This is a genomic window from Streptomyces sp. NBC_00390 (assembly GCF_036057275.1).
Taxonomy (GTDB): Bacteria; Actinomycetota; Actinomycetes; order Streptomycetales; family Streptomycetaceae; genus Streptomyces.
This window is the reverse complement of the sequence record NZ_CP107945.1, coordinates 7,207,946-7,434,490: the sequence shown is the minus strand read 5'-3', so window position 1 is coordinate 7,434,490 and position 226,545 is coordinate 7,207,946. Positions and strand designations below refer to the sequence as shown.

Genomic DNA, 226,545 nt, shown 5'->3' with positions numbered 1-226,545 from the left:
GCTGGATGCTCACCCGCAGCTACAACGACGAGATCGGTGCGTCCTTGGCCGAAGCGTTCGGCACCGAGGACCGGGGGGCCATCGAGGACTACTGCCGCGCCAACGCGATCGAGTACGAATGGCAGCCCGACGGTGGACTGCACACCAGGCAGCGCCGCAGCGCCGTCGTGCGACACCCGGTCACCGGCCGGCGCTGCTGGTTCAACCAGATCGCGTTCCTCAACGAGTGGACGATGGCCCCCGAGGTGCGCGAGTACCTGGTGGACGTCTACGGCGCCGACGGACTGCCGTTCAACACCCGCTTCGGCGAAGGCGACCCCATCGGCGAGGACGTCGTGCAACTGATCAACAAGGTCTACGAGGACTGCACCGCACGCGAGCCGTGGCAGGCCGGCGACCTGCTGTTCGTCGACAACATCCGCACCGCGCACAGCAGGGAGCCCTTCGAAGGGCCGCGCGAGGTGCTGGTCGCGATGGCCGAGGCGGTGCGCCTGACCGACTGCTCGCCGAACGGCACCGCAGGGTGACCGTCATCCGTTCCCTCACCACGGAGTCCTCAATGCCCGAGCCGCTCACTGTGCCACCGTTCGCGGTGATCTCCGGTGCCCAGGTTCAGCGCGTACTGCAGGGGCGCGAGAAGGAAATCGTCGAGTTGGTCGAGGCCACCTACAGGCTGCACAGCGCCGGTCAGTCGGTGAACCCACCGTCCTACTTCCTGCGGCTGCCCGACCGCCCGTCCTCCCGGATCATCGCGCTGCCCGCCTCGATCGGCGGAGAGACGCGGGTGGACGGCCTGAAGTGGATCTCCAGCTTCCCGGCGAACGTGACGGCGGGCATCCCGAGGGCCTCGGCCGTGCTGATCCTCAACGACCACGACAGCGGCTATCCGTTCGCCTGTCTGGAAAGCTCGATCATCAGCGCCACCAGGACGGCCGCGTCGGCGGCGTCGGCGGCCGAATGCCTCAGCCGCAGCCGGCCGCGGCCGACACGCGTCGGGTTCGTCGGGACGGGCCTGATCGCCCGCTACATCCACACCTTCCTTGCCGGCACGGGCTGGTCGTTCGACGAGATCGGCGTGCACGACCTGTCCACCGACAGCGCGGCCGGCTTCCGCTGTTACCTGGAACAGTCGGGCACAGCCGGCAGGATCACCGTGCACGACAGCGCCGAGGAGCTGATCCGCCTCAGCGACCTGGTGGTCTTCGCCACCGTCGCCGGTCAGCCGCACGTCAGCGACCTGTCGTGGTTCGCACACCATCCACTGGTGCTGCACGTGTCACTGCGCGACCTCGCGCCGGTGATCGTGCTCGCCTCGACCAACATCGTCGACGACATCGAGCACTGTCTGAAGGCCGACACCTCGACGCATCTGGCCGAGCAGCTCACGGGCAACCGGGACTTCCTGCACGGCACGCTGGACGACGTGATGGCCGGACGGGTGACGGTGCCGGCGGACCGGACGGTGGTGTTCTCGCCCTTCGGTCTCGGCGTCCTCGACCTCGCCGTGGGCAAGTGGGTCTACGACGAGGTGGCCCGCGCCGGAGAGTTGCACGTCGTCGACGACTTCTTCCACGAACTGAGCCGGTACGGATGAACTGGCCGCGAGCCCTGGAGGGTTGTACAGGAATCCCAGTGAGAGATCACCGGTCGAGCCGCCGTACGTCTGGGCGCCCGACACCACCGACACTGACGCAGAGTTCCGCCGTCCGGCCTTGTGGGACGCAGGCTCCCGCCCCTGAGAGCGAGAAGCCCGTATGCGGCCGGACGGACGTTCCGAACGTGCTCTGCTGCAGATGAGGAGGCCACCGTGCCCGTCATATCCGTCCCCTATGCCTTCAACGAGGAGGAGCTCTACGTCGACCTCCGGTCGATCTACGGCCATCCGCTCTTCCTGAAGTGTGAGGGTTTCAACTTCGCCGGCTCGATCAAGCTGAAAGCCGCGATCGAGATGGTGGAGACCGCTGAACAGGAGGGAGTCCTGACGCCGGATTCGATCCTGGTCGAATCGTCGTCCGGAAACCTCGGTGTGGCGCTGAGCACGATCGCGGCGAGCAAGGGCTACCGGTTCCTGTGCGTGACGGACTCTCGCTGCAACCTGTCGACCAGGTTGATGATGGAGGCACTGGGCAGCCAGGTGCACATCGTCGCCGGTCAGGAGGCCAACGGCGGTTTCCTCGGAGCGCGGATCGACTACATCCGCGAGCTGTGTGCCTCCGACGACCGGTACGTGTGGCTCAGCCAGTACACCAATCCGAGCAACTGGAAGGCGCACTACCGCAGGACGGCGCCGGAGATCGCCCGCGAATTCCCGGGACTGGACGTGCTGTTCGTCGGAGCCGGAACCACCGGGACCCTGATGGGCTGCGCGCGCTACTTCCGGCAGTGGCACCAGCAGGTGCGGATCATCGCCGTGGACAGCGTCGGCTCGGTGGCGTTCGGCGGTGAGCCGGGCCGCCGGATGATTCCGGGCCTCGGCATGAGTATCCGGCCGCCACTGCTCGACGAGTCCTACGTGGATGAGGTGCTGCGCGTCGAGGAGGCGGACACCATCCGTGCCTGCCACTATCTGGCCCGGCACGGTTTCCTGTTCGGCGGCTCCACCGGGACGGTGGTCAGCGGCGCGATGGGCTGGCTGGCCGAGCACGACGAGCGTGAAGTCACCGCGGTGGCCATCGCGCCGGACCTCGGCGATCGGTATCTCGACACCGTCTACCAGTCGAACTGGCTGAAGGGCCTGTACGGCGACGATGTGCTCAGCTCCGACGAGCCGGACACCCTCTCCCTGGCGGCCTCCCCCTCCGCCGTCGACGCGGTCACCGGGCCGGCCGGCCGGCCACATCGTGGACGCGGGTTGTGAAGGGGCAGGCGGAGGCGGGCGTCGTGACGCGCCGGACCAAGGTGTACACGCAGAGCCACATGGGCTCGAAAAGAGGCAGCTGAGGAGCCGACATGCAGAGGAACAAGCTCAGAACAGCGGTCATGTTGTGCGCTGCCGCAGCGCTCGCAACAGCAGGAGTGCCGGCATCCGCTTCCGCAGTGTCTCCCTCGCCCGCTCACGTGGTGGCCGTCGACTGTTTCTGGAAACCACAAGTACGCCCGGCCGACTTCCTGCTCGCCTGCGGGGACGGCAACAACCGCCTCACCGAACTCCAGTGGTCCAGTTGGGGCCCGACGTCCGCAGTGGCCAGAGGACTCGACGTGGTGAACGACTGTCAGCCCTACTGCGCCGCGGGCAAATTCCACTCCTACCCCGTCACCGTGAGGCTCGACCGCCCAGCGACCTGGAAGAAGCATCCTGAGCTCCAGCACTTCAGCCGGATGCAACTCACCTACACCGACAGCAGGCCTGCGCACACGGAGCGGGAAGTGACGTACAAACTCTGGGACTGACGACTCCCGGGCACTGGGCCGGGGATCTCGGTCACGGCGCGACCATGTCCGGAAGCTCCAGGCGAAGTTCGTAGCCGCCGTCGGCCGTGGGGCCGGAGGTGACGGTTCCGCCGAGGAGCGCGGCGCGCTGACGCAGGCCGACCAGACCGTAGTGCGCACTGGGCAGAGGAAGAGCGCGCCGGGTCGGTGCGGTGTTGGTGACCGTGACACGGACGGTGCCGCCCTCGTGGGACATGCGAATCGTCGTGGTGGCGCCGGGGGCGTGCTTGCGTACGTTGGTCAGCGCTTCCTGGACGGTGCGGTAGATGGCGCGCTGGACGGTCGGGGGGAGGCCGTCGGGGAGGTCCGTCTGCAGCTCGGCCTCGATGCCGCTGTTGTCGACCAGTTGCCGCAGGTCGGCCAGGGACGGTTGCGGGGTCAGCTCCGTGGGGCGGCCGCCGGAGGCACGCAGGACGCTGACCATGTGCCGCAGTTCGTCCAGGGTCTGTACGCTCAGCCGCCGGATCGTGGCTGCGGCTTCCTTGACCTCGGCGTCCCGGGTGCCGACCTGGAGCGCTCCGGCCCGCACCGCAATCAGGCTGACCTGGTGGGAGACCACGTCATGCATCTCCCGGGCGAGCTGCGCGCGTTCCCTTGCCAGCACGGTCTGGTCGGTCAGCAGCCGCTCGTGGTCACGCGCCTCGGAGATCTCCGCGATCCGCAGCGACAGGTCACGCCGGGCCTGGACGAGCTGGCCGAGAAAGACGGCCGCGCCCGCCGTCGCCCCGGTGTAGCCCAGAGTGATCAAGGTCGAGGTGCGCAGGTCGAAGTGCGGTGCCGGCCACGAGGTGATGTCGCTGATCGTGAACGTCACCGCACACAGAGTGAGGAGGGTGCGTCGGCGGGTGAGCGAGGCGAGGGTGTACAGCGCGGCCAGCGCGGCGAAGACCGCGTCGGAGAGCATGACTGCGGGCAGGGTCAGCAGGAAAGTCAGCAGCGGAAGGCGACGGCGCAGCACAAGGCAGAGGGCAGCGGCCAGGGCGCAGGCCAGGCGTAGCGGCTCGCTGGTGCCGACGTTGGCCCAGACGTCGAGCAGCGAGACTCCGACGAGGGCGGCGTCCAGCAGCGGGGCGGGCAGGTGGCGGGGGGTCATTCCCCCTCCTGGTCCCGCGTCGGCCTGAGAAGTCCCGCCCGTTCGGCGAGCAGGGCGGCCTGGACGCGGCTGCCCACCTCCAGCTTGGTGAGGATGGCGCTCACATGGTCCTTGACCGTGCCGGTGCTCAGGTGCATCCGCGCGGCGATGTCGGTGTTGGACAGTCCCTCGGCGATGAGGACGAGTACGTCCCGCTCGCGGTCGGTCAGCCGGCCGAGGCCGCGGGCAGCGGGTTCCTGCAAGCCGGCTTCGAGATAGCCGTCCACAACCGTCCGCGTGACCTTGGACGACAGCACGGTGCCGCCTTCGGCCAGGGCCCGCACCAGGAAAGGAAGCTCCTCAGGGTCGGTGTCCTTGAGCAGGAAGCCGGCGGCGCCGGAGCGAAGCGCCTTTGCCACGTACTCGTCCATGTCGAACGTCGTGAGCATGGCCACGACCGGAGGGTGCGGCAGCCGACGGAGGCCGGCCAGGACGGTGAGTCCGTCCACGTCCGGCATCCGGATGTCCAGCAGCACGACGTCGGGACGTACCTGCTGGGCCGTCCGGACCGCCTGGCCACCAGGGACCGCAGCCACGACCTCGATACCGTCCGCCGCATCGAGGATGCGCTGGAAGCCGGTACGGATCAAGGCCTCATCGTCGACCACCAATACCCGGATCACGCGGGCTCCACTCGCCATCGGGCCACTGTCCGATTCGTACCACGCGGAGGGACGCCCCGCGGGTGCCCGACACCGAATCCGGCCGGGCGGCGAGCTGCGCCAGCCAGTCGGCGGGGGTGGTTCCGGACACCTGCCGGATGGTTGAAACGGGCAGCTTCCCCGACCCTTGAGCATATGGCCAAGGACGGATCCCGGCCATGCCGTCCGTCGGCGCCAAGGTTTTGGTCCGGCGCAGGACCACTGGAACAGGCTGTGCATGCCGCCATCACACCCGCCCCCTCATCGGCCGGCCGGCGGCAGGCAACGACCACGGAGCGGGACAGGGAACGATTCACCGGAACTGGCAGGTGTCTCCATGACTGACTGCGGCGCATACGCCCCCAAGGAGTTGGAGACCTCGCGGTCTCTCCAGACGCGATCGCTCGAAAGGCTGACTCTGCTGGAGGCCGCGGACTTCCTCCACGCCAGAAGCCGTGGCGAGATGTTTGCCATGCCGTACATGGCGGCAGAGGCGCCGTTCGCCCACGACGGGATGATCAGCGGTGACGAGTTCATCGACCGCCACCTGGAGCTGCCCAGGGCGCTCGGCCTGCACGGGCCGTTCTGGGCACGCGTCATCGACTACCGGGAAGGCGCCGACGTCATCTACACGACCGAAGAGCGTGAAGTGATGCACGGCGTCATGGGCATCGTGCTCTACCCGGACGGCGATGCCCCCGGCGAAGGCCCCAGGTACTGGCGCGCCGTGCAGGCCTGGTCCGGCACCACCGCCGAGCGGAACTACCTGTACTACTCGATGAGGCCGAAGCAGACCTATTACGGACCTGACCGGCTTCGGTGCCCGCACCCCCGGTCCTGGCGGACACGGTCGACCGGGACTTCAAGCAACCGCTGACCAGCAGCGAGACGTCGCGCGGTGCCTTCGCACAAAGGCCGCCCGCCACGTCTCTCTCCGGCCGGTTCGTCCCGCGTCAGCGGCCCTTGCGTACCCGGGCCGCTGCGCGGGCTTCCGCGGTCTTACGGGCTTCGGCGGCTTTGCGGGACTCCTTCGCGGGGCGGCCCGGACGGGTGCCGAGGCCGCGGAAGGGGGCGTTGCCGCCGCTGGTCCTCCCCCCGATCGGCGGGCGCTTCGCCCCGGTGATGGTGGTCAGCTTCTCCTCGCCGGAGCGCACCTGTGTGACAGTCGGCCGGATCCCGGCGTCGGACATCATCCGGTTCACATCGCGTCGCTGGTTGGGGGTGACCAGGGTGACCACGTTCCCGGACTCCCCGGCGCGTGCGGTGCGCCCACCACGGTGCAGGTAGTCCTTGGCGTCGGCCGGCGGGTCGACGTTGACGACGAGGTCGAGCGCGTCGATGTGAATCCCCCGCGCCGCGACATTGGTGGCCACCAGCACGGTGATCTCACCGTCCTTGAACCTGGCGAGCGTGTGCGTGCGCTGCGGCTGCGACTTCCCGCTGTGCAGGGCAGCGGCCTGTATGCCGCTGGCCCGCAGTTGACGGGTGAACTGGTCGACGCCGGCCTTGGTGTCCAGGAACATCAGTACCCGGCCGTCGCGTGCGGCGATCTCGGTCGCGGTCGCAAACTTGTCGGCGGCGTGGATGTTGAGCACGTGGTGCTCCATCGTGGTGACCGAGCCCGCCACCTTGTCGACCGAGGCGAGCACCGGGTCGCGCAGGTAGCTCCGTACCAGCTGATCGATGTTGCGGTCCAGCGTGGCCGAGAACAGCAGTCGCTGCCCGTCGGGACGGACCTGGTCCAGGATCTCCGAAACCTGAGGCAGGAAACCGAGGTCGCACATCTGATCCGCCTCGTCCAGCACCGTGATCCGCACCTGGTTCAGGTGGCAGTCCCGGCGTGACACCAGGTCGGCCAGCCTCCCCGGCGTCGCGATGACCACGTCGGCGCCGCTCCGCAGCAGCTCCGACTGCCGGTTGATCGACAACCCGCCGACCACCGTCGCCAGCCGCACCTTCAGCGCCTGCGCGTACGGCGCCAGCGCGTCGCTCACCTGCTGCGCGAGTTCCCGCGTGGGCACCAGGACCAGTGCGAGCGGCCGCTTCGACTCCGCTCGCAGGCCTGCCGTCCGGACGAGCAGCGCAAGCCCGAAAGCGAGCGTCTTGCCGGAACCGGTCCGCGCGCGGCCGAGGACATCGCGGCCGGCCAGCGCGTTGGGCAGGGTCGCCGCCTGGATCGGGAACGGCTCCTTCACCCCGAGGCCGGTCATCGTCTCCATCAGCTCCGGCGGCAGCCCGAGTGCGTCGAAGGACTCGACCGGCGGCAGGCCCGGGATCACCGTCCGTGGCATCGACAGTTCCCCCTGCGGCGCTGTGGCACGCCGGGGCTTGTCGGCACGGGAGCGTGCAGGGGCCGGCAGCGGTGCGTTCATGGGGAACCTTCCTCGGTCTGGCGCCCGGAACGAGCCGGGGCCCGTACCTCTTGGTACGGGCCCCGGCGGCGTCGAAGCGTGCCCCCATTATACGGATCGTTCAACAACGAGATCGGGACACCGGAATCACCCCCCGGCGCCGTCGCGCGCATGCCGACGGCGCCGGGGGAGAACCGACTGCACGTTATGCCCGGAGCCAGCCCCCCATCTACCACCAGCAGAACTCAAAACCCCAGGTCACACTCACAACCTAGAGCCTCGATCAAACCCGGAACGGTTTCAGACAACCCATGTCGCGCGGTTGAGGCAGTCGCTGCCACCAACGTGTCCATGGCAATGGGGCGCCCCCTCCAGGTGAGCTGCAGCCGGTTCGAACCGGCTGCACGGCGAGCAAGCCAGATCCGGTCGGGCCGGACCCACATGCTGGACTCAGCACTCTCCGACGGCTTGGGGTTCGCCACGATCACCCCGCCGCCACAGCCTTCACGCACTACGTCGCAACCTGCGGGACGAGGCCACCCCCCAGCCGCGTTGGAGCTGGAACGGCGAGATCAAAGGCAACGGTCCCCGACCAGTCAGGGACGGAAATTCGCTACCAGACCCGCCGAACCTGCCACGAGTGAAGCAGTGAATCCGTGCCGCGGCGCGGTGAGCACCTGTTGTGCCGGCCCCTGCTCGATGAGCTCGCCGGCGTCCAGTACGGCGATCCGGGCGGCAGTCGCTGCGGTGTCGAGGTCGTGGGTGATCAGGACCAGGGCCAGTTCGGGTCGGTCGCTCAGCAGGACGGCGAGCGTGTCCAGGAGGCCGCACCGGGTGACCGTGTCGAGGCCGGAGGTGATCTCGTCGCAGATCAGCACCCGTGGCCGGGCGAGCAGGGCCCGGGCGAGCGCGGTCCGTTGGAGTTCGCCGCCGGACAGCTGGCCGGGCCTGCGCCGCGCCAGCTCCTCGGTGAGGCCGAGGCCGGTCAGGGTGTTCAAGGCCTCCGCAAGAGCCTCTCGCGGGTCCGCTCCTCGCAGCCGCACCGCCGTGCGTGCCACCTGGTCCAGGACCGGTCGGTGTTCGTCGAACGCGGCCTTCGCGTCCTGGAAGACGTACTGCACAGCGGCCAGTTGTTCACGGGTCCGGGCGCGCAGGCTGCGCGGGAGCGGGGTGGTGTCGAGCAGGACTTCACCTGCGTAGTCCCGGTGGAGTCCGGCGAGGCAGCGGGCGAGCGTTGTCTTGCCGCTTCCGGAGCGGCCGACGACGGCCAGGCACTCGCCTGAGCGGAGGGTGAGTTCGGGGATGCGCACCACTTCCTTGGTACTGCGGGCGCCGTCGCGGTGCCGGGCGGTGAGGCCACGTACCTGGAGTGCCACGTGTCCTTCGCGCACGGGCGGGCTGTCGTCTGTCTTCCCGTCTGCTGCCAGGAGTTCGGCAGTCCAGGGATGTCGCGGTGCGAGCCACAGTTGCCCTGCGGGGGCCGCCTCCACAATTCGGCCGCCGCGCATGACCAGAACCTCGTCGGCCAGGGCCCGGACGACGTCCAGGTCGTGGCTCAGCAGGACCACAGCGACACCCTGCCGGGCGACCGCCGCCAGCTGGTCGACGATGTGCCGCTTCGTCAGCACGTCCTGCCCCGTGGTCGGCTCGTCCGCGACCACAACACTGGCGCCGAGCAGCAGTGCCTGTGCCAGGACGGCGCGTTGCTGCTGGCCACCCGAGAGCTGGTGCGGATAGCGCCGAAGCAGGGACTCGCCCTCCGGGAGCTGTGCGGCCGAGAGTGCGTGCAGGATGCGCGTTCGGGCGGCGGCCCGGCGCTCGGGCCTGGGCAGGCCCGACCCCTGCTCGCGGGCGATGTCCCGCAGCAGCGCGCCGACCCGGCGTGCGGGGTTGAGGACGGCGCCGGGGTGCTGGGGTACATATCCGACGAGGCCGTTGGATACGCGTACGTCACCAGTCACACGGGCACCCGCCGGGTACTCGCCGAGCAGCGCGAGGCCCGTGGTTGTCTTACCGCTGCCGGACGCGCCGACGAGTGCCGTGACCTTCCCCGGCCGGACCTGAAAGCTGACGCCGTCGACGATCGCGCGGCCGTCGATCTCGACGCGTAGGTCCTTGATCTCAGCGACCGCGGTCACGTGCGTTTCCTCTTTTCCAGTACGGCGTCTTTTCCAGTACGGCGTCGGAGAGCAGGTTGCCGCCCATGGTCAGGGCGACGATCATCAGGGCCGGGACGACCACGGCCCAGGGCTGGACGAACAGGCCCGTACGGTTGCGGTCCACCATCACGGCCCAGTCGGAGGCGTCCGGCGCGACTCCCACGCCGAGGAAGGCCGCGGTGGCCACCAGGTAGAGCGCGCCTGTGAGGCGTACGCCCGCGTCTGCGGCGAGTGTGCGCGCGATCGACCTGCCGACATAGCCGACGGCCATGCGCCACCAGGTCTCGCCCTGCATGCGCAGTGCTTCGACGGCCGGGCGTGAGGCAGCTTCGGCCGCGGCCGCGCGGACGATCCGCGCGGCGTCCGGGATGTTGACCAGGGCCACAAGCAGTGAGAGTCCCGCCACCCCTGGCGAGAAGACGGCGGCCACCAGCAGGATCATCAGCAGCGACGGCACGGCGAGCAGCACGTCCACGGGCCGCATCAGCAGCTCTTCGAGCCATGTCCGGTGGGTGAGCGCGCTGATGAGTCCGACCGGCAGGGCCACCAGGTAGGCCAGTGAAGTCGCGGCCAGGGCCACGAGGACCACGGACCGTCCGCCGAGCAGCACTTGCCGCCAGACGTCCCGTCCGACGAAGTCGGTGCCGAGCCAGTGTTCGCCGCCGAGGGTGAAGGAGGCGGCCCGTGGGCCAGGGGCTCCGGCGAACAGCGGTCCGAGCAGGGCTAGGGCGAGCGGTACGCCGACGATCAGCGCACCGAGCATGGCGCGGTGTCTCATGCGGCCACCCCCGCCCGCGGCGCGAAGCGGTGGGCGACCAGGTCGGCGCCCAGATTGAGGGCGACAGCGGTCAGCCCGAAGACCACCGCGAGGCCCTGCACCACCGGAACATCCCTTTCGGCGACAGCATTCATCAGCACCGTTCCGAGCCCGGGGATCACATACAGCGCCTCCACGACGATGACCCCGCACAGCAACCAGTCGACCGTGCGGGCAAGTTGCTGGGCGGCAGGCGCGATGGCGTTGGGCAGCGCGTGCATGTAACGGATGCGGACGCCGGAGATGCCGTAGCGGCGGGCCTGGGCGACGTACGGCGAGGCCAGCGCATCGATCATGCCCGCCCGTACCAGGCGCGCCAGCGAACATACCGGCCGCGACAGCAGGACGAGAACGGGGATCACCAGCGCCGCGGGGTGGGCGAGCAGGTCGGTGCCGTAGCCGACGGCGGTCGGCGGCAGCCAGCCGAGGCGCAGGGCGAACACGGTGACCAGCAGCACGCCGAAGGCGAACTCCGGGACCGCGTACACGCCCAGCGCCACCGAACTGACGAGCCGGTCCACGAGACGCCCCTCGTGGCGGGCGGCCAGCACACCGAGGCCGACCCCGGCGGGCACCAGCAGCACCATCGTGAGCACGGCGAGCAGCACGGTCGGCCCGAAGCCGTCCGCGATGTACGTGCTGACGGGCCGCCCCGACGCCAGGGACGTGCCGAAGTCGCCGTGCAGCAGCCCGGCCGCCCAGTCCGCCAGGCGTTCGTACGCCGGCCGGTCCAGATGCATCGCCTCGCGGATGGCCGCGATCCGCTCAGGGTCGGGCTGGTCGCCGGCGAGCGCCACTGCGGCGTCGCCCGGCAGCGCCTCGGTGAGGGCGAAGACGAGCAGCACGACGGCTGCCGTCTGCGCCACGCCGAGCAGCAGCCGCCGGGCGACCCAGGACCGGAGTCCGATCACGCCAGCCAGACCTTGTCGAAGCGCGCCCAGTCGAGGGAGTTGGCGGGTGCCTTCTGCTCGACGCCCCGCACCCTGCTGGCGGTGCCGAGGATCCAGTCGGCGAAGCCCCAGATCAGGAAGCCGCCCTCGGTGTGCAGGCGGCGCTGCATGCGCTCGTAGACGGCGGCGCGGTCCTTCTTGTCCTTGGTGGACTGTGCCTGCTGGTAGAGGGCGTCGAAGTTCTTGTGCTTCCAGTGGGTTGCGTTGGTGGTGGAATCGGTGAGCAGGCGCTGGGAGATGTGGGACTCGATGGGCATGGCTCCGGAGCGGTAGGAGGCCAGGGTCCCGGAGTCGAGGATGTCCTTCCAGTAGCTGTCCTTGCTGCCGGTCCTGATCTCGATGGTCACTCCGGCCTTGGCTGCCTGGTCGCGGAAGATCGCCGCGGCCTCGGTGAATCCGGCAGCAACGGGTGAGGTGTCGAGGGTGACCTTGAGCTTCTCGGCTCCGGCCTCCTTCAGCAGCTTGCGGGCCCGGTCGAGGTCCTGTTCGCGCTGCGGCAGGCTGCCGGCGTAGTACTCATAGCCCTTGCCGAACAGGTCGTTGCCGATCTCGCCCGCGCCGGACAGGGCGCCGTCGACCAGTTCCTTGCGGTCGGCGATCAGGAGGAACGCCTCGCGGACCCGCTTGTCGTCGAACGGCGGCCGGTCGGTCTTCATGACGAAGCCCTGCATGGCGCTGTTGCGCAGTCGGACGATCTGGATCTGCCCCTTGTTCTCGTGGGCGCGGGCGGTGGCGGGGTCGAGTTCGTGGGCGTACTCGACCTGCTCGCCGAGCAGGGCATTGGCGCGTGCCGATTCCTCGTTGGCCACGACGAACTCCAGCTCGTCGATGTACGGGGCGCCGTCCCAGTAGGCGTCGTTGCGCTTGAAGACAGCCGACCTGCCGGGCGCGAAGGACACGAAACGGAACGGGCCGCTGCCCACCGGCTTCTTGTCGAAGTCCTTAAGCCCCTCGGGGACGATGTACGCGCCGAACGCGGCGAGCACGTTGGGGAATTCGGCGGTCGGGCGCTTGAGGACGAACTCGATGGTCCGAGCGTCGAGGGCTCTGCTGGCCTTCAGGTCGATGGGCTCCAGCGACGCCTTGGCACGGAACGCCTTCGCCGGGTCGGCGATGCGGCGGTAGCTGTAGAGGACGTCCTGGGCGGTCACCGGCTTGCCGTCGTGGAAGGCGGCCTTGCGCAGGGTGACGTTCCAGCGGTCCAGGCCGGCGTTCGGTTCCCAGGCCGAGGCGAGCCGGGGCTGCGCGGAGAGGTCCGGTCCGTAGTCGGCGAGCTTGTCGAAGAGGGCCTTGGCACGGGCGGCGTCGGCGAAGAGGTTGGCCAGGTGCGGGTCGAGGGTCTCGCTCGCGCCGCCGCCTGCGAAGGCGGCGCGGAGCCGTCCGCCGCGCTTGGGCTTGCCGTCTGCCTTGGCGGGGCCGGCTGCGGTGTCGGAGCCGGCGCAGCCTGCAAGGGCGAGCGCGCCGAGTCCGGCCGCGCCTCCGGCTGCGGCGAGGAAGCCCCGGCGGCGAAGGCCGGGGAAGCGGGAGTCGTTGACGGGGACGTCGTTCATGAGGGTGTCCTTGCTGTGCGAGCGGATGTCGGCGTGGGGGGCGACGATGTGTGGGGTTCAGCGGGCATGCGTGAGGCGGGCGACGAGATGGAGCCGGTCGGCATCGGCCGTGGCGGCCGGCAGGTCGCCCTCATGCCACGGCGGCTCCGTACGGGGACCGGGCCCGTCGTACAGGGCGAGCACCTCGAAGCCGTGCACGGCGAGGACGTGACGCAGTTCCTGGGGGAAGAGCAGCCGCCACGCGGAGCGCTGCTCGACCGGTGGCGATCCGTCGTCGGCGGTCCATGCACGGGTGCGGCGCAGCAGTTGCGCGGCCCGGTCCACGCGCAGGATGGTGGTGGACCGGTAGGCGGTGCCCTGCCAGGTGAAGCCGTTGAGGGACGGACGGTCGAGGAGTTCCGTGCGGCCGAGGAAGAAGGCCCCGTTGCGCATCTCCGCGACAAGCAGCCCGCCGGGAGCCAGCGAGGTGCGGCAGGAGCCCAGGAAGCCGTCGAGCTCCTCGTTGGTGTGGCAGTACAGCAAGGCACTGTCCAGGCACACCACTGCGTCGAAGGTCCGTTCGGCGAGGTCGAATCCGCGCAGGTCCGCCCGGACGTATTCCGGACCGGGGTGGTGCACGCGCGCGTGTTCCAGCATCGCCTCGGACAGATCCGCGCCCACGACTCTGCGACCGGCTCCGTGCAGATGGGCGGCGTCACGGCCGGTGCCGCAGCCGATGTCCAGGACCCGCGGGCCGGCACCGTGCCGCCGCAGAGTGTCCTCGGCCCAGCGCCCGGCCCGCCGTGTCTCGTCGGGGAAGCGGGCCTCGTACAGGGCCGGGTTGTCGGTGAGCAGGTTTGCGTTTCTCATCTGTGTCTCCTCACGCCGGCACCGGTACGGCCGCCACGGGGGCGGGAAGGATGCGCAGGTGGTGCAGCCAGGCGATGCCCGCGGCCGAGATGAGCCCGAAGGCCAGGCAGCACGCCCAGGGCAGCCACTGCGCCCCCGCGCGCTGACCCGCGTCCATGGCCCAGCCGACGACCGTGTTGCCCACGGCCGCGGCGATGCCCGAGACCACGTAGAACAGCCCGAAGTAGGTGCCGGTGAGCTCCGGGCGGCCGAAGCGGGGGATGAGCTCCATGACGAAGGGCTGGGCGATCATGACGCCCAGGTAGAGCAGCAGCGCCCCGGCCAGGACAGGGAGCGCGCCGAGCACCGCATCGCCGACGCCGCCCTGCGCTGTCCCGGCCCCCGCCACTGTCATCGGCGGTATGAAGGCCAGCCCCATCAGCGTGAGCCCCGCGCTGATCCATCTCGCCCTGCTGCCTGTGCTCTTCAGCGCTCGAGTAATGCGCAGTTGCAGCCAGAGGTTGGTGAGGGTGCCGACGAGGAAGACGATGCCAGCTGCGCCGTCCCAGCCGGTGGCCCGGCGCGCGCCGTCCGGCAGCAGCAGATACAGCTGGTTCTCCATGGTGAACATGCCGACCATGGCAACGGCGAACGCCACGAAGCCGCGGTTGCCGATCACTTCGCGCCAGTCCCCGAGGACGCTGTTCGCGGACGGTGTGACCTCGCGGGCCGGAAGCACAACGGCCTGGGCGACCGTGAGCACTGCGAAGATCCCGGCCGCGGTGAGCGCGGAGGCGCGGAAGTCGACCAGCAGCAGGGCGCTGCCGAGCAGCGGCCCTGTCAGGGCGCCGGTGGTCGCGAAGACGTTGAACAGGGCGAACGCCTCGGCCTTGCGCTCCCCCGCCTCCAGGGCGAGATACGCCCGTACGGCCGGGTTGAACAGCGCCCCGGCCAGCCCGCTGAGCACGGACGCGGCCAGCAGCACCGTCAGTCCGTCGCCGAGAGCGAAGAGCCCGAAGCCGACGGTGCGCAGCGCGCATCCGGCGATGATGACTTTGCGCGCTCCCAGCCGGTCCGATGCCGATCCGCCGATGAGGAACAGGCCCTGCTGGCTGAGGTTGCGTACGCCGAGCACGATGCCGACGACAGCGGCCGACAGCCCGAGGTCCTCGCTCAGATGCACGGCGAGGTACGGGATGAGCAGATAGAAGCCGGTGTTGACGCCGAGCTGGTTGACCAGGAGGAGCCGTATCGCGAGGGGGAAGCCGCGTATCTCGTGCCACGTCTTCACCCTCGGTCCTCCTCGGTGCGCGGGTGCACGCCGAGTCCCGGACGCGGGCTCGTCCGTACGGTGCCGTCGGCGCCGCCGATACCGGTCCACGGGTCGTGGGCGAGCAGCAGATGCCCGTCGAGGTCGATCCACCGGGCTCGATCGGCGAGATGCACGGCGGGGGCGATACCGAGCGTGCTGGCGGTCAGGCAGCCGAGCATCAACTCGGTACCGGTGCCCTCGATCAGTTCGGCGATCCGCAGTGCCGCGGTGACGCCGCCGCACTTGGCGAGCTTGACGTTGATGCCCTGCACCCGCCCGGCAAGTCGGCGAGCGTCCTCGTGACCGACCGCGTCTTCGTCGGCGATGACCGGCAGGGGCGAGCGTTCGGCGAGGCTCGCCAGCGCCTCGGGGTCGCCGGGTGCGATCGGCTGCTCAACGGCCTCGATTCCCAGCTCCGCGAGGTGGGGCAGCAGCCTCTCGGTCGTGCTGACCGTCCAGGCGCCATTGGGGTCCAGAAGCAGCCGCGCGTGAGGGGCGGCGGCCCGCACCGCCCGTACGCGGTCCAGGTCGTCGGCGGGGTCCGGTGCCCCGGCCTTGAGCTTGAGGGCCGAGAACCCGTCCCGTACCAGGCGGGCGGCCTGGGCTTCGGCCTGCCTCGGCGACGTGATGCCGATGGTGCGGCAAGTCGCGGCGGACGGCCGGGCGGAGGTACCCAGCAGTTCGTGGACCGGTATGCCTGCGCGCTTGCCCACGAGATCGAGCAGCGCGGACTCGACGACCGCGGTCACCGCGGGCGGGGTGCTCTCCCGGCCTCCGTTGCGCAGGGCCTCCAAGGCGCTCTCCGGTTCGGCGAAGCGTGCCAGCCACTGGGACTCCGCGTGCAGCAGTCGCCCGAGTGCGTCGGCATCGAGGCCGTAGTACACGCTGGTGACGGCCTCTCCGCGGCCTAGGCGGCCTGCGTGTTCGATGAAGAACCAGACGGCCTCGCGGCCCGCCATCGTCGACCGGGATATGCGCAGCGGCTCGGTGAGTTGGAGACGCACGGTGCGCTGACTGACCTTCACGGGCTCTTTTCCAAGCGTGGGGTTCGGCTGCGCAGCGGGTCGGTGACGGCGCGGCACCGGGCCCAGCCGGTGGCCTCCACGGCCCGCGGATGCGGGATCTCGACGGGACGCCTGGCCGCGGTGGCCAGGTCGAGCCCATGGGCGGCGGCGAAGTCGTCGTCGTAGACGCTGCCGAGATAGCGATGCGGCCCGTCGGGGAAGACGGTGGCGACAACGGCTCCCGGGTGGACACGAGCGGCCCAGGCCGCCACAAGCGCTACGGCTCCGGTGCTCCAGCCGCCGCTGACGAAGTTGCCGACAGCGAGCTTCCGGCAGGCGTCCGCGGCCTCGGCCGGGCCGACCCAGTGGACTTCGTCGAACGCGTCGTAGGCGACGTTGCGCGGATGGATGCTGCTGCCCAGGCCGCGCATCAGGCGGGGCTTGGCGGGCTGGCCGAAGATCGTCGAGCCGGTGGCGTCCACGCCGATGAGCCGGAGCCCGGGCCAGTGACGGCGCAGTGGGCCGACGACGCCGGCGCTGTGGCCGCCGGTGCCGACGCTGCACACCAGCACGTCCAGGTGGTCGAGCTGTACGGCCAGCTCGGCGGCGAGGGAGGCGTAACCGGCGATGTTGTCGGGGTTGTTGTACTGGTCGGGCCAGTAGGCGTCCGGCAGCGATGTCAGCAGTGCACGCAACCGGGCCAGGCGGGCGGCCTGCCAGCCGCCCTCGGCCGCTGGGCGGTCGACCAGCTCCAGCCGGGCCCCGTATGCGCGCAGCAGCTGTCGCATCGAGGGCTCCAGCTCGGTGTCGCCGACCAGCACGATCGGATGCCCCAGGGCCTGGCCGGCGAAGGCCAGCCCGATGCCGAGTGTTCCGGAGGTGGACTCCACCACCGGGGCGCCGGGCCGCAGTTCGCCGCGCTCCTTGGCTCCGAGCAGCATGGAGACGGCGGCTCGCGCCTTCATGCCGCCGGCGCCGAGACCTTCCAGCTTGGCCCAGAAGCCGGGCTGGGGGCAGGGCAGGTCGACGGTGATGCGGGCGAGGGGGGTACGGCCGAGCAGGGCGAGCAGTCCGCGGTTGCCCGCGGGGCTGAGGACAGCCGTGGTCACAGGGCGGCTCCGGAGCGCTCACTGCCGCCGTAGCGGTGGACGATCCCGGGCCCGCCGTCGAGCCAGAAGAAGGGATACGGCTCGGCGGACACCGCACTGACTCCGGCGCCGATGAGGCGCGGAAGCACCGCGCTGCCGGTCTGGGCGAACATGACCAGCGGCTTACCGAGGCGCATTGCGCGCTCGCGCAGCGGCTCGAAGCTTCCGTTGCCGAGCGTCATACCCGAGGCGAGGACGGCGTCACAGCACTCCAGCTCTGCCAGCGCGTCGGTCCGTACCGGCTCGCCCCACTCCGTCGTGCCGCCCTTGAGGTCACAGGGTATGTACGCCAGACCGCGTGCGCGCAGCGCCTCCAGCAGCGAGTTGACCACGCCGACGACGAGGACGGTGCGCCCTGGGCGGACGTCGAGCAGACCGGTGACGGCCGCGGCTCTCGCCCGGGACTTCTCCAGTGAGCTCCCGGCGGGGAGCGGACACGGCCGTGCGCCGCTCGCGGAACCATGGGGAAGCACGTGCATCAGGTAGGCGTCCAGTGCGGCCACCCGTACCGGCAGCAGTTCGTGGGCCAGGAGCCGGGCGACGTCCGCGCCGACGCAGTCGTCGACGGCGCTGTCGGGGAGCTCACCGGGCTCGACCGCGCACGAGCCCACGGCTTCGGCCAGGCGCAGGCTCAGCACTTCGTTGCGGTAGCCGCCGCTGCGCCCGTCATGCCGTACGGCCTGGCGCGTGGTGAACGCCACGGCAATCCGCTGAGTCCTCGGGTCGGGTCCGAAGCCGCCGCGGAGCACGCGGTCGACGAGTTCGTCGTAGGAGGACGCGGTGATGTTCGTGCGGGTGATGGCGGTCATCGGCCGACCACCGTCGGGCAGAGTGCCGAGAGCAGGGTCTCGACCCGGTCGCGGGCCCCGAGGCCCTCGGCGTCGGCGGCCATGACGTGGCCCAGGTACTCGTTGTTGCTGCCCGCTGCCCTGACGACCTTGCCGGGTTCCTCGAGCTGGAGCTCCAGCAGGCCCGCTGCCGTGCGTACGTCGTCGGCGCCATCGATGGCCTCGAGTACTCCCCCGGTGTCCGGCACCAGGAATCCGATGGCCGCGCTGCGCAGGCCGGTGGCTCGTCGGCGCAGGTCCGGTTCGCGGCCGAGGGCCACGTCGACGCAGGCGGCGGCGAGGTCGATCCCCGTCACATGGCGGACCAGTTCGGTAATGCGGTTGCCGGCGGGACGGGGGTTGACCTCCACCACCCGGGGCCCGCCGGGCGTCAGCTTGATCTCGGTGTGCGCCACGACCCCGTCCAGGCCGAGGGCCTTCAACGCTCGAACAGCCGTCTCCGCAGCTGCCCCGGCGTCAGCGGCAGCGAGCTCCGCGGGGAACATATGGCCGGTCTCGATGAACGCCGGCGCCCCACCGACGCTCTTGTCGGTCACCCCGACCACCCGCGCCGTCCCGGCGAACGACACGGTCTCGACGCTGACTTCCGGCCCCCGGAGCAGCTCTTCCAGCAGGACCACGGGCTCGCGGCGCTGGCCTCGCGCGTTGACTGGGAAGTCCGCGAGCGCCCTGTAGGCGCGGGTCAGCTCCGACTCGTCGTCGACGCGCCGTACGAACATCCCGGCGCACAGGTCCACGGGCTTGAGAACCAGCGGGTAGCCGATCTCCCGCGCCGCATCGGCGGCCTCGGCCCAGTCCGCGCAGACCGCGAAGCGGGGCCCCGGCACTCCGGCATCGGAAAGGACACGGCGGGTCGCGTCCTTGCGGCAGGCGTTCTCGACCGCCTTGGCAGCGGGGCCCGGCAGCCCGAGGCGTCCGGCGATCCGTGCGGCCGTCGGGAGGTAGTAGTCGCAGGAGGTGATCACCCCGTCGAAGCCCAGTGCACCGTGGGCGCGCTCCACGAGGGGCAGCAACGTCTCGATGTCGTTGGTGTCGGCGGTCAGCACGTTGTGTGCCGCGAGCAGCGGGTGCCCGGTGCCCTCAGGGGCGGAACGCAAGTAGTGGTGCAGATCACGGGTGAGGAAGGTGAATTCGTGCCCGCCCTCGCGGATCGCTCTTGGCAGCAGCCTGCTCATCGATCCGACCCAGCTCTCGACCATCAGCAGATGGGCCACGTCTTCCTCTTCTCAGAACGCGGGTTGGACTCATGAGGTGTCGGCGGCACCCGTCCGGGACGGGCCGCCTTGACGGAGACCCACGTTATCGACAATCGTTTTCATTGTCATCTGATCCAGCGTCGATTCTCTGAATGCGAGACCCGCGACTCCCGCTGTACGCCACCGGAACGTTCTCTGCGCACTCGTGGCCACCACCGCCGCTCTGGTCCCGGCTGTCCCGGGCCACGCCACCACCACCCCCGCTCCATCCCCGCGTTTCGGTCCCTGCCCGGAGTCCATGCCGGGCCCGGACTCCCCCGATCGGGTGGAGTGCGGGTGGCTGAGCGTCCCGCTCGACCGGGAACACCCGGACGGCGAGCGCATCAGCATCGCCGTCTCGCGCGTACGCGCTTCGGGGCCACCCGAGGAGCGGCGCGGCATTCTGCTGATGAACCCGGCGGGTCCGGTGGCCCTGGGCTGGCGTACGCCGTCACCAAACGGGCCAAGTTGCCCGAGCGCGTTCGCCGCTCCTACGACGTCATCGACTTCGACCCGCGGCACCGGCCAGAGCGCGCCCGCGGACTGTGGCCCGATGGGCGGCCTTTTCGACAACCCCGGAGCGGAGCCCGTACCGTCCGGCCACACCGCGGAAAAGGCGTACCTCGACTCATTGAGGCGCATGGCGGACGACTGCGCCGCCGGCGTCGGCGACGCGCCGGCGCATCTGTCGACCACTCAGACCGCCCGGGACATGGACGCCATACGCTCCGCACTCGGCGAACGGCGGATCGACTTCCTGGGCGTCTCCTGCGGCAGCTACCTCGGCGCCGCCTATGCCGCGCCCTTCCCATAGCACGTCGGCCGTATGGTGCTCGACAGCGTCGTCGGCCCCGGGGAGTGGTACGACTTCGACCTGCGGCAGAGCCGCGCACTGCCGCGCCAGTGTTCTTCGCCTGGCCCGCTCGGCACGAAGAACGCTTCGGTCTCGGCGGCAGCGCCGGTCAGGTCCGCTCCGCCTACAGGCGGGCGCGTCAGGAACTCGCAGCCCGCCCCGTGGACGGCATCGGTCCTGCCGAGTTCGACCGTGCCGTGTACCGGGCGCTTGGCCGCACGGAACGCTGGGAGGGCCTCGCGGCAGGCGTCCGTGCGTACCTGCACGACGGCAGCGCTGAACTCCTGCGCCCCGCCACCCCCTTCGACGGCGCCGCGTCACGTACCTATGAGTCCGCGAGCCGCGTCGTGAAGTGCGCGGACGGGCCCGGTCCGACGCCGGGTCGGGTCACGGCCGACCTCCGGCGCCTGCGGCGTCTCGAACCGCAGCCGATCGTCACAGGAATCGAAGCGGCGGCTTGCGCGTACGGGCACCACATACCCGCCCAGAGCACCCGGCTCGGCAGCTCCGTGGTGCCCCCGGTGCTGCTGATCGCCTCCGAACACGACCCCGTCACACCCGCCGAGGGTGCCCGGCAGCTTCGGAAGCGGCTGCCCGGCTCGCGCCTGGTCACGCTCCACGACGACTACTCGCACGGCGTGTTCGCCAGCCGGGGCAACGCGTGCGTGGACGGCGCCGCCGCCGCCTATCTGGTCGACGGGAGCGTCCCGGTGACGGATGTGCACTGCGACGGGCCCGGCCTGCCGACACCTCGAGTCCCCAACGAATGAGTTCTCAGCGAAAAGGAGTTACACGATGACCGACGCCCCGCAGAACGCCCCGCGCCCCTCGTACACCGTGCGCCCCGCCACAGTGGCCGACGTGCTGATCTCCGGAGCGGTCAACGCCTTCGTACCGGCGCATGCGTGCAGTAAGGCGCTCCCGCCCAACCCCGCCTTCGCGGTGCCGGTGGCGAGCGCGGCCGGGATCGAGCTGCCCGGCTGCGAGTGCGCCTCGGTACCCGTGGCCGGGAGTCTGATCCGGCGGGGTGTGACACCGGCTGCCGCCTTCGCGTTCCTCCTGTCCGCGCCCGCCGTCAACCCGATCGTGCTGACCGCAACTGCCGTTGCTTTCCCGGGCAGTCCGGAGATGGTTGGCGCACGGCTCATCGCCTCACTCGCCGTCTCCGCGGCGATGGGGTGGCTGTGGCTGTGGCTGAAGCTCGGGCGAGCGGAGTGGCTGCAGATGCCGGCCCGGCACACCGGGCACCAGGACGGGCACAGCCGGTGGGAGGAGTTCCAGTCAGAAGGGGGTCCGTACTCCCCGCCCAGCATCACCAGGAGGTCGGTCGGTCCTATGGATCGATGGAGCCATGGTCGTCGACGAGATTGATCTTGCGGTGCCGGGGCAGGGCTGCGCCGGTCCCGCCGTGGTCAGGATGTTTCGGGTACGGCGCGCGTCAGGGGACCGAGGTCTCCGTACAGGGCGGCGTGCAGCGCGGCGGCCGGGTCACGGGCCCGCTCTCCGTACAGCACGAGGTAGATCGAGCCGGCCGAGGAGTCGGCGCGGATCTGGCGGGAGCGGATGAGCTGGATGACGGCCGCGCGGATCGCGTCGCACTCCGGTCCCGCGGTGAGTGTCGGCCTTCACCGGCCACCGCCGGCCCTGCTCCTCGACGGCGACGAACACCTGGTGCTGCTGCTTGGCCCGCCGGCAGGCGGCGTTGAAGGCGTCGACGTCGGTGGCGTCCGGGACCAGGCCGGGCGGACACGGGGTGGGCAGCGGTTGCATGAGGGTCACCGTGCCAGGACCAGGAAGTACGCGGGATACCCGATGCCGGAATGGTCGCCTGCTCCGACGCGGGTGTCCGGAATGGTCGCCTGCTCCGACGCGGGTGTCCGGAATGGTCGCCTGCTCCGACGCGGGTGTCCGGAATGGTCGCCTGCTCCGACGCGGGTGTTCGGTCAGTCGGGTGGGGGCGGGGCCGTGGCGGGACCTGTGAGGGTGTCGAGTCGGGCGGCGAGGTCGGGGTGGGTGGTGGTCAGGTGGGGGCGGGTTGCGTTGAGGGGGTGGATGAGGTCGGCGGGGTCGTTGTGGGCGAGGGCCGCGAGGAGTTGGTCGAGCGGGCGGCGGGCGGCGGTGGGGAGGTCGGTGAGGGCGGTGATCTGGCCGGCGATGCGGCGCAGGTCGGCGGCGTTACGGCGGGCCCATTCGGCTTGGGTGCGGTCGGCGGCGCGGCGTTCGCGGGTGGCCTGGACGCGTTGTTCGCCCGTGGTTCCGGCGGGGCCGGGCCGGTTTCGCAGATAGCGACGTTCCGCGGCCTGGCGGCTGGCGACGCCGAGGGGGTGGGCGAGGTCGGCCCAGCTGGCTCCCGCGTGCCGGGCCGTTTCGATCAGGCCGGTCTCCCATCCGGCGAGCTGCTGGCGGACCTGCCGCAGCAGCAGCAGGGAGGCCAGGGCCTGCTCCGCGCCGGGGCTGGCGGCGGGGGTGTCGGAGGTCTCCTGCCGGGCGGCCTGCAAGGCGTCGTCTATGGCCTGCAGGGCCGCCGCGGCGGCGAGGAACGAGGCCGGGCTTCGGCCGTCGGCGCTGGACGGGGCCGGCTGGTCCGCTGCTGTCACGGGCACCCCCCTCGGGCTTGTCATCGACTGGACGACTCCGTGCTTGTCATCCATTGGATGACATGTTACAACGGTTTCAGTGAAGCGCATTGGCAGCAACTGCCCGAACCTGCTGGAGGTGTTTTCACGATGTTGATGCGCACTGACCCCTTCCGTGAGCTGGACCGGCTGGCTCAGCAGCTGATGGGCCCGGGCACTTGGTCGCGGCCGTCCCCGATGCCGATGGACGCCTACCGCGAGGGCGAGCGGTACGTGGTGGCCTTCGACATCCCCGGCGTCAGCGCGGACGCGATCGACATCGACGTCGAGCGGAACATGCTGACCGTCAAGGCCGAGCGCCGGCCCGCGGCGAAGGCCGACGACGTGCAGATGGATCTCTCGGAGCGGCCGCTGGGCGTCTTCTCCCGCCAGGTCGTGCTGGCCGACACGCTGGACACCGAGCACATCGAGGCCGACTACGACGCCGGGGTGCTGACCCTGCGGATCCCGATCGCGGAACGCGCCAAGCCCCGCAAGATCGCCATCGGCGACGGATCCGGCCGCAGGGAGATCTCCGGCTGACCCGCGCACGACAAAAGCCAACAGCTGCGGAGGACGGGTCACTGATCTCCCCCGTCCTCCGCAGCCCATCGACGCAAGAGGGTGGCGGCGGTGACTCTGCGACGCGAGGCGTTCCTCGACCGGGTGAAGGAACGCGGTGAGTACGGCAGCCTGCAGGAAGCGGAACGCGCGGCCCGTGTGGTGCTCGCCCTGCTGGGGGCGCACCTGGTCGGCGAGGTGCGCGCCCAGCTCGCGGCGCGCCTGCCGGAAGTCTTCGCCCTAGTCCTCCTCAACCCGCTGCAGAGCGCCGAGCCGCTGCCACCGGAGCGGTTCGTTCGGGCGACGGCGGCCTGGATCGAGGGGGCCACCGAGCAGACCGCGGCCTGGGACGTCAGCGCTGTCCTCAGCACAGCCGCCGACGCGGCCGGTGACGACCTGCTGGGGCAGATCCTGCTCCAGCTCCCCGCGGGCTACGACCTCCTCTTCGGACGCCCCCAGCCCGCCTGATCACCCACCCACTCACCCGGTGACCACCATCCCGGCGACAGAAAGGCAACCACATCGGGCAAGGATCGCCCACTCCTCATCCGGCCGGCCCCGTTACGAGACGGCGGTCCGTCTCCCACCGCGGCGAGTTCGGTGAAGGTCGCCTTCAACCCCCAGGCTGCCGCCACAGGGAGGGATCCGCTCGTCCACCCGTTCGGCAGCACGCCGCGCCGGCGGGCCGGGGCACCCATAGCATGCTGACTGTGCGACCCATTCTCCCGAAGATCGAGGGCGGCCGGGTACAAGGCCTTCTGCAGCTCATCGAGGACGGCATCCACCTCGTCGTCGCGGCGCTCCTCGTACTGCTCGCGGGGCTCCTGACCGTCGGGGTCGTCCACGACGTCATCAGGTCGATCCAGGGGCCGTACCGCGAGGAGACGGTCGTTCTCTCCGCCCTGGACAACGGCCTTGTGCTGTTCATCGTGGCCGAGCTGCTCCACACCGTCCGCCTCACCATCAGGAACCAGACCCTCGACGCGGAGCCGTTCCTCGTCGTCGGCCTGATTGCCGGCATCCGCAAGGTGCTCATCGTGACGGCCGAGGCGGAGAAGTCCTTCCGGTGGAACGTCGAGGGGATCGAACTGCTCGTCCTGGCGGGGCTGATCCTCGTGATGGCGACAGCGGTGTACGTGTGGCGGCGCTCGACGCGGCCGGGAGACTATTTCCCGCTCCAGGAGGCGCGGCGCTCCACATACGCCCCTGACCTGCTCCTTCCTACGGTGTGGCGACACGGAAACGTCCCCGCCAACTGTCCGGAAGTGGTGTCCATCGCAGCCCCCGCAACCGCCCCGCCCGAGCCCGGCTCGCTCAAGCGCATCGTCGCCACCAGCCTCATCGGCACCACCATCGAGTGGTACGACAACTCATCCGATCAGAGCCAGGACCTGCGACTTTGCGCCGGAGCGAAGCACACCTGCAAGCGCCTGGATACAGGGTCACCCAACCGTTCACCCGCGATGATCGTGGTCCCGACGGTCCTGGCGATTCCAGCGGCTCCGGCGTTGCCTACTGTATCGGCGGTCCCAGCGGTCTTGTTGATCGCGGTAGTCCCGGTAGTCCCGGTAATCGGGATCGCCACCATGGCCCCGGCGCCCGGAACCACCACGGCCGAAGTGGGCGAGGCCAAAGATCAACACGCCCGCAGCCACCCACCACATAGGGTTGAGGAAGCCGAAGCCGATCAGAGCCACCACGAAGATGAGAAGCAGAACGAACATGTCGGGCCTCCCGGAGCGGAACGGTCATCGCTGCCGGGGGCTGGGGCCTCACCGAACAGCGTAGCCGCTGCCCAAGGGCTGCGGATAGCGCCCCCTGTTGACTCGTACTGCCGAGCGTAGACCCCTACTTGACACCAGCTGGGGGACGAGTCCATGCGCGAACAGCTGGAGGACCTGGCCCACATGTGCGCCCAGCCGTACATCACCGGCCCCAACAAGGTGCGCATCAATACGGAGTTCCGGTCCTACGCCCGCGCCTTCTCCAGGTGCCGGGGAGCGGGACTTGACCTGGTGCCGCTCCACCGGCTGGTGCGGGGCTGAGTGGTCAGTGTTTGAAGGAGTCCTGATCTTCGCTCCGGCCTCCTTGATGTTGCCCTTCGCCTGACCACCGCGGCCTTCGGCCTGCAGGCGCCGACTGCTGGGGACGCGACCGACAGTCTTCTTGGCGCCGCCTTTCACCGCCTCGGCTTTGTGCGCAATCTTCTTCGCGACACTCATGGCTGGCCACCTGGGTGAGTTTCTGCTGGGGTGCGAGGGGGACATCGGTGGCCGCCTGCCGGTGAGCGACCTTCGCGTGCGGATGCGGCCTACTGGGGAGCGGATCGGTGCCCGAACCAGTGCGGCCCGCTCCGACGACCGCGCCCCGGTCGAGAGGGCGATCGCCTTGGAGTGAGTGGTTCCCCTGTGCATTCGGCGTTCCTGCGCTGGGGGTCTCTCGTTGGTCGATCAGCTCGTCGCACCCCTCGCCGGCCGCCGCCGTCTCCTGGCGCGTTCGGCTTGACCTTCCGCAGCCTCCCCGCCGCCCAGTGGAGAGCCCCCAGGGCTATGGGGAACAAACCGGCCCCTCTGTGCGCCACGAGCTCCTCGGAGCGGAACAGGTCATCGCTGCCGGGGCTTGCGACTCTCCCACCGGCGTAGTCCTGCCCGTACGCCGCAAGCAGCTCTGCGTGGGACAGCCCCGCCCGTCGCCAGATGTCCCTGACGCCTGTTCAGGGAGTGCGTCGACGACTAGCTTGTGTGGTGCGGCCCGGGCCCCCGGCAGCGTCGAGAAGTCACCGCGCTCCCTCGGAGCGCACCTTGCGCATCGATGCCGGAGCCCGCCTCGTCACGAGCGTGGCCGTTCCGCAGTCGCCTTCGCCATGCGATTCCGGCGCCGCCCCGATGCGCCCCATTTGGGCACCCTTTCCGCTGCCCGCCACGTCGCACGTATCCGAGAATTGGCGGTACGCATGTACGCGCTGATCGTTCCGGCTGCAGTCCCCTTCGTCCTGCTCGGCACCGTGATGGGCCTGTCCTGGTGGGAGGACCATGTCCTCCCACCGCCCAAGGAGCCGGCGGAAGCCCCTGCCGAGGCTCCGTCGACACCAGCGGCCCCAACCGCCTTGGCACAACTCCCCAGCAGCTCCGCCACGTTGACAGGAGTCGCCGACCGGAGTTGACTGACGCCGACGGCGTAGGGCTGTGGTGCTCCGGAATCACCGGGCAAAGCCTTCACCTTCGCTTCGCCCAGCCCCCGCGGAACGCAGGACATGTCCCTGTGACCGCGTGGAGGCGCAGCCATGCTGCTCTGGGTTCTTCTCCTTCTGCTGATCCTGATTGTGTTCGGGTTCGGCTTCACCATGCAGATTCTCTGGTACGTCGCGTTGGTGCTACTGGTCGTCTGGATCGCCGGGTTCGCCATGCGCGGCCGCCGTGGTGGTCGCAGTCGTGGCGGGCGTCGATACGGCCGAAGCCGCGCGTAGCCCGTACCGGGCCCTATCCCACGCGCGGGAATCGCAAGTTGCACGGCAACCCCACGCGGGAGCCCCACCCGAGCCTCACCCAGTGGACGAACAGAGGACAGCCATGAGCTTTGGACAGAAGGTCAGGAACAAGGCACAGGAACTCAAGGGCCGGATCACGGAAAGCATCGGCCGAGCCGCCCGCAGCAGGCGGCTGAAGAGGCAAGGGAAGACCGACCGAGTCGCCGGGAACCTGAAGCAGTCCGGCGGGAAGGCCAAGGACGCGTTCAGGCGCTGACCGCGACCTCCCCGGGTGGTGCCCACGTCGCGTGGGCACCACCCGGCAGGCACCGATGCGGAGCACGAGCCGAGCGGGTTGATGGGAATGCAGCAGAGCGACCTACGACATGAGAGCCATGCGGCCACCGAGGCCGACGCGCTGCTGGCAGAAGACCGAGGCTTCCCCCGACGGCGAACAGTTCGAGGAGCAGAGACCCGCGATCCCGGTGCACCACGCCGACCGTGTCGAGGGCCACCGCAGGATGCACACGGCGGTGCGTGGCCAGCGCGGCACGGAAGAGATGCCGGAGGCCATGGTCGAGGCCCGCGGCCTCTTCGACGCACTGATCACCGAACAGTCGGCCGACTCGGGCCGACACCGCCAGCAATTCCCCGACGACCATCGACACACGCCGTGGCTCGCAGCCGCCACCACGCGTAGGGAAGTGGCACGCAATGACGTACGACCCCGAATGCGCACAGCAGCGCATGTCTCCTGCCACCGCCCCGGCCGGGCCTCCACCGAGGGTGCTCCTCACACCAGCGGCCCCAGCTCAAGCGTCGCCGACAGAACTCCTCCGTCCTACCGGCCCGTTGACAGGAGACGTTGCCCGGCGTTGACTGACGACGACGGCGCAGGGCTATGACGCTTCGGATACTCCGGGCGAAGTCCTCCTCCTTCCGCTTCGCCGGGACCCCGCGGAACACAAACAATCTTCCGCGAGCTGGAGGCCTGGCCATGCTTCTCTGGATGCTTCTTCTCTTGCTGACTCTGTTCGGGCTCGGCTTCCCGATCCTGATGCTGTGGTACGTCGCGGTCGTACTCGTGGCCGTCTGGATCCTCAGCTTCGCCGTCCGCGGCGGTGGCCGGTCCGCCCCCAGCCACAGGTAACCGGCGCCTGGACCGTCCCGCCCGCGGAACCAGGCGCCCTGTCAGGGGCCGAGAGAGCCAGGTCAGTGGACGGCAGTGCGTAGCGCAGGATGCACCCCCAGGTCGAGCCGTACTGCCGTGACAGTGGGCCGGTGCTGTGAGGTTGCCCAGCAGGCACGGAAGCGCAGGGGGGCCTGCGAGGAGCGGGAAGAGGACGTAGTCCTTGACGAGTTGACGGCCGGCCTTGGAGAGAAGCCCGGCCAGATCGGCGAAGAGGTCACGCAGCGGCTTCCGGCCGGCGACAACGACGTCGGTTTCCAGGTCGTACAGCGCGATGCCTCATTCGAAGAAGGGGGCAGGAGGATGTTGTAGAGGGTCCGGGCGAGGTGACGGGGGCGCCAGGTCTGCTCATGTCGACCGTCTACCGCAGGTGGTGTACGTCCCCAAGTACCCTGCGGCGAAACGGATATGTACACGCGTTGCCGCCGCCTGGACAGCGTCCAGTCCCTCAGAATGAGGGCTTTCGGCCGTCCGTGGGACCGGACCGAGGACTATGCTGCTGTGTGGACGTCCCAGACCCCGGCGGCATGTTGTTGCTCAACACAGATGGCTGCGGGGAGCGGATCTTTCGTCCGGTCACCCGGCGCATCCCCCTGGAGGGAACTGGGTGGGTCCCCTGTCCTGGTACACAGGCTGCTGGATCGGTCATTCGCCCGCCTCCGCCGAAAGTACGTCCCCTGCCGGGAGCACGTCACGGGGCGCCGGAAGTCCGGCACCGCCGGATCCGTTGCCCGGTTGGTCTCCTGAACCGAGGCGCCATGCCCATTCCGCAGCTGAACATCTACCGGCACGACAGAGAGAGCCGAGCGCTGATCACCCTGGCCGGTGAGATCGACCTCGACACGGCCCCACTGGTGCGCGAATCGCTGGAGGGGTGCCTGCGCGACGGCATCCGCACCATCGACATCGACCTCATCACTGTCACCTTCTGCGACTGCAGCGGCCTCAACGCCTTCCTGCACGCGTCACAACAGACCACCGCAGCCGGCGGGTCCCTCCAACTGCATCACCCGCCAGCGCTGGTGGCTCGGCTCGTCGAACTCACCGGCTCCGGCTTCCTGCTCCTCGGCCTCCCGTTCGGACGCCTGCCCGCTCCTCTCCAGGGCGGACCGGTCCCGGCCGCCCCAGCCGCGCCGCGTCGGCTTGCTCCCGTCGTGCCTGCCCTCTCGAGCGGTGTGCTGTGATGGCCTGGTCCCGGCAGGGGCAGCCGCGGAACCCTGATGGTCCCGATTCGTCTGCCATGGACGCGGTGCGGCTGCGTCGAGTGAACCGCTGGCAGGCCGAGGAGCTGTGTGAGAATCTGGCGGATCTTTACCTGGAGTCCTCGGACCCGTCGCCGAGTGAGGGACACCGTAGCCGCAGCCGGGAAGAGTTCCTGCACCGCCTCAGTGGCGACATCCGCAGGCCGGGGTTCGCCATGGCGATCGCGGAGTCAACTGCCTTGGTGGGATGTGCTTTCGGATTCCCCGTGAGGAGCGACAGCTTCTGCTGGCTCGGGTTCGACGGGGCACTCCCGCCCGGCATCGAGCAACTCACCGGGTCCGACAATGCCTTCGCGGTCAACAAGATTTTGGTCGCTCCGCACGAGCAGGACGATGACATCGCCCGCCGACTGCAGCAGCGGCTGCTGACCGACCACCATGCGTCGCTCGGTGTCACCCTGGTCGATGAGGCCGACCATCCGTCCCTCGCTGCCTTCCGGTCCTGGGGATGGCAGGACATCGGGGAGGTCTGGAAGCCGCCCGGCCCCACCATGTTCAGTGCGCTGGTTCTTCCCTTCGGGGAGCGAACGACCATGAGACTGAACAAGCTTGCCCGCCATGACTGGACTCGGTGGCCGGGGTGATGCCTCAAAGCCGGTCGGCCCGGATCCGGGTGCTGGTCGCCGAGCAGGCAGCCCGACGGGGCTCCCGGGTCGGCATGGTGGATGTGTGCACCGCCGCGGTGGCAGCCCTGTCGATCGGCGGGGCCGGGGTGTCCGCGATGTCCCGGACGGCGGCCAGCCATCCGTTGTGCAGCACCGACGACATCAGCCAGCAGTTGGAAGAGCTGCAACTCACCCTGGGTGACGGGCCGTGCGTGGACGCCTTCACGCAGGGCGCGGCCGTCTTGACGCCGGACCTGCGAACCGGTGAACTGCGCGACGGCTGGCCCGTGTTCGCTGATGCGGCCCTGGAAGCCGGAGCGCGCGCGGTCTTCGCCTTCCCCCTGCAATTGGGGGCGATCAGTCCTGGAGTTCTGGACCTGTACTCCCGAGTGCCGGTCCAGTTGGACGCGGAGAAACTGGCCGACGCGTTGACCTTCGCCGATATCGCGACTCTGATCCTGCTCGATACGCAGATCGACGAGACAGGCGCGACGGCCGGCGGAATGCTGCTGGACGGGCGCTTCGATGACCTGGGCGCGTACCGGGCCGAGATCGACCAGGCCACTGGCATCCTCACCGTCCAACTCGGCGTCGGCATCGAAGAAGCCTTCGTCCGGCTCCGCGCCTATGCCTATGCCCAAGGGCGCCGACTCGCCGAGGTGGCCGCCGACGTGGTCGCCCGCCGGCTCAGCTTCTCCCCCGACACATATCCGGATCAAGGCGATGACGATGCCTGACACCCCCGCATGGGCCGACGGATGCACTGCGCTGCACTTCCCGCCCCATTCCGGCGGGACTGGTCTCAACAGAAGGTGTCCACAATGAATCAGCGGCTCCTCGCAAAGACCTTCGTCGAACTTGCCGACAATCTGGTCGCCGACTTCGACCTGATCGACTTCCTGCGTCTGCTGACCGACCGGTGCGTCGGCATGCTCGGCGCCAGCGCGGCCGGAGTGCTGCTCGCCGACCGGGACGGCGAACTCCGCGTCATGGCGGCCTCCGACGAACAAGTACGCCTGCTCGAGCTCTTCCAGCTCCAGAACGACGAAGGCCCGTGCCTGGAATGCTTCCGCACCGGCGCACCCGTAACGGTCCCCAACCTTCGTACGGAGGCCGACCGCTGGCCGCGCTTCGTCGCGCAGGCCCACCACAGCGGGTTCGCCGCAGTCCAAGCCCTGCCGATGCGCCTGCGGGACGAGGTCGTCGGCGCCCTCAACCTGTTCCACACCGACCCAGGCCCCTTCGACCCGGTCGGCACACCCGTCGCGCAAGCCCTCGCCGACGTCGCCACCATCAGCCTCCTGCAGCAACGCTCCACCCACCGCAGCAACGTCCTCAACGAACAGTTGCAGACCGCGCTGAACAGCCGCGTACTGATCGAACAAGCCAAAGGCAAACTCGCAGAACGCCAGGGCATCGACATGGAACAAGCCTTCACCGCACTACGCGGCTACGCCCGCGCACACAACCGCCGCCTGTCCGACCTGGCCCGCGCCTTCATCGACGGAACCGAACCCCTCACCGGCCTGACCACCTGACCACGGTCGCCGGGCCCCACTTCTGGCTTGCTCGCCGTGCATCGGGCTCGGCCCACAGCGGCTCACCTGGAGGGGGCGCCCGTGCTGAAGACGCTCCAACGCCGTCACCTACGGCGCCATCGGAACCCTCCTGGTCCTCCAGCCTGGCTGGTCGACGTCGGCCTCGTCGTATTCGGCGGCGCCCTGGCCGGCCGACTGGCGCACGAGGAACTCCCACGCGTGGCACGTACGCTGAAACGTCGAGAATGAGATACGGACCCGGAGCTGGTACGGGCATCGCCCTTGGCCCGTACGTGCCACATGACTCCGTCACCGGTCGTCAATGGGGCGTTCGGGCGAGCGAATCCGACATGCTCAGCCGAACCGGGTCGTCACCCTGTCCGGTGCGTGTGCCGCCCAGTCCAGGATCTGCACTGCCGCTCCGGCGTCCTCCTGCCCCTGGCAGTGTGCGTGGTGCCTGCGGGCGATGCCGTCGAGGTCGATGTGGGAGCCGAAGGCGGGGTGGGCGGCCAGTCGCCGCGCGTAGGACCACAGGCACGGATGGTCGGCGATGCAGCGCACTGTGGCGGCCTCCAGGTGCCAGCGGTGCACGGTGTCGAGCCGTACCAGGGTCACCCACAACTGCACATCGGCAGCGGTTAATTCGTCGCCCAGGATGTGGTCCTGACGGGTGAGCCGCCGCTCAAGTGAATCCAGTACGCGGAGCAAGGAGCCGAGGGCGGTGTCACGCGCCGTACGGTCGGTGCCGGCCTGCCCGGCGCACTGTGCGGCTTCGTTGATGCCCTGCTCACACAGACGTCCGACGGCCGCGACCTCCGCTTCGGCACCATGCGGGTACGGCGCGGGGCAGTAGGGGCCGTCGCCGCCGAAACGTCGGGCCAGGTCACGAAGGATGTCGGGGGTGTACGTGCTGACGATCCGTCCCGTCCAGTCGTCGCTGAGCACTGGCGCCGCGGCCGCTCCGGGGTACCGGTGCGAACTGGCCTCGTACAGTCGGCGCAGCGTGGAGTGTCCACCCCCGGGTTGTCCCGGCAGCCGTCGGCGAGCGCCTTGCCGATATCCCCATCCGTACGGAATGTCAAAGCTCAACGCTGCGTAGTCAGCACCAAGTCAGCACGGGAGAGGTGATCAGGGGTGCTGACGTGGGGTTTCAGGTCAGCACCGAACCAGCACGAGAATCAGCAGCGGGTCACCAAACTGTGGCGTATCGCGCGACTCCGGCAGGCCCCTTCCCTGCGCCAATTCGACCCTGCCCCAGCCCCGCACTCCCATCATGGTGGTCGCGCGCACAGCGGGCGGCCGAAGTATGGTGTCCCAGCACATGTGCCACTGACCTGCGCGTTTCTACGGTGTGGCGACACGTAAACGTCCCCGTCCCCGCTCGGAAGTGGTGACCATGGCTGCCTCGGCAACCGCTCCACCCACCCCCAGTTCACTCAAGCGCATCGTCGCCGCGAGCCTGATCGGCACCACCATCGAGTGGTACGACTTCTTCCTCTACGGCTCGGCAGCCGCGCTGGTCTTCAACAAGCTGTTCTTCCCCGGCTCCGATCCGCTCGTCGGAACCCTGCTCGCCTTCCTCACCTACGCCATCGGCTTCGCCGCCCGGCCTCTCGGTGCGCTGGTGTTCGGACACTTCGGCGACCGGCTCGGCCGGAAGAAGCTGCTGGTCCTCAGCCTGCTGCTGATGGGCGGCGCCACCTTCGCGATAGGCCTGCTGCCCACGCACGCCACCATCGGCACTGCCGCACCGATCCTGCTGACCGTGCTGCGGCTGGTGCAGGGCTTCGCGCTCGGCGGCGAGTGGGGCGGAGCCGTCCTGCTGGTGTCCGAGCACGGTGATGCCGAGCGTCGCGGGTTCTGGGCCTCGTGGCCGCAGACGGGCGCGCCCGCCGGGCAGCTGCTCGCCACCGGTGTGCTCGCCGCGCTCACCGCGCTGCTCTCGGACGCCGCGTTCATCTCGTGGGGCTGGCGCATACCGTTCCTGCTCTCCGGCGTGCTGGTGATCGTCGGCCTGTGGATTCGTCTCTCTGTCGATGAATCGCCCGTCTTCAAGGCCGCACTGGCCCAGGCCGAGGGGCGCAAGGCGGCTGCCGGTACGACGGAGAAGATGCCGCTGGTCGCCGTGTTGCGGCACCACTGGCGCGATGTCCTCATCGCCATGGGCGCGCGCATGGCGGAGAACATCAGCTACTACGTGATCACTGCGTTCATCCTCGTCTACGCGACCACCGCCGTGGAGATGAGCAAGCAGACCGCGCTCAATGCCGTCCTCATCGCCTCCGCCGTGCACTTCGCGGTGATCCCGCTGTGGGGCGCTCTCTCGGACCGCATCGGACGCCGCCCCGTGTATCTGATCGGTGCGATCGGCGTCGGTGCCTGGATGTTCCCGTTCTTCGCGCTCATCGACCGGGGGACCTTCGGTTCGCTGGTGCTCGCCGTCACCGTGGGCCTGGTGCTGCACGGCGCGATGTACGCGCCGCAGGCGGCGTTCTTCTCCGAGATGTTCGCGACCCGGATGCGGTACTCCGGAGCCTCCATCGGCGCGCAGTTCTCCTCCGTCGCCGCAGGTGCCCCCGCGCCGCTGATCGCGACCGCTCTGCTCGACGACTACGGCTCCTCGACGCCGATCGCGCTGTACGTGATCGCCGCCGCGCTGCTCACGGTGGTGGCCATCGGCTGCGCCAAGGAGACACGTCACCGCGACCTGAGTGCGGTGGACGACACTCCGGAGAGGGCGGAGGCAGCACCCGCCGCCCAGGCCACCGCGGATGCGAGCACCGCCTGACGGGTGTGTCGGGCCCAAGGAAGCGCAGGCAAGCGTGCGGAGACCGCGCGGACAGGGGTCCGCGCGGTCTCTCGCGTCGGGACGAAGGATCGGCGACGAGTTGAGCCGCCGCAGCGGAGCTGTGTCTGCCCGCGCCGGAAAGCGGCAGGCCGTGCGGTATCGCGCCGGCCCGGCAGGCGCCGGCCCCACGGGGGCTCCACGCCCGGGGTGCGAGCCGCCGCTGTGCATGCGTCGCCGTCCACCCGGGAACCGCGCGGCCCGGGCGGTTCCCGGTGCTCCCGGTGCTCCCGGTGCTCCCGGCGGACGATCAGTCCGGGGCGAGGGCCGACATCGCGTGAAGCCGCAGCGCCAGCTGGATCTCGAGCGATCTGGCCGGTGACTGCCAGTCCGCGCCCAGCAGGCGGCCGATCCGGTCCAGGCGCTGGGCCACCGTGTTCACATGGACGTGAAGATCGTCCTTCGTACGGGCCGGGCTCATGCCGCTGGCGAAGTACGCGGCGAGCGTGCCGACCAGGTCGGTGCCACGCCGCCGGTCGTAGTCGGCGACCGCGCCGATGGTGCGGTGCACATAGCCCTCGATGTCGCCCGGGTCGGCGAGCAGCAGCCCGAGGAAGCCCAGGTCCTGGGCCGCGGCGCCCTGGCCGGAGCGGCCGAGCAGCCGCAGCGCGTCCAGACAGCGGCGGGCCTGCTCGTAGGCGCCCGCTATCGGGCCGGGGGTGGCTGCCGGGGAGGCCACCGGGGACGAGGCCCCGACGGTGACCGACTCCCGCAGCGTGCCGCCCAGTTGCCGGGCGGCCTGGCGGGCGAGCTCGGCGGGGGTGTCGCCGGGGCCCAGCGGGAGCAGCAGGACGGTGCCGCCGTCCCGGGAGGCGGCGAGGCCCGAGCGGGTCGCGGCCAGATGCGAGGCGGCGGACCACAGCCGCTGCCGGTCCGCCGTCTCGCGGGCCGCCGAGTCGCGGGCGGAGCCGCCTCGCGCTGTCTCACGGGAGGCGACGTCGCGGGTTCCCGGGTCCGTGCCAGGGCCGTCGAGACGGGCGGCGAGGACCACATGGGGCGCGTCCAGGTCGGCACGCAGGCGGGCGGCCCGCTCCCGCAGGAGCACGGGGTCGCGGTCGGGCGCGTCCAGCAGGTCGTCGAGCAGTTCGCCGCGCACGCGCTGTTCGGCGTCGTGCGCCGAGCGCCGGGCGAGCAGCAGCAGCGAGGTGACCATGGCAGCGCGCTCCAGGGTGCGCTGGTCGACGGGGTCGAGGTCGGGGTGGCCGCGCAGCACGAGCGCGCCGAACACCTCGCCGCCGGCCGAGACCTCGGCTATCCAGTCCTCGCCGTGCCGGCCGGCGTGGCCGTCGGCACTGCCGGCCTCCGGCGGGCTCTCGGTGAACTCGACGGTCCCGTCGAGGACTTCGGACAGCGCGGCGGCGACGTCGTGGACGCCTCCGCCGCGCAGCACGAGCTCGGTGAGCCGGTCGTGGACCTCCGACGCCCGCTCGAGGACGCCGCTGTGATCCTGGATGATCGCGTTGGCACGCTCCAGTTCGGCAAGTGCCGAACGGGTCTCGCCGAGCAGATTCGCGGTGTCGATGGCGACGGCGGCATGCGCGGCGAACGAGGCCAGGAGCGCGACCTGTTCGCGTTCGAAGACCCGGGCACGACGGTCCGCGGCGAACAGCACGCCGATGACCTGGCTGCCCAGCATCAGCGGTACGCCGAGGATGGCGACGAGCCCCTCGTCGCTGACGGCCGCGTCGATGGAGCGGGTGTGCTCGAAGCGTGCGTCGTCGAAGTAGCTGTCGGTCACGTACGGGCGGGCGGTCTGGGCGACGAGTCCACCGAGCCCCTCCCCCATCCCGAGCCGTACCTGCTGGAAGCGCGCGGACACCGAGCCTTCGGTGACCCGCATATAGGTGTCGCCGGCCACCGGGTCGTTCAGGCTGAGGTACGCGACCTCGGTGCCCAGCAGGGAGCGGGCGCGCTGCACGATCGCCCGGAGCACGGCGTCGAGGTCGCGCAGCCCCGCGAGGTCGTGCGCGGTCTCGAAGAGCGCGGAGAGCTCCGCCTCGCGGCGCCGTCGCCCCTCCAGCTCGGCGCGCACCCGCAGCGCGAGCTGTTTGGCGTGCTCGAGCGCGGCAAGCGCCTCGGGGCCCGCGCCGCTCGCACGGGCGAGCAGCACGGGCCTGTCGTACGCCTCAGCGGCGGCGCCGCGTGCGAGGAGCTCCAGGTAGGGGGCTTGATCGTGGGACATGGACACAGGATTACCTGTCGTACGGGTGGTGGCACCAGCCCTGTGGACAACGAAGCCGGCCTATCCGCGGGACGCGCCGCTAGTGTGCGGTCCAGCCGCCGTCGAGAGCGATCGAGGTGCCGGTGATGAAGGATGCCTGTGGCGAGCACAGGTAGAGGACCGCTTCGGCGACCTCGTCCGGTTCGACGAGCCGCTTGATCGCGGAATCCTTGAGCAGGACATCGGTGAGCACCTGGTCCTCGGGCAGCGAGTGGGCGGCCGCCTGATCGGCGATCTGCTTCTCGACGAGGGGGGTGCGTACATAGCCCGGGCTGACGCACACGGAGGTCACCCCGTGCGGTGCGCCTTCGAGCGCCGCGGTCTTGGAGAGCCCTTCGAGCCCGTGTTTGGCCGCCACATAGGCGGACTTGTAGGCGGAGGCGCGCAGCCCGTGGACGGACGAGAGGTTCACGATGCGGCCCCAGCCCTGGGCGTACATGTGCGGCAGCGCGCCCCGGATCAGCCGGAACGGCGCTTCCAGCATCACGGTGAGCACGGTGTGGAAGACGTCCGGCGGGAACTCCTCGATGGGCCGGACCAGTTGCAGCCCCGCGTTGTTGACCAGGATGTCCGTACCGGCCGCGGCCGCCTCGGCGGCTTCGAGGTCGGTCAGGTCCAGGACCAGCGGTTCCAGGGCGCCCGCCAGGCCGGTGATCCCCTCGGCAAGGGAGGCGAGCCCGTCGGCGTCCCGGTCGACGGCCCTGACCTTCGCCCCGGCGGCTGCGAGCCGCAGCGCGCAGGCGCGGCCGATGCCACTCGCGGCGCCGGTGACGAGTGCGGTTCTGCCGCCGAGATCGAGCGTGACGGAGTGCGGTGCGGGACCTGAAGTGGTGGGCGCGGTCATGATGGGCACCCTAAGCAGCGATGATCCGCTGACCGATGTGGTCCCCACCCATACTTCATCGCTCGGTGGTGGGTTGGAACCATGCCGGTCCATCGGTGAGTGCCTGCTTGATCCGGAAGGTTGCGAAGGGCTTGAGCTCCGGCAGCGCGTCCAGCGGGAAGAAACCCACCTCCAGCGACTCGTCGTCATTCACCCGGGGCTCGCCGCCCACCGCCCGGCAGCGCACGGTGACGTCCATGTACTGGCACCGGTCGCCGTTGGGGTAGGTGACGGGCTTGGGCAGCGCCTGCACCAGCACGACGCGTTCCGCGACGCAGCGCACCGCCGTCTCCTCGTACACCTCGCGTTCCGCCGTGGCAGCCGGTTCCTCGCCCGGTTCCGGGATCCCGCCGATGATCGACCATGTGCCGGTGTCGGCGCGCCTGCCGAGCAGTACCTGTCCCTCGTCGTCGAGGACCACGGCACTGACGCCCGGCAGGAGCAGCAGCTGGTGTCCGGCGGTGGCCCGGATCTCTCGGATGAAGTCAGGGGTGCCCATGGCGTCGACCCTAACGGGCCCCTGCCCCGCACTCGGGCCCGGATCTAACCGGCGTCAGCGGCGCCCCGGCCGGCCTTCCGCTGCCGCCACCCGCGCACGGCCGAGACGGTGACCTTGCCGAGCGCCCCGGCCGCCAGCAGCAGCAGCGCCACCTCCGGCCAGACGCCGAGGCGCGTGGCAGGGGTCAGCGAGGAGCGGAGCGGCACCTCGGCGACCAGCGCGTCCGGCGTGAACATCTTGGTCTGCTGGACGATGCGCCCGTCCGGCATGATGACCGCGCTCACGCCGCTGGTGACGGGAACCACGACCGACCGGCTGTGCTCCACGGCCCGGACCCGGGACATCGCCAGTTGCTGGTAGGTCATCTCGCTGCGCCCGAAGGTGGCGTTGTTGCTCGGTACGGAGATGAGCTGGGCGCCGTTGGTGACGGTGTCGCGGGCCGCGTCGTCGAAGGCGGCCTCGTAGCAGGTGACCAGGCCGACCTTGGTGCCCGCGAGGTCGAAGACCCCGACCTTGTGACCGGGTCCGAAGTCGCGGCGGACGCGGTCGACGTCGGCGTTGAAGATCCGCACGAGAGGCCGCAGCGGGATGTACTCGCCGAAGGGCTGGACATGGCGCTTGTCGTACGTGTCCACCGGACCGCGCGCCGGGTCCCACTCGATGAGGGTGTTGCGGAGCTTGCCGGTCTCGGGGGTGACCACCGCTCCGACGACGGTCGGCACGCCGATCGCCTTCACCGCCGCGTCGATGACCCTGCGTGCGTCGCCGTTGCGGTACGGGTCGAGGTCGGAGGAGTTCTCCGGCCACAGGACGAAGTCCGGCTGGGGCACCTTGCCCGCCGCCACGTCGTCGGCGAGCTGCTCCGTGCGTTCGGCGTGGTTGTCGAGCACCGCACGGCGCTGGGCGTTGAAGTCGAATCCGAGGCGCGGCACGTTCCCCTGGATCGCGGCAACGGTCGCGGTGCCGTCCTCGGCGGAGTCGTCCACGAGGGGACGGGCGGCGAGACCCGCGACGACAGGGACGAGGAGACAGAGCAGGGCCACGACCGCCGTGCCGCGCGGGAGTTCGCCGGTGCGGCGCCGTACGAGCACCTGGCGGAGGGTCTCGTACAGACCGAAACCGCACAGCGCGACGGCGAAACTGAGCAGGGGTGTTCCGCCGACGGCCGCGAGCGGCAGGAAGAACCCGTCCGCCTGCCCGAAGGCGATCTTGCCCCAGGGGAAGCCGCCGAACGGCACGTGTGCGCGGACCGCCTCGCCGGCGATCCAGACGGCCGCTCCCCAGAGGGGCCACACCGGCAGCCGGGAGACCGCGGCGATCCCCACGCAGGTGACGGCGACGAACAGCGCCTCCAGCGCGGCCAGTGCCAGCCACGGCACCGGGCCGACCTCCACGCCGGTCCAGATCAGCAGGGGCAGCAGAAATCCGAGACCGGCGAGATACCCGAGACCCAGCGCTGCCCTCGGGCCCCGCCCGCGCAGGGTCCGGCCGAGCAGGGCGAACCCGGGGAGCACCAGCCACCACAGGGGCCGTGGCGGAAAGCTCAGGAAGAGCAGGACACCGGAGAGCGCGGCAGCGCCGGGCCGTACGAGCCACTGCAGCAGCGGTCGTCCGGCCGAGGGGGCCGGGCGGGTGGTGTCGACGGGGGTGATGGTGGCACTCACCTGGCGGAGTCTACGGCGGTGCGCTGTGGGCCGGGCAGTGCGGTGGGTGCCGGGCAGTGCGGTGGGTGGACTTTGCAGCAACGTTCCTGCGCATAGCGGTGCCAAACCGCCACGACTGCAGTTACCGTGTGCGCCGGCCCCCGGCCCGTCCTGATGCGCATGGGGCCCGTCATACTCTGGGGTCGGCGGGGATACGGGGGCGATGAATGGGAGATGCACCGGACGCACGGTCCGTGGCACGGGAGCGCGGCAGGGTGCCCGACGTCGCCGGTGCTGTCGTACTCGGCGCATGCGCCGTGTGGTCGCTGGTCAGCGCCGCGGGGCGGGAGTCCCGGCCCGAAGGTGTGCTGCTCGCCGTGTTCGCCGTCGCTGCGGGGTATGCGTTCGGCCGTATCTGCGCCAGCGTTCTACCGGTCGCCGCCGCCGCTGCCGCGGCACTCGGCGGGCTCGGTCTGGCGATCGCCTCCGGCCAGGGCATCCCCGGGGCCACCGCGGGCGGCGCCTCCCAGCCCGGACACACGGGTGCGACCGCCGCGCTGCTGGTGCTGGCCACGGGCGCGGCCTGCTGCGCCGCGTCGGCCGCACGTCCCGTCTGGCTGCGGCTCGCCCTGCGACTGCTGGCGCTCGCCGTGGCCTGTGTGGCCGTGGCGATCGGGTCGCTGTCCGGTGCGGTGGCCGGCCTCGCTGTTGTGCTGTGCTCGCTTGCCGCGACCCGGATCCGCCGGCGTGCCCCCGCACTGGTGGGACTGGCGCTCGCGAGCGGCCTGGTGGCCGGCACGGCCTGGGGCATGGCCGCGGATGCGCTGCCGGGCGGGCTCACGGTTTCACTCGAAGGTGCGCTCACGCCCAACCGGGTGGCGCTGTGGCACGACGCGGTGGAGCTGGCCGAAGAGAACCCTGTCCGAGGGGTCGGGCCGGAGCGCTTCGGCAAACTGAGCGCCACGGCACAGCAGTCACTCGGTTCTGACGGCAAGCCGCACTCGGCGCCGCTGCAGCAGGCGGCAGAGCAGGGCGTGGTGGGAGTGGCACTGCTGGCGGGAGCCTTCGGCTGGATCCTGCACGGCCTGTGGCGCTCGCCCCGCCCCACGGCGGTGGTCCTCGGCGCGGGCGCGGCACTCACGGCGCTCGCGTTCCTCGCGACGGTCGGCAACGCACTGAGCTTCACGCCCGTGACGGCGGGGGCGGGCCTGCTGGCAGGACTGGCGACGGCGCGCGTGGCGGGCGACGGCTGCTCCGAACGGGTGGCGGCGAGCACCGCGCGGCCGGACAGGACACAGGCGGACAGCCGCCCGTGAGAGAGCCTTCACCGAGGGAGCCACTCCGCGGCACGCGGGCGCCGGAGCCTGCTGTCGGGGCGGCGGAACACTCCACGACGCGAGACCCAGGCGGCCGGTGGTCGGCCGTCCGCGGTCGCCCGTCGTCGCCGACCGGCCGCTGATCCCTGATCGGGCACGGCGCGGGACGCGTTACGCCCCTATCGGGGTGCCGGTGCCGGTCCCGGTCCCCGTGTCCGCCCGGTTCAGGCGGTACCGGATGACCCGGACCGCCGTCTCCGCGTCGTCGACGGTCACCGTGAACGTCCTGCCGTCCGCCAGCGTGACGAGGATGCCCTCCCCACGTCGCACGATCACAGCAGTGCCCCGCTCAGGACGCCAGCGGTGTCCCCATCCTCCCCACTCCCGCGGCGTCACCTGGGGCACCACCTCGACGCCCACCACCTGGGCCAGCGGGATACGGCGGCGCGGCAGCCCCATGTGGCCGCAGCGCACCTCGAGGGCGTTCCTGTCGACCTTGACGGCGACATGGACGAAGGCGATGGTCCCGTAGAGCATCAGCAGTCCTGCCGCCACGCAGCCGATCACGGCCATCAGCAGCGGCACGATGCCCGTGGCCCAGCTGGAGTCGACGGCGAGTTCGACGCCGAGTGCCAGGCAGGCCGCACCTGCCATGGCGAGCAGCCACTGCAGACGGTTGGTCGCGCGGCCGGTCCAGACCTCGGGGACGGATTCAAGGCCGTGCCCCTGGCGATCGGAGTGGTGCCTCATGTTTAGGAGAGTACCCAGCATCCGCTGGTCGAGCAGCGGTCCCGCCACCCGGGACGGGGATTCCGCTTCTGCCCGTCAGACGGGTCGGCGGACCGAGTCGATCGCCTGCAGCAAGCGGCCTTCGGCATAGCGAAGAGCGGATTCCGGCAGTACGGCTTCCCGTCCGCTGAGCAGCACGGTGAGCCCATCGCTCGGTTCCGCTTCAGGGGCGGCGGCGATGCCGACGCGCCGCAGGGCCTGGGCGGCGACCGCACCGGCCGATCCGTGCAGCACGACGGGCGGTTCCGCGGGATCCTGCACGGCGGCCCGGATGCGCTCGGCGACCAGCTCGTAGTGGGTGCAGCCCAGGACGACGGCCCGTACACCGGCGGGAGTGAGCGCGGCCGCGGCGGCGACCGCCTTGTCGACGGCACTCTCGTCGGCCTGCTGGACGGCGTCGGCGAGCCCGGGGCAGGGGACCTCGGTGACCTCGACGGAACCGGCGAAGTCGCGGATCAGGCCGCGCTGGTAGGGGCTGCCCGTGGTGGCCGGGGTGGCCCAGATGGCGACGGGACCGCCACCGGCCGCGGCCGGCTTGATCGCGGGGACGGTGCCGATGACGGGTATCCGGGGCTCCAGCTCCGCGCGCAGGGCGGCCAGGGCGTGCACCGACGCGGTGTTGCAGGCGACGATCAGCGCGTCGGGGCCGTGGGCCACCGCTGCCCGGGCCACTGCGAGCGCACGCTCGGTGATGCCTGCGGGTGTTCGGGGGCCCCAGGGCATGCCGTCGGGGTCGGAGGAGAGGACAAGATCGGCGTCGGGCCGCAGCCGACGCACCGCGGCGGCAGCCGGGAGCAGGCCGATTCCGGAGTCCATGAGCGCGATCTTCACCCGGTCACCATAGTCGACCGCCCTTGCGGCACGACCGCCGTGGGGCAGACTGCGGCGGATGAGCGCTGTTGCTTGGACCGCCGTGGCGTCGCTTGCCGCATGGGGATGGCTGCTGCTCGGGCAGGGCTTCTTCTGGCGTACGGACCAGCGGCTGCCGCCCCGCGCGGCCCCCGTGCGCTGGCCGGATGTCGCCGTCGTCGTGCCGGCCAGGGACGAGGCCGAGGTGCTGCCGCTGACCCTGCCGTCCCTGCTGGCGCAGGACTATCCCGGACGGGCGGAGATCGTGCTCGTCGACGACGGGAGCAGTGACGGCACCGGGGATGTGGCCCGTGCGCTGGCCGGCCGGTACGGCGGACTGCCGTTGCGGGTGGCGGTTCCCGGGGATCCCCCGCCCGGCTGGACGGGAAAGCTGTGGGCGCTGCGGCACGGCATGGCGCTGGCCGGCGCCGGCGATCCGGAGTATCTGCTGCTGACGGACGCCGATATCGCCCACAACCCGGACAGTCTGCGCGAGTTGGTGGCCGCCGCCGACGCGAACGGCCTGGATCTCGTCTCCCAGATGGCGCGGCTGAGGGTCGCCAGCGGGTGGGAGCGGCTGGTGGTGCCCGCGTTCGTCTACTTCTTCTCCCAGCTGTATCCGTTCCGCCGGGTCAACAGGGCCGGGTCGCGGACGGCCGCGGCGGCGGGGGGCTGTGTGCTGCTGCGCGCCGAGAGTGCGCGGCGGGCGGACGTTCCGCGCTCGATCCACCAGGCCGTGATCGACGATGTCTCTCTCGCACGCGCCGTGCGGGAATCGGACGGACGGATCTGGCTGGGCCTCGCGGACGGGGTGTACAGCATGCGCCCGTATCCGCGGCTGGCGGATCTGTGGCGGATGGTCTCCCGCAGTGCGTACGCCCAGCTGCGCCACAGCGTGCTGCTGCTCGCCGGGACAGTGGCCGGTCTGGTGCTGGTCTATCTCGTTCCGCCCGTGGCGCTGTTCACCGGTCTGGCGACCGGCGACGGCCCGGCCGCCTGGGCCGGGGGCCTGGCCTGGGCAGTGATGACGGCAACGTATCTGCCGATGCTGGGCCACTACCGCCAGCCGCTTCTGCTCGCTCCCACACTGCCGTTCACCGCCGTGCTGTACCTGCTGATGACAGTGGACTCGGCGGTACAGCACCACCGTGGCCGGGGCGCGGCCTGGAAGGGACGTACCTACGCACGCCCCGAGGCCGCGCCCGACCGCTGAGGGTCACTTCCTGCCCGGTGTCCAGTTCATGCCCCACCCGTACGTGTAGTCGATGGTGCGCTGCGGGCTCACGCCCCGCTCGGGAACGAGGAAGCGGGCCTCGCGCTGCACGACGAGGTCGGAGCCGGTGTTGGTGATCAGCGCGAGCGAGCAGACGGTCGACGGCACGGTGCACTCGCCGAGCGAGAAGTCGATGGCCGCGCCGTTCTGGGGCTGCAGTGTCACCGTCGCGTCCAGATCGGCGAAGCTGCGGGCCCCCGCGTAGATGGTCACGAAGATGACGACGCGGCGGATCTCGTTCTTGTGATCGAGGTTGATCGTGAGGTTCTCGCCGGGCGTGCCGCCGGTGCGGTCGTCGCCGTCGAGATGGATGTACGGGGGCTGGTGGAGCGCGCCGAAGGCGTTGCCGAGGGCCTGGACGACGCCCTTGCGGCCGTCGGTCAGTTCGTACAGGGCACACAGGTCGAGGTCGAGATCGCCGTGCATGGCGACGGCCCGGCCGAGCTTGGCCCCCCAGCCCTGGAACTGCTTGCGTACCTGCCAGCTGAGGTTGACGCGCATCGCCCCGGAGGTGCCGCCCTGCTTGGTGAGGGAGACGGACGGGGCGTCCTTCGTCAGGGTGACCTTGGTGAGACGTACGGGCGCGGGCGGAGCGGTGGCGGCCGCTCCGGGCGGGGGCGGCGGCGGGGGTGCCATCGGGGCGGGCGGTACAGGGGCGGCGACGGGCGGTGCGGGAGGCGGTGGCGTCGGCTGCTGCGGTTCGTCGACCGTGATGCCGAAGTCCGTCGCCAGTCCCGCGAGTCCGCTCCCGTAGCCCTGGCCCACGGCGCGGAACTTCCAGGCGCCCTGGCGCCGGTAGAGCTCTCCGAGGACGAAAGCCGTCTCGACCGTGGCGTCGGCGCTGTCGTACCGCGCGATCTCGGCCCCGGACGCCGCGTCGAGCACCCTGATGTGCAGCCCCGGGACCTGGCCGAAGGTGCCGCCGTCGGCCGACGCCGCCAGCACGATCGTCTCGATCGCGCTCTCCACCCGTTCGAGGTCGACCGTCACCGCGTCGGTCACCGAGTCCGCCGTGGTCTGCTTCCCCTCGTAGTGCACGGCGCCGGAGGCATGGTCGGGCTGGTTGTAGAAGACGAAGTCGGCGTCCGATCGGACCTTGCCGGAGGCAAGGAGGAGCGCCGACGCGTCGACGTCCGGCACCCCTTGCCCCGCTCCCCATCCCAATTCGACGCGAACGCGCTGCGCGGGCACCGAAGTATTGGCCCCTTTAAGCATGGGCATGCTCGCCCCCATCTCGAGTCTCGGTCACCTGGAAGTTCATTTTGGGCTTCAACCTATTGCCCAGACCCGCTCGGCGACCCACCGACCCATCGGTAACCCGCTCTCAGCTCGCCCTTTACAGGATTCATGCGCTGCGGGACGACCGTTTTTGCCAGATTCGCTCACATTAGGGATCCACCGTCACTCACAGCTGCAGAAACAACCCTCTTATCGGGCTCCCCAACCAGCACATCGTGGGCTTAACTTATGTGCCATGACCTCCCCCCGCTCCACCTATGGCGGCGGTTACTACTCCGCGCCGTCGTTCCCCGACACCCCGATCTACGACTCCCTGGTCGCGGAGCGGGGCACGCCTCAGATCGCCCCGATCCGAGTGCCTGCCGCATACGACACCGGCAACAGCTACCTGCCGGCGCTCCCTGCGGCGCTCCCCGCCCTTCCGGCGGGCCCCTCTCCCGCCTACGGCTATCCCCAGCCGATGTATCAGCCCATGCAGCAGCCCGTCCCGCTGCAGCAGGCGCCCGCTCCGTACATCCCGCAGCAGGCGGTCGCACCGCGGGGCTACGCGCCCACGCAGTACCAGTCGCAGCCGTCGCGTCCGGTGCCCACCGGCTACGAAGCCATGCGTCCCGCCGCGGCACGTCCCGCCCCGGCGCCCGCACCCTACGAGGACCCGTACAACCGCCCGTACCAGAGCCGGGGGTACTGACGGGCCGGGCCGGCTTTTTTTGACCGGCCCGACTGACTGGTCGGACAGATCTGCCGACCGCCTGACGGTGCCGGGTGTCACCATGGGGCCATGTCCGAGCCTGTCGTGCATTCACTTCATGTCCACCCGGTCAAGTCATTGGCGGGGTGCGCGCCCGGTGAGGCGGTCGTGGAGCCGTGGGGGCTTGCAGGAGACCGCCGTTGGGCACTGGTCGACGCATCGGGCACGGTCCTCACCCAGCGCCGGTATCCGCGCATGGCCCCGGCGCGGGCCGAGCCGCTGCCCGGCGGCGCCATCCGGCTGACCGCACCGGGGCAGGTGCCGCTGACCGTCGCCGTGCCCGAGCCGCGGGACACGGTGGTCACGGACGTCTTCGGGGACAAGGTCGAGGCGGTGCCCGCCGAGGGGCCTGCCGACGACTGGTTCAGCACGTACCTCGGTGCGCAGGTCCGGCTGGTCCATCTCGACGACCCCGCCCACCGGCGTCCGCTCGATCCCGCGTACGCCCGCGCCGGGGAGACGGTCCATTTCGGCGACTCCTCACCGCTGCTGCTCACCACCCTCACCTCGCTCGACGCCCTCAATTCCCTCATCGCACAGGGCGATCACGCCGACGAGGGTCCGCTGCCCATGACCCGGTTCCGGCCGAACGTCGTGGTGGCGGGCACGGCACCGTGGGCCGAGGACGGCTGGCGGCGCATCGCCATCGGCGGGGTCACCTTCCGGGTGACCAAGCCCTGCGGCCGCTGCGTCATCACCACGACCGACCAGCGCACCGCCGAGCGCGGCAAGGAACCGCTGCGCACGCTGGCCCGTCATCGCCGCATCGGCGACCGGCTCGCCTTCGGCCAGTACCTCGTGCCGGAAGTGCCGGGACCGATCCGCCAGGGCGATGCGGTCACCGTTCTCGACGATGCGCCGGCCACGCCCTGACGCACCCGCCGGCCTGCGAAGCACCGTCCGTGCGCCCCTCGGCGGGGAACCCCGCACGAGACGGCCGCGTGCGACCGGTGACGCGGCCGCACCGCAAGGGTGACGTAGCTCTCTCTTCTCTCAACCCGCCCACATGCAGAGCCTCTCCGGGATATTACGGAACGGACACGGAAGGGGGGCAGCAGACCGTGCGAGCAGTTGTTGGCCTCTGGCGCTGGCGGCACAATCCGCTGTGCCGTGCCACCGATCTCCTCGAGGCATGGGTGGCGTTCGCCGCCGCCCTGCTTCTTGTCACCGCTGTACCCGTGGCCGGGTGGACAGCGGGTTCGCTCAGTGAGGAGTCCCTGCGCGAATCGGCACGCGTCCAGCGCCTGGGGCGGACGGCGACCAAGGCCACGGTGGTACGGCCGGCGCCCCACCCCAAAACCCCCGGCTTCGATCCCGAGACGGGCCGTTCCGAGGACGTCCGCAGTCTGGTCGTGGCGAAGTGGACGGCCCCCGACGGCAGTTCGCACACCGGCACGGTCACCACCCGGCAGCGCACGGCCCGCCCGGGCGACACCTTCACGATATGGACCGACGCGTCCGGCCTCCTGGTCCACCGTCCGATGGACCCGGCGTCCGTCCGGGTGCATGCGGCCCTCGCCGGCAGCGGCGCCGCGCTGATCGCCGGCGGCCTCGTGGAATGCGCGAGACGGCTCGCCGTATGGGGGCTGGTACGACACAGACTCGCCGACCTGGACCGGGCCTGGGCCGCGGTCGGTCCCGACTGGGGGCGCACCGGCGCAGGCAGCTGACCTGCTCCGTCCCGTCAACTCCGGCGCCCTGCGCGCGCTACGGTGGTGCGACCCCCACGGGGGTCCGGGGAGGCGTCCCCTCAGCGACGCGGCGGTGCACGAATCACGAGGTGGGGGCAGAGCAGCACGATGGCACAGGGCACGGTCCAGGTGACGCACACCGGCACATCGCGGTGGCGGCGCCGCACGGGCGAGTACGCCTCCCTCGCCGCCGCCCTGGAGGCCGCCGCCGACGGCGACATCCTCACCGTGGCACCGGGGACGTACCGCGAGAACCTCGTCGTCCAGCGGGCGGTGACGCTGCGCGGCGCCGAGGGTGCGGCGGGCTCGGTGCGGATCGCGCCGGCGGACGGCGTACCGCTCACCGTGCGTGCCTCCGCGACCGTCCAGGATCTGCATGTGGAGGGCCAGGACTCGGCCGCGCCCGCGCTCCTCGTCGAGGACGGCACACCCGAGCTGGCCGATCTGCGGATCGTCACACGCTCGGCAGCCGGCATAGAAGTACGCGGCGCCGCCCGCCCGACGGTGCGCCGTTGCACGGTCGACAATCCCGCGGGCGTCGGCATCGGCGTACTGGACGGCGCGGGCGGGGTGTTCGAGGACTGCGAGGTGGTCTCGGCCGGGCAGTCGGGAATCTCGGTGCGCGGCGGCGCGCACCCGCGGCTGGAGCGCTGCCGGGTGCACCATGCGTCGGGCGGTGGCCTGACCGTCTCGGGCGAAGGCACCGGTCTGGAGGCGATCGGCTGCGAGGTGTACGAGATCAAGGGCACCGGTGTGCAGATCGCCTCGCGCGCCACGGCCCATCTCACCGACTCGTCCGTGCACCGCACTTCGGGCGACGGGATCACGCTCGACACCGACGCCGTGCTGACCCTCTCCGACTGCGCCATCCACGACGTACCGGAGAACGGGATCGATCTGCGCTCGCGCTCGGTCCTCACGCTGACCCGCTCCACCGTGCGCCACTTCGGGCGCAACGGTCTGTCCGTGTGGGACCCCGGCACCCGCGTGGACGCCAACCGGTGCGAGATCCACGACAGCACGGGCGACTATCCGGCCGTCTGGGTCAGCGACGGCGCGAGTGCCGTCCTCGACTCCTGCCGGCTGCACGACGTCCCCGACGCGCTGTTCGTGCTGGACCGCGGTTCGCGCGCCGACGTCGTCGACAGCGACATCTCGCAGGTGCGCAACACGGCGGTGTCGGTGAGCGACGGCGCCACCGCGCAACTCGACGACTGCCGTATCCGAGAGGTCTCCACCGGTGCCTGGTTCCGTGACCACGGCAGCGGCGGCACCCTGAGCGGCTGCACCATCGACGCGGCGCAGACCGGAGTGATCGTCACCAAGGGCGCCGATCCGCTGATCGATCGCTGCACCGTCACCGCTCCCGCCGAAGCCGGTTTCTATGTCTCCGCCGAGGGCCGCGGCACCTTCCGCGGCTGCCGGGTCACCGGCAGCGGCGGTTACGGCTTCCATGTGATGGACGGCTGCCGTACCACGCTGAGCGGGTGCCGCACCGAGCGGTGCGCCCGCGGCGGCTACGAGTTCGGCGAGAACGACGGCCCGGTCGTCGAGGACTGCACCAGCGACGAGAGCGGTGTCCGGACCAAGGCCGAGCCCGCCGCCACCTCCGTGCTCACCGCCACGCAGTCCCCCGGTCTCCTCTCCCCCGTCCCGGGCGGGCGGGTGGCCCAGTCGCCACCCGAGGCCGCGGCGCCGGCCGGTGGCTCACGCGACTCGGGCGTGGTACTCGGTGAACTGGACGCTCTGGTGGGCCTGGAGAGCGTCAAACGCGAGGTCCGCAGCCTCACCAACATGATCGAGGTGGGCAGACGCCGCCAGGAGGCCGGGCTCAAGGCCGCCTCCGTCCGCCGCCATCTGGTCTTCACCGGCTCCCCCGGCACCGGCAAGACCACCGTGGCCCGGCTCTACGGCGAGATCCTGGCCTCGCTCCAGGTGCTGGAGCGCGGCCATCTCGTCGAGGTGTCCCGGGTGGATCTGGTCGGCGAGCACATCGGGTCCACCGCCATCCGCACCCAGGAGGCCTTCGAGCGGGCGCGCGGTGGTGTGCTGTTCATCGACGAGGCGTACGCCCTGTCGCCCGAGGACTCCGGCCGGGACTTCGGCAAGGAGGCAATCGACACACTGGTGAAGCTGATGGAGGACCACCGTGACGCGGTCGTGGTGATCGTTGCCGGTTACACGGCGGAGATGAAGCGCTTCCTGTCGGTCAACCCCGGTGTCGCCTCCCGTTTCTCACGGACCATCACCTTCCAGGACTATGTGCCGGACGAGCTGCTGCGGATCGTGGAACAGCAGGCCGAGGAGCACGAGTACCGCCTCGCCCCGGGGACGGACGAGGCGCTGCTGAAGTACTTCACCGAGTTGCCCAAGGGGCCCGCGTTCGGCAACGGCCGTACCGCGCGCCAGACGTTCGAGTCGATGGTGGAGCGGCATGCGGGCCGGGTCGCCGAGCTGGCGGAGACCAGCACCGACGACCTGACCCTGCTCTACCCGGAAGACCTGCCCGAGCTGCCGTGACGGCGAAGGGCCTCAGCGGGCCTGCCGGGGCACGGTCGGTCCGAGACGCTCCAGCAGCTCGCCGCGCTCGGCCGCGAACGCCGGATCGGCCTGGTAGTCGGAGTGTCCGAGGATCGGCTCGGGCAGCGGGTACCGGTCCGAACGCCCGTACACGACAGGGTCCTTGAGCTCCTCCCGGTCCACCTCGCGATGGCGGCCCTCGGCGGGAATCAGCACGGGTCCGCCGATCGGGTCGGTGTGCCGGTACAGATTGCGCCAGCAGTCCATCTGGCTGCGCAGCTCCCGCAGGGCATCCGTCCCGAAGTACGCCGGGAACCAGCGGCCGTACAGTCGCTCCAGCGGCGAGCCGTAGGTCAGTAACGCCACCCGGCGGCGGGTGGCCGCGGGTAGCTGCCACACGGCCGCGGCGGCCAGCACGCTGCCCTGCGAGTGGCCCGAGATGACGAGCCGTCCGCCGGTGCGGGCCGTCCAGGTGCACATGCGCCAGGTGAGATCGGGTACGGCGCGTTCCGCGTAGCAGGGCGGGGCGAAGGGATGGGCGGCCCGCGGCCAGAACGTGCCCACGTCCCACAGAATGCCGATGGTGCGCCGGGCGGAGGCGTCGCGATAGGCGCGCCGGCCCATGGTCACGAACAGTATGAAGCCGAAGCCGATCAGCCAGGAGCCCAGCGCCTGTGCGGTCCCGGCGGCGGACTCGGCGAGAGTGCCGCCGGTCCCGAAGGCGAGGCCCGGCACCTCACCGCTGACCCACGCCCCGCCGACCGCGCCCGCCCCGAGCAGCAGCGTGGCCCCGGAGACGATGCCGACCAGACCGGGTGCGGCGTCGGTGAGCGCGGCGCGTGCCCGGGTCCCCGCGATCCTGCGGGTGCGGACGGTGTCGGGCCGGTCCTCGCCGTAGTCCGACTCGACGGCCGGCCGCAGAGCGCGGGCGGCGAGCCAGGTGCGGACCACGAGGACCACGGCCGGCACCAGCAGCACGACGAGCAGGACCGGGATGACGGATGCCTGCCAGCTGAGCAGCACCGGGGGTCCGGGGATGGCCCCCTGGTCGTCCATCCCCGGAGTGCCCGAGCGGTCCAGCCAGTCCGCGACACGCTGGGCGACCCCGCCGGTCATCACCCCGCCGAGGGCGCAGGCGAGCATGGCGACGGCCGGGCCGCCGAAGCCGTGCAGGACGGTGCGGGGATGGCGCGCGCGGCGGTGCAGTGCCCGTGCGGCGACGGCGAGGGCGACGACCAGTGCGCCCTGGGCGAGGACGATGACACGGAAGGTGACATCGCCGGGAAGGGGGCCGGCGGAGGCCCAGCCGGGGCGTGACCAGGACGCGTACACCAAGGACAGGGCGAGCAGGGTGACGGCGGCGCCCGGCAGGTGGCGCACCGTCGCCTTGTCGAGCCGGGCGTCGAGCCGCTTCTCGCTGCGCCCCCTGCGCAGTACCACCCACAGTACGGCGAGCCCGGCCCCGGCGAGGGCGCCCTCGAGGAGCATGCCGCTGAGCTCCAGTACGCCGTTGTCGGCGCCGCGGTCGTGACGGGCAGCCGCTCCGGCGACCGCGGCGGCGACGGTCAGCACTCCGGCGGCGGTGTGCGCGGCGCGCAGCCGGGCGACCAGACGGCGGCCGTACCAGAACCCGGGCCGCCCGAGGGCCGGCCGTACGACGGGCTCGGCGGCGGACGCGGCATCCGCACCGGTCCCGGCGCGCTCGGCCTCCTCCTCGCCCTGGCCGTAGTCGTCCTCGACGTCGCCGCACGCCCGCCACTCGTCGCCGGTCGGCGGGCGCTGCGACTCGTACGCGCTCCACGTGCGGTTGGAGAGGTACCACAGCAGGGCGACCAGCGCTGCCGGCACGGCCGAGGCGAGGGCGAGGCGCCGCCCCGGCTGGGACCACCAGCCGCCCTGGGCACTGGACATGAAGCCGAGCCAGGACCGCTCGGCGCTGCAGTCGGGCGAGCCGGCGCACTGCCAGGCCAGCAGATCGAGCGCGACCTCGCAGGCGGCGGCGGTCAGCAGCACGGTGAGACTCAGCGCCACGAGCCGCACCAGCACCCCGTACAGCCGGGTGGTCCTGCGGAGCCCCGTGGCCCTCGGGCGCATCCAGTGCGCGAGGTTGACCACCATGAACGGAAGCAGCAGCAGCCACAGGGCCCGAGCTCCGTTGCCGGAGGTGAGGTTGGACCAGCAGTACGCCTCCCGGATGGGGCGCTCCCGGTAGTCCTGCGGGTGGCGCTCCGCCTCGGCGTCGTCGGTGCGCCGGTGGACCGCGGCCTTCTCGTCGCCGGTGATCCGCACCGTGCGGGGGTCGCGCAGCATGTCCTGGGGGGTGGCTCCGCCGACGCCGTGGACCAGCAGTTCGAGCGCCGGTCCCCCGCTGTGCGGTGCCTCGGTGTCGTAGGACGCCTCGGTGCCAGGGGTCACTTCTGTGACTCGCTCTCTCGATGGGAGGATCGATCGGTGCGCAGCCGCTCGGCGGTTCGTGGCCAGAATCCCGGATCGTGCCGGTTCGCCGCACGGCTCTCACGGAATCTCCCCCGAGCCCGTACCGCGGAAGCGCGTGCAAGGATGGGAAGCCTTGGCCACAGGCGACGTACAGCCACGTACAGCCCTGCGAGGCGAGGTACGGCGAGGACGGTACGGCGACGACACGGAAGGACCGGCCCCGGCGGTGAGCGACAACCAGAACCTGCTCGCGGAGCAGCGGCGCGCCCTGATCCTGGACGAGGTGCGCAGGCGCGGCGGGGTACGGGTCAATGAACTCACCCGCAGGCTCAACGTCTCCGACATGACGGTGCGACGGGATCTGGACGCCCTGGCCCGGCAGGGGGTCCTCGAGAAGGTCCACGGTGGCGCGGTGCCGGTAGTCGAGGCGAGCACGCACGAGCCCGGCTTCGAGGCCAAGTCGGCGCTGGAGCTCAGTGCCAAGGAGGACATCGCGCGGGCCGCGGCGCGGCTGGCGGTACCCGGCAGCGCGATCGCGCTGTCCGGCGGCACCACGACCTTCGCGCTGGCGCACCATCTGCTGGAGGTGCCCGACCTGACGGTGGTCACCAACTCCGTACGGGTCGCCGACGTCTTCCACTCGGCGCAGCGGGCCGGCGGGCCGGGCGGCCCGCGCCCCGGTGCGGCGACCGTCGTGCTGACCGGCGGGGTGCGTACACCGTCGGACTCGCTGGTGGGCCCGGTGGCCGACCAGGCCATCCGCTCACTCCACTTCGACATGCTGTTCATCGGTGTGCACGGCATCTCGGTGGAGGCGGGTCTGTCCACCCCGAATCTGGCGGAGGCGGAGACGAACCGGCGGTTCGTCCAGGCCGCGCGCCGGGTGGTGGTGGTCGCCGACCACACCAAGTGGGGGACGGTGGGCCTCAGTTCGTTCGCGCAGCTCACGGATGTGGACACCCTGGTGACGGACGTGGGCCTTTCGGCCGCGGCCCGCACGGAGATGGCGGAACACCTGCCGGGACTGGTCGTGGCGGGCGGTACCGAGGCGCAGACCGGGACCGCCGACGCCCAGGACGACTGAGGCGGGCAGGGCATGACGGTCTTTCGGATCACCCGGGCCACCGCCCTGCCGGCCCAGGCCTGCTGGCTGCGGGTGACGGACTGGTCCGCCCATGCCGCACAGATGCCGCTGACCTCGGCCCGGGTCACGACGCCCGCGCCGGCCGGGGTCGGCACTGTATTCGTGGTGCGCAGCGGGATCGGACGCTGCGGTTTCGACGACCCCATGGAGGTCGTGCGCTGGGAGCCGCCGCAGGCAGGCCGTGCCGGGGTCTGCCGGCTGGTCAAGCGTGGTCGGGTGATCACGGGCTGGGCGGAGGTCGAGGTGATCCCCGGGGGCCCGGACGGCGGCTCGGGAAAGGACAGCGACTCGGGCTCGGTGGTCGTATGGACGGAGGACCTGCGGATCCGGCATCTGCCTCGGCTGCTCGATCCGCTGGTGGCGCGGGTGGGCCGGCGGGTGTTCGGCCGCGCGCTCGACGGACTGCTCGCCCGGGTTCCGGCCGGCTGACCGACTGCCGAGGCGGCGGACGTCCGATCGACCGCCCGGGGGTGCGGACATCCGACGAGCCGCCCTATAGGGTGGCGGCCCCCGCCCCACCCCTGCGCTCCGCTGGAGGTACGCACCCATGGCACGCCGGCTGCGCCCCGTAGAGCTCGACTTCGTCGAGACCGCTCCGCTGCGGCTGGTCTTCTCCGCCGAAGTGGCAGCCTCCCCCTCCGCCGTGTACACAGCGCTCGCCGACGACGTCGCCGCCTGGCCGGCGTGGTTCACGGCCGTGACCGCGGCCCGGCCCACCGACGGGGGCTCGGGCCGTGAGGTCAGGCTCAGGGGCGGGACGGTGTTCGCCGAGCGGATCATGGCCAAGGAGCCCGGCACCCGCTACGCGTACCGCGTGGACGAGACCAACGCCCCTGGTCTGCAGGCGCTGTTGGAGGAGTGGCGGATGACCCCGACCGCGACGGGCACACGGGTGCAGTGGACCTTCGCCGCCGACGGGCCCGCGCCGCTGCGGGCCGTACTGCGGCTGGGCCGGGCGGGATTCGGGCGCGCCTTCAAGGACGCGGTGCGCAATCTGGACCGCAGGCTGGCCAGGTCCGCCGCGTCCTGAGCCGCCCTGGCCCACCGCGTTCCGGCTCACGCCGTACGCGGGCCGGTCAGCAGGACCAGTCGCCGCTCTCGAGGAACCGGTCGATGGCGGCCGCGTACGGGCGGATGTCCAGGTCCTGCCGCGCCAGCCATTCGTCGGAGTAGTACTTGTCGAGATAGCGGTCGCCCGGGTCGCAGAACAGGGTGACCACGCTCCCGCGCTGCCCCGAGGCCACCATCTCGGCGACTATCTTCAGCGCGCTCCACAGACCGGTGCCGGTGGAGCCGCCCGCCTTACGGCCGATGGCGACCTCCAGGGCGCGTACGGCCGCGATGCTCGCCGCGTCGGGCACCTTCATCATCCGGTCGATCGCTCCGGGTACGAAACTCGGCTCCATCCGGGGCCGGCCGATGCCCTCGATCCGGGATCCGCAGTCGCTCGTGGCGTACGGATCGCCCTGGGTCCAGCCGTCGAAGAAACAGGAGTTCTCCGGGTCGGGCACGCAGATGCGGGTGTCGTGCTGCATGTAGTGCACGTAGCGGGCGATGGTCGCCGATGTACCGCCGGTGCCCGCGGTGGCGACGATCCAGGCGGGTTCCGGATAGCGCTCGAGGCGCAGCTGCTGATAGATCGATTCAGCGATGTTGTTGTTGCCCCGCCAGTCGGTGGCCCGCTCGGCATAGGTGAACTGGTCCATGTAGTGCCCGCCGGTGCGCTCGGCCAGCGCGGCCGATTCCTCGTACATCTTCCGGGAGTCGTCGACGAAGTGGCACTGTCCGCCGTGGAATTCGATCAATCGGCACTTCTCCGCGCTCGTGGTGCGCGGCATCACGGCGATGAAGGGAACACCGATCAGCTTGGCAAAGTAGGCCTCGGACACCGCGGTCGAGCCGCTGGACGCCTCGATGACCGGCTTGCCGGGTCTGATCCAGCCGTTGCACAGCCCGTAAAGGAACAGCGAGCGGGCCAGGCGGTGCTTGAGGCTGCCGGTGGGGTGGGTGGACTCGTCCTTGAGGTACAGGTCGATGCCCCACTCGTCGGGCAGCGGGAAGCGCAGCAGATGCGTGTCCGCGGAACGGTTCGCATCCGCCTGGACCTTACGCACGGCCTCTTTCAGCCATGCCCGGTACTCCGCGTCGCTGCGGTCCACGTCGACGGTGGCCACCGCCTCGCCCGCAACCGTCTTCTCGACTCTGCTCATGTGCCCTGTTCCTCGCCTCGTCGTCCCGCCGCCACCCGGTCAGGCAGCGCCCGGGAGGCCTTGTCCCGCCCCGGCCGTCCATCCGCCCCCTTCTGCAACAGTAAGCCCCTCACCTGGGCAAACGTTCACTTTGGGGACCCATAGGGGTACCTTGGGAATGCCTTGCGGCGGCGGCCCGTTACGTGGTGGCACCATCCACACGTACTGGTGCACACGGCGCAGGTTGTGCAGACTTCCCTCAGAAGTCGCTGCGAAGGGGGCGGAGACACGATGGCTACGGCAGAGCCCGAGTTCAGTGCCACGGGCGTACGGATCGAGCGCTGGCCGCGCTCGCTCACCCGGGCCGGGCAAGTGCTGATCAAGGACGGCAGGCTGGCCCTCATGACCAGCTACGGCCGGGTGATCGAGAGCGCGCCGGTCCGCGCGGTGACGGCGGGCAGGCCGTGGTTCGCGGGCGACGACAGCACGGTCGCCACCCTCAACGGCAAGCGGTACCGCCTGACCATGGGCCAGCGCAACCACCGGCCCGACGCACGGGCCCTGGCTGGGCGTTTCCTCGACGCCGTGCGCGGCGCGGGCGGCAGCAGCTGACAGCGCGCCTGCACGCAGCGCGAGTTGCGGACCTGTGGGTGATGGTTCACGCTGGTCTCACGTCACTCAGGGTTCACCGGCGGTCACGCTGCGATCCAGCCCCGCCGGCCACATCAGCAGACGGCCGACTGCTGGATCCGTCCTTCGTCTTCTTCCGGAAACTCACTTCGGGGAGTCGCAGCCGTGATCAGCCAGCCAAGCAGGCACTGCACGGTGGAGCTCCAGGCCCTGCCGTCGCGGATCGGACAGGTCCGCAGAATCATCTCGGCGCAACTGCGCTACTGGCATCTCGATCCTCTGATCGACCAGGCAGCGCTCGGCGTCACCGAGTTGCTCACCAATGTCCACCGGCACGCTCAGCCGGACAAGACATGCATCGTCGACATCGAGCTGCTGCTCGACCGGCTCACCGTCTCGGTCCACGACCGCGATCCGCGGCTGCCGACCGTCGGGGCCATGGACGGCCTCGCCACCTCCGGGCGCGGTCTCGCGCTGATAGCGGCGGTGAGCGAGAGCTGGGGAGTCCGGCCGGAGGGCGACCTGGGCAAGGTCGTCTGGTTCTCGCTGCCGGCCGCCTACACGCCGGAGGTGTCCCTGCCCGGATACCCGGTGGTCTACGGGGCGACCACGACCGGCCCCTTCACCGGGACGCGGCCGCAGGTACCCGTACGGACAACCGTCTCCGGCTGACCGGACGGAAGGACGCGCGGGCCCCACGGCCCCGGCGTGGTCACCGCCCCCGTCAACGCAGGAGCTGCTCGGCCGCTGCCGTAGACCTTCGCGGCGTCGATCACCCGGGGCGGCGACCCGGGCCCTGCGATGGGGGGTCGGCGTCATACCGCACCGTCCTTGGGGGCACGTCCGAACTGCTCGTCCAGGACGGACAGCCGCCGCCAGTACTCGTCCTCGTCGATCTCACCGGCAGCGAACCGGCGGCCGAGCAGCGCGATCGGCGAGTTCTCGCCGGTGCGCACGCCGTGCCAGGGCGCGCGCCGGCCATGGACGATGCCGGTGCGGCGCAAGGCGGTGACGACGCCGATGACTACAGCCGCCCAGATCAGCGGGAAGAACAGGACCCACGGGCCGGGTCCGGACGCATGGGCGAGTGTGTTCACGATGGTTCAGCTCCTCGGTGGCGATGATGTTTCGTCGTTGATTCCGAGGTTCGCGCCGGCAGGCGCCGAAGTCGTCGTACGGCCAGCGGCAGTTCGCCTACCACTCCGGGAGCACGGAACGCACCCGCAGCTGCTTCCCCTGGGAGCGTGACGTGCCGCGCGGCGGCCTCGTCGGGCAGTTGACGACGGACCCCCGACCTGATGGCGAGCTGTTGTGCACCCCGGTCGACGGGACCGACGCTGCGTCGGCTGCGCGACCGGCTCGCGGCAATCGTGCGCGAGGGGCAGCAACGCGGTGCCCCGGGGGACACGCCCGCCCCGGCCGGTCGCGAAGACGATCGCGGCCGGCGGTAGCGGGCCGCCATGTGGCCGCCCGCGGTCCGCGAGGTGCCGCACGGGTCGGCCCCGGAGCGGGTCACGCCGGGCCGTGGGCGGCGCTGGTGAATGCCGGTGCGCACGGCAGGCGGACACGTCTGCCGTGCGCACCGGCCGATGCCGAACCGGTCACGGTTCGTCGTCCCGGCTCCCGGCCGCCGGAAGCGCACCGGTCGGCCCGGCGCTGCTGCGCCGGGCGTAGAAGCGGCAGATCGGCTCGGTGCTCAGCCCGTGCAGCACGATGCTGGCCATGACGGTCATCACCATGACGCGGGCGATGAAGTCCGCGCTCTCGTCGGGCAGATCGATGACCGCGAGTGCCCCGAACACGATGGAGGTCACGCCTCTCGGGCCCATCCAGCCCAGGAAGAGCCTGTCCGCGGGTTTCAGCCCCGTCCCCGTGAGCACCAGCAGGACGGGAAGCAAGCGGACCAGGGTGACGGCGAGCAGCGCGTAGAGGATGACCGAGACCTCGAGGCCGTCCCAGAACACGTTGTTGACGATCTGCCCGAAGAGGAACCAGAGCGCGAGGGTCATCAGGGCGACCAGATCGTCGGTCATCTCCACCGCGCTCTCGGGGAGCCGCCGCAGCGCCGGGGCGATGCACACACCGGCCACGAAGCAGGCGACGAATCCGTTGCCCCCCAGAGCGGCGGAGAGGCTGTACGCCGCCACCGGGACGGCGAGCACGCCCAGCCTCAGCGCCGACGGCTGGGTCCACCCGCGCGACCACGACAGGCGCAGTAGCCGGCCGGCCACGGAGCCGATGACCAGGCCGCTGACGAGGGCCCAGCCGGCTGCCTCGACCGCTGCCAGCAGCGCGCTCGCGTAGTCGGCATGGGCACCGTGCGATTCGGCGGCGACGGCGATGCACAGGAGGAAGACCGGCGAGACGATGCCGTCGTTGAGGCCCCCTTCGACGTTGAGGACCTCGCGCAGCCGGGAAGGGATTCTGCGGTCGCGGACGACGGCCGCGGTGGGGGCCAGATCCAGCGGCACGACGACGGTCGCCAGGACCGCGAGCAGCCACCCCGACTCACCGGGGAAGATGAGGAATCCGGCCAGGAACGCGGCGCACAGGGTGAGCGGCAGACCACCGGCGAGCAGGCGCACGACCAGATTTTTCTCCCGCCCGAGGATTCCGCCGGGAACCTCGATGGCGTCCACGAAGAGCAGCAGGGCCAGGACGACTTCCACCGCGTGCTCGAACACGGCCGTGTCGAAATCGAATCTGAGCGGGGGACGCGATCCTGCGGTCAGCGCGATACCGGCCACCATCATCGCGATGGGCGCGGTGATGCTCCATCGCGAGAGTCTGTGCGCGAGCAGCGACCAGACGAACAGAACTCCCGCGACGACCGCAACGGCAAGCATGGCACCCGCTTTCCTGCTCTGCGCACCCCCGCCTCGGGCAGAGCTTAGGGGCGCTTCACGCGGCCGTCGTCGACGCTGCCGGGGGTGTCACCCGTTGCCGCCGTCCGAGCCCCGAGAGCGGCTAGGTCCGGTGGTGCCTGCCGTGTTCCAGCATGAACTCGCGCTCCAGCCGGCGCCGGGTGAGCGCCTCGTGGATCAGCCGTCCCACCAGGGCGCCGGCGTAGACGACCACGCCGACGCCGACGAGCCAGGACTGGATGACGAGGACCGTCCCGAACGGCCCGTACGTGACCGCGTTCGAGGCGATCAACGGGGAGAAGACCATCTGGGAGAAGATCCGCAGTCCCAGCATGAACAGGGCCGTGGTCACTGCCCCGGGGATCAGCGCCCGCCAGCGGACCCGGCCGCACAGCAGCAGCCGCTGGGACGCCCAGAAGAACAGGAACGTGCCGATCAGATCGCCCAGTGCCACGACCATGGTGAGAAGGACGGAGTCCTCCGGTTCGGGCGTGTTGACGAACGCGATCAGGGAGAAGATGAGCAGCGCGAGCCACACCACATGGCGCCACAAGGTGTGCCAGCGGGCCGTGGGCAGGTCCCACACCTTCTCGTAGCCGGTCTGTACGGCGGAGCCGAAGGTCAGTCCGAACACGGTGAGCGCGGCCAGGCCGAACGCCGTGGTGCGCTGCAGCGCCTGCCCCGGCAGACCGAACAGCCGCTCCACCTCGTCCTGGGACTCCTTCGACACGCCGAGCGCCGCGCCCATCCAGCGGGCGAAGCCCTGGCCGCTCGCCGGGTCGGCCGCGGCGACGAGGATCAGCAGCGGTACGAGGGTCAGAAAGCCGAGTGCGGCGAAGCCCATGGCCCGGTGCATCAACTCCATCTCGCGGGCGCGGTTCCAGCCCAGGCCCACGGGTGAGGCCTCGATCCAGTCGTACAGACGGAGGAGCCGTGGGTTCACGGTGCGATCCGGGCCGGAGGGCTTGTCGGTCATGGTCGTGGACTACCCGCAACCGCGGAGGGAGCCGTCCCTCGTGCCTCCGGACGGGTGTCGGCCACCGGTGCGGGCCGGGGACCGTGGGGGCGGGCCCGGACCGCCGGTACGCGGAGCGGGGCAGGCTCCCACCGCGGACCCGGCGCTGTCAGCTGAGGGAGCCGAGCGGGTCGTCCAGGACCGGCTGCCATGCCAGTTCGGCCGCACCCACCAGGCTGTTGTGGTCGAGGGTGCAGGCCAGGATGGGAACCCCTCCGCTGCGGCCCCACAGGCTGCGGTCGGCGACCACGGCGCGCAGCCGGTCCGGGGCGGCGTCCAGCAGGTCGCGGTGCAGTCCGCCGAGGATGATGCGGTCCGGGTTGAGGATGTTGACCAGCCCGGCGAGCCCGAGGCCCAGGCGGTCGATGAGTTCCTCGGCGGCGGCCCGCACGGCCGGATCGCCGTAGTCGGCGCGCAGCAGTTCCCGGGACTGTTCCAGGAGCGAGACCTCGGGGCCGGGATCGCGGCCCGCGGCCGTGAGGAAGGCGAGCGGGTCGGCCTCGACATCGAGGCAGCCGCGACTGCCGCAGTGACAGGGACGGCCGTCGGGGGTGACGGTGAGATGGCCGACCTCGAGGGCGAGCCCTGAGCTCCCGGTGTGCAGACGGCCGTCGAGGACCAGTGCGCCGCCGACACCGCGGTGGCCGGTGGCGACGCAGAGCAGATGCTGTGCCCCCCGTCCGGAGCCGTGGCGGTGTTCGGCGAGTGCCGCGAGATTGACATCGTTGCCCGTGAACGCGGGTCCCTGGATTCCGGCGGCGTGTACCTGCTCGGCGAAGATGTCCCGTACCGGGGCCCCTGCCGGCCACGCCAGATGCAGCGGATTGAGCGCGGTGCCGTCCGGCTCGGCGACCGCGGAGGGCACGGCGAGTCCGGCGCCGACGCAGCGCCGGCCACTGGCGCGCAGCAGGTCGGCGCCGGCTGCCACGACCTCGCCGAGCACCTGAGCGGGGTCGGCCTGGACCGTGACACAGCCGGGCGCGGTGGCGACGGTACGGCCGCCGAGTCCGACCAGGGCGGCGCGGAATCCGTCGGCGTGCACCTGGGCGGCGAGGACGACGGGGCCGGTGTCGTCGATCTCGAGGCGGTGCGAGGGGCGGCCCTGGGAACCCGCTGCGGCGGTGGGCCGGGAGTCGACGCGGATCAGGCCGAGGGCCTCGAGTTCGGCGGCCACGGCGCCGGCGGTGGCGCGGGTGACGCCGAGTTCGGCCGTGAGGACGGCGCGCGTCGGGGCACGGCCGGTGTGCACCAGTTCCAGCGCAGGGCCGAGTGCGCTCCTGCCCCGTTCCAGCTTTGCCCGCGTCGTCGCGTTGCCGTTCATGAAGGCGAGTCTCCCATGATCCCGTCGCTCGTCCGCCGCCTTGTACGGAACGGCCTCCGCCCCCTATCCTGACTTTGTGCCGCTCATAAACAAACTCAGGACGGCCGCACCGGGGGGACCCGGCAGTGACCCTGCCCCCACCCCCCTGTCCCGCCTCCGCATCGCGCTGACCGTCTTCTTCGCCCTCGACGGCTTTCTCTTCGCCGGCTGGGTCGTCCGCATCCCCGCCATCAAGCAGCAGACCGGATCGTCGGCAGGCGACCTGGGACTCGCGCTCCTGGGGGTCTCCGCCGGAGCGGTGGTGACGATGACCCTCACCGGACGGCTCTGCCGCCGCTACGGCAGCCATCCGGTGACTGTGGCCGCCGGCATGCTGCTCGCGCTGAGCATGGCGCTGCCGCCGCTCACCCATTCGGCCGCCGCCCTCGGCCTGGTACTGCTGGTCTTCGGCGCCGCCTACGGCGGGATGAACGTCGCCATGAACAGCGCGGCGGTCGACCTCGTGGCCGAGATGCGACGGCCCGTCATGCCCAGCTTCCACGCGGCGTTCAGCCTCGGCGGGATGCTGGGTGCGGGGCTGGGAGGGCTGGTCGCGGGCGGGCTGTCCCCCACCTCCCATCTGCTCGGCCTGACCGTCGTCGGGCTGGCTGTCACGGCCGCGGCCGGGCCGGTACTGCTGCGCCACCCCGCACCGACTCCCGCCGGCGGCGCGGACCGGATCACGCCCCGCCGGATGTCGGGCCGCACGCGTCGGCTCGTTCTGCTCTTCGGCGTGATCGCGCTGTGCACCGCGTACGGCGAGGGGGCGATGGCGGACTGGAGCGCGCTCCATCTGGAGCAGGATCTGCACGCCCACCCGGGCGTCGCCGCCGCCGGCTACTCACTGTTCGCCCTGGCCATGACCGCCGGCCGGCTGTCCGGCACAGCCCTGCTGGAGCGCCTGGGTCAGACCCGCACGCTGGTCGCGGGCGGCCTGACGGCCGCCGCCGGCATGCTGCTCGGCGCGCTCGCGCCCGGCGTATGGGCGGCTCTGCTCGGTTTCACCGTGACCGGCCTCGGCCTCGCGAACATCTTCCCGCTGGCGGTGGCCCGCGCGGGCGCGCTGGCCGGACCCGCCGGCGTGGCCGCGGCATCGACACTCGGATACGGCGGAATGCTGCTGGGCCCGCCCGCGATCGGCTTCCTCGCCGACTGGTTCTCACTGCCGGTGGCCCTCACGACGGTCGCGGCGCTCGCGGCGGGCGCGGCACTGATCGGTTACGGAGCCCGGCACGCCACGCCCGCGGCCACGAACGCGCACCAGCCTCAGCCGGCACATCGGCCGGCTGTCCTGGTGGACGGCACCGACGAGCCGTCACTGCGCTGACCGGCTTCCGTGCCGGACGCCGCGGAACCGGCTGCCGCCGGATGCCGAGCCGGTCACCGGCGAGCGGAGTTCGCGCCGATCCGGCGAACTCCGCTGTCACACTGCGGCCGCCCCGGCCCCGGGCTGCTCCACGCCCGACAGCATCCGGGAGAGCACCGCACGCTGAACCGGCTGCACCTGGGCATGGCGGGCCCGGCCCTCGCCGGTGAGCCGTACGCGCACCCCACGCCGGTCCTCGCTGCACATGCCCCGGGTCACCAGGCCGTCCTTCTCGAGCCGTGCGACCAGGCGGGACAGCGCGCTCTGGCTGAGATGGACGCGGGACGCGAGCTCCTGGACGCGGTACGAGCAGGCATCGCCCTCGGCATCGGCCGGAATCTCGGCGAGCACGTCGAGCACCTCGAAGTCGCTGGCGCCGAGTCCGTGCTGGTGCAGCTCACGGTCGAGTTCGCAGGTCGTACGGGCGTGAAGTGCGAGAACGTCCCGCCATTGCTCCACGAGCGCCCGCTCGGACTTCGTTGCTCCCATGACCGCACGTTAGCAGAAAAGCGGCACTTTGTTGCACGAGAATTAAATGCACTTGCATTGAATGCATGTGCATGTAGCGTGCTGCACATGACCACACCGATCGCCGTCCCCGATACGCAGGAGCGCTGGAGCCCCCGTCTGTGGGGCACGCTGCTCGTGCTCTGCGCCGCGATGTTCCTGGACGCCCTGGACGTCTCGATGGTGGGCGTCGCCCTGCCTTCCATCGCCACCGATCTCGGCCTGTCCACCTCGACCCTGCAGTGGATCGTCAGCGGCTACATCCTCGGCTACGGCGGACTCCTCCTGCTCGGCGGCCGCGCGGCCGACCTCCTCGGCCGGCGCCGCGTCTTCCTGATCGCCCTCGCCGTCTTCGCGCTCGCCTCCCTGCTCGGCGGGCTCGTCGACTCCGGACCGCTGCTGATCGCCAGCCGGTTCATCAAGGGCCTGAGCGCCGCCTTCACCGCACCCGCCGGCCTCTCGATCATCACCACGACCTTCAGGGAAGGCCCGCAGCGCAACCGCGCCCTGTCCATCTACACCACCTGCGCCGCCACCGGATTCTCGATGGGCCTGGTGCTCTCCGGGCTGCTCACCGAGGTGAGCTGGCGGCTGACGATGCTGCTGCCCGCGCCCATCGCCCTGATCGCGCTCATCGCCGGCCTCCGGCTGATCCCCCGCAGCAGCCGAGAGGACTCCGGCAAGGGATACGACCTTCCGGGCGCCGTCACCGGCACGCTCTCGATGCTGCTGCTCGTCTTCACCGTCGTCCAGGCTCCCGAGGCGGGCTGGGCCTCGGCCCGAACCCTGCTGTCGTTCCTCGCCACCGCCGCGCTGCTCACCGTGTTCGCCACCATCGAGCGGCGCAGCGCCCACCCGCTGATCCGGCTGGGCGTGCTGCGCTCGGGCAGCCAGATCCGGGCCAACCTCGGCGCCGCGTTCTTCTTCGGCAGTTACGTCGGCTTCCAGTTCCTCGTCACGCAGTACATGCAGTCCCTGCTCGGCTGGTCGGCCCTGCAGACGGCACTGGCCTTCCTGCCCGCGGGCGCGCTGGTGGCCCTGTCGTCGACGAAGATCGGCTCGGTCGTCGACCGGTTCGGCACACCGCGGGTGATCGCCACCGGGTTCTCGCTCCTGGTGATCGCCTACGCGCTCTTCCTCCGCATCGACCTCTCGCCGGGCTACGCAGCGGTGATCCTTCCGTCGATGCTGCTGCTCGGCGCGGCCTGCGCATTGGTCTTCCCTTCCCTCAACATCCAGGCCACCAACGGCGTAGAGGACCACGAACAGGGCATGGTCTCCGGACTGCTCAACACCTCGATCCAGGTCGGCGGCGCGATCTTCCTTGCCGTCGTCACCGCGGTCGTCACAGCGGGTGGTGACACGGGCCGCTCCCCGCAGGAGGTGCTGGACAGCTTCCGCCCCGGCCTCGTGGTGGTCACCGTTGTTGCGGCGGGCGGCCTGCTGATCACGCTGACAGGGCTGCGCACGCGCCGCCGTCAGCACAGCGTGCTGGTGGCGAAGTCCGCACCGCGGCGCGAGCCGTATCAGCGTGGTGAAGCGGCTCCTCCGCTTGTCGGCACTGCCGGCAGTGAAGCGGGCAGGGCCGGGCGGGAAGCAGCGGCGATGCCTCCTCGCGAGGAGGACTGACGACACCGCCGGTGCCTGTCTCACAGCCCCGTCCTGGGTGGTTGCGTCGGCGGGTCGGGGTCTCCGCGTGTTCGCGGTACTCACAGCGCCGGGAAGCCCACCGCGATCCGGACGAGGTCCGCGTCCGCGACGTGGCCGGCCCGCTGCGGGCGGGCTCGCGATGTGGCTGCCGGACCGGCGCCGGAAGCTCAACGAGTCCGGCGTGCCCGCCGGTTCAGGCGAGGGATCCGGTCGAAGACCGCGGCGAGCCTGGCGGCCTGGTCGAAGAGTGTCGCCGGGCGGGAGCGGTCGCCGTCGAGGTGGGTGAGGGTTTCCATGCCGAGGTAGAACGCAACGGACGCGCTCGCCAGTACGGGTACGCGCACGATGGACGCGAGGGGTTTGCCGCGCAGCAGCGCACTCAGCAGTTCCTCGGCCAGCGCCTCCCAGTTCCGGGTTTCGAGGGCCAGTTGGGCGGCCAGCCTCGACCCGGGCCTGGCGCCGGCGTACAGCTCCTGAACGGCGGCGATGTGCCCGCTTTCGGTGTCCTCGTCGTAGAGCTCGCGGAGCCGTGCGACCGTGGGCACGGCCCGGTCCGTCCCGGACAGCTCTGCGCGATAGCGCCGTATCCGGGATGCGCTGGTCCGGGCCAGCGCCGCCACCAGCAGATCGTCCAGGTCCGAGAAGTGGTAGTAGATCACTCCGGGGGCGAAGCCGCCGGTCTGGGCGATCGCCCGCGCGGTCGTGCCTCCGTAGCCGTTGCGCACCAGGCAGGCGAGGGTCGCGTCGAGGACGCGGTCACGTGTGTCAGACAACGCGCACCGGCCGGACCCCGTGGGCGGCGAAGTGGCCTTCGAGCCGGCGCGAGAGCTCCGGCAGGTGATGGCTGGGCACACGCGGGTAGAGATGGTGCTCCAAGTGGTAGGTGAGCTCCAGGAAGACGGCGGGGATGATTCTCCCGCGCAGGGTGCGGGTCTGGGTCAACGGGGTGTCTCCGTAGTCGTGGTGCGGCAGGTACACCGTCAGGAGGGGGTACACCCAGCTCCCGACGATCGCCATCACCGTATAGACCAGCACTCCTGGCGTGTGGGGCAGGAGCAGCACTCCCCCGCCGAGCGCGGCGAACGGGGCCGTGGCTTCCGCGAGGAGCCAACGGCGGTCCTGTCCTTGCCGGTAGGACCAGAACCACAGGCGCACGAGGAACACGGGGCCGTAGCAGACGGCGCCGAGCAGCGACAGCTCGGCCGGGTAGCCTTCCGGGTCGTCGGGGTGCGGGAAGATCCGGTGGTGCTGGGTGTGCGTGGACCGGTAGGCGTGCCCGCTCTCCAGCAGGACCAGCCCCATCGCGAACAGCGCCCAGTCGGTGGCGCGGGGAGACAGGCCGATCGTGCGGTGCACGACGTCGTGGGTGACGGTCACCACGGCGACGAAGACGCCGAAGACGATCACGGGAGTCAGCCACCACCAGCCCAGCCACACAGCGCCCGCAAAGCACAGCACTCCGACGCCGGGACGGGACAGGGCGACGATCCGCTGCCAGCGTGTGGTGACGAGGAGATCCTCGCCGAGCTCCGCCAGGGTCGGCAGACCCGGTGCCGGGGCCCCTGCCGTCCGAGGCGGCACGGCGGGCGGTACGACCGGTGGTTCGGGCCCTGTGGCCGGATCGGTCGGGGTCATCGGGACCGTCCCTTCTCCCTCAGCATGCCCTCCGCGACGATGCGGCTGCCCAGCACGCAGGCGACCGTGCCGAGGCCGGGCCAGGTCGAGTCGCCGACGAGCCACAGCCCCGGGCCGCCGAGATCGTGCGGTACGGCGTGCTGGTTGGTGTTGCGCAGATGCTGGCGCGCTCCGCCGACCGCTCCGCCCGGACGGAAGCCGAACCGTTCGTAGCTGCGGGGCGTTCCGGTCTGCGCGAACACGGCTCGCTCTCCGAGGCGGGGGTACACGCGCCGGGCCAGAGCCACCAGTTCTTCGCCTGCTTCCTTCTTGCGCTGTTCGTAAGCGCTCCGGTCGAGGCCGCGCCAGGCGGCGAGGTCGGTGTGGGTGGAGATCATCACCGCTCGGTGGCCGGGCGGGGCGCTGAGCGCGTCGCCGGGCGCGGACACGGAGACGAACATGTTGTTGCCGTCGCCCAGGGGACGGTCGTACGCCTGCAGTACCTGATGGTGCGTGAGGTCCTGGCCCGCCACCTCGGACTCGGGTACGCCGAGGAAGACCACGGTCGCACCGCCCAGCGCGTCCGCGTCCCGTTCCAGGTACGTCCGCAGTCTGCGGGCGACCGGGAGCCCTGCGCAGATCGTCGCCGTGGTGGCGGCGGGGACCGCGCAGACGATACGGCGGGCGTGCACGACGCCTCGGCGGGTGGTCAGCCGGTAGGCGCCGGGGCCGCCTTCGACGCGCGCGACGGGGCAGCCCACCCGGAGCGAGCCGCCGAGGCCCCGGTAGTGCTGCACGAGGACGCGCCAGAATCCGTGCATGCCTCCGGTGTGCCGGCTGAGTCCCGCGCCCCGGATGGTCACCCCGAGCGCCGCGTTGATGAGGGGCGCGTCGTCGACCGTCGTGTGCACGGTGTCCTCGACCAGCATGCCGAGCAGCCCCACGAGCGCGTCGTCGCCACGCAGGGAGTGGTCCCGCAGGGCCTCGCCCAGGGTTCGGTTCAGGTGGCGGGCGAGCCGTACGCCGGGTATGCCGACCGCCCGCAGGTCGTGGAGGGCGTCAGCGGGCCGGCGTATCGGCAGTCGTACGCCCCTGCGGCTGGCCTGCCAGAAGGTGTGTGCCAGTCGGTCGAGCAGCGCCCAGAAGCGGCGATGGTCCTCGCTGTCGCCGAGTTTGCGCAGCCGTTCCTCGTGCCACGCGGTCTGATCGCGGTGCAGCACGACCTCACGGTCCGGCAGAAAGGCCCGGTAGCCGGGCAGTTCATGCGCGTCCAGCGGCGGTATGCCCACGGTTTCGAGCAGTTCGCCGCCGACACCACCGGGGCCGAAGTCGACCAGAGTGGTCGCGCCCACGTCGAAGGAGAAACCCCGCTTCCGGTAGTACCCGGCGCAGCCGCCCGCGTGGCCGTGTGCCTCCAGCACAAGCGTGGACAGTCCGGCCGCCTGCAGCCGCAGCGCCGTGGCCATGCCCGCCATACCGCCGCCGATCACCGTCACGTCGGCAGGCTCGCGGGCGTTCTGAACATCTGTTCTGAACATCCGTTCAGGGTGGGCCAGTTCATCCTTCGAGTCAAGAGTTCCGACCTGTCCGAAGAGACGCATTGGAACCACCTCGCCCGTCTTGCGCACCTCGGTACGATCACCGGTCACACACGGGGGCACAGCCGCGCAGGGGGCGGCGATGGGCGGCACCGTGCACAGAGGCAGTTGGCGGTTGAGGGCCGCAGTGTCAGGAGCCGCGGCGGCAGTGCTGCTCGGCGGCTGCAGCGCCGGGGCGGTCGTGTTCCGGCCACAGCAATGGGGCCGGGGCTTCAAGGCACAGCAGCCGGCCCGGAGCGCACCGGGCACCGTCGCCGTACTCGACGGGCCAGTGCCGATGGCAGTGCCGGGCGCTACCCAAGGGCGATCCGACCTCCACGCCGACGCCCGCTCCTTCACCGCGGCGTACCGCGCGCGGTTCGGCGAGCACCGCGGCTGGTACGCGGCGGAGGCGTTCGACGCCGCGCTGTTCCTGGCCGAGGTCTGTGCGAGGAAGGGCTCTCCCCTGGCGGAACGGGGCGCGATCGTGCGCCGCATGGCCGAGGTCGGTCAGCGCGGCATCAGCCGGACGATCGAGTACACCGCGGACAAGGGCTACAACAGCGACGCGCTGTTCCTGTTCCGTACCGTCGACGGCGAGTTCGACTTTCCGGGCAGTACCAGGAAGCGGTCTCATGAACCGGCCGCATCGACGGAGTCCCCCGCCGCAAGGCGTGCTTCTGCGGTGAGCGCGACGCTCGTCGCCGGGCGCACATACGCGGGAGCCCTGTGGGGAACCTGTGGCGCCGGGCGTGTCCATGGCAGTGTTCTGCTAACTTCCTGACGGTTGTGACCTGGCCGAATTTCCCTGTCCGGAAAGTGCGTCGGGGTCGGGGACGCGGGAAACGGGGGAAGGCCATGACCTCTGCGGAGGGCTACCAGGTCGGGCACAAGGGCATGTCGGGCCAGGCCGGCGAACTGGACGGTTCCGGCAACGACGTGGGCAAGATCCGCAAGGCCGTCGCCGGCACGATGTGCTACACGCAGGACGCCCTCGGCGGCTCCGACACCGGACCCGCGTTCAACGCGTTCGCGGCCGCCTGGGAGGCCGAGACCAAGGTCCTCGAAGCGGCTCTGCACGAACTCGCGGACAAGGTCCGCCTCTCCAGCCACGCGTACCGCGGTTCCGACATCGGTGTCCGTACGGGAGCCCGCTCCGTCTCCGTCGGCTCGGCGGCCGACGCGGGCGTCAGCACGATGCCGGCCCACGCCCAGCGCCCGTCCGCGCTGACCGCCTACTGACGGGGCACGCGTCCATGACGGAATCCACGAACGACCGCAGGCAGAAACTCGACGGGCTGCGCGAGCGCATCTCCTCGGCCGGCAGCAAGAACGACCTGATCGACGCGATCGAGGCCGCCCTCGGCGTCTCGGCACCGGTCGGCGACCCGAAGGTGATCGAGGCCCTGGGCAAGCGCTACACCGGCCGGACCGACGAGGCCGACGCGGTGAGCGAGCGGATCAACAAGATCGCCCGCAGGGGTCTTCCGCAGGTCTGGGTCGGCGACACGAGCGTCCTCGCCTCCGACGTGGTGGGCGCCGCCTCCCGCGACGCCCAGCAGATGATCAAGGCGTTCCAGGGCGGCGGCAAGGCGCTGATCGCGCTGTCCGACGCGCTGGAGACCGCGCAGACCAAGGACGGCACCGGCCGCGGCAAGCTGCGCGAGGCCCGCACCATGCTCGGCGGCAAGGACGGCTTCTTCGACGACTGGCACGAGGACGACGACGAGGAGGAACTCCGCCTGCGAGCCCGCTCGCTGGCCTCCCACGGCGTCGACGACCTGCACACGGCGGCCGCCGAGGCCGACGACGCCGCCCGCGTCGCGGCCCGCGACCTCAACAAGTTCGCCGCCGAGGCCCGGGCCGGCCAGATGGACACCGACGAACTGACCGCCGCCGACCGCCTCGCCCTCGCCGACACCGGCAACGTCCGCGGCGACGCCGAACTGAACGAGATCCTCAGCGCCAACGACCTCGAACGCTCGGGCCGCGCCATGGACAGGCTCTCGACCGCCGAGCAGACCCGTATGGAGATCCTCTTGGTGAGCGCGTCAAGCCCGCAGGAGAAGGCGTACCTCATGAAGGCCCTCGCCGCGGGCTACGGCATCGGCGAGGTCGAGGAGTTCGGCGGGAAGATCCACGGCAAGGACCCGGCGTGGCTCCAGCAGCACCTGACGCCGATCACCACCGGCATGACCCCGGGGCGGAAGGGGAAGGAGGACCAGAAGTTCGGTGACGAGAATTGGTCCCAGGACGACGCGACGTGTGTGCCGTCCTCGACGGTCACCGCGCGCGCCCTGGTCGACCCGGTTTACGCCCTCGAGCTCACCGGCGGTCCCGACGGCCAGGACAATGACCCCGATCACTTCCGCGAGCGCCTGCACGACGAGCAGTTCCGGATGAACGAGGAGGGCGACGGCGGTTACGACGGCTGGTGGTGGGACCGCCACCCTGCCGGCATGGACTCCGACGGGCAGGAGGAGATCTCGAACAAGGAGATCGGCCCGCACACCGGCGGCAAGTACGACACGCAGGAGATGGACGGCGCCGACGACCGGCGCGGTGTCCTGCCCGACATCGAGAAGTCAGTGGCCGATGGCAGGCCGGTCCCCATCAACATCTCCCGCAAGGACGAGAACGGCGACTGGGTCGGCCACAGCCTGGTGATCGTCGGGCAAGAGGACGGGAAGCTACAGGTCTACAACCCCTGGGGCACCACCGCGTGGGTGAGCGAGGACGACTTCATCAACGGCGACCTCAGCGCGGCCACCGATGACCGCTACTCCAAGGCCCACCACGGCGATGTCGAAACCGTCTACATCGAGCGGAACTGAGGGTGTCCATGCGCTCTTCTCTGCGTACGGCGCCCGTGCTGGCCGCCCTGCTCCTCGTCCTCACCGGCTGCGGCGCCTCCGAGTACGAGACCGACGAGCGGACCATCTCGGTCGACCATGGCGAGCAGTTCACGCTGAAGGTCCCGGCCAGCCCGGAGCTCGGCCAGAACTGGTACCTGGCGGATCCGAGTCCGGACCCGGCAGTCCTGGAGTACCGGGGCTTCCGCGAGGACGACAGTGCCAGTGACGGAGCCCAGTTCTTCGACTTCACGGCACTCTCGCCCGGGAGGGCGACGGTGAAGCTGCTGTTCTGCCCCTACGCCCGGTGCGGCAGCGCCGACGAGGTCGCAGCGTCGCCGGTCCCGACGGCCACGAGCACCCCGAAGAACGCGGACCAGGAACCCGCCTACTACCTCTATACGATCACCGTCCGCTGAGCCGGACCGGAACGGAACGACGATGGTCCACGACCCCTCCCCGCGTACCGACGACGAGGTGCTCGCCGCAACCGACATCGAGGCACTGCTGCGCCACGGCCTCAGCCGCGACACGTTCCGCACCGCGCTCTTCGGCGACGGTGCGATCGCCGCCGCCGTCACCCTCGACCGGCTCGGAGTGCTGCCGCGCTCGGTGACGTACGTCGCGAAGATCGTCCGGGCCGGCGGCCTCGCGTACGCGGCCGGGCTGGCCGAGCCCCTGCCGTCGGGTGCCGCGTCCGCATGCCTGCGGGACTGGCTGGAGACCGCCGCGCACGTCGCCGGCACACCGGATGACGAGGCGCGCGCCGCACGCTGGCTGGACACGGTCGCCGAGCTCATCGGCCTGCGCCGCGGCAACCGGGCAGGGGTTGTCCCGTAAATGATCTCCAGCGTGCTGGGGGACCTGCCATCAGTGACTGAGTCCCTGGCAGGCGGCTGGGACGGCGAGCGACGTGCTCGGCCGGCGGCTCCATGGAGCAGGAGTACCCCCTCGTCCGCGATGTCTTCCCCGACAGCGACGGGTCCGCGCACGGAGCGGCAGGGACACATGAGAGCAAGGGCCACCCGCCCAGCGGGCAACTTGGAGCGGTAGTGGCTTTCTTGTCCGCCGACCGTCGCCCTGTGAGACTGCGGACATGGAGCGACGTACACAGGCAGAACGGGACGCGATCACGGTCGAGATCGGCTACGCGCTGGTCAGCGGGTTCGTGGTCGCGGGGCTGACGTTCCTGGGGATCGCCGGACCGACGACGGTGTTCGCCCTGCCGCACGCCGCGGAACGAGGACTGGTCGTCGGCGGCGCGGTCGTGGGTGCGGTCGCTTTCGTGCTGCGCGTCGTGCACGTGCTCTGGCGGTTCGCCCGCACTCCCGATCAGCCCAGCCAGCCGGGCCGCACCAGCCCCGACTCATAGGCGAGTACGACGAGTTGGGCTCGGTCGCGCGCACCCAGCTTCACCATCGTGCGGCTCACATGCGTCTTCGCCGTGAGCGGGCTGACCACAAGCCGGCGGGCGATCTCCTCGTTGGACAGGCCGATGCCGACCAGTGCCATCACCTCGCGTTCCCGTTCGGTGAGTTCACTCAGGCCCTCGGCATCGGCCGGCGCCTTCGAGCGGGCCGCGAACTCGGCGATGAGGCGGCGCGTGACGCCCGGCGAGAGCAGCGCGTCCCCCTCCACCACCGCCCGTACGGCGCGCAGCAGTTCCTCCGGTTCGGTGTCCTTGACCAGGAAGCCGGAGGCGCCCGAGCGGATGGCCTCGAAGACGTACTCGTCGATTTCGAAGGTGGTGAGCATGACCACCTTGACCTCGTGCAGCCGCTCGTCCCCGGTGATCCGGCGGGTGGCGGCCAAGCCGTCGAGGACCGGCATCCGGATGTCCATCAGGACCACGTCCGGGCGCAGTTCACCGGTCAGGCGCACCGCCTCCTCGCCGTCGCAGGCCTCGCCCGCCACCTCGATGTCGTGCTGGGCGTCGAGCAGGGCCCGGAAGCCTGCCCGGACCAGCATCTGGTCGTCGGCGAGCAGTACGCGGATCACGTCGTCTCCTTCTGCTGCACGGGCAGATCGGCCCGTACCCGGAAGCCGCCGTCCGGCCGCGGACCCGCCTCGATCGTGCCACCGAGGGCGGCGGCCCGCTCCCGCATTCCGGCCAGGCCGTTGCCGCTGCCACCCGCGTCCGAACCGGTGGCCGGCCCTTCGTCGTCGATCTGCAGGCTCAAGCCGCCCGGCGTGTGGACGATCCGCACCCGCGCCGTACGGGAGCCCGAGTGCCGCACGGCGTTCGTCAGCGCCTCCTGGACGATACGGAACGCCGCCAGGTCGGCGCCGGGTGACAGGGGCCGGGGTTCGCCCTCCACGGCGACATCGACGCGCAGGCCGGTACTCGCCGCCTGTTCGACCAGTTCGGGGATGCGCGCGAGGCCAGGGGCGGGGGCGCGCGGGGCGGCGCCCGGCGCGCGCAGGGTGTCGAGCACCTGCCGCACCTCGCCGAGCGCCTCTTTGCTCGCCGCCTTGATGGTGGTCAGGGCGGTCCTGGCCTGCTCCGGATCGCTGTCGAGCAGCGCGAGGCCGACCCCGGCCTGGACGTTGATGACGGCGATGGAGTGCGCGAGGACGTCGTGCAGCTCGCGGGCGATCCGCAGCCGTTCCTCGTCGGCGCGGCGCCGCTCGGCCGCGGCACGCTCGGCGCGCTCCCTGGCCCAGACCTCGCGGCGTACGCGGACGAGTTCGGCGGCCGCCAGGATCGCGACGACCCAGGCGGTGATGACCAACTCCTGCGCCCAGGGCGCGGCGTCGTCGGTGCCCGGCGGCAGAGAACGGTAGAGCCAGTGCGCGATCAGCAGATGCCCGGCCCACAGCACTCCGAGCGTCCACCAGGCGGCCCGCCGGTGCCCCGAAACGACGGCGGCGAAGGCGGCCACGGCGATGATGAGGAAGACCGGCCCGTACGGGTATCCCCCCGCGAAGTACACGAACGCGGTGGCGGCGACGCCGAGAAGCACCGCGACCGGGTAGCGGTGGCGGAACAGGCAGAGCGCCGGGCCGACGAGCAGCAGGACACGCGCGAAGGCGTCGAGGGGCTCCCGGTCCTGGCCCTGCGCGGCGAAGTGCGTCCCGACCATGACGAACACCGTCAGCGCCAGGGTCGACAGCCAGGGCAGCCGCCCGCCCTCGCGCCGCTGCTCCCAGTGCCGAAACCGCGGTGGCCCGCCCTGTGACCAGGGAGGACCGCCGCAGATACGTGAGCGCTGCTCTTCCATACGGCCACGCTAGACGGGGTCGGGACACGCGGGCGTCAGCCGAGCGTGGCGATCACACGTACTCCCGGTGGAGTACGGCCCCGGGAGCGGCGGCCGCGTCAGAGGCCGCGACGGCCTTCGCCGGTCCCGTACGGAGGCAGGGGCATCGACGTCCTGCACGGGAACAGCGGCATCGGCCGGCTGTACGGGAACATCGGCGTCGACAAGCCGGCGGACCGCCGTCCGTTCACGCCTTCAGCTCCCGCCCGCGGGTGTGAGCGTCGCCCCTCCGCCGACGGCGTGCCGGGGCCGCAGTCCGACCTCGTGCGCGAGGCGGTCGGTGGCATGGGCGAAGAAGGCTTCCCGGTCCTCGACGATGCGATGGAACTGGCCGAAGATCTCGAAGGAGATCAGCCCGAAGATCTCCGACCAGGCGGCGACCAGGGCCACGGCGACGGCAGGCGGCAGATCCGGGGCCAGGTCGGCGGCCAGGCGCTCCGCCTCGGGCCGTAGCCGGGGGGTGAGGGGCGGAAGGGCGATGCCGGCCGCACGATGGGCGTCGCGGACGATCGAGATGAGCGCGAGTCCGACGCGGGAGGCGGGGCCCACGGTGTCCTTGGGGGCCTGGTAGCCGGGGACCGGGGAGCCGTAGATCAGCGCGTACTCGTGGGGGTGGTCGAGAGCCCATCCGCGCACGGCGGAGCACAGTGCACCCCAGCGGACGAGGGGGTCGCCACGGTCGGGGACAGCCGCCACGGCCGACTCGGCGGCGGCGCCGACGGCGTCGTACGCGTCGACGATCAGGGCGGTCAGCAGATCGTCACGGCTCGGGAAGTAGCGATAGAGGGCGGAGGAGACCATGCCCAGCTCGCGGGCGACGGCGCGCAACGAGAGCTTGGCGGCCCCCTCGCGCGCCAGCTGTTTGCGCGCCTCCTCCTTGATGGCGGCGGTCACTTCGATACGGGCCCGTTCCCTGGCCCCCCGGATGGTGCTCATGCGAAACAGTCTCTCACGATTCGGAGCACTGACCAATAACGAGAGCATTGCTCTTGCTTTTGAGCACCCGTCGAGTGCACACTGCTCTTAAGAGAGAGCAGTGCTCTCACGACATCGCCGGGTCCCCCGACAGGAGACAGTCATGCCGCAGACGCACTACATCCGGCCCAACCGGTTCGACACGGTCGTGAACACGTTCATCGGCTGGCTCACCCGCCGCGGCGTCAGCGTCATGGGCACCGCGGAGCTCTCCGTCCGCGGCCGCTCCAGCGGCGAATGGCGGCGCATCCCAGTAAACCCGCTCCCCTACGAGGGCGGCCCGTATCTGATCTCCGCCCGCGGACACTCCCAGTGGGTGCGCAATCTGCGGGCCGCGGGCGGCGGGCAGCTCCAAGTCGGCCGCAGGACCCAGCAGTTCACGGCGGTGGAGCTGCCGGACGAAGATAAGCCCGCACTGCTGCGCCGCTACCTCGAGCGCTGGGGCTGGGAAGTCGGCCGCTTCTTCGGTGACGTCAACGCGAAGTCGACGGACGAGGAACTGCTCGCCGCCGCGCACAAGCACCCGGTCTTCCGTATCACCGTCACGAAGTGAACGTCGCTCCGGCTCAGTCAGTTGCCGACTGCTGACCCGGTCGAGTCGCCCGCCGAGTGGTTGCCGGACGGCTTGGCGGAGGCGATCCCGCTCCTGGCGGAGAGCGGCCCCGCGCTGCGCACATCTGCCGCGTGAGCCCAGCGGGATTCGCCGACGAGCGGCAGTGCTGGTGTCAGCCGATGTCGTCGCCGGACGGCACTCTTGACTCGCTCTCGCTCGCCTCTTCCTCCTCGTCGCCACCCATGACGTCGAGCAAACGTTGCCGCGCCTGCTCCAGACGACGGGCATAGTCAGGCATGAAGATCTCGACGAGCGACTTGTCCAGGGTGCCGGAGATCGCGTAGATACCTGACCAGACAGCACGATCCGGGACGATCGCATCGAGCTTGCCGGACTTCATCATCACTTCATGGAGCCAGTCCGAGAGTACGAACGCTTGATCGTGTGTGAGCGTGATGACCACCGGTTCTTCGTCCACGCGGTCAAGGTACGCGACGGTCCGGCGGGGCTACGCGGTGCCGGCGCTTCGGGCCTCGGGGCACCGAACCCGAAAAGGCGCGTCGTACTTGTCGGCGGTTGGTCCACGTACGGCACCGTGGCCGCAGCCCGCCGGCCGGCGGAGGCATGGGAGTAGCTCTGCGCTCCGTGCGGACGAAGGCCGCGGCTCGCCTGCCGGGCAGCGCCCGCCCGGTCGGCGCCCGGCGGGGCCAGGTGCCGGGCAGGCAGCCATCGGCAGGCTGCCCGGCGGGGCCAGGTGCCGGGCAGGCAGCCATCGGCAGGCCTGACGGCCCCGGCTATGCCCGCTTGTCCAGCGTGTCCAGCGCCCGCCTGGCCAGTGAATGCGTCCGCACCAGCCCGGCCAGCGACGTGGACCCGCGGGTGATGTCCGCGAACGCCTTCCACGCCGGACGGAAACCGGTGATTGCCGCATGCAGCAGTACCGGCCTGCGCTCGAACACGGCGAGCATCCGCCGGCCGACCGCCATCTCCACGCCGAGCCCCGCCTTGATCGCGAAGGCGTAGTTCAGCGCCTGCCGACGGGCGTCCACGCCGTCATGGGCCTCGGCGATACGCACGGCCCACTCCCCCGCGAGCCGCCCCGACCGCAGCGCGAAGGAAATGCCCTCCCTGGTCCAGGGCTCCAGCAGTCCTGCGGCATCACCGCACACCAGCACCCGGCCCCGCGACAGCGGCGAGTCGTCGCTGCGGCAGCGCGTCAGATGGCCCGACGAGATCGCGGGCTCGAAGCCCGCCAGCCCCAGCCGGGCGATGAAGTCCTCCAGATAGCGCTTGGTGGCCGCACCCTCACCGCGCGCCGAGATCACGCCGACGGTCAGTGTGCGTCCCTTGGGGAACACCCAGCCGTAGCTCCCCGGCATCGGGCCCCAGTCGATCAGGACGCGCCCTGCCCAGTCCTCGGCGACCGTCTCGGGAACGGGAATCTCCGCCTCCAGGCCGAGGTCGACCTGATCCAGCTTCACCCCGACGTGAGCGCCTATCCGGCCGGCACTGCCGTCCGCACCGACGACCGCGTGCGCCAGCACCGTCTCGCCGCCGGACAGCACCACGGCCACCGTGCGCCGGTCGGGGACGGCCGGGCCGTGCTGCTCGACGCGGGAGACGCTCTCGCCGGTGCGCAGCACCGCGCCCGCCTTCTGCGCCTGCTCGACGAGCCCGGCGTCGAAGTCGGGGCGGTTGATCAGCCCGAAGAGCATCCGCTTGGAGCGCCGGGTGCGGGCCAGTCTGCCGTTCAGGGAGAAGGTGACGGCATGGACCTTGTCCCGCAGCGGGAGTTCGAAGCCAGGCGGAAGGCTGTCGCGCGAGGGGCCGATGATGCCTCCGCCACAGGTCTTGTAGCGGGGGAGCTCGGCCTTCTCCAGCAACAGCACCCTGCGGCCTGCGACCGCGGCCGCATAGGCCGCCGAGGCGCCCGCAGGGCCTGCGCCGACCACGACGACGTCCCACACCGCGGGGTCGCCCAGCTCATTCGCCGCCGCTGCTCCGGTGGCATCGTTCTCGCTGCTCACGATGTACTTCTGCTCCCGATCCGCCCTGTGGCCATGCTCAGTCCGCATCCTACGGCGCGGCCCGGTCCCTCCCCCTGTGGGAGGATCGGCCACACTTTTGCTGTACACCCATTGCGTGCACACCTCGCACAACGTCGCACCCACAAGGAGCGTGCCCATGACCGCGAATCCGATCGCAGAGACCATCGCCTCGCTGATGCCCCGCGCCAAGGCGGAGCTCACGGAGCTGGTGGCCTTCCAGTCGGTCGCGGACGAGGCAGTGGCGCCGCGCAGTGAGTGCGAGGCCGCCGCGAACTGGGTGGCCGGTGCGCTGCGCGCCGAGGGATTCGAGGACGTGGCGCTGCTGGACACCCCCGACGGTTCGCAGTCGGTGTACGGACTGCTGCCCGGCCCGGAGGGTGCGCCGACCGTGCTGCTGTACGCGCACTACGACGTGCAGCCGCAGCTGGACGAGTCGGCCTGGATCAGCCCGCCGTTCGAGCTGACCGAGCGGGACGGCCGCTGGTACGGGCGCGGCGCCGCCGACTGCAAGGGCGGCTTCATCATGCACCTGCTCGCGCTGCGCGCCCTGAAGGCGAACGGCGGCGTGCCGGTGACGGTCAAGATGATCGTGGAGGGCTCGGAGGAGCAGGGCACCGGCGGTCTGGAGCAGTACGCCGAGGCGCACCCCGACCTGCTGACGGCCGACACCATCGTGATCGGCGACACCGGGAACTTCCGGGTGGGCCTGCCGACGGTGACGGCGACGCTGCGCGGCATGACCATGATCCGCGTCCAGGTCGACACGCTGGAGGGCAACCTGCACTCGGGCCAGTTCGGCGGCGCCGCGCCGGACGCGCTGGCCGCACTCATCCGCGTACTGGACTCGCTGCGCGCCGCGGACGGCTCGACGGTGATCGACGGGCTCGAGGCACAGGCCCAGTGGGACGGGGTGCAGTATCCCGAGGAAGACTTCCGCCGCGACGCCAAGGTCCTCTCGGGTGTGGGCCTGACCGGCAACGGCACGGTGGCCGACCGTATCTGGGCGCGGCCCGCCGTCACCGTGATCGGCATAGACTGCCACCCGGTGGCGGGTGCCACTCCGTCCATCCCGGCGAGCGCCCGTGCGCAGATCAGTCTGCGTGTGCCGCCCGGTCAGGACGCCACGGAGGCCACCAAGCTGCTGTTCGCCCATATCGAGAAGCACACGCCGTGGAACGCGCGCGTCTCACTGGAACAGGTCGGCCAGGGCCAGCCGTTCCAGGCGGATGTCACCAGCCCCGCGTACACCTCGATGGCGGAGGCGATGCGGGTGGCGTACCCGGGTGAGGAGATGCACTCGGCCGGGATGGGCGGCTCGATCCCGCTGTGCAACACACTTGCCGCGCTGTATCCGCAGGCGGAGATCCTGCTCATCGGGCTGAGCGAGCCGGAGGCGCAGATCCACGCGGTGAACGAGAGTGTCTCGCCCAAGGAGCTGGAGCGGCTGTCGGTCGCCGAGGCGCTGTTCCTGGTCAACTACGCGGAGTCCAAGAAGGGTTGAGCGGCGGGTTCAGCGCTCGGCGAAGATCGCGGCAAGCGTAGTTGCAGGTGGCGGGCGTGCGCCGGTGGGTACGGTCACCGCATGGACTTCCTTCAGGTACTGCCGCAGCTGCACATGTTCCGTTTCCCGATCGGTCAGGCGTACTTGTGGCACGACGGGGACGAACTGACGCTCATCGACGCGGGGAACCGGGACTCCGCGCCGCTGATCGAGTCGGCGATACGGGGCGCGGGCCTGGATCCCGCCGGCCTTCGCCGGATCGTGCTGACCCACTGCCACCGTGATCACGTGGGCGCGGCCGGGGAGCTGGCGGAGCGGTACGGCGCCGAGGTGCTGGCGCACCGCCTCGACGCACCGGTCGTACGGGGCGAGGAGCCGGTGCCCGAGCCCGTGCTGCTGGACTGGGAGGTCCCGCTGTACGAGCGCGGGCTCACGGTCCCGCCCGCCCCGCCGACCCGGGTGGACCGCGAGCTCGAGGACGGTGACGTGCTGGACTTCGGCGGCGGGGCCGTCGTGGTGCACTCCCCCGGCCACACCGACGGATCGATCGGCATCCATCTGCCGTACCAGGGCGTGCTGTTCACAGGAGACTGCGTTGCCGGGGTCGGCCAGGTCATGCTGGGCGTCTTCAATGTCGACAGGGCCGCGGCGCAGGTGTCGATGCGCCGCCTCGCCTCGCTCGCGCCGTCCACGGTCTGCTTCGGGCACGGTGACCCCCTGACGGAAAACGCCACGGCCCTGCTGCTGGCGTCAGCCGACGGGGATGCCGGCCTCTAGGTTGAGTACGGTCCCGCGCTCGCGGGCCCGCAGCGCCCAGCGCAGCCGTTCGTAGCGGGTGGGCGGCAGCAGTTGGGCGGCCTCCTGCTCGCTGACGAACCTCCAGCCGCGCAGCTCCGATCCGGGCAGCCTCACCTGGCCGGCGTCGCCTTCAGGGAGTCGACCGCCGTCGAACAGCAGCCGAAGTCCGCCGAATCCGGGCGGCCGGGGCGGCTCCCAGTCGACCACGAGAAGGTTCGGCACCTCGTCGAGTTCGATGCCGAGCTCCTCGGCGACCTCACGCATCCCGGCACGGGCCGGCGCCTCTCCGCGCTCCACGACACCGCCCGGGAACTCCCACCCGGGCTTGTAGGTCGGGTCGACGAGAAGCACGCGGTCGTGGTCGTCGAAGAGGAGTACGCCCGCGGCGAGTGTCTCGGACGTCGGTTCAGGCGTCTGGACGATTTCGCAGGCGGCGGCCGCCCCGGTCCGGACCGCCGTCGCGATCTGCCGCGCGGTCTCGTGCGGGTCGATACGGCTGGTGTCGATGACGTGCGCATCGCCGGTGATCCAGCCGAGCGCGGCACGGTACGGCTCGATGTGGTCGAACGCCCACTGCCGGAAGCGTTGGTCGCCGTCAGGGGTGTCGGGCACCTCGCGCCCGGCTATCCGCTCACGCAGGATCGTTTCGTCCGGGCAGAGCAACACATGGCGCACGGCAATGCGGCGGGAGGCGAGACCGCCGAAGATCTCGTCGCGGTACTCCTGGCGCAGCAGCGTCATCGGCACCACCAGTACGCCGCCGAGCTCGGTCAGCAGTGCGGCCGCCGTGTCCACGACCAACCTCCGCCAGATCGGGAGGTCCTGGTAGTCGTCGACCTCGTCGAGCCTCTTCCGCGGCAGCAGACATCGGACGCCGTCGCCGACGAGCTCGGGATCGAACAGTGTGCTGTTCGGGATCAGATCGATCAGTTCGCGCGCGGTACTGGTCTTGCCCGCTCCGAACGCACCGTTGATCCAGACGATCACGGTTCCCCCTCTTCTGTTGCCCACAGTGGATTGCCCGCAACACCCTGCCACGGAAACCCGGAACGGGAAGAGGCCGCGTCCTGCGTGGTCGTCCTGTCACGACCGTCATCCGTCCGCGTGTCTGCCGGGGCGCCGCGGGGCGCCACGTCCGGCCGACCCGTGACCGCCGTGCCCGCTCCGGCTCTTTCCCCCTTGGGTCAAGACCGACGTCAGCCCCGCGGAGGCGATCCGTCGAACCGTCTCCGCCGGGGCGCAGAGCCCGTCACGCCCCGGCACCGGCCCCTCCCCCTTCGTCCGCTCACACTGATGCCGGTTCCGGTTTCAGGGCCTCGATGCCCCACCTGATCAGCAGGTCGCAGTCCTCCTGACCCGTGACGCGATGCAGCTCCAGGAAGACGTGCCGCGCGGCTTCCATACGCCCGTTGTCAGCGGGGAATCCGCTGTGTTCGAGGGCGCGGGCGAGGTGGTCGCTGTACGGGCCTGGTCCGCGGTCGGGCTGGTGGTACGCCTTGCTTGCGCTCTCCGCGCACCGCAGCAGCCCGAGAAGGTTCACTGCCCCGATCGTCATGTACAGGAAGTCCAGGAGACGCAGGCCGATCTTCACCTCGTTCCGGCCGGGGTCGGTCACGCCGGTGTCGCGCTTGATCACCTCGGTGAGGGCAAGGCTGAAGTCTGCGGGGTCTTTGCCGAAGCTCATGAGGGTTTCATAGCGGCTTCCCCGGCAGCGCCGGGGAAGCCATGCCCGGGAGGGCCCCGCTTTCACCCCTTGGTCGAGCCGAGCGTCAGACCCTCGATGAAGTGCCGCTGCAGCAGCAGGAACACGATCAGCGTCGGCAGTGCCACGATCACCGACCCGCCGCGAGCAGGTTGTAGTCGGTGAAGAGCTGACCCCGGAGATTGTTGGTACAGGGCAGACGTCGGCGCGGGATACCGACAACCCCCTGACCTGCGTTCCGATCGGTTCCGTTGTGTTCCGATGATGGGTTGATCCGAGGTGGATCCGGGGAATTCTGAGACTCCCCATCCACTCCCCCTCCCCAGATTCTCCCCAGCTGCTCCCCCGAAACAGGCCCGTGTCCAGGGCGTCTACAACAGAAAGCCGCCCCGGTCGGTCGACCGGGGGCGGGATCCTCGGCTGAGGGCGGCTCCAGGTGCGAGCGTCCGCCAACCGGGTGACCCTGGTGAAAGCGCCCTGACCCCCACACACCAGGGAGACACGATGATCAAGATGCTGCACGACAAGGGCTTCCGCAGCGAACACGCCTACACCGCAGCCTTCATGTCCATCGGCTTTTCCATCTTCACCTGGGCAGCGTCCCTCAAAGTCGAGCCGGGCGCCGGCCTCGATCGCGCCGACCGGTGGGGCATCTTCGTCGGCGAATGGGCGCCCACGTTCTTCGGACTCGGACTCGCCCTCTCCCACTACGAGCAGCAGGACGGCACCCTGACCGCCAGCGTTCGTGACATCCGCGAGGCGAAGGCGCAGGAGCGTCAACAGGAAGCCATGTAGCGCGACATGCGCCTGCCCTCCCGTGGGGAAGCCGGGAGGGACGACACCCCGCCCGGGACGGATCCGGGCGGGGCAGGGGGTAGTGGCAGCCCCGACGGGGAGGCAGGGCCACCACGTGGTGCGCACAGCATGCGCCCGGATCCGGCCATCGGCATAGACGTGTGGCGGGAAAACATCGAGCGCGCGTCCGGCGACTGGCCGCCGGGTACGACACCCTGAGTCCCAGGAGGTGCGGCGTGAACTGTCCCCGATGCGGCGGCTCGGCACAGCAAGGACCGAACGGCCAATGGCTCTGCCCGAACTGCGGGCCCATCGCCACCACCCCACCCACCCCCGACGGTAGGGTCCGACCATGACCGGACGGCCGGCCGAGCCTGACAGCTCGGAAATCACGCGAACCGAATGCACCCGCTGCGGCACTGAGATCTACGGCATCGACGGCCGGTACTCGTGCCCCCTTTGCGGGTGGGTGAACCACTGGTCCGAAGGGCACAACGTCCTGCCCGGCGGGGGCGAAGACCCGGACCTGCCCGGCCGCGCATAGCACGAACGCCCGCCCCGGTAGCAGGGGCGGGCGGTCGGTCTTGGCGGTCGCGCCTCGGTGGGCCATCGCCACTGTGCACGGCACGTAGCCCCGTCACCGGCGCCTCGCGCAACAGGACTTCAGTGTGGCACGACAGAGCCCCTGCTGACGGGGGACGTACAGCAGGGGCTCCAGCCACCACGCTACTCCGCGGCGGCGACAAACTCGGCGGACCGGCAGGGTCAGCGCATAACGTCGGAACGGCGCTGCTCTTCAAGCAGGAAGTCGACGAGTGCGCCGAGAAACTTCACTCGGTGCGGGTCTGTGATCCCCCACATCTCGGCGAGCTCCGGCACCGTCAGGTTCTTGCGTGGCGCCTCGCTGAGGTTCGTCTCGGGACTGATGATGCCGTGCAGGACGAGGAGTTCCTCGACAGGCATGTTGACCGCATTGGCCAGGGCCTCGAGGCGGTATGCGTCCGGCATGGTCTGGCCCGCCAGCATCCGCCCGACGCTGGACTGTGTCATCCCGGTACGGCGCGCCAGCTCCTTCTTCCCGCCCCCGCGCGGGCTGTCGATGTCGTAGCCGGCCGACCGAGCCGCCTCAGCGACGCGCTGCCCGAAGGCCTGGGCTCGGGCCGCCCTGTCGTCGTCGGTCATTCGCTACGCCCTTTTGCTTTGTCCGCGGCTGAGGCATCCGGTGGCCCAGGCAGGGTCACCGCATCAGGACCGGCCGCTGACGAGCGGGGCCCTCCCCCCGTGGCCTGCGAGCAAAGCGGCGGCCGCCGCGCCCACGAGCCCGGCGTCCGTACCCGTCAACGCGGGCGCCACCTCGATCCGTTGCACGAAGGAGAGCGCGGCGTAGTCGCGCAGGGCACGCCGCAGGGGGGAGAAGAGCACCTCGCCCGCACCGGCCACTCCCCCGCCGATCACCGCGATGTCGATCTCGACGAGCGTCGCGGTCGCGGCGATTCCGGCGGCGAGCGCCTGCGCCGCACGCCCGAAGGACGCGAGGGCCACCGGGTGGCCGGCCCGCGCGGCGGCCGCCACGGCCGCGGCGGAGGTGTCGCCGTCGGGGCCCGGCACCCAGCCGCCCTCCAGCGCGCGGCGGGCGATGTTGGGGCCGCTGGCGATGCGCTCGACGCACCCGCGCGATCCGCACGGGCACAGGTCGCCGTCCAGGTCCACGCTGATGTGGCCGATGTGGCCGGCATTGCCCGTGGGGCCGGTGTGCAGGGACCCGTTCAGGACGAGGCCGCCGCCGACGCCTGTGGAGACGACCATGCACAGCGCGTTGTCGTAGCCGCGAGCCGCGCCCTGCCAGTGTTCGGCCGCCGTCATCGCGACGCCGTCGCCCACCAGCTCGACCGGCAGTCCGCCGACGGCCCGGGAGACCCTTGCCACCAGCGGAAAGCCGCGCCAGCCCGGGACATTGACGGGGCTGACCGTACCGGCGGACGCGTCCACGGGGCCCGCGCTCCCGATCCCGACCGCCGTGACACCCGCCCAGAGCGGAGACACCGACAGTTCCGCCAGGACGACCTCGACCGCCCGCATCACCGTGTCGCCGTCCTCCCGGGCCGGTGTCGGGCGCTGTGCACGCAGGAGAAGCGTGCCGCTGCCGTCCACCAGCGCACCGGCGATCTTGGTACCGCCGATGTCGAGCGCGGCGACGAGGCTGGTATGCATCGGTGTGCGTTCCCCCGGAGAGCTGTCGGAGCTGCGGTTTCGATAACAGTCTCCATTCCCCTGACAACGTTGTCCAGGGCCTATGCTCGACGCCACACCGTCATATATGCCTAATGCCGGCCCCGGACGGCAGGCATCGACATCAGACAGGACAGCGCACTGTGGCCGACTCCACCCGTCCCCTGCCGCCGGGGAGCCCTCGAGGCCCCGAACCCCGCTACGGCAACCGGCCCACGATGAAGGATGTCGCGGCGCGGGCGGGAGTAGGACTCAAGACGGTCTCCCGGGTGGTCAACGGGGAGCCGGGTGTCACCCCCGACACCGAGCGCCGGGTGCAGGAGGCCATCGAGTCGCTCGGCTTCCGCCGCAACGACAGCGCCCGGGTGCTGCGCAAGGGCCGCACCGCGTCGATCGGCCTGGTGCTGGAGGATCTCGCCGACCCGTTCTACGGTCCGCTCAGCCGTGCCGTGGAGGAGGTCGCCCGGGCCCACGGAGCGCTGCTGATCAACGGATCCAGTGCCGAGGACCCCGAGCGTGAGCAGGAGTTGGTGCTCGCGCTGTGCGCACGCCGGGTGGACGGCCTGATCGTCATCCCGGCCGGTCACGACCACCGCTATCTGGAGCCGGAGATCAAGGCCGGCATCGCCACCGTGTTCGTCGACCGCCCCGCGGGCCAGATCGACGCGGACGTCGTCCTCTCGGACAGCTTCGGCGGCGCCCGCGCGGGCGTGGCCCATCTGATCGCGCACGGTCACCGCCGGATCGGCTTCATCGGTGACCAGCCGCGTATCCATACCGCCGTCGAGCGCCTGCGCGGCTACCGCGCCGCGATGGAGGACGCCGGGCTCGCGGTCGACGACGCGTGGGTCTCGCTCGGCTCGACGGCCCCGGAGCGGGTGCGGTCGGCCGTCACCGCCATGCTCGAGGGAGCGGAGCCGGTCACCGCGATCTTCGCCGGCAACAACCGGGTGACGGTGACCGCGGTACGGGTCCTGGCCGGCCACGACAGGCAGATCGCCCTGGTCGGCTTCGACGACATCGAGCTCGCCGACCTGCTGGGCATCACGGTCATAGCCCAGGACGCGGCTGCGCTCGGGCGTACGGCCGCGGACCGGCTGTTCCGCCGGCTCGACGGTGCCGCCGAGGAGCCGTCACAGGTGGCGCTCGAAACGGTGCTGATCCCGCGCGGCTCCGGCGAGATCCCGCCGGCCGGCTGACGCGCCGTCGCGCGCATCCCACGGCCGGGGTGCGCGCACGGCTCGGGCCGACCGTCGGACGCGGCACCGGCGTGTCGTTGCCGCCACCCGGAGGTGCACGTCACCGACGGGGACCTGGGCCTTCCCGCCCGGCCCGCCGCCCTCTCCACCGACAACTCCCGTGCTGCGCGCCCGCGTTGTTCAACAGACGGTTGTCACCGTGCTGTTGCCGTCAGGTCTCCGCGACGAGGTGCGGCGTACGCGTCGAGCTCCGAGCGCGACAGGCCGGTGAGCCGGGCGACTTCGGCGGTGTCGAGTGCGCCGCAGTCGATGCCGCGCAGCAGATAGGAGCTGAGCGCCTTGGCGGTCGCCGGCTCGTCCATGACGTCGCCGCCGGCCTGGTTGGCGTAGGCGGCGAGGCGCGCCGCGGCCTGCTCGAAGCCTTCGCGGTAGAAGGCGAACACGGCGGCGTAGCGGGTCGGGAGATGACCCGGGTGCATGTCCCAGCCCTGGTAGTAGGCACGGGCCAGGGCCCGCCGGGTGAGGCCGTAGTGCAGCCGCCAGGCGTCGTGGACCTTCTCCGTCGGGCCGACCGGCAGCACGTTGGTGGAGCCGTCGCTGACCCGCACGCCGGTGCCGGCGGCGGCGACCTGCATGATCGCCTTGGCGTGGTCGGCAGCGGGGTGGTCACTGGCCTGGTAGGCGGCGCTGACGCCGAGGCAGGCGCTGTAGTCGAAGGTGCCGTAGTGCAGCCCGGTGGCGCGGCCTTCGGCTGCGTCGATCATCCGGGCGACGGTGGCGGTGCCGTCGGCGGCGAGGATGGACTGACTGGTCTCGATCTGGATCTCGAAGCCGATCCGGCCGGCCTGGAGGCCGCGGGCCTTCTCGAACTCCTCCAGCAGCCGCACCATCGCGCTGACCTGCTCGGCGTAGGTGACCTTGGGCAGGGTGAGCACCAGCCCGTCCGGCAGGCCGCCGGCCTCCATCAGACCGGTGAGGAAGATGTCGAGGGTGCGGATCCCCCGGTCGCGTACGGCGGCTTCCATGCACTTCATGCGGATGCCCATGTACGGGGCGGCAGTCCCCCGGTCATACGCGTCGGCGATCAGACGTGCGGCGCGCGCGGCGTCGGCGTCTTCCTCACGCCCCGCGTAGCCGTCCTCGAAGTCGACGCGGAGGTCCTCGACCGGCTCGCGCTCCAGCTTGGCCCGTACGCGTGTGTACACGGGCCCGGCGAGTTGGTCGGACAGGCCGAGGACGCGGGCGAGCGAGGCCGCGTCGGGAGCGTGCTCGTCGAGGGCCGCGAGGGCCGTGTCGCCCCAGGAGCGGATGGTGTCCGCACCGAAGGCATTGCCTGGTACATAGACGGTGTGGACCGGCTGGCGAGTGCCGGGGTCTCCCGGATAGCGGCGGGCGAGCTCGGCGTCCACCGGCGCGAGGGAGGCGCTGATGCCTTCGCTGACCGCACCGGCGAGGCTTGTCGCCACCTTCTCCTGCTGCCCCATTCCCGCACCCTCCGCACACTCTGTTTCCGCTCAGCGGAATCAACATTCTGTTGAACGAAGTTAACGGGCGGCCATGACCTGCGTCAATGGTCCCTCACAACGGCCAGGGGCCGCGCGGTGAAGATCACCGTGCGGCCCCTGTCGCGGACATGTGCGGGTCAGCCCTTGCGGGTGTTGACCTCGTCGGTCAGCTGCGGGACGACCTCGAAGAGGTCGCCGACCACGCCGTAGTCGACCAGGTCGAAGATCGGGGCCTCGGCGTCCTTGTTGATGGCCACGATGGTCTTCGAGGTCTGCATACCGGCCCGGTGCTGGATCGCGCCGGAGATACCGGAGGCGATGTACAGCTGCGGCGAGACCGACTTGCCGGTCTGGCCGACCTGGTTGGTGTGCGGGTACCAGCCGGCGTCGACGGCGGCGCGGGAGGCGCCGACGGCGGCACCGAGCGAGTCGGCCAGCGCCTCGATGATCGCGAAGTTCTCGGCACCGTTGACGCCACGGCCGCCGGAGACCACGATCGCGGCCTCGGTCAGCTCGGGGCGGCCGGTGGACTCACGCGGGGTGCGCGAGACGACCTTGGTGCCGGTGGCCTTCTCGGAGAACGACACGGCGAGCGCCTCGACCGCACCGGCGGCCGGGGCGGCCTCGACGGGAGCCGAGTTCGGCTTGACCGTGATGACCGGGGTGCCCTTGGAGACGCGGGACTTGGTGGTGAAGGAGGCCGCGAACGCGGACTGCGTCGCCACCGGGCCCTCGTCGCCGGCCTCGAGGTCGACGGCGTCGGTGATGATGCCGGAGCCGATGCGGACCGCGAGACGGGCCGCGATCTCCTTGCCCTCGGCGGAGGACGGCACGAGCACGGCGGCCGGGGAGACGGCCTCGTACGCGGCCTGCAGCGCGTCCACCTTCGGCACGACGAGGTAGTCGGCGAACTCGGCGGCGTCCGCGGTCAGGACCTTGACCGCGCCGTGCTCGGCGAGCGTGGCGGCGGTGGCCTCGGCGCCGGCACCCAGGGCGACAGCCACGGGCTCACCGATGCGGCGGGCCAGCGTCAGCAGCTCCAGGGTGGGCTTGCGGACGGCGCCGTCCACGTGGTCGACGTAGACGAGAACTTCAGCCATGGGACTTCTTCTCTCCTGCTTGCGAAGTGTGAGGGGCGGTTGGGGTGATGACCGAAGCTCAGATGAACTTCTGGCTCGCGAGGAACTCCGCGAGCTGCTTGCCGCCCTCGCCCTCGTCCTTGACGATCGTGCCGGCGGTGCGGGCCGGACGCTCGGCCGCCGAGTCGACCTTGGTCCAGGCGCCCTCGAGGCCGACCTCGTCGGCGTCGATCTCGAGGTCCTCGAGGTCCAGGGACTCGACCGGCTTCTTCTTGGCGGCCATGATGCCCTTGAAAGACGGGTAACGGGCCTCACCCGACTGGTCCGTCACGGACACGACGGCCGGCAGGGACGCCTCGAGCTGCTCGCTCGCGGTGTCACCGTCACGGCGGCCCTTGACGACACCGTCCTCGACCGAGACCTCGGACAGCAGGGTGACCTGCGGGACACCCAGACGCTCGGCGAGGATCGCCGGCAGCACGCCCATGGTGCCGTCGGTGGAGGCCATACCGGCGATGACCAGGTCGTAGCCGGTCTTCTCGATCGCCTTGGCCAGCACCAGCGAGGTGCCCATCACGTCGGAGCCGTGCAGGTCGTCGTCCTCGACGTGGACGGCCTTGTCGGCGCCCATCGACAGAGCCTTGCGCAGCGCGTCCTTGGCGTCCTCGGGGCCGACCGTCAGCACGGTGACCTCGGCGTCGTCCGCCTCGTCGGCGATCTGCAGCGCCTGCTCGACCGCGTACTCGTCGAGCTCGGACAGAAGGCCGTCCACGTCATCACGGTCGACGGTCAGGTCATCGGCGAAGTGCCGGTCGCCGGTGGCGTCGGGCACGTACTTCACACAGACAACGATCCTCAGGCTCACGCCGGCTCTCCTACTGCATCGTCTCTACTGGAATGCCTTGTGAACGCAGCATAGGCGTCCGATGGGGCGGATCCCGGTCGGGGCGGGCCGCGCTCCGATCGAAATATTACTCGTCAGTACATCGGGTGTTTTCAAGGTAAGCAAGCGCTTGGCGCTGTGACCTTGCCAACGCCCCCAGCGTGCCATTCTCCGGCGCCGCGGGGGAACTTTCAGTCCCTCAGCGCGTTGAAGCGTCCTTGGTGGTAGAGCAGGGGCCGCCCCGCCCCGGCGGGGTCGCCGACGACGGCCTCGGCGATCACGAGCCGATGATCCCCGGCGGGTACGCGGGCGACGACACGGCACACCAGCCAGGCGAGCACGCCGTCGAGCACCGGTACGCCCTCCGGGCCCGTACGCCAGCTCGTCGGCGAAGCGAACCGGTCGGCCCCGCTGCGCGCGAAGGTGGCCGCCAGCTCCTGCTGATGCTCGCCGAGCACGTGGACGCCTATGTGCTCGGCCTCGGCGAGCACGGACCAGCTGGAGGAGGAGGTCCCCACCCCGAAGGAGAGCAGCGGCGGGTCGGCCGCGACGGAGGTGAGCGAGGTGGCGGTGAACCCGACCGGGCGGGCGCCCTGGGCCGTGATCACCGCGACGCCGGCGGCGTGCCTACGGAAGACCGACCGGAGCAGATCGGGCGAGGCGAGCTGTGTCGTGCCGAGATCGGGCGAGGCCGTCATCGAGGAGTCCTTCTGCGGGAGATGCGAACGGGGTGGCTGCGACTGCCCGGTCAGCCGGACAGCGCGCACTCGCGTTCCGGGCGAGGTCCACATGAGCCCGCCCGTGGAGAAGGAGAATCGGTGGCACAGCGTCAGACTGACGATTGTCCGCGCGTGCAGTCAAGTGCGCACCGGAATGTGGGACCAGGGTCACGCAAAGTCAGAACACCCGGCCGAGGGCGGCGATCACATCCGCCTTGCGCGGCTGGCCGGCGGCTCTGGTGACGATCCGTCCGTCGGCGTCGAGCACGAGCACGGTGGGTGTCTTCATGACACCGAGCTCCCGTACCAGCTCGAGCCGGTCCTCGGCGTCCAGCTCCACATGGACGACGCCCTCGACCATGCCGGCGATGTCGGCGAGGGTGCGCCGGGTGGCCCGGCACGGCTGGCAGAACGCGCTGGAGAACTGCACCAGCGTCGCCCGGCGTCCGAGCTCCGCACCCAGTTCGCCCACGCCCAGGCGCCGCTCCGCGTCCCGCTCCCGCACCTTCAGCCTCCCGTTGCTGCGCCGCTGCCACAGCCCGAAGGCGCTCGCCGCCGCGAGCACCGCCACACACACCATGAGTCCGGACATCCCAGGGTGCAGCGTTCACAGGACCGCAAAGATTCCCGGCGTCCGGGGCCGGATCCGGTGCGCGATGCTGTGCGGCATGGACATCGACGTCAGGGGGCCGCGCTTCGGGGCCGCCGTCACCGCACTCGTACTCGCCGTCGTACTCGTCACGGGCAGCGATCTGCTGCTGGCCTGGCAGACGCTCTGCTTCGCCGTGGGCACGGCGCTCGGCGTGCAGCGCACTCCCTACGGATGGCTGTTCCGTACCGCCGTGCGCCCCCGCATCGGTCCGCCAACCGAGGTCGAGTCGCCGGCGCCGCCGCGTTTCGCGCAGGCCGTCGGACTGTTCTTCGGCGTGCTCGGCCTCGCCGGGCCGGCCCTGGGAGCCCAGTGGCTCGGGCTCGCCGCCGTCGGCTGCGCGCTGGCCGCGGCCTTCCTCAGCGCCGCCTTCGGGTACTGCCTCGGGTGCGAGGTGTACCTGCTGCTCAGGCGGGCGACGCAGATGAGTCGGTGAGGTGAACCAACGTGACGTGACAAGAATCTCGCCCACACAGGGCGCCGGGACTGGTCTACGCGCCGTACATGGGGCACGATCGGCCCGATGCCGAAAACCTACGGCTGCGTAACTTCCGCCGGGAGAACCCTCCCCGGGCACGACGAAAGGGTCCTCCTCAGATGGCAGAGCTCGTCTATCGGCCGGTCGTCGGTGCCGCCCTCACGATGTTCAAGGCACTCGACCTGAAGATCGACATCCAGGGGTCACAGAACATTCCGCGGTCCGGCGGGGCGGTGCTCGTCAGCAACCACATCAGCTATCTGGACTTCATCTTCACCGGTCTGGCCGCGCTGCCGCAGAAGCGCCTGGTCCGCTTCATGGCGAAGGAGTCCGTGTTCCGGCACAAGATCTCCGGTCCGCTGATGCGGGGCATGAAGCACATCCCGGTGGACCGTAAGCAGGGTGAGGCGGCCTACGCCCATGCCCTCGACTCGCTGCGCTCGGGCGAGATCGTCGGTGTCTTCCCCGAAGCCACCATCTCGCAGTCCTTCACGCTGAAGTCCTTCAAGTCGGGCGCCGCCCGGCTGGCCCAGGAGGCCGGCGTGCCGCTGATCCCGATGGCGCTGTGGGGCACCCAGCGACTGTGGACCAAGGGCCGCCCGCGCAACTTCTCGCGCTCCCACATCCCGGTGACGATACGAGTCGGCGAGCCGGTCGAGGCCCCGACGGACCAGTACGCGGGCGCGATCACCCGGCGTCTGCGCGAGCGGGTGCAGGAGCTGCTCGAGGCCGCGCAGCGCGCGTACCCGGTACGTCCCAAGGACGCCCACGACACCTGGTGGGTACCGGCGCACCTCGGGGGTACCGCGCCGACACCGGCCGAGGTGCGCGAGGCCCGGTAGCGGCTGCCGCGGGGCGTGGACGGTGATCTGCGCCCCGGGGCTCAACTTCTCCAGCGACTCGGCGAGTTCGGTGGCTGCGGCCTCCAGCTCGCCGCTCGTCGTCGGGGCCATGCCCTCCAGCAGGAACAGCGCGTTCACGGAGTGCTCGGTGAGCCGGGTGCGTACGCCCTGGCGCCAGTTCCAGCGGCGGCAGGTCACGCCTTCCTCGTCGCACCAGACGACCTCGCCCGGCTCGGGGTGGTCCACGGCCTGCTCGCCGCCCGCCGTGGTGACGAACGGCTCCTGCCCGGTGGCACGTACGAGCCGCATGCCGCCCACGATGTGGTCGGTGTCCTCGCCGCCGACCGGAATCAGGTGGGCCACGCTGATGGCGTTGTAGAGGTCGACGAGCGCGTTGATGCGCGGCAGCCCGCCGTCGGCGAGGGCGCGCCTGGCGAGCGCCTCCGCGGAGTTGCGGGTACGGGAGGGCTTGGCCCCGAAGGCCGCGTAGGCCTGACGCCATGCCGCCATGTGGGGGTCCTCGTGCGGGGCGCGGCCGTCCAGGCGCGCGGCCAGCCGGCCTGCGGCATCCTCCAGCAGGGCCGAACTGTCCTCACTGCTGGGCCCGTTGACCACTCCTCGGGCCTCCACGGCAATGTGCACGAATCCGGGCGCGATGGCCCTGACCTGGTCGGAGACGGTGAGCGTGAGTGTCATGGCCGGCCTTGCCTCACAGTTCGGCGGGGTAGCGGAGCCACAGGGACTCCAGGTCCGACGCACTCCGGAGGGCTCGCAGCACCGCCGGGTGCGGTGCATCATATGCTACTGGATAGTCCATCTCACTGGACTCCGGTCGCACGGGAAAAGCCAGCCGCTCACCATCGAGCGAGAACTGCGCGTCGATTCCGGGCTTGTTGCCGCGCGGATCCTGCCGCACCCACCGCCCGGGCCCCGGCAGCCGCACGGCGACCAGCCCATGGACCACACTCAGCCGCTGATAGCACAAGGCGGTGGGGATGCCCTCCGCGCGCAGCAATGCTGTGAGCGCGTGCGCCTTGGCGCAGCAGATGCCGGTCCGGTGCCGCAGCACGTCCGAGGCCCGCCAGGTGACGCGCGGATCTTGAGTGTCAAGCGAGTGCGGGATGGTGTCGCGTACGAACTCGAAGGCCGCTTTGGCGTATGCACATTCATCGACCGCCCCGGCTCGAAGAGCGGCGGCCGTCTCCCGCACCAGCGGGTGTTCATGGTCGATCGACTCGTCAGCGGCGAGATATGCAGAGAGTTGAGGGACGCGCTGGATCATCTCCATGCCCGCCGACCTTAGAAAAGCGACCGGCCGGAAGTCAATGACTTTCCGGTCGGCCGCATGTCTATGCATCGCGCGTCAGTGCGCCATCTCTTCCTTCAGTGCCTGGACGAAGGAATCGACATCGTCCTCGCTGGTGTCGAACGAGCACATCCAGCGCACATCACCGGCCGCCTCGTCCCAGAAGTAGAACCGGAACCGCTTCTGCAGCCGCTCGCTCACATCGTGCGGCAGGCGGGCGAAGACGGCGTTGGCCTGTACCGGGTGGAGGATCTCCACGCCGTCGACGCTGCGCACGCCGTCGGCGAGCCGCTGGGCCATGGCGTTGGAGTGCTGTGCGTTGCGCAGCCACAGATCCTTGGCCAGCAGCGCCTCGAGCTGCACCGACACGAAGCGCATCTTGGAGGCGAGTTGCATCGACAGCTTGCGCAGATGCTTCATATGGCTGACCGCGCCCGGGTTGAGCACCACGACGGCCTCACCGAAGAGCATGCCGTTCTTGGTGCCGCCGAAGGTCAGGACGTCGACGCCGACGGCGTTGGTGAAGGCCCGCATCGGGACGTTCAGCGACGCCGCGGCGTTGGCTATCCGGGCTCCGTCGAGATGGACCTTCATCCCGTGGCCGTGCGCGTGGTCGACGATCGCGCGGATCTCGTCCACGGTGTAGACCGTGCCCAGCTCGGTGTTCTGGGTGATCGACACGACCTGCGGCATGGCCCGGTGCTCGTCCTCCCAGCCCCACGCCTGCCGGTCGATGAGCTCGGGCGTGAGCTTGCCGTCCGGGGTCGGTACGGTCAGCAGCTTCAGCCCGCCCATCCGCTCCGGCGCGCCGCCCTCGTCCACGTTGATGTGCGCCGTCTCGGCACAGATCACCGCACCCCAGCGGTCGGTCAGCGCCTGGAGCGCGGTCACATTGGCGCCCGTGCCGTTGAAGACCGGGTAGGCCTGCGCACCCGCCCCGAAGTGACTGTGCATCAGCCGCTGGAGATGGTCGGTGTACTGGTCCTCGCCGTAGGCGACCTGGTGGCCGCCGTTCGCCAGGGTGAGCGCAGCGAGGACCTCGGGGTGGGCGCCGGCGTAGTTGTCGCTGGCGAAGCCCCGTACGTCGGGGTCGTGGTGACGCCGGGCGTCGGTCTTCACGGTTTGGGGGTCAGCCACAGACGCTGTCCATTCGCTTCCTTGGCGGGCCGGTCCCACACTCCGGCGATGGCCTCGGCCAGTTCCTTCACGTCGGTGAAACCCGCGAACTTCGCATTCGGGCGCTCGGCGCGCATGGCGTCGTGCACCAGTGCCTTGACGACCAGGATGGCAGCCGCCGCCTTGGGGCCTTCCTCGCCCCCCGCCTTGCGGAAGTCGTCGGCGAGCGCGAGCGTCCACGCCTCGGCGGCCGACTTCGCGGCGGCGTAGGCGGCGTTGCCCGCGGTGGGCTTGCCGGCACCGGCCGCGCTGATCAGCACGAAGCGGCCCTTGTCGCTGCGCAGCAGACCGTCGTGGAAGGCGAGCGCGGTGTGCGCCACCGTGCGGACCAGCAGCTTGTCCAGCAGATCCCAGTCGGCCATGTCCGTCTCGGCGAACGAGGCGCTGCCGCGCCAGCCGCCGACAAGGTGCACCAGTCCGTCGATCCGGCCGAACTCCTTCTCGGTCTTGTCCGCCCACTCGCGTGTGGCGGCCAGATCGAGGAGGTCGACGGTGTCCCCGGTGACGGTGGCGCCGCCGTGCGCGTACCTGGCCGCGTCCACGGCCTCCGCGAGACGCTCCGCGTTCGCGTCCGATGCGACGACCGTGGCGCCGGCCTCGGCCAGCCGCAGCAGGGCGGCACGGCCCGCAGGCCCCGCCGCTCCGGCAACCGCAATCACTGCGCCGTCCAGGGTGCCGTTCGTGTTCATGGTCGTCGCCTCCTGGGTGGAAAGGTTCACGCGGCTGCTCCGGAGGCGCTGTGTCCGGTGATCCCCTTGGTGGAGGCGATCACGTTCTTCAGCTTCTTGGAAAGCGCCTCATAGAACATGCTCAGCGGAAACTCGTCAGGAAGCACATCGTCCACGAGCTTGCGGGGCGGCTGGTCCAGGTCCAGGGCGTCGGGACCCTTGGCCCAGCGGGAGCCGGGGTGCGGGGCGAGGTAGGCGGAGACCAGGTCGTACGCGGCGAACCAGTGGACCAGCTTGGGGCGGTCGATGCCGTCGCGGTAGAGCTTCTCGATCTCGGCGCAGAGCTGGTTGGTGACCTGCGGGGCCCGCTGCCAGTCGATCTTCAGCTTGTTGTCGGTCCAGCGCACCACGTCGTGCTTGTGGAGGTACGCGAAGAGCAGCTGGCCGCCCATTCCGTCGTAGTTGCGCACCCGGTCGCCGGAGACCGGGAAGCGGAACATCCGGTCGAAGAGCACCGCGTACTGCACGTCGCGGCCGTGCTGGTTGCCCTCGGACTCCAGCTTCACGGCCTCCTTGAAGGCAGTGAGGTCGCAGCGCAGCTCCTCCAGGCCGTACATCCAGAACGGCTGCCGCTGCTTGATCATGAACGGGTCGAAGGGCAGGTCACCGTGGCTGTGGGTACGGTCGTGGACCATGTCCCACAGCACGAAGGCCTTCTCGCAGCGCTCCTGGTCGCCGACCATCTCGCGAATGTCGTCGGGCAGCTCGAGACCGAGGATGCGAACGGCCTCGTCGGTGACGGCACGGAAGCGGGCGGCCTCGCGGTCGCAGAAGATGCCGCCCCAGGTGAAGCGCTCGGGGGCCTCGCGCACGGCGATGGTCTCAGGGAAGAGCACCGCGGAGTTGGTGTCGTACCCCGCGGTGAAGTCCTCGAAGGTGATGCCGCAGAACAGCGGGTTGTCGTAGCGGGTGGCCTCGAGCTCGGCGAGCCACTCCGGCCAGACCATGCGCAGCACGACAGCTTCCAGATTGCGGTCCGGGTTGCCGTTCTGGGTGTACATGGGGAAGACGACCAGGTGCTGCAGGCCGTCCACCCGGTTCGCGGCGGGCTGGAAGGCGAGCAGGGAGTCCAGGAAGTCTGGGACGTCGAAGGCGCCGTCAGCCCACTTCTTCAGGTCGCCGACGAGCGCGGCGTGGTACAAGGCGTCGTGCGGGAGCAGGGGGGACAGCTCCTCGACAGCGGCGATCAGCCGCTCGACCGCGTACTCGGCCGCGGCGCGCACCGGGGCACCCTCGGCATCGAAGTCGATCGAGCCATCCTTGGACTGCCAGGGCCGGATCTCCTCGACGGCGCTCTTGAGCTTGGGCCAGCTCGGGTGGTCCACCACGCGGGTGGCGTGGGATATGCCCTTCGCAGCCACGTCCTGCACAAGAATTTCCGTCATGTCACTTCCTTCACGGGAGAACCTCGCGTCAAGACACCGTATCCATCGCGCGTTCTTTCATACAAGTAGAGCCAGGGGAAATTATCCTGCCTGTTCCCCTGATCACAACAATTCTTGCGGCAGGACCCCGGGACCGCGGTGGCTTCCTTGCTCCCGCCGACATGTCAAGAGCGGGAGTGACGCGCCCACGGGCGAGTGACACAGCAAGCGGCTGTCGAGGCTGCGGGGCCGTGCGGAGCCCGGCCCCGCAGCCTCGACAGCTCTGCGCAGGGGCGGTTCCATCGCCGGTGCGGGCCACTAGGCTGCGTCCTTGCCGCGTGGGCGCCGGGCGCGCCCGCGCGCGAGCCGCCGTCGACGGAAGCGAGAGAATCTTGACTTTCTTCACCATCGGTCATCGCGGGGTCATGGGCGTCGAGCCGGAGAACACCCTGCGTTCCTTCGTCCGCGCCGAGCAGTGCGGCATGGACGCCATCGAGCTGGATCTGCACCTCAGCAAGGACGGCGCGCTCGCCGTCATGCACGACGCGGACGTGGACCGTACGACCGACGGAAAAGGCCCCATCGCCGAGAAGACACTCGCGGAGCTGCGGGAGCTCGACGCGGGCAAGGGCGAGCGGGTTCCGGTCTTCGAGGAGGTGCTCGATGCGGTCCGCTCCCCGCTCCAGGCCGAGATCAAGGATGTGGCGGCGGCCCGGGCGCTGGCCGATGTGATGCACCGCCGCGATCTCGTGCACCGCGTCGAGGTGTCGTCGTTCCACGACGAAGCCGTCGCCGAGATCGCGACCCTGGTGCCGGGTGTGCGCACGGTGCTGATCGCCAGCCGCTGGGGCTCGGACATCGTGGACCGTGCGAAGGCGGTGGGCGCGCTCTCGCTGGCGCTGAACATCCGCCGCCTGACCCTGGAGACCGTGGAGCACGCGCACGCCGAAGGGCTCAAGGTGATCGGCTGGGTGGTGAACACCCAGGAGCACCTGCGCCTGGTGCGCGCCTTCGAACTCGACGGAGCGACCACCGACTTTCCCGAGATCAGGCGCACGGGGCGGTTCACGGCGTAGCAGCCGGCACGCGGCGGGGCGGCCGGGCCCGGGGCCGCGCACGGTCCCCGGCCGGGTGTCCTAGGACAGTTCCTTCACCAGCAGCTCGAAGGCGAGATCGTCGCGCCGCGGGATGCCGAAGCGCTCGTCGCCGTACGGGAACGGGCTCAGCTCTCCCGTACGGCGGTAGCCGCGCCGCTCGTACCAGGCGATCAGCTCGTCCCTGACCGATATCACCGTCATCTGCATCTGCCGCACGGCCCACAGCTCGCGTGCGCTGCGCTCGGCCTCGGCGATGATCCGGCGGCCCAGGCCGGCGCCCTGGAGTTCGGGGCGCACCGCGAACATCCCGAAGTAGGCTGCGTCGCCGCGGTGTTCGAGCTGACAGCAGGCGATCGGCACACCGTCGCACTCGACGATCATCAGCCGGCTGCAGGGGGCGGTGATCACCGCGCGTACGCCCTCGGGGTCGGTTCGCTGCCCGCCGAGGATGTCCGCCTCCGTGGTCCAGCCGGCCCGGCTCGCGTCGCCGCGGTAGGCCGACTCGATCAGCGGGACGAGCACCTCCACATCCGCCTCGACTGCGTCGCGGTAGATGAGTTCGGCGGTGTCCCGGGGCGGGGCGGTGTCCATACGGTGCGTCTCCGTTCCACTGGATGCGGCTCCGTCGAGAGTAACGGGGCGCTCCTCGGGCCTTCGGGGCGGTACGCCCGCGGGTGGGTCTGTGCCCCCGCCGTGCTCCCCCCGTACACCCGTGCGCTCGTGTACGACGCGCGGCGCCGGGCATCGACACCGCGACGGCGTTGTCGGGGGAGGTGCCTGTGCACGGACCTGCGATGTCCGGCTGGCTGCTCGTGTCGCTGTGCACCGCGAGCGGGGCGTACTGCCTGGTGCGGATGCGCAGTTGCTCGGGAGAAGCGCGCGAGGCAGCGGGAGGCGAGGCGCTGATGAGCTTCGGCATGGCCGCCATGGCCGTGCCCGTGGCCGTGCTCGCCCTGCCGCGGTGGTGCTGGATGCTCTTCGCGGCGCTCTTCGTCGCCGCAGGGGTCCGCACCGCATGGCCCGGCCGGCGCAGCCACCGTCATCTGCACCATCTCGTCGGCTGCCTGGCCATGGTCTACATGGCGCTGTCGATGGCCCCGGGCGGCGCGGGGCACCCGGCGCCGGGGCACACCACCGCGGGCGTTCCACTGCTCACCGGCGCGCTGCTGGTCTACTTCGCCGGCTATGTGCTGCGCTCCGGAGTGCGGCTGATACCGCTCCCCTCCCCCGCGGGCGGGCCGGTCCCGCCGGCCGTCGCCTGGGGAGCCCGTCCCGAACTGGCGCAGGCCTGCAGACTCTCCATGGGCATCGCCACGGTGGCGATGCTGCTCGCGCTCTGAGCGGCGGCACAGCGCTCTCGCCCCGGCCCGGCGCGGCCGAAGCACGGCGCAGCACGGCCGAACCGTGGCGTGCATCACTTGACGCGCGCGGCCATACCCGTGAGTAGCCCCGCGCTCATAGGCTGGTTCCCATGGTGGTCTCCCTGGCACTGCTGCTGCTCGGCGCACTTCTCGCCGTGGCGGCCCCGCGTCTGGTGTCACGGGGGGACTGGCGGGAGCGCGAACCGGTGGTGGCGCTGTGGGTGTGGCAGTGCATGGTGGCCACCGTGCTGCTCTCGTTCGCCCTGTCCATGACTCTCAGTGCGGCAGCCGCCTGGCAGCTCGTCCGCGGCCATGTCTTCGCGCCCGCGCCGCACGGCGTGGTGGAGGCCTATGCCCTGGGCTCGAACGGGCCCTGGTCCGCATTGCTCGCGGTGGCGCTGGCATGCTGCGGCCTGTGGACCGGCGCGATGCTCACCCGGGAGATCCGCCGAGCGCAGACACGGCACCGCAAGCGCCGCGCGGAGCTGCTCGTGCGCGCCCCGCTGCTGCCGGGCGAAGAGCCGGGAGGCGAGCCGCTGGTGGTCCTGGAGGGGGAACGCCCCGAGGCCTGGTGGCTGCCCGGCAGCACACCGCAACTGGTCGTCACGACGTCCGCGGTGCGCCGATTGAAGGGGCTCCAGCTCGATGCCGTGCTGGCGCACGAGGAGGGCCATGCGCGGGCGCGCCACGACTGGCTGCTGCACTGTTCCGCCGCGCTGGCCAACGGGTTCCCGCAGATTCCGGTGTTCGCCGCGTTCCGTGACGAGATGCACCGGTTGGTGGAGCTCGCGGCGGACGATGTGGCCTCACGGCGCTTCGGCCGGCTCACGGTCGCGCTGGCGCTGGTCGAACTCAACGAGGACCGCGGAGTGTTCGGACCGTGCCCGACGCCGGACGCCGAGCTTCCACAGCGGGTCAACCGGCTGCTGGCCCCGGTGCCCCGGCTCACCACGGGCCGCCGGTTGCGGCTGACGGCGGCCGCGGCGCTGGTCCCCGTCATTCCGTTGCTGGTGGCCTTCGTACCGGGCCTGCGCGCGCTGGGATAGATCCGGGACTGCGATTGGGCAGGATCGGTGCATGCACTCCGCTCGCCCGGCCGCCGCGCGGCCCACACCGTCCCCGCCGCCGCACTCCCCGGTCACCGTCCCGGCCCGTACCGCCCTCGTGATCGCGGCCCTTTCCGTGATTCTGGTGGTACCGGTCGCCGTCGATTGGTTGCCGCTGGTCTCCTTCGACCGGGCCGTGAGCGACGCCCTGCACCGCTCGGCGGTGGCCGAGCCCGGCTTCACCCGGGCCAATCGGGTGTTCTCGGACTGGGTGTGGGACCCCTGGACGATGCGCGCGCTGGTCGCGCTGGCCGCCGTATGGCTCTGGCTGCACCGTGAGCGGCTGCTCGCGATGTGGGTCGTCGCCACGAGTGCGATCGGCACCGCCGCCCAGCAGGGTCTGAAGGCCGCCGTGGGGCGGGAGCGCCCCTCCTGGCCGGACCCCGTGGACTCGGCGCGCTACGCGGCGTACCCGTCCGGTCATGCGATGACCGCGGCGGTCACCTGCGGGCTGCTGCTGTGGCTGCTGCGGCGCCACGGGGTGGACGGTCAGCTGTGGGGCTGGTGCGTCGCGGTCGCCGCGGTCTCGGTGGCCGGGGTGGGTTTCACCCGGGTCCATCTCGGCGTGCACTGGCCGACGGACGTCCTGGGCGGCTGGCTGCTCGGGGTGTGCCTGGTGGCCGCCGCCGTCGCCTCGTACGAACAGGTGGCCTTGTCCCGGGGCCACTGACCCCGGAAGGATCGACGGCATGACGATCAAGGCAGTCCTCTTCGATTTCTCCGGCACGCTGCTGCGCATCGAATCGACGACGTCCTGGCTGCGAGCCACGCTGGCGGCGCGCGGCGAGACCTGGCCCGAGGCGGAACTGGTCCGCTGCGCCCATGAGCTGGAAGTCGCGGGGGCGCTGCCGGGCGGGGCGTCGCCGATGCGGCTGCCGCAGCGGCTTTCCGCCCTGTGGGCGACCCGGGACGAGAGCTCCGAGCGTCACCGGGCCGCCTACACGGGCCTGGCCCGCCAAGTGGCGCTGCCGGACGAGGATCTGTACGACGCGCTATACGACCGCCATATGACGCCCGCGGCCTGGCGGCCCTACCCCGACGCCGCCGAGGTGCTGCGCGGACTGCGGGAGCGCGGGGTGGGCGTCGGGGTGGTGAGCAACATCGGCTGGGATCTGCGGCCGGTCTTCCGCGCCCATGGACTCGACGCCCTGGTCGACGGCTACACGCTGTCGTACGAGCACGGGGTGCAGAAGCCTGACGCCCGGCTGTTCCGCGCCGCGTGCGAAGTGCTGGGCCGCAATCCGGGCGAGGTACTGATGGTGGGAGACGACCGGCGGGCGGACGGCGGAGCGGTGGCCGTGGGATGCGCGGTGCACTTCGTGGACCATCTGCCGGTCGACGAGCGCCCCGCGGGGCTTCGCCCGGTGCTGGAAATCGTGGACCGCGGCGGGGCCGCCGCGTCCGCGGACGGCACGGGAGCACACTGAAGGCATGAGAAGCCCACCCGAACCGGACGATCCCCCGCGTCGCCCGGTTCGGGCAGCAGCCCGCCTCACCGGACCCTGACGGGTCCTGGACGGGATGCGCTGAATATACTGGCTCGGAGCCAGTCAACGCAGGAGTCCAGCATGTCCCCGCGGAGCGCATCGGTCAATGAAGAACTTCGTCGGCGTTCCCGGGAGCGGCTGCTGCAGGCGACGTGGGAGCTGGTCGACCAGCACGGATACGAGGCCACGACGCTCGGCGACATCGCGGACCGGGCGGGCTGCGCCCGCGGACTGGTCTCGTACTACTTCCCGGGAAAACGTCAGCTGCTGCAGTCGGCCGTGCACCGGCTCATGCATCTGACGCTTCAGGCCGCTCTGGAACGCGAGCCGCGCACGGACGACGGGCGGGAGCGGCTGGCGCGCGCCATCGACGCCATCCTCGGACTCGCGGCCGACCGTCCGGTGCTCATGCGTACGCATATGGCGGGAATCCTGCAGGCCGACGGATTCGTCCAGTGCCCGGAGCAGCAGCGACTGGCACATCTGCTGCGGGACACCGTGGAGCGCTACGGATCGCGGGACATCGACACCGACTATCCGCTGCTGCGCGCCCTGCTGATGGGCGCGGTCGTCGCGGTCCTGCTGCCCGGTGCGCCGATGCCCCGCGCGCGGCTGCGCGCGGAGCTGTTCCAGCGGTACGGGCTGGACTGGGAGCTCGGCGTGCCGCCGGGTGGACCGCCACCCGGCGGCACGCCTGTTCAGCGCCGGAATCAGTCGTCGAAGTCGTCGAAGTAGTCCGGCTGGGTCTGCACATTGAGCTCGTGCATCCGTACCCACCTGCCGGCGTCGGTGCGCCGGTCATTGATCTTGAGTACGTCGAAGCCCTTGGCGATGTCGTTGGAGTAGATGTAGCCGTTGTAGTAGTACGCCGACCAGGATCCGCCGGTGGTGAGCGTGGTCGCGCTGACCGGACCGCGCTCGAAGTAGCCGATCTCCTTCGGCTCGGCCGAGTTGGTGAAGTCCCACACCGAGACGCCGCCCTGGTACCAGGCCTGCACCATGATGTCGCGGCCCTTGACCGGGATCAGCGAGCCGTTGTGGGCCACGCAGTTCTCGGTGTTTGCCTGGTGCCGGTCGATCTTGAAGTAGCTGCGGAAGACCAGCTTGCGCCGGTCGCCCTTGCCGACGATGTCGTAGATGCCGTCCGCACCGCGGTTCGGGCCGATCTCGGCGTTGCAGGTGGCGCCGACGCCACCACCGAGCTCATCGGTGAAGACGACCTTGTTGGCCCGCTGGTTGAACGTCGCCGAGTGCCAGAACGCGAAGTTGACGTTGTCCTGGACCTGGTCGATGACCCTCGGGTGCTCCGGATCCTCGATGTCGAACAGGATGCCGTCACCCATGCACGCGCCCGCGGCAAGGTCCTTGGAGGGCAGGACCGTGATGTCGTGGCAGCCGGTGGTCTTGGAGACGCCCGGGTTGGCCGGCCCGCCGGGGTTGCCGCCGCCGTCGGGACCCTCCCCCGGGAAAAGCACCGGGAAGTTCACGATCGCGGCCCTCTCGGGGGCCTTGCGCGGCACCTTGATGACGGAGATCCCGTCGTGCGGCGGCTGGCAGTCCGGGAACGCGGCGTTGGGCGAGTACGAGGAGACGTAGACGTAGACGTTCCTGCGCTCAGGCACGAGGGTGTGCGTGTGCGAGCCGCACGCGGTCTCGACGGCGGCGACGTACTTCGGGTTGCGCTTGTCGCTGATGTCGAAGATCTTCATGCCCTCCCACGACGCCTTCTCCGTCGCCGGCTGGGACACGCTGTTGCACGAGTTGTCGCTGCGTGAGGAGTCGGTGGACAGGAAGAGCAGGTCACCGGAGACGCTGATGTCGTTCTGCGATCCGGGGCACAGCACCTGCGCCACGGTCTTCGGGGCCCTGGGGTTGGAGATGTCGAAGATCCGGAAACCGTCGTAGTTGCCGGCGAAGGCGTACTTGCCCTGGAAGGCGAGGTCCGAGTTGGTGCCCGGCAGCGCCTCCTTGGGGATGTTGGCCAGATGCTGGATGTTGTCGCTGTGGACGACCTCGTCCACGCCCGGTATCTCGCCGCTCGTGAGCGCCGCTCGGGTTTCGGCCGCCTGGCTCGAGGAGACCTTGCCGCCGGCCGCGGTGTCACCGGGGTCCGGGATCGCGGCCGCGGGTCCCGCGGTCAGCAGTGTGGCGAGCAGCCCGGCCGCGGCTGCGGCCACGCCCAGACGTCTGCGCCGCACTCGGGTGGTGTGCAACAGGGTCACTGCGTCCTCCCTTGTATCCGTTCGTAGTTGAACGGTTCACGGACCCCGGCAGTATGTTCCCTTGCATGCACATCTCAACAGATGGCAACACAGACGTAATGAAGGTTTTTGATCAACTCCACTCGCAGGCATGCTAGGACGGTCACCGAAACGACCAAGTGCCACAGGAGGTCTCCGTGTTGAACCGCAGCAAGACCCCGTGTGTCCGCCGGTCGGCCGTCGCAGCCGCGGTCGCCGGTGCCGTACTCGCCCTGGCGGCCTGCGAGTCGGGATCCGGCTCTGACGCCAAGGCCAAGGAGGGTGCCGGCCCCGCCGTGGTGGCGCCGGGAAAGCCGGGTGAGCCCGCCAGGACGCTCTCCGCCGAGGAGGCGGCCGAGGCCGCCCCCGACGACAGCCCCAACTCCGCCGACTTCACCTACGCGCGCATGATGATCACTCACCATCGGCAGGCGATCGAGATGACCGCCCTTGCGACGGATCGCGCGGAATCCACACAGGTCAAGCGGCTGGCGGCGCGCATCGCCGCCGCTCAGCAGCCGGAGGTGGATGCGATGGAAGGTTGGCTGAAAAACAACGGTGGGGAGAAGGCAGGGGGCGGGCACGACCATGGCGCGATGCCTGGGATGGCCACAAAGGCCCAGCTGGCCCAGTTGCGCGCGGCCAAGGGCGAGGCTTTCGACCAGCTCTTCCTGACACTGATGATCACCCACCACCAGGGCGCCGTCACCATGGCGGTCGAAGTCCTCTCGGACGGGAACAACGTGCTGGTCGAGGAGATGGCCAACGAGGTGATCGCGCAGCAGACGAGTGAGATCGGCCGGATGCAGCAGATGTGACACGACGTGGGCGTGACGACACGGCCCGGCATCTGCCCAGCACCGCGCGCCGGTGCGATGCTGGAATCCCCTTCGGGAAGGAGCGCCGGCCGTGCTTCGTGTCGCCGTCGTCGGATCGGGACCCAGCGGGGTCTATGCCGCCCAGGCCCTCACTCAGCAGTTGCGGGTGCCCGAGGTGCGCGTGCACATCCTCGACCGGCTCCCCTGCCCGTACGGTCTGGTGCGCTACGGGGTCGCACCCGACCACGAGAAGATCAAGTCGCTGCAGAACAATCTGCGCTCCGTACTCGAGGACGAGCGCATAGAGTTCATCGGCAATGTCGAGGTGGGCGCGCACGGCATCGGCCCCCGGGAGCTGCTCGAGCTCTACCACGCGGTCATATACTGCGTCGGGGCCGCCCAGGACCGCAGGCTCGGCATTCCCGGCGAGGATCTGCCCGGCAGCCACTCGGCGACCGAATTCGTCGCCTGGTACAGCGCCCACCCCGATGCCGTCGCCGGCGACTTCGCTCTGGGGGCACGTTCCGCGGTCGTGATCGGCGTCGGCAACGTGGCCGTCGACGTGGCCCGGATCCTGGCGCGCGGCGCCGACGAGCTGCGGCCGACCGATGTCCCGCAGGGCGCACTCGGCGCACTGGAGGCCAGCCAGGTGCGCGAGGTGCACATGGTGGGCCGACGCGGCCCTGCCCAGGCCAAGTTCACCACCAAGGAGCTGCGCGAGCTCGGATCCCTGCCGTCCGCCGACGTCCGGGTGGAGCAGTCGGACCTGGCCCTGGAGCCCGCGTACACGACACAGGACACCACCTTGTCCGCGGCCGCCCGGCGCAATCTGGAGGTCGTACGGGGCTGGGCCACGCGCCCGCCGCAGGTACGGCCGCGCACGATCCGGGTGCGCTTCTTCCTGCGGCCGGTGGAACTGCTGGAGCGGGACGGCAGGGTGTCGGGGGTGCGTTTCGAACGGACCGCGCCCGACGGCGAGGGCGGAGTGCGGGGCACGGGCAGCTACGAGGACCTCGAGGCGCAGCTGGTGCTGCGGGCGGTGGGGTACCGGGGCGTGCCCATGCCCGGACTTCCCTTCGACGCCGCCCACGGCACGGTCCCGAACGCCGGGGGCCGGGTGCTGCGGGAGGGCGAGCACGCGCCCGGCGAGTATGTGGCCGGGTGGATCAAGCGCGGCCCTACCGGTGTGATCGGCACCAACCGCCCGTGTGCCAAGGAGACCGTGTCGGCGCTGCTCGACGACGCGCCGCAACTGGCGCTGCGCACGGTTGCCGACGACCCGCTGGCGCGGCTGCGCGAGGCGGGGCACCGCCCGGTGCAGTGGCCGGGCTGGCTGGCCATCGAACGGGCCGAGGCGGAGCTCGGGCGCACGCTGGGCCGGGGTTCGGTCAAGATCGCGGACTGGTCCGGCCTGCTGGCCGCCGCGGACGCCGGCAGCAGGTGACGGCGGCGGCCCCGAAGGGCCGGCGGCGGTGCGGCGGGTCCAGGGCGCCGGTACCGGCCGGCTGCCCCGGGGTTTCACGGCCGCCCTGCCCGGGTTTCCCGCGCCCGATGAATTCCGGCTTCCCCACAACCGATGAATTCCGGCCGCGCGCCAGGTCTGACATGCCGGGCCGATCTGCGCCGAGAAGCTGCCCGCAGGCCGCTGTCAGTGGCCGGGTGCAGACTGGCCCGTATCCAGACACCGGCGTCCTGGAGGCATGAGGCCATGACTGACGTACTTCTCACCGTGGGCACGCGCAAGGGGCTCTTCATCGGCCGCAGGAGCGGCGGCGCATGGGAGTTCGACGGCCCGCATTTCAATGCGCAGGCCATCTATTCGATCGGTATCGACACCCGCAGGACCGTGCCCCGGCTGCTGGTCGGCGGCGACAGCACGCACTGGGGTCCGTCCGTGTTCCACTCCGACGACCTCGGCACGACATGGGTCGAGCCCGGGAAGCCCGCGGTCAAGTTCCCCAAGGACACCGGCGCCTCTCTGGAGCGGGTCTGGCAGCTGCATCCCGGCCCCGATGCCACACCCGACGTGGTCTACGCAGGCACCGAGCCCGCCGCGCTGTTCCGGTCCGAGGACGGCGGCGAGAGCTTCGAACTCGTACGGCCGCTGTGGGAGCACCCCACCCGCTCGCAGTGGGTGCCGGGCGGCGGCGGTGAGGCGGTGCACACGGTGGTGACGGACCGCAGGGACCCCGACTCCGTCACTGTCGCCGTGTCGACGGCCGGCGTCTTCCGCTCCCGGGACGGCGGGGCCAGCTGGGCGCCGTCCAATCACGGGGTCTCGGCGGTCTTCCTGCCCGACCCCGACCCGGAGTTCGGGCAGTGTGTCCACAAGATCGCGCAGGATGCGGGCGATCTGGACCGGCTCTACCTGCAGAACCACTGGGGCGTGTACCGCAGCGACGACGCGGGAGCGAACTGGACGGACATCGGGGAGGGCCTGCCGTCCGACTTCGGCTTCGCGGTGACCGCCCATCCGCACCGCACGAACACCGCGTACGTCTTCCCGATCACGGCGGACGCGGACCGTGTCCCGGCCGGGCGCCGCTGCCGCGTCTACCGCACCACGGACGCGGGCGGCAGCTGGGAGGCGCTGTCGCACGGGCTGCCCGAGGGCGACCATTTCGGGACGGTGCTGCGGGACGCCATGTGCACGGACGATGCGGACCCGGCAGGCGTGTACTTCGGCAATCGCAACGGCGAGGTGTACGCGAGCGCGGACGACGGGGACAGCTGGCAGCAGCTCGCCTCTCATCTGCCCGACGTGCTGTGCGTGCGGGCGGCGGTGTTGCGCTGAACACGGGCGGTGCGGGGGTGTCCCAAGTGGAAGCACTGTTCCGCAGGCCTTGCCGTCCTCGGCCGGACACACGACTCGCTGGTCGGGGCCCCAAGGGGGATGACTTCGGGAGAGTCGGGGCCGACACCTGCCCCCGAGGCCAGAAAGGTCTTGCAGCCCCAGCGAAATTCGTCGGTGGGCTGCCTCCGGCCCCTCCCCACCGCCCCCAGCGGCTCCACCGCCCTGCTCATGTCCCCCAAGCCAAAGAGCATGCCCGCCGCGCGCATGCTCGCCGAGAACTACGTCTTCCTTGTGCGACCGCCTGCGGTCCTGGAGGTCTTCGACCGTATGGTCCGGGCCTGGCGGTCTGCCCGGGCACGCACCATCACCGTGCTGAGCATCGCCGAACTCGCCGAAATCTTCCGGGCCGAAGACGCACTGCCGTCACAATGGCTGCCGCTCCTGGAAGCCATCCCCGTCAAACAGTGGTGCCAGTTCACCGCTGCCACCTGCGAGCCCCGGGACCAAGCCATGCCCGAGGTCCGCATGGATTGGGCCGTCAACACCGAGCACGACCAAGGCGCGTACAGCCGCCTGCTGCACATCCTGTTTTCGCCTCGGAGTGACAGACCGGCCGCATAGGATGCGGCAGACATAAGTGATCCCGACGGTGCAGCAACACCGCCGGGATCGTCTGCCAGTCGTGAAGGGACTGACGTGACCAACACTCTCACAGTGGCGACAGAAGTAGCACGCCAAGCAGTGCGCCCCGGTCAAATCCGCGCCGTTGCCTACCTCCGGGTATCCACCGAGGAGCAGGCCAAGGGCTACGGCATCGCCTACACGGATCGCGCCCGGGTCGCTCGTCAACGGACCCCCGGCAGACGCTTGAGGCGATCCTGCACAAGGCCCGTACGGGCTGCACGTGGCGCAATCTCCCTGCCCAGTACGGCCCCTTCGGCTCCATTGCTTCAGCGTTCATCCGCTGGCACCGCTCAGGCTTGTGGGACCGGGCAATGGAAGCGCTGGAAGGGGTGCCCGGGACGCCGCTTCCGGGCGAGATCCACTTGCCTGCCTTGCAGGTGGAAGGGCGCCTTGACCCAAGGCTGCTCATTGGCACACAAGTGACACCTGGAGACAGCCGCTCGTGGCACCACGACCATTGAGAGAAATCGTCGAGCCCGGATGGGCCGAAGCCCTGGCTCCCGTGGCCGAACGCATCGCAGCGATGGGCGACTTCCTGCGTGCGGAGATCGCCGCGGGCCGCACCTATCTGCCGGCCGGACCTCATGTGCTGCGCGCATTCCAGCAGCCGTTCGACGAGGTGCGTGTCCTGATCGTGGGGCAGGACCCCTACCCCACACCAGGGCATGCGATGGGACTGAGTTTCTCGGTCGCGCCCGAGGTGCGGCCGTGGCCGCCGAGCCTGGACAACATCTTCCGGGAGATGAACGCGGATCTGGGACATCCCCGTCCCGCCAACGGGGATCTCACCCCCTGGGCCGGACAGGGCGTGCTGCTCCTCAACAGGGCGCTCACGACCGCGCCCCGCAAGACCGGCGGGCACCGTGGCAAGGGGTGGGAGGAGGTCACGGAGCAGACGATCCGGGCGCTGGTCGCCCGGGGCAAACCTCTGGTGTCCGTGCTGTGGGGCCGCGATGCCCGCAATCTGCGGCCGCTGCTGGGCGATCTGCCGGCGATCGAATCCGCGCACCCCTCCCCCATGTCCGCGGACCGCGGCTTCTTCGGCTCGCGCCCGTTCAGCCGTGCCAACGACCTGCTGCTGCGCCAGGGCGCCGAGCCGGTCGACTGGCGGCTTCCGTGAGCTGGGTGCTCGGGGTCGATTCGGGCGGCTCCGGCCTGCGGGTGGCACTCGCCGACGTGAAGGACCCGCAGCGCGTCGAGACCGTCGTGTCGCGTACGCCGGTGCGTACGGGCCCTGGTGGGATCGACGCCGGGCACCTGCTCGAGGAACTGCTGCCGATGGCGCGCGGCCTGCTGGAGCGCGCGGGTACGGGAAAAGACGCACCGGCTGCGATGGTGATCGGCGCCGCGGGCATGGCGACGCTCGGTGCCGGCTTGCGGGCCGAGCTGCCAGTCGCGCTGCGTGGTGCGCTCGGGGTCCGGCGTCTGGGCCTCGCCACCGACGCTGTGACGGCGTACGCGGGCGCTCTCGGCCAGTCTCCGGGTGCCGTGGTCGCCGCGGGCACCGGCATGGTCGCACTGGGGACGGATCTGGCTGTCTGGCACCGTGCCGACGGCTGGGGCCATCTGCTGGGCGACTGCGGCGGCGGCGCGTGGATCGGCCGGGCGGGTCTGGAGGCGGCGTTGCGCGCCCACGACGGGCGGCGGGGCGGCTCGCCGGCGCTGCTGGCCCGGATGGAGTCGGTGTTCGGGCCGGCGGCTCAGCTGCCGGGGCTGCTGTATCCACGCACCGACCGGCCCGCGATACTCGCCTCGTTCGCCCCCGAGGTCGCGGAGTGCGCGGGCGAGGATCCGGTGTCCGCCGGCATCCTTGCGCGGGCCGCCGGACATGTCGCGGAGGCCGCCGCTGCCGTGTGTCCACCCCCGGGCCAAGTGCCCGGCGGCTGTGAAGTCGCGCTCACGGGTGGGCTGTTGAAGCTCGGCGAGCCGCTGCTCGCTCCGCTGCGGGCCGAGCTGGCAGCCCAACTTCCTTATGCGCGGCCGGTGTCGGCAGCGGGTGATCCGCTCTCCGGCGCCCTGCTGCTCGCCACCGCACTCGCCTCGGACGGGCTGCGGCTGCCGTCGCATCCGACGATGCTGTCCGTCCCGGCAGAGCCGGCGGACTGAGACGTACCGCATCCACGGGATAAATATGGACAGATGACACGTGACCGCCCCCTCCCCGAACAGTCCCGCCGGCAAAACCAGTAGCATGCGGCGCCATGAGCTCCCCCACTGGGCCGGCACCCGGCCTGCCTGTACGAATGCCGCGACCCCGCCAGTCCGGTCGGCACCGCCGACCGGAACCCGTGGCGGCACCTGAGGGTGCGCCCGTGCTCGTGCTCGCCGTGCCCGGCGCGGCCGCGCCCGCCACGCGCAGCCTGGCCGAAGAGGTTGTCAGCATCGCGCGGTCCGAGCTGCCCGGCCTCGAGGTCGGCATCGGCTACCTCGACGGCGACGATGCCGAGTACCCCACGCTCCAGTCCGTGCTGGCGCACACCGCCGCCCGGCGCACCGAGCGGTTCGAGATCGCCAAGGCGGCAGGCCGGGAGGTGGCCGAGCCCGAGGGTCCCGCCGCCGTCGTGGTGCCGCTGCTGGCCGGCCCGGACAACGCGACGATGCGCCGTATCCGTCAGGCGGTCATGGACAGCCGTGCCACCGCCGAGCTGACCGATGTCCTCGGCCCGCACCCGCTGCTCGCCGAGGCGCTGCATGTGCGCCTCTCCGAGGCCGGTCTGGCCCGCGCGGACCGTGCCCGCCTGTTCACCGTGGCCACCGCTGCCGACGGCATCATCCTGGCCACGGTCGGCGGCGAGGAGGCGGTCCAGGCCGCAGGGATCACCGGAATGCTGCTGGCCGCGCGTCTGGCGGTGCCGGTGATGGCCGCCGCGCTCGACCAGGAGGGCGCCGTGCGCGCGATCGCCGAGCAGCTGCGCGGCTCGGGCTCGGCCCAGCTGGCGCTCGCGCCGTACCTGGTCGGCCCCGAGGTCCCCGAGGGGCTGCTGGACGCCGCCTCCAAGGAGGCGGGCTGCGCGGCCGCCGAGGCGCTGGGCGCGTACCCGGCGATCGGCAAGCTGGTGCTGGCGCAGTACTCGACGGCACTCGGCATCGCGCCGCAGCCGCACGGCGGCCAGCAGCGCTGACGCCGGCAGATGCACGAAGGGGCCCTGGCCGGCCGGCGGAACACGGCCCGGGCCCTTCGCGCTGCTGCGGCAGCTCCGCGGACCCCTGCCGCACACGGCGCAGGGGCGTGTCCGACACATGGCGCCGTCCGTCCGCAGGGCGGGGTGCGCGGCGTCCGGTGCGTGCAGTCGCAGGGCGGTGGGGGTACCGCCCGGCCGGAGGCCGGGGGAGGTCGTCCTCGTACTGGACGTACTCGCACGACTCCGGCAACGCAGCTGGGGGTACCCCAGGCGAAGCTCCGGGGGAGTGCGTGCCGGGTGTCGCGCGCCAGACGGGATGCGTCGGACACGGCCTGGCGGCGCGGAGCAACCACGAGCGGCGCGGAGCAACCACGAGCGGCGCGGAGCACCACGGACACCCTTGCGGGAGCCACGTGACAGCCGGCACGCGCGGCCTGGATACCCGGGCGCACCCCGCGGCCGAGGACTGCCGTGCAGGCCGGGGACCCGCGGGTTCACAGGCCGGGCCGTCCAGCGAGCGGCCCCTGCCGTCAGACGAAGATCACGCGGGATGCGGCGGGCACGGCCAGCGAGCCGGCACGGTGGGGAATGCCGGTGGCTGGGTCGAGGTCGAACCACGTGACGTCGCCCGAGCGCTCGTTCGCCGCATACAGCCGGGTGCCCGCCGGGTCCAGGGTCAGATCACGCGGCCAGTGGCCCCCGCACGGCACCGAGGCGACCGCCTCCGCCTTCTCCCCGGTCTCGTCGAGTGCGAGGACGGCGATGGTGTCAGTACCGCGTACCGCCGCCCACAGGTGGCGGCCGTCGTGCGAGACGACCGGCGCCGAGGGGTAGGCGGGGCCGTCGGAGCTGTCCGGGAACAGCCGCCGCTCCCCCACGGGCTCGAGCGCCCCGCCCGCCGCGTCCCAGCGGCACAGGGTCACCGTCGGTTCGAGTTCGCCGAGCACATAGGCGTGGCGCCCGGCGGGATGGAAGGCGAGATGCCTCGGGCCGGTGCCGGGCGGCAGCGCGGTCTCGCCGTGCAGCGTCAGCTCTCCCCGCTCGGCGTCGAGTGAGCAGATGCGCACCGAGTCGGTGCCCAGGTCGACGCTGAGCACCCACCGCCCCGACGGGTCGGGCAGTACCTGGTGGGCGTGCGGGGCGAGCTGGCGGGCCGGGTCGGGGCCCGTACCCTCGTGGCGCAGTACGGCGCTCGCGGGCAACGGGGTGCCGTCTGCGGCGAGCGGCAGCACGGTGACACTCCCGGAGCCGTAGTTGGCGGTCAGCAGGTGACCGCCGGCCACCGCGAGATGCGTCGGTGCGTCCCCGCACACGGCCACGGGTGCGCAGATCGGGCGCGGCAGCGGCCCCGCGATGTCGTAGGCGGCCACCGTCCCCTGTGCCGTCTCGGAGACCGCGTAGAGGACCGGGCCGCCCTCTGCCGTGGGCCCGGCGGCGAGATACGACGGGTCGGGGACGGCATCGCCTGCCCCGGTCTCGGTCAGTGCTCCCGTCCGTGGATCCACCTCGGCCGCGACGATACCCCGCCCGCCCGCCGAGGTGAACGACCCGATGAAGGCCCGCCCCGCACCTCTGTCGCCCACAGCGTCCTCCCCTTCGCCCGCGCCAGATGCGCGCGCACGAAGCCCGACGGTAGCAGGCGGTCTAGACCAAATTGGATCACAGGTCGAACTCGCCGCGGGCGCGGGCAGCCGCCTCGGGGTGGTGGACGTAGGCCGGACGCGACTCGGCGGTGTCGTACGTCCGGTGGAAGACGGGGGTCGCCGAGCCCGAGATCGGCGGCACGATCCACGACCAGTCCGCCCCCACGCCGCGGCCGTGCCTTCCCTCCCGGTCGATATGGGTCAGGAAGCGGCGCGATTCGGTGTGGTGGTCGGTGACCGTGACGCCCGCGCGGTCGAAGGAGTGCAGCACCGCACGGTTCAGCTCCACGAGCGCGCGGTCCTTCCACAGGGAACGGTCGCTCGCCGTGTCGAGGCCGAGGTGATCGGCGACACGGGGCAGCAGGTCGTAGCGGTCGGTGTCGGCAAGGTTGCGGGCTCCGATCTCGGTGCCCATGTACCAGCCGTTGAACGGGGCTGCCTGATAGCAGACTCCCCCGATCTCCAGGCACATGTTGGCGATGGCGGGCACGGCGTGCCATCGCAGCCCGAGGCCTTCGCACCAGCTCTCCTCCGGGTGCTGCAGCTGCACTTCCATGACGGAATCGGGCGGCAGCTCGAACAGCCGCGGCTTGCCGTCGCCGTCCTCGATGACCAGAGGCAGCAGATCGAAGGGGGTACCGGGCCCGCCCGGCCAGCCGAGCCGGAGGGCGAGGTCGGTGAGTCCGGCGTTGCGCGGGTCGCCGACGACGGACCCGGGCTCGGTGCCCGTACCGGGGCCGCCGGCGTAGCCCGCGTAGCGGACCAGCTGTTCGTTCCAGATACGGGGTCCCGGGCGGTCGGGGGCGTCCGGTGCGAAGACCGTGATCACAGGGCGGATCCGGCCGCCGTTGGTGGCCTGACGCAGATGCCCGACCGCTTCGGCCGCCACGCCGTCGGCGTCGGATATGTGCCGCCGGTCGCGTACCTGCAGCGAGCGCCAGTACAGGCGGCCTATGCAGCGGTTGCTGTTGCGCCAGGCGACGCGGGCACCGTGGGCGAGTTCGGCGGGGGTGTGGACGTAGGTGCCGGTCGCCTCGATCTCGGCCAGTACGGCGGCCGTCCGGACCTGCGGGTCCCCCGCCGCGGGGTTCTCGGCGTGGTGCAGCCGGATGAACTCCTCCGCCTCTGCCCGCAACCACGCAGGGTCCGCCGTCGCGGTGTGCGGAGCGGAGTGGGTGGCGGCTTCCGGGGCACGGTCCGGCGGGGCATGGCCGGCGGGGCACCGGGCAGCGGGCACGGACCCGTCCGCGACCCGATCGGACGCTGGGCTCGGGGTCAGCGCCCGGCGAAGGGCTCGAAGCAGGGACTTCCGCATGATGCCGCACCTCTGAGGTCCTGGGGGACAAACAGGATGCCGCTGTGGCTACCCTTCGCGCAGGCAGATCCACCCTCTGTATGCAGAGTAAAACCACCTCATACGCCATGTTCTGCGCATGTCGCTGGTCAGGCAGGCACCAGAGGGGCTCGCGGCGGAGTGCGAAGGGGCGCATCCAGCCCGGCGAGCGCCCTCTCCAATCCGTGCAGATGACTCAAGGCCGCCTCCGCGCCGGGGTGATGACGCGGGACGGACACGGGGACGACCTCCACCACCGTCGTGGCGGTCACCGGGCTCGGCGGCACGAGGGCGTGCACGGCCGCTTCCACCCGGGCGCACGCCGCCGCGAGGCGGGCATCGTGCGAGGCCTGCGGGTCCGCGGTGACCCCGGCCAGCCCGCGCACCTCGCGCGCGCAGTCGTCGAGCAGTGCGATGACCTGCCGGGCGCGCGCCTTGCGGGCCCGCAGCGGGCTGAGCGGGTGGACCAGCGGCGCGAGCGAGAGGCGTACCCGGCCCAGCAGCAGTTCCAGTTCGGCAGCGAGGGGTGCGGGGTCCGCGCTCTCGTCCCCGGCGAGCCGCCGGGCCGCCGCGGTGGTACAGCCGTGCACACAGCTCACCGCGCGCCGGATCCAGGCGTCGGTCGCGGCATGCGTGGTGACGGGCAGGATCAGCGCGACACCGAGAGCGGCGCCCAGCGCGCCGACCGCGGTCTCCTGGAAGCGCAGCAGGAGCAGCCCGGGATGGAGCACACCCAGCAGGCCGTAGAGCAGCCCGGCCATGACGGTCACGAAGAACATCATCCAGCTGTACGAGGGGGCCGCCGTGTAGAAGATCCCGAAAACACACACCGCGACGAGCACGGCGGTCGGGGCGGGGGCGCCCGCGACGGGAATCGCGATCAGCAGGCCGGCGGCGATGCCGGTGACCGTGCCGAGGACACGCCGGAAGCCGCGCACGAGCGTCTCGCCGCGCGACGCGGTGTTGACGAAGATCCACCAAGCCGTACCCACGGCCCAGTACCAGCGCTCGGGGGAGATGAGCTGCCCGACGGCCAGTGCCACGCCGCAGGCCGCCGTCGCCTGGAAGGCCTGCCGGGTGGTGAGCCGGGCCAGTCCGCGTCCCGGCAGCGGGGCAGGCTGCGCGGGCGGCGGCGTACGGCGCTCGATGCACCACAGCCCGAAGCGGACGGCCGATGAGGCCGCCAGGGCGAGCGCCACCGAGGCGTACAGCTCCGGCAGCTGGGCCGGCAGCGCCTGCAGGAACTGGGTGACGAAGAACATCATGAAGGCGAAGATCCCGAGCGCGTGCCCGCGTGGGCCCCAGCGCCTGGCGTAGACACCGCAGAAGATCACGGCCAGCCAGGCGGCGGCGCGCAGCAGCGGCTGCCCGTGGAGGGCGGTGGCGAGGGCGAGCACGGGAAAGCCGACGGCGGGAAGCAGTGCGGTGGTGCCGGCCTGGCGGCGCACGGTGGGGTCGGCCACGGTGAACAGTGCCAGAAGGGCCGCGAGGCCGCCCGTGACGGACGCGATCAAGGAGAGCCCGGCCATCTCGGCAGCGGCCACGGCGAGGCCGACCCCGAGTACGGCGCGCGCCGACACCCGCAGGCGCAGGCGGCCCGGGTCGGGCGCGCTGAACATCTTTTTCACGCCGGTCACACTCCACACGACGGTCGCCCCGCCCCCTTCCGATCGACGCGCCGTGCGGCGCTCCCCACGGCATGGCAAAGGCGCCGCGGGTCCGGTCCGGCTCCGTCGCCGGTCCGGCGCTGCGCAGCGCCTGTCTCCGAAAAGGAAAGCATCCTTCCGGTCAGTGGCTCAACCGGGACCGATCCTGCTGTGCCATTGGTACCGCAGGAGGCTGCGGATCAGGACCAAGGCAGGGCCAACGGACCACGACAGCCCGACCCGTCCGGTCCTGGCCCGATCCCGCCTCCCGATCGCATCCTCGGGACACTCCCGCCACAACGGCTCGGCGAGCGCAACGATGGCGAGACCACTGGCCCGACCGGAGGCACAGCCACTGGGCCATCGGTACAGTCGGAGAGAGCTCATCGGGACCAGGGAAGGCCGTCTGACCATGGCAGTGGACGCGCTCGACACCCGCATTCTGCGACTGCTGATCGAACAGCCGCGCACCAGCGTGCGCGAGTACGCCCGGATACTCGGCATCGCCCGCGGCACACTCCAGGCCAGAATCGACCGGATGGAGCGTGACGGGGTGATCACGGGCACGGGCCCGTATCTCTCCCCCGCCGCGCTCGGGCATCCGGTGCTCGCCTTCGTCCATATCGAGGTGACCCAGGGCCACTTGGACGAGGTGGGCGACGCGCTCGCGGCGGTGCCCGAGATCATCGAGGCGTTCTCGATCACGGGCGGCGGGGATCTGCTGACCCGGGTCGCCGCGCGGGACAACGGGCATCTCGAGGACGTCATCCAGCGGCTGATCAATCTGCCCGGCGTGGTGCGTACCCGCACGGAGATGGCGCTGCGTGAGCGGGTGCCGCACCGGCTCCTGCCGCTCGTGGAGTCGGTCGGCCGGGCGGCCGGACCATCGCGCTGAACCTGCGCTCGGCAGGCCTGCCGGCATGGGCACCGCACACACCACGTCGGTCAGAGGGCGCGCCCCGGACCGCCTGACGGCGGCCGGGGCACTGCGTAGGCCCGTTGACCGAGTGTCAGGCTCCGGCCCGCTTGACCTTGTCGAGATGGGCGAACACCACCACGTTGTCCGTGTAGCCGTTCTTCTTGTCGTACGAGCCGCCGCAGGTGAGCACACGCAGCTGCGGAGAAGCGGTGTCGGCGTACACGCGCTCGTTGGGGAAGTTCTTCTTCTCGAACGTCTCCACGGAGTCGACCTTGAACGTGGCGACGGAGCCGTCCGCGCGGGCGATGTCCACCGTGCTTCCCGGCTTGAGCGAGCTGAGTTCGAGGAACACGGCCGGTCCGGTCTTGGTGTCTACGTGGCCGGCCACGATCGCGGTGCCGCGCTCACCGGGGGTGACGCCCCCTTTGAACCAGCCGGCGAGGTTGCTGTCGTTCTCGGGTGGTGCGTCCAGCGCCCCGGACTTGCCGATGGACAGCTGGGTGAAGGGAGCGTCGACGTCGATCTCCGGGATCAGGATCCGCTTCGGCACGGACCGCGGCAGCAAAAGGGCGGGCGATGCGCTGGGCGCGGCACTCGTGGGTCCGGCGGGGGCAGGTGCGACGGAGGCGGCGGCCGCGGCGGCCGGAGGCTTGACCTGCCCGGAGGGGTTGAGGGAGTTGAAGACGAGGAGAAAGCCCAGCCCGACCGCTGCAGCGGGCCACAGCAGGGCGCGGCCGATGGAACGGGTGACGGGCGGTGTGGCGGGCGGCTGCTGAGCGGCCATGCGAGCGTGCCTTTCGGGTGAGGGGCGCGGGCGGGCGAACCGACTGGGGCGCAAATGCCAATGGCCGCGGCCACCGCCCGTGAGGGCGGCGGCCGCGACAGGAATCGGACTGATGGTGGAGGGATCCGATCAGGCCGCCGAAGCGCCCGAGCGACGGCGCATCCGGTAGGCGCCTACACCGAGACCGCCGATGAGGAGCGCCGAGCCTGCTGCCATGCCGCTGCCGGAGAGGGCAGTGCCACCGCCGCCGTAGTCGCCGCCACCGTTCGGCTTGTCGTGGTCGTCCTTCTTGTCCCCGTAGTCCTTGTCGTGGTCGTCCTTCTTGTCCTTCCAGGACTTGCCGTAGTCCTTGTCCTCGTCCTTCTTGTCGTCCTTCCAGGACTTGTCGTAGTCCTTCTTGTCCCCGTGGTCGTCCTTCTTGTCGTCGTCGTAGTCCTTCTTGTCCCCGTGGTCGTCCTTCTTGTCGTCGTCGTAGTCCTTGGCCACGAGGCCGGCAAGGGCACCGCCGCCGTAGTCGCCGCCACCGTTCGGCTTGTCGTGGTCGTCCTTCTTGTCCCCGTAGTCCTTGTCGTGGTCGTCCTTCTTGTCCCCGTGGTCGTCCTTCTTGTCGTAGTCCTTCTTGTCCCCGTGGTCGTCCTTCTTGTCGTAGTCCTTCTTGTCCCCGTGGTCGTCCTTCTTGTCCCCGTGGTCGTCCTTCTTGTCGTCGTCGTAGTCCTTGGTCACGAGGCCGGCAAGGGCACCGCCGCCGTAGTGGCCGCCACCGTTCGGCTTGTCGTGGTCGTCCTTCTTGTCCCCGTAGTCCTTGTCGTGGTCGTCCTTCTTGTCCCAGTCCTTCTTGTCGTAGTCCTTCTTGTCCCCGTGGTCGTCCTTCTTGTCGTAGTCCTTCTCTTCGTCCTTCTTGTCGTAGTCCTTCTCTTCGTCCTTCTTCTCGTAGTCCTTCTCTTCGTCCTTCTTGCCGTAGTCCTTCTCTTCGTCCTTCTTCTCTTCGTCCTTCTTCTCGTAGTCCTTCTCTTCGTCCTTCTTCTCGTAGTCGTGGCTGCTGGAGGAGGAGCTGTCCTTCTCCCAGTCATCGGCGGAGGCGATGGCGTATGCGGCCGGAGTCGTAATCGCAAGGACCGCGGTGACTGCGGCCGACGCGAGGAGGGTGCGGGCAGAGCGCATGGATGCACATTCCTTTCGCCGCGACTGCGGAGACCGACACTTCATCGGCTCATCGGATCGCAGGGGCGACATGATTCACCGTCAGCCCGATTCAGCCCGCGCACCACTCGAGAGACCGGCATTCGAGGGACGTCTTGGGCCCATGGAGTGAGAAGCGACGGATAGTCACCCGTTGGACGGCACGCCACGCCGAGTGGAGGTTTGGCCTGTCACCACACACTTGGGTGCACTGACCGTGCCCCAGCCACGGCTGCCCGGTCGCACCGCGGTACGTCCTCACGCCGCCCGGCTACAGCGCTCCCGTCACGTCCGACAGCCCGCCCCGCAGTCTCTGGGCGCGCAGCACGAGCAGCATCTCGAAGCGTCGGTCGGGATCGTCGATGACATCCCCCCACAGCTCCCGGATCTGGCGCAGCCGGTAGCGCGCCGTCTGCGGGTGGACCCCCAGGCGGTGTGCCACCTCGGGCGCCCCGCCCGCGGTCTCGATCCAGGCGAGGAGCGTCTCGGCCAGGCGCCGCGCCTGCACGGGGCCCGCACCCTCCAGCGGTGCCAGACAGCGCCGCGCCACCGCGTCGATCAGCTCCTCCGACGGCAGCAGCACGAGTTCTTCGGTGCGCTCGGTACAGTGCAGGACCTCACCGCCGGGCAGCAGGTCGTCCTCGATCAGCTGGACGGCCGCCTCGGCCCAGCGCAGCGACTTCGCAGCGGCTGCCAGCGGGACCGGCGGGCCTATGGCACCGGACCAGCCGGCCGTGGCCCGGCGCAGCATGTCCGAGCGGCCCGCGGTGTCCGGCTCAGGGATGACGATGCGGGGCTGCTCGCTCTCCATGTCGAGGAGGATGCCCTGGCCCACGGCCGGCGCGACGGCCTCCCTCGCGGGCCGCATGAGCACACCCACGGCGATGGTCGCGGGAAGCTCCCAGCCGATACGGGCGGCCCGCTCGGCCAGGGTGCCGACCGGGTCGGTGCGGTGTTCCACGAGCAGGAGGTCGATCAGCTGCCTCTGAAGACGAAGGCGTTCGCTCGCCCGGCGGGCCGCGGACTCGGCGTAGCCCCGGACCGACTGTTCCACCAGCCCGTCCAGATATTCGAATCCCGATTCTGCGAGTTCGTACATGGCGGGGGCGGCGATGTCGACCTGCTGACCGATCTCGGCGAACCGACGCCAGGCGAGCCGGACACCGAGCCGGTAGATGGCCTGGAGCGAGTCGAGGCTGCGCCCGCTCACGCCTTCGCCCCGGCCGAACTCCTGGAAGACCTCGGTCGGCACCCGTGGCTTGCCGGTCCCCGACGTGAGGTTGTGGACGAAGCCCTCGATGGCGCGATGGATCCCGACGAGCGCCATGGGTTCGCCGGACTCGTCCTCCACGAGTTTGAGATGCGGGTACTCGTGGCGTATCTCGCGGAGGATCTCCTGAGCCAGGCCGCCGGCACCGGCCAGCGCCAGGGAGGCGAACTGCTCGACCTGCGGCTGTGGCACCTCGCGCCAGGCGGGGCGTGTCATCGGGACGGCTGTGCGGTGTCGTAGCTGATCAACGGGACGTTCGGCTGGTCCGGGGTGGCGTCGAGCAATGCCACGATCCCGAAGGCCGTGCCCACGGCCAGCACGGCGGCGATCGCTGCGGTGGCCACGGCTGCGAACAGTCTGCGCATAGTCGGGTCAGCTCCTCGCTGGAGACGATCCCCACCCCGGCAGCCGGCCCCACCGGCTGAACGCACAGTGTTGACAGTACATTGACATTTCGTCAAGTAGCCGCCTACTGTCGTGGCGCTTGAGGGCTGACCGGCCCGGGTCCGTGCGTCTCCAGACGAAGTTCTTCGACTCAGGAGTGCCCGGATGCGCCGTACCGCTGCACCGTCGTCCCTTTTCCTGCTGGGAGCAGGCGTCTTCCTGCTCGTCCTGGCTCCCCTTCTTGCGTGGTACGTCCAGCCGCAGGCCGAGCGCACACCCATCGACGTCGACACCACCACGGTCTTCACGGGGACCGGGAGCTACTTCGACACCTCCAAGGTCAAGACCGTGCACGGCAGGACCATCACGGTGACCCGTCAGGTGCGGGGTGACGTGGCCGACAGCGAGAAGAGCGGTTACGCGGTCTGGGACGTGTCCACCTCCGTCGACAGCGACAGCACCCTGCCCGCCTCCGACACACGGGACTCCCTGCAGTGGACGCTGGAGCGCTGGGTGACGGACCGCGCCAGCAATGAGCCGGTGCACTGCTGCCGGGAGACGCCGGTCTTCGACGGAGAGGCGTACCTGAAGTTCCCCTTCGATGTGGAGCGGCGCTCCTACCGCTGGTGGGACAGCACGCTCGGCGGGGTGGTGCAACTCCGCTTCGCCGGAAGCAAGAAGGTGCAGGGGTACGCGGGCTACCGTTTCACCGGCACCGTGCCGCCGACCAGGACGGGGGTGCGCCAGGTACCGGGACGGCTAGTCGGGAAGCCGAGGACCCCGCAGATACTCGCCGAGGAGTGGTACGCCAACAGCGGGATCGACCTGGTCGTGGACCGGCGTACCGGCCGTATCATCTACGCGGCCATCGGGCCGAGGAAGACCCTGCGCGCGCCTGGGGCGGACAAGGACGCGGTGGTCCTCCTGGAGAGCAAGCGGATCGCGTTCACGCCCGCGACGCAGCGCCGGCAGGTCGATCTCGCCTCCGCGGACAGCAGGCAGCTCGCCCTGCTCGGCAAGACCGTTCCCGTGGGCGCGGCCGCGGCAGGAGGGGTGCTCGCTCTGGCGGGCGGTGTGCTGGTGGCGCGAGGGCGCCGTCCGGACCCGGCTCGTCCGCATGCTCACTTGATGACGAGTCAGGGCGTCTGAGGTCGCCAGAAGTTGTCATACCTGTGAGTAGCCGCGCGCCGAACACGTGCCGAAAACTGTCTACCCCCACCAGAGCACGGCCCCCCGGTCGCCCTTTCCCCTCACTCCCCCACTCCCCCCACCTCTTTCCCCTCCGCACCCTGACACGAGTTGGAGCACCCATGCCCCAGCACGTACCTCCCCCGCTGCTCGAAGCAGAGCATGACCCCCACAGATCTCGTCACCGCAGCAGGCCGCCCGCCGTACCGGGAGTCCCCCCGTCCCCCGGACGTATCGTCTTCCTCGCCCACCGGGACCTGGGCAACCCGGCAGCCGGCGGCTCCGAGCTGCTGATCGACCAGCTGGCCCTGGGCCTCACGGCTCACGGCCACGAAGTCACCCTGCTGTGCGGCGGCCCGGCCGTGCACCGCCCCTACCGTGTCGTGTCCGCGGGAGGCCCGCTGGGACACTACGTGAACGCACGGTCCGCCTTCGCCCGGCAGGTCGGTGAGTGCGACCTCCTGGTCGAGGTCTGCAACGGAATGCCGTATCTGGCTCCGCTGTGGCACCGCGGCCCCACGCTGTGCCTGGTCAACCATGTGCACACCGAGCTCTGGGACATGCGCTTCCCGGCTCCCGTCGCCCGCGCCGGCCGACTGCTGGAGCATTGGGCCCTCGCGCGGGCCCACCGGGGCAACCTCCTGGTCGCCGTCTCCCCTTCCACGGCCGGCGCCCTCCGGGCGATCGGGGTCCCGGACCGGCAGATCCGGGTGGTGCCCAACGGGGTCCACGAGCCGGGCGTCCAGAGCCCCCGGTCCAGGACCCCGCTGTTCCTGGCTCTGGGCCGGCTGGTCGACTACAAGCGCATCGATCTGCTGCTGCACCTGTGGGAGCGGGTCCGGCCCGTCACCGGCGGCAGGCTCGTCATCGTCGGGGACGGCCCTGAGCGCACGCGGCTCGAGCAACTCGCCGGTCCTGACGTCGAGTTCGCCGGACATGTGTCCGAGCCGGAGAAGCACCGCCTGCTCTGCGAGTCCTGGATGCTGCTGCACCCGGCGGCCGTCGAGGGCTGGGGACTCGTCGTGACGGAGGCCGGCGCCCGGGGGACACCCACCGTGGGTTTCGACGTACCCGGTCTTCGCGACTCGGTCGAGGACGGTGTCACCGGCGTCCTGGCCAGAGGCGAGTCGTCGTTCGCCGCGATGTGGTGCGCACTGGCACTGGACGACGAACGGCGCGAAGGTATGGGCAAAGCCGCGGCGGAGCGGGCCTCCGCGTACCGCTGGAGCAGCACCGTACGGCAGTTCAGAGCGGTCGCCGCCGAAGCGATGATCGGCGCGCGCACGTGAAGGACCCATCCTTCCGCCGCTCCCTCACCCTCTTCCGGGCGTTCATGCGGGAACAGGCCGACCCGGCTTCCGCATACGGTCTGCTCGCCCGTGACGCGGCCGACCAGGTGGAGCGCTACGTCAGGCTGAAGGGCCGCGTCGTCGTCGACATCGGTGGCGGCAGCGGGTACTTCACCCGTGAGTTCCGGCGGCGCGGAGCGCAGAGCTATCTGTTCGAGCCGGACCCGGCGGAACTCGCCGCGGAACCCGCCGAGGGAACGGTCGTCGCCGACGGCTACCTGCTGCCGCTCGCCGACGCCACGGCCGATGTCTGCTTCTCCTCCAATGTGCTCGAGCATGTGTCGGATCCACGGACCTTCCTCAGCGAGATGGCGAGGGTGACCCGGCCCGGGGGCCTGATCTACGTCTCGTTCACCAACTGGCTCTCCCCGTGGGGCGGCCACGAGTGGGCACCGTGGCACTATCTCGGTGCCGAGCGGGCCCGCGCCCGCTTCGAGCGCCGTACGGGCCGTCCGGCCAAGCACCGGCTCGGGGAGAACCTCTTCGCCATCGACGTCGGATCGACGCTGCGTCACATCAGGGGCCTCGAGGACGTCGACATCGTCTCCGCGCGCTCCCGGTACTGGCCCGTCCTCCCGGAAGTCGTCCCTCGCGTGCCCGGGCTGCGTGAGTTCGCCACATGGAACCTCCTCCTCATCCTCCGGCGGTGTTCATGACCAGCGCAGTCCACGCACGACCGCCGGCCTCTCCCAGCGCCGCGGGTCCTCCGCCCGGCCCGTCGCCGCAGCCGCGGTCCAGGCGCTGGCTCCTCGGGTTCTGGGCAGCCGTGTTCCTGGCCTTCCTGGCGGTGTCCCCGGGGCGTATGACGTTCGAGACGAAGCTGGGGGTCGTCGCCGACCCCTGGCAGTTCATCCGCGATCTGGGCGGGCTGTGGCACGACCGGGCGGGTTTCGGCGGGATCGCCGACCAGTACATCGGCTACGCCATCCCCATGCTGCCCTTCCATGCCGCTGCCGACCTGCTGCAGATGCCGGTCTGGCTCGCGGAACGGCTGTGGCTCTCACTGGTGGTCGCCACCGCCTTCTGGGGCGCACTGCGGCTCGCCGAGCGGCTGGGCACCGGCTCCGACCGCGGCAGGCTGCTGGGCGCGGCCGTGTACGCCCTGTGGCCGACGTACACGATCGTCGTCGGTTCCACGTCGGCGGCAGCCCTTCCGGGTGCGCTGCTGCCGTGGGTGCTGCTGCCCCTGACGAACCCGCTGACCGGCCCGAGGATCGCGGCGGCGCGCTCGGCGGCGCTGATCCCCCTCATGGGCGGGGTGAACGCGGCATCGACCCTGGCTTCCCTGCTGCCGGTCGGTCTGTACCTGCTGAGCCGCCCGGCCGGCCCGCGCAAACGTGCGCTCATCGCGTGGTGGGTTCCCGGTGTGATCCTCGCGACCGCCTGGTGGATCGTGCCGCTGCTGCTGCTCGGGACGTACGGCGAGAACTTCATGCCGTACGTGGAGTCCGCGCACACCACCACCGCCACGATGTCGGCGACGGAAATGCTGCGCGGGGCGGGCAACTGGGTCGGCTATCTGAACTTCGGCGAGGCATGGCTGCCCGCCGGCTGGACCGTCGCCACCTCGGGCGTCGTCATCGTGTGCTCGGCGCTCGCCGCCGCGCTCGGTCTCGCCGGCCTCGCCCGGCGGGACCTGCCCGAACGCCGCTGGCTGGTGCTGACCGCACTCTCCGTCGGTCTCATCACTCTCGCCGGATACGGGGGTGCGCTGGGCGCCCCGTTCCACGCGAGTGTCGAGGGCTGGCTCGACGGATGGCTGGTGCCGTTCCGCAACATCTACAAGTTCCAGACGGGGCTGGCGCTCGCCCTCGCGCTCGGCCTCATGCACCTCACGTCCCTGGCCTCGCGCCCCGCCCTCGGCCTGCCCGCCCGTGCGCGCCGCTTCGCGCCTGCGGTGGCCGCCGCGCTCGTGCTGCCGGGTCTGTGCTGGCCCTACGTCAACGGCTCGATCCTGCAGCCGGGTTCGTTCCAGAAGCTGCCCGCGTACTGGCGGACGACCGCGAGCTGGCTCGAGGAGAACTCGGCCGACGACCGCGCGCTCGTCGTGCCCGCGACCGCGCACGGGATCTACACCTGGGGCTCGCCGATCGACCAGCCGCTGGACGTCCTCGCCCGCTCCCCGTGGGCGCAGCGCGACTACGTGCCGTTCGGCACCCCGGGCAACCGCAGGGCGATGGACGCGGTCGAGCAGGCGCTGACGTCCGGCGGCGAGGTTCCCGGACTGAGCGAGTATCTGCACCGCGCGGGCCTGCACTACGTCGTCGTACGCAACGACCTCGACCCCGACCAGCTGGGTCATGTGCCCACCACCACGGTGAAGCGCACCCTGGAGGCGTCGGGGTACCGACGGGTCACCGGCTTCGGTCCGGTGATGACCGGCGGACGGATCGCGGACGACACGCCCGTGCAGGTCGAGGGCCTGTTCCCGCGCCAGCGCGCCGTGGAGGTCTACGAGCCGCCGGCCGGCACCACGCGTCCCGGAAAGGCGCGGCTGACGCCCGTCGCGTCGACGGCCGTCGTCAGCGGCGGCCCCGAGTCTCTGCTGCCGCTGTCCGCCGGCGGCTCCCTCGCCGGGCGTCCCGCCGTCCTGGCCGGCGACGCCCATCCCGGGACTGACCGGCCTTCGCTCTATGCGGCAGGAGACGGATTGCGCCGCGCCGACACCCGGTTCGGCCTGGTCAACTCCAACACGTCGCACACCTACACCCGCGACGAGCGCAATGCGCCCGGGGCGGCGCAGGATCCGGGGGCACGGCCGCGGCAGATCCTTCCGGCGTCCGATCCGCGGCACCAGACCACGTCCGTGCTGCGCGGCGCCGCATCCGTCAGCGCCTCCTCCGTCGGCAACTGGCTCTTCCACCTCCCCCAGTACGACCCCGTCAACGCGTTCGACGGCAATCCGGACACCGGGTGGGCGGAGGGGTCCCCCGGGTCCCCGCAGGGCGAGTGGATCAGGATCGCCTTCGACGGACCGATCCGGATTCCCGCGTCGCTGCAGCTGACGCCGCTGCCCAGCGCCAATGTGCGGGCCGCGCCCACTGTCGTGCGCGTCGAGACCGACAGCGGCAGCCGGGTCAGCCCCCTGCAGCCGAACGGGGCCGCACAGCAGGTGGCGGCGCCCGAGGGGACCGCGACCTGGCTGAAGGTGACCATTCTGGGCTCGCAGCAGGGCCGCCCCGGGCTGACCGGGGCCGGGTTCACCGAGATCGCCGTCCCCGGTGTGCAGGTCACCCGGATGCTGGACCTTCCCTCGGACGCGCCCCGCGACGGCGCCGACTCCGTCGTCTACGCGCTGCGCCGGGGCAGCGACCCGGGCGGGCTGTCCGCGGTGCCGGCCGAGGTGGGTCTGCACCGGCAGTTCACGGCGGCACGCTCCGGCGACTACACCGTGAAGGCCACCGCCCTGCCCGTACCGGGCGAAGCGCTGGACCGTCTGCTGTTCGACCTCACGGGACAGCGCGAGAAGATTCTCGTGAGCGCGGAGTCCACCGCGCGGCTGGGGACCAATCTGAGTCCGCGGAACCTGACGGACGGCGATCTCACCACGGCCTGGATCGCGGGCGAACGTCCCGTACTCCATCTGGCCTGGCCGAAGAAGACATCGGTCGGCGAGATCGTTTTCGCGGCCGCCGGCGGACTGTCGACACGGCCCGAACAGGTGCAGATCAGCTCGCCCGAAGGGACCGCGGTGGCCACGGTGGACGAGAACGGTATGGCGCGCTTCTCCCCCATCACCACCGACCGCTTCGACATCACGATCTCCCGCTCGGCGCCACTGACCCTCCACAACCCGGTCGCGGACGAGCAGTTGCAACTGCCGGCCGGGCTGAGCGAGGTCTACGTCCCGGCGCTCGAGAAGTTCCGCGCGCCGCAGCCCGACCCGGACAAGGCCTTCGCCCTTCCGTGCGGCAAGGGGCCGGTCGTCTCCGTCGACGGGCAGTTCCTCGAGACCCGTGCCGAGGGCCGGGTCCGGGATCTGACCGAGCGTCGCCCTGTGGAGATCTCGCTCTGCACGGACGGGAGCCGGGTGGCACTGGACCGGCGGACCCATACGGTCGAGGCGGGGGACACCGGTCCGCTCGCCGTCACCGACATCTCGCTGACCACCGGCAGTGTGCGCGCCGCAGACAGCGCCCCGCGCGAAGTCGATGTCGAGGACGGCGAAGGGGACCAGCGTGCCGTGCGGGTCGGGGCAGGCGACGCCTCGTACCTGCAACTCCACGAGAACCACAACGCGGGGTGGAAAGCCACGCTGGACGGCCGGGAACTGACGCCGCTGCGGATCGACGGCTGGCAGCAGGCCTGGCTCGTCCCGGAGGGCAAGGGCGGCACGGTCACGCTGCTCTACGCACCGTCACGCGTGTACGACGCCGGTCTGATCGGTGGCGGGGTGCTGCTGGTACTGCTCACCGGGGTCGCGCTCGTACGGCGTCGGGGCAGCGGGCCGGACCCGGCCCTCCAGGCGCCGGAACCATCCGGTCCCGGCTTCCTGCTGGGCACCGTGGCGCTGACGCTGGTGGGCGTGATGGTCGCCGGTCCGCTCGCCGCGCTGGTCCCCGTCCTGGCCGTCGTGGCCCGGCTGCGTCCGGCTGCGCTCGGGCCGATCGCCTTCACGGCGATGGCCGGCGCAGGTGCGGCCGCGGCGCTGGACAGCGGTGAGGCGGTGTCGCTGGGCAAGGGTGCATATGGGCCGGTGGCCCAACTCCTGGCTCTGACGGCCCTGTTCGCCGCACTGGTCACGGTGCGGCGGGAGCACGGCGCACAGGTCCGGCAGGGGTCGGGCGCCGGTCCCCGTGGCGAGCCGGGCAGCGGTGGGGAAGCCGGTGTGCCGACGGCTCGGCCCCCGGCAGGGAGTGCCCGATGACGACGACACAGCAACCGTCCTCTCCCGACGCGGATGCGGTGCCGCAGCTGCCCCGGGTGCCGTTCCCCGTCGTCGACGAGGTGGCCCGGCACTGTACGCAGGACGCCGAGCCGAACACGGTCCACATCGAGATCCATCTGCCCGGCCTCCTCGAACCGGACCGGATGCGCGCCGCGTTCTCCGGAGCACTGGCGAGGCATCCCCGCTCGCTCATGCGGGAGAGGGTCCGTGGCCCGCTCGCCCGGCGTTACGAATGGGAGCTGACCGGCGAGCCGGACACCGAGGTGGTCACGTTCGTGCCGCGCACGGCCGGCGCGCTCGGCCGTGCCCGGGAACGCGCCCTCGCCGAGGCACCGCCCCTGACGTCGTCCCCGCCGTTGCGGCTGGAGGTGATCGAGGATCCCGAAGTCCTCGGCTGCGTACTCCTGTTCACCATGAACCACACCGCGCTCGACGGTCCGGCGTGTCTGCGGCTGGCGGCGACGGCGGCGGAGCTCTACGGCGGGCACCCTGTCCCGGCGGTTCCGCCGCCCGCCCGTCAGGCGTCCGGGCCGCCGCACCGGACGGGCCGCGGGCCGGTGTTCGCCAGACCCGCGCGGGTCGCACCGGGTACGCCCGGTGCGGTGCCCGGGAACGCCATGCTCGTCGCCGAACTGCCCGTGCCCCGGCGCAGCCCCGGAGCTCCGTACACGGTCAACGACCAGCTGATGGTCGCCACCGCGCTGACTCTCGCCCACTGGAACCGGGCGCACGGGGCACCCGACCGTCCGCTGCGCATCACGATGCCCGTCGACGACCGCACCCGCGGGCCCGAGATGCCGATCGGTAACGGCACCCGCCTGGTCGAGGTCGGTTTCAGCGCCGCGGACGTGGCCGCCGGCACCGACATCGCCTCGCTGCTGTGCCGTACCGCGGAGCGGACACGGGCGCTGAAGGCGCAGCCACGTCCGCAGCTGGGCCGTGGTGCCTCGCTGCTGACGACCCCGGTGCTGCCCGTCGCCGTCCGGGCGGGCATCACCCGGGGGCTGCGGGTGCTCGCCGCTCCGTGGGTGTCGACCACGCTGCTCAGCAACATCGGCCGGATCCCCTACCCGCTGGACTTCGGCGACGCCGGCCGGGCCACGGCGGTGTGGTTCTCGGCACCCGCCCGGATGCCGCGCGGGCTGACCGTCACCACCGCGGCGACGGGAGGCCGGCTGCATCTCGTCCTGCGCTGGTCCCGCACCCTGCTCGGCGACGAGGACGGTGCCCGCCTGCGCGACCTGTTCGCCCGTCACCTGGCAGCGACATCCCCGGAGGCCGTATGAGCAGGGCCGGTGGTCTGCGCGACTTCTACGAGGACCCCGCCGTGCCCGTCGCGTCCGGCGACGCACGCAGCCGGCGCCAGGCGCAGTTGCTGGCGGCGGCGCTGGGGGCGTCACCGGGTCAGCTGGTCGTCGACGTCGGCTGCGGCGACGGAAGCGCCGCCGCCACGGCCGCACCCCTCCTCGCCGGACACCGGATCGTCGGCGTCGACTGGTCTCAGGACGCGCTGCGCCGGGCGCGGCCGCGGCTGGGGCACGTGGTGCGCGGCGAGCTCGAGCACGGCGGGCTCCCCCTTGCCGACGGCTGCGCGGACGCGGTGCTGTTCAGCGAGGTCATCGAGCATCTCGTCGACCCGGACCGGGCCTTGGACGAGCTGCGGCGGATCCTGCGGCCCGGCGGTCATCTGATGCTGTCCACGCCGAACCTCGCCGCCTGGTACAACCGGGGGCTGCTGCTTGCGGGATGGCAGCCGGTGTTCTCCGAGGTGAGTCTGCGCGGCATCCACGGCCGGCCCGGCTCGCAGGTGGTCGGTCATCTGCGGCTGTACACCGCGCGAGCGCTGCGCTCCTTCCTGACCGCCGCCGGATTCGCGCAGGTACGGATCACGGGCGCGCCCTTCCACGGGGTTCCGCGCGGGCTGCGGCTGCTGGACAGGGCTGCGTGTGCCGTGCCCGGCGCGGCCTCCATCCTGCTGGCCCATGCCCGGCGCGGGTAGCGCGATGTGGTGGGGTGTGGGCGCCGCTCTGCTGGCCAACGTGCTGTACAGCGTGGGCTTCGTGCTGGAGAAGAGGGCACTCGGGGATCTGCCCGCGCTGTCCACCCGCAGGCCCGTGCGTGTGGTCCTGGTGCTGCTGACCAGTCCGCTGTGGCTCGTCGGATCGCTGGCGCTGGCCGCCGGCTTCGCGGCCCAGCTGGTGGTCTATCGCGCGCTGCCGATCGCCGCCGCGCAGGGCATCTTCGTGTCCGGTCTGGTCCTGCTTCTGCTTCTGTCGTCGGCGGTGCTCGGCGAGCAGCCGTCGGGCCGGGAGCGCTATGCCCTCGGCGCCGTACTGGTCGCGCTGCTGATGGTGGTCGCCTCGGTGCGCGAGGGCGAGGACGTGGTGAGCAGCGGAGCGCCGTGGACGCTGGTGCTCCTGGTGTGCGTACCCACACTCGCGGCGGGGGTATGGCTGTACGGGCGGGTGGAACGGCTGGCCAGGAGACGCCACCGGGTGCCGACGAACGGCATCGGGTACGGCGTGGCGGTGGGACTGCTGTACGGGGTCAGCTCACTGGCGATCAAGGGCGCCTCCAGCCGTCTGACCACTGCCGGCCTCGGGGAAGCGGCCCGGTCGCTGCTCGGGTCCCCGTACCCGTATCTGCTGCTCTTCACGGCGGTGGCGGGCCTGATCATGTCCCAGGCCGCGCTGCAGCGCTGCCGCGCCTCGCTCATCGTGCCCGTCTGCACCACGGTGACCTGTCTGTTCACGGCGGTGCTCGGGACTCTCACCTTCGGGGAGACGCTCCCGGAGGATCCCCTGCTGCTGACACTGCGGGTGGCCGGCACGGCGCTGGCGCTCTCGGTACTGCTGGCCATGCCGCGCCACGATCCCCGGACCTGATCCCCACCACCCGAAGGAGTACCCGATGGACCCCAGCGATCCGCTGCTCCGTATCCTCGTCTGTCCGCTCGACAAGGGCCCGTTGACCTTCCTCGCCGAGGAAGACGTGCTGTACAACCCGCGGTTGCACCTGAGCTACCCGATCGTGGACGGCATACCGCAACTGCTCCCGTCGTCGGGCGACAGGGTCCGCGAGGACGTCCACGAGAAATATCTCCGGACGGCCGCTGAATGACCACTCATCTGCGAGGCCCCGACTCTGCCGGCCTGCGGCCGTCCACCGCAGGCGCCTCGAACGCGCCCTCCGAGGACCATGCGGCGCGGCCGGGCACGGGCGAGAACACGTCGCCCCACTGAGGGGCTCCAGGACGTCGATCACGACGGCGGGTCGCGTCCGCCGTCCCGCCGTGACGGTCTGCTCGCACCCTGACTTCCGCGACCGCTCGCCCGATCAGCCATGATCTCGGCAGAACAGGCGGTGGGCCGTCATTCTCGCGCGGACGCCGCGAGCGGCCCGCAGCGGACCGAGCGGGGAGCAGGGGCGCAGGTGCGGGGACCGAACGGCGAGACGGCGTTGCTGGATGTACTGGTGGGCGCGGCGGAGGAGGCGCCGGACCAGACCATCGTGCATGTACGGGGTGACGGCAGCGAACAGGTCGTCACCCACCGCGAGTTGCGGGACGAGTCGATGCGGGTGGCCGGAGGCTTCATCGCTGCCGGACTGGCGCCCGGGAGTCCCGTGGTGTTGCTCGCCGACCGCAGCGACGAGTTCCAGCCGCTGTTCTGGGGGGCTGTCGCCGCTGGTCTGATACCGGTTCCGCTGGCGCCCGACGCGCGGCGGGTGCTCCCCGTGTGGGAGCTTCTCGACCAGCCCCCGGTCGCGGTCGACGAAGCCTGCGCGCCCTTGCTCCCGGCCCTGCCCGACACGGTACGTCCGCTGCGGCTGGCCGAATTGCGCGAGAGCGCCGCGCCGGGGGCCCTGCCGGTGCCGGCCCCTGGCGATGTGGCGTTTCTGCAGTTCTCCTCGGGCAGCACCGGGTCCCCGAAAGGCGTCGAACTGACCCATGCCGCCGTGCTGGCCAATCTGGAACAGATCCGCGTGGCCGCGGCGATCAGGCCGGACGACGTGGTGGCGAGCTGGATGCCGTACTTCCACGACATGGGTCTGATCGGCACCCACCTGGTCCCCCTCGCGGCACGGCTCAAACAGGTGAAGCTGGGGCCGCTGTCGTTCGCGAAGCGGCCCGCGCTGTGGCTGGAGTCGGCCGCGCGTCACCGGGCGACCCTGCTTTCGGCGGCGAACTTCGCGCTGGCGCTGGTGGAGCGGCGGCTCACGGAGGATGCGCTCAGCCGGATCGATCTGACGAGCGTTCGGACGATCCTGGTGGGCGCGGAGCCGATCTCCCCGTCGGTGTGGCGTGCTTTCGCCGGCAAGATGCGGCCCTCGGGGCTCGCCGCAGACGCGCCGCAACCGGTCTACGGCCTCGCGGAGGCGACGCTGGCCGTCGCCTTCCCGCCACCGGGAGAGGTGGCGCGGCCCCTCGCGCTGGACCGGGCCGCACTCAGCCAGGGGCGGGCGGAGATGGTCGCACCCGGTCCGGATGCGACAGAGTTGATGGATGTCGGCCACCCGGTGCCGGGGTGCGAGGTGCGAATCACCGACGACGAGGGCGAGCCGCTGGGCGAGTGCCGGGTGGGACACATCGAGGTCCGCGGCCCACAGGTGGCGCGCGGCTATCACCGCTCCCCCGAGGCGACGGCGGCCGCCTTCGCCGGCGGGTGGCTGCGCACGGGCGACATGGGGTTCCTCAACGAGGGACGGCTCTGCGTGACCGGCCGGTTCAAGGACGTCGTCTTCGTCAACGGCCGTACGTTCCACGCCGTTGACCTGGAAGAGGTGGCAGCGGGCACGCCGGGGCTGACGCCCGGTCCGGTCGCGGTCGTCGGCTCCACCGATCCGGTGGGCGGCGGGGAACGGGTCGTGGTCTTCGTGGCGTCGGGGCCGTCCCGGGCGGCTGCGGCAGGCGATGTGCTCGACGAGGTCGCGGCCCGGGTGGGCGAGGCACTGGGCCACGACGACGTACGGGTCCTGGCGCTGCCGGCGCGGTCGTTCCCCCGCACGACGAGCGGGAAGTTGCGGCGGGCGGTGATGCGGGAGCGGTTCGAGGCGGGGGCGTACGGACAGGCCGGGGTGCATCGGGCGGCGGGGGCGACGCGGACGGCAGGTACCGGACAGGCCATCGATGCGACTGCGGGGGCCGGTAAGCCCATCGGGGCGTCCATGCCCCGCTCCCGCACGGACATCGAGTCGGCCGTCCGCTCCATCTGGGCGCGGGTGCTGGACCTGCCCGCCACCGCGATAGGCCCGCACGACGCATTCCTGTCCGTCGGGGGCTCGTCGCTCAAGGCCATGGAAGTGCTCGCCGCGCTGGAGGACACGTTCGGCCTCACCCTTCGGCCGTCCGACGTGCGCGACCACAGCACGGTCGCCGCGCTCGCCGGCCATGTGCTCGCCTCTCTCGGTGTCGCCCACGCGCACATCGACGCGCCCCAGGAGGCGGGTGAGGCACCTGGCCGACCCGCCGTCGCGATCACCGCCATGGCCTGCCGTTTCCCTGGAGCCGATACGCCCGAGGCCTTCTGGGCCCGGCTCGCCGATGGCCACGACGCCGTCACCGGCGTACCCGCCGGGCGGTGGTCGACCGCGGCGGAGACCGAGGACCGGTGGGGTGCGTTCCTCGACGATCCTGCCGGATTCGACGCCGGCTACTTCGGCATCGGCGACGAGGAGGCCCGCGCGACGGACCCGCAGGCACGGCTCTTCCTGGAACTCGCGCACGAGGCCCTGGAGCGGGCCGGTTACGCGGGGCCGCGGAGGCGGGGCCGCCGGGTGGGTGTGTTCGCCGCGGCCGGGGACAGCGGGTACCGCAAGCTGCTCGAACAGGCTTACGGGGAAGCCGAGTTGTCCGCGTCGGCGCTGACCGGGAATCTGCCGAACCTGCTCGCCGCGCGGGTCGCGCACTGCCTGGACCTGACCGGTCCCGCGCTCGCCGTCGACACGGCGTGTTCATCCGCCCTGGTCGCGCTGCACCTGGCCCACCGCAGCCTGCAGCAGGGGGAATGCGACATCGCTGTCGTCGGCGGTGTCCATCTCAACCTCACCCCCACCGGGTACGCACTGCTGGAGAAGTCGCAGGCTCTGTCGCCGACCGGACGCTGCCACGCGTTCGGTTCCGCGGCCGACGGCTTCGTCCCCGGGGAGGGCGGCGCGGCGATCGTGCTGATGCGCCTCGACGATGCGGCGAAGGCCGACGATCCGGTTCTCGCTGTGCTGCGCGGCACCGCGGTGAACAACGACGGCCGCTCGCTGAGCCTGATGGCCCCCAATCCCTTGACGCAGCGTGAGGTCATCACGCAGGCGTACCGCGAGGCGGGCATCGATCCCGGCAGCGTGTCGTACGTGGAGGCCCACGGCACGGGTACGCCGATCGGCGACCGCGTCGAGATGCGCTCGCTCGCGCACGCCTTCCGGCCCCGCGCCGACGGGCGTCCCCGGCTGCTCGGCTCGGTGAAGACAAATCTCGGGCATCTTCTCAACGCCGCCGCAATGCCGAGCCTGGTGAAGGTGGTGCTGGCGCTCGGGCACCGACAGCTGCCCCCGTCCCTGCACCACACGCCGCCCGCGGCGAACCTGGACCTGGACGGGTCCGGCTTCGCGGTGGTCGGCGAGCTGTGCGACTGGGAGGCGCCCGGTCCGCTGACCGCCGGAATCAACGCGTTCGGTTTCGGCGGTACCAACGCCCATGCGGTCCTCGAAGAGCCGCCCGCCCGGCCGCTGCCCGCTTCGCCCCCGTCCGAGGGCGTGCGGCTGCTCACCCTGTCGGCGCGCAGTGCCGATGGCCTGCGCGCCGCCGCGGCGGATCTCGCGAGGCATCTGCGCGAGCACCCGGAGCTCGACGAAGGAGGCGTCTGCGCCGCCGTCGCCGCTGCCCGCGACGAGGGGGCCCACCGTCTGGCCGTCGTGGCCGACGGGGACCTCGCCGCGCGCCTGGAGGCACGGCCGCCCGGCACCGAGATGCGGTCGCGGCCACGGTTGGTCTTCCTCCTGCCGGGACAGGGTGCCCAACGTCCCGGACAGGCCCGCGCCCTGTACTCGCAAGCGCCTGCCTTCCGGGAGGTCCTGGACGAGGCGTCCGCCCTGGTCGGCGAGGTCGACGGCCGCAGCCTCGCGGCCTGGTGCCTGGATCCCGACACCCCTCCCGCCGCGCTCGCCCGGACCGATCTCGCCCAGCCGATCCTCGTCGCGTACGGGGTCGCTCTCGCACGCCAGCTGAAGGCATGGGGCATCACGCCGGACGCCGTCGCGGGGCACAGCGTCGGTGAGATCGCCGCCGCCTGCGTCGCCGGGACGCTGACGCTTGCCGACGCCCTGCGGTTCGCCGCCGAACGCGGACGTCTGATGGCGGAGCTGTGCGCCCCGGGCGCGATGGCCGCGGTGCATGGCGGGGAAGAGACCGTCGCCGCGCTGGTGGCCGGTTCGCGGGGCGCGCTCGGTGTGGCCGCGGTCAACAGCACCCGTCAGGTGGTCATCTCCGGAACGGCCGAGGCTGTCGACCGTGCCGTGGACGAACTGACCGCCCTGGGTGTGGCGGTGCGGCGGCTGGACGTGTCCCGGGCGTTCCACTCGCCCCTGATGGGCCCGGCGCTCGGCCCGCTGGCCGACGCGGCTGCCACCCTCCGCCTCCACCCGCCGGTGACACCGCTGATGAGCACGGTCACCACCGAGTGGCAGCCGGCACTCGACCCGGAGTATCTGCGGCAGCACGCGAGGCGGCCGGTCCGCTTCGGCGCCGCCGTCGAGCGCCTGCTCGACGACGGGTACGACACGTTCGTCGAACTCGGTCCCGCCGCCACCCTGGGCGGGGCCGTCCGTGCGGTCGTCGCGGCACACGCTCGGGGATCCGACGCGGTCGCGCTGACGGCGGGGAACGGGGACGGTGCGCGGGGCCTGCTGAAGACCGCCGGCCGGCTCTGGCAGCGCGGCGTGCGGCTGGACCGTACGGCGCTGGACGCCGGGCACGCCCGTGTCGCCGTACCCACCTACGCCTTCCAGCGCCGACGGTTCTGGCCCGAGCCCGCGCCCCGGCCGCTGCTGCACCGCTTCGTGTGGGACGACGCGCCGCTGACCGTCGGCACCGGACCGCGCACGGTGATGCTCGCCGGTCCGGACTCCTCGCTGTCCCGCGCTCTGACGGACCGGCTCACGGGCCGCGGCGTCACGGTGTACCGGTCCGGGGCTCTGCTGCCCGAGGGAGCGCCCCGGCCGGACGTGGCCGTGCTGCTCGCCGGTCCGGCGCCCGATCCGGACAGCGTGGCCGCGTTCGACGCTGTTCAGCACAGCTTGGTGACGGGCCTTCTGGATCTGCTGCCCCTGCTCGCGCGGGACCGGCCCCGCGTACTCGTCGTCACCGAGGATGTGCATGCCACGGGTGTCGTGCCCGAGCGCCTGCGCCCCGCGCAGGCGGTGCTCACCGGGCTGACCCTCGCGCTGCCCGAGGAGCTGTCCGGCACCGTGGCGCACAGCGTCGACCTGTCCTCGCTCGACGATGTCGCCACGCGGCTGAACGCGCTCGACCACGAACTCGGCGCGCGGGCAGGAACACAGCCGGACGCCGTGGCCTGGCGTGCGGACCGACGCCTGGGCCGGACCGTGAAGGCCGTCGCGACGTCGACATCGGCGTCGGCGTCGGCGTCGGCAGAGTTGCCGGCCGACGGCGTGTATCTGATCACCGGGGGCGCGGGCGGGATGGGTGGCGCGCTCGCCCGCGATCTCGCGGATCGCGGCCGGCCGACACTGGTGCTCACCGGCCGTTCCCCGATGCCGCCCGCCGGGCTGCTGTCCGAGCTCCGGGCGCTCGGGGCCGTCGCCGAGTACCGCGTGGCCGATGTATCGACCGAGGCCGGCGTCGAGGCCCTGATGGCGGACCTGCCCCGGCTGGACGGACTGTTCCACGCGGCCGGGGTGGTGCGCCCCGGCACACTGCGGTCCAAGTCGCCCAAGGAAGTGACGCAGGTCCTGGCCGCGAAGACGCGGGGAACCCTGCTGCTGGCGCGCGGACTGCGGCGGCACGGCCTGCGCCCCTCGGTGTGCGTGGCGTTCTCCTCGGTCGCCTCGGTCCTGCCGGGCCTGGCAGGAGCACTCGGCGACTACGCGGCCGGCAACGCGTACCTCGACGCGTTCGCCGCCGCCGAACGCGCGGCCGGCCGGCCGTGGCAGGCGCTGAACTTCGCCGCGTTCGCCGAGACGGGTCTGGCCGCGCGAGCGGAAGTGCCGGCCGGCTGCGCCGGCCGTGGGCCCGCGCCGCTGGGCACCGGCGCCGCGCTGGAGGCGCTGCGCCTCGCCTGCGGCCTCGACGCCGCCCAACTCCTCGTCGCCGACCCGGACTCGGGCTCCGCGCCGCGCCCGTCGGCGACAGCTCGCACCGTACCGGTACCTGCACCCGCCCCCGCGGCGGCCACCGCCGCGAACGCCTCCGGAGCAGCGGCCCGCCCGTCTGCACCCACTCCCTCGCCCACAGCCGGCGCCGCGGGGCGTACCACCGGGGAGGCGGACGGCGTTACGGCCGTTCTGCGGCGGCTGCTTGCCGTGTCGCTCCAGCGCGCCGCGGACGACCTCGGTGTCGACGAGCCCTTCCTTGCCATGGGCCTTGATTCGCTCACGGCCGTCGATCTCGTCAAGCGCCTGGAGAAGGAGCTGGACCGGTCACTGCCGATCACGCTGTTCTTCGAACACCGGACTCTGGGCGAGCTCGCCGCCCACCTCCACGCCGAAGAGCCCCACACGGGTCAGGTGCTCAGGCACCACCAGGAGGCTCCGGCCGACAGCCCGTTCCCCCTGACCCCTGTGCAGCTCGCCTTCGTCACCCAGGGCCGGCTTCAGCCGGACATCACCCCCTACGGCTACGTACGGCAGACGATCAGCGGCCCGCTCGATGCCGAACTGCTCGGGCAGGCGCTCGGACGTCTCGTCGACCGCCACCCGATGCTCCGGATCCGCTTCCACCCCGGGAGCGACGCAGGCAGGCCCGAACAGGCCGCCGTCGCACCCGGCCAGGGCCCGGTGCCCGCCTGGTACGAGGTCCGCGACCTGCCCGGCGTACGCGCGGACGACGAGGAGCTGGAAGCCCTCGAAGAGGCACTGTGCAACCGCCCGTTCGACCTCGCCGCCGAGGCGCCGGTACGCGCGGTGCTCGCCCGTACCACGACGGGCCCCGCCCATCTCGTCCTGGTGGTCCACCACGCCGCCGCCGACGGCTTCAGCCTGAACATCGTCGGTGAGGAGCTGTGGACGGTCTACACCGCGCTGTCCGAGGGGCGAACGCCGGACCTCGCACCCCTCGGAACCAGCTTCTCCGCCTACGCCGCACACCTCCGGGCGGAGCGATCGGATGCCGCTTTCGCCGAGGACCAGGCGTACTGGCGCGCTGCGCTCGCCGACATCGACGAGCCGCTCCAGCTGCCCTACGACGGTGATCCGCGAGGGGTGCCCGCACCCCCGCTCCTCGCCCATCAGGCCGCCACCGATCCGGAGCTCTCGGACGCGTTGCGCAACGTGGCGGCAGCTCACGGCGTCTCGTTGTTCCATCTGCTGCTCGCCGCGTACGCGCGGTGTCTGTCCCGGTGGAGCGGGCGGCGTGACGTTGCCGTCAACGTCGCCCGGGCCAGGCGCGAGACCCGGCTGCCCGGCATCGACCGGCTGGTCGGGCCGCTGGCCGACACCCTGCCCCTCTTCGCCTCGGTGGACCCGGACGAGCCGGTCCACGCCCTTGCCGTACGGCTGCGGGACGCCTGGCTGTCGAACGAGAGGCACGCCCGGCTCACCAGCCTGGACCTCGCCCGGCTCCTGCCCTCGGGCGGCGCCGGGCCGCGTACGGTCAGCCCCGCGTCGTTCAGTCTCTCGCGCTTTCCGGTTTCGGTGGATCCGCACTGTCCCGTGGAGGTCCGGCCGACCGCTGCCGGAACCGCTTCCGCAGCCACCCGGCTGAGCCTGTTGTGCTGGGAGTCCGACGGGACGTTGCGCTTCTCCTGGAACTTCCCTGCCCGGCTGTTCGACCGGACCACCGTGGACCGGCTGGCCCGGGAACACCTCGCCGAACTGACCGAACTCGCCTCGTCCACCGTCCCTCAGGCACGGACCGAGACACAGGCCGATCCACAGGCACAGGCACGATCCGGCATCGTGGCGCGCCTGTGTGCCCAGTTCCGCGCGACCCCCGACGCAGTCGCCGTCGACACCGGCGAGGCCACGATCACGTACGCCGAACTCGACCGCGCGTCCGCCGCCCTGGCCGCCGGGCTGCGTGCCTCCGGCGTCACCGGCGGCGACCTGGTGGGACTGCTGACCGAGCCGGGCGCCGACACCGTGGCCGGAGTCGTCGGCATCCTCCGGGCCGGGGCGGGCTGGGTCCCCCTGGACGCCACTCACCCTCCGGCGCGCCTGGCCGACCAGCTGGCACGGTCCGGTGCGCGGACACTCGTCTGCCACGCCGCCACCCGCGCGCAGGCTGCCGCACTCGCCGAGGCCGCCCCGGTCTCTCTCGTCCTCGTCGACGACCCGTCACCTGCTCCCTGCCATGTCGACGCGGAAGCCGCCACCGTCCCGGGATCTCTCGCGTACGTGATCTTCACCTCGGGTTCCACGGGGCGCCCGAAGGCGGTGCCGATCACTCACCGGTCGATGGCGAACTACCTGGACTGGGCTCTGGCCACGTTCGGGTACCACCGAGGCGACCGGCTCGCCCAGACCGCCTCCGTGTGCTTCGACGCCTCGGTGCGCCAACTCCTCGCGCCGCTGCTCGTCGGCGCCACCGTGGTCACCGTGCCCTGGCATCTGGTCCGGGACCCCGAGGCGTTGCTTGACCGGGTCGAGAAGGCCAGGATCTCCGTGTGGAGTTCGGTGCCGACGCTGTGGTCCCGGCTGCTGGAGGCGGCGGAGACACGTGTACGGGAGGGAGCGCCGCTGCCGGATCTGTCGGCGTTGCGCTGGATCCACGTCGGCGGCGAGGCGCTCTCGGCCGCCCATGTCCGCCGCTGGTACGACCTGTTCGGCCCCGGTCACCGCATCGCCAATCTGTACGGGCCCACCGAGGCCACCATCAACGCGACCTGCCACCTCGTCGAAGGCCGCCCCGCCGACGACGTACGCACGCTGCCGATCGGCCGCCCCCTCACCGGTACGGAGGTCGAGGTGGTGGCTGCGGACGGGCGCCGCTGCGCCCCGGGCGAGTCCGGCGAACTCCTCATTTCCGGGACCGGTCTCACCCCCGGCTATCTCGGTGAGCCGGAGCTGACGGCCGCCGCGTTCACCGAGCGCGGCGGACGCCGCTGGTACCGCAGCGGGGACCGGGTCCGCAGCCGCCCGGACGGGGTACTTGAGTTCCTCGGGCGCCTCGACGACCAGGTGAAGATTCGCGGGTACCGGGTCGAACCGGGCGAGATCGAGGCGGTGTTGGAGACTCATCCCGCTGTCGTCCGCGCCGCCGTCGTCCACCGCGACGACCGGCTGATCGCCTTCGTCGAATGCCGCCTCGGCGACCCGGCACCGGAGCCCACGGCCCTGCGGGCCCACCTGACCCGCACCCTGCCGGGATACATGCTCCCGTCACGGATCCACACCGTCGACGCACTGCCCCTGACCGGTACCGGCAAGATCGACCGCAGCGGCCTCGCCGTACCCGCGCCCCGGTCGCCCTCTGCCGACACTCCGGGGCCCGCCTCTTGCGCCGCACAGGGCGATGTCCGCAGGACACCCCCTGTGACGCCGACCGAGATCCTCCTGGCCCGGATCTGGTCCGAACTCCTCGACGTCCCACGGATCAGCCGGGAGGACGATTTCTTCTCACTCGGCGGGGACTCCCTTCTCGTCCTCCAGGTGTTCGCACGGCTCCGGGACGAGATCCCGGTGCTGCCCAGGCCCACCGTCATCTACGAGCACGGCACGCTCGCCGCACTCGCCGCCGCGGTGGACAGCACCCCGGCGGACGACGAGAGCCGCGTGGTCGGCCCGGAGAGCACCGTCGGTCCGGTCCATGCGGACAGCGCCGTCCCCACTCCGTTCCCGCTCACGCCCAGCCAGCGTGGCTTCCTGCTCGCCGAAACAATCTCGCCGGACGCTGCCTCGGCATGGCTGGCCTGTCTGCGGGTGCACGGTCCTCTCCGGCCCGACCTGTTCCAGCGCGCGGTCGACTCCTGCGTCGTACGCCACCCCATGCTGCGGACCGTCTTCCCCGCCGGCGCGCGGCCGCCGGTCCAGCAGGAACTCCCGCCCTCCCTGCGGCTCCCGGTCGACTTCGAGACGGTGACGGACCCCGGTCTGGTGCCGCTGCGGATCGCCGAGGAGCGTGAGCGCCGCCTAGAGCCGTGGGCGTGGCCGCTGCTGCGCCTTCGGCTGCTCACCCTGGCCCCCGACGAGCACCTGCTGGTCGTCCACGCCCATCACCTGATCGGCGACGGGTACAGCGTGGCGCTCCTCGGCCGTGAACTGCTCGCCGCCTACGACCGTCTCGTACGGGGCGAGTCCGCCGAACTCCCTCTGCCGCGCAGCACGTTCCGCGATCATGTGGCCCTGCTGGAGCGTCCGGTGGCCGCACCCGGCGGGCCGGAGACCGAGGCGCGGCAGGCCCGCCTGAACGCCCCGTACCACCGCCCGGCGCTCGGCCGGGGCGTCGAGTCAGCGAAGGCCGGTGGGGATCTCGTACCGCCGCCGTACCGGTCCACCGGGTTCACCCTGGACACCGGCCGGGTCGCGGCATTGCGCCGGGTCGCCGCCGAGGCGGGCACGACGCTCTTCGCCCCCCTGCTCACCGCGTACCACCGGACGCTGGCCGAGTTCACCGGGCAGGACGATCTGATTCTCGGCCTGGCCGTCACCGGACGCGACCACGCCCTGCCCGACGCGCACCTCGTCTTCGGTCCCTTCGCCACGGCCGTACCCCTGAGGCCGGGCGCGCTGCCCGGCGCGGAGGTGTCAGGCCGGTCCTTCGCCGACGACCTGCGGCGAATCGCTGCCGAGGCGGCGGACGCACGTACCCATGGCGGCGAGGCCACCCGGGCGGAGGGGGGTCTGCCCCCGGCCGTGCAGTTCCTCTTCACCTTCCTCGACTTCTCCGCTCTCGGGCCGCTGAGCGGAGACACGTTGAGCCTCACATGGGACGACAGCGATCCGGAACTTGCCCCGCCGCCGGTGGGCACCGACACGTTCCTTGCGGTGCGCCCGGTCGGGGCCGAGGGCCTGCGGGTGGTCCTTCGCGCCTCAGCGGCGGGCTTCACGGAGGCGGCCTTCGAGAGGTTCACGCGTGCGCTGCGCGACCAGCTCGCCGAGGCCGCGGACGCGATGCCTCCGGTCGGCACGGCCGCCACGGCAGGCACGGTGGACGCCGCTCTCGTGGGCTACCTCCCCGCACCGGCGTACCTCGCCTCACTCGCGGGACCTCTGACGGGAGCATCACTTGAACCGTCCCGTGAGCAACTGCGGGATCTGCTCTTCCCCGACGGGCGCCCGCGTCTGGTCGAGGTGATCAGCACGCCACTGGGCCGTTCCGGATTCGTCTGCCTGCCGCTGTTCGCCGATGAACTCCCGGCCACGCCCGACCTCGCCGGGCGTACCGCCCGGGCCGTGGAGTACGCCGCTTCCCTGGGCGCCCGCTGCGTCTCGCTCGCCGGGATGATTCCCGCGCTCACCGGCTACGGCTTCGGGGTCCTTCGGGAGACCGACACGCAGGCTGCCGTCACCACCGGTCATGCGGCGACCACTGTGTCAGTGGTCAAGACCGTCCATGCCGCGCTCGAGGCATCCGGCCGTGAGCTCGACGAGCTCGCCGTCGCGGTGGTCGGCCTCGGCTCCATCGGAAGGTCCTCGCTCGAACTGCTCCTGACCCTCGCCCAGAGGCCGCCCGCACGGCTGGTCCTGTGCGACGTCGCGGGCAGTGAACCGCGCCTCAAGGAGCTCGCCGAGGGGCTGCTCGATCGCGGTCTGGCCACGGCCGTGGAGGTGCACGAGTCCGATCCGGCGCTGCCGGCCGTCGTGTACGAGGCCGGTCTCGTCGTCACCGCGGTCAGCGGCGGCGACTCGGTGCTCGACGTGGAGCGGCTGCGGCCCGGTGCGATCGTCGTCGACGACTCGTTCCCCCACTGCTTCGACACAGCGAAGGCCTTGGGCCGGATGCGGGAGCGCCGCGATGTGCTGATCGTGGGCGGCGGCCTGCTCGCGATCGGTGACGCCGAGCGGCGGATCGCAGAGGGGCTCCCGCCCGCCGCGGCGGCAGGGTACGCGGCGCAGTCCTGGCTGCCCGGCACGATCGCCTCCTGCCGCCTCGAATCGCTGCTGCGTGCCGCTCGCCCCGGGCTCCCGTTGGTGCACGGCCTGGTGGACGGCCCGCTCGCCCTCGCCCACTGGAGGGAGATGGAGGCCGCGGGCGTGGAGGCGGGGCCCCTGCACCTGTTCGGGCACGCCGTCGCCATGGACCGCCCGCCCGCCGACCCGCACCTGCGGAACTGAAGGGGGCTCACCGGGTCACTCGGCGGTGACCTCGCCGCAGTCACAGGCCGAAGCGGCCCTGGCCGAGCCGGGCCGAGGCCCCACCACACGTGTCGCGTCTGTGCCTTGGACCGATCCAGGTCAGCCGCTCCCCCCCGAAAGGCTCGCCTCCTGCGCGTCGATCAGCTCGTCCCAGTGCTCTCGCGTCCACTCGCAGGCTGCGTCCAGCGGGCCCAGCAGGCCCAGGCCGAGCGGGGTCAGGGTGTACTCGACACGGCGCTCGGTGCCCTCGTACTCCTCCCGGACGACGAAACCGTCCCGCTCCAGCCTGCGCAGGGACTGGGTCAGCGACTTGGCCGTGACGCCACGCAGCGGGACCTTGAGCTCCGAGACCCGGCGACTGCCCGGCCGGCCACGACGGCCGAGTCGGCCCGCCTGTGGCCGACGGTGGTGGCCGCGATGCCTTCGTACGCGGCCTACCGCACCGCGACGGCCCGGGAGATCCCCCTGGTTCTGGTCACCGCTGCAAGCCGACGGGCAGTTGACACGGACGACCACGCTGACGGCCCGAACCCGAAGCGATGCTGATTCTCATCGACCCGCCACGCCCCCGTCCGCCCGGGCGGCCTTCGCGCGGACGAGGCCCTGTGGAGGACTACGCCGACCGGCCGACCGGACAGACGCCGTAGTCCATCGGAGGCTGCCGTCGTTGCGGTGCATAGGATCATGACGACTTCTGACGACGACGGAGGCACGACGACCATGGCGGACCAGCGCGTGTACCTCGTGACCGGCGGTGGGACGGGCATCGGCGCCGCCACCGCCCGGCTGCTGCACGAAGCGGGGCACCACGTGGTGATCTCCGGGCGCCGCCCCGAACCACTTCGGCTCGTCGCGGAGGAGACCGGAGCCCTGGCCGTCCCCTCCGACATCGGCGACCCCGACGCGGTACGGGCACTCGTCGACGCGGCCGTCGCGGCGCACGGACGCCTCGACGGGCTCGTCCTCAACGCCGGTATCGGGCGCGGCGGAGGCGTGGGCGAAGTGACGCTCGAGGACTGGGACGCGGTCATGCGGACCAACCTCACCGGCCCGTTCCATCTGCTGCGCGCCGCGCTCCCGCATCTGCTCGACGCCCAGGGCGCGGTGGTCGCGGTCGCCTCGGTGTCCGCCCTGCTGAGCGGCGTGGGCAGTGCCGCCTACGCGACCTCCAAGGCGGCGCTGCTCCAGCTCTGCCGGTCGCTCGCGGTCGACTACGGGGCCAAGGGTCTGCGCGCCAACACGGTGTGCCCGAGCTGGGTGCGCACCGACATGGCGGACCGCCGGATGAGCCGGTTCGCGGACGAGGCGGGGCTGGGTGATGGCGGGGTCGACGCGGCGTACCAGGAGGTGACCCGCGTCCTGCCCGCCGGGCGTCCCGGGGAGCCGCGCGAGGTCGCGGAAGCCGTCGCCTGGCTGCTCTCGCCCGCCTCCTCGTTCGTCAACGGAGCCGTGCTCACCGTCGACGGCGGCGTGACCGCCCTCGACCCCGGCACGCTCGCCTTCGACTTCCGGATCGAACCGCGAGCACCGCACGCCTGACGCCTGACGCCTGGTCAGGGATTCCGTCGAAGCCGTGCGGAAAGATGGTGCTGCAGGGGCTGACCGACCGCCGCGAGGTCGTGGATGAAGTCGAGCGTGTTCTCGTCCGTCACGGTGTAACGGCGGCGGGTGGCGTTCACCTCCTTGGCCGTGGGAGTGAGAGCCACCTCGTGGGTGGTGAGGTCAACCGTGCCGGCGTCGGCACTGCCGACCAGGATCTCCCCGATGCCGGTGGGCTGGGTGATCAATGCCTCCACACGTCCGTCGGGTTGGAGCCGCCACCAGCCGCTCTCCCGGGCCGACGGCCGCAGCGGGCTGCCGTCCGCGTCGAGCAGCCAGGCGCGCGCCTCGTAGTGGAGGAAAGGCCGCCCGTCGTGGCTGAAGGTGACCTCCTGCGCGTACGTGAACTCCTCGTCGAGCGTGGGATATCCGCCCCGGCCCCGGCCGGCCCAGGTACCCAGCAGCCCGATCACGGGCGCGAGCAGTGCGTGCGGTGCGGGTGCGTCGTCCGGTCGCAGGGCGTCGGGATACGGGGGCTTCTGGGCGGGGTCGTACATGATGCGCGCTCCTGGGTCGAGGCCGGTGCCGGATGGCAGCTTAGGAGGAGTCAGCTGCTCATCCGGCAGGGCGCGTGGTCCTGGACGCCGTCTTCCTGATCCGGCGCGGACGCGCAGAACACCCGGGCGTAGGCTTCGCTCAGCATGACGCGACGGGGGGCGGAGCACATGACGGCTGAGACGACACAGAGGTGGGGGTCGGCCCTCGATTCGGTCGTGGTGTACGCGCAGGGCGCGGTCTGCCGCCGCCTCGCCCGGGGCAGCGTGCCGCCCGACGGCCGGGTGCGGGTGACGGGTCTGCCCCGCTCGCTGGACCCGGCCTCGCTGCGGGCCCGTGTCCTGGGCGCCCCCGGAGTGCGCGTCACCGAGGCCCGGGTGGAGGTCGAGGCCGAGCCGCTCGCCACGGGCACGCCCGACGAGTTGCGGCGCGAGGTCGAGCGGCTGAGGGACGCGTACGCTGCGGCGCAGGGACGCCGGGAACGGCAGCTGAGCCTGATCGAGGAGGTCAGCGCTCTCCGCCCGGTCCCACCTGCCCGCCGGCGTGAGGACCCGCACCGCCGTACCCCGGTCGACGCGTGGCTGGAACTCGCCGACTTCGTCGACGAGCGGCTGATGGGACTGCACGCCCGCCTCGTCGAGCTGGAGACGGCACTGCGGAACGTCGAGCACGAGCTCACCGTCGCCGCCGACCGGCTCGCCCGCGCCTCCACCGACGCACCGCCGGCGCATGTGGAGACCACGGTCTGCGCGGTCCTGGCCCTCGACGGCACCGGTGACGCGGAAGTGGAACTCGAGCTCGAATACGGGGTGCCGGGCGCCGTCTGGGTGCCGGCCTACCGCCTGAGTCACCGTCAGGGTGACGGCAGCGGCCGTCTGGTGCTGCGTGCCTCGGTCGCCCAGCGGACCGGTGAGGACTGGACCGGCGTGCGCATCGCCCTGGCCACCGCCGATCTTCGGCGCCGCACCGACCTGCCGAGGCTCCGCTCGGTCCGCATCGGCCGCAGTCAGCCCGCCCCCGCACCTTCCGGCTGGCGCGAACCCCCGGCCGGGCTCGTCGACCTGTTCTCCGGGTACGACGCGGCAGGCCCTTGCCCTGCCCCGGCCGCCGGACCCGGGGCCGCGGCCGTCGGGGCCGGCTCCGCGCCCGGTCCCGTGCCGCCACCGCCCCCTCCCCGGCCGGCCCAACAGGGTTACGGCGGGCCGCCCTCGGCGCTCCCGATGCCCGGCGGCGTGTACGGGTCATCCCCGGACGCCGTGGGCGGCGGGGTGCCCGACCTCCCGCAGCCGGCCCGGTCGCGACCGGCCGGCAGGCCGGGTGCCGGCGGCAGGTCCTTCGCGGGTGCCCCCGCCCCCATGGCGCCCGCGGCTCCTGGCCGGGCCGCCCCGCCACCCCCTCCGGCGCCGGTGGCCGGTCCGCCGCAGCCGACCGGCGCCGAGCTCGACTACGCCGCCCTTGCCCTGTGCGGCCCCGACGAGCAGAGCGGTCGCAGAGGCCGGCTGTTTCCCGGATCCCTCTTCGACCCGGTGGCGGCCGAGTACCGCCGCCGCGCCGAAGCGGTGGCCGCGCTTCCGCTGCCCGGACACGCCGTGCGGCCCCGCGAGTCGGCGGGTTCCTTCGACCACCGCTTCGATGCCGCCGCCCGCGCGGACATACCGTCGGACGGGACCTGGCACACCGTCACCGTCGGCGAGATCCCGGTCGGCCTGCGCACCGAGTACCTCTGCGTTCCGTCCGTGGAGCAGACCGTGTACGCGACGTTGGTGCTCTCCAACGCCACCGACCAGGCACTGCTGGCCGGCCCGGTCGAGGTCACCGTCGACGACGACTTCCTTCTGACCGCCGCACTGCCCACGCTCGCCCCCGGCGGTGTCCGCCGGGTGGGGCTCGGGCCGGCCGAGGGCATCCGGGTCACCCGCCGTACGAACCTGCACGAGTCGACCTCGGGCCTGCGCAACAACACCACCGTGCTCGACCACCGCGTCCACGTGGAGCTGGCCAACCGGCTCGCGAGGCCCGTCACCGTCGAAGTCCGCGAGCGGGTGCCGGTCACCTCCGAACCGGACGTCCGGATCGAGGAACGGGCCGACTGGACGGCACCTGAGGAAGGCACGGGGCCCGATCGCCATGCACCGGGCACCCGCGTCTGGCGACTGGACCTGCCCGCAGGCGCCACCGCCGCCCTCGACGGCGGCTACGAGATCCGCATCCCGACCGGCAAGGCCCTGGTCGGCGGTAACCGCAGGAGCTGACACCCGCCATGTCCACGCCCCCGAAGCCGATCGCCCTCCCCGTCACCGCCGTCACATGCCTCGAGGACCGCGCCCACATCGAGCGCACCGTCGTGCTCGACCTGGAGGCCGGGGTCCAGCGGCTGCGTCTCGGGCCGGTCAGTGCGCTGGCCGTCGACCGGACCCTCCATGCCGAGCTGACCGCCGATCACCCCGCCACCGTGCTCGACGTGCGGATCGTCCGCAGCTGGACGCCGCGCGGGCCGCTGCCGTCCGCCGACGACGACTCCGCCCTGCGCCAACGCGTACACACCCTCGAAGAGGAGCTGCTGAGCCTGGAGCAGCGACGCGACCGGCTGCATGCCCGCCTTGACGTGCTCGGCCGCCTCGCCGCCGATCTGCTGCGGGAGATCGGCGAAGGTGCCGGCTCCGGGGAGAGCGAACGATCCCGCTGGGCCCGCGAACTGGACAGGGCGGACGAGGAGCGTGACGCGCACGGCGAGCAACTCCGCACTGTGGAGGCCCGGCTGGCCGCCTTTGCCACCGAACTCGGGGAAGCCCAGCGGGCCATGCACCTCTCAGAGGAGGAGCCCGCCGAGCTGGTCGGCCATGTCGAGTTGACCGTGGAGGCCGCGGTCGCCGGGCCGGCCGGGCTGCGCCTGAGCCACCTCACCCCGTGTGCGTTGTGGCGGCCCGCCTACCGGGCCGTGCTCGACGGGGACGCCCTGACGCTGGAGACCGATGCGATGGTCTGGCAGCGCACCGGTGAGGACTGGTCGGACGTACGGCTGACCTTGTCGACGGCCCGCTCGGCGCTGGCCACCGATCCGCCACGGCTGGGCGAGGACCGGCTGACGCTCAAGGACCGCTCCGCGGCGGAGCGCCGCACGGTCGACGTCGAGCTGCGCGAGGAGGAGATCGGGGCTCTCGGCCCGGCTCCGGTGCTCGGCCTGCCGGGGGTGGACGACGGCGGCGAGGCGCGGGTGCTGAGATCCCCCGCGCCGGTCTCGGTGCCCGGTGACGGCCGTGCCCACCGCGTGCCGCTCTCCGCGTTCACCACGGCCGCGCGCAGTGAGTACGCCTGCTCACCGGAGTTGTCCCCCCTGGTCACCCAGGTGGTGCGGTTCGACAACCTGTCCGGCCACGCGCTGCTCGCCGGGCCCGTGGACCTCGTCCGCGGCAGTGGATTCAGCGGCCGCGGCACGCTGGACTTCACAGCCCCCGGCACTCCCGTTGAGCTGGCCTTCGGCAGCTGCGACGACTACAGGGTGGTCCGGCATGCCGAGGAGTCCCGCGACGTGGCCGGAATCACTCAGCGGACCGTGGTCACCCGCACGGTCCGGCTGCACATGTCCCGGTTCTCCGCCCCCGGGGAGCACGGCGAGCGGGTGGTCGTCCTTCGGGAGCGGATCCCGGTCTCCGAGGTCTCGGCGGTGGAGATACGCCTGCACAAGGATTCATGCTCCCCGGCACCCGACGTGGTCGACGCCGAGGGCATCGCCCGCTGGGACGTCACCCTCCCGCCCGGCGGCCGCCGCACGGTCACCCTGGTCTACGAGCTGTCGGCGAGCGCCAAGGTCACCGGGCTCTGAGCTAGGTGGACAGCTGCACACCTGCTCGTGCAGGCCTGATCCGGCTCCCGCCCCAGCCGGGTCGGGTGGCGGTAGGTGGTGACCAGACCCGCGGGTGCGGGAGCAGCGGGTTTCGCTGCCGCCGTCTTGCACAACCACTCGGCCGGCGCCCCGTCATGCGGTCGCTGATCGCCTACGACCGCTGACGAACGGTCTGGATTCGCGCGGTCGCGGTCGCCACAGCCACCGGCCTGCCATCAGGTCCGATGAGCTCACCGGCGAGAAAGCACACGTCCTTGCCGCGCTGCACGATGCGCCCCCGCCCCACAAGCCGTCCGGGGCGGGCGGGACGCAGGAACTGAACATGAAGATCGAGAGTCGGCGCGAAGTGGTTCTCCGGCAACGTCGCGACCAGCGCCGGACCCAAGGTGTCGTCGAGCATCGCGGCCAAGAACCCGCCCTGGATCACGCCCACAGGGTTCACGAACTGATCGCCCGCCTCGAACGCCACCTCGATAGTGCCCTGTTCGGTATCCACCCCGATCAGTTCCCATCCCAGGAGCACCGCAGCAGGCGGCGGCGGAACCCGCCCCTCCAGTACGTCCCAGAACGGCCCACGCCTCTGCGCATCCATGTCCATGAGCCACATTGAACAGGCCGCCACCGACAGCCTGGAGGTCGCGTCGCTCGAACAGCACCGCCGAGCTCTGGGCGGACGACCCCCTCACTCCTCCTCAGATCCCGGCTTCGCCGGCGATCCGGCAGGCCTTGTCCACGAGCGCATCGATACGTTCCACGGTGGGCGTTCCTGTCGTGCTCCTGTTCTCCGGTTCATCGATCGCTCGCCTCATCACGCCCTCACCGATCACGGCCACCTTCCACAGGCCCAGCACGTGCCAGAACGTCAGTGCCGCCGGATCCCGGCCTGTTTCCGTCAGGTACACGTGAGCGAGCTCGTCACGGTGCGGGAACCCGTCGAGGACGGAGGCGGCGAAATCACCCCCGGTCTCCTCCTCCCCCGGTTCCGGCCAGTACGCCAGCAGGCTGCCCATGTCCGCCAACGGATCCCCCAGTGTCGACAACTCCCAGTCGAGCACCGCAGTCACTTCCCCGCTGTCGTAGGAGGTGATGACGTTGCGCAGATGGAAGTCGCCGTGCACGAGCGTCACTTCGCGCTGCTTCGGGGCAGCCGCGACGAGGCGTCGCGTGAGGTTGTCGAGGGCGGGCAGCTCGCGGGTCCTGGACTTCTCCCACTGGCCGGCCCACCGCTTGAGCTGACGCTGCGCGTACGGCTTGTGGCCGGCCAGACCGGTCAGCCCGGCCGCCTCGAGATCGACCGCGTGGATCTTCGCCAGCGTCCGCGGCAAGGACATCCCGATCGCCCGGCGCCGCTCGGGCGTCAGCGACTGCGCGATCGGCATCGTGTCGACGACCTGGCCGTCCACGAATTCCATGAGCAGCAGCGGGACGTCGGTCACGGCGGGATCAGCGGTCAGCCCGAGCACCCGCGGGGTCGGAACGGCGGTGCCCTCCAGCGCGGCCAGAATCCCCGCCTCGCGGGCCACGTCGTGCGCCGAAGCCAACAGGCGACCCAGCGGCGGGCGTCGCAACACCCATCTGCGACCGTCCTGGTCCTGTACGAGACAGGTCAGATTCGACTGGCCGAGCCCGATCCGGTCGAAGGTCAACGGCCCGGCGAAGTCGACGCCGAGGGTCCCGAACCAGCGGCTCACCGCCCCGGCGTCGATTCCGACGACGCCTGCACTAGACACCGCTGCCGGCTCCCTGCCTGAACGGGAGCGCGTCACCGAGCAGCTGCCCGCCATCGATCACCATGGTCTCGCCGGTGATCCAACTCGCAGCGTCCGAGACGAGGAAGGCGACCGCCGAGGCGATGTCGGCGGGCTCCCCTATGCGCCCCAGCGCCGTCGAGACGGACACGGCCTGCTCGTGCTCCTTCCACAGGGCCTCGGCCAGCTTCGTGCGCACCAGACCAGGTGCCACCGCGTTGACGCGAACCTTCGGCGAGAGTTCCAGGGCCAGTTGCTTCGTGAGATGGATGAGCGCGGCCTTCGAGGCGTTGTACAACCCGATGTTCGCCTCGAAGGCCATTCCGCCGACCGACGCGGTGTTGACGACCGCCCCGCCGTGCTCGCCCATCCAGGCCCGCGTGGCCAGACCCGTCCACAGGACGGGAGCCCACAGGTTCACGTCGAAGGTCTTGGCGAACCGCCCGTGGTCCTGGTCGAGGACCGGCCCGAAGGCCGGGTTGGTGCCCGCGTTGTTGACGAGGATGTCGAGGCTTCCGAAGCGCTCGAGCGTCAGGTCCACACAGCGCTGAGCCGCCTCTTCGTCGACCGCGTGCGCACCGACCCCCAGCGCTGAGCCGCTCACCCGGGCCGCGGCTGCGTCCGCCGCCTCCTGGGACCGGGAGGTGAGCACGACGTTTGCACCGGCCGAGGCAATGGCCTGGGCGATCGACAGCCCGATCCCGCGCGAGGCGCCGGTGACGAGGGCGGTGCGACCGGTCAGATCGAGTCCTGCCATCTCAGCTCACCGCTGCCGTGGCCGTGTCGCGGTACTGCCGCAGTTCCTGTTTTGCGATGGCCCTCTTGTGTACCTCGTCGGGACCGTCCGCCAGCCGCAACGTCCGCAGCCCCGCATACATCATCGCCAACGGGAAGTCGTCGGTCACCCCTGCTCCCCCGTGCACCTGGATCGCTCGGTCGACGATCTTCAACGCGATGTTCGGGGCGGCCACCTTGATGGCCGCGATCTCGGTGCGCGCTTCCTTGTTCCCGACCGTGTCCATCAGATACGCGGCCTTGAGCGTGAGCAGGCGGATCATCTCGATGTCGATACGTGCTTCCGCTATCCAGTCCTGGACATTGGACCGTTCGGCAACCGGACTGCCGAATGTCACCCGTGACTGCGCGCGCCGGCACATCAGCTCCAGCGCCCGCTCGGCCGCGCCGATCGCCCGCATGCAGTGGTGGATACGACCGGGCCCGAGCCGGGCCTGACTGATCGCGAAACCCTCACCCTCGCCCTTGAGTACGTCCTTGGCCGGCACCCGTACGTCGGTGAAGTCGATTTCGGCGTGTCCCTCACGGTCCTGGTAGCCGAACACCGGCAGTCCGCGGATCACCGTGATCCCGGGGGCGTCGATCGGCACGACCATCATCGACTGCTGCCGGTGCGGGGCAGCGGTGGGATCCGTCTTCCCCATGACGATGAGCACCTTGCAGTTGCGGTGCAGGGCATTGGACGCGAACCACTTGCGGCCGTTGAGCACGTACTCGTCACCGTCGCGCTCCATCCGAAGCTCGATGTTGGTGGCGTCCGAACTGGCGACACGCGGCTCGGTCATCGCGAAGGCCGAGGCCATCGTCCCGTCGAGCAGGGGCCCCAGATACCTCTCCTTGTGCTCGTCGCTGCCGAACAGTGTGAGCACTTCCATGTTGCCGGTGTCGGGAGCATTGCAGTTGCACGCCTCGGAGGCGATATGACTGCGCCCCATGATCTCCGCCAGCGGCGCGTACTCGAGATTCGTCAGCCCCGGGCCCCACTCGGCGTGCGGGTGGAAGAGGTTCCACAGTCCGCGCCTCCGCGCCTCCGCCTTGAGTTCCTCGAGGATCGGCGGATGGAAATGCGGGTCACCCGACGCGCACATCTGCTCGTGGTACACCGCCTCAGCGGGGTAGATGTGCGAATCCATGAATTCGAGCAGATCCGCCTGGTACTTCTTGGCGCGGTCCGACGTCTCAAACAGGGACATCTGAACTCCTCACGGGTAGGGAGGGAAAATTCGGTGAGCGCTTGTCGAGGTGACTGGCCACGCCTTCGACGAAATCGGCCCCGCGGAAGGCCTGGAGCATGACGCCTTCCGCGCGGGTCACGGAATCGGCGTAGGTGCCGTCCGCGTCGCCCTGCAGTTGCCTCTTGATGGTGGCCATGGATGCCGGGGAGCAGCGCGTCGCCAGATCGGCGGCGTACGCGACGGCGGCATCGACGACACTGCCGGTGGGGACCAGGTGGTCGAGGAGTCCGATACGGAGTGCCTCCTCGGCATCCACCATGCGACTCGACAGCAGCGGGTCCGATGCCCGGCTGTGCCCCACCAGCCGGGGCAACAGACAGGAGATCCCGTACTCGGCGATCAGCCCGCGCTGCGCGAATGCCCTGGTGAACCGGGCCGCGGACGAGCCGAAGCGAATGTCGCAGTAGAGCGCCTCCACCATGTCCAGGCCCGCGGCCACCCCGTTGACCGCACCGATCAGCGGTTTGCGCAAGGAAAGCGGCATGTCGCGCGGCGGGCGCCGCGACCTGTTCGCCTCGGAGACCTCGCCGAGCGCCTGCAGTGCAACGTTCACAGCGAACCCTCTCCGTGGCCGAGCGTGCGGTGCCGGGGCACGGCCCCCAACGATGAGGTGCCCGTGACCTCTCCCTGTATAGTTGAATCCGACGTCAAGTTCAACCGCTGGCACACCTGACCACCAGGGACTGTGCGATGTCGTGATCAATCCTGCGGATCCGCCTTCGCCCGGAAGCCGGTCATGACTCGCAGGCAAAACTCAGCGACGAGCAATGGAAGTTGGTAGAGCCGTACCTGCCGGTAGGCGAGTACGGCCCGTACCCCGCGCGGTTGCGGGACCACTGTTGATCACGACATCACACAGTCCCTGGGAGACCTTCATGTCGGCGCGTGTGTACGCGGCGGTGAGGGCCTCGGTGACGATGCCTTACCTGGGAGGAGACCCACCTCCCGCAGCGCCGACTGCCCCCGCCATCCGCGGCAGAACCGAGGGGTCAACGGGCAGGGTCGAGGAGGATCTTGCGGACGCCGTCGGCGCGGCTGTTGAAGAGTTCGTAGGCCGTGGGGCCCTCGGAGAGGGCGAAGCGGTGGGAGACCACGACCCCCGGAGTGATCCGGCCGGCCTGGGTGAGGGCGATCAGGGCGGGGAGTTCGTAATGGGTCGAGCACAGCCCGATGGCGAACTCCAGCTCTTTGACCTGGGCCATTCCCATGTGGAAGGGAAAGGCCTTGCTGTTGCTGACCCCGATGACGCTGACCCGGCCGGCCTGCCGGACTGCTTTGAGGGCGAGTTCGATGGTGGCGTCCGAGCCCACGGCCTCCACGACCGCATCCGGTCCGCGTCCTGCGGTCATCTCCCGTATGACCGTCCGTGCATCCTCGCCCTCGATCGGTTCGACGCCCAGGGTGGCGGCGAAGGTACGGCGCTCCGCGACCAGGTCCGCGCCCAGCACCCGGGCGGCGCCCATGGCGAAGGCCGATTGCGCGGCCATGAGACCGACCGGTCCGAGGCCGATGACCAGGACCGTTTCGCCGGGCCGGATGCGGGCGCGGCGGCAGCCGTACCAGGCCGTGGGGGCGTTGTCCGTCAGGACGATGGCGGCCTCGTCGGAGATGCCTTCGGGCAGGCGCACCAGGTTGACCTCGGCATGGGGCACGCTCAGGGCTTGGGCCTGGCTACCCGGGAGCTTGGGGCTCACTCCGTAGCAGAGGTCCGTCGAGGATCGGGCGCGCTCGCACCTGGCGGTGAGCCCGGTCGCGCAGGTTCTGCACAGGGTGCAGCCGACTGAGGCGGGAACCAGGACTCGGTCGCCGGGCTTGAAGCCGGTGACCTGGTCGCCGGTGTCGAGGACCACCCCGACGCACTCGTGTCCCGGGGTGTAGCCGATCTCCGGGCTGAACCCGTTGCCGCCGTAGATGTGCAGGTCGCTGCCGCAGATACCGGCCGTGGTGACCTGAACGACGGCGTCGGTGGGGCTGGTGACGGCCGGGTCGGGGACGTCCCCGTAACGGATGTCATGGCGGCCGTGGTAGGTCAGTGCCTTCATGGAATTCCTCCGTCCAGGCGCAGGGCGGCGCCGGTGCAGCACGAGCACGCCGGAGCGGCGAACAGAGCATCGGGATCGGCCTCGAAGTCGCAGGACACGGCGCCTCCCTCCCACCCTGAAATACTTGGATCAATAATTAATGCGACCGTATCACTTTGCCTGGGGCCCACTACAATGAGCGTCTGTGACAGCACAAGAGACGCCCGACCAGGCCACATCGCCCCGGAGTCAAAGACCCCGTGACACCCGCGGCACTCTCATCCGGGCCGCCGAGCGGTTGTTCGCGGCGAAGGGGGTCGACGGCGTCTCGCTCAGCGAGATCAAGCGGGCCGCGGGCCAGCGCAACGCGATGGCCCTGCAGTACCACTTCGGCGACCGTGCGGGCCTGCTGCGGGCCGTGCTCGACAAGCACCTCCCTGCGGTGGACGCCGGCCGGGAGGTACTGCTGCAGCAGTACGAGGACAGCGGGAGCGCCGATCTTCGCTCCCTCGCGGGCGCACTGGTGCTGCCGGCCGCCGCGAAACTCGGCGATCCCGACGGTGGCCGCGAGTTCCTGCAGATCGTGGCCGAATTGCTCAACCGCCCCGAACCTCTGGTCGAGCTCGTCGTGACGGAGGGATCGAGCATCTACCCTTGGCGGCGCCTGGTGGAGGCTTTGCTGCCGCCCGAGTCGACCATGGTGCTCCACACCCGCTTCACCGCCATGCGCTTCTGCCACGCCGAACTCGCCACCCGTGCCGCCGCCCGCCCTCGCAGGGACGACCGGTTGTTCACCAGCCGGCTGGTCGACCTGGTCACCGCACTGCTGGCCGCACCGGTGTCCGAGCAGACCGCACGACTGCTGCACGAACGAGACCGGAGGGACCAGACCGGTCAGAAGGCCCCGGCTCGCTGACGGCCCGGTCGCTACGCGCGGCAAGCAAGTCCAAGGCCTGGAACCAGCGGTCCAGGCCGCCGGGAGACAGCGTCAGTTCCAGGCGCCCGCCCGCGCGGGCTGACGTCGTTGCGGAACCGGCATCCCGCTCGCCGCTACCCTGACCGGCGGCCGGCGCTATTGCCGGATCATCAGTGGCCGGGGAACCGCAGGGCGTTCGCCCAGAGCCGGGTGACTGTGGAGACAAGCTCCTCGAAGTCCACCGGCGTACCTTCTTCTTGCCCTTCGCCGCGCGCGAAGGCGCTGTGGGCCATGACGCTGACCATTCCCGACAGTGCACGGGAGGCCATCGTCGGATCGACCTCACGGTCTGCGACACCCCGCGCCTGCAGGTCGGCGATGCCGCGGGCGTTGCGATGGATGAACGCGTCCGCGCGCCGGGTTCGGAACTTACGGAACTCCGGCTCCACCTGGGCGACCTGCTCAAGCAGCGCCATCAGCTTCGCGTTCCGTTTGTATGCCTCGAGATACGCGCGATTGCTCGCCTCGAGTACCGCATACGGATCGTCGGTACCCTGCACCCGGCCCATGCCCGGGTGCATCATGTCCTCCTGCGCCTCCAGCAGGACGGCGGAAAGCACCTCTTCCTTGTTGGCGAAGTAGGTGTAAAAGGAGCCCGCCGCGCATTGGGCCTCTTTGGTGATGTCGGCCAGGCGGGTGTCGAGGTAGCCGTCCCGCTCGAACACCTTCCGCGCGGCCTTCACCAAAGCGGCGCGTGTCCGCGCTCCGCGCTGCGTCGCGGGCGGCTCGCGAAACGGCGAGCTGGGCGCCATGGGCGGTACCTTCTCGCTGTCCTCGGGCGCAGTGGTCTCCATTCCCTGAAGTGTACTTGAATCTGACACCAGCATCACAAATGTGCAGGGGCTCAGGGGGAAATTCCGGAGCCGGTTCCCGGCCACCTGTGGAGAACCCGATTCGGCCGGAGTTCAGGCGCTCCGACCCACGTAGGTGGGGATCACTGCGACCATCCGCACCGTGGACGGTCACCGACATGTACTGCCCTATCGCACACCGCAGTTGAATATCGCGCCACGGCTTCTGCGATGCGCCGAACACGTGGAACAGCGGAAGTCCGGTGCCGGTACGGTCGGCGCTGGATCCGCTGCTGCACTCGGCGCCGATCTCCCCTGCGGACAACAGGTTTCCGACCGTGAGCTGGGCACCCCTCGGTCGCCCCGTCGTACCCGCACGCAGCACCCAGGCATCTCGCCGTGGACGGCGGCGACGCCATCGTCACGAACCGCACACGGCAGCTCATCCGGGAACGATGCACCCGGCGCCGGGACGTGAAGAAGGGTGCATGCATCCGTCCGCTCGGGCGGGCAGAGGTGGTACCGAAGTACATGAGCACCGGGCCGGCGCGAGCACTGCCGCTCGGCCCGCGGGCGGTGTCGATCCCGGGCCCGACCGGTCTCCCTTCGATCGGTCGATCGACCGGTCAGGCGGTGATCCTGAAGCGTTCGGCGAGTTGGCGGCGGGTGTCGGCGGCACCGGTGTGAAGCACTCCCCCGATTCCGATCCGCGCCGCTCCGTCGAGGTTCTGCCGCAGGTCGTCGATCATGACTGCCTCCTCGGGGGAGACGCCGAGTCGTTCACATGCGATCGCGTAAATCCGCCGGGAAGGCTTGCGGATCCCGACCTCGGCGGAGATGACGACCGCGTCCGCCACTGCGGCAAGGTCGACGCCGTCGTAGGTTCCGGTCCCGAAGGAATTGGACACCAGCGCAACGGGATACCCGGCGGCGCGGAGATCCCCGAGCAGGGCGAGCATGTCCTGGTCGATCGACATTCCGGCTTGCATCCGGGCCGTGAGCCCCTCGGCGGGTACGTCGGCACCGTGGACACACAGACGTTCGGCGAATCCTCGCTCGAAGGCTTCGGCGTCAATACGGCCGCATTCGTGGTCGGCCAGGAGGGTGCGTGACGGCTGATCCCGGCTGAGGAGGTCCAGCGGCAGGCGCGGGTCGCCACCGAGTGAGGCGCCGAAGTCGGTGAACGCCTGCAACACACTGGAGGTGATGACCCCGCCGAAGTCCACGAGGACGGCGGTTCGGGCCGTTTCCACCACGCTCGACACAGTGTTCACACCCTCCCTCGCGGCCGGCTTCCCGCCGGCCGCGGCGACGACAGCCATGGTCCGCCGATTCTCATGAGGACCGAGCGACCTCGAACAGCCCGGCTGCGCCCATTCCGCCGCCGACACACATCGAGATCACTACATATCGGACGCCACGGCGCCTGCCCTCGATCAGGGCGTGCCCCACCAGGCGGGCACCGGTCATCCCGTACGGATGGCCGACCGAGATTCCGCCGCCATTGACGTTGAACCGCTCCGGGTCGATGTTCAGTTCGTCACGGCAGTACAGCGCCTGGGAAGCGAACGCCTCGTTGAGTTCCCACAGACCGATGTCGTCGACGGTGAGATCGTGCTGCTTCAGCAGTTTCGGAATGGCGAACACCGGACCGATCCCCATCTCGTCCGGTCCGCAACCGGCAACGGCCATACCCCGGTACACGCCCAGCGGCTCCAGTCCGCGGCGTTCGGCTTCCTTCGACTCCATCAACACCGACACCGAAGCCCCGTCCGACAATTGCGAGGAGTTGCCCGCCGTCACGCTGGAATGCGCGGTCACCTGACCGTCCGGCAGCACCGGCGCCAACCCGGCCAGGCCCTCGAGTGTGGTCGACGCGCGGTTGCCCTCGTCCCGGGTCAGGGTCACGGCCTCGTCCCGCACCTCCCCGGACCGCTTGTCCAGGACCTTCCTGACGCTGTCGAGCGCGACGATCTCCTGGTCGAACCGCCCGGCCTCTTGGGCCGCCGCAGTGCGCTGCTGTGACACCAGCGCGAACTCGTCCTGTCGTTCCCGGCTCACGCCGTAGCGTTCGGCGACGATCTCCGCCGTCTGCAACATCGGCATGTAGACACTCGGCTTGTGCTGGACCAGCCAGGGGTCCGTCATGCGGTGGGTGTTCATGTGCTCGTTCTGCACCAGGGAGATCGACTCGACACCGCCGCCGACAACGACCTGCATGCCGTCGCCGACGATCTGCTTGGCGGCCGTCGCAATCGCCATCAGGCCCGACGAGCACTGCCGGTCGATCGTCATCCCCGGCGCGGAGTCCGGAAGTCCGGCACGCAGAGCGGCCTGGCGGGCGACGTTGCCACCGGATGACCCCTGCTGCATGGCGCAGCCGAAGACCACATCTTCGACCTCGCCTCCCTCGAGCCCGGCGCGCTGCACCGCGTGCGAGAGGGCATGGGCGGCAAGTTCCTGCGCCGGGGTGTCGTTGAACGCACCGCGGTACGCCTTCCCGATCGGCGTCCGTGCCGTCGAAACGATGACTGCTTCCCTCATGTCGCCTCACTGCTTCCTGTCGGTCCGGTTCGTCTGGGCGCGTCGGGGCTGGAATCCCGGGCTCCGTGAGCCGGAATCGATACCGGTTGGGGCGCGATGCCGGCCGGCCGGGCTCGATGCCGACACGCGGTGCCGAACGCCGACCGGAGCGCTGTGAGCAGTCAGTGACCGTCCCCTCCGTAGCCGATCACGTGCGTCACGGCCGCAGGGCGACGGCAGCCGACCTCCCGAATCGGTTATAGTTGAATTCGAAGTCAAGTTCAACCAGTCCCCCGAGAGAGGGCGGCACGCGGCCCCATTGCGGAGAGCGCGCGTTCTCGACCTTGACAATCCCCTTCCACAACTTAGGCTGACCGACCAGTCGGTATGAAGAGGTGGACCGTGACCGAGCTGAGCATCTCCACCGCCGCGGGCGTGTTCGACGCGACCATGGCGGGTCCACCGAAGGGCCGCCCGGTGCTGCTGCTCCACGGCTTCCCGCAGACGCGGCTGGTGTGGCACCGGCAGATCGCCGAGCTGGCCGCGCACGGCTACCGGGCGGTCGCACCCGACCAGCGTGGCTACTCTCCCGGGGCACGCCCCGAGCGGCCCGCGGACTACCGCATGAACGTCCTGGTCGACGATGTGGTCGCGCTCACGGAAGAACTGGGCTGGGGGTCGTTCGACCTGGTCGGCCATGACTGGGGAGGCGCGGTGGCATGGTGGACCGCCGATGCCCACCCCGATCGCGTACGTACCCTGACAGCTGTCTCGACCCCGCACCCCGGCGCTCTGGCCACCACCCTGCGCACCGACAAGGACCAGCGCGAACGATCGAAGTACATGATCGCCTGGCGTGAAACGCCCGCGACCGAAGAGCGCATGCTCGCAGGCGATGCCGAGGCGCTTCGCACCACTTACGCCGGAAAGGTCCCGCATGCCAGTGCTGAGGCCTACGTGCGGCACCTGTCCCGGCCGGGTGCTCTCACCGCGGCGCTGAACTGGTACCGCGCCGGCCGCCCCGACGGTGCGATCGGCGTCATCGAGGTGCCCACGCTGTACGTCTGGAGCACGCGGGACAGCGCGTTCGGCCCGGCGGCCGCACGGGAGACCGGGCAGTGGGTCGACGGACCGTACCGGTTCGAGACCCTCCAGGGCGTCAGCCACTGGGTCCCCGAGGAGGCGCCCGAGACACTGAACCGCCTGCTGCTCGAACATCTGCGAGCACACGGCGAGCCCGGAACCACAGCCAACGCCCCCTCTGTCGACCCTCAGAAGTGGTGACCCCATGAAAACAGCGCGAGCAGCCTGGCGCCGACTCGAGCCCGTACACGGCATGATCTACTTCGTCCCCGAGGCAAGGCGACGGTACGCGGACCTCGGACTGAGCGGACGCGCCGGGTACTTCGCCTCCCGAAGCGCCGCCTTCGGCCAAGCATCCGCTGAGCTGGTCATCTCGACCTTCTACAACTTCAACCCCGGTCTCGTACGGAAAGCGGTCGACGGGGTCTGGGACTCGGCGACGCCGCAGCAGGTGCTGGACGCACGGCACGCCGCCGCGAGCGAGGCCCTGCGACGGGCCGGCATCCACGAACTCCCGTCTTTGGACGAGGTCCTGACGCTGACCCGCAGGGCCGCCGACGCCGCCTGCGAACACGCGCAGGGCCGCCCGCTGTTCGCCGCGCATGCCGCGCTGCCCTGGCCGGAGGAACCGGTGCTGCAGCTGTGGCACGCGCAGACGCTGCTCCGGGAGTTCCGTGGAGACGGCCATGTCGCGTGCTTGCTGAGCGAAGGCGTGGGGGGCTTGGAGGCACTGGTTCTGCACGCCGCCACCGGTGACGTTCCCGTCGACTTCCTCAAGGGAAGCCGCGCATGGCCCGAGGAGAAGTGGGCCGACACCGAGGAGCGCCTGCGCACGCGAGGTCTCCTCGACGGCGACTCCCTGAGCCCGGAAGGCGAACGTCTGCGCCGGCACATCGAGGACCGCACCGACCGCCTGGCCCTTCCCGCCTACGCTGCCCTGGGTGACGCCGACTGCGCACGTCTCGCCGAACTCGCAGGCCCCTTCGGCCAAGCCGTCGTCGAAGCCGGCCTCCTCAAACTCGGCTGACCTCCACCCCCTCACCCGGCACGGAGATCATCAGCGCGGTCGCCGGCGCACTGCCCGGGGAAGCTGAGCCGCACCTGACGGTCCGGGTTGTCGCGGTCGGTGTCCGCCGACCTCCGTAAGCACAACCCCGATCGCAGAGATCGCTTGCCGGCCGGAAACCGGTGGTGTCCGCCCGTCGACCGCAGCGGGACATCAGCCGGTGTCTCTCATGTCGATGAGGTCATTGGGCCCGAAGCGAACCAGCGCGAGAACCGTCCGGCCCGGGATGTGCGTCCTGTTCTACGGTGCCATCGGCCACGATGACGGGGAGGGTCCGTGGAGCAGCCCAGGACGGCATTGGTTGAGCGGATAGCCGAGCAGCGGGCGGGGGTTGGTGATCCGCGGGCGCTGGTCGGTGAGATGCGGCGCTCGGTCCTTCTGGTGCCGACGGCCGACGGTGGTCTGTGGTCGGCGCGTTCGGGCGGGGTGCGGTGGATCTGCGGGTTCACTGACGAGGCCGCACTGGCCCGGTTCGCCCTCCACCACGGGCCGGGTGACCGGCCGATGGACTACGCGGCGCTGCTGGGCGCGCGCATCGTCGACGAGGTCGTGCCCTCTCTGGACGAGCCCGCCGGCCTCGCCGTCGACATCGCCACCGAGGACGGGTCGATGTTCTTCCCGCCGGTCGTCGGCATCGTTCCGGACGGCGTCGCCGTCGACTCCCGTGAGGCAGAGGAGGGGCGCGGCCATGGGCGGTGACGGGGCGGATCTGAACTTCGACAAGGCGTCTGTCACGAAGTTCACCAAGGGCGTGGGCGCGACCATCGACCAGCTCGGTGAACTCGGGGGCGCCACGGGTTCGGTGATGGGCAAGGGCTTCTCGGCGCTGTCGATGACCGGGATGGAGGCTGGGCACCACGGCTTCTCGGTCGAGTTCGAGGACTTCTGCGAGCGCTGGGAGTGGGGTGTGCGCGCCCTGGTGAGCGACGCCAGCGCGATCGCGAACCGCCTCGGCCTGGCGGCGGGCACCCAGTGGGAGCACGACCAGTACGTCGAGGGCGCACTGAAGGTGGGCGTCAACTCCGTCATGGGCGGCAACCCGCACGCCACCGAGGAGGAGATCACCCAGCAGGACTGGGGTGACGTGTTCACACCGGACTACCTGAACCCGGACTGGAGCGCCGAGTCGTGGGACAAGGCCGGTCAGGAGATGGAGCAGACGTGGAAGGACACCGGCCGCACCGTCCTCACCGAGGGCCAGGGCGGCCGGCAGTCGGAGATTCTCAACGACGCGCTCGGCGTATCGGACGACCAGTGGAACCAGGCGCTCGACGACACCTTCGGCCCGTCGCCAAAGGAGCGCGCCCAGCAGGCGCAGCAGCAGGGTGAGTCCGGGGGGAACTGACTGTGGGCTTCGGCGACTTCATCAGTGACATCACGCCGGACTCGGTCGAGGACGCGGTCGAGGACGGCGTCGAGTGGGTCGGCAACCGGGTCGAGGACGCCGGGAACTGGACCGCCGACCGGCTGGACGACGTCGGCTGGGAGTCCGGTGCGGACTGGGTGCGCGAGCAGTCCCGTTCGGTCGCCAACCGGATGGGCGCCGAGGTCGACGAGATGGACCTCGGGCAGACCGAGGACAAGACCAAGCTGGTCTACGGCAGCCCGGACACGATCCGTTCCACCGCCAAGCAACTCCGCGCCTTCCAGAAGTCCTTCGACGACGCGGGCCAGGGGCTCAAGGGGCTCGACTCCTCCCGGCTCAAGGGCGAGGCGGCCGAGGCGCTGCGGGCCGCCGTGCGCACCCAGCCGCCCAAGTGGTTCACCGGTGCCGACGCCTGCGAGAAGGCGGCCTCCGCGCTGGAAGCGTTCGCCGGCACCGTGGTATGGGCGCAGAACCAGGCGCAGACGGCGATCGACATGTGGAAGGAGGGCGTCAAGGCCTCCCAGAACGCGGCCGACGCGCATCGCAAGAGGATCGACGACTACAACAGCGCGGTCGACCGCTACAACGCCCAGCCCGCCGACCAGCGCAACCCGTCCACGCTCCCGCCCTGCCCCGCGCCGACATTCGCCGATCCCGGCAAGAAACTGATGGAGGACGCGCAGGACATCCTCGCCCAGGCCCGCACGCAGCGGAACACGGCCGCGGAGACCGCGCGCACCGCGGTCGCCGCCGCCCGCGACAAAGCCCCTCAGAAGCCCTCGTACGCCGAGCAGTTGGGCGACGGTCTCCAGGAACTGCAGATCATCGGGGACCACGTCGGCGGCGGCATCATCAAGGGCACCGCGGGGCTCCTGAACTTCGTCCGCCAGGTCAACCCCCTGGATCCGTACAACATCACGCACCCGGCCGAGTACGCCACATCCCTCAACAGCCTCGCCGCGGGGCTGGTGGTCGCCGCCAACGACCCTGTCGGCACCGGCAAGCAGATGATCAGCGACTTCATGAAGGACCCGTACGAGGGCTTCGGACGTCTGCTGCCCGACGTCGCGCTGACTGTGGCAACCGGCGGAGGCGGCGCCGCGGTGAAGGGCGTGCGCATCGCCGCGGACATGGCCGACGCCGCGAAGGCGCGCAAGCTGGTCGACAACACCCCGGACGGCACCCACAACCGCCCCGACGCGACCCGCACCGTCGTCGGCACCGACCCGGTGGACCTGGCCTCCGGCCGGATGTTCCTGCCGCAGACCGACCTCGTACTGCCCGGCACGCTTCCGCTGGTCTTCACCCGCCGTACCGAGTCGGGCTGCACGGCCGGCCGGTTCCTCGGCCCGTCCTGGACGTCCACCGTCGACGAGCGCCTGGAGATCGACGCGGTCGGCGTCGTCCACGTCACCGCCGAAGGGCTCCTGGTCCCGTACCCGCACCCGGTCCCCGGCGCGCCCACCCGGCCGGAGACGGGCAGGGCCCGCACCCTGCTGGCCCGCGACACCGACGGCGACTACACGGTCACCGACCCCGACACGGGCCTCACCCGCCGCTTCACGGCCCCGTCCGGCAGCGAGCCGGGCGGCGACGGCATCGCCTGGCTGGAGCGGACCGAGGACCGCCACGGCAACTCGTGGGCCGTGGAGCGCACCGAGGACGGCGTCCCGCTCGCCCTGACCTGTTCGTCGGGCCGGCTGGTCACCATCGCCGTGAGCGACGGCCTGGTCACCGGCCTGTCGTTGGCCGGCGCGGGCGAGGGCGGCGCGGACCTGCCGCTGATGTCCTACGGCTACCAGGACGGCGACCTCACCACCGTCACCAGGCCCTCCGGCGCCGTCACCACCTTCGTCTACGACGACCACCGTCGCGTCATCGCCTGGATCGACTCCAACTCAAGCCGCTACGACTACGTCTACGACGACCGCGACCGCGTCGTGGCCGAGGGCGGCGAGGCCGGCCACGTCCAGATCACCCTGGCGTACACCGACCCCGACCCCGACACCGGCCACCGCACCACCACGCTCACCACCGCCGACGGCCACGCCACCCACCACCTGATCGACAGCCGCTGCCGGGTCCTGGCCACCACCGACCCGCTCGGCCACACCACCCGCTTCACCTACGACACGCGCGACAACACGCTGACCCGCACCGACCCACTCGGCCGCACCACCGCCTTCAGCTACGACGATGACGGCCGCCTGCTCGCCGTCACACGGCCCGACGGCAGCGAACTGCGGACCGTCCGCGGTCCGTTCGGGCTGTCCACGGAGTTCCGCGGGCCGGACGGCGCCCGTTGGTTCCAGGAGTTCGACTCCCGCGGAAACCGCACCGCCGTCACCGACCCGGCCGGCTCCACCACCCGCTACACCTACGACGACCGGGGCAGGCTGACCACCGTCACCGACGCCCTTGGCGCCTCCACCACCGTGCGCTGCGACGCCGCAGGCCTGCCGGTGGAGGTGACCGACCCGGCCGGCGGCGTCACCCGGCTGGAACGCGACGCCCTGGGCCGGACGGTGCGCACCACCGACCCGGTGGGCGGAGTCACGCGTTTGGAATGGACCGCGGACGGCAATCTCGCCCGCCGTGTCGCCCCCGGTGGTGCCACCGAGTCGTGGACCTACGACGGAGAGGGCAACCGCCTCACGCACACCGACGCGATCGGCGGCGTCTCCCGCTTCGAGTACACCCACTTCGACCTGCTCACCGCCCGCACCCGACCCGACGGCGCCCGCCATACGTTCGAGCACGACGCCGCCCTGCGGCTCTCCGAGGTCACCGATCCGCACGGCCTCACCTGGAACTACCGGTACGACACCGCCGGCCGCCTCGTCTCCGAGACCGACTTCGACGGCCGCACCCGCGCCTACCGCTACGACGACGCCGGGCAGCTCACCGCCCGGACCGACGCCCTCGGCCGAACCGTCTCCTACGTCTACGACCAACTCGGCCGGGCGGTCCGCAAGGACGCCGCCGGTGAGGTGACCACCTATGCGTACGACCGGGCCGGACGCCTGCTCCAGGCGTCCGGCCCGGACAGCGAGGTCGCCTATGTGTACGACCGGCGGGGAAGGGTCAAGACCGAACTCGTCGACGGCCTCGCCATGAACTACGCCTACGACACCCTGGGCCGTCGGGTTCGCCGTACCACCCCCACCGGTGCGACCACCGAGTACGGCTACGACGCCGCCGGCCGTACCGCTCGCATGACCGCCGGCGGCCGCGAGGTCACCTTCACCCATGACGAGGCCGGACGGGAACTGGAGCGCGTCTTCGGCGGCGCACTCACCCTGGCTTCCGCGTGGGACGAGGCCGGACGGCTCTCCTCCCAGCACCTGACGGTCGGCGACCGCTCCCTCAACCACCGCGGCTACTCCTACCGCGCCGACGGCCATCTCACCTCCCTGACCGACGCGTTGTCGGGTCTGCGCACCTTCGATCTGGACACGGTCGGACGCGTCACCGCCGTCCATGCCCAGGGCTGGACCGAGCAGTACGCCTACGACGCCGCGGGCAACCAGACGGCGGCCTCCTGGCCCGGCTCCCACCCGGGTCACGAGGCCACCGGCCCCCGCGTCTACGCGGGCACCGCCGTCACCCGGGCCGGCGACGTCCGCTTCGAACACGACGCTCTCGGCCGTGTCGTCCTCCGTCAGAAGACCCGTCTCTCCCGCAAGCCCGACACCTGGCGCTACGAGTGGGACGTCGAGAACCGCCTCACCTCCGTCATCACCCCCGACGGAACACGGTGGCGGTACCGCTACGACCCGCTGGGCCGCCGTACCGCCAAGCAGCGCCTCGCCGCCGACGGCGAGAGCGTCGCCGAGGAGGTCCGTTTCTCCTGGGACGGCGGGACCCTGTGCGAACAGACGGTCCACACGCCGGACCTGCCGCACGTGGTCGCCCTCACCTGGGACCACCGCGGCTTGATCCCGCTGTCCCAGACGGAACGCCTCCTCACCCCGGACGACCGCCAGGAGGAGATCGACCGGCGGTTCTTCGCCATCGCCACCGACCTCGTGGGCACGCCCACCGAGCTGGTCGACGAATCCGGCGAGATCGCCTGGCACGCCAGAAGCACCCTCTGGGGCACCACCGCCTGGACCCGGTCCACCACCGCCTACACCCCGCTGCGCTTCCCCGGCCAGTACTACGATCCCGAAACCGGTCTCCACTACAACCTGTTCCGCCACTACGACCCGGCGACCGGGCGCTACACCTCCCCGGATCCCCTCGGCCTGGCCCCTTCGCCGAACCCGGTCGCCTATGTGCACAACCCGTTCACGGTCTGCGACCCCCTCGGCCTGTCGCCCTACTCACGGTTCAAGGGCCTGGGCTGGCTGACGGAGAAGCAGCTCGAACGCCCGTCGTTCCGGTACCAGCGGCTCGTCACCGACCAGAGCTACGAGCAGCAGTGGATCCTGCCGGACGGTCGGGAGGTCCATGTCGACGGCGGCCCGCGTGACGGCTGGGTCACCGAGGCCAAGTGGACCGGCGGCGACAACCACGCCGAGTGGGAGTCGTCGCCGTACAACCCCGATTTCGAGTTCTACAACGAGAGCCGAATCACCACACAGACCGAGAAACTGCTCGCCCTCAACGAGGATCTCGGGGGCAAGGGAGTTCGCTATATGGTGTCCAATGAATGGGGTGCCGCGCATGTGAACGAGGTGCTGTCCAAGGCTTTCCCCGAGGCCTATGCCAGCGGGCAGCTGAAGGCGTATCACGTGCCCGGCAACGGCATGAGTGGAATGAGTTCATGGCTGCAGTGAACGCGATGCTGGAAGAGCTCCGGGGCCTCGTCCCGCTGACCCCCGAAGGCGCGGCGGCAAGGTTCACGGCCCAGGAGTGGGCGCCCGGGGGCAAGCCCCGCGACCGCGTGGAGACGTCCTGGCGCAAGGACGGCATCCGGGGGTGGATCCAGACGTTCCGCAGCGGGGCGGTCCGCGTCTCGTTCGCCGTCTGGATCCGCGATGTCGACGAGTCGGGTTACTTCGACGACCTGGACGCCGTTTACGAAGAGGGCGAGCGGGTGCTGACGGGGTTCCTCCCCGAGATCGAGGAATCCCCGCTCGCCGGCCACCTCGCCGAGGCCGAGCAGACGGCGGCGGACAAGGACGAGTTCATCGCGGTGCGGAAATGGGCCCTGGACGGCCGGGTCCTGACCGCCGGTGTGGTCCAGCAGGACACCGATCTCCCGGTCATGGTCGTGATCGCGCTGGAGGAGCCCGCGCCCACCTCCGCGTGACCCCGTTCCACCCTCGCGGGTCTTCCCGCGCTTGGTGCGGCCGGAGATGGCTCCTGCAGGCGGGCCTAGTCGCTGCCACCCAGAAACGACAGCCGCACCTTACGGTCGGCATTGTCCCTGTTCGTATCGACCAGGCAGACGGACTGCCACGTGCCGAGCTCCAGACGTCCCCCGAGCACCGGGAGTGTGGCGTGCGGCGGTACCAGGGCGGGCAGGACGTGGTCACGGCCGTGACCGGGGCTTCCGTGGCGGTGCTGCCAGCGGTCGTCGGCGGGGAGCAGCGCGTGCAGGGCGGCCAGCAGGTCGTCGTCGCTGCCGGCGCCGGTCTCGATGACGGCCACCCCCGCCGTGGCATGCGGCACGAACACATTGAGCAGGCCGTCCCGACCCTCCGCGTTCTTCCTGAGGAACCGCTCGCAGGCGGGGGTCAGATCGGTCACCGTCTCGTCCGAACCGGTGGCGAGGCTGATCGTCGTGGTGATGAAGGGTCCAGGCATGGGGCCATCCTCTCGCTCCCGCCGCGCGACGTGCGCATCCGCCGGCGCGGGAAGATCCCGGGGACCCGCCCTGTTGGTAGAACCGTGAACAACTTCGGGGTCCGCGAGACGGACGTGGCCGTCATCGGCGCCGGACAAGCGGGGCTGTCCAGCGCCTACCACCTGCGGCGGGCGGGCCTGGCGTCCGGCCGCGACTTCGTGGTGCTGGACCACGCCCCGCGGCCCGGCGGCGCCTGGCAGTTCCGCTGGCCCTCGCTGACGTACGGCAAGGTGCACGGGATGTACACCCTTCCGGGCATGGAGCTGAACGGGGCCGACGACACACGCCCGTCCTCCGAAGTGATCGGCGAGTACTTCGCCGCGTACGAGGAGCGCTTCGATCTGCGCGTGCGACGGCCTGTCGATGTGACGGCCGTGCGCGAGGGCGAGGGGGGCCGGCTGCTGGTCGAGACCTCCGAGGGCGCCTGGTCCGCGTGGGCCCTGGTCAATGCGACCGGGACCTGGGACCGCCCCTTCTGGCCGCGCTATCGGGGGCAGGAGACCTTCCGGGGACGGCAGCTGCACACCGCGCACTACCCGGGGCCCGAGGAGTTCGCCGGGCAGCGCGTGATCGTTGTCGGCGGCGGGGCCTCGGGAACGCAGCATCTGATGGAGATCGCCGAAGTCGCGGCCGGTACGACGTGGGTGACGCGACGGCCCCCCGTCTTCCGCGAGGGGCCCTTCGACGAGAACGCCGGCCGGGCGGCGGTCGCCATGGTGGAGGAGCGCGTACGCCGCGGCCTGCCGCCGCAGAGCGTTGTCTCGGTCACCGGGCTGCCGCTGACCGATGCGGTCCGGCGAGCCCGGGCGAACGGCGTGCTGGACCGGCTGCCGATGTTCGACCGGATCACCCGGACAGGCGTGGCCTGGGACGACGGACGAACCGTCGAGGCCGATGTGATCCTCTGGGCGACCGGCTTCAGGGCCGCGATCGACCATCTCGCGCCGCTGCGGCTGCGCGAGCCCGGTGGAGGAATCCGGGTGGAGGGCACCCGCGCGGTACGGGACGCCCGCGTCCACCTCGTCGGGTACGGGCCGTCGGCATCGACGATCGGCGCCAACCGGGCCGGGCGGGCCGCGGTCCGCGACATCAGGCACCTGCTGGAGCGCGCCCGCGAGCCGGCGCCGGCCTGAGGGCCGCGGCGCACTCACCCGGGAGTGCCGCCCCGTTCCCGGTTGGCGTTGAACTCCTCGACGTTTCGCTGGTGTTCCTCGTAGCTGCTGGTGAAGCGGGTGTCGCCCGGCCCCACGGTGACGAAGTACAGCCAGTCGCCGGCAGGCGGTGCGATCGCCGCGCGCAGGGCGACCTCGCCCGGATTGCCGATGGGGGTGGGCGGCAGCCCTTTCTGCGCGTAGGTGTTGTACGGGCTGGCCAGCCGGGTGTCCTTGGCCGTGGTGTCCACGGTGCTGCGCCGCAGCGCGTAGTTCAGTGTCGAGTCCATCTGCAGCGGCATCGCGCGGGCGAGCCGGTTGTGGATGACCCGGGCCACCTTGCCCATGTCGGTGGGCGTGTCGGCCTCAGCCTGCACGATGCTGGCGATGCTCACCGCCTGATACACGCTCAGTCCGGTGCGGCGGGCCGGCTTGAGGATGCGTTCGGTCCCGAAGCGGGCGTGGGCGGTGTTGACCATGAAGCTGAGCAGACTCTTCGGGGTCGTCCGCGCGTCGATCGGGTACGTGGCCGGGAACAGGTATCCCTCGGGGTTCTCCTTGGCCTCGGCCGGCAGCTTCAACTTCATCCGGGCGGCGGTCCTGCCCGTGGTTCCGGGTGCCACCTCCAGGGCCTTGTCGACGGCGTCGTACACCTGCGTGGCGCGCCATCCCTCGGGGACGACCAGAGACTTCGGAAGCGGCTCGGTGTCCTTGGTCTCCCTGGCGTCCATGATCAGCAGCGGCACCAGCACCGCTGCCGCCGTCACCAGGGCCGCGCTCACGATCAGTACCACCCGGCCGCGGCGGGTCAGGCGGTATCTGCGCCGTCGGCGCCCGAGCCGGTCCAGCGAGGGCTCGTTCGTCATACGAGCACGCTAACGCGGCGGACGTTCTGATTCCGGAAAGCGCCGCCGCTCCCCGCCCGTGGGAGCAGCGGGGCCTTCGGTGTGGGAGGCGGTCAGCGCGCGAACGGCGGCAGCGCGGCGAACTCGGGAGCCACCTGTACTGCTTCGGCGAGCGCGGCGAGCGTGCGCCGGACCCGGCTGAGCGGATGGTCGGGGAACTGGGTATCCCACTGGGCGTGGTCGGCGGCATGGAACGGCAGTCCGCCCTGCACCTCAGGTGCGTACGGGTGGGGGCGGAAGTAGTTGTCGTGGCCGACCTGGGCCATGACCATCGCCTCGCGCATCCCTGTCATCCCGCGCTCGGGGGCCTGGATCTTCACCACCGTGCTGCACTGGGCACGGGGCACGGTGAAGCTCCCGATGAATGCCTGTCCGGAGGGCTGTCCGGGGAGCGGCAGCTTGAGTATCTGGCGCAGCGCGGGCAGCGGGCCGAGCGATTTGACGGTTGCCTCGATCAGACCGCCGCCCGCCTCGGCGGTGCGGTGGGTCAGGGCGGCGCGCAGTGCGGGTCCGTCGTCCAGCGAGGCGGGCAGGTCCGGAGGCAGGTCGAAGAAGTGCAGCGACAGCACATCGCCTTCGTCGCTCGCCCAGACATCATGGTCGACGGGCCGGTAGCCCGGCAGGTCGACTCCGATCAGTGCTCTCATGGGCCGCGATCATGCCGCACGGTGCCCGGGTGTGTCAGGGGGTGGCGGGGGCCAGCTGGGCGTCCCTGCGCACGAGTGCGGCATATCGGTCGTCCCGGTCCAGCAGTTCCTGATGGCTGCCGCGCTCGGCTATCCGGCCCGCATCGAGCACCACGATCTGGTCCGCGTCCCTGACCGTGGAGAGCCGGTGGGCGATGGTGATGGTCGTCCGACCCCGGGAGAGCGCTTCGATGGCCCGCTGCACGGCGTGCTCGGTGCGGGTGTCCAGGGCGCTGGTCGCCTCGTCGAGGATGAGGACGGGCGGATCGCGCAGGATGGTGCGGGCGATGGCGAGCCGCTGCTTCTCGCCGCCGGAGAAGCGGTAGCCGCGCTCGCCGACCAGGGTGTCGTATCCGTCGGGCAGGCCCGCGATGTGGTCGTGGATCTGCGCGGCGCGGGCCGCGGCGTGGATCTCCTCGTCGGTGGCGTCCGGCTTTGCGAAGCGCAGGTTCTCGGCGACGGAGGCATGGAAGAGATAGGTCTCCTGGGAGACGACCCCCACGGCCCGGGCGAGAGTGTCGAAGTCGAGATCGCGCACGTCGACGCCGTCGATGGTGACCCGGCCGCCGGTGACGTCGTACAGCCGCGGCACCAGATAGCTCAGGGTGGACTTGCCGGAGCCGGTGGGCCCGACGACGGCGAGGCTGCCGCCCGCGGGCACGGTGACGTCGATGGAGTCGAGTGTCGGGCGCAGTTGCAGGGGGTCGTAGGCGAAGTCGACGTCCTCGAAGCGCACTTCGCCGCGGACCTTGTCGAGGGCGACGGGCCGGTCGGGCTCGGTGATGTCCACCGGAAGATCGAGATACTCGAAGATCCGCTGGAACAGCGCGAGAGAGGTCTGCATCTGCACCCCGGTGGAGAGCAGGCTCACGGCGGGCCGGAACAGACCCTGCTGGAGGGAGACGAAGGCGACGAGCGTGCCGATGGAGATGGCGGGGCCGCCGGTCCGGAGCGCGAGTCCCGCGGCCCAGTAGATGACGGCCGGCATGGCAGACATGACGATTCCGATGGTGGCCATGCGCCAGCGACCGGCCATGCTGGAGCGCACCTCGAGGTCGACCAGGCGCTCGGACTCGTCGGCGAACGACCTGGTCAGCGAGTCGGCGCGGCCCATCGTCCGGCCGAGCAGGATGCCGCTGACCGAGAGGGACTCGGTGACGGTGGCAGCCATCGCGGCCATCTGCTTCTGCCGTTGCGTGGTGATCTTCTTTCGCTCCCGGCCGACGATACGGCTGATCCACACGAACAGCGGCAGGAGCAGCAGCGAGACGGCGGTGAGCCGCCAGTCCAGCGCGAGCATGGCGACGACCGTGGCGACCACGGCGGTGAGGTTGGAGACCAGGGAGGTGGCGGTGGAGGTCACGGTCGCCTGCATGCCGCCGATGTCGTTGGCGATGCGCGACTGGACCTCTCCGGTGCGGGTCCTGGTGAAGAACGCGAGCGGCATGCGCTGCAGCTGGGCGTAGACGGCGGTGCGCAGGTCGTGCATCACGCGCTGGCCGACGGTGGTGGAGATCAGGGTCTGGAGCACGCCGAAGACGCTGGTCATCACGGCCGTCACGATCATGCCGAGGGCGAGCAGGCCCAGCAGCCCCGTACGCCCTTGCGGGATCGCGGTGTCGAGGATCTCGCGCAGCAGGAACGGCGAGGCGACCGAGACGAGTGACGCGGCGCCGACGAGCAGTCCGACGACGGCGAGGCGGCCTCGGTAGGGGCGGAACAGCCGGAGAATGCGCCGCACCTGCGCCGGGGGCTGGTCGGGTTTCCTGGGCGGCGGTGTCCAGCCGGGGTCGTGGGGGTGCAAACGGGCTCCTTCGGGAATCGGCGTCGCGGACAGCGGCTCATGATCGAGCACAGCACAAACCTTTGCGAGCTTAGCTCACTGTTACCTGACTTCACAATGAGCGGACTCCTGATATTGTTCCCGTATGAGCACACCCGACGCCGACGGCCTGCTCGCCGAACAGCTGCTGCGGCTGACCCGTCGGCTCCACCGCAGCCAGAAGCGCCAGCTGGAGTCCGCGGACATCGCCATCACGCCCGCGCAGTCGCGCCTGCTGCGCACGGTCGCCCACTTCGAGAGCCCGCCGCGCATGGCCGATCTCGCCGACCGTCTCGAGGTGGTCCCCCGAGCGGTGACCAGCCTGGTCGACGGTCTGGAGGCCGGCGGCTGCGTGCGCCGGGTCCCCGACCCGACCAACCGCCGTGTGATCCGCATCGAGATCACCGACACCGGCCGCACCACACTCCGGGCGCTGCGCGACGCGCGCCGCGCCGCCGCGGAGGACATCCTGGCTCCATTGACCGCCGATCAGCGCGAGGTGTTCGGCGGGCTGCTGTCCACCCTGGTCGACGGGCCGGGGCCGCGCTGCTGACGCCGCCGATGGGACCGTGACATGCCGCTGCTGGAGCCGAAGCCGGAAGCACTCCGCCCAGGGACAAAGCGCAGGCCGTCCCCCGACCGGGTGACGGACCGGCTGGCTTCCGGCACGCCCGAGCCCTTGCGCGGTGAGCTCATCGCCCTGCTCGGCCCGGACAAGGTCCTGTGGAAGGTCTCGGATCTGGTCCGCTACGCCTCCGACGCCAGCCCGTACCGCTTCGTGCCCCAAGTCGTCGTGGTGCCCGAAGACATCGACGACGTCTCGGCGGTGCTCTCGTACGCGCACGGCAAGGGCCGCAAGATCGTCTTCCGTGCCGCGGGCACGTCGCTCAACGGGCAGGCACAGGGCGAGGACATCCTGGTCGACGTGCGCCGTCACTGGGCAGGCATCGACGTGCTGGACGACGGCGCGCGGGCCCGGGTGCGGCCCGGGACGACGGTCGTGCGCGCCAATGCCGCCCTCGCCCGGCACGGCCGGGTGCTCGGCCCTGACCCGGCGAGCGCCGTGGCCTGCACGATCGGCGGGGTCGTGGCGAACAACGCGTCGGGCATGACGGCCGGGACGACGCGCAACTCGTACCGGACCGTCTCCTCGCTGACGTTCGTCCTGCCGTCCGGCACCGTCGTGGACACCGGCGAGCCGGACGCCGACGCGCGTCTCGCGCTCGCCGAGCCGCGGCTGTGCGCGGGTCTGACGGCCATCAAGGCGGAGATCGAGGCGGACCGTGAGCTGACGGCCCGTATCCGCGCCAAGTACGCGATCAAGAACACGAACGGCTACCGGCTCGACGCCTTTCTGGACGCCGCGACACCCGTGGGGATCCTGCGCGGGCTGATGGTCGGCTCCGAGGGCTCGTTCGGATTCATCTCCGAGGTCGTCTTCGACACCCTCCCTCTCGATCGCGAGGTCGCCTCCGCGTTGCTGTTCTTCCCCTCCCTGCCCGCGGCCGCGGGCGCCGTCCCGCACTTCAACGACGCGGGTGCACTGGCCGTGGAGCTCATGGACCGCAACACCCTGCGCGCTTCGGTGAGCGTCGCCGGTGTGCCCGCCGACTGGGCCGGTCTGCCGGACGGCACGGCGGCGCTGCTGGTCGAGTTCCGGGCCCCCGACACCCGCGACCTCGATGCGTACGAGCTGGCCGCGGCCCGTGTGCTGGCCCGACTCGAGCTGGTGGCCCCCGTGCCGTCCGTCACCAACGCGTTCACCCGTGACCCACGCACGATCGCCGGCTACTGGAAGGCGCGCAAGGCGTTCGTCACGGCGGTGGGCGGGGCGCGCCCGCCGGGCACGACGCTGATCACGGAGGACTTCGCGGTGCCGCCCGTGCGGCTGGCCGAGGCATGCGAGGCGCTGCTGGAGCTGCAGACCCGGCACGGTTTCGACGCGGCGGTCGCCGGCCATGCCGCGCACGGCAATCTCCACTTCCTGCTCGCCTTCGACGCCGCCCTCCCGGAGGACGTGGGCCGCTACGCCGCGTTCATGGACGAGTTCTGCCGGCTGACGGTGGAGCGTTTCGACGGCTCCCTGAAGGCCGAGCACGCCACCGGACGCAATATCGCCCCCTTCCTCGAACTGGAGTGGGGACCGAAGGCCACCGAGCTGATGTGGCGCACGAAACAGGTCATCGACCCCGACGGGGTGCTGGCCCCCAGGATCGTCCTCGATCGCGATCCCGCGGCGCATCTGCGCGGGCTGAAGACCGTTCCGGCCGTTGAGGCGATCGCCGATCCGTGCATCGAGTGCGGCTTCTGCGAACCCACCTGCCCCAGCCGTGATCTGACCACGACGCCACGTCAGCGGATCGTGCTGCGCCGGGAGATGATGCGGCAGCCGGAGGGTTCACCGGTCGAGCAGGGCCTGCTCGACGCCTATGGCTACGACGCCGTCGACACCTGTGCGGGTGACTCGACGTGCAAGCTGGCGTGCCCCGTCGGCATCGACACCGGTGCGCTGATGAAGGACTTCCGGCACCGGCGCCACTCGGCACACGAGGAGCGCATCGCCGAACTGACGGCGCGGAATTTCCGTGCCGTCGAGGCCTCGGCCCGGCTCGCGGTCGCCGCGGCGGACCGGGTCGGCGCGCGGCTGCTCACCTCGGCGACAGGGCTCGCCCGTAAGGCGGTACGCCCCGATCTCGTTCCCGAGTGGCTGCCGCAGATCCCTGGCGCGGCTCCCCGCAGGCTGCCCCGTACGCAGCGCGTCGGCGCGGCCGCCGTGTACTACCCGGCCTGCGTGAACCGCATCTTCGGCGGCCCCGACGACGGTCCACGGACCGGACTGGCCGCCTCGCTGCCCCGCGCGGTGGTCGCGCTGTCGGCCCGCGCCGGCCGGCCGGTCTGGATTCCGGGCGATGTGGCAGGCACATGCTGCGCGACGATCTGGCACTCCAAGGGGTACGAGGCGGGCGCCCGGCTGATGGCCAACCGCATCGTGGAGGCCGCCTGGGCGTGGACCGTCGGCGGCACCCTGCCCCTGGTCGTCGACGCCTCCTCCTGCACGCTCGGCATCGCCCATGAGGTGGTCCCGTATCTCACCGACGGCAACCGCGCACTGCATGGCGCGCTGACGGTCCTCGACTCCCTCGTCTGGGCCGCGGAGGAGCTGCTCCCCCGGCTCACGGTGCTGCGCAAAGCCGGCTCCGCGGTGGTGCATCCCACGTGCTCGATGCGGCATCTGGGTGACGAGGCGCAGCTGCGCGCCCTTGCTCAGGCGTGCGCGGAGAAGGTCGTGGTTCCCGATGACGCCGCCTGCTGTGCCTTCGCGGGCGACCGCGGAATGCTCCACAAGGAGCTGACGGAGGCGGCCACGGCCCGTGAGGCCGCCGAGGTCACCGCCCGGCACTACGACGCCCATCTGTGCGCCAACCGGATGTGCGAGATCGGTATGGAGCGGGCGACGGGTCGCCGCTACTACTCGGCGCTGCTGGAACTGGAGCGCGCGACCCGTCGCTGACCCCGTGGGCAGAGCCGTGCACCGGTCGCGCGGGAACGCTCCGTCCGGATGCGTCCGACGCGGTGGACGGACCATGGCGCATTCTGTGCCGTCTCGCCCGAAATTCGTTTGCTGCCGGCGACCTCGGAGAGCGAACCTTGCACGTCCGAGCGGTATTTCCGAACGATCTGGGACGTCATGCAGATTCGCGATCTTCCGTATCCCGATCCAGGTGTACCGGATGTACGGTCTGGCCCCCGGTTCCTCTTCTGGCTCGGGCGCAACCAGCTCGGCGGTCAGGTCAAGTCGCTGTGCTGGGGGCTGCTGCACTTCGTGTCCGTGATGTCGCTGCCGTACGGCGTGGGTCTTGCCGTGCAGGCCGTCGTGGAGCGCTCCGGGACGGCACTCGCCCTCGCCGGCGGGCTGATCGCGCTCGCCGCGGTCGGGATCGCGTCCGGCGACACCATGCTCCACCGTACGGCCGTCACCAACTGGATCACCGCCGCCGCCCGTACCCAGCAGCTGCTGGCCCGCAGGGCCGCCGAGCTGGGCTCTGCGCTCACCCGGCGGGTTGCCGCCGGTGAAGTGGTCGCGGTGTCCACCGGAGACGTCGAGAAGATCGGCTGGTTCGTGGAGGCCGTCTCCCGGTTCCTGGCCGCCGCCGTCACCGTCGTGATCGTCTGTGCGGCGCTCCTGGTGTACCAGCCGGCCCTCGGTGTACTGGTCGCGATCGGCGTGCCCGTGCTCGCGCTCGGTGTGCTGCCGCTGCTTCCCCGGGCCACCCGGCTCGCGGACACCCAGCGCGAGAAGGCGGGCAGGGCCACCGAGTTGGCCTCCGACACCGTCGCGGGCCTGCGGGTGCTGCGGGGCATCGGCGGTGAGGAGCTCTTCCTCGAACGCTACCGCCGTGCGTCGCAGGAGGTGCGCAGGGCCGCCGTCCGCAGCGCCCGCATGTGGTCGCTGATCACGGCACTCCAGGTGCTGTTTCCGGGCCTGTTGCTGATCACCGTGGTCTGGTACGGCATCGGGCTGGTCGGCGACGGCAGGATCGAGATCGGTGAACTGGTCACCGTGTACAGCGCGGTGATGCTGCTGAGCTACCCGCTCCAGCACTTCCAGGAGATGGCCATGGCGTACTCCTTCTCCAGGCCCTCGGCCCGGCGCGCGGCCCGGGTGCTGTCGCTGGAGCGGGCTTCGGCCGGCAGTGCGGAGTCGACCGGCACTTCGCCTGCCGGCGATCTGTACGACCCTGCCTGCGGGCTGCTCGCCCCGGCCGGTGAGCTGACCGCCGTCGTGTGTGGGGATCCGGACGCGGCGGGCCGGCTCGCTGAACGGCTCGGCGGGCATGTCGCCGACCCGGACGGGCTGCCGTCCGTGCTGCTCGGGGGTGTGGCGCTGGACGAACTGCCGCTGGACGGCGCCCGCGCCGCGGTACTCGTGCAGGACAAGGACCCGGTGCTGCTGTCGGGCACCCTGACCGAGCTGCTCGATGTGCCTGCGTCCGGTGCCGTGTCGCCTGCCGCGGCGCTGGCCGCGGCCGAGTGCGGGGATGTGCTCGAGGCCCTGGCACAGGCGTCGCTGGACGGGGAGCCGTCGGGCGCGCCCATCACCGAGCGCGGCCGCTCGCTGTCCGGCGGGCAGCGGCAGCGGCTGGCCCTGGCGCGTTCGCTGGTGACCGATCCCGAGGTACTGGTGCTCGACGAGCCGACCTCGGCCGTGGACTCGCACACCGAGGCGCGGATCGCCGAGGGGGTGCGGGCGCTGCGCAGTGGACGTACGACCGTGCTCTTCACCTCTTCGCCGCTGCTGCTCGACCGGGCCGACCGGGTCGTCCTGGTCCACGAGGGCGAGGTGGCGGCGGTGGGCCTGCACCGTGAACTGCTGTACAAGGAACCGCGTTACCGAGCCGTCGTGACCCGCGAGACGGAAGCGGAACAGCTCGCCCTGGCGCAGGAGTTGAGCGAAACCACCATCGACGGGCTCGAGGCCGTCGGATCCATCGACATCGAGGAGTCGGCATGATCGGCGTGGCGCCGCCGGAGTACGATCCGGCGGCTCCCCGGACGGCGAACACCCTGCCGGTGGGCACGCCGGCGACCGTGCGGGCGTATGCGGCCGAGCTGGTCAGGCGGCACCGCCGCGCCTTCGCCCTGCTCATCGCCGTCAACACGGTCGCGGTCACGGCCTCGATGGCGGGGCCGTGGCTGCTCGGTTCACTCGTGGAGCGGGCGGCGGACGGGGCGCGCGAGCTGCATCTGGAGCGCACGGCCGCGCTGTTCGCGCTCGCCCTGGTCGTCCAGGCGGTGTTCGTACGTCTGGTGCGGCTGCGCGGCGCGATGCTCGGTGAGCGGATGCTCGCGGATCTGCGCGAGGACTTCCTCGTGCGGTCCGTCGGGCTGCCGCCGGGCGTGCTGGAGCGGGCCGGTACGGGCGACCTGCTCTCCAGGATCACCACGGACATCGACCGGCTGGGGAACGCGATGCGTGAGGCCGTGCCGCAGCTGACGATCGGTGTCTTCTGGATCGTTCTGCTGCTCGGAGGGCTCGCCGTGACCGCGCCGCCCCTCGCGCCGGCGGTGCTGGTGGCGGTGCCGGTGCTGGTGATCGGCTGCCGCTGGTACTTCAAACGGGCGCCGGCGGCCTACCGCTCGGAGGCGGCCGGGTACGCGGCGGTGGCCGCCGTGCTCGCCGAGACCGTCGACGCCGGACGGACGGTGGAGTCGCACCGGCTCGGGGCGCGCCGGGTGACGCTGTCGGACCAGCGGATCAAGGAGTGGACGGCCTGGGAGCGGTACACGCTGTGGCTGCGCTCCGTACTCTTCCCGGTCATCAATGTCACGCATGCGACCGTGCTCGGATCGGTCCTGATGATCGGCGGCGTGTTCGTCCTGCAGGGCTGGATCGGCGTCGGGCAGCTGACCACCGGGGCACTGATCGCGCAGATGATGGTGGACCCGGTGAACCTCATCCTGCGCTGGTACGACGAACTCCAGGTCGCTCAGGTGTCGTTGGGCAGGCTCGTGGGCGTACGGGAGATCGAGCCCGCCGCGGGCGACGCCCAGGTCCGGCCCGAGGGACGCGCGGTCCGCGCGGACCAGGTGCACTTCGGGTACCGCGACGGTGTCGATGTGCTGCACCGTGTCTCGATGGATGTGGCGCCCGGTACGCGCCTGGCGCTGGTCGGCCCGTCGGGCGCGGGCAAGTCCACTCTGGGCCGGCTGCTCGCGGGCATCTACGCGCCACGGGCGGGCCAGGTCACGCTCGGGGCGGCCGAACTGTCCCGGATGCCCGCCGAGCGGGTGCGTGAGCATGTGGCTCTGGTCAACCAGGAGCACCACGTGTTCGTCGGCTCGCTCCGCGACAACCTGCTGCTCGCGCGGACGGGGGCCGAGGACGCGGAGCTGTGGGCGGCCCTGGGCGCGGTCGACGCGGACGGGTGGGCGCAGGGCCTGGACGACGGCCTGGGCACCGAGGTCGGCTCCGGCGGCCTCGCGCTGACCCCGGCCCAGGCCCAGCAGATCGCGCTGGCCCGCCTGGTACTCGCGGACCCGCACACGCTGGTCCTGGACGAGGCGACGTCCTTGCTGGACCCGCGCGCGGCCCGGCACCTGGAGCGCTCACTGGCCCGGGTCCTCGACGGCCGTACGGTCGTGGCGATCGCCCACCGGCTGCACACCGCACACGACGCCGACGTGATCGCCGTCGTCGAGAACGGCCGCATCAGCGAACTGGGCAGCCACGACGAGCTGGTAGCCGCGGACGGGGCGTATGCGGCGCTGTGGAGGTCCTGGCATGGATAGCTCGCCCGAGTCGGAGACGGCCTGCACTCACGGTGCGGCCGCAGATTCGGGGGATACGGGCCGGTACGTGGCTCACCCGGCACGGCTCGCGGGTGCACCGCTGGTCGCTGCCGTGACCGTGCAGGCCCGGGGCGGGGGCGCGTAACGGCGCCCGCCCGGGCCGCGGCCGAGCCACGTCAGATGACGTTCAGCGCCGCCGCCCCGCCCACTCCCCCGAGCAGCATGAACACCGGCATCAGCACCTTCAGCTCCACCCAGCTCCCCGCCCGGAACCGCATCGCCTTCGGCGGCCCGACCGGGTACCAGCGCTTGCGGCCCACCGGTATGGGCCACAGGATCGGGCAGCCCGAGATGGTGAGCGCGTCGCCGATGTCGTGGACGAGGGCGCCGAGCACGATCGGCAGCCCCAGCCAGAGGTATTCCTGGCCGGGGGCGGTGAACAGCCAGTCCGCCCCGTTGCCCGGCTTGTCCAGGACGCCCGCCAGGATCCACGCGCTGGTCGCGCCCAGCAGCCACACCAGGACATCGCTGGAGACGCGGGCGGCCCGCCACAGCAGGCCCTCGACCGCCAGGACCAGGTGGATGAAGAGGATCGCGAGGACCGCCCAGCGGCCCCCGAAGATCGCGAGGGCCGACGTGCCCGCGCCGATCATGACCGCCCACAGCCAGGTGTGCGTCAGCGTGCGGTGGCCGCCGGTCCTGCGCTTGTCGCCGGGCTTCTTCGTGGCCTTGTAGACGGCGTACGACAGCCTGTCGACGATCTCGCACAGGCTCCGCGACACCGGCCCGAACGCCCGCGATATCGTCGCCGCCTTGTGGTCCAGGTCCGGCGCCAGCGCCGCTCCGGCGCAGATCAGCGCGCCGACGACGAGGACGGGCCACGGCATCGGATGGCCGGCGGCCGCGGTCGCCGCGCCCACCCCCAGCCAGGCGGCCGCCCCGGACAGAGAGTGCGCCGGTCCCATCATGTGCGTGTCCCCGCCCCATTGCAGTTGTGGTGAAGCCCAGTTGACAGGGCAGGGTACCTCCCGTGATCTTCCGCTCTGCGGCCGGTTCCCCGTCGGGGGCGGGCGGCCGGTTCCCCCATCCGGGGGGAAGCCAGGCAAGATGGGGGCGTGACCCTTATCGATCAGCTCCCGCCGAACGCCGACCCCGATGCCCTCTTCGAAGCCTTCTCCTCATGGGCCGAGGACCGGGGTATCGCGCTCTACCCGGCTCAGGAGGAGGCGCTGATCGAGGTGGTCTCCGGGGCCAACGTGATCCTTTCCACCCCCACCGGCTCGGGAAAGAGCCTGGTCGCGGCGGGTGCGCACTTCGCGGCCCTGGCCCGGGACGAGGTCACGTTCTACACCGCGCCGATCAAGGCCCTGGTCTCGGAGAAGTTCTTCGACCTCTGCAAGCTCTTCGGCACCGAGAACGTCGGCATGCTCACCGGCGACGCCTCCGTGAACGCGGACGCGCCCGTCATCTGCTGCACCGCCGAGGTCCTGGCCTCCATCGCGCTCCGGGACGGCAAGAACGCCGACATCGGCCAGGTCGTGATGGACGAGTTCCACTTCTACGCGGAGGCGGACCGCGGCTGGGCCTGGCAGATCCCCCTTCTCGAGCTCCCCCAGGCACAGTTCGTGCTGATGTCGGCGACGCTCGGCGACGTCTCGATGTTCGAGAAGGACCTGACCCGCCGCACCGGCCGTGACACCGCCGTCGTGCGCTCCGCGACCCGTCCCGTACCGCTGTCGTACGAGTACGTCACGACGCCCATCACCGAGACGCTGACCGAGCTGCTCGAGACCAAGCAGTCTCCGGTCTACATCGTGCACTTCACTCAGGCGCAGGCGGTCGAGCGCGCCCAGTCGCTGATGAGCATCAACATGTGCACGCGCGAGGAGAAGGACCGGATCGCCGAGCTGATCGGCAACTTCCGCTTCACCACCAAGTTCGGGCGCAATCTCTCCCGGTACGTACGCCACGGCATCGGCGTCCATCACGCCGGCATGCTGCCCAAGTACCGCCGCCTCGTCGAGAAGCTCGCCCAGGCCGGTCTGCTGAAGGTCATCTGCGGTACGGACACCCTTGGCGTCGGCGTCAACGTACCCATCCGTACGGTGCTGTTCACCGCGCTCACCAAGTACGACGGCAGCCGTGTCCGCACGCTCCGCTCCCGTGAGTTCCACCAGATCGCGGGCCGCGCCGGCCGGGCCGGCTTCGACACCGCCGGCTTTGTCGTGGCCCAGGCGCCGGAGCATGTGATCGAGAACGAGAAGGCCCTCGCCAAGGCGGGCGACGATCCGAAGAAAAAGCGGAAGGTGGTCCGCAAGAAGGCCCCGGAAGGCTTCGTCGCCTGGTCCCAGAACTCCTTCGAGAAGCTCATCGCCTCCGACCCCGAGCCGCTGACCTCCCGCTTCAAGGTCACCCACGCCATGCTGCTGTCGGTGATCGCCCGTCCGGGCAATGCGTTCGACGCCATGCGCAAGCTTCTGGAGGACAACCACGAGCCGCGCAGGCAGCAGCTGCGGCACATCCGCCGGGCCATCGCGATCTACCGCTCCCTGCTTGACGGCGGCGTGGTGGAGCGCCTCGACACACCGGACGCCCAGGGCCGGATCATCCGGCTCACCGTCGACTTCCAGCAGGACTTCGCGCTCAACCAGGCGCTCTCCACGTTCGCCCTCGCCGCCTTCGATCTGCTGGATCCCGAATCGCCGTCGTACGCCCTGGACATGGTGTCGGTCGTGGAGTCCACCCTGGACGACCCGCGCCAGATCCTCGCCGCCCAGCAGAACAAGGCCCGCGGCGAGGCGGTCGGCGCGATGAAGGCCGACGGCGTCGAGTACGAGGAGCGGATGGAGCGGCTCCAGGACATCTCGTACCCGAAGCCGCTGGAAGAGCTGCTCTGGCACTCGTACAACGTCTACCGGAAGTCCCACCCGTGGGTCGGCGACCACCCGGTCTCGCCGAAGTCCGTCATCCGTGACATGTACGAACGGGCGCTGTCCTTCACGGAGTTCACGTCCTTCTACGAACTGGCCCGCACCGAGGGCATCGTGCTGCGCTATCTCGCCGGCGCGTACAAGGCGCTCGACCACACCATCCCGGACGATCTGAAGACCGAGGACCTTCAGGATCTGATCGCCTGGCTGGGCGAGATGGTCCGCCAGGTCGACTCCAGCCTTCTCGACGAGTGGGAGCAGCTGGCGAACCCCGAGGTGGAGACGGCCGAGGAGGCCCAGGAGAAGGCCGACCAGGTCAAGCCGGTCACGGCGAACGCCCGGGCGTTCCGGGTACTGGTGCGCAACGCCATGTTCCGCCGTGTCGAGCTCGCCGCGCTCGACCGCGTCGGCGAGCTGGGCGAGCTGGACGCCGAGTCGGGCTGGGACGAACAGGCGTGGGGCGAGGCGATGGACAAGTACTGGGACGAGTACGACGACCTCGGCACCGGCCCGGACGCCCGCGGCCCGAAGCTGCTGTCCATCGAGGAGGATGCGCGGCACGGACTGTGGCGGGTGCGTCAGACCTTCGCCGACCCGAACGGCGATCATGACTGGGGAATCAGCGCGGAGGTCGATCTAGCGGCCTCCGACGAGGAAGGCCGCGCCGTCGTGCGTGTCACGTCCGTCGGCCAGCTGTGAGAGGACCGTGCCGATGACCAACCCCGCCGAGCGGCTCGTCGATCTGCTCGACCTGGAGCAGATCGAGGTCAACATCTTCCGCGGGCGCAGCCCCAACGAGTCGCTGCAGCGTGTCTTCGGCGGGCAGGTGGCGGGCCAGGCGCTGGTCGCCGCCGGTCGCACGACCGACGGCGAACGCCCGGTGCATTCGCTGCATGCCTACTTCCTGCGGCCGGGCATCCCCGGCGTACCGATCGTCTACCAGGTCGAACGGGTTCGGGACGGCCGCTCGTTCACCACCCGCCGGACCACCGCCATCCAGCAGGGCAAGACGATCTTCAATTTGACGGCGTCCTTCCACCGCCCGGAGCCGGGCAGCATCGAGCATCAGCTGCCGCCGCGCCTGGACTTCCCGGCCCCCGAGACGCTGCCGTCGGTGACGGCGGAGATCAAGGAGCACCTGGGCGCACTGCCCGAGGCGCTGGAGCGGATGGCCCGCCGGCAGCCGTTCGACATCCGGTACGTGGACCGGCTGCGCTGGACGCAGGAGGAGATCAAGGACGCGGACCCGCGCAGTGCGGTGTGGATGCGCGCAGTCGGCCCGCTGGGCGACGATCCGCTGGTGCACACCTGCGCACTGACCTACGCGAGCGACATGACGCTGCTGGACGCGGTGCGCATCCCGGTGGAGCCGCTGTGGGGGCCGCGGGGCTTCGACATGGCATCGCTGGACCACGCCATGTGGTTCCACCGCCCGTTCCGCGCCGACGAGTGGTTCCTGTACGACCAGGAGTCGCCGATCTCCACGGGGGGCCGGGGCCTGGCCCGTGGCCGTATCTACGACCGTGAGGGCCGGCTGCTGGTGTCGGTGGTGCAGGAGGGTCTGTTCCGTCCGATCCGCTGAGTGATCAGGCGTCCGGGGACTTCCTCGTCCGCCTGCGACGATCCAGGCCGCGAGGTCGAGGCAGGCCCCGCCGGTGCGGTGCCCGAGCCGGTGCGGCTCGATCTCCGGCCGGCTGTTGAAGCACGGGTCGATGGGCACCGTCAGCGCCTGCTCCTGCCGGTCGCGCAGTCGCGCCGCGCCCGCTGTGCCCCGTGCCGTCGGGCAGGGCGCCTTCCAGGGCCCCGGCGGGCGGTGCCTCACCCGGCGCCGTGTCGAAGCGGACCGACGTACCGTCGGCGTGTTGCGGGTCGGTGAAAGCCGGCACGCGTTCATTGTGCAGATTTTCCGCGCAGGCGCGGGAGTTGGGGCGAATTCGGCCCGGTCGCCGCACTCGGCGGGCGCTCCGGCGTCGTCCCGGTTTCTGCGTGCGGTCCACAATGGCTGTCGAACGCTTTTCGACGAGGAGAACGCGATGACTCTGTACGACATCCCGCTGTGCACGCTGACGGGTGAGGACACCACCCTGGCTGCATATCGCGGACAGGCCGTCCTGCTGGTCAATGTGGCTTCGAAGTGCGGGCTGACGCCGCAGTACGCAGGTCTCGAGCGCCTGCAGAAGGAGTACGGCGAGCGCGGCTTCACCGTGCTCGGTGTGCCGTGCAACCAGTTCGCGGGCCAGGAGCCGGGCACCGCGGACGAGATCCAGTCGTTCTGCTCGGCGACCTACGGCGTGACGTTCCCGATGCTGGAGAAGACGGACGTGAACGGCGAGGACCGCCACCCGCTGTACGCGGAGCTGACCAAGGTCGCGGACGCGGACGGCGAGGCCGGTGACGTCCAGTGGAACTTCGAGAAGTTCCTGATCGGCAAGGACGGCGCGGTCGTGGCCCGGATCCGCCCGCGCACCGAGCCGGAGGCTCCTGAGGTCCTGGCGGCGATCGAGGCGCTGCTGTCCGCCTGAGGCCGTACCGAGCGGCTGTTTCGCACATCACCATCCCGGGGGGGACTTGATGGCAGGCACGAGCAAAGGAAGCAGCTGGCCCGTCTTCGCCGGTTTCTGCGGCGGAGCCCTCGGAGCGCTGCTGGCGCTCTGGGCGGCGTACGAGGCGTTCACGGGCGGCGCCTGGGCACCGCTGGGGGTCGACTTCACGGCCGACAGACCCCTGATCGGCGTCCTTGTGGCGCTCTTCGGGACGCCGCTGCTGTTCAAGGGCGCATTTGTCGCGGTGCTGCTGCCCTCGATGCTGATCGAGAAGCTGACGCGCCGCTGAACCTGCGCCACGCACGCACACTGAGGCTGCGGTCCCGGGCGGGACCGCAGCCTCCGGCGTCACCGGGCCGTCAGCGGATCGGCAGGCCCGCCAGGGTCCGTGCGATGACCAGGCGCTGGATCTCGCTGGTGCCCTCGAAGATCGTGTAGATCGCCGAGTCGCGGTGCATGCGCTCCACCGGATATTCGCGTGTGTAGCCGTTGCCGCCCAGGATCTGGATGGCCTGGGCCGTGACCTTCTTCGCGGTCTCACTGGCGAACAGCTTGGACATCGAGCCCTCGGCCGAGGTGAACGGCTTGCCCGTGGTCGCCATCCAGGAGGCGCGCCACACGAGCAGCCGTGCCGCGTCGATCTGGGTGCGCATGTCGGCGAGCTGGAAGGCGATCCCCTGGTTGTCGATGATCGGGCGGCCGAACTGCTCGCGCGTCTTGGCGTACTCGAGTGCCTCCTCGTACGCCGCGCGGGCGGTGCCCACCGCCATGGCGCCGACGGCCGGACGGGATGCCTCGAAGGTGGCCATCGCGGCGTTCTTGACCCGCTCGCCTCCGCTCCTGGCACGCTCGCGGGCCTTCGCCAGGCGGTGGTCGAGCTTCTCCTTGCCGCCGAGCAGGCAGTGGCCGGGGACGCGGGCGTAGTCCAGGACCACTTCGGCGGTGTGCGAGGCACGGATGCCGTGCTTCTTGAACTTCTGGCCCTGCGAAAGGCCGGGGGTGTTCGGCGGGACGATGAAGGAGGCGTGGCCCTTGGAGCCGAGCTCCGGGTCGACGACGGCGACCACGATGTGGACGTTGGCGATGCCCCCGTTGGTCGCCCAGGTCTTGGTGCCGTTGAGCACCCACTCGTCCTTGGCCTCGTCGTAGACCGCGCGGGTGCGCATGGCACCGACGTCGCTGCCGGCGTCCGGCTCGGAGGAGCAGAAGGCGGCGAGCTTGACATCGTTGGCGTCGCCGTACATCTGGGGGATCCAGGTGCCGATCTGCTCCTCGGTGCCGTTGGCGATGACGCCGATGGCCGCGAGGCCGGTGCCGACGATCGACAGGGCGATGCCCGCGTCGCCCCAGAAGAGCTCCTCCATCGCCATCGGGATACCGAGCCCGGTGGGGTCGAAGAACTGCTGGGCATAGAAGTCGAGGGAGTAGATGCCCACCTTGGCCGCTTCCTGGATGACCGGCCAGGGGGTCTCCTCACGCTCGTCCCACTCGGCGGCGGCCGGGCGCATGACGTCCTTGGCGAAGCCGTTCAGCCAGTCACGGACCTGCTTCTGGTCGTCATTGAGATCGAGCGTGAACTCGGTCATGTCCCCTCCAGTACTACGGCGCCCACCAGCGCGTTACTTCCGGTAACATCAGTATGTTACCGGTTAGTAGCCCATGTCAACCGAGCAGAGCCCGATCACGTGTTCAGGTGCGTGGGTGTTACCTTGCGCGTCACGCATTTCGCAAGGGCGGGGAGAGACGAATCATGGAGACCTCACATCATCAGCGGTCGGCCGAGCAGCGGCGCCGGGAGCTGCTCGAGGCAGCCGACCGTGTGGTGCTCCGCGACGGACCGCACGCCTCCATGAACGCCATAGCCGCCGAGGCGGGCATCACCAAGCCGATCCTCTACCGGCACTTCGGCGACAAGGGCGGGCTGTACCGCGCACTCGCCAAGCGCCACACCGACGCCCTGCTCAGGGCCCTCCAGGTGGCGGTGGACGCGGATGTCGACCGCCGCCAGCGGGTCGCGGGCACCCTCGACACCTATCTCGCCGCGATCGAGGCGCGCCCCCAGGTCTACCGGTTCCTGATGCACCCGGCCGAGGACAACCAGCCCGCCGAGCAGGGCTTCGACGTCGGCCGGCACTCCGCACCGCTGCTGCGCCGTCTCGGCGAGGAGCTGGGCAAGGTGATCGCCGACCGGGTGGACCTCGGCCCCGACGGCGACCGGCTGGCCCGGGCGTGGGGCCATGGAGTCGTCGGGATGATGCATGCGGCCGGGGACTGGTGGCTGGCCGAACGCCCTTGCTCCCGCAGCGAGTTGGTGGAGAACCTGACCGACCTGCTGTGCGGGCGGCTGTTCGAGGTCGACGACCGCGTGGGCGGGCCCGGCTTCTAGCCAGGCCCCGTCCGGGCGCTCACACCGGCCTCGGCGTCCGCGGTGGCGCCTCGAGGTGCCGCCGCCACGGCTCGCTAGGACCGGGCGCTGCGCCCCTCGCGAAGCCGTTCCAGCCCGGCGGCACTCACCCACGGTGAGCGTCGTGCCGCGCGCAGGGCACGCGAGCGGCGCCAGGGTGTGAGGCGGTCGGTGTAGACCGTCCCCTGCACGTGGTCGTACTCGTGCTGCAGGCACCGCGCGAAGAACCCGGTGCCTTCCACCCGCACCGGCGCCCCGTCCCGGTCGGCACCCTCCACCACCGCGTGGTCGAAGCGCTCCGTACCGGACTCGAGACCGGGCAGCGACAGACAGCCCTCCGGACCACGGACGCTGACCCCGTCCGCGGCGACCAGGCGCGGATTGACGACATGTCCGAGGTGGCGGACGTCGTCGTCGTCGGGACAGTCCCAGACGAACACCCGCAAAGGGACGCCGACCTGATTGGCCGCGAGCCCGACGCCGTGCGCCGCGTACATCGTGGCGAACATGTCCTCGATCAGCTCGGCCAGCTCGGGGCCGAAGTCGGTGACGGGCTCGCAGGGGGCGTGCAGTCCGGGTTCGCCGAGCAGGCTCATCGCCCGCACGAGACCGGAACTGCCGGGGATCGGCCGGTTTCGCATGGCGCACAGCGTACGATCCCGCCGCTTTCCCCCCACATTCCCGCCGTTCCGGCCTGACCTCCACACCATTCCCCCGGTGCCGAGGTACGGGCGGTCCACCTCACCTGGATAGGCTGGCTCCGGACCGAAGCAAGGAGGATCAAGGACGATGTCAGGCAACTCGGAAGCCTTGACGCCGCGAGCCAAGCTGGCCGTGACGGCAGGCAAGGCCGCGGCGGCGGTGTCGCGCGCAGCCGGCCGCGGCAGCGGATCGGTGATCGGCGGCCGGGTCGCGCTCAAGCTCGACCCCGACCTGCTGGGGCGGCTGGCGCAGCACCTGGACGTCGTCCTCGTGTCGGCGACCAACGGCAAGACCACCACGACCCGGCTGATCGCCGAGGCACTGCGGGCCAGTGGCCCGGTCGTGTCCAACGCGCTCGGTGCCAACATGCCCGCGGGCATCACCTCGGCGCTGGCCGGCGGCTCGGACGCCAGGTACGGCGTGATCGAGGTCGACGAGAAGTACCTCGCCGGTGTCGCCCGCGATGTGACCCCGAAGGCGATCGCGCTGCTCAACCTCTCGCGTGACCAGCTGGACCGCGCCGCCGAGACCCGGATGCTGGCCGAGAAGTGGCGCGAGGGCCTGACCGGCACCAAGGCCACCGTGATCGCCAACGCCGACGACCCGCTGATCGTGTGGGCGGCATCCTCCTCGCCGAACGTGGTGTGGGTGGCGGCCGGCCAGGAGTGGAAGGACGACGCCTGGTCCTGCCCGTCCTGCGGCGGTGTGATGCAGCGCCCCGGCGACGACTGGTTCTGCGGCGAGTGCGGCTTCCGCCGCCCCGCGCCGAGCTGGGTGCTCAGCGGCGATCACGTTCTCGACCCGCACGGCAGCGCCTGGCCGATCCATCTCCAGCTGCCCGGCCGGGCCAACAAGGCCAACGCCGCCACCTCGGCCGCGGTCGCCGCCTGCTTCGGGGTTCCGCCGCAGGTCGCGCTGGAGCGCATGTACCAGGTCCAGGCCGTGGCCGGCCGGTACGACGTCGTCACCTTCATGGGCCGTGAGCTGCGCCTGCTGCTGGCGAAGAACCCGGCCGGCTGGCTGGAGACGTTCTCCCTGATCGACCCGCCGCCGACGCCGGTCATCCTCTCCGTGAACGCCCGTGGCGCCGACGGCACGGACACCTCCTGGCTGTGGGACGTGGACTACACCCGGCTCGCCGGCCACCCGATCTTCGTCATCGGCGACCGCAGGCTGGACCTCGCGGTCCGCCTCGAGGTCGCGGGCCTGGACTTCCGGGTGTGCGACTCCGTCGACGAGGCGGTGCAGCTGGCTCCGCCCGGACGGATCGAGCTGATCGCCAACTACACCGCTTTCCAGGACGTGCGCCGCCGCGTCGGCAACTGATCCGCGGCCCCGAAAAGGACTGACAATCATGAGTGACAGCAGTCTGCGTCTGGTCTGGGTCTACCCGGATCTGCTCAGCACCTACGGCGACCAGGGCAACGCCCTGGTCGTGGAGCGCCGCGCCCGGCAGCGCGGCCTGGACGTGATGCGGATCGACGTACGCAGCGATCAGCCCGTCCCCACGTCCGGCGACATCTATCTGATCGGCGGCGGCGAGGACCGGCCGCAGCGGCTTGCGGCCGAGCGCCTGCGCCGCGACGGCGGACTCGGCCGGGCCGCGTCCAACGGTGCGATCATCTTCTCGGTCTGCGCCGGCTACCAGATCCTCGGCCACGAGTTCATCAACGACCTCGGTGAGCGCGAGCCGGGTCTCGGACTGATCGACGTGGTCTCCACGCGCGGCGAGGGTGAGCGGTGCGTGGGCGACGTACTGGCGGACATCGACCCGCGGTTGGGCCTGCCCCAGCTGACCGGCTTCGAGAACCACCAGGGCATCACCCACCTCGGCCCCACCGCCCGCCCCTTCGCACAGGTCCGCCTCGGGCGGGGCAACGGCACCGGCGACGGCACCGAGGGCGCGTACAACGACACCGTTTTCGGCACCTACATGCACGGTCCGGTCATGGCCCGCAACCCGCAGATCGCCGATCTGCTGCTGAAGCTGGCGCTGGACGTGAACGCGCTGCCGCCGACCGACGACCGGTGGTACGAGGCGCTGCGCGCGGAGCGGATCGCCACCGCGACACAGCCCGCCTGACGGGCAGTTCGCTCACCTGAGCACTCGGCCGGGAGCGCGGTCCAGCACTCGGACGCCTGGTTCGGCCCCGCCACTCTGCGCCGGTAGGGTGGCGGGGATCCAACCGGACGACGTGGTCCGGAGTCGGCCCACTTTGCAAAGGTATTTCGGGCTATGCGCATTGGTGTGCTCACCTCCGGCGGCGACTGCCCCGGTCTGAACGCCGTCATCCGATCCGTCGTGCACCGTGCCGTCGTCGACCACGGCGACGAGGTCATCGGCTTCCACGACGGCTGGAAGGGCCTCCTGGAGGGCGACTACCGCAAGCTCGACCTCGACGCGGTGGGCGGCATCCTGGCCCGTGGCGGCACCATCCTCGGCTCCTCCCGGGTCCAGCCCGCGCACCTTCGCGACGGCGTGGAGCGGGCCAGGGGGCATGTGGCCGAGCTGGGTCTGGACGCGATCATTCCGATCGGCGGCGAGGGCACTCTCAAGGCCGCCAATCTGCTCTCCCGGGCCGGGCTGCCCATCGTCGGCGTCCCGAAGACCATCGACAACGACATCGCGTCGACCGACGTCACCTTCGGCTTCGACACCGCGGTCGGGGTGGCGACCGAGGCACTTGACCGGCTGAAGACCACCGCCGAGTCGCACCAGCGCGTGCTGATCGTGGAGGTCATGGGCCGGCACACCGGCTGGATCGCCCTCCACTCCGGCATGGCCGCCGGCGCGCACGCCATCGTCGTGCCTGAGCGTCCCTTCGACATCGACGAGCTGACCAAGCGGGTCGGGGAGCGCTTCGAGGCGGGCAAGCGGTTCGCGATCGTCGTCGTCGCCGAGGGCGCGAAGCCCCGCGAGGGCACGATGCAGTGGGACGAGGGCGGCAAGGACATCTACGGGCACGAGCGGTTCGCGGGCGTGGCCCGGCAGCTGTCCGTCGAGCTGGAGGAGCGGCTCGGCAAGGAGGCCCGCCCGGTGATCCTGGGGCACGTCCAGCGCGGCGGCACCCCGACCGCGTACGACCGCGTTCTCGCCACCCGCTTCGGCTGGCACGCCGTCGAGGCCGCGCACCGGGGCGAGTTCGGCATGATGACCGCTCTGCGCGGCACCGACATCACGATGGTGCCGCTGGCCGAGGCCACCGAGACCCTCAAGACCGTGCCGGCGGAGCGGTACGCCGAGGCCGAGTGCGTGCTCTGATCCGGTAGCAGGACCGACGAGGCGCCCCCGGCCGCAGCGGCGGCCGGGGGCGGTTCTAGTCTGGTCCGGACAACAAGCGCGAATCGGGACTCGGGAGTACACAGATGGATCACAGCGGGCACGGCATGACGCTGGATCTGCCGCCGTTCACGCTGGGGCGGGGCCTCGCGTACTCACCGGACCCCTTCTTCCTGGTCGCCTGTCTGCTGGCGCTCGGCCTGTACGGCTGGGGGGTCCTGCGGCTGCGGCGTCGCGGCGACGCCTGGCCGGTCAGCCGCACCGTCTTCTTCGCCGTCGGCGTGCTGAGCGTGGCGTTCGTGATGTGCACCAAGCTGAACGACTACGGCATGGTCATGTTCAGCGTGCACATGGTGCAGCACATGGTGATCAGCATGGTGTCGCCGATCATGCTGCTGCTCGGCGCCCCGATCACGCTGGCGCTGCGCGCGCTGCCCGTCGCGGCGCGGGGCAGCAAGGGGCCGCGCGAGGTGCTGCTGATGCTGCTGCACAGCCGCTACATGCGGATCGTCACCCACCCGGCCTTCACGATCCCGCTCTTCATCGCCAGCCTCTACGCCCTGTACTTCACGCCGCTGTTCGACTTCCTGATGGGGTCCAAGCCGGGGCACATCGCGATGATGGTGCACTTCCTCGCCGTCGGACTGGTGTTCTTCTGGCCGATCATGGGCGTCGACCCCGGTCCGCACCGGCCCGGCTATGTGATGCGGATGCTGGAGCTCTTCGCGGGTATGCCGTTCCATGCGTTCTTCGGCATCGCGCTGATGATGGCGACCGAGCCGATGATCAAGGCGTACGAGAATCCGCCGGCCTCGCTCGGTATCGACGCGCTCGCCGACCAGACCGCGGCGGGCGGGATCGCGTGGGCCTTCAGCGAGATCCCGTCCGTGCTGGTGCTGATTGCGCTGGTCTTCCAGTGGTACCGCTCCGACCAGCGGCAGGCCAAGCGCCGGGACCGGGCCGCGGACCGCGACGGGGACAAGGAGCTCGAGGCGTACAACGCGTATCTCGCCTCGCTGCAGGCGCGGGGGCGGTGACGGCGTAGCCCGGGCACGCGGCCTTGGCGGGCCGCTCTGCTCCGCACCTACGTACGTCCCTTCGAAGCGTGTCGCGAGAGCGCACGGCTTCCCACCGCAATGGTGAGCGCGAAGACGCCGGGCGTCGCCGACGTCGTGGACAGGATGAGGGAACCGGCCGCTGTGGCGATGAGCCCGACGATGGCCATGTGTTGTGCGCCGACTCGGTCGGCAATACGACCGGCCGGCACGTCGGCGCGGTGACAGGCGGACCGGCCGACAGGACGAGCCCGAGAAGGGCGTCATCGACCCGGCCCGGTGGTGCCCGGGCCGGTTCCGGCCCGGGCACCACGGGACTCCGTGTCCGGCACGGTCACGCAGCCGGGCGCACGCCCGTGAAGACCGTGGTGGCGGAGAGCAGGAAGGCGTCGGGCCGCCGCAGGATGCCCTCCGGTGCCCCGGGATCGAGCAGCACGTCGAGGGTCTTGCGGTCCTCCACGTCGAGGGACTCGCTCATCGCCTCCCGCAGCAGGGTCAGATGGGAATGCAGGTAAGCACGGCCTGTCTCGCCCAGCGGTGCCGACAGGTCGAGGAGGGAAGTGAACCTCCCGACGGCGGCGAGCCCGGCGCGGCCGAGCATCGCGGGCCAGTCCTCGACCACAGAGGTACTGCCGGGCAGTTCGGCCCGCATGGTCTCGAACCAGTGCTCCTGGGCGGCGTCGAGCCGTGCCTGGAGGCCCGGCCTGCCGATGCCGATGTCGCGTGGGAGGAAGCGCATCGGCAGGCCGCCCTCCGCCACGGCGAGCAGCCCGCCGGGCCTCAGCACACCGGCGAGCCCGTTCAGCACCCCCTGCTGATCTCCGAGGTGGTGCACCGCCCTGCTGCTCCAGACCAGATCCGCCGTGCCGAGGCCACCTTCCCCGCGCCCGTCACCGCCGTCCAGAGCCTCGGACAGCTCCGCGTGCCGGACGGCCACCCTGCCGCCGAGGCCGAACCGCTCGGCGCGAGTCAGGGCGCGGTCCAACAGCCCGGGCGTACCGTCCACGGCGACCGCCTCGGCGTCCGCGAAGACCTCGGCGAACACGCAGGTCATCACGCCCGGCCCGCTGCCGATGTCGAGGATGCGCCTGACCTCCCTCTCGGGGCCGAGCAGTTCCCTCAGGCGGACCGCGGTCCGGCGGAGGAGCGGGAGCTGCAGTTCGCCGCTGTTCTCCAGCTGGGCGGCCATGACCTCCCAGTCGATGTCGGTGTGGTTGTGCCCATGTCCATGCCCGTGACCCTGTCCGTGACCGGAATCGCTGTGTGCGCTCATGCCGCGGAGCGTGCACCCCGCAGGACGGGATCGGCAACTCTTGTTGCCGATCCCGGGACAGCGGAGTGGAATGCCCGCATGGACACATCGCCGCCCTACCGAACGGTCCTCGACGAGGTCGCCCCCCGGCTCAGACGGCTGCGCGCCAAGCACGGCCTCACCCTGGCCGCGCTCTCCGAGGCGACCGGTATCTCCAAGAGCACCCTCTCCCGGCTGGAGTCCGGCCAGCGCCGCCCCAGTCTGGAACTGCTGCTGCCGCTCGCGGGTGCCTACCGCGTGCCCCTGGACGACCTGGTCGGCGCCCCCGAGGTGGGAGACCCCCGGGTACGGCTGACACCCCGCACCCTGCCGAGCGGCGGCACTTTCGTCCCCCTGACCCGGAGTCCGGGCCCTCTTCAGGCGTACAAAATGATCATCCCCGACCGGGGTACCGAGCCGGAACTCCGTACGCACGAGGGCTACGAGTGGCTGTACGTGCTGGACGGCCGGCTGCGGCTCGTCCTCGCCGAGCACGACCTGGTGCTCGGCCCCGGTGAGGCCGCCGAGTTCGACACCCGGCTGCCCCACTGGTTCAGCAGCGCGGACGGGCGGCCCGTCGAGGTCCTCAGCCTCTTCGGGAGGCAGGGGGAACGCATGCACGTTCGCGCGAAGCCCCGCGTATGACGGCGGACAGCCAGGAGCCTTTCACGCACAGCAGTCCTGGACATTCGGCACCTGACCACGGACGTCACAGGTCCCATGACCCGGGCAGTAGCGCGGCGCCCTCCTTCCGGGCGACGATTGTCCTCAACGGCCTCGGCCGTCGGCGGCCGTCCTAGGAGGGCATGCATGTCCGGATCCACGAAGGCGATGGGAATGCTGACCGTCGGGGCCCTGGTGGTCGTGACGGCCTACACGGCAGCGCTCGGCAGCAATGGCTGGCTCTGGTTCGGCTGGGTGGTGCTCGGCCTGGTGACGATCGGGGTGATCGCCTCGCGCAACACCTGATCCGTCACCCGCCGCGCGACACCTGATCCCCGCCCGCAGGGCGGCGGACGCTCAGAACCGGAAGACGGCGCCCGTGGCGACGGAGAGTTCGCAGGTGTTGGAGTAGGTCTTGTGCCAGGCGGTCGGGCGGCCGCGCCACGAGCCGGTGGCGCTGACGGTGACGGGGTCGTACTCCTTGGTGCACGGGTGCGGATCGCCCGGCAGCGTGTCCAGGTCGCCACGGGCCACGGCCAGTTCCGCGCAGGCGGCAACCGGCTCGGGATGCGCCCCACCAGGCAGCGGGCTGCAGCGCAGCAGCACGCCACGGATCCAGGTGTTCTCGTCGCCCGACACGGTCAGGAACAGGCCGCGGGGAGCCGTCGGCAGCTCGGTGGGGTCCGGTGCAGGGGTCGCCGCGGCGGGGACGGCCGCGATGGCGGCAACGAGGACAGCTGCGGCGAGAGCGGCGGTGCGGTGCATCCGGTGCTCCTGGGGTGGGAGCCGACTCATGTCGGACAAGGGCATACGACGAAGCCCAGAGCACCTCCTGGCGCTTCGCAGAGCAAGGCGCCACGCCGCCGGCTGACGCGTTCGGGTGCACCGAACGGCCCGTACGGCTGTGCACATGCCCGGGGCCCGCTGCCCGGTCCGAGGCCCGTCGGTCCCTCCGGCGCCTCCTGGGTCACCGGGGCCGATGTCGTCTCGGGCGCCGGTGACGACATCATCCGCACGTGGTTCGACCGCATACGGTTTGACCTGGTGCGTCACGGGAAATCGGCCAGATACCGAGACGACATTTCGGGATGGTAAAGACGGTCATGTCCGTATCCGCAGGAGGGCGCCATGTCCGAGCAGGAGAGCGGTCGTCTGCACGCCGAGCACGATCGGGACAAGGCGGAACAGCTGCTGCAGCGCGCGAGCCGCTCGACCGACCCCGATGAGGCGGAGCGGCTCCGCTACCGGGCGGAGCAGCTGAGGATCAAGAGCGAGGCCACCCTGCGGGGCGAGCCCGGGGACGAGGCTGGCGACATCCGCGAGGCACCGAACGCCCACTGAACGCAGTCGCGCCTCGCTCGCGAGGCGGCGAGGCAGGCGCTTCATGCCGGGGCCTGCCGCTTGCGGAATCCGGCGCCCCGACCTCGCCCTCGGTGCGGGCGAGGTCATCGGGCTGCGAGGACCACCCAGACCTGCCCCGGGGCAAAGGCGAGCGGCTGTCCGGTGGTCGTGGTGAAGGAGGTGCCGCTCGCGGCGGTGGGCCTGCTCCAGCGGGCGTCGTGACTCCGGCCGTCGCGCAGTACGAGCGCGCTTCCTGCTCCCACGCTCTCCGTGTACGGCGAGACGCTGCCCCCTCGGTCACTGAACCGGGAGGGATGGATGTCGACGTACTGGACGACCACCGTAGAAGCGCCCAGCCGTCCGCCGTCCGTCGTCCGTGCGGCGACCCCGTCCATACCCACCAGCCACCGCCGCTCGGTACCCGACCAGGTGAAGGTGAACCGCGCCGCCGGGAAGCGCACGGTGTGCTCGCTCACGGGCGTGCCGCCCGCAGGTGCTGCGCCGAACCGGAAGCCGATGTCGCCTGCCGTCGTGGCCTGCGGCGCCGCAGCAAGGGCGCGTTCCGGATCCAGATAGAGGTTGTGCGGTGCCAGGCGGGTCCGATCGCGGACGTAGGCCTGCGGAGCGTCACCCTGCGCGAGGGCGACGAGCGGAGCGGCATGGATCAGCGGGCTCAGCGCGGAATGCGAGCCGGAGTACGCAAGTGCCGCACGGCCGAACTGCCCCAGCAGTTCGATGTCCGATTCGCGGGCGCTGCGCACCGGCCCGACCTTCTCCGGCAGCCGTGAGGAGTAGATCGCGAGGAGGCGGCTCTGACCGGCCTCGACCTGCTCGACATAGACGATGTCCGCCTCGGCGAGTCCGGTGTGCGGCCGTGCGGGCAGCACGTTGTCGATCTTGACGGCGAGCACCGGCGCGGAGCGGGCGGGGAGTCCGGTGAAGTACGACAGCCCCTGCTGCCCGGCAGCGGAGACCGGCGGCGCGGGGGTGGGTCGGGGGCTCGGCTCGCTCCCGGAGCCGGAGCAGCCGAAAAGCACGGCGGCCGCCGCAGCGGTGACAATCCGGCCGGCCGGCCTCGACCTGCGCTTCGCATCCATCCTTGTGCACCCATCGGTCCGGGTCCCGAGCTCAGTGGACCACGGCAGTCAGAGCCGGAACAGAGCTGAGGCACCGATGCGATGCGCTGCCCGGAGTCGGACACGGCTGCGCTGCCCGGACTCGTATACGGCCGTTCGAGGACCGCAACCGTGAGGCGTGATCCGCCGCCTGGTAGTGCAATGGCTGTGTGGCGCCGGGCGAAGTGGCCGTAGCGGCCACGTCGGTGGTGGAGGTCGGGAGGAAGCATGGGCAGTGGCTTCGGCATGCACAGCGACCCTGCGCGGCGCTGGGCAGCCCGTCTGGCGATCACCGCGCTCGCCGCGGGGCTGCTCGTGCTGCCGGCCGCCGCCGGGGTCCAGAGCATCGGACTGGTCCTCGTCGGGCTTGCCGGCCTGGTCGTCACCGTGGCCGCGGCTTGGTGGGCCGTCAGCCGAAGAGGCCTGGTGAGGGGGCTCTCCGTGCTCCTTGCCGCGGCTGCGCAGGCGGCGGTGATCGCTGTCGTCGCCGTGGCCGGCCTGCTGTGGGCAGTATTCGCCATGCTCGCGTTGTGGGCGGTGGCGGCCGGCGCCGGCTGGGCCGCGCTCGGCGCGGAAGGCGGGCACACGGCGCCGAGCGAGTACGTCACTCCCCGGCCTCGGCGGCCGTTCTTCATCATGAATCCGCGTTCCGGCGGCGGAAAGGTGGGGCGTTTCGCCCTGGAGGAGAAGGCGAAGGCTCTCGGCGCGGAGATCGTGCTGCTCGATCCCGCGGCTCCCCAGGATGTCGCCGCGCTCGCGCGCCGTGCCCTCGCCGACGGCGCGGATCTTCTGGGTGTGGCCGGCGGTGACGGCACGCAGGCTCTCGTCGCCGGTGTCGCGGCGGAGCACGACGTGCCGTTCCTGGTGATCCCGGCGGGAACCCGGAATCACTTCGCCCTCGATCTCGGCCTCGACCGCAACGACCCGGCGACGAGTCTGGAGGCGCTGTCCGACGGGGTGGAACTCCGCGTCGACCTCGGTCGCATCGGCGAGCGGGACTTCGTCAACAACGTGTCGTTCGGCGCCTACGCCACCGTGGTGCAGAGCCCGGCGTACCGCGACGACAAGATCCAGACCATCCTGCGTCTGCTGCCGGACGTGCTGACCCGCCAGGTCGGGCCCCGCCTGACCCTGCGCTGCGGCGACGTGGTGGTCGACTCCCCGCAGGCGGTGATGGTGAGCAACAATACGTACCAGGTGGGAGACCCGGCCGGGCTGGGGCGGCGGGAACGGCTGGACGCCGGGGTGCTCGGCGTGCTGAGTGTCAAGGTCGACAGTGCGGTGCAGGCGGCCGCGCTGCTCGCCGGCGAACGCTCTCCCGGCCTGACTGTTCTGACCGCCGGTGAAGTCGTCGTCGATGCGGACGCCGCTGAGGTCCAGGCCGGAGTCGACGGGGAGGCACTCACCTTCCCGGCCCCGGTTCACTGCGTGATCAGACCCCGGGCCCTGCGGGTACGTGTCCCCCGGCACCGCCCCGGTGTGCCCCGGTTGCGGCCGCGCCTGGACTGGCGGCGGCTGCGTGAACTGGCGTTCACGCGCGGACCCGGGCACCCATAGCGGACCTTGCTCGTCCGCCGCGGGCCGGGGCCGTCAGGCAGCGACCGTCGCCGCGGTGAGCCGGCCGGACTCCACGGCCTGCCGGAAGGCGTCGTAGTCGTGTTCGTTCTGGTCCGCGTACGCCTCGGCGAACTGGGCCAGGGCGCGGGCGAACGAGTCACTGGTGCCGAGATAGGCGGCGATGGCGATCGGATCCCCGGAGCGGGCGTGGGCGCGGGCGAGCGAGGCGCCGCACACGCCGCCGAACACCCGTAGCATCTCCGCGGTCATGGTGTCGGGCTGGACGATGCCCTTCCAGTCGTGCAGCTGTCTGATGTAGAAGTCGCGTCGGCGGCCGTCCACTCCTACGGCGCGCTCCCAGCCGAGGAAGATGTCGCCCGCAGTCTGCATCAGCCGCTGCCCGGCGACGACACGCTCCCCTTCGTTGTCGTATCCACTTCGCTCGGTGTACGCGGCGAGCACAGACTCCCCCGCCTCCTTGGCCTGGAGGATCAGCGGATCGTCGTCGTCCCTGCCCACCAGCAGGATGATCCAGCACCGGGTGCCCACGCTTCCCACCCCGACCACTTTGCGCGCCATGTCGACGATGCGGAAGCGATCCAGAAGGTGACGGCGTTCCGAGGACAGCGTGAGCCGGTAGCCTCCGAGAAGGCTGCGCAGCCATACCTCGAGATCGTCGTTCTCCACTCCGGGGAGCAGGTCCCGGACAGGCGTGATCAACGGTGGGTCGGGGGCGAACCGGCGCACGCCGTCCACCACGTGCGTGAGTTTGTCGAAGGCCTGGATGTTGTCCCGGGTACGGGCTTTGGCCATGGCCCGTGAGGCCCGATGACGCATCACCTCGGTCGGCAGCAGCGCTTGGAGCTCGTCGGTGTCGTCCTCGGCGTACCAGACGTCGAGCGTGTGACTGCCGGCGAAGCGGTGCATCCGCTCCTGGTAGTGCTCGACCGCCTCCTTGACCGCGGCGGAGCGCTGCACTTCGTCGAAGTCATTCGCGCGGCCGGCGATGACAAGGCTTGCGCAGAGTCGCTTCACATCCCATTCGAACGGGCCGGGATGTGTCTCGTCGAAGTCGTTGATGTCGAAGACCAGGCGCCGCTCGGGAGATGCGAGCATCCGGAAATTGAGCAGGTGGGCGTCGCCGCAGAGCTGCGCCGTGATGCTGGTGTGAGGCGCCGGACCGAGGTCGGCCGCCATGATCGCGGCGGCGCCCCGGTAGAACCGGAACGGCGACTCCAGCATCCGGCCGTAGCGGAAGGGCACCAGTTCCGCCACCCGCGTGGCGGACTGTCCTTCGAGGATGTCGACGGGATCCGGCCGCTCACCGGAAGGGACGAACCGGGCGTGCTGCGATCGTCGCAGCACGGAGCGTGCCGCTCTGCCCTGAGCTGCCCGCTCAGCCACCGTGAAGTGGCTGCGGGCGGAGGATGTGGCAGTCATGGGTGGCCTCCCCGTCACTTGGCCCGGAGACAGGCTCCTCCATGATCGCGCGCTCCGCCGTCGGCCGCACGACGGCGGAGCGCGCGCCGCGCACCGGATGCCCTCCACGAAGAGCCGCGGCGGTCATCCAGGGGTGACGCGGCCGCGCCACGAGCCGGATTCGCCGCCGCGCTGCTCGATGTACTCCTTGAAGCGCCGCATATCGCCCTTGATCCGCCGGTCGATCATGCCCGTCACGGCCGCGGTCTTCTCCGCCGCACCGCTGGGTTCGACGTCCATCACGAGCTCCACACGGGTGTGCGTGTCATCCAGGCGGCGGAAGTGGACCATCCCCATCTGCTTGGTGTCGCCGCCGACGGTGCGCCAGGCGATCCGCTCGTCCGGGAGCTGGTCGACTATCTCGGTGTCGAACTCCCTGCGCACGCCACCGATCTTGGTGATCCAGTGATTGTGGAGGTCATCGAGCTGCCTGACCTCTTCGACGCCCTCCATGAACTCGGGGAATTCCTCGAACTGCGTCCACTGGTTGTAAGCGGTGTGGATGGGAACCTCCACCTCCACCGATTCCTTGACCATGCTCATTGTTGTGACTCCTTTCAACGACCGGCCCACGGCCAGCGGACCTGACACGTTTCCGCGAGTACCCGAATCGGCCCGGCCGAGACCTCGAACCCACCGGCAATGCGCGAATTTCGCCTCCGCACAAACGGTCCGGGTTCCGCACGGCTGAACAACTGCCCCGCGAAACCCGGTTCGTTCCGGAGAATGACCAGCTGTCACTTGTGCTTACGGGTGCTCTCCTTGGCCGCGTCCGCCGCGTCGCGCACGGATTCCTGGGCTTCCGCGGCCGCCTGGCGGGTCTTGCCCTCAAGGCGGTCGGCGGTCCCCTTCAGACGCAGTTCGTCGTCGCCCGTCGCCTGTCCGGCCTTCTCCTTGGCCTTGCCCACTGTCTCCTGGGCCTTGCCTCGTATCTTCTTTCCCTGGTCAGCCACGCGAATCAGCTCCTGAGGAGTGGCGCTGTTTTCGGGTACATCATTCGGCTACCTCGGCAGGGGACCGGCAAACGTCTTTTCACGTATTCCTCTTGGCTGCGGACGTGGCGTGCCACCAGAAATGCGCCACGGGTGCGTCGGCGCCGCTCCACGAGGTTTTCCTACAGTTGTTCGAGTAATGCGAATTTGCGGCACTCCCCCCGCTGGCGCACGGTGAACGGTGAACAGGGTGGTCAGGCACGATCACCCCCGATCCGGAGAGGAAGTCGATCCTGATGAGCAAGAGCAAAGCCAAGGCGAAGCAGCTGAAGGGGAAGATGAAGGAGACCATGGGCAAGACCGCGGGCGACAGGTCCATGCAGGCCGAGGGCAAGGGCGAGCAGTTGGAGGGCAAGACCCAGGAGATGGCCGAGAAGGCCGCCGACCAGGTCCGCAAGGGCACCAAGCACTGAGCCCGGGGCCATTGGCAGGCTGTCCGTTCTCCCGATAGCCGCAGGTGGTCGCGGAGCATCTCGAGCGCCGCGACCACCGCCGTCCGCCGGACCGTGTCCCGGGTCACCGCCGTCTGCAGGCCCGCGTCCCGGCCCCTCGTCCACCGCCGCCCGAGGCTGCCGACCCGGCGGGCGTCAACCGTTGTCCCATCCGGCGGGCGTCCGGCGTGCCAGGACCAGCAGACGGACGGGTCCGATCGGCGGCACCGACGCCTTGATCTCGGACCGTCCGGAACGAGGAGCCACTGACCACGACCGGGCGAGGGGACCGTCAGGGCGGGGCGACTCCTCCGCGCCGCGTACTGCTCATCGGCCGGTACACGGCTCCGATCCTGCGGGAGATGACGGCGTGCAGGCCGTGGCCCATCGCCCAACTGCGGTGCGTACGAGGGCCTCTCGTCCCCGATCTGCGGGGCGTCGCGGACGTTCCGGGCCGCGCATGATCCCTCGTCGCCGGCAAGGCGGCAAGGCGGCAAATGAGACAGCGCGAGTCCGATCGGAGGCGGTTACAGACCACAACGTGTGCATTTACACTGGCCCCCTCCGAAACACCTTGTGACCAGGCAGAACGCAAACCCCGGAACCGATCCGGGCAGTTGGGAGCCGACCTGTGTTCTATTACGTGCTCAAGTACGTCCTTCTTGGGCCGCTGCTGCGGGTGCTGTTCCGCCCCAGGATCGAAGGACTCGAGCACATCCCGGCCGAGGGCGCGGCGATCGTCGCAGGCAACCATCTGTCCTTCTCGGACCACTTCGTGATGCCGGCCATCATCAAGCGGCGCATCACCTTTCTCGCCAAGGCCGAGTACTTCACCGGGCCCGGCATCAAGGGGCGGTTGACCGCGGCGTTCTTCCGCAGTGCCGGTCAGATCCCGGTGGACCGTTCCGGCAAGGAGGCCGGCCAGGCGGCCATCCGTGAGGGACTCGGGGTGCTGAGCAAGGGCGAGTTGCTGGGCATCTACCCCGAAGGCACCCGTTCGCACGACGGACGCCTCTACAAGGGCAAGGTCGGGGTCGCGGTGATGGCGCTCAGGGCCGGGGTCCCCGTGGTGCCGTGCGCGATGGTGGGGACCTTCGAGATCCAGCCGCCCGGACAGGTGGTGCCGAAGATCAAGCGGGTCACGGTCCGGTTCGGTGAGCCGCTGGACTTCTCGCGCTACGCGGGCATGGAGAACGAGAAGGCGGCGATCCGCGCCGTGACGGACGAGATCATGTACGCCATTCTCGGGCTGTCCGGCCAGGAGTACGTGGACCGGTACGCCGCCGAGGCCAAGGCTGAGCTGCAGGAACAGCAGCAGAAGCAGCGGAAGTTCCCGCGTCGCAGCAGCTGAGGGCGCAGGAGGGGGACGCGCCGCAGGGCGAAGGAGGGGCGGCCGTGACCGGCCGCCCCTCCCCCGTCACCGCTGTGGCGCTTACGGCTTGGGCGTGGCGTGCGGGGTGCACGTCACATCGCGGCCGTCCACCTTGCCGCTGAGCAGGTAGGCGTCCACGCGCTCGTTGATGCACGGGTTGACCAGGCCGGTCACACCGTGCGAGCCGGCGCCCTTCTCGGTGATCAGACGAGAGCCCTTGAGCCGCTTGTGCAGCTCGACCGCGCCGTCGTAAGGCGTCGCGGCGTCACGCTCGGCCTGCACGATGAGCACCGGCGGCAGGCCCTTGCCGGTCCGCACCTGCACCGGGGTCTGCTGCTTGGCGGACCAGGTGGCGCACGGCAAATTCATCCACGCGTTGGCCCACGTCATGAACGGGTGGTCCTTGTGCAGACGGGTGTTGTCCCGGTCCCACTTCTTCCAGCTGGTGGGCCACTTCGCGTCGGCACACTCGACGGCGGTGTAGACCGCGTTGCCGTTCTCCGAGGCGATGTTGCCCGCGGTGTCGGACAGGTCGGGCGCGGCGGCGTCGACGAGCGCCTGGGTGTCACCGGCGACGTACTTGCTCCAGGCCTGGGCGACAGGCACCCAGGCGGAGTCGTAGTACGGGGCGCTCTGGAAGAAGCCGATGAGTTCGGCCGGGCCGACGACCCCGCCGAGCGGGCTCTTCTTCGCGGTGGCACGCAGCTTCACCCACTGCGCTTCGACCTTCTCGGGGGTGTCGCCGATGTGGAAGGTCGCGTCGTTCTTGGCGACCCAGGCCTTCCAGTCGTCCCAGCGCATCTGGAACGCGACGTCCTGGTCGAGATTGGCCTGGTACCAGATCTTCTCGCGCGACGGGTTGACCACGCTGTCGACGATCATCCGGCGCACATGGCCAGGGAAGAGCGTCGCGTAGACCGCGCCGATGTAGGTGCCGTAGGAGACGCCCAGGAAGTTGAGCTTCTTCTCACCGAGGGCAGCCCGGATGACGTCCAGGTCGCGGACGGTGTTCGGCGTGGTCATGTGCGGCAGCATCCAGCCGCTGCGCTCGGCGCATCCGTCCGCGTACTCGGCGGCGAGCTTGCGCTGCGCGCGCTTGTCCGCCTCGCTGTCGGGCACCGGGTCGGGCTTCGGCGCCTTCACGAACTCCTGCGGGTCCACACAGGAGATGGGGGTGGAGTGGCCGACGCCGCGGGGGTCGAAGCCCACGAAGTCGTACGCCTTCGAGGTCTTGGCCCACAGGGGGTTCTTGCTGGTCACCCGGACCGGGAAGCGCATACCCGAGCCGCCGGGGCCGCCGGGGTTGTAGATCAGCGCGCCCTGGCGCTCTTCCTTGGTCCCGGTGTTGTCGATACGGTCGACGGCGATCTTGATCTGCTTGCCGTACGGCCGTGCGTAGTCGAGCGGAACGCTCACCCAGCCGCACTGGATGGGCTTCGCGAACCCCCAGTCCTCCGGGCAGTCCGCCCAGGCGATGCCCTTCTTGGCGGCCCGCTCGGCGGCTATCTTCACGCCGCGCGCCTCGGACCAACCACGGCTGGAGCCTTCGGCGTTCGCTGCCGGAGCAGCGATCGCGCCGGCTATGAGGGTGCCCGCGACCAGAGTGCCGGCCGAGCCGAGCACTGCTGTGCGTCTCACGTAGAACCTCCCCCTTCTGTTGTGGAGTTGTCCGGGAGATCCTTTCGTGGGCAGGGCAGCGGGGAGAAGTCCGTACTGGTGTTCTTTGCCGAACCAATAACCGGTGTGTCACGTCCCGCTCAGCGGTGCAGCTGTGCCAGTGCCTCGTCCAGGACGCCACGCAGGGCCCGCGCGTCCTCGGCGACGGCGGTGACGAGAACTGCGGGACCGGCCAAGGGGGTCAGCACGGCGGCCGGGCCCAGCGACCGGGCGTCGACCGGGATGTCGTCGTACTCCGGGTCCACGACGATGAGTTGGCCGACGGCCCGGTGCCCGGCGAGCACGGCCGGCCCGTCCCAGCCTCCGGGTGCGCCCGGTCCGCAGGAGAGCTCGGTGTCGAGCAACGGGCGTTGGGCCCGGTGCACGGTGAGGCGGGTGGTGAGGGTGCCCGGCCGCTCACCATAGCGGCCGAGGATCTGCTCCTCGCGCAGCACCAGCCGTGCCGTGGCGGCGAGTTCGACGCGGGTACGCATCCGCAGCTCGCTGCCCTGTGCCGCGATGAGCTGTTCCGGCAGCCACCGCAGCACGGCGTCCTCTCCCACCGTCAGCGTCACGTCGTAGTGAGCCCTCGCCCCGGTCCGGCCGGGCAGGGCGATCGTGGCGGCGGCCGAGTCCACGGTGAGCCGAGCGCCGTCCGACGCCTCTGCCTCGATCGCGAGCCGGTCGCCGCCGAGCGGCGCGCTCATCGCACCCACGACGGTGACCCGGTGGCCCGGGCCGGTGGCACGGGTGCGGCGCAGGGCGAGTGGTCCGTCACCGGCGAGGACGGGCAGCCCGCCCGGGGTGGCCACGATGCGGGCGGTGGCCTGGACGCTCATGCGGTCCAGGCGGCGAGCTGGGCCCGCACCCAGTCGGCGACCGGTCCGACGCCTTCGCCGCCGGTCAGCGAGGTGAAGGCGACGGGCAGGCCGCCGCGCTGTTCCTCGGCGTCGCGGGCCATACGGTCGAGGTCGGAGCCGACATAGGGCGCGAGATCGGTCTTGTTGATCACCAGCAGGTCGGAAGTGGTGACGCCGGGGCCGCCCTTGCGCGGGATGTCGTCACCGCCCGCCACGTCGATGACGAAGATCTGGGCGTCGACCAGTCCCTTGGAGAAGGTGGCGGTGAGGTTGTCGCCGCCGGACTCGACAAGGATCAGATCGAGCGGGCCGACGCTGTCCTCGAGCTCCTCGACGGCCTCGAGGTTGGCGGAGATGTCGTCGCGGATGGCGGTGTGCGGGCAGGCGCCGGTCTCGACGGCATGGATGCGCTCCGGCGGCAGCACGGCGTTACGGAGCAGGAACTCGGCATCCTCGCGGGTGTAGATGTCGTTGGTGACGACCGCGATGGACAGCTTGTCGCGCAGACTCCTGCACAGCGCCGCGACGGTGGCGGTCTTGCCGGAACCGACGGGTCCGCCGAGACCGATACGCAGGGCGCGCCGGCCGCCGTCGGGGCGTACGGCGTCGGCGCCGACCGCCCTGGGGGCTTCGTGAAGTCCGTGATCGAGGTGCATGGTGCGGCTCCTTGGTGCCCGGGGGTGCGGGCCTACGAGGCGAAGAGGCGTACGGGCCAGGTCGCGTGCTGCTCGGCCGTGATGTCGAGCAGCGGGGCGGACGCGGCGGGCAGTGCGTCGATGCCCTCGAGGGCGGCGGACGCCGCCATGGCGGCGACGCTGTCCATCTCGGGGGCGAGGCGGGCGAGGACGGCGGTGGCCTCGAACGGGTCCAGGCTCAGCAGCCGTACGGCGGCGGTGGCCGGACCGCTGACGGTCTCGTACGCGACGCAGTGCGCGGCGTCCGGCGGAGCGAGGCCGGCCGCGCGCGCCGCGGTGCCGAGCACGATCGGCTGGTGCGTACCGCGGGGGAACGCGACGGCGAGCGCGTCGAGGTCGGCGCCCGGCCAGGCGGCCCGTGCGGCGCGCATCATCTGCCGTCCGAGCTTGCGCGCGACGGCCCGGAGGGCGGGCGAGGGTGTGCGGGCGTCGGCAGCGGCGTCGAGCGCGGCGAAGTCGTGCCCGAGCGCGGCCGCGGCCGCGAGGCCGGCTGCGGTGAGTCCCGTCGTGTGCAGGCGTCCCCGGCAGAAGGCCTCCAGGCCGCGCGCGTCCCGGATCCGCCCGTCCTTGACGGCGGCCTCGGCCCCACCGGAGTGCGCGTGCCCTCCGGCAGGGAACCGTCCGTCGGCGAGGACGAGCAGGGCGGCACGGCTCATGACCGGCCGCCGGGCGTCGGCCACTGCCACTGCCACTGCCACTGCCACTGCCACTGCCACTGCCACTGCCACTGCCCACGATCGCGGGCCGCTGTCCGCGCGGCCACCTGTGCCCCATCCACCACCCGCACCCGGGACGACGGTCCCGGAAGAGGAGACCCCGCGGCCCCGGTGGGCGGGCGACCGACCGCGAGCGCACCCGGACCAGAGCCGGCCGCCGCCCGGGGTTCGCGCCCGGAGGCGCATGCGTATTGCCGCGCGTGCGGCATCCGTCGCAGCGTCATCAGAACAGGAAGTACCGCTGTGCCATGGGCAGTTCCACGGCCGGTGCGGGTTCGACCGGCTCACCGTCGACCGTGACCGTGAACGTGTCGGCGTCCACCTCGACCCGTGGCATCGCGTCGTTCTCGCGCATGTCCGCCTTGGTGACCCGCCGCGTACTGGTGATCGGTACGAACTTCTTGGCCAGACCCAGGCGTTCGGGCAGATCGTCCTCGATCGCCGCCTCGGCCACGAAGTTGAACGAGCTCCGTGCCGCCGCGGTCCCCAGCGCGCCGAACATCGGCCGCGGCAGGACCGGTTGGGGCGTCGGGATCGAGGCGTTGGCGTCACCCATCTGTGCGTACGCGATCTGGCCGCCCTTGATGACGAGCTGCGGCTTGACGCCGAAGAAGGCGGGATCCCACACCACGAGGTCGGCCAGTTTGCCGGTCTCGACCGAGCCGATCTCCCGGTCGAGCCCTTGGGCGACCGCCGGGTTGATCGTGTATTTGGCGACATAGCGACGTGCCCGGCGGTTGTCGGCCCGCCCGTCACCCGGCAGGGCGCCCCGGCGCTTCTTCATCACGTGCGCGGTCTGCCAGGTGCGTGTGATCACCTCGCCGATGCGGCCCATGGCCTGGGAGTCGGAGGAGATGATCGAGATCGCGCCGAGGTCGTGGAGGATGTCCTCGGCCGCGATCGTGGACGGCCTGATCCGGGATTCGGCGAAGGCGAGGTCCTCGGGCACGGCCGGGTTGAGATGATGACAGACCATCAGCATGTCGAGGTGTTCCTCGATGGTGTTGACGGTGTGCGGCCGGGTGGGATTGGTGGAGCTGGGCAGGACGTACGGCTCACTGACAACGGTGATGATGTCGGGGGCGTGCCCGCCGCCCGCTCCCTCGGTGTGGTACGCGTGGATCGTGCGGCCCGCGATCGCGGCGAGCGTGTCCCCGACGAACCCCGCCTCGTTCAAGGTGTCCGTGTGTACCGCGAGTTGGGCGCCGGTCTCGTCACAGACGCTCAGGCAGGCGTCGATGACGGCCGGGGTCGCTCCCCAGTCCTCGTGGATCTTGAATCCGAGTGCCCCGCCCCGCAGCTGGGAGTACATCGCCTCGCGGGACATGGTGTTGCCCTTGCCCAGCAGGCCGATGTTGACGGGGAAGGTCTCCAGCGCCTCGAACATCCGGGCAAGGTGCCACGGCCCCGGCGTGATGGTGGTGGCCTTGGTGCCCTCCGCCGGGCCGGTGCCGCCGCCGACCAGCGTGGTGACACCCGTCGCGAGTGCCTGGTCGACGATGGTCGGCGAGATGAAGTGAACATGGGCGTCGATGGCGCCCGCGGTGACGATCTTCCCGTTGCCCGCTATGACCTCGGTCTCGGGACCGATGACGAGGTCGGGATGGACACCGTCCATCGTGTCGGGGTTGCCTGCCTTGCCGAGGCCGGTGATCCGTCCGTCGCGGATCCCGATGTCGGCCTTGACGATGCCCCAGTGGTCGATGACGACAGCGCCGGTGATCACGGTGTCCGGCGCGCCTTCGGCCCGGGTCGTACGGGACTGGCCCATCGACTCGCGGATCACCTTGCCGCCGCCGAACACCGCCTCGTCGCCCGCGCGTCCGGGTCCGCCCGAGCGGTCGTCCTCGATCTCGACGAGCAGATCCGTGTCGGCAAGCCTGATCCGGTCGCCGGTGGTCGGCCCGAACAGGTCCGCGTACACGGCACGGCTGAGCTCAGCCATCGAGGGCACCTCCGCTCTCGCCGCGCAGGCCCGGGACGACCCGGCGGCCCGCGAGGGGTACGAGTTCGACCTCGACGGGGATTCCGGGCTCGAAGCGCACGGCGGTGCCGGCCGCTATGTTCAGCCGCTTGCCGCGGGCCGCGGCGCGGTCGAAGTCGAGTCCGGGATTGGCCTCGGCGAAGTGGTAGTGGGAGCCGACCTGGACGGGACGGTCGGCGGCGTTGACGACGGTGAGGGCTGTGGCGTCGCGGCCCTCGTTCAGGCGCACCGCGGCGTCGGCGAAGAGGATCTCTCCGGGAATCATCGGCGGTGCCCCCTCACACGATCGGGTCATGGACGGTGACGAGCTTGGTGCCGTCGGGGAAAGTGGCCTCGACCTGGACGTCGTGGATCATCTCGGGGATGCCCTCCATGACGTCGGCGCGGGTGAGCACCGTACGACCGGAGGCCATCAGCTCGGCGACGCTGCGGCCGTCCCGTGCACCCTCGAGGATGTGCGAGGTGATCAGGGCGATGGCTTCGGGGTGGTTCAGCTTCACCCCGCGCGCCCTGCGCTTCCCGGCCACATCGGCGGCCACATGGATGAGAAGTCGTTCCTGCTCGTGCGGGGAGAGTTGCACGCGTCCACCTCACTGTCGTCCGGCCGTCAACCGTCTGGGCGCGGCGGGTCCCTGGGGGCATCTCACGACCAGGGGGTGAACGTTAGGACGCAAGTTTTTCCGGCGCGTTAACTGAACTCGGGATCGTGCATGGACATCAGGGCCCGCAACCCGTCCTCGATGGCCTCCACGCGCACATCGCCGAACAACGCCTGCTGTGCGATGAACCCCTGAGCGGTGGCGATGAGGGTGCGGGCCACATGGTCGGCAGGCACATCCGCGTCCATCAGCCCCGCTGCGCGGTAGGCGTCGACGAGCGTGGCCCAGGCCAGGCGCAGACCGGCGTATCCGTCGGCCAGCGTGGCGGCCAGGTGTTCGTTGCGCAGGGTCTCGGACCACACCTGCAGCAGCAGCCGCGCGAAGGCCTGCCCGTCCCCGCCGGGCACCTTCTCGATCAGCATGTGGCGCAGCACCCGGCCGAGCAGCACATCGGGCGTGGGCGGCGGGTCCAGCCGGGCCGCGTCGTCGAAGGCGGCGCGGATCTCACCGAACGCCTCCTCCGCGATGGCCTCGATCAGCTCCTCCTTGCTGCGGAAGTAGCGGTAGACCGCACCGGCGGAAAGGCCCGCCTCCCGAAGGATGTCCTGCATCGACGTGGCGTGGAATCCGTTCCGGGCGAAGCAGCGGGCCGCGCCGTCGAGGATCTGCCGGCGGCGGGCGTCGAGGTGTTCCTGGGATACGCGGGCCATACCGCCGAATCTAAAACGAACATTCCTTCTTGACAACCTGTCACCCCGGGGAGACAGTGGGCCCAATAGCAAAAACGAACGATCATTCTTTTTAGTCGGGAGAGATCATGTCCGCTACGCCCACCCGCCGCATGGTCGCGGTGATGGTCCTGGTTCCGGTCGTGGTGGCTCTGGCCCTGTGGGCCTTCGCCTGGCCCGCGGCCCGTGTCGCACCGCGCGACGTACCCGTCGGCGTCGCCGGGCCGGCCGCCGCGGCCACCGAACTCGAGCACCGTTTCGAGCAGCGGGAGGGAGCCTTCGACGTCCACCGCTACGACGACGGGGCCGCAGCCCGCGCGGCGATCGAGGACCGGGTCGTATACGGCGCCGTCGTCGTGACCCCGGAGGGACCGCAGCTCCTGACCGCCTCGGCGGGCTCACCGGCCGTGGCCCAGCTCCTGCGCGAGGCGGTCGCCGGCGGGGCCCCGGCAGGCGCGGCGGCCCCGGTCACCGATGTGGTGCCGACCCCGTCCGGCGACCCGCGCGGGGGCGGCCTCGCGGCGAGCGTTCTGCCGATCGCCCTGGCGGGCGTCGCATCCGGAGCCGCCGCCACCGTGCTGCGGCTGCGGGGTACGCGGGCCGCGACGGCCCTGGCCGGATCGGCGGTCCTGGTCGGCGTCACCGCCGTCACCCTCACCCACAGCTGGCTCGGGGTGCTCACCGGCGACTGGTGGACCGAAGCGGGTGCCCTGTCACTGACGGCGTTCGCCATCTCGGCGACCGTGGCCGGGTTCGGCGCGCTGCTCGGCACGCGGGGCGTCGCCCTGGGGGCGCTGCTGATGGTCCTCATCGGCAACCCGTTCGCGGGTGCCGCCACCGCGCCCGAGCTGCTGCCGGAACCGGCCGGCGCGATCGGCCAGTGGCTGCCGCCGGGTGCGGGCGCGAGCGTGTTGCGCTCGGTCGCGTTCTTCGACGGGAGCGGCGCCGGAGCCGGACTTCTGACTCTGTCGCTCTGGGCGGCGCTCGGGCTCACCGCGGTCCTGCTCGGCACAGCGCGCGCGACCCGGCCGGCGGTCAGGGCAGAGGCACGTCACGGAGGTGCGCCCGCACCGGTCGCCTGACCGGCCCAGGCCGTCACGGACCGGCCGCGCGTCCCCGCTGTAGCGGACGGGGACGCGCGGCCTTGTGCTGCGTGAAGCGCCCCAGCCCGTACGGAGCGCCGCTCAGCCGCGCTGTTCGGGGCGGCGGTGCTCCGCCGCGAGTCCGAAGCGCCCGCGTTCGCCGGAAGCGGACGTCACCGAGCCGAGCGAGGAGACCGAGCTGATGACCTGCTCCTCGGCCGCCTCCTGCTCCTGCTCGAGTCGTGCCAGGTCAGCGGCGGAGACCAGCGCCACGAGCGGCTTGCCGTGCCGGGTCACGACCACGCGTTCCCCGCCGTAGACGACGCGGTTGATCAGATCCGCGAGCTCTGCGCGGGCTTGCGTCACCGGAATCTCGTAGGCCATGCTCCCCATGATAACGGCCTGTACGTCCTGTACATTTTTTACAGAAGTACAGGTCCGGAGACGAGGAAAGGTACGACGCCCATGCACCGACCCGCCGCCCGCTACGTCCTGCCGCAGTTCACCGAGCGCACATCCACGGGCACGCGCACACTCGACCCGTACTCCAAGCTGCTCGACGAGCGGATCATCTTTCTCGGCACCGCGATCGACGACACGGCGGCCAACGATGTGATCGCCCAGTTCCTGCACCTCGAGTACGCGGCCCCCGACCGGGACATCTCGCTGTACATCAACTCCCCCGGCGGATCGCACAGCGCCATGTCCGCGATCTACGACACGATGCAGGTCGTCACCTGCGACGTGGAGACCTACTGTCTCGGCCAGGCCGCCTCCACCGCCGCCGTGCTGCTCGCCGCCGGTGCGCCGGGCAAGCGGATGGCCCTGCCCGGTGCGCGGATCGTGGTCCAGCAGCCCGCCACCGATGAGCCGTTGCGCGGCATGCCGTCCGATCTGGAGATCCACGCGGCGGAATTGCTGCGGCTGCGGGACCAACTCGCCGGGATGCTGGTGCGGCACACGGGCCTGCCGGCCGAGAAGATCGCCGCCGACCTGGAGCGGGACATCATCCTCGACGCCGCCCAGGCCAAGCAGTACGGCCTGGTCGACCATGTGATCGACAGTCGCAAGACGTCCGTCTCCGGGGCGAGGTGAGCACTCCGTGCTGCCGCCCGAGCTGCCGCCGCTGCCCGCGCTGACCCGGGCCGAGGCCGACTTCATCGACGGCTATCTGGCCGTGGTCGATCTGCTGGGGCGGATCAACCCGGCCCGCGCAGGGCACACCTACGGGGCACTGCGCGCGGCTCAGGCCCTGGTCAGCAGCGCCGCCGCACTCAAGGAGGCCCTGACACTCATGCACATGCGTGGCGAGAGCGAGGTTCATGCCGCGACGCTCGCCGAGGCGCTGCGGGTTCTGGACGGCGAACGGAGAGCGAACCGGGTGACGATGCCACCGAGGACTCCGAGCTGACGGCCATTCCGACCCTGTCAACCGCCATCGGGGTAGCGGCCTTTCTCCCCCGTTCGGTGGAGCCCCCGGAAGTTGTTGCGCGCTGTACGAGTTGCGCAACGCGACGACCGATGTGGCGCCGTGGACCGTTTCACCGCTGGTACGGCGAGGGTCGACGTCAGGCGACCGAGGGGGAAACGGTACTGAATACCCGAACAGATCAGTCGTGATTAGCTTCACAAAAGCCGTTTCAACTCGGAAAACAGACACAGGTGGGTCAGGATCCGTGGGACGACAAGCCCCCGCCACCTCGACGGGGCGGTCCGGGCGGACGCCGAGTCCTGCCGCCGCACCGGATACCTGGTCGACAGAAGTGCATCGGCAGGAGTGGAGGACCCAGCAGTACGGGGTGACCGAGTACGCAGGTCGCCCCTTGGGGTGAAGCCGCTGACAGCGGCCGGGCGTCTTCGCAGGTCCGAACCCGACAGGTCATCCTTCACAGGCGGCTGACGAAGGGTTGCGCATGACTGCGCAGATGGATCTGGCGCTCCTCGTGTCACGAGCGCGTGCCGTATCGGTACTTACTCTCGCCGCTCTCGGCGGCACTCTGATCGCACCCGGCGGAGTCACCCCGGCCCATGCCGTCACGACCCATGCCACCAAGGCACTCCAGGTGGCCGCGTCGAAGAAGGGCTCGCCGTACCGGTACGGCGCCGCAGGGCCGAACCGGTTCGACTGCTCGGGGCTGACGCTCTACTCGTACAAGAGGGCGGGCAAGCGCCTGCCGCGCACCGCCCATCAGCAGTTCAACCGGACCCATCGCATCTCGGCGCGCAACAGACAACGCGGCGACCTGGTCTTCTTCCACTACGGAGGCTTCGTCTTCCACGTGGGGATCTACGCCGGGAAGGGCCGGCTGTGGCACTCGCCCAAGACGGGCTCGGTGGTGCGGCTGGACAGGATCTGGACGAAGCAGGTCTGGTACGGCCGGGTGCGCTGACTGCCGGGTGCGCTGACGGTACGCCAGGCCCGTACCGCGGTGTCCGCGCGCCGCCCATGACGCCCCTGGACGACACGGGCGGCGCGCGCCCCGCACCGCCGAGGCGGGCGCGGACCGGTTTCGCGCCGGGCCGGCACTCGTGCCGGACCGGCGCGGCTCGCTCTCTCAGTTCTGCACCGGGACGCTCCACGGCAGAGCGATCCAGACGGTCTTGCCGCCGTCGGCGGTGGGCGTGATGGACAGGCGTCCGCCGCACTCCGCGGTGAGGCTGCGGATGATGACCATGCCGCGGCCGTTGTCCTGCCGGACCGCCGCCGGCAACCGCTGCGGCCAGCGCGGGTAGCTGTCGGTGACACCGATGCTGAGCTGCTCGTCGCGCTCCAGCCGCAGATCGACGGTGAACGTGGGCGACTGGCCGAAGGTGTGCTGCACGGCATTGGTGGCGAGCTCGGAGACGATGAGCCGTACGGTGTCGGCGGCTTCGGCCTCGACGGGCAGTCCCCACCCGGACACGACACTGGTCACATATCTCCGGGCCGCGGAGACCGAGGCCGGATCGCTCGGCAGAGTCACGGATGCTTCTTGTTTGTCTGCCATGGCGACGCTGTCCCTTTCCCACCGGGGCCGGTCTCCGACTCGTAGCGGATGAAATGCGAGGACGGCCACGGATTGCGCTGCGCGTCAGACTGCCACTTACAGGGCGGCAAGGATGCCGATCCACCGGGATAGGCGTCTATCTGTCGCTCGATGCGGTGAACTCTGCTACGGGAGAACGTATTTGGGGTGGTCGGCGGTGTGCGGCGTCACCGCTCCGGGGCGGTCCGGACAATCGTGTCGACCGCCCTGTCGAGCTGCTGACCTGTGAGGTCGGCGCGGGCCGTGAGCCGGATGCGGGAGATACCGTCCGGCACCGACGGCGGGCGGAAGCACCCGACGACCAGCCCCGCCGCCCGGCAGTCCGCCGCCCAGGCCAGAGCGGCCTCGGGCGAGGGCGCCTGCACCGAGACAACGGCCGCGTCCGGACGCGCCGAGGTCAGACCCGCGGCCGTCAGCCGCCCATGCAGCGTCGCCGCCACCTCACGGGCGCGGCCCGCGAGCTCCGGTTCACGGCGCAGCAGGCGCACGCCGGCCAGCGCCGCCCCGGCCGCGGCCGGGGCGAGGCCGGTGTCGAAGATGAACGTGCGGGCGGTGTTGACGAGATGGTCGATGACCCGGGCCGGTCCGAGGACCGCGCCACCCTGGCTGCCGAGGGACTTGGAGAGGGTGAGCGTGGTGACGACACCGGTACGGCCTGCGAGGCCGGCTGCGTCCAGCGCGCCGCGGCCGCCGTCGCCCAGGACGCCCAGGCCGTGCGCGTCGTCGACGAGCAGGGCGGCACCGGCCGCACGGCAGGCATCGGCGAGCGCCGGCAGCGGGGCCGCGTCACCGTCCACCGAAAACACCGAGTCGGTGACGGCGACGGCACGGCGGGCGCGGTGCGCGTCGAATGTCTTGCGCACGGCTTCCACGTCGGTGTGCGGGACGACGGCGGTCTCGGCGCGGGAGAGCCGGCAGCCGTCGACGATGGAGGCGTGGTTGCCCGCGTCCGAGACGATCAGCGCGTCACGGCCGCTCAGTGCGGTCACGGCGGCGAGGTTGGCGGCGTAGCCGGAGGACAGGACGAGGGCGGCCTCGAATCCGCAGAACTCCGCGAGCTCGCGTTCGAGTTCCGCGTGCAGCTCGGTGCTGCCGGTCACCAGCCGGGAGCCCGTCGCCCCCGCGCCCCAGCGGCGTGCCGCCTGTGCCGCAGCCTCGGTGATCTCGGGCCTTCGGGTGAGGCCGAGATAGTCGTTGCTCGCCAGATCGAGGAGCACGGAGTCGGCGGGGCGCGGCCGGAGCGTCCGTACAAGACCGGCGCGCTCACGGCGGCGCGACTCGTCGTCGATCCAGTCGAAAGGATCCTGAGGCATGGTGGTCCGGTCCTTTTGTAGGCAGCGCACAGACCCTAACCGGGTGCGCTCGAGGAGCGGATGTGGCCATGCACACACCTCAAACAGACGCTGTTGTGGGGATCCTCCTTGGCCGTGGCGTGTGCCGTAGGACAGGATCAGCGCCATGGACCTGCTGAACACACTGGTGGAGAAGGGGTTGCGGCGCGAGCTGCCGACCCGTGAAGAAGCGCTCGCCGTGCTGGCGACCTCCGACGACGATCTGCTCGATGTGGTGGCTGCCGCCGGGAAGGTGCGCCGCCAGTGGTTCGGGCGGCGTGTGAAGCTCAACTACCTGGTGAATCTCAAGTCAGGGCTCTGCCCGGAGGACTGTTCGTACTGCTCCCAGCGGCTCGGCTCCAAGGCGGAGATCCTCAAGTACACCTGGCTCAAGCCCGACGAGGCATCCGAGGCCGCGGCGGCCGGCGTCGCCGGCGGCGCCAAGCGGGTCTGTCTCGTCGCGAGCGGCCGCGGTCCGACGGACCGGGACGTCGACCGGGTCTCGAAGACCATCGAGGCGATCAAGGAGCAGAACGAGGGCGTCGAGGTCTGTGCCTGTCTCGGGCTGCTCTCCGACGGCCAGGCCGAGCGGCTGCGCGAGGCGGGCGCCGACGCGTACAACCACAACCTGAACACGTCCGAGGGGACGTACGGGGACATCACCACCACGCACACGTACGCCGACCGCGTGGACACGGTGAACAAGGCGCACGCCGCCGGGCTTTCGGCCTGTTCGGGTCTGATCGCGGGCATGGGCGAGAGTGACGAGGACCTGGTCGACGTGGTCTACGCGCTGCGCGAGCTGGACCCGGACTCGGTGCCCGTGAACTTCCTGATCCCGTTCGAGGGCACTCCGCTCGCGAAGGAATGGAACCTCACACCGCAGCGTGCGCTGCGCATTCTGGCGATGGTGCGGTTCGTCTGCCCGGACGTGGAGGTACGGCTCGCGGGCGGGCGCGAGGTGCATCTGCGCACGATGCAGCCGCTCGCCCTGCACCTGGTCAACTCGATCTTCCTCGGCGACTATCTGACCAGTGAGGGCCAGGCGGGCAAGGCCGACCTGGAGATGATCACGGACGCCGGTTTCGAGGTGGAGGGTACGGACACCACGACGCTGCCCGAGCACCGGTCGGGCGGCGGCTGCGCGACGTCGGTGTGCGGCGACGGTGGTACGGGCTGCTCCGACAGCGCCCCTGCCGCCGAGGCGACCCCTGCGGCCTCGGCCGCGTCGGTTCCGGCTTCGGCTGCTGCTTCGGGGGCGCGTACCGATCTGGTCGCCGTGCGCCGCCGTGGAGCAGGCACGGACCTCGCGCCCAATGCCTGAGCTGCCCCCCGCCGAGCTCCGGTCCCTTGACCGGGCCCATGTGTGGCATCCGTACGGCCCGATGCCGGGCCGTACGGACCCGCTCGTCGTCGAATCCGCGTCGGGGGTACGGCTCCGGCTCGCGGAACCGGCCCTTGGGCAGCGCGAGTTGATCGACGGCATGTCGTCGTGGTGGTCGGCGATCCACGGCTACAACCACCCGGTCCTCAACGAGGCGGCGACCGGCCAGCTGGGGCGGATGAGCCATGTGATGTTCGGCGGGCTCACCCACGAGCCCGCCGTGCGGCTGGCCACCCGGCTGGTGGAGATCACCCCCGAGCCGCTGCAGCACGTCTTCCTGTGCGACTCGGGCTCGGTGTCCGTCGAGGTCGCGGTGAAGATGTGTCTGCAGTACTGGCGTTCGCTGGGGCGGCCGGCCAAGCAGCGCATGCTCACCTGGCGCGGCGGGTACCACGGGGACACCTGGCAGCCGATGGCGGTGTGCGACCCCGAGGGAGGGATGCACTCGCTGTGGTCGGGCGTGCTGCCGCGCCAGATCTTCGCGGACGCGCCGCCGGCCGGGTACGAGGAGTCGTACGCGGAGGGCCTGCGCGCCCTGGTCGCGCGCCATGCGGACGAGCTGGCCGCGGTGATCGTGGAGCCGGTGGTGCAAGGCGCGGGCGGTATGCGGTTCCACTCCCCCGAGTATCTGCGGGTGCTGCGAGAGGCCTGCGACGAGCACGGGGTCCTGCTGGTCTTCGACGAGATCGCCACCGGGTTCGGCCGCACGGGAGCGCTGTTCGCGGCGGAGCTCGGCGGTGTCTCGCCGGATGTGATGTGTGTGGGCAAGGCGCTGACCGGCGGCTATCTCACGATGGCGGCGACGCTGTGCACCTCGCGCGTGGCTGACGGGATCTCTCAGGGCGAGGTTCCCGTACTGGCCCATGGCCCGACGTTCATGGGCAACCCCCTGGCAGCGGCGGTGGCCTGCGCGTCGATCGACCTGCTGCTCGCCCAGGACTGGCAGCAGGAGGTCAAGCGCCTGGAGGCGGGCCTGCGGGACGGCCTCGCGGGCGCCGCCGAACTGCCGGGAGTCAAGGATGTCCGGGTGCTCGGTGCGATCGGCGTGATCCAGCTGGACCACGACGTGAACATGACGGCTGCGACGGAGGCGGCGGTGCGCGAGGGCGTGTGGCTTCGGCCGTTCAGGGACCTTGTGTACGTGATGCCGCCGTACATCACGGACGACGAGGACCTGGCCCGCGTGTGCCGTGCGGTGCGAGCGGCGGCGGCCGCGGGGTGATGCCGCCAGGCGGTGCCGCACGGCGCCGGCGGGGTGGATTCCCCGCCGCCCGCCGTGGCACGGCCCGGTGACCGGGCCGTGCCACGGCGGGCGGACGAGGCCGTCACCGCCGCAGACGGTGGGCATGGGGGTTGTCCGCGAGACCCCGCAGCGGCCCAGGGCGCGCGGCCGCCGCGCAGGCGGCGCCATGCGGCCGCCTGCGGGCGGAACCGGCACACCGGGCACGCACCGGACCGGGCGGACCGCCAGGCCGGGCGGACCGCGGGGCACGCACCAGGCCGCGCGGACCACGGGGCACGCACCAGGCCGCGCGGACCACGGGGCACGCACCAGGCCGCGCGGACCACGGGGCACGCACCAGGCCGGGCGGACCGCGGGGCACGCACCAGGCCGGGCGGACCGCGGGGCACGCACCAGGAAGAACCGGCCGCCGGGGACCGGCCTGCGAAACCCGGGCCGGCCGGTGGCGTGCCCGCCCCGGCCCACGTTCCGCGGGGCCGCAGCGGTGTCCGCGCCGCGCGAGGCCGGGGCCGTTGTCGCAGGCGACCTGCCGTGCTGTGCGCAGCGCGGCCGACCAGGAAACGTGGCACGCGCGTCGTGCCGAACCGCAAGACAGGAAGCCACTCCATGCCAGTGATCGTCGTGACCGGGACCGGAACCGAGATCGGCAAGACCGTCGTCACAGCCGCCGTTGCCGCGCTGGCGCGGGCACAGGGCCGGTCCGTCGCCGTGCTCAAGCCCGCGCAGACCGGGGTCGGGCAAAGTGAGGCGGGCGACGTCGACGAGGTGCGGCGGCTGGCCGGCGATGTCACCGGGGTCGAGCTCGCGCGATTCCCCGAGGCGCTCGCGCCCGCGACCGCCGCGCGGCGGGCCGGCCTCGAGCCGGTGCGGCCCCGGCAGGTTGCCGAGGCCGCGCGGAAGCTGGCCGGTGAGTACGACCTGGTGCTCGTCGAGGGGGCCGGCGGCCTGCTCGTCCGTTTCGACGACGACGGGGCCACGCTCGCCGATGTGGCCGGGGAGCTGGGTGCGCCCGTGCTGGTGGTGACGCCGGCCGGGCTCGGAACGCTGAACATGACGGCCCTGACCGCGGAGGCGCTGCGCGCACGGCAGTTGGAACAGCTCGGCGTGGTCGTGGGCAGCTGGCCCGGCGAGCCTGATCTCGCGGCACGGTGCAATCTCGCGGATCTGCCCGACGCGGCGGGCGCCCCTCTGCTGGGCGTCGTACCCCAGGGCGCCGGGTCGCTCGCACCGGCGGACTTCCGCGACCGGGCCACGGGCTGGCTCGCGCCGCGGCTCGGCGGCACCTGGGACGCGACGGTGTTCACCGCGACGGCGTTCGGTCCGTCCGTACGCTGAGCCTCATGCGAGCAAGGATCGACGAGATCGTCTTCGACTGTCATGACCCGGTGCGACTGGTGCGCTTCTGGGCCGCGCTCCTCGGCGGCGATCCCGTGGACCGCGAGGACGACTGGTCGTACGTCGATCCGCCGGAGTGCATGCGGGTGGCCTTCCAGCGCGTACCCGAGGGCAAGGCGGCCAAGAACCGGCTCCATCTGGACCTCGATGCCGGTGATGTCGTGGCGGCGGCCGCCGAGGCCGTAGGGCTGGGCGCGACCCGGGTCGGCGGGGTCGTCACCGACGAGCACGGGCGTTTCCAGGTGCTGCAGGATCCCGAGGGGAACGAATTCTGCTTCGTGGCGGCGCTGGACGGCTGAGTTCCACCGCCCAGGGGGAGAATGGCGGTGACCGGTCCGTCCGTTCCAAGGAGGCCCGCGATGCCGCTGCGCAGCACCAAAGTGCCGCATGACGCCGTCCACCATCCGCTGTTCGCGCGCTTCTACGCCAGGATGAGCGTGGCCGCGGACACCAGGGGCGGCATCGCCGCCTACCGCGCAGAGCTGCTGGGCGGACTGTCGGGCCGGGTGATCGAGATCGGCGCGGGCAACGGGCTGAACTTCGTGCATTACCCCATGGCCGTCAGCGAGGTCGTCGCACTCGAACCGGAGCGCACGCTGCGGAAGTTGGCCGCCGAGGCGGCGCTGCACGCCGAGGTCCCGGTCGATGTGGTGCCGGGCGCCGCCGAGGCGCTGCCGGTCAAGAGCGAGGCCTTCGACGGGGCCGTCGCGTCGCTGGTGCTGTGTTCGGTGCGGGATCTTCCACGGGCGCTGTCGGAGATCCGGCGGGTGCTGCGACCGGGCGGTGAGCTGCGCTTCTTCGAGCACACGCTGGCAAAGAGCCCGGGCCTCGCGCGTACGCAGCGGCTACTGGACCGCACGGTGTGGCCGCTCATGTGCGGCGGCTGCCACACCGCGCGGGACACGATCGCGGCCATCGAGGCGGCGGGGTTCGAGCTGGGCACGCACCGCAGATTCCGGGTGCCGGAAGGCCGTGTCCAGCTGCCGACGTCACCTTGTGTGCTGGGAGTTGCACGCCGTCCCTTCGGTACGGACCAGGGACCGGCACCACGGTGAGCCGCCGTCAGGAGATGTGGGCGGCGCGGGCGGGAACACGGTCCGATCGCCGGAGGATCAGGGCGGGTCGCCCGGGTCGGTGTGCCGGATCAGCGACTCCACTGCCGTAGCTCTTCCGCAATGGTCCGCACGTCAGCCGTGCCCGCCTTCACCAGTCGGGCCAGATTCCGCACCTGTTCCGGTGAGGTGACGACCTTCAGGCCACTGGCGACCAGGTAGCCGTAGGCGACGGCGGAGGCAAACATCGCGTTGGAGCGTTCGAGCGCCGGCACATGCAGCAGGAGTTGGAGCAGCGCCGCGGCCCGGGCGTGCGGGTCGCTGTAGACGGCGACGCCGAATATCTCGGCGTCATGACGGCTGACGGCGGCCACGAGCGCGCCCCAGTCGGTGACCTGCGGGTCACCGGGGGTCTTGTGCTCGGCGACCATCAGCAGCCATGCCAGATCGATCTGCAGATTCACGGGGCCAGGTGACGGTGTCTCAGGGGACTCATCGTTGTCCATGTGGAGAAGCTGCCTCGGAGGTGGGCGGGCGCTGAGTGGTTGCGTTGATCAGTATTCCCCAGCGGCCGGCTCCGATCGAGGGCGGCCGCACAACCGTCCGTGTCCGGTCGGGACGCGGTGCCGGGCGGCCCGCGGTCATGCCGGGCCGGCGGCTGCGCCGGAGGGGCTCGTCGCCGTCCCCGTCGGCGGACCTGGCCGCACCGGGACGAGCAGTGCGGTGATGTTGTCGTGCCCGCCGGCGTCGAGGGCGTGACCGACCAGCGACCGTGCATCGTCCAGAAGGCCACCGCCGGCGGACGGTGCCCGCCGGCCGCGGGTGGAGGTGGCCCGCAGTCCGTCGGCGTCGGGCACGTAGCGCCACAGTCCGTCGGTGCACAGCAGCAGGCGGCCGGGTGCCTGCGGCCGGTAGCTGCGGACACGCGGGACCGGTTCGTCCGCGTCGGCTCCCAGCCAGGCGGAGAGCGCTTCGTGCTCGCCTGTGTCGTCCTCGGTCAGCGCCATCCCGATCCCCTCATCGGGCAGCCAGTACGCGCGGCTGTCGCCGACCCAGGCACTCCAGATGCCCTCCGGACCCGCGATGCCCGCGACGTAGGTGCAGGCGGGTGCGGCATCCACCGACGCGGCCAGGGCGGCGACGGCGCGGCCCGCGCGGGTGGCGGCGTCGCTGAGCGCAACTTCCGGCAGGGCGCCCGCCCCGAGGAGTTCCACCAGGGCGGCCGCGCCGACCTCTGCCGCGACCTGAGCGGCTCGTTCCGCCCGGGGGGACATGGACACGCCGTCGCAGACGACGCCGATCGTCCATGTGCCGGCCGTGGTCAGCGCCATGGCGTCGGCGTTGATGCCGCGCCGCTTTCCGCGGTCACTGATTCCCGCGGCACCGCCGGGCACCGTGATCTCCACATGCGAGCGGAAGGCCGGCTGGGCGGCACCGCAGTCCCAGCAGTGGCCGTCGGGGGCGACCGTTCCTCCGCACCGGACACAGCCCGGGACCGGCGTGACGAGCGTCAACGCTTGTCGCCGAACTCCTCGGCGAAGAGCGACTCGTACTGCTTCATGAAATCGGCGGCCGCGTCCACGAAGGTGCGGCCCGCCTCGCCCGCGTCCTGTTTGACGAGCTCCTCGATGTAGCGGTTCACGCTCACCCCGCGCTGCAGGGCCCGCTGGCGCGCCGCTTCGGCGGTGCTCTCGTCCACCCTTACGTTCAGCTGGGTCTTCGCCATACCATCAAGCTAGCGCGAAGACGCTAGCACCGGCAAGGCGGCGGCCGAATGGCCCTTGCACCGAACCCTGCGGCCGAACCCTGCGACGGATACCGGCGTGTCCCACCCGGCCCTACTCTCCACTCCTGTACGGGAGTCGGGGAGCACACCCCTGGAGGCGGCCTTGTCCACACCTGTCACTGCACCCACCGGAGACCCGGCCCCGGAGGTACCGCTGGCCGCCCGGGCGCGCTCGCTCACCAAGGCGTACGGGACCGGCGAGACGGTCGTACGCGCCCTGGACGGGGTCGATGTCGACATCACGCGCGGCCGGTTCACCGCGGTGATGGGGCCGTCGGGCTCGGGAAAGTCCACGCTGATGCACTGTCTGGCCGGACTGGACACCGTGTCCGCGGGCCGGGTGTGGCTCGGCGACACGGAGATCACCTCTCTCAAGGAGCGCGAGCTGACCCGACTGCGCCGGGACCGGATCGGCTTCATGTTCCAGGCGTTCAACCTGCTGCCGACCCTGAACGCCGCCGAGAACATCACGCTGCCCATGGACATCGCCGGTCGCGCACCCGACCGTGAGTGGGTGGACCAGGTCATCGACACGCTCGGCCTGCGCAACCGCCTCAGCCACCGGCCCGCTCAGCTGTCCGGCGGGCAGCAGCAACGGGTCGCCTGCGCGCGGGCGCTCGCCTCCCGGCCCGAGCTGATCTTCGCCGACGAGCCGACCGGCAATCTGGACTCACGCTCGGGCGCCGAGGTGCTGGGCTTCCTCCGGGAGGCCGTCGACCGGCTGGCGCAGACGGTCGTCATGGTCACCCACGACCCCGGCGCGGCCGCCTACTCCGATCTGGTGCTGTTCCTGGCGGACGGCCGGATCGTCGATGTCATGTCCGGCCCGACGGCAGAGACGGTCCTGGAACGTATGAAGCGTTTCGACACCCTTCGCAGAAGCTGAGGTCACGGTGCTCAAGGCGACGTTGCGGAGTTTCTTCGCCCACAAGGGGCGGCTGCTGCTGTCCGCACTCGCGGTGGTGCTCTCGGTGGCGTTCGTCGCCGGCAGCCTGATCTTCTCGGACACCGTCTCGCGCACCTTCGACCGGCTGTTCGCCTCGACATCCGCGGATGTCACGGTCTCGCCGAAGGAAGGCATCGGCGAACGGCTGCCGAGGACCGGTGTCGTACGGACCGTCCCGGCCTCGCTGGCCAAGCGCATCGACGCCGTCGAGGGCGTACGGGCGGCCCATGTCGAGGCGTCGGTGGGAAGCCTCACCGTCGTCGACGCCGACAACGAACCGGTCGGCCCGACGACCGGGGCGCCCACGATCGCCACCAACTGGTACGTCACCGACCGCAGTGCGGTGAAGCTCACGAGTGGTCGCGCGCCCGCGGGACCCGGGGAGGCGCTGCTGGACAAGGACACCGCCGACAACAAGGGCGTACGTATCGGGGACACCCTCACCGTCCTCGCGCAGCCCGGCTCGTTCCCGGTGAAGGTCGTCGGAATCGCCACCTTCGTCACCACCAACCCCGGTGCCGCGCTGGTCTTTCTGGACACGGCGACCGCCCAGACGGAGCTGCTCGGCCGGCCGGACCGGGCCACCTCGATCGCCGTCGATGCCGCGGACGGGGTGTCCGACGACGTGCTCAAGCAGCGGATCGCGGCCGCGCTCGGCGACGGCTACGAGTACCGGACCGCCGACGAACAGGCCAAGTCGGCCGCGGCCCGGCTCGGTGGGTTCCTCGATGTGATCAAGTGGGTGATGCTGGGCTTCGCCGGGGTCGCCGTACTCGTCGGCATCTTTCTGATCGTCAACACCTTCTCGATGCTGATCGCCCAGCGCACCAGGGAACTGGGGCTGTTGCGGGCACTGGGGGCCGACCGCCGCCAGGTGCGGCGCTCGGTGCTGACGGAGGCGCTGCTGCTGGGTCTTGTCGGCTCGACGGTGGGGCTGGCGGCCGGGATCGGGCTGGCCGCCGGGCTCATCGAGCTGATGAGCCTGTTCGGCATGAATCTGAGCGCCACCGAGATGGTGGTGGGTGTGGTGACCCCCGTGTCGGCCTATGCGGTCGGTGTCGCTGTCACCTTCGTGGCCGCGTATCTGCCGGCCAGGCGCGCGGCGCAGGTGTCGCCGATGGCAGCACTGGTGGACGCGGAGGTCGCCGGGGTGGGACGGCCGTTGACGGTCCGGGCGATCGCGGGGTCGGTGGTGGGCGCGGCGGGCCTGGCGGCTCTCGGCGGCTGCGTGGTCAGTGAGCGGACGGCCACTGCCTCCTCCCTGCTCGGTCTGGGTGTCGTGCTGACTCTGGTCGCCATGGTGGTGGCGGGACCGCTGCTGGTACGGCCGGTGATCCGGGTGCTGGGCGGCGCGTTCCCCCGGCTGTTCGGCCCGGTGGGGCGGATGAGCCAGCGCAACGCCCTGCGCAACCCGCGGCGTACGGGAGCCACCGCCGCGGCCCTGATGGTGGGCCTGGCGCTTGTCGGCGGTCTGTCGATCGCCAGCTCCTCGATGACCAGGTCCTTCGACGAGCGGATCGACCGGACGCTCGGAGCGGACTTCGTCGTGCAGAACACCAACTTCACTCCGTTTCCTCGGGAGATCACGCAGAAGGTGGAGGGCGTCGAAAGCGCGGGCACCATCGTGCGGCAGCGCTTCGCACCCCTCGCGCTGACCCTGCCGGACGGCAAGCGCGTGGAGTCGACCGCGTCGGGGTACGACCCGCAGCTGGACGAGGCCGCCCACCTCACCTACGCGAGCGGGGACACCGCCGCCGCGCTGGCGCCGGACAGCATCGCGCTGGACCGCGACTTCGCCGCCGAGCACGACGTACGGATCGGTTCGGTGCTGCCCGCCGAGTTCCCGGGCGGACAGCGGACGCGGCTGACGGTCCGGGCGCTCACCGACAGGGACACGAGCGGCGGGCCGGGGATGGAAGGCGGCGTGTTCATGGGTCTGGCCACCCTGGAGAAATACG

The 226,545-nt window shown here is 71.0% G+C and carries 207 protein-coding genes, 6 pseudogenes and 1 riboswitch (2 of these 214 only partly in view); of the genes and pseudogenes, 113 read left to right on the top strand and 100 right to left on the bottom strand.

The window, feature by feature from the left end; translation table 11 throughout:
• The 4 genes from OHS70_RS33065 to OHS70_RS33050 all read left to right on the top strand — a co-directional run.
• Positions 1–527, top strand: the 3' portion of a protein-coding gene (locus OHS70_RS33065; protein ID WP_328406076.1) for a TauD/TfdA family dioxygenase. It extends 472 nt beyond the left edge of the window; only the last 527 of its 999 coding nucleotides appear in the window; the start codon falls outside the window, past its left edge; its stop codon occupies positions 525–527.
• A 32-nt stretch (positions 528–559) separates the two neighbouring features.
• Entirely contained in the window at positions 560–1,594 is a 1,035-nt protein-coding gene (sbnB, locus tag OHS70_RS33060; RefSeq protein WP_328403598.1) for a 2,3-diaminopropionate biosynthesis protein SbnB, read from the top strand.
• 213 nt (positions 1,595–1,807) lie between these two features.
• A complete protein-coding gene (sbnA, locus tag OHS70_RS33055; RefSeq protein ID WP_328403596.1) occupies positions 1,808–2,857 on the top strand; it encodes a 2,3-diaminopropionate biosynthesis protein SbnA in 1,050 nt (349 codons plus the stop codon).
• Positions 2,858–3,036: 179 nt separating this feature from the next.
• Positions 3,037–3,390 (top strand): hypothetical protein, encoded by a 354-nt coding sequence (locus OHS70_RS33050; protein WP_328403594.1) that lies wholly within the window; start codon positions 3,037–3,039, stop codon positions 3,388–3,390.
• A gap of 31 nt (positions 3,391–3,421) precedes the next feature.
• Here the strand turns inward: OHS70_RS33050 and OHS70_RS33045 are convergent, their stop codons facing one another.
• Together OHS70_RS33045 and OHS70_RS33040 are read right to left on the bottom strand one after the other, a co-directional pair.
• A complete protein-coding gene (locus OHS70_RS33045) occupies positions 3,422–4,522 on the bottom strand; it encodes a sensor histidine kinase (protein ID WP_328403592.1) in 1,101 nt (366 codons plus the stop codon).
• Positions 4,519–5,184 carry a response regulator transcription factor gene (locus tag OHS70_RS33040; protein WP_328406074.1) on the bottom strand — a complete coding sequence of 222 codons (666 nt, stop codon included), beginning with the start codon at positions 5,182–5,184 and terminating at the stop codon, positions 4,519–4,521. The genes OHS70_RS33045 and OHS70_RS33040 overlap by 4 nt, the downstream gene beginning before the upstream one ends.
• Before the next feature lie 355 nt (positions 5,185–5,539).
• Between OHS70_RS33040 and OHS70_RS33035 the strand changes: the two genes are divergently transcribed.
• Entirely contained in the window at positions 5,540–6,079 is a 540-nt protein-coding gene (locus tag OHS70_RS33035) for a hypothetical protein (protein ID WP_328403590.1), read from the top strand.
• Positions 6,080–6,155: 76 nt separating this feature from the next.
• On the opposite strand, the gene OHS70_RS33030 is transcribed toward OHS70_RS33035, so the two are convergent.
• From OHS70_RS33030 to OHS70_RS32980, 11 genes are all read right to left on the bottom strand, one after another.
• Positions 6,156–7,574: a DEAD/DEAH box helicase gene (locus tag OHS70_RS33030; RefSeq protein WP_328403588.1), complete on the bottom strand. Its 1,419-nt coding sequence runs from the start codon at positions 7,572–7,574 to the stop codon at positions 6,156–6,158.
• Between the two features lie 575 nt (positions 7,575–8,149).
• Entirely contained in the window at positions 8,150–9,691 is a 1,542-nt protein-coding gene (locus OHS70_RS33025) for an ABC transporter ATP-binding protein (RefSeq protein WP_328403586.1), read from the bottom strand.
• Entirely contained in the window at positions 9,675–10,490 is an 816-nt protein-coding gene (locus OHS70_RS33020) for an ABC transporter permease (protein WP_328403584.1), read from the bottom strand. Before OHS70_RS33020 ends, OHS70_RS33025 begins: the two co-directional genes overlap by 17 nt.
• Entirely contained in the window at positions 10,487–11,440 is a 954-nt protein-coding gene (locus tag OHS70_RS33015) for an ABC transporter permease (RefSeq protein WP_328403582.1), read from the bottom strand. Before OHS70_RS33015 ends, OHS70_RS33020 begins: the two co-directional genes overlap by 4 nt.
• Positions 11,437–13,029: an ABC transporter substrate-binding protein gene (locus OHS70_RS33010; protein WP_328403580.1), complete on the bottom strand. Its 1,593-nt coding sequence runs from the start codon at positions 13,027–13,029 to the stop codon at positions 11,437–11,439. The genes OHS70_RS33015 and OHS70_RS33010 overlap by 4 nt, the downstream gene beginning before the upstream one ends.
• 57 nt (positions 13,030–13,086) lie before the next feature.
• Positions 13,087–13,878, bottom strand: a complete 792-nt coding sequence (locus OHS70_RS33005) for a class I SAM-dependent DNA methyltransferase (protein ID WP_328403578.1) — start codon at positions 13,876–13,878, stop codon at positions 13,087–13,089.
• 10 nt (positions 13,879–13,888) lie between these two features.
• The gene (locus OHS70_RS33000) at positions 13,889–15,148 is read right to left on the bottom strand and encodes an MFS transporter (protein ID WP_328403576.1); all 1,260 of its coding nucleotides are present in this window, start codon (positions 15,146–15,148) and stop codon (positions 13,889–13,891) included.
• The gene (locus OHS70_RS32995; RefSeq protein WP_328403574.1) at positions 15,145–16,194 is read right to left on the bottom strand and encodes a dipeptide epimerase; all 1,050 of its coding nucleotides are present in this window, start codon (positions 16,192–16,194) and stop codon (positions 15,145–15,147) included. Before OHS70_RS32995 ends, OHS70_RS33000 begins: the two co-directional genes overlap by 4 nt.
• Complete coding sequence (locus tag OHS70_RS32990) at positions 16,191–17,282, bottom strand: PLP-dependent cysteine synthase family protein (RefSeq protein ID WP_328403572.1); 1,092 nt, start codon at positions 17,280–17,282, stop codon at positions 16,191–16,193. The genes OHS70_RS32995 and OHS70_RS32990 overlap by 4 nt, the downstream gene beginning before the upstream one ends.
• Entirely contained in the window at positions 17,279–18,130 is an 852-nt protein-coding gene (locus OHS70_RS32985; RefSeq protein ID WP_328403570.1) for a Rossmann-like domain-containing protein, read from the bottom strand. Before OHS70_RS32985 ends, OHS70_RS32990 begins: the two co-directional genes overlap by 4 nt.
• The gene (locus tag OHS70_RS32980; RefSeq protein WP_328403568.1) at positions 18,127–19,383 is read right to left on the bottom strand and encodes an ATP-grasp domain-containing protein; all 1,257 of its coding nucleotides are present in this window, start codon (positions 19,381–19,383) and stop codon (positions 18,127–18,129) included. The genes OHS70_RS32985 and OHS70_RS32980 overlap by 4 nt, the downstream gene beginning before the upstream one ends.
• A 187-nt stretch (positions 19,384–19,570) precedes the next feature.
• Between OHS70_RS32980 and OHS70_RS32975 the strand changes: the two genes are divergently transcribed.
• From OHS70_RS32975 to OHS70_RS32965, 3 genes and pseudogenes are all read left to right on the top strand, one after another.
• Positions 19,571–20,218: a hypothetical protein gene (locus OHS70_RS32975; protein WP_328403566.1), complete on the top strand. Its 648-nt coding sequence runs from the start codon at positions 19,571–19,573 to the stop codon at positions 20,216–20,218.
• Positions 20,219–20,307: 89 nt separating this feature from the next.
• Complete coding sequence (locus OHS70_RS32970) at positions 20,308–21,027, top strand: alpha/beta hydrolase (protein WP_328403564.1); 720 nt, start codon at positions 20,308–20,310, stop codon at positions 21,025–21,027.
• A 25-nt stretch (positions 21,028–21,052) separates the two neighbouring features.
• A pseudogene (locus tag OHS70_RS32965) lies at positions 21,053–21,538 on the top strand (permease); the annotation flags it as partial.
• Between the two features lie 207 nt (positions 21,539–21,745).
• On the opposite strand, the gene OHS70_RS32960 reads toward OHS70_RS32965, so the two are convergent.
• Both OHS70_RS32960 and OHS70_RS32955 read right to left on the bottom strand, forming a co-directional pair.
• Entirely contained in the window at positions 21,746–22,027 is a 282-nt protein-coding gene (locus tag OHS70_RS32960; RefSeq protein ID WP_328403562.1) for a hypothetical protein, read from the bottom strand.
• A gap of 173 nt (positions 22,028–22,200) precedes the next feature.
• Entirely contained in the window at positions 22,201–22,854 is a 654-nt protein-coding gene (locus OHS70_RS32955; protein ID WP_328403560.1) for a type III effector protein, read from the bottom strand.
• Between the two features lie 129 nt (positions 22,855–22,983).
• Between OHS70_RS32955 and OHS70_RS32950 the strand changes: the two genes are divergently transcribed.
• The 12 genes and pseudogenes from OHS70_RS32950 (at position 22,984) to OHS70_RS32890 (ending at position 31,493) form a co-directional block, all read left to right on the top strand.
• The gene (locus tag OHS70_RS32950) at positions 22,984–23,415 is read left to right on the top strand and encodes an Hsp20/alpha crystallin family protein (protein WP_328403558.1); all 432 of its coding nucleotides are present in this window, start codon (positions 22,984–22,986) and stop codon (positions 23,413–23,415) included.
• A gap of 90 nt (positions 23,416–23,505) precedes the next feature.
• Positions 23,506–23,901, top strand: a complete 396-nt coding sequence (locus OHS70_RS32945; RefSeq protein WP_328403556.1) for a DUF2267 domain-containing protein — start codon at positions 23,506–23,508, stop codon at positions 23,899–23,901.
• Positions 23,902–24,134: 233 nt separating this feature from the next.
• A pseudogene (locus tag OHS70_RS39170) lies at positions 24,135–24,572 on the top strand (phosphate-starvation-inducible PsiE family protein); the annotation flags it as partial.
• 738 nt (positions 24,573–25,310) lie between these two features.
• Positions 25,311–25,478 carry a hypothetical protein gene (locus OHS70_RS32935; protein ID WP_328403552.1) on the top strand — a complete coding sequence of 56 codons (168 nt, stop codon included), beginning with the start codon at positions 25,311–25,313 and terminating at the stop codon, positions 25,476–25,478.
• Positions 25,479–25,653: 175 nt separating this feature from the next.
• Positions 25,654–25,830 carry a hypothetical protein gene (locus OHS70_RS32930; RefSeq protein WP_328403550.1) on the top strand — a complete coding sequence of 59 codons (177 nt, stop codon included), beginning with the start codon at positions 25,654–25,656 and terminating at the stop codon, positions 25,828–25,830.
• A gap of 886 nt (positions 25,831–26,716) precedes the next feature.
• The gene (locus tag OHS70_RS32925) at positions 26,717–26,899 is read left to right on the top strand and encodes a hydrophobic protein (RefSeq protein WP_328403548.1); all 183 of its coding nucleotides are present in this window, start codon (positions 26,717–26,719) and stop codon (positions 26,897–26,899) included.
• Positions 26,900–27,002: 103 nt separating this feature from the next.
• Positions 27,003–27,176: a CsbD family protein gene (locus OHS70_RS32920; RefSeq protein WP_328403546.1), complete on the top strand. Its 174-nt coding sequence runs from the start codon at positions 27,003–27,005 to the stop codon at positions 27,174–27,176.
• Between the two features lie 732 nt (positions 27,177–27,908).
• Positions 27,909–28,049 carry a hydrophobic protein gene (locus OHS70_RS32910; RefSeq protein WP_443062686.1) on the top strand — a complete coding sequence of 47 codons (141 nt, stop codon included), beginning with the start codon at positions 27,909–27,911 and terminating at the stop codon, positions 28,047–28,049.
• A 797-nt stretch (positions 28,050–28,846) separates the two neighbouring features.
• Positions 28,847–29,272, top strand: a complete 426-nt coding sequence (locus OHS70_RS32905; RefSeq protein WP_328403544.1) for an STAS domain-containing protein — start codon at positions 28,847–28,849, stop codon at positions 29,270–29,272.
• A gap of 284 nt (positions 29,273–29,556) precedes the next feature.
• On the top strand, positions 29,557–29,934 hold the full coding sequence (locus OHS70_RS32900; RefSeq protein WP_328403542.1) for a hypothetical protein: 378 nt from the start codon (positions 29,557–29,559) through the stop codon (positions 29,932–29,934).
• Positions 29,922–30,692 carry a GAF and ANTAR domain-containing protein gene (locus OHS70_RS32895; RefSeq protein ID WP_328403540.1) on the top strand — a complete coding sequence of 257 codons (771 nt, stop codon included), beginning with the start codon at positions 29,922–29,924 and terminating at the stop codon, positions 30,690–30,692. Before OHS70_RS32900 ends, OHS70_RS32895 begins: the two co-directional genes overlap by 13 nt.
• An 84-nt stretch (positions 30,693–30,776) precedes the next feature.
• Positions 30,777–31,493, top strand: a complete 717-nt coding sequence (locus tag OHS70_RS32890; protein WP_328403538.1) for a GAF and ANTAR domain-containing protein — start codon at positions 30,777–30,779, stop codon at positions 31,491–31,493.
• A 354-nt stretch (positions 31,494–31,847) separates the two neighbouring features.
• Here the strand turns inward: OHS70_RS32890 and OHS70_RS32880 are convergent.
• Positions 31,848–32,528, bottom strand: a pseudogene (locus tag OHS70_RS32880) (glutathione S-transferase C-terminal domain-containing protein); the annotation flags it as partial.
• Positions 32,529–32,889: 361 nt separating this feature from the next.
• Between OHS70_RS32880 and OHS70_RS32875 the strand changes: the two are divergent.
• Positions 32,890–34,281, top strand: coding sequence for an MFS transporter (locus tag OHS70_RS32875; protein ID WP_328403536.1), 1,392 nt, complete (start codon positions 32,890–32,892; stop codon positions 34,279–34,281).
• A gap of 307 nt (positions 34,282–34,588) precedes the next feature.
• Here the strand turns inward: OHS70_RS32875 and OHS70_RS32870 are convergent, their stop codons facing one another.
• The 4 genes from OHS70_RS32870 to lnt form a co-directional block, all read right to left on the bottom strand.
• Positions 34,589–36,520 (bottom strand): helix-turn-helix domain-containing protein, encoded by a 1,932-nt coding sequence (locus tag OHS70_RS32870; protein WP_328403534.1) that lies wholly within the window; start codon positions 36,518–36,520, stop codon positions 34,589–34,591.
• 79 nt (positions 36,521–36,599) lie between these two features.
• Positions 36,600–37,403, bottom strand: coding sequence for a 3-hydroxybutyrate dehydrogenase (locus tag OHS70_RS32865; RefSeq protein ID WP_328403532.1), 804 nt, complete (start codon positions 37,401–37,403; stop codon positions 36,600–36,602).
• A 55-nt stretch (positions 37,404–37,458) separates the two neighbouring features.
• A complete protein-coding gene (locus tag OHS70_RS32860) occupies positions 37,459–37,941 on the bottom strand; it encodes an NUDIX hydrolase (RefSeq protein WP_328403531.1) in 483 nt (160 codons plus the stop codon).
• Positions 37,942–37,985: 44 nt separating this feature from the next.
• The gene (gene lnt, locus OHS70_RS32855) at positions 37,986–39,605 is read right to left on the bottom strand and encodes an apolipoprotein N-acyltransferase (RefSeq protein ID WP_328403529.1); all 1,620 of its coding nucleotides are present in this window, start codon (positions 39,603–39,605) and stop codon (positions 37,986–37,988) included.
• 206 nt (positions 39,606–39,811) lie between these two features.
• Between lnt and OHS70_RS32850 the strand changes: the two genes are divergently transcribed.
• On the top strand, positions 39,812–40,900 hold the full coding sequence (locus OHS70_RS32850) for an O-antigen ligase family protein (RefSeq protein ID WP_328403527.1): 1,089 nt from the start codon (positions 39,812–39,814) through the stop codon (positions 40,898–40,900).
• A 171-nt stretch (positions 40,901–41,071) separates the two neighbouring features.
• On the opposite strand, the gene OHS70_RS32845 is transcribed toward OHS70_RS32850, so the two are convergent.
• Positions 41,072–41,650 (bottom strand): hypothetical protein, encoded by a 579-nt coding sequence (locus OHS70_RS32845; protein WP_328403525.1) that lies wholly within the window; start codon positions 41,648–41,650, stop codon positions 41,072–41,074.
• 75 nt (positions 41,651–41,725) lie between these two features.
• Positions 41,726–42,520 carry a glutamate racemase gene (locus OHS70_RS32840; RefSeq protein ID WP_328403523.1) on the bottom strand — a complete coding sequence of 265 codons (795 nt, stop codon included), beginning with the start codon at positions 42,518–42,520 and terminating at the stop codon, positions 41,726–41,728.
• Between the two features lie 58 nt (positions 42,521–42,578).
• Between OHS70_RS32840 and OHS70_RS32835 the strand changes: the two genes are divergently transcribed.
• The gene (locus OHS70_RS32835; protein ID WP_328403521.1) at positions 42,579–43,751 is read left to right on the top strand and encodes a glycosyltransferase; all 1,173 of its coding nucleotides are present in this window, start codon (positions 42,579–42,581) and stop codon (positions 43,749–43,751) included.
• Between the two features lie 3 nt (positions 43,752–43,754).
• Here the strand turns inward: OHS70_RS32835 and OHS70_RS32830 are convergent, their stop codons facing one another.
• The gene (locus tag OHS70_RS32830) at positions 43,755–45,032 is read right to left on the bottom strand and encodes a TerD family protein (protein WP_328403517.1); all 1,278 of its coding nucleotides are present in this window, start codon (positions 45,030–45,032) and stop codon (positions 43,755–43,757) included.
• A 253-nt stretch (positions 45,033–45,285) separates the two neighbouring features.
• Between OHS70_RS32830 and OHS70_RS32825 the strand changes: the two genes are divergently transcribed.
• The 4 genes from OHS70_RS32825 (at position 45,286) to OHS70_RS32810 (ending at position 50,012) form a co-directional block, all read left to right on the top strand.
• On the top strand, positions 45,286–45,741 hold the full coding sequence (locus OHS70_RS32825; RefSeq protein WP_328403515.1) for a DUF6643 family protein: 456 nt from the start codon (positions 45,286–45,288) through the stop codon (positions 45,739–45,741).
• A 90-nt stretch (positions 45,742–45,831) separates the two neighbouring features.
• Positions 45,832–46,674 (top strand): MOSC domain-containing protein, encoded by an 843-nt coding sequence (locus tag OHS70_RS32820; RefSeq protein WP_328403513.1) that lies wholly within the window; start codon positions 45,832–45,834, stop codon positions 46,672–46,674.
• Positions 46,675–46,862: 188 nt separating this feature from the next.
• Positions 46,863–47,471 (top strand): Rv1733c family protein, encoded by a 609-nt coding sequence (locus tag OHS70_RS32815; RefSeq protein WP_328403511.1) that lies wholly within the window; start codon positions 46,863–46,865, stop codon positions 47,469–47,471.
• Between the two features lie 129 nt (positions 47,472–47,600).
• The gene (locus tag OHS70_RS32810) at positions 47,601–50,012 is read left to right on the top strand and encodes a right-handed parallel beta-helix repeat-containing protein (RefSeq protein ID WP_328403510.1); all 2,412 of its coding nucleotides are present in this window, start codon (positions 47,601–47,603) and stop codon (positions 50,010–50,012) included.
• A gap of 12 nt (positions 50,013–50,024) precedes the next feature.
• On the opposite strand, the gene OHS70_RS32805 is transcribed toward OHS70_RS32810, so the two are convergent.
• A complete protein-coding gene (locus OHS70_RS32805) occupies positions 50,025–52,427 on the bottom strand; it encodes a hypothetical protein (RefSeq protein ID WP_328403508.1) in 2,403 nt (800 codons plus the stop codon).
• A 247-nt stretch (positions 52,428–52,674) separates the two neighbouring features.
• On the opposite strand from OHS70_RS32805, the gene OHS70_RS32800 reads away from it, so the two are divergent.
• From OHS70_RS32800 to OHS70_RS32790, 3 genes are all read left to right on the top strand, one after another.
• Complete coding sequence (locus tag OHS70_RS32800) at positions 52,675–53,532, top strand: DeoR/GlpR family DNA-binding transcription regulator (RefSeq protein WP_328403506.1); 858 nt, start codon at positions 52,675–52,677, stop codon at positions 53,530–53,532.
• Between the two features lie 12 nt (positions 53,533–53,544).
• The gene (locus OHS70_RS32795) at positions 53,545–54,021 is read left to right on the top strand and encodes an SRPBCC family protein (RefSeq protein ID WP_328403504.1); all 477 of its coding nucleotides are present in this window, start codon (positions 53,545–53,547) and stop codon (positions 54,019–54,021) included.
• Between the two features lie 118 nt (positions 54,022–54,139).
• Positions 54,140–54,622: an SRPBCC family protein gene (locus OHS70_RS32790; protein WP_328403502.1), complete on the top strand. Its 483-nt coding sequence runs from the start codon at positions 54,140–54,142 to the stop codon at positions 54,620–54,622.
• A 46-nt stretch (positions 54,623–54,668) separates the two neighbouring features.
• On the opposite strand, the gene OHS70_RS32785 is transcribed toward OHS70_RS32790, so the two are convergent.
• Positions 54,669–55,802 carry a PLP-dependent cysteine synthase family protein gene (locus OHS70_RS32785; RefSeq protein WP_328403500.1) on the bottom strand — a complete coding sequence of 378 codons (1,134 nt, stop codon included), beginning with the start codon at positions 55,800–55,802 and terminating at the stop codon, positions 54,669–54,671.
• Positions 55,803–56,072: 270 nt separating this feature from the next.
• On the opposite strand from OHS70_RS32785, the gene OHS70_RS32780 reads away from it, so the two are divergent.
• Positions 56,073–56,393 carry a hypothetical protein gene (locus OHS70_RS32780; RefSeq protein WP_328403498.1) on the top strand — a complete coding sequence of 107 codons (321 nt, stop codon included), beginning with the start codon at positions 56,073–56,075 and terminating at the stop codon, positions 56,391–56,393.
• 183 nt (positions 56,394–56,576) lie between these two features.
• Positions 56,577–57,083 carry an ATP-binding protein gene (locus OHS70_RS32775; protein ID WP_328403496.1) on the top strand — a complete coding sequence of 169 codons (507 nt, stop codon included), beginning with the start codon at positions 56,577–56,579 and terminating at the stop codon, positions 57,081–57,083.
• Positions 57,084–57,226: 143 nt separating this feature from the next.
• Here the strand turns inward: OHS70_RS32775 and OHS70_RS32770 are convergent, their stop codons facing one another.
• The 4 genes from OHS70_RS32770 to OHS70_RS32755 all read right to left on the bottom strand — a co-directional run bounded on the left by OHS70_RS32770 (position 57,227) and on the right by OHS70_RS32755 (position 61,611).
• Positions 57,227–57,508, bottom strand: a complete 282-nt coding sequence (locus OHS70_RS32770) for an SHOCT domain-containing protein (protein ID WP_328403494.1) — start codon at positions 57,506–57,508, stop codon at positions 57,227–57,229.
• Positions 57,509–58,012: 504 nt separating this feature from the next.
• Complete coding sequence (locus OHS70_RS32765; RefSeq protein WP_328403492.1) at positions 58,013–59,257, bottom strand: cation:proton antiporter domain-containing protein; 1,245 nt, start codon at positions 59,255–59,257, stop codon at positions 58,013–58,015.
• Between the two features lie 121 nt (positions 59,258–59,378).
• Complete coding sequence (locus OHS70_RS32760; protein WP_328403490.1) at positions 59,379–60,251, bottom strand: YhjD/YihY/BrkB family envelope integrity protein; 873 nt, start codon at positions 60,249–60,251, stop codon at positions 59,379–59,381.
• Between the two features lie 148 nt (positions 60,252–60,399).
• Positions 60,400–61,611: an ROK family protein gene (locus OHS70_RS32755; protein ID WP_328403488.1), complete on the bottom strand. Its 1,212-nt coding sequence runs from the start codon at positions 61,609–61,611 to the stop codon at positions 60,400–60,402.
• A gap of 76 nt (positions 61,612–61,687) precedes the next feature.
• Between OHS70_RS32755 and OHS70_RS32750 the strand changes: the two genes are divergently transcribed.
• A complete protein-coding gene (locus OHS70_RS32750; protein WP_328403487.1) occupies positions 61,688–62,977 on the top strand; it encodes an MFS transporter in 1,290 nt (429 codons plus the stop codon).
• A 96-nt stretch (positions 62,978–63,073) separates the two neighbouring features.
• Here OHS70_RS32750 and OHS70_RS32745 read toward each other — a convergent pair whose 3' ends face one another.
• Positions 63,074–63,505, bottom strand: a complete 432-nt coding sequence (locus OHS70_RS32745) for a MarR family transcriptional regulator (RefSeq protein WP_328403486.1) — start codon at positions 63,503–63,505, stop codon at positions 63,074–63,076.
• An 87-nt stretch (positions 63,506–63,592) separates the two neighbouring features.
• On the opposite strand from OHS70_RS32745, the gene OHS70_RS32740 reads away from it, so the two are divergent.
• Entirely contained in the window at positions 63,593–65,152 is a 1,560-nt protein-coding gene (locus OHS70_RS32740) for an MFS transporter (RefSeq protein WP_328403484.1), read from the top strand.
• Positions 65,153–65,340: 188 nt separating this feature from the next.
• Here OHS70_RS32740 and OHS70_RS32735 read toward each other — a convergent pair whose 3' ends face one another.
• Genes OHS70_RS32735 through OHS70_RS32725 form a run of 3 tightly spaced genes read right to left on the bottom strand, consistent with a single transcriptional unit; the run spans position 65,341 to position 68,325 of the window.
• Positions 65,341–65,946 carry a TetR/AcrR family transcriptional regulator gene (locus OHS70_RS32735; protein ID WP_328403482.1) on the bottom strand — a complete coding sequence of 202 codons (606 nt, stop codon included), beginning with the start codon at positions 65,944–65,946 and terminating at the stop codon, positions 65,341–65,343.
• Complete coding sequence (locus OHS70_RS32730; RefSeq protein WP_328403480.1) at positions 65,939–66,808, bottom strand: fatty acid desaturase family protein; 870 nt, start codon at positions 66,806–66,808, stop codon at positions 65,939–65,941. The genes OHS70_RS32735 and OHS70_RS32730 overlap by 8 nt, the downstream gene beginning before the upstream one ends.
• The gene (locus OHS70_RS32725; RefSeq protein WP_328403478.1) at positions 66,805–68,325 is read right to left on the bottom strand and encodes a phytoene desaturase family protein; all 1,521 of its coding nucleotides are present in this window, start codon (positions 68,323–68,325) and stop codon (positions 66,805–66,807) included. Before OHS70_RS32725 ends, OHS70_RS32730 begins: the two co-directional genes overlap by 4 nt.
• Before the next feature lie 187 nt (positions 68,326–68,512).
• Between OHS70_RS32725 and OHS70_RS32720 the strand changes: the two genes are divergently transcribed.
• The 6 genes from OHS70_RS32720 to OHS70_RS32695 all read left to right on the top strand — a co-directional run bounded on the left by OHS70_RS32720 (position 68,513) and on the right by OHS70_RS32695 (position 72,588).
• Positions 68,513–69,148 carry a hypothetical protein gene (locus OHS70_RS32720; protein WP_328403476.1) on the top strand — a complete coding sequence of 212 codons (636 nt, stop codon included), beginning with the start codon at positions 68,513–68,515 and terminating at the stop codon, positions 69,146–69,148.
• Positions 69,149–69,222: 74 nt separating this feature from the next.
• Positions 69,223–69,606, top strand: coding sequence for a hypothetical protein (locus OHS70_RS32715; RefSeq protein ID WP_328403474.1), 384 nt, complete (start codon positions 69,223–69,225; stop codon positions 69,604–69,606).
• Between the two features lie 14 nt (positions 69,607–69,620).
• A complete protein-coding gene (locus OHS70_RS32710; RefSeq protein WP_328403472.1) occupies positions 69,621–71,198 on the top strand; it encodes a peptidoglycan-binding protein in 1,578 nt (525 codons plus the stop codon).
• An 8-nt stretch (positions 71,199–71,206) separates the two neighbouring features.
• Positions 71,207–71,635, top strand: coding sequence for a protease inhibitor I42 family protein (locus tag OHS70_RS32705; protein ID WP_328403470.1), 429 nt, complete (start codon positions 71,207–71,209; stop codon positions 71,633–71,635).
• Positions 71,636–71,657: 22 nt separating this feature from the next.
• Positions 71,658–72,056, top strand: a complete 399-nt coding sequence (locus OHS70_RS32700) for a hypothetical protein (RefSeq protein ID WP_328403468.1) — start codon at positions 71,658–71,660, stop codon at positions 72,054–72,056.
• 256 nt (positions 72,057–72,312) lie between these two features.
• Complete coding sequence (locus tag OHS70_RS32695; RefSeq protein WP_328403466.1) at positions 72,313–72,588, top strand: DUF6332 family protein; 276 nt, start codon at positions 72,313–72,315, stop codon at positions 72,586–72,588.
• Here the strand turns inward: OHS70_RS32695 and OHS70_RS32690 are convergent.
• From OHS70_RS32690 to OHS70_RS32680, 3 genes are all read right to left on the bottom strand, one after another.
• Entirely contained in the window at positions 72,549–73,214 is a 666-nt protein-coding gene (locus tag OHS70_RS32690) for a response regulator transcription factor (RefSeq protein WP_328403464.1), read from the bottom strand. The genes OHS70_RS32695 and OHS70_RS32690 overlap by 40 nt on opposite strands.
• Complete coding sequence (locus OHS70_RS32685; protein ID WP_328403462.1) at positions 73,211–74,437, bottom strand: sensor histidine kinase; 1,227 nt, start codon at positions 74,435–74,437, stop codon at positions 73,211–73,213. Before OHS70_RS32685 ends, OHS70_RS32690 begins: the two co-directional genes overlap by 4 nt.
• Positions 74,438–74,671: 234 nt before the next feature.
• Entirely contained in the window at positions 74,672–75,412 is a 741-nt protein-coding gene (locus OHS70_RS32680) for a TetR/AcrR family transcriptional regulator (protein WP_328403460.1), read from the bottom strand.
• A 142-nt stretch (positions 75,413–75,554) separates the two neighbouring features.
• Between OHS70_RS32680 and OHS70_RS32675 the strand changes: the two genes are divergently transcribed.
• Positions 75,555–76,004 carry a nitroreductase family deazaflavin-dependent oxidoreductase gene (locus OHS70_RS32675; protein WP_328403458.1) on the top strand — a complete coding sequence of 150 codons (450 nt, stop codon included), beginning with the start codon at positions 75,555–75,557 and terminating at the stop codon, positions 76,002–76,004.
• Positions 76,005–76,176: 172 nt separating this feature from the next.
• Here OHS70_RS32675 and OHS70_RS32670 read toward each other — a convergent pair whose 3' ends face one another.
• Both OHS70_RS32670 and OHS70_RS32665 read right to left on the bottom strand, forming a co-directional pair.
• Positions 76,177–76,482 (bottom strand): hypothetical protein, encoded by a 306-nt coding sequence (locus tag OHS70_RS32670; protein WP_328403455.1) that lies wholly within the window; start codon positions 76,480–76,482, stop codon positions 76,177–76,179.
• 316 nt (positions 76,483–76,798) lie between these two features.
• A complete protein-coding gene (locus tag OHS70_RS32665) occupies positions 76,799–78,031 on the bottom strand; it encodes a geranylgeranyl reductase family protein (RefSeq protein WP_443062685.1) in 1,233 nt (410 codons plus the stop codon).
• 157 nt (positions 78,032–78,188) lie between these two features.
• Here OHS70_RS32665 and OHS70_RS32660 point away from each other — a divergent pair, with 157 nt between their 5' ends.
• Both OHS70_RS32660 and OHS70_RS32655 read left to right on the top strand, forming a co-directional pair.
• Positions 78,189–79,553, top strand: a complete 1,365-nt coding sequence (locus OHS70_RS32660; protein WP_328403451.1) for a dipeptidase — start codon at positions 78,189–78,191, stop codon at positions 79,551–79,553.
• Positions 79,554–79,634: 81 nt separating this feature from the next.
• Positions 79,635–80,330 (top strand): MBL fold metallo-hydrolase, encoded by a 696-nt coding sequence (locus OHS70_RS32655; RefSeq protein ID WP_328403449.1) that lies wholly within the window; start codon positions 79,635–79,637, stop codon positions 80,328–80,330.
• Here OHS70_RS32655 and OHS70_RS32650 read toward each other — a convergent pair.
• The 3 genes and pseudogenes from OHS70_RS32650 to OHS70_RS32640 all read right to left on the bottom strand — a co-directional run.
• Positions 80,304–81,338 (bottom strand): NUDIX hydrolase, encoded by a 1,035-nt coding sequence (locus OHS70_RS32650; RefSeq protein WP_328403447.1) that lies wholly within the window; start codon positions 81,336–81,338, stop codon positions 80,304–80,306. The genes OHS70_RS32655 and OHS70_RS32650 overlap by 27 nt on opposite strands.
• A gap of 298 nt (positions 81,339–81,636) precedes the next feature.
• Positions 81,637–82,035, bottom strand: coding sequence for a hypothetical protein (locus OHS70_RS32645; protein ID WP_328403445.1), 399 nt, complete (start codon positions 82,033–82,035; stop codon positions 81,637–81,639).
• Positions 82,036–82,097: 62 nt separating this feature from the next.
• Positions 82,098–82,255, bottom strand: a pseudogene (locus tag OHS70_RS32640) (carbohydrate ABC transporter permease); the annotation flags it as partial.
• 302 nt (positions 82,256–82,557) lie between these two features.
• Between OHS70_RS32640 and OHS70_RS32635 the strand changes: the two are divergent.
• Positions 82,558–82,848: a hypothetical protein gene (locus OHS70_RS32635; protein WP_328403443.1), complete on the top strand. Its 291-nt coding sequence runs from the start codon at positions 82,558–82,560 to the stop codon at positions 82,846–82,848.
• Positions 82,849–83,613: 765 nt separating this feature from the next.
• Here the strand turns inward: OHS70_RS32635 and OHS70_RS32630 are convergent.
• On the bottom strand, positions 83,614–84,030 hold the full coding sequence (locus tag OHS70_RS32630; protein ID WP_328403441.1) for a helix-turn-helix domain-containing protein: 417 nt from the start codon (positions 84,028–84,030) through the stop codon (positions 83,614–83,616).
• 63 nt (positions 84,031–84,093) lie between these two features.
• Positions 84,094–85,059 (bottom strand): ROK family protein, encoded by a 966-nt coding sequence (locus OHS70_RS32625; protein WP_328403439.1) that lies wholly within the window; start codon positions 85,057–85,059, stop codon positions 84,094–84,096.
• Positions 85,060–85,295: 236 nt separating this feature from the next.
• Here OHS70_RS32625 and OHS70_RS32620 point away from each other — a divergent pair, with 236 nt between their 5' ends.
• On the top strand, positions 85,296–86,276 hold the full coding sequence (locus OHS70_RS32620; protein ID WP_328406070.1) for a LacI family DNA-binding transcriptional regulator: 981 nt from the start codon (positions 85,296–85,298) through the stop codon (positions 86,274–86,276).
• 194 nt (positions 86,277–86,470) lie between these two features.
• Here OHS70_RS32620 and OHS70_RS32615 read toward each other — a convergent pair whose 3' ends face one another.
• From OHS70_RS32615 to OHS70_RS32595, 5 genes are all read right to left on the bottom strand, one after another.
• A complete protein-coding gene (locus OHS70_RS32615; RefSeq protein ID WP_328403437.1) occupies positions 86,471–87,760 on the bottom strand; it encodes a DUF6986 family protein in 1,290 nt (429 codons plus the stop codon).
• Positions 87,761–87,918: 158 nt separating this feature from the next.
• A complete protein-coding gene (locus tag OHS70_RS32610; protein ID WP_328403435.1) occupies positions 87,919–88,881 on the bottom strand; it encodes an electron transfer flavoprotein subunit alpha/FixB family protein in 963 nt (320 codons plus the stop codon).
• Positions 88,882–88,939: 58 nt separating this feature from the next.
• The gene (locus OHS70_RS32605; RefSeq protein ID WP_328403433.1) at positions 88,940–89,725 is read right to left on the bottom strand and encodes an electron transfer flavoprotein subunit beta/FixA family protein; all 786 of its coding nucleotides are present in this window, start codon (positions 89,723–89,725) and stop codon (positions 88,940–88,942) included.
• A gap of 209 nt (positions 89,726–89,934) precedes the next feature.
• Positions 89,935–90,441, bottom strand: coding sequence for a flavin reductase family protein (locus OHS70_RS32600; RefSeq protein WP_328403431.1), 507 nt, complete (start codon positions 90,439–90,441; stop codon positions 89,935–89,937).
• A 199-nt stretch (positions 90,442–90,640) separates the two neighbouring features.
• Positions 90,641–91,054, bottom strand: coding sequence for a TlpA family protein disulfide reductase (locus OHS70_RS32595; protein ID WP_328403429.1), 414 nt, complete (start codon positions 91,052–91,054; stop codon positions 90,641–90,643).
• Between the two features lie 76 nt (positions 91,055–91,130).
• On the opposite strand from OHS70_RS32595, the gene OHS70_RS32590 reads away from it, so the two are divergent.
• Positions 91,131–91,547, top strand: a complete 417-nt coding sequence (locus tag OHS70_RS32590) for a DUF4395 domain-containing protein (RefSeq protein WP_328403427.1) — start codon at positions 91,131–91,133, stop codon at positions 91,545–91,547.
• A 161-nt stretch (positions 91,548–91,708) separates the two neighbouring features.
• Entirely contained in the window at positions 91,709–92,431 is a 723-nt protein-coding gene (locus OHS70_RS32585) for a lysophospholipid acyltransferase family protein (RefSeq protein WP_328403425.1), read from the top strand.
• A 9-nt stretch (positions 92,432–92,440) separates the two neighbouring features.
• On the opposite strand, the pseudogene OHS70_RS32580 reads toward OHS70_RS32585, so the two are convergent.
• The 5 genes and pseudogenes from OHS70_RS32580 to OHS70_RS32560 form a co-directional block, all read right to left on the bottom strand.
• Positions 92,441–93,127 (bottom strand): annotated as a pseudogene (locus OHS70_RS32580) (B3/B4 domain-containing protein); the annotation flags it as partial.
• Between the two features lie 13 nt (positions 93,128–93,140).
• Complete coding sequence (locus tag OHS70_RS32575) at positions 93,141–93,719, bottom strand: transglutaminase-like domain-containing protein (protein WP_328403423.1); 579 nt, start codon at positions 93,717–93,719, stop codon at positions 93,141–93,143.
• A 75-nt stretch (positions 93,720–93,794) separates the two neighbouring features.
• A complete protein-coding gene (locus OHS70_RS32570; protein ID WP_328403421.1) occupies positions 93,795–94,874 on the bottom strand; it encodes a threonine aldolase family protein in 1,080 nt (359 codons plus the stop codon).
• Positions 94,853–95,602 (bottom strand): SDR family oxidoreductase, encoded by a 750-nt coding sequence (locus OHS70_RS32565; protein ID WP_328406068.1) that lies wholly within the window; start codon positions 95,600–95,602, stop codon positions 94,853–94,855. The genes OHS70_RS32570 and OHS70_RS32565 overlap by 22 nt, the downstream gene beginning before the upstream one ends.
• Positions 95,603–95,628: 26 nt before the next feature.
• Complete coding sequence (locus OHS70_RS32560) at positions 95,629–97,026, bottom strand: DUF6421 family protein (protein WP_328403419.1); 1,398 nt, start codon at positions 97,024–97,026, stop codon at positions 95,629–95,631.
• 371 nt (positions 97,027–97,397) lie between these two features.
• Between OHS70_RS32560 and OHS70_RS32555 the strand changes: the two genes are divergently transcribed.
• Entirely contained in the window at positions 97,398–98,081 is a 684-nt protein-coding gene (locus OHS70_RS32555) for a glycerophosphodiester phosphodiesterase (protein WP_328403417.1), read from the top strand.
• 60 nt (positions 98,082–98,141) lie between these two features.
• Here OHS70_RS32555 and OHS70_RS32550 read toward each other — a convergent pair whose 3' ends face one another.
• Entirely contained in the window at positions 98,142–98,693 is a 552-nt protein-coding gene (locus OHS70_RS32550) for a GNAT family N-acetyltransferase (protein ID WP_328403415.1), read from the bottom strand.
• Positions 98,694–98,881: 188 nt separating this feature from the next.
• Between OHS70_RS32550 and OHS70_RS32545 the strand changes: the two genes are divergently transcribed.
• From OHS70_RS32545 to OHS70_RS32525, 5 genes are all read left to right on the top strand, one after another.
• Positions 98,882–99,442, top strand: coding sequence for a DUF5134 domain-containing protein (locus tag OHS70_RS32545; protein WP_328403413.1), 561 nt, complete (start codon positions 98,882–98,884; stop codon positions 99,440–99,442).
• 131 nt (positions 99,443–99,573) lie between these two features.
• Positions 99,574–100,509: a M56 family metallopeptidase gene (locus OHS70_RS32540; protein WP_328403411.1), complete on the top strand. Its 936-nt coding sequence runs from the start codon at positions 99,574–99,576 to the stop codon at positions 100,507–100,509.
• Between the two features lie 31 nt (positions 100,510–100,540).
• Positions 100,541–101,239 carry a phosphatase PAP2 family protein gene (locus tag OHS70_RS32535; protein ID WP_328403409.1) on the top strand — a complete coding sequence of 233 codons (699 nt, stop codon included), beginning with the start codon at positions 100,541–100,543 and terminating at the stop codon, positions 101,237–101,239.
• 25 nt (positions 101,240–101,264) lie between these two features.
• On the top strand, positions 101,265–101,996 hold the full coding sequence (locus tag OHS70_RS32530) for an HAD family hydrolase (RefSeq protein WP_328406066.1): 732 nt from the start codon (positions 101,265–101,267) through the stop codon (positions 101,994–101,996).
• Positions 101,997–102,137: 141 nt separating this feature from the next.
• Positions 102,138–102,791 (top strand): TetR/AcrR family transcriptional regulator, encoded by a 654-nt coding sequence (locus OHS70_RS32525; protein ID WP_328403407.1) that lies wholly within the window; start codon positions 102,138–102,140, stop codon positions 102,789–102,791.
• Here the strand turns inward: OHS70_RS32525 and OHS70_RS32520 are convergent.
• Entirely contained in the window at positions 102,767–104,278 is a 1,512-nt protein-coding gene (locus tag OHS70_RS32520) for an LVIVD repeat-containing protein (protein ID WP_328403405.1), read from the bottom strand. The two genes, OHS70_RS32525 and OHS70_RS32520, sit on opposite strands and share 25 nt — an antisense overlap.
• A 179-nt stretch (positions 104,279–104,457) precedes the next feature.
• Here OHS70_RS32520 and OHS70_RS32515 point away from each other — a divergent pair, with 179 nt between their 5' ends.
• The 8 genes from OHS70_RS32515 (at position 104,458) to OHS70_RS32485 (ending at position 111,714) form a co-directional block, all read left to right on the top strand.
• Positions 104,458–105,114 (top strand): DUF305 domain-containing protein, encoded by a 657-nt coding sequence (locus OHS70_RS32515; protein ID WP_443062771.1) that lies wholly within the window; start codon positions 104,458–104,460, stop codon positions 105,112–105,114.
• Positions 105,115–105,205: 91 nt separating this feature from the next.
• Positions 105,206–106,558 carry an FAD-dependent oxidoreductase gene (locus OHS70_RS32510; RefSeq protein WP_328403401.1) on the top strand — a complete coding sequence of 451 codons (1,353 nt, stop codon included), beginning with the start codon at positions 105,206–105,208 and terminating at the stop codon, positions 106,556–106,558.
• Positions 106,559–106,822: 264 nt separating this feature from the next.
• Positions 106,823–107,908, top strand: coding sequence for a WD40/YVTN/BNR-like repeat-containing protein (locus OHS70_RS32505; RefSeq protein WP_328403399.1), 1,086 nt, complete (start codon positions 106,823–106,825; stop codon positions 107,906–107,908).
• A gap of 228 nt (positions 107,909–108,136) precedes the next feature.
• A complete protein-coding gene (locus OHS70_RS32500) occupies positions 108,137–108,529 on the top strand; it encodes a hypothetical protein (protein WP_328403397.1) in 393 nt (130 codons plus the stop codon).
• A gap of 161 nt (positions 108,530–108,690) precedes the next feature.
• A complete protein-coding gene (locus OHS70_RS39165) occupies positions 108,691–109,053 on the top strand; it encodes a transposase (protein WP_443062770.1) in 363 nt (120 codons plus the stop codon).
• Positions 109,035–109,712: a uracil-DNA glycosylase gene (locus tag OHS70_RS32495; protein WP_328403395.1), complete on the top strand. Its 678-nt coding sequence runs from the start codon at positions 109,035–109,037 to the stop codon at positions 109,710–109,712. The genes OHS70_RS39165 and OHS70_RS32495 overlap by 19 nt, the downstream gene beginning before the upstream one ends.
• Positions 109,709–110,698: an N-acetylglucosamine kinase gene (locus OHS70_RS32490; protein ID WP_328403393.1), complete on the top strand. Its 990-nt coding sequence runs from the start codon at positions 109,709–109,711 to the stop codon at positions 110,696–110,698. The genes OHS70_RS32495 and OHS70_RS32490 overlap by 4 nt, the downstream gene beginning before the upstream one ends.
• A gap of 95 nt (positions 110,699–110,793) precedes the next feature.
• Positions 110,794–111,714 (top strand): sirohydrochlorin chelatase, encoded by a 921-nt coding sequence (locus OHS70_RS32485; RefSeq protein WP_328403391.1) that lies wholly within the window; start codon positions 110,794–110,796, stop codon positions 111,712–111,714.
• Positions 111,715–112,244: 530 nt separating this feature from the next.
• On the opposite strand, the gene OHS70_RS32480 is transcribed toward OHS70_RS32485, so the two are convergent.
• The 3 genes from OHS70_RS32480 to OHS70_RS32470 form a co-directional block, all read right to left on the bottom strand.
• Complete coding sequence (locus OHS70_RS32480; protein WP_328403389.1) at positions 112,245–113,297, bottom strand: lactonase family protein; 1,053 nt, start codon at positions 113,295–113,297, stop codon at positions 112,245–112,247.
• Between the two features lie 76 nt (positions 113,298–113,373).
• Positions 113,374–114,492: a nitric oxide synthase oxygenase gene (locus OHS70_RS32475; protein WP_328403387.1), complete on the bottom strand. Its 1,119-nt coding sequence runs from the start codon at positions 114,490–114,492 to the stop codon at positions 113,374–113,376.
• A gap of 308 nt (positions 114,493–114,800) precedes the next feature.
• Positions 114,801–116,309: an FUSC family protein gene (locus OHS70_RS32470; RefSeq protein ID WP_328406064.1), complete on the bottom strand. Its 1,509-nt coding sequence runs from the start codon at positions 116,307–116,309 to the stop codon at positions 114,801–114,803.
• Between the two features lie 439 nt (positions 116,310–116,748).
• Here OHS70_RS32470 and OHS70_RS32465 point away from each other — a divergent pair, with 439 nt between their 5' ends.
• A complete protein-coding gene (locus OHS70_RS32465) occupies positions 116,749–117,231 on the top strand; it encodes an Lrp/AsnC family transcriptional regulator (protein ID WP_328403385.1) in 483 nt (160 codons plus the stop codon).
• Positions 117,232–117,346: 115 nt separating this feature from the next.
• Here OHS70_RS32465 and OHS70_RS32460 read toward each other — a convergent pair whose 3' ends face one another.
• The 4 genes from OHS70_RS32460 to OHS70_RS32445 form a co-directional block, all read right to left on the bottom strand.
• Entirely contained in the window at positions 117,347–118,039 is a 693-nt protein-coding gene (locus OHS70_RS32460; protein ID WP_328403383.1) for a class F sortase, read from the bottom strand.
• Between the two features lie 129 nt (positions 118,040–118,168).
• On the bottom strand, positions 118,169–119,200 hold the full coding sequence (locus tag OHS70_RS32455) for a hypothetical protein (RefSeq protein WP_328403381.1): 1,032 nt from the start codon (positions 119,198–119,200) through the stop codon (positions 118,169–118,171).
• Positions 119,201–119,489: 289 nt separating this feature from the next.
• Complete coding sequence (locus OHS70_RS32450; RefSeq protein ID WP_328403379.1) at positions 119,490–120,704, bottom strand: helix-turn-helix domain-containing protein; 1,215 nt, start codon at positions 120,702–120,704, stop codon at positions 119,490–119,492.
• A complete protein-coding gene (locus tag OHS70_RS32445; protein ID WP_328403377.1) occupies positions 120,701–120,853 on the bottom strand; it encodes a hypothetical protein in 153 nt (50 codons plus the stop codon). The genes OHS70_RS32450 and OHS70_RS32445 overlap by 4 nt, the downstream gene beginning before the upstream one ends.
• A gap of 184 nt (positions 120,854–121,037) precedes the next feature.
• Here OHS70_RS32445 and OHS70_RS32440 point away from each other — a divergent pair, with 184 nt between their 5' ends.
• The 9 genes from OHS70_RS32440 (at position 121,038) to OHS70_RS32400 (ending at position 143,738) form a co-directional block, all read left to right on the top strand.
• On the top strand, positions 121,038–122,021 hold the full coding sequence (locus OHS70_RS32440; protein ID WP_328403375.1) for a DUF3068 domain-containing protein: 984 nt from the start codon (positions 121,038–121,040) through the stop codon (positions 122,019–122,021).
• 161 nt (positions 122,022–122,182) lie between these two features.
• The gene (locus tag OHS70_RS32435) at positions 122,183–123,349 is read left to right on the top strand and encodes a glycosyltransferase family 4 protein (protein ID WP_328403373.1); all 1,167 of its coding nucleotides are present in this window, start codon (positions 122,183–122,185) and stop codon (positions 123,347–123,349) included.
• The gene (locus tag OHS70_RS32430) at positions 123,346–124,065 is read left to right on the top strand and encodes a class I SAM-dependent methyltransferase (RefSeq protein ID WP_328403371.1); all 720 of its coding nucleotides are present in this window, start codon (positions 123,346–123,348) and stop codon (positions 124,063–124,065) included. The genes OHS70_RS32435 and OHS70_RS32430 overlap by 4 nt, the downstream gene beginning before the upstream one ends.
• Positions 124,062–128,276 (top strand): alpha-(1->3)-arabinofuranosyltransferase domain-containing protein, encoded by a 4,215-nt coding sequence (locus OHS70_RS32425; RefSeq protein WP_328403369.1) that lies wholly within the window; start codon positions 124,062–124,064, stop codon positions 128,274–128,276. The genes OHS70_RS32430 and OHS70_RS32425 overlap by 4 nt, the downstream gene beginning before the upstream one ends.
• On the top strand, positions 128,273–129,583 hold the full coding sequence (locus OHS70_RS32420; protein WP_328403367.1) for a condensation protein: 1,311 nt from the start codon (positions 128,273–128,275) through the stop codon (positions 129,581–129,583). The genes OHS70_RS32425 and OHS70_RS32420 overlap by 4 nt, the downstream gene beginning before the upstream one ends.
• On the top strand, positions 129,580–130,296 hold the full coding sequence (locus OHS70_RS32415; protein WP_328403365.1) for a class I SAM-dependent methyltransferase: 717 nt from the start codon (positions 129,580–129,582) through the stop codon (positions 130,294–130,296). The genes OHS70_RS32420 and OHS70_RS32415 overlap by 4 nt, the downstream gene beginning before the upstream one ends.
• A gap of 4 nt (positions 130,297–130,300) precedes the next feature.
• Complete coding sequence (locus OHS70_RS32410) at positions 130,301–131,182, top strand: hypothetical protein (protein WP_328406062.1); 882 nt, start codon at positions 130,301–130,303, stop codon at positions 131,180–131,182.
• Between the two features lie 25 nt (positions 131,183–131,207).
• A complete protein-coding gene (locus OHS70_RS32405) occupies positions 131,208–131,417 on the top strand; it encodes a Trm112 family protein (RefSeq protein WP_328403363.1) in 210 nt (69 codons plus the stop codon).
• A 312-nt stretch (positions 131,418–131,729) separates the two neighbouring features.
• Positions 131,730–143,738, top strand: a complete 12,009-nt coding sequence (locus OHS70_RS32400) for a non-ribosomal peptide synthetase/type I polyketide synthase (RefSeq protein WP_328403361.1) — start codon at positions 131,730–131,732, stop codon at positions 143,736–143,738.
• A gap of 120 nt (positions 143,739–143,858) precedes the next feature.
• On the opposite strand, the pseudogene OHS70_RS32395 reads toward OHS70_RS32400, so the two are convergent.
• Positions 143,859–144,110 (bottom strand): annotated as a pseudogene (locus OHS70_RS32395) (winged helix-turn-helix transcriptional regulator); the annotation flags it as partial.
• Positions 144,111–144,164: 54 nt separating this feature from the next.
• Between OHS70_RS32395 and OHS70_RS32390 the strand changes: the two are divergent.
• Both OHS70_RS32390 and OHS70_RS32385 read left to right on the top strand, forming a co-directional pair.
• Positions 144,165–144,305: a hypothetical protein gene (locus OHS70_RS32390; RefSeq protein WP_328403359.1), complete on the top strand. Its 141-nt coding sequence runs from the start codon at positions 144,165–144,167 to the stop codon at positions 144,303–144,305.
• A gap of 174 nt (positions 144,306–144,479) precedes the next feature.
• Positions 144,480–145,298 carry an SDR family NAD(P)-dependent oxidoreductase gene (locus OHS70_RS32385; RefSeq protein ID WP_328406060.1) on the top strand — a complete coding sequence of 273 codons (819 nt, stop codon included), beginning with the start codon at positions 144,480–144,482 and terminating at the stop codon, positions 145,296–145,298.
• A gap of 14 nt (positions 145,299–145,312) precedes the next feature.
• Here the strand turns inward: OHS70_RS32385 and OHS70_RS32380 are convergent, their stop codons facing one another.
• Positions 145,313–145,855 (bottom strand): FABP family protein, encoded by a 543-nt coding sequence (locus OHS70_RS32380; protein ID WP_328403357.1) that lies wholly within the window; start codon positions 145,853–145,855, stop codon positions 145,313–145,315.
• A 168-nt stretch (positions 145,856–146,023) separates the two neighbouring features.
• Here OHS70_RS32380 and OHS70_RS32375 point away from each other — a divergent pair, with 168 nt between their 5' ends.
• Together OHS70_RS32375 and OHS70_RS32370 are read left to right on the top strand one after the other, a co-directional pair.
• Positions 146,024–148,105 (top strand): DUF4139 domain-containing protein, encoded by a 2,082-nt coding sequence (locus OHS70_RS32375; RefSeq protein WP_328403355.1) that lies wholly within the window; start codon positions 146,024–146,026, stop codon positions 148,103–148,105.
• A gap of 8 nt (positions 148,106–148,113) precedes the next feature.
• Positions 148,114–149,676, top strand: coding sequence for a mucoidy inhibitor MuiA family protein (locus tag OHS70_RS32370; protein ID WP_328403353.1), 1,563 nt, complete (start codon positions 148,114–148,116; stop codon positions 149,674–149,676).
• Between the two features lie 172 nt (positions 149,677–149,848).
• Here the strand turns inward: OHS70_RS32370 and OHS70_RS32365 are convergent, their stop codons facing one another.
• From OHS70_RS32365 to OHS70_RS32340, 6 genes are all read right to left on the bottom strand, one after another.
• Complete coding sequence (locus OHS70_RS32365) at positions 149,849–150,295, bottom strand: PaaI family thioesterase (RefSeq protein ID WP_328403351.1); 447 nt, start codon at positions 150,293–150,295, stop codon at positions 149,849–149,851.
• A 94-nt stretch (positions 150,296–150,389) separates the two neighbouring features.
• Positions 150,390–151,427, bottom strand: coding sequence for a phosphotransferase family protein (locus OHS70_RS32360; protein WP_328403349.1), 1,038 nt, complete (start codon positions 151,425–151,427; stop codon positions 150,390–150,392).
• Complete coding sequence (locus OHS70_RS32355) at positions 151,420–152,202, bottom strand: SDR family oxidoreductase (protein ID WP_328403347.1); 783 nt, start codon at positions 152,200–152,202, stop codon at positions 151,420–151,422. Before OHS70_RS32355 ends, OHS70_RS32360 begins: the two co-directional genes overlap by 8 nt.
• Position 152,203: 1 nt before the next feature.
• Positions 152,204–153,433, bottom strand: coding sequence for an acyl-CoA dehydrogenase family protein (locus tag OHS70_RS32350; protein WP_328403345.1), 1,230 nt, complete (start codon positions 153,431–153,433; stop codon positions 152,204–152,206).
• Entirely contained in the window at positions 153,420–154,028 is a 609-nt protein-coding gene (locus tag OHS70_RS32345) for an enoyl-CoA hydratase-related protein (RefSeq protein ID WP_328403343.1), read from the bottom strand. The genes OHS70_RS32350 and OHS70_RS32345 overlap by 14 nt, the downstream gene beginning before the upstream one ends.
• A gap of 436 nt (positions 154,029–154,464) precedes the next feature.
• Positions 154,465–155,517, bottom strand: a complete 1,053-nt coding sequence (locus tag OHS70_RS32340) for an alcohol dehydrogenase catalytic domain-containing protein (protein WP_328403341.1) — start codon at positions 155,515–155,517, stop codon at positions 154,465–154,467.
• Positions 155,518–155,701: 184 nt separating this feature from the next.
• Between OHS70_RS32340 and OHS70_RS32335 the strand changes: the two genes are divergently transcribed.
• Complete coding sequence (locus OHS70_RS32335) at positions 155,702–156,412, top strand: TetR/AcrR family transcriptional regulator (RefSeq protein ID WP_328403339.1); 711 nt, start codon at positions 155,702–155,704, stop codon at positions 156,410–156,412.
• A gap of 170 nt (positions 156,413–156,582) precedes the next feature.
• On the opposite strand, the gene OHS70_RS32330 is transcribed toward OHS70_RS32335, so the two are convergent.
• From OHS70_RS32330 to OHS70_RS32320, 3 genes are all read right to left on the bottom strand, one after another.
• Entirely contained in the window at positions 156,583–157,266 is a 684-nt protein-coding gene (locus OHS70_RS32330; protein ID WP_328403337.1) for a TetR/AcrR family transcriptional regulator, read from the bottom strand.
• Between the two features lie 623 nt (positions 157,267–157,889).
• Positions 157,890–158,585 carry an HAD family hydrolase gene (locus OHS70_RS32325; RefSeq protein ID WP_328403335.1) on the bottom strand — a complete coding sequence of 232 codons (696 nt, stop codon included), beginning with the start codon at positions 158,583–158,585 and terminating at the stop codon, positions 157,890–157,892.
• Between the two features lie 13 nt (positions 158,586–158,598).
• On the bottom strand, positions 158,599–159,807 hold the full coding sequence (locus tag OHS70_RS32320; protein WP_328403333.1) for an acetyl-CoA C-acyltransferase: 1,209 nt from the start codon (positions 159,805–159,807) through the stop codon (positions 158,599–158,601).
• Between the two features lie 381 nt (positions 159,808–160,188).
• On the opposite strand from OHS70_RS32320, the gene OHS70_RS32315 reads away from it, so the two are divergent.
• The 6 genes from OHS70_RS32315 (at position 160,189) to OHS70_RS32290 (ending at position 168,558) form a co-directional block, all read left to right on the top strand.
• The gene (locus tag OHS70_RS32315; protein ID WP_328403331.1) at positions 160,189–161,070 is read left to right on the top strand and encodes an alpha/beta fold hydrolase; all 882 of its coding nucleotides are present in this window, start codon (positions 160,189–160,191) and stop codon (positions 161,068–161,070) included.
• Positions 161,071–161,074: 4 nt separating this feature from the next.
• Entirely contained in the window at positions 161,075–161,896 is an 822-nt protein-coding gene (locus OHS70_RS32310; protein WP_328403329.1) for an SCO6745 family protein, read from the top strand.
• A gap of 315 nt (positions 161,897–162,211) precedes the next feature.
• On the top strand, positions 162,212–162,634 hold the full coding sequence (locus OHS70_RS32305; protein ID WP_328403327.1) for a hypothetical protein: 423 nt from the start codon (positions 162,212–162,214) through the stop codon (positions 162,632–162,634).
• Entirely contained in the window at positions 162,624–163,280 is a 657-nt protein-coding gene (locus OHS70_RS32300; protein WP_328403325.1) for a hypothetical protein, read from the top strand. The genes OHS70_RS32305 and OHS70_RS32300 overlap by 11 nt, the downstream gene beginning before the upstream one ends.
• A 2-nt stretch (positions 163,281–163,282) precedes the next feature.
• The gene (locus OHS70_RS32295; RefSeq protein WP_328403323.1) at positions 163,283–168,082 is read left to right on the top strand and encodes a putative T7SS-secreted protein; all 4,800 of its coding nucleotides are present in this window, start codon (positions 163,283–163,285) and stop codon (positions 168,080–168,082) included.
• Positions 168,070–168,558, top strand: coding sequence for a hypothetical protein (locus tag OHS70_RS32290; RefSeq protein ID WP_328403321.1), 489 nt, complete (start codon positions 168,070–168,072; stop codon positions 168,556–168,558). Before OHS70_RS32295 ends, OHS70_RS32290 begins: the two co-directional genes overlap by 13 nt.
• Before the next feature lie 65 nt (positions 168,559–168,623).
• On the opposite strand, the gene OHS70_RS32285 is transcribed toward OHS70_RS32290, so the two are convergent.
• Positions 168,624–169,055, bottom strand: a complete 432-nt coding sequence (locus OHS70_RS32285; RefSeq protein ID WP_328403319.1) for a YjbQ family protein — start codon at positions 169,053–169,055, stop codon at positions 168,624–168,626.
• Between the two features lie 84 nt (positions 169,056–169,139).
• Here OHS70_RS32285 and OHS70_RS32280 point away from each other — a divergent pair, with 84 nt between their 5' ends.
• Positions 169,140–170,228 carry an NAD(P)-binding domain-containing protein gene (locus OHS70_RS32280; RefSeq protein WP_328403317.1) on the top strand — a complete coding sequence of 363 codons (1,089 nt, stop codon included), beginning with the start codon at positions 169,140–169,142 and terminating at the stop codon, positions 170,226–170,228.
• A gap of 14 nt (positions 170,229–170,242) precedes the next feature.
• Here the strand turns inward: OHS70_RS32280 and mltG are convergent, their stop codons facing one another.
• From mltG to OHS70_RS32265, 3 genes are all read right to left on the bottom strand, one after another.
• Positions 170,243–171,112: an endolytic transglycosylase MltG gene (mltG, locus tag OHS70_RS32275; RefSeq protein ID WP_328403315.1), complete on the bottom strand. Its 870-nt coding sequence runs from the start codon at positions 171,110–171,112 to the stop codon at positions 170,243–170,245.
• Positions 171,113–171,204: 92 nt separating this feature from the next.
• Positions 171,205–171,798 (bottom strand): hypothetical protein, encoded by a 594-nt coding sequence (locus OHS70_RS32270; RefSeq protein WP_328403313.1) that lies wholly within the window; start codon positions 171,796–171,798, stop codon positions 171,205–171,207.
• Positions 171,799–171,832: 34 nt separating this feature from the next.
• Positions 171,833–173,641, bottom strand: coding sequence for an ABC transporter ATP-binding protein (locus tag OHS70_RS32265; RefSeq protein ID WP_328403311.1), 1,809 nt, complete (start codon positions 173,639–173,641; stop codon positions 171,833–171,835).
• 124 nt (positions 173,642–173,765) lie between these two features.
• On the opposite strand from OHS70_RS32265, the gene OHS70_RS32260 reads away from it, so the two are divergent.
• The 4 genes from OHS70_RS32260 (at position 173,766) to OHS70_RS32245 (ending at position 180,949) form a co-directional block, all read left to right on the top strand.
• The gene (locus tag OHS70_RS32260; protein ID WP_328403309.1) at positions 173,766–174,212 is read left to right on the top strand and encodes a MarR family winged helix-turn-helix transcriptional regulator; all 447 of its coding nucleotides are present in this window, start codon (positions 173,766–173,768) and stop codon (positions 174,210–174,212) included.
• 21 nt (positions 174,213–174,233) lie between these two features.
• Entirely contained in the window at positions 174,234–177,170 is a 2,937-nt protein-coding gene (locus OHS70_RS32255) for an FAD-binding and (Fe-S)-binding domain-containing protein (protein ID WP_328403307.1), read from the top strand.
• Positions 177,171–177,347: 177 nt separating this feature from the next.
• Complete coding sequence (locus OHS70_RS32250) at positions 177,348–179,171, top strand: ABC transporter ATP-binding protein (protein ID WP_328403305.1); 1,824 nt, start codon at positions 177,348–177,350, stop codon at positions 179,169–179,171.
• Positions 179,168–180,949 (top strand): ABC transporter ATP-binding protein, encoded by a 1,782-nt coding sequence (locus tag OHS70_RS32245; RefSeq protein ID WP_328403303.1) that lies wholly within the window; start codon positions 179,168–179,170, stop codon positions 180,947–180,949. Before OHS70_RS32250 ends, OHS70_RS32245 begins: the two co-directional genes overlap by 4 nt.
• A 176-nt stretch (positions 180,950–181,125) precedes the next feature.
• Here OHS70_RS32245 and OHS70_RS32240 read toward each other — a convergent pair whose 3' ends face one another.
• Positions 181,126–181,917, bottom strand: a complete 792-nt coding sequence (locus tag OHS70_RS32240) for a metal-dependent hydrolase (protein ID WP_328403301.1) — start codon at positions 181,915–181,917, stop codon at positions 181,126–181,128.
• Positions 181,918–182,064: 147 nt separating this feature from the next.
• Between OHS70_RS32240 and OHS70_RS32235 the strand changes: the two genes are divergently transcribed.
• The 4 genes from OHS70_RS32235 (at position 182,065) to OHS70_RS32220 (ending at position 186,711) form a co-directional block, all read left to right on the top strand.
• Complete coding sequence (locus tag OHS70_RS32235; protein ID WP_328403299.1) at positions 182,065–184,578, top strand: DEAD/DEAH box helicase; 2,514 nt, start codon at positions 182,065–182,067, stop codon at positions 184,576–184,578.
• A gap of 13 nt (positions 184,579–184,591) precedes the next feature.
• Positions 184,592–185,461: an acyl-CoA thioesterase gene (locus OHS70_RS32230; RefSeq protein WP_328403297.1), complete on the top strand. Its 870-nt coding sequence runs from the start codon at positions 184,592–184,594 to the stop codon at positions 185,459–185,461.
• Between the two features lie 451 nt (positions 185,462–185,912).
• A complete protein-coding gene (locus tag OHS70_RS32225; RefSeq protein WP_328403295.1) occupies positions 185,913–186,401 on the top strand; it encodes a glutathione peroxidase in 489 nt (162 codons plus the stop codon).
• A 49-nt stretch (positions 186,402–186,450) separates the two neighbouring features.
• Positions 186,451–186,711: a hypothetical protein gene (locus tag OHS70_RS32220; protein ID WP_328403293.1), complete on the top strand. Its 261-nt coding sequence runs from the start codon at positions 186,451–186,453 to the stop codon at positions 186,709–186,711.
• A 70-nt stretch (positions 186,712–186,781) separates the two neighbouring features.
• Here the strand turns inward: OHS70_RS32220 and OHS70_RS32215 are convergent, their stop codons facing one another.
• The gene (locus OHS70_RS32215) at positions 186,782–188,008 is read right to left on the bottom strand and encodes an acyl-CoA dehydrogenase family protein (RefSeq protein ID WP_328403291.1); all 1,227 of its coding nucleotides are present in this window, start codon (positions 188,006–188,008) and stop codon (positions 186,782–186,784) included.
• Positions 188,009–188,172: 164 nt separating this feature from the next.
• Here OHS70_RS32215 and OHS70_RS32210 point away from each other — a divergent pair, with 164 nt between their 5' ends.
• Entirely contained in the window at positions 188,173–188,808 is a 636-nt protein-coding gene (locus tag OHS70_RS32210; protein WP_328403289.1) for a TetR family transcriptional regulator, read from the top strand.
• Positions 188,809–188,882: 74 nt separating this feature from the next.
• Here OHS70_RS32210 and def read toward each other — a convergent pair whose 3' ends face one another.
• Positions 188,883–189,467 (bottom strand): peptide deformylase, encoded by a 585-nt coding sequence (def, locus tag OHS70_RS32205; protein WP_328403287.1) that lies wholly within the window; start codon positions 189,465–189,467, stop codon positions 188,883–188,885.
• 148 nt (positions 189,468–189,615) lie between these two features.
• Between def and OHS70_RS32200 the strand changes: the two genes are divergently transcribed.
• The 4 genes from OHS70_RS32200 (at position 189,616) to OHS70_RS32185 (ending at position 193,845) form a co-directional block, all read left to right on the top strand.
• On the top strand, positions 189,616–190,854 hold the full coding sequence (locus OHS70_RS32200; RefSeq protein WP_328403285.1) for a Mur ligase family protein: 1,239 nt from the start codon (positions 189,616–189,618) through the stop codon (positions 190,852–190,854).
• Positions 190,855–190,882: 28 nt separating this feature from the next.
• On the top strand, positions 190,883–191,611 hold the full coding sequence (locus tag OHS70_RS32195; protein WP_328403283.1) for a type 1 glutamine amidotransferase: 729 nt from the start codon (positions 190,883–190,885) through the stop codon (positions 191,609–191,611).
• A 153-nt stretch (positions 191,612–191,764) separates the two neighbouring features.
• On the top strand, positions 191,765–192,790 hold the full coding sequence (locus OHS70_RS32190) for a 6-phosphofructokinase (protein ID WP_328403281.1): 1,026 nt from the start codon (positions 191,765–191,767) through the stop codon (positions 192,788–192,790).
• A 104-nt stretch (positions 192,791–192,894) separates the two neighbouring features.
• On the top strand, positions 192,895–193,845 hold the full coding sequence (locus OHS70_RS32185) for a cytochrome c oxidase assembly protein (protein ID WP_328403279.1): 951 nt from the start codon (positions 192,895–192,897) through the stop codon (positions 193,843–193,845).
• Between the two features lie 352 nt (positions 193,846–194,197).
• Here OHS70_RS32185 and OHS70_RS32180 read toward each other — a convergent pair whose 3' ends face one another.
• The gene (locus OHS70_RS32180; RefSeq protein ID WP_328403277.1) at positions 194,198–195,136 is read right to left on the bottom strand and encodes a class I SAM-dependent methyltransferase; all 939 of its coding nucleotides are present in this window, start codon (positions 195,134–195,136) and stop codon (positions 194,198–194,200) included.
• Between the two features lie 78 nt (positions 195,137–195,214).
• Here OHS70_RS32180 and OHS70_RS32175 point away from each other — a divergent pair, with 78 nt between their 5' ends.
• Both OHS70_RS32175 and OHS70_RS32170 read left to right on the top strand, forming a co-directional pair.
• On the top strand, positions 195,215–195,799 hold the full coding sequence (locus OHS70_RS32175; protein ID WP_328403275.1) for a helix-turn-helix domain-containing protein: 585 nt from the start codon (positions 195,215–195,217) through the stop codon (positions 195,797–195,799).
• 165 nt (positions 195,800–195,964) lie between these two features.
• On the top strand, positions 195,965–196,123 hold the full coding sequence (locus OHS70_RS32170) for a hypothetical protein (protein WP_328403273.1): 159 nt from the start codon (positions 195,965–195,967) through the stop codon (positions 196,121–196,123).
• Between the two features lie 51 nt (positions 196,124–196,174).
• On the opposite strand, the gene OHS70_RS32165 is transcribed toward OHS70_RS32170, so the two are convergent.
• Entirely contained in the window at positions 196,175–196,582 is a 408-nt protein-coding gene (locus OHS70_RS32165) for a subtilase-type protease inhibitor (protein ID WP_328403271.1), read from the bottom strand.
• Positions 196,583–196,945: 363 nt separating this feature from the next.
• Here OHS70_RS32165 and OHS70_RS32160 point away from each other — a divergent pair, with 363 nt between their 5' ends.
• Positions 196,946–197,158, top strand: a complete 213-nt coding sequence (locus tag OHS70_RS32160) for a DUF6381 family protein (protein WP_328403269.1) — start codon at positions 196,946–196,948, stop codon at positions 197,156–197,158.
• Positions 197,159–197,262: 104 nt separating this feature from the next.
• Here OHS70_RS32160 and OHS70_RS32155 read toward each other — a convergent pair whose 3' ends face one another.
• Positions 197,263–198,255 carry a DUF3048 domain-containing protein gene (locus tag OHS70_RS32155; protein ID WP_328403267.1) on the bottom strand — a complete coding sequence of 331 codons (993 nt, stop codon included), beginning with the start codon at positions 198,253–198,255 and terminating at the stop codon, positions 197,263–197,265.
• A gap of 246 nt (positions 198,256–198,501) precedes the next feature.
• Between OHS70_RS32155 and OHS70_RS32150 the strand changes: the two genes are divergently transcribed.
• Positions 198,502–199,830 (top strand): diacylglycerol/lipid kinase family protein, encoded by a 1,329-nt coding sequence (locus OHS70_RS32150; protein WP_328403265.1) that lies wholly within the window; start codon positions 198,502–198,504, stop codon positions 199,828–199,830.
• Between the two features lie 33 nt (positions 199,831–199,863).
• On the opposite strand, the gene OHS70_RS32145 is transcribed toward OHS70_RS32150, so the two are convergent.
• From OHS70_RS32145 to OHS70_RS32135, 3 genes are all read right to left on the bottom strand, one after another.
• Positions 199,864–201,270 (bottom strand): DUF2252 domain-containing protein, encoded by a 1,407-nt coding sequence (locus OHS70_RS32145; protein ID WP_328403263.1) that lies wholly within the window; start codon positions 201,268–201,270, stop codon positions 199,864–199,866.
• Between the two features lie 123 nt (positions 201,271–201,393).
• Complete coding sequence (locus OHS70_RS32140; RefSeq protein WP_328403261.1) at positions 201,394–201,852, bottom strand: SRPBCC family protein; 459 nt, start codon at positions 201,850–201,852, stop codon at positions 201,394–201,396.
• A gap of 194 nt (positions 201,853–202,046) precedes the next feature.
• Positions 202,047–202,262: a CsbD family protein gene (locus tag OHS70_RS32135; RefSeq protein ID WP_328403257.1), complete on the bottom strand. Its 216-nt coding sequence runs from the start codon at positions 202,260–202,262 to the stop codon at positions 202,047–202,049.
• A 275-nt stretch (positions 202,263–202,537) separates the two neighbouring features.
• Between OHS70_RS32135 and OHS70_RS32130 the strand changes: the two genes are divergently transcribed.
• Together OHS70_RS32130 and OHS70_RS32125 are read left to right on the top strand one after the other, a co-directional pair.
• Complete coding sequence (locus tag OHS70_RS32130; protein WP_328403255.1) at positions 202,538–202,714, top strand: CsbD family protein; 177 nt, start codon at positions 202,538–202,540, stop codon at positions 202,712–202,714.
• Positions 202,715–203,363: 649 nt separating this feature from the next.
• Positions 203,364–204,083 (top strand): lysophospholipid acyltransferase family protein, encoded by a 720-nt coding sequence (locus OHS70_RS32125; RefSeq protein ID WP_328403253.1) that lies wholly within the window; start codon positions 203,364–203,366, stop codon positions 204,081–204,083.
• Positions 204,084–204,164: 81 nt separating this feature from the next.
• On the opposite strand, the gene OHS70_RS32120 is transcribed toward OHS70_RS32125, so the two are convergent.
• The 8 genes from OHS70_RS32120 to OHS70_RS32085 form a co-directional block, all read right to left on the bottom strand.
• Positions 204,165–205,742, bottom strand: coding sequence for an alpha/beta hydrolase (locus OHS70_RS32120; protein ID WP_328403251.1), 1,578 nt, complete (start codon positions 205,740–205,742; stop codon positions 204,165–204,167).
• A gap of 119 nt (positions 205,743–205,861) precedes the next feature.
• A complete protein-coding gene (locus tag OHS70_RS32115; protein WP_328403249.1) occupies positions 205,862–206,599 on the bottom strand; it encodes an urease accessory protein UreD in 738 nt (245 codons plus the stop codon).
• Positions 206,596–207,276: an urease accessory protein UreG gene (ureG, locus tag OHS70_RS32110; protein WP_328403247.1), complete on the bottom strand. Its 681-nt coding sequence runs from the start codon at positions 207,274–207,276 to the stop codon at positions 206,596–206,598. The genes OHS70_RS32115 and ureG overlap by 4 nt, the downstream gene beginning before the upstream one ends.
• Before the next feature lie 32 nt (positions 207,277–207,308).
• Entirely contained in the window at positions 207,309–207,971 is a 663-nt protein-coding gene (locus OHS70_RS32105; RefSeq protein ID WP_328403245.1) for an urease accessory protein UreF, read from the bottom strand.
• A gap of 283 nt (positions 207,972–208,254) precedes the next feature.
• Positions 208,255–209,976, bottom strand: coding sequence for an urease subunit alpha (locus OHS70_RS32100; protein ID WP_328403243.1), 1,722 nt, complete (start codon positions 209,974–209,976; stop codon positions 208,255–208,257).
• On the bottom strand, positions 209,969–210,280 hold the full coding sequence (locus tag OHS70_RS32095; protein WP_328403241.1) for an urease subunit beta: 312 nt from the start codon (positions 210,278–210,280) through the stop codon (positions 209,969–209,971). Before OHS70_RS32095 ends, OHS70_RS32100 begins: the two co-directional genes overlap by 8 nt.
• Before the next feature lie 13 nt (positions 210,281–210,293).
• Positions 210,294–210,596 carry an urease subunit gamma gene (locus tag OHS70_RS32090; RefSeq protein WP_328403239.1) on the bottom strand — a complete coding sequence of 101 codons (303 nt, stop codon included), beginning with the start codon at positions 210,594–210,596 and terminating at the stop codon, positions 210,294–210,296.
• 107 nt (positions 210,597–210,703) lie between these two features.
• The gene (locus OHS70_RS32085; protein WP_328403237.1) at positions 210,704–211,324 is read right to left on the bottom strand and encodes a TetR/AcrR family transcriptional regulator; all 621 of its coding nucleotides are present in this window, start codon (positions 211,322–211,324) and stop codon (positions 210,704–210,706) included.
• Positions 211,325–211,431: 107 nt separating this feature from the next.
• On the opposite strand from OHS70_RS32085, the gene OHS70_RS32080 reads away from it, so the two are divergent.
• Positions 211,432–212,424 carry an ABC transporter permease gene (locus OHS70_RS32080; RefSeq protein ID WP_328403235.1) on the top strand — a complete coding sequence of 331 codons (993 nt, stop codon included), beginning with the start codon at positions 211,432–211,434 and terminating at the stop codon, positions 212,422–212,424.
• A gap of 102 nt (positions 212,425–212,526) precedes the next feature.
• Here the strand turns inward: OHS70_RS32080 and OHS70_RS32075 are convergent, their stop codons facing one another.
• The gene (locus tag OHS70_RS32075) at positions 212,527–212,808 is read right to left on the bottom strand and encodes a type II toxin-antitoxin system Phd/YefM family antitoxin (RefSeq protein ID WP_328403233.1); all 282 of its coding nucleotides are present in this window, start codon (positions 212,806–212,808) and stop codon (positions 212,527–212,529) included.
• Between the two features lie 81 nt (positions 212,809–212,889).
• On the opposite strand from OHS70_RS32075, the gene OHS70_RS32070 reads away from it, so the two are divergent.
• From OHS70_RS32070 to OHS70_RS32060, 3 genes are all read left to right on the top strand, one after another.
• The gene (locus OHS70_RS32070) at positions 212,890–213,519 is read left to right on the top strand and encodes an ATP-dependent Clp protease proteolytic subunit (protein WP_328403231.1); all 630 of its coding nucleotides are present in this window, start codon (positions 212,890–212,892) and stop codon (positions 213,517–213,519) included.
• A 7-nt stretch (positions 213,520–213,526) separates the two neighbouring features.
• Positions 213,527–213,835 (top strand): hypothetical protein, encoded by a 309-nt coding sequence (locus OHS70_RS32065; RefSeq protein WP_328403229.1) that lies wholly within the window; start codon positions 213,527–213,529, stop codon positions 213,833–213,835.
• 343 nt (positions 213,836–214,178) lie between these two features.
• Positions 214,179–214,334: riboswitch (cyclic di-AMP (ydaO/yuaA leader) on the top strand.
• Between the two features lie 3 nt (positions 214,335–214,337).
• Positions 214,338–214,814 (top strand): C40 family peptidase, encoded by a 477-nt coding sequence (locus OHS70_RS32060; protein WP_328403226.1) that lies wholly within the window; start codon positions 214,338–214,340, stop codon positions 214,812–214,814.
• A 165-nt stretch (positions 214,815–214,979) separates the two neighbouring features.
• On the opposite strand, the gene OHS70_RS32055 is transcribed toward OHS70_RS32060, so the two are convergent.
• Both OHS70_RS32055 and OHS70_RS32050 read right to left on the bottom strand, forming a co-directional pair.
• A complete protein-coding gene (locus tag OHS70_RS32055; protein WP_328403224.1) occupies positions 214,980–215,411 on the bottom strand; it encodes an ATP-binding protein in 432 nt (143 codons plus the stop codon).
• Positions 215,412–215,617: 206 nt separating this feature from the next.
• Positions 215,618–216,763, bottom strand: coding sequence for an 8-amino-7-oxononanoate synthase (locus OHS70_RS32050; RefSeq protein WP_328403222.1), 1,146 nt, complete (start codon positions 216,761–216,763; stop codon positions 215,618–215,620).
• 145 nt (positions 216,764–216,908) lie between these two features.
• Between OHS70_RS32050 and bioB the strand changes: the two genes are divergently transcribed.
• The 5 genes from bioB (at position 216,909) to OHS70_RS32025 (ending at position 221,858) form a co-directional block, all read left to right on the top strand.
• On the top strand, positions 216,909–218,105 hold the full coding sequence (gene bioB / locus OHS70_RS32045; RefSeq protein WP_328403220.1) for a biotin synthase BioB: 1,197 nt from the start codon (positions 216,909–216,911) through the stop codon (positions 218,103–218,105).
• On the top strand, positions 218,098–219,387 hold the full coding sequence (locus OHS70_RS32040; RefSeq protein WP_328403218.1) for an adenosylmethionine--8-amino-7-oxononanoate transaminase: 1,290 nt from the start codon (positions 218,098–218,100) through the stop codon (positions 219,385–219,387). Before bioB ends, OHS70_RS32040 begins: the two co-directional genes overlap by 8 nt.
• Before the next feature lie 627 nt (positions 219,388–220,014).
• Entirely contained in the window at positions 220,015–220,743 is a 729-nt protein-coding gene (gene bioD / locus OHS70_RS32035; protein WP_328403216.1) for a dethiobiotin synthase, read from the top strand.
• Positions 220,744–220,748: 5 nt separating this feature from the next.
• Positions 220,749–221,102: a VOC family protein gene (locus tag OHS70_RS32030; RefSeq protein WP_328403214.1), complete on the top strand. Its 354-nt coding sequence runs from the start codon at positions 220,749–220,751 to the stop codon at positions 221,100–221,102.
• A gap of 60 nt (positions 221,103–221,162) precedes the next feature.
• On the top strand, positions 221,163–221,858 hold the full coding sequence (locus OHS70_RS32025; protein ID WP_328403212.1) for a class I SAM-dependent methyltransferase: 696 nt from the start codon (positions 221,163–221,165) through the stop codon (positions 221,856–221,858).
• Positions 221,859–221,947: 89 nt separating this feature from the next.
• Here the strand turns inward: OHS70_RS32025 and OHS70_RS32020 are convergent, their stop codons facing one another.
• The 3 genes from OHS70_RS32020 to OHS70_RS32010 all read right to left on the bottom strand — a co-directional run bounded on the left by OHS70_RS32020 (position 221,948) and on the right by OHS70_RS32010 (position 223,581).
• Positions 221,948–222,319, bottom strand: coding sequence for a fic family toxin-antitoxin system, toxin component (locus OHS70_RS32020; protein WP_328406058.1), 372 nt, complete (start codon positions 222,317–222,319; stop codon positions 221,948–221,950).
• A 177-nt stretch (positions 222,320–222,496) separates the two neighbouring features.
• Positions 222,497–223,369 carry a PP2C family protein-serine/threonine phosphatase gene (locus OHS70_RS32015; RefSeq protein ID WP_328403210.1) on the bottom strand — a complete coding sequence of 291 codons (873 nt, stop codon included), beginning with the start codon at positions 223,367–223,369 and terminating at the stop codon, positions 222,497–222,499.
• A complete protein-coding gene (locus tag OHS70_RS32010; protein ID WP_328403208.1) occupies positions 223,366–223,581 on the bottom strand; it encodes an antitoxin in 216 nt (71 codons plus the stop codon). Before OHS70_RS32010 ends, OHS70_RS32015 begins: the two co-directional genes overlap by 4 nt.
• A gap of 163 nt (positions 223,582–223,744) precedes the next feature.
• On the opposite strand from OHS70_RS32010, the gene OHS70_RS32005 reads away from it, so the two are divergent.
• Both OHS70_RS32005 and OHS70_RS32000 read left to right on the top strand, forming a co-directional pair.
• On the top strand, positions 223,745–224,527 hold the full coding sequence (locus OHS70_RS32005) for an ABC transporter ATP-binding protein (protein ID WP_328403206.1): 783 nt from the start codon (positions 223,745–223,747) through the stop codon (positions 224,525–224,527).
• Between the two features lie 7 nt (positions 224,528–224,534).
• On the top strand, positions 224,535–226,545 hold the 5' portion of the coding sequence (locus OHS70_RS32000) for an ABC transporter permease (protein ID WP_328403204.1). The gene runs 557 nt beyond the window's last position; 2,011 of the gene's 2,568 nt are visible here — the first part of the coding sequence; it begins with the start codon at positions 224,535–224,537; its stop codon lies beyond the right edge, outside the window.

Bases quoted from the DNA above. Each gene is read 5' to 3' on its own strand.
- sbnB (WP_328403598.1), top strand. From the start codon at position 560: ATGCCCGAGCCGCTCACTGTGCCACCGTTCGCGGTGATCTCCGGTGCC.
- OHS70_RS33045 (WP_328403592.1), bottom strand. From the start codon at position 4,522: ATGACCCCCCGCCACCTGCCCGCCCCGCTGCTGGACGCCGCCCTCGTC.
- OHS70_RS33035 (WP_328403590.1), top strand. From the start codon at position 5,540: ATGACTGACTGCGGCGCATACGCCCCCAAGGAGTTGGAGACCTCGCGG.
- OHS70_RS33030 (WP_328403588.1), bottom strand. From the start codon at position 7,574: ATGAACGCACCGCTGCCGGCCCCTGCACGCTCCCGTGCCGACAAGCCC.
- OHS70_RS33020 (WP_328403584.1), bottom strand. From the start codon at position 10,490: ATGAGACACCGCGCCATGCTCGGTGCGCTGATCGTCGGCGTACCGCTC.
- OHS70_RS33010 (WP_328403580.1), bottom strand. From the start codon at position 13,029: ATGAACGACGTCCCCGTCAACGACTCCCGCTTCCCCGGCCTTCGCCGC.
- OHS70_RS33005 (WP_328403578.1), bottom strand. From the start codon at position 13,878: ATGAGAAACGCAAACCTGCTCACCGACAACCCGGCCCTGTACGAGGCC.
- OHS70_RS32985 (WP_328403570.1), bottom strand. From the start codon at position 18,130: ATGACCGCCATCACCCGCACGAACATCACCGCGTCCTCCTACGACGAA.
- OHS70_RS32960 (WP_328403562.1), bottom strand. From the start codon at position 22,027: ATGCAACCGCTGCCCACCCCGTGTCCGCCCGGCCTGGTCCCGGACGCC.
- OHS70_RS32950 (WP_328403558.1), top strand. From the start codon at position 22,984: ATGTTGATGCGCACTGACCCCTTCCGTGAGCTGGACCGGCTGGCTCAG.
- OHS70_RS32935 (WP_328403552.1), top strand. From the start codon at position 25,311: ATGCGCGAACAGCTGGAGGACCTGGCCCACATGTGCGCCCAGCCGTAC.
- OHS70_RS32930 (WP_328403550.1), top strand. From the start codon at position 25,654: ATGGCTGGCCACCTGGGTGAGTTTCTGCTGGGGTGCGAGGGGGACATC.
- OHS70_RS32925 (WP_328403548.1), top strand. From the start codon at position 26,717: ATGCTGCTCTGGGTTCTTCTCCTTCTGCTGATCCTGATTGTGTTCGGG.
- OHS70_RS32920 (WP_328403546.1), top strand. From the start codon at position 27,003: ATGAGCTTTGGACAGAAGGTCAGGAACAAGGCACAGGAACTCAAGGGC.
- OHS70_RS32910 (WP_443062686.1), top strand. From the start codon at position 27,909: ATGCTTCTTCTCTTGCTGACTCTGTTCGGGCTCGGCTTCCCGATCCTG.
- OHS70_RS32905 (WP_328403544.1), top strand. From the start codon at position 28,847: ATGCCCATTCCGCAGCTGAACATCTACCGGCACGACAGAGAGAGCCGA.
- OHS70_RS32890 (WP_328403538.1), top strand. From the start codon at position 30,777: ATGAATCAGCGGCTCCTCGCAAAGACCTTCGTCGAACTTGCCGACAAT.
- OHS70_RS32875 (WP_328403536.1), top strand. From the start codon at position 32,890: ATGGCTGCCTCGGCAACCGCTCCACCCACCCCCAGTTCACTCAAGCGC.
- OHS70_RS32870 (WP_328403534.1), bottom strand. From the start codon at position 36,520: ATGTCCCACGATCAAGCCCCCTACCTGGAGCTCCTCGCACGCGGCGCC.
- OHS70_RS32865 (WP_328403532.1), bottom strand. From the start codon at position 37,403: ATGACCGCGCCCACCACTTCAGGTCCCGCACCGCACTCCGTCACGCTC.
- OHS70_RS32860 (WP_328403531.1), bottom strand. From the start codon at position 37,941: ATGGGCACCCCTGACTTCATCCGAGAGATCCGGGCCACCGCCGGACAC.
- OHS70_RS32850 (WP_328403527.1), top strand. From the start codon at position 39,812: ATGGGAGATGCACCGGACGCACGGTCCGTGGCACGGGAGCGCGGCAGG.
- OHS70_RS32845 (WP_328403525.1), bottom strand. From the start codon at position 41,650: ATGAGGCACCACTCCGATCGCCAGGGGCACGGCCTTGAATCCGTCCCC.
- OHS70_RS32835 (WP_328403521.1), top strand. From the start codon at position 42,579: ATGAGCGCTGTTGCTTGGACCGCCGTGGCGTCGCTTGCCGCATGGGGA.
- OHS70_RS32830 (WP_328403517.1), bottom strand. From the start codon at position 45,032: ATGCCCATGCTTAAAGGGGCCAATACTTCGGTGCCCGCGCAGCGCGTT.
- OHS70_RS32825 (WP_328403515.1), top strand. From the start codon at position 45,286: ATGACCTCCCCCCGCTCCACCTATGGCGGCGGTTACTACTCCGCGCCG.
- OHS70_RS32820 (WP_328403513.1), top strand. From the start codon at position 45,832: ATGTCCGAGCCTGTCGTGCATTCACTTCATGTCCACCCGGTCAAGTCA.
- OHS70_RS32810 (WP_328403510.1), top strand. From the start codon at position 47,601: ATGGCACAGGGCACGGTCCAGGTGACGCACACCGGCACATCGCGGTGG.
- OHS70_RS32795 (WP_328403504.1), top strand. From the start codon at position 53,545: ATGACGGTCTTTCGGATCACCCGGGCCACCGCCCTGCCGGCCCAGGCC.
- OHS70_RS32790 (WP_328403502.1), top strand. From the start codon at position 54,140: ATGGCACGCCGGCTGCGCCCCGTAGAGCTCGACTTCGTCGAGACCGCT.
- OHS70_RS32785 (WP_328403500.1), bottom strand. From the start codon at position 55,802: ATGAGCAGAGTCGAGAAGACGGTTGCGGGCGAGGCGGTGGCCACCGTC.
- OHS70_RS32780 (WP_328403498.1), top strand. From the start codon at position 56,073: ATGGCTACGGCAGAGCCCGAGTTCAGTGCCACGGGCGTACGGATCGAG.
- OHS70_RS32765 (WP_328403492.1), bottom strand. From the start codon at position 59,257: ATGCTTGCCGTTGCGGTCGTCGCGGGAGTTCTGTTCGTCTGGTCGCTG.
- OHS70_RS32760 (WP_328403490.1), bottom strand. From the start codon at position 60,251: ATGACCGACAAGCCCTCCGGCCCGGATCGCACCGTGAACCCACGGCTC.
- OHS70_RS32755 (WP_328403488.1), bottom strand. From the start codon at position 61,611: ATGAACGGCAACGCGACGACGCGGGCAAAGCTGGAACGGGGCAGGAGC.
- OHS70_RS32745 (WP_328403486.1), bottom strand. From the start codon at position 63,505: ATGGGAGCAACGAAGTCCGAGCGGGCGCTCGTGGAGCAATGGCGGGAC.
- OHS70_RS32740 (WP_328403484.1), top strand. From the start codon at position 63,593: ATGACCACACCGATCGCCGTCCCCGATACGCAGGAGCGCTGGAGCCCC.
- OHS70_RS32730 (WP_328403480.1), bottom strand. From the start codon at position 66,808: ATGACCCCGACCGATCCGGCCACAGGGCCCGAACCACCGGTCGTACCG.
- OHS70_RS32725 (WP_328403478.1), bottom strand. From the start codon at position 68,325: ATGTTCAGAACAGATGTTCAGAACGCCCGCGAGCCTGCCGACGTGACG.
- OHS70_RS32715 (WP_328403474.1), top strand. From the start codon at position 69,223: ATGACCTCTGCGGAGGGCTACCAGGTCGGGCACAAGGGCATGTCGGGC.
- OHS70_RS32710 (WP_328403472.1), top strand. From the start codon at position 69,621: ATGACGGAATCCACGAACGACCGCAGGCAGAAACTCGACGGGCTGCGC.
- OHS70_RS32705 (WP_328403470.1), top strand. From the start codon at position 71,207: ATGCGCTCTTCTCTGCGTACGGCGCCCGTGCTGGCCGCCCTGCTCCTC.
- OHS70_RS32700 (WP_328403468.1), top strand. From the start codon at position 71,658: ATGGTCCACGACCCCTCCCCGCGTACCGACGACGAGGTGCTCGCCGCA.
- OHS70_RS32695 (WP_328403466.1), top strand. From the start codon at position 72,313: ATGGAGCGACGTACACAGGCAGAACGGGACGCGATCACGGTCGAGATC.
- OHS70_RS32685 (WP_328403462.1), bottom strand. From the start codon at position 74,437: ATGGAAGAGCAGCGCTCACGTATCTGCGGCGGTCCTCCCTGGTCACAG.
- OHS70_RS32680 (WP_328403460.1), bottom strand. From the start codon at position 75,412: ATGAGCACCATCCGGGGGGCCAGGGAACGGGCCCGTATCGAAGTGACC.
- OHS70_RS32675 (WP_328403458.1), top strand. From the start codon at position 75,555: ATGCCGCAGACGCACTACATCCGGCCCAACCGGTTCGACACGGTCGTG.
- OHS70_RS32660 (WP_328403451.1), top strand. From the start codon at position 78,189: ATGACCGCGAATCCGATCGCAGAGACCATCGCCTCGCTGATGCCCCGC.
- OHS70_RS32655 (WP_328403449.1), top strand. From the start codon at position 79,635: ATGGACTTCCTTCAGGTACTGCCGCAGCTGCACATGTTCCGTTTCCCG.
- OHS70_RS32645 (WP_328403445.1), bottom strand. From the start codon at position 82,035: ATGAGCTTCGGCAAAGACCCCGCAGACTTCAGCCTTGCCCTCACCGAG.
- OHS70_RS32635 (WP_328403443.1), top strand. From the start codon at position 82,558: ATGATCAAGATGCTGCACGACAAGGGCTTCCGCAGCGAACACGCCTAC.
- OHS70_RS32630 (WP_328403441.1), bottom strand. From the start codon at position 84,030: ATGACCGACGACGACAGGGCGGCCCGAGCCCAGGCCTTCGGGCAGCGC.
- OHS70_RS32625 (WP_328403439.1), bottom strand. From the start codon at position 85,059: ATGCATACCAGCCTCGTCGCCGCGCTCGACATCGGCGGTACCAAGATC.
- OHS70_RS32620 (WP_328406070.1), top strand. From the start codon at position 85,296: ATGAAGGATGTCGCGGCGCGGGCGGGAGTAGGACTCAAGACGGTCTCC.
- OHS70_RS32615 (WP_328403437.1), bottom strand. From the start codon at position 87,760: ATGGGGCAGCAGGAGAAGGTGGCGACAAGCCTCGCCGGTGCGGTCAGC.
- OHS70_RS32610 (WP_328403435.1), bottom strand. From the start codon at position 88,881: ATGGCTGAAGTTCTCGTCTACGTCGACCACGTGGACGGCGCCGTCCGC.
- OHS70_RS32600 (WP_328403431.1), bottom strand. From the start codon at position 90,441: ATGACGGCCTCGCCCGATCTCGGCACGACACAGCTCGCCTCGCCCGAT.
- OHS70_RS32595 (WP_328403429.1), bottom strand. From the start codon at position 91,054: ATGTCCGGACTCATGGTGTGTGTGGCGGTGCTCGCGGCGGCGAGCGCC.
- OHS70_RS32590 (WP_328403427.1), top strand. From the start codon at position 91,131: ATGGACATCGACGTCAGGGGGCCGCGCTTCGGGGCCGCCGTCACCGCA.
- OHS70_RS32585 (WP_328403425.1), top strand. From the start codon at position 91,709: ATGGCAGAGCTCGTCTATCGGCCGGTCGTCGGTGCCGCCCTCACGATG.
- OHS70_RS32575 (WP_328403423.1), bottom strand. From the start codon at position 93,719: ATGGAGATGATCCAGCGCGTCCCTCAACTCTCTGCATATCTCGCCGCT.
- OHS70_RS32565 (WP_328406068.1), bottom strand. From the start codon at position 95,602: ATGAACACGAACGGCACCCTGGACGGCGCAGTGATTGCGGTTGCCGGA.
- OHS70_RS32560 (WP_328403419.1), bottom strand. From the start codon at position 97,026: ATGACGGAAATTCTTGTGCAGGACGTGGCTGCGAAGGGCATATCCCAC.
- OHS70_RS32550 (WP_328403415.1), bottom strand. From the start codon at position 98,693: ATGGACACCGCCCCGCCCCGGGACACCGCCGAACTCATCTACCGCGAC.
- OHS70_RS32540 (WP_328403411.1), top strand. From the start codon at position 99,574: ATGGTGGTCTCCCTGGCACTGCTGCTGCTCGGCGCACTTCTCGCCGTG.
- OHS70_RS32535 (WP_328403409.1), top strand. From the start codon at position 100,541: ATGCACTCCGCTCGCCCGGCCGCCGCGCGGCCCACACCGTCCCCGCCG.
- OHS70_RS32525 (WP_328403407.1), top strand. From the start codon at position 102,138: ATGTCCCCGCGGAGCGCATCGGTCAATGAAGAACTTCGTCGGCGTTCC.
- OHS70_RS32505 (WP_328403399.1), top strand. From the start codon at position 106,823: ATGACTGACGTACTTCTCACCGTGGGCACGCGCAAGGGGCTCTTCATC.
- OHS70_RS32500 (WP_328403397.1), top strand. From the start codon at position 108,137: ATGTCCCCCAAGCCAAAGAGCATGCCCGCCGCGCGCATGCTCGCCGAG.
- OHS70_RS32485 (WP_328403391.1), top strand. From the start codon at position 110,794: ATGAGCTCCCCCACTGGGCCGGCACCCGGCCTGCCTGTACGAATGCCG.
- OHS70_RS32470 (WP_328406064.1), bottom strand. From the start codon at position 116,309: ATGTTCAGCGCGCCCGACCCGGGCCGCCTGCGCCTGCGGGTGTCGGCG.
- OHS70_RS32465 (WP_328403385.1), top strand. From the start codon at position 116,749: ATGGCAGTGGACGCGCTCGACACCCGCATTCTGCGACTGCTGATCGAA.
- OHS70_RS32460 (WP_328403383.1), bottom strand. From the start codon at position 118,039: ATGGCCGCTCAGCAGCCGCCCGCCACACCGCCCGTCACCCGTTCCATC.
- OHS70_RS32455 (WP_328403381.1), bottom strand. From the start codon at position 119,200: ATGCGCTCTGCCCGCACCCTCCTCGCGTCGGCCGCAGTCACCGCGGTC.
- OHS70_RS32450 (WP_328403379.1), bottom strand. From the start codon at position 120,704: ATGACACGCCCCGCCTGGCGCGAGGTGCCACAGCCGCAGGTCGAGCAG.
- OHS70_RS32445 (WP_328403377.1), bottom strand. From the start codon at position 120,853: ATGCGCAGACTGTTCGCAGCCGTGGCCACCGCAGCGATCGCCGCCGTG.
- OHS70_RS32440 (WP_328403375.1), top strand. From the start codon at position 121,038: ATGCGCCGTACCGCTGCACCGTCGTCCCTTTTCCTGCTGGGAGCAGGC.
- OHS70_RS32435 (WP_328403373.1), top strand. From the start codon at position 122,183: ATGCCCCAGCACGTACCTCCCCCGCTGCTCGAAGCAGAGCATGACCCC.
- OHS70_RS32425 (WP_328403369.1), top strand. From the start codon at position 124,062: ATGACCAGCGCAGTCCACGCACGACCGCCGGCCTCTCCCAGCGCCGCG.
- OHS70_RS32420 (WP_328403367.1), top strand. From the start codon at position 128,273: ATGACGACGACACAGCAACCGTCCTCTCCCGACGCGGATGCGGTGCCG.
- OHS70_RS32415 (WP_328403365.1), top strand. From the start codon at position 129,580: ATGAGCAGGGCCGGTGGTCTGCGCGACTTCTACGAGGACCCCGCCGTG.
- OHS70_RS32410 (WP_328406062.1), top strand. From the start codon at position 130,301: ATGTGGTGGGGTGTGGGCGCCGCTCTGCTGGCCAACGTGCTGTACAGC.
- OHS70_RS32405 (WP_328403363.1), top strand. From the start codon at position 131,208: ATGGACCCCAGCGATCCGCTGCTCCGTATCCTCGTCTGTCCGCTCGAC.
- OHS70_RS32385 (WP_328406060.1), top strand. From the start codon at position 144,480: ATGGCGGACCAGCGCGTGTACCTCGTGACCGGCGGTGGGACGGGCATC.
- OHS70_RS32380 (WP_328403357.1), bottom strand. From the start codon at position 145,855: ATGTACGACCCCGCCCAGAAGCCCCCGTATCCCGACGCCCTGCGACCG.
- OHS70_RS32375 (WP_328403355.1), top strand. From the start codon at position 146,024: ATGACGGCTGAGACGACACAGAGGTGGGGGTCGGCCCTCGATTCGGTC.
- OHS70_RS32370 (WP_328403353.1), top strand. From the start codon at position 148,114: ATGTCCACGCCCCCGAAGCCGATCGCCCTCCCCGTCACCGCCGTCACA.
- OHS70_RS32365 (WP_328403351.1), bottom strand. From the start codon at position 150,295: ATGGACATGGATGCGCAGAGGCGTGGGCCGTTCTGGGACGTACTGGAG.
- OHS70_RS32355 (WP_328403347.1), bottom strand. From the start codon at position 152,202: ATGGCAGGACTCGATCTGACCGGTCGCACCGCCCTCGTCACCGGCGCC.
- OHS70_RS32350 (WP_328403345.1), bottom strand. From the start codon at position 153,433: ATGTCCCTGTTTGAGACGTCGGACCGCGCCAAGAAGTACCAGGCGGAT.
- OHS70_RS32340 (WP_328403341.1), bottom strand. From the start codon at position 155,517: ATGAAGGCACTGACCTACCACGGCCGCCATGACATCCGTTACGGGGAC.
- OHS70_RS32330 (WP_328403337.1), bottom strand. From the start codon at position 157,266: ATGGAGACCACTGCGCCCGAGGACAGCGAGAAGGTACCGCCCATGGCG.
- OHS70_RS32325 (WP_328403335.1), bottom strand. From the start codon at position 158,585: ATGGCTGTCGTCGCCGCGGCCGGCGGGAAGCCGGCCGCGAGGGAGGGT.
- OHS70_RS32320 (WP_328403333.1), bottom strand. From the start codon at position 159,807: ATGAGGGAAGCAGTCATCGTTTCGACGGCACGGACGCCGATCGGGAAG.
- OHS70_RS32310 (WP_328403329.1), top strand. From the start codon at position 161,075: ATGAAAACAGCGCGAGCAGCCTGGCGCCGACTCGAGCCCGTACACGGC.
- OHS70_RS32300 (WP_328403325.1), top strand. From the start codon at position 162,624: ATGGGCGGTGACGGGGCGGATCTGAACTTCGACAAGGCGTCTGTCACG.
- OHS70_RS32290 (WP_328403321.1), top strand. From the start codon at position 168,070: ATGGCTGCAGTGAACGCGATGCTGGAAGAGCTCCGGGGCCTCGTCCCG.
- OHS70_RS32285 (WP_328403319.1), bottom strand. From the start codon at position 169,055: ATGCCTGGACCCTTCATCACCACGACGATCAGCCTCGCCACCGGTTCG.
- mltG (WP_328403315.1), bottom strand. From the start codon at position 171,112: ATGACGAACGAGCCCTCGCTGGACCGGCTCGGGCGCCGACGGCGCAGA.
- OHS70_RS32270 (WP_328403313.1), bottom strand. From the start codon at position 171,798: ATGAGAGCACTGATCGGAGTCGACCTGCCGGGCTACCGGCCCGTCGAC.
- OHS70_RS32260 (WP_328403309.1), top strand. From the start codon at position 173,766: ATGAGCACACCCGACGCCGACGGCCTGCTCGCCGAACAGCTGCTGCGG.
- OHS70_RS32255 (WP_328403307.1), top strand. From the start codon at position 174,234: ATGCCGCTGCTGGAGCCGAAGCCGGAAGCACTCCGCCCAGGGACAAAG.
- OHS70_RS32250 (WP_328403305.1), top strand. From the start codon at position 177,348: ATGCAGATTCGCGATCTTCCGTATCCCGATCCAGGTGTACCGGATGTA.
- OHS70_RS32245 (WP_328403303.1), top strand. From the start codon at position 179,168: ATGATCGGCGTGGCGCCGCCGGAGTACGATCCGGCGGCTCCCCGGACG.
- OHS70_RS32240 (WP_328403301.1), bottom strand. From the start codon at position 181,917: ATGATGGGACCGGCGCACTCTCTGTCCGGGGCGGCCGCCTGGCTGGGG.
- OHS70_RS32230 (WP_328403297.1), top strand. From the start codon at position 184,592: ATGACCAACCCCGCCGAGCGGCTCGTCGATCTGCTCGACCTGGAGCAG.
- OHS70_RS32225 (WP_328403295.1), top strand. From the start codon at position 185,913: ATGACTCTGTACGACATCCCGCTGTGCACGCTGACGGGTGAGGACACC.
- OHS70_RS32220 (WP_328403293.1), top strand. From the start codon at position 186,451: ATGGCAGGCACGAGCAAAGGAAGCAGCTGGCCCGTCTTCGCCGGTTTC.
- OHS70_RS32215 (WP_328403291.1), bottom strand. From the start codon at position 188,008: ATGACCGAGTTCACGCTCGATCTCAATGACGACCAGAAGCAGGTCCGT.
- OHS70_RS32210 (WP_328403289.1), top strand. From the start codon at position 188,173: ATGGAGACCTCACATCATCAGCGGTCGGCCGAGCAGCGGCGCCGGGAG.
- def (WP_328403287.1), bottom strand. From the start codon at position 189,467: ATGCGAAACCGGCCGATCCCCGGCAGTTCCGGTCTCGTGCGGGCGATG.
- OHS70_RS32200 (WP_328403285.1), top strand. From the start codon at position 189,616: ATGTCAGGCAACTCGGAAGCCTTGACGCCGCGAGCCAAGCTGGCCGTG.
- OHS70_RS32195 (WP_328403283.1), top strand. From the start codon at position 190,883: ATGAGTGACAGCAGTCTGCGTCTGGTCTGGGTCTACCCGGATCTGCTC.
- OHS70_RS32190 (WP_328403281.1), top strand. From the start codon at position 191,765: ATGCGCATTGGTGTGCTCACCTCCGGCGGCGACTGCCCCGGTCTGAAC.
- OHS70_RS32185 (WP_328403279.1), top strand. From the start codon at position 192,895: ATGGATCACAGCGGGCACGGCATGACGCTGGATCTGCCGCCGTTCACG.
- OHS70_RS32180 (WP_328403277.1), bottom strand. From the start codon at position 195,136: ATGAGCGCACACAGCGATTCCGGTCACGGACAGGGTCACGGGCATGGA.
- OHS70_RS32175 (WP_328403275.1), top strand. From the start codon at position 195,215: ATGGACACATCGCCGCCCTACCGAACGGTCCTCGACGAGGTCGCCCCC.
- OHS70_RS32170 (WP_328403273.1), top strand. From the start codon at position 195,965: ATGTCCGGATCCACGAAGGCGATGGGAATGCTGACCGTCGGGGCCCTG.
- OHS70_RS32165 (WP_328403271.1), bottom strand. From the start codon at position 196,582: ATGCACCGCACCGCCGCTCTCGCCGCAGCTGTCCTCGTTGCCGCCATC.
- OHS70_RS32160 (WP_328403269.1), top strand. From the start codon at position 196,946: ATGTCCGAGCAGGAGAGCGGTCGTCTGCACGCCGAGCACGATCGGGAC.
- OHS70_RS32155 (WP_328403267.1), bottom strand. From the start codon at position 198,255: ATGGATGCGAAGCGCAGGTCGAGGCCGGCCGGCCGGATTGTCACCGCT.
- OHS70_RS32150 (WP_328403265.1), top strand. From the start codon at position 198,502: ATGGGCAGTGGCTTCGGCATGCACAGCGACCCTGCGCGGCGCTGGGCA.
- OHS70_RS32145 (WP_328403263.1), bottom strand. From the start codon at position 201,270: ATGACTGCCACATCCTCCGCCCGCAGCCACTTCACGGTGGCTGAGCGG.
- OHS70_RS32140 (WP_328403261.1), bottom strand. From the start codon at position 201,852: ATGAGCATGGTCAAGGAATCGGTGGAGGTGGAGGTTCCCATCCACACC.
- OHS70_RS32130 (WP_328403255.1), top strand. From the start codon at position 202,538: ATGAGCAAGAGCAAAGCCAAGGCGAAGCAGCTGAAGGGGAAGATGAAG.
- OHS70_RS32115 (WP_328403249.1), bottom strand. From the start codon at position 206,599: ATGAGCGTCCAGGCCACCGCCCGCATCGTGGCCACCCCGGGCGGGCTG.
- ureG (WP_328403247.1), bottom strand. From the start codon at position 207,276: ATGCACCTCGATCACGGACTTCACGAAGCCCCCAGGGCGGTCGGCGCC.
- OHS70_RS32105 (WP_328403245.1), bottom strand. From the start codon at position 207,971: ATGAGCCGTGCCGCCCTGCTCGTCCTCGCCGACGGACGGTTCCCTGCC.
- OHS70_RS32100 (WP_328403243.1), bottom strand. From the start codon at position 209,976: ATGGCTGAGCTCAGCCGTGCCGTGTACGCGGACCTGTTCGGGCCGACC.
- OHS70_RS32095 (WP_328403241.1), bottom strand. From the start codon at position 210,280: ATGATTCCCGGAGAGATCCTCTTCGCCGACGCCGCGGTGCGCCTGAAC.
- OHS70_RS32085 (WP_328403237.1), bottom strand. From the start codon at position 211,324: ATGGCCCGCGTATCCCAGGAACACCTCGACGCCCGCCGCCGGCAGATC.
- OHS70_RS32080 (WP_328403235.1), top strand. From the start codon at position 211,432: ATGTCCGCTACGCCCACCCGCCGCATGGTCGCGGTGATGGTCCTGGTT.
- OHS70_RS32075 (WP_328403233.1), bottom strand. From the start codon at position 212,808: ATGGCCTACGAGATTCCGGTGACGCAAGCCCGCGCAGAGCTCGCGGAT.
- OHS70_RS32070 (WP_328403231.1), top strand. From the start codon at position 212,890: ATGCACCGACCCGCCGCCCGCTACGTCCTGCCGCAGTTCACCGAGCGC.
- OHS70_RS32060 (WP_328403226.1), top strand. From the start codon at position 214,338: ATGACTGCGCAGATGGATCTGGCGCTCCTCGTGTCACGAGCGCGTGCC.
- OHS70_RS32055 (WP_328403224.1), bottom strand. From the start codon at position 215,411: ATGGCAGACAAACAAGAAGCATCCGTGACTCTGCCGAGCGATCCGGCC.
- OHS70_RS32050 (WP_328403222.1), bottom strand. From the start codon at position 216,763: ATGCCTCAGGATCCTTTCGACTGGATCGACGACGAGTCGCGCCGCCGT.
- bioB (WP_328403220.1), top strand. From the start codon at position 216,909: ATGGACCTGCTGAACACACTGGTGGAGAAGGGGTTGCGGCGCGAGCTG.
- OHS70_RS32040 (WP_328403218.1), top strand. From the start codon at position 218,098: ATGCCTGAGCTGCCCCCCGCCGAGCTCCGGTCCCTTGACCGGGCCCAT.
- bioD (WP_328403216.1), top strand. From the start codon at position 220,015: ATGCCAGTGATCGTCGTGACCGGGACCGGAACCGAGATCGGCAAGACC.
- OHS70_RS32030 (WP_328403214.1), top strand. From the start codon at position 220,749: ATGCGAGCAAGGATCGACGAGATCGTCTTCGACTGTCATGACCCGGTG.
- OHS70_RS32025 (WP_328403212.1), top strand. From the start codon at position 221,163: ATGCCGCTGCGCAGCACCAAAGTGCCGCATGACGCCGTCCACCATCCG.
- OHS70_RS32010 (WP_328403208.1), bottom strand. From the start codon at position 223,581: ATGGCGAAGACCCAGCTGAACGTAAGGGTGGACGAGAGCACCGCCGAA.